This is a genomic window from Burkholderia paludis (assembly GCF_000732615.1).
Lineage (GTDB): Bacteria > Pseudomonadota > Gammaproteobacteria > Burkholderiales > Burkholderiaceae > Burkholderia > Burkholderia paludis.
The window spans coordinates 57,132-279,921 of record NZ_JPGL01000005.1; the positions used below are offsets into that span (position 1 = coordinate 57,132).

At 67.4% G+C, this 222,790-nt stretch carries 191 protein-coding genes, 2 tRNA genes, 2 pseudogenes and 3 riboswitches (1 of these 198 running past the window's edge); of the genes and pseudogenes, 86 read left to right on the top strand and 109 right to left on the bottom strand.

Annotated features, from left to right (window positions below; all coding sequences use genetic code 11):
• On the top strand, window positions 1-414 hold the 3' portion of the coding sequence (locus GQ56_RS0101695; RefSeq protein ID WP_031396993.1) for a 3'-5' exonuclease family protein. Its footprint begins 246 nt before the window's first position; the window shows 414 of its 660 coding nt (coding positions 247-660); its start codon lies off the left edge, out of view; its stop codon occupies window positions 412-414.
• A 79-nt stretch (window positions 415-493) separates the two neighbouring features.
• Window positions 494-964, top strand: a complete 471-nt coding sequence (locus GQ56_RS0101700; protein WP_011882933.1) for an Lrp/AsnC family transcriptional regulator — start codon at window positions 494-496, stop codon at window positions 962-964.
• A gap of 42 nt (window positions 965-1,006) precedes the next feature.
• Here the strand turns inward: GQ56_RS0101700 and GQ56_RS0101705 are convergent, their stop codons facing one another.
• The 3 genes from GQ56_RS0101705 to GQ56_RS0101715 form a co-directional block, all read right to left on the bottom strand.
• Window positions 1,007-2,164, bottom strand: coding sequence for a cation diffusion facilitator family transporter (locus tag GQ56_RS0101705; protein WP_031396994.1), 1,158 nt, complete (start codon window positions 2,162-2,164; stop codon window positions 1,007-1,009).
• Between the two features lie 240 nt (window positions 2,165-2,404).
• On the bottom strand, window positions 2,405-2,698 hold the full coding sequence (locus tag GQ56_RS0101710) for an H-NS histone family protein (RefSeq protein ID WP_006491875.1): 294 nt from the start codon (window positions 2,696-2,698) through the stop codon (window positions 2,405-2,407).
• Window positions 2,699-3,064: 366 nt separating this feature from the next.
• Window positions 3,065-3,724, bottom strand: a complete 660-nt coding sequence (locus GQ56_RS0101715; RefSeq protein ID WP_031396995.1) for a HugZ family pyridoxamine 5'-phosphate oxidase — start codon at window positions 3,722-3,724, stop codon at window positions 3,065-3,067.
• 220 nt (window positions 3,725-3,944) lie between these two features.
• Between GQ56_RS0101715 and GQ56_RS0101720 the strand changes: the two genes are divergently transcribed.
• A complete protein-coding gene (locus GQ56_RS0101720; protein WP_031396996.1) occupies window positions 3,945-5,162 on the top strand; it encodes an MFS transporter in 1,218 nt (405 codons plus the stop codon).
• Between the two features lie 87 nt (window positions 5,163-5,249).
• Here GQ56_RS0101720 and GQ56_RS0101725 read toward each other — a convergent pair whose 3' ends face one another.
• Window positions 5,250-6,392 carry a branched-chain amino acid ABC transporter substrate-binding protein gene (locus tag GQ56_RS0101725; RefSeq protein WP_031396997.1) on the bottom strand — a complete coding sequence of 381 codons (1,143 nt, stop codon included), beginning with the start codon at window positions 6,390-6,392 and terminating at the stop codon, window positions 5,250-5,252.
• A 438-nt stretch (window positions 6,393-6,830) separates the two neighbouring features.
• Window positions 6,831-7,910 carry an NAD(P)H-dependent flavin oxidoreductase gene (locus GQ56_RS0101730; protein ID WP_031396998.1) on the bottom strand — a complete coding sequence of 360 codons (1,080 nt, stop codon included), beginning with the start codon at window positions 7,908-7,910 and terminating at the stop codon, window positions 6,831-6,833.
• Between the two features lie 223 nt (window positions 7,911-8,133).
• Between GQ56_RS0101730 and GQ56_RS0101735 the strand changes: the two genes are divergently transcribed.
• Together GQ56_RS0101735 and GQ56_RS0101740 are read left to right on the top strand one after the other, a co-directional pair.
• Complete coding sequence (locus tag GQ56_RS0101735) at window positions 8,134-8,826, top strand: dienelactone hydrolase family protein (RefSeq protein ID WP_031396999.1); 693 nt, start codon at window positions 8,134-8,136, stop codon at window positions 8,824-8,826.
• Between the two features lie 81 nt (window positions 8,827-8,907).
• Window positions 8,908-10,386: an amidase gene (locus GQ56_RS0101740; protein ID WP_031397000.1), complete on the top strand. Its 1,479-nt coding sequence runs from the start codon at window positions 8,908-8,910 to the stop codon at window positions 10,384-10,386.
• Window positions 10,387-10,470: 84 nt separating this feature from the next.
• On the opposite strand, the gene metF is transcribed toward GQ56_RS0101740, so the two are convergent.
• The 9 genes from metF to GQ56_RS0101785 form a co-directional block, all read right to left on the bottom strand.
• The gene (gene metF, locus GQ56_RS0101745; protein ID WP_031397001.1) at window positions 10,471-11,301 is read right to left on the bottom strand and encodes a methylenetetrahydrofolate reductase [NAD(P)H]; all 831 of its coding nucleotides are present in this window, start codon (window positions 11,299-11,301) and stop codon (window positions 10,471-10,473) included.
• Between the two features lie 25 nt (window positions 11,302-11,326).
• Window positions 11,327-11,680, bottom strand: coding sequence for a phage holin family protein (locus tag GQ56_RS0101750; protein ID WP_011882923.1), 354 nt, complete (start codon window positions 11,678-11,680; stop codon window positions 11,327-11,329).
• A gap of 108 nt (window positions 11,681-11,788) precedes the next feature.
• Entirely contained in the window at window positions 11,789-13,207 is a 1,419-nt protein-coding gene (gene ahcY / locus GQ56_RS0101755; protein WP_031397002.1) for an adenosylhomocysteinase, read from the bottom strand.
• Between the two features lie 32 nt (window positions 13,208-13,239).
• A riboswitch (S-adenosyl-L-homocysteine riboswitch) is annotated at window positions 13,240-13,349 on the bottom strand.
• Window positions 13,350-13,414: 65 nt separating this feature from the next.
• A complete protein-coding gene (locus GQ56_RS0101760) occupies window positions 13,415-14,149 on the bottom strand; it encodes an RNA polymerase sigma factor FliA (protein WP_031397003.1) in 735 nt (244 codons plus the stop codon).
• 22 nt (window positions 14,150-14,171) lie between these two features.
• The gene (locus GQ56_RS0101765) at window positions 14,172-14,990 is read right to left on the bottom strand and encodes a nucleotide-binding protein (RefSeq protein ID WP_031397004.1); all 819 of its coding nucleotides are present in this window, start codon (window positions 14,988-14,990) and stop codon (window positions 14,172-14,174) included.
• Window positions 14,983-16,752 carry a flagellar biosynthesis protein FlhF gene (gene flhF, locus GQ56_RS0101770; protein WP_031397005.1) on the bottom strand — a complete coding sequence of 590 codons (1,770 nt, stop codon included), beginning with the start codon at window positions 16,750-16,752 and terminating at the stop codon, window positions 14,983-14,985. The genes GQ56_RS0101765 and flhF overlap by 8 nt, the downstream gene beginning before the upstream one ends.
• Complete coding sequence (gene flhA / locus GQ56_RS0101775) at window positions 16,749-18,848, bottom strand: flagellar biosynthesis protein FlhA (protein WP_031397006.1); 2,100 nt, start codon at window positions 18,846-18,848, stop codon at window positions 16,749-16,751. The genes flhF and flhA overlap by 4 nt, the downstream gene beginning before the upstream one ends.
• Window positions 18,845-20,062 (bottom strand): flagellar biosynthesis protein FlhB, encoded by a 1,218-nt coding sequence (gene flhB, locus GQ56_RS0101780; protein ID WP_031397007.1) that lies wholly within the window; start codon window positions 20,060-20,062, stop codon window positions 18,845-18,847. The genes flhA and flhB overlap by 4 nt, the downstream gene beginning before the upstream one ends.
• A 297-nt stretch (window positions 20,063-20,359) precedes the next feature.
• Entirely contained in the window at window positions 20,360-20,740 is a 381-nt protein-coding gene (locus tag GQ56_RS0101785) for a DUF805 domain-containing protein (RefSeq protein ID WP_031397008.1), read from the bottom strand.
• 375 nt (window positions 20,741-21,115) lie between these two features.
• Between GQ56_RS0101785 and GQ56_RS45820 the strand changes: the two genes are divergently transcribed.
• Complete coding sequence (locus tag GQ56_RS45820) at window positions 21,116-21,520, top strand: hypothetical protein (RefSeq protein WP_031397009.1); 405 nt, start codon at window positions 21,116-21,118, stop codon at window positions 21,518-21,520.
• Window positions 21,521-21,861: 341 nt separating this feature from the next.
• Here GQ56_RS45820 and GQ56_RS0101800 read toward each other — a convergent pair whose 3' ends face one another.
• The 15 genes from GQ56_RS0101800 to flhD form a co-directional block, all read right to left on the bottom strand.
• Window positions 21,862-23,097 (bottom strand): DUF3443 family protein, encoded by a 1,236-nt coding sequence (locus GQ56_RS0101800; RefSeq protein ID WP_031397010.1) that lies wholly within the window; start codon window positions 23,095-23,097, stop codon window positions 21,862-21,864.
• Between the two features lie 16 nt (window positions 23,098-23,113).
• On the bottom strand, window positions 23,114-23,617 hold the full coding sequence (locus tag GQ56_RS0101805) for a DUF2844 domain-containing protein (RefSeq protein ID WP_031397011.1): 504 nt from the start codon (window positions 23,615-23,617) through the stop codon (window positions 23,114-23,116).
• A gap of 261 nt (window positions 23,618-23,878) precedes the next feature.
• Window positions 23,879-24,610 carry a protein phosphatase CheZ gene (gene cheZ, locus GQ56_RS0101810; RefSeq protein WP_031397012.1) on the bottom strand — a complete coding sequence of 244 codons (732 nt, stop codon included), beginning with the start codon at window positions 24,608-24,610 and terminating at the stop codon, window positions 23,879-23,881.
• A 1-nt stretch (window position 24,611) separates the two neighbouring features.
• Window positions 24,612-25,007, bottom strand: a complete 396-nt coding sequence (gene cheY, locus GQ56_RS0101815) for a chemotaxis response regulator CheY (protein WP_006485893.1) — start codon at window positions 25,005-25,007, stop codon at window positions 24,612-24,614.
• 67 nt (window positions 25,008-25,074) lie between these two features.
• Window positions 25,075-26,166: a protein-glutamate methylesterase/protein-glutamine glutaminase gene (locus tag GQ56_RS0101820; protein ID WP_031397013.1), complete on the bottom strand. Its 1,092-nt coding sequence runs from the start codon at window positions 26,164-26,166 to the stop codon at window positions 25,075-25,077.
• Window positions 26,163-26,888: a chemoreceptor glutamine deamidase CheD gene (gene cheD, locus GQ56_RS0101825; RefSeq protein WP_031397014.1), complete on the bottom strand. Its 726-nt coding sequence runs from the start codon at window positions 26,886-26,888 to the stop codon at window positions 26,163-26,165. The genes GQ56_RS0101820 and cheD overlap by 4 nt, the downstream gene beginning before the upstream one ends.
• Window positions 26,885-27,868 (bottom strand): CheR family methyltransferase, encoded by a 984-nt coding sequence (locus GQ56_RS0101830; RefSeq protein ID WP_031397015.1) that lies wholly within the window; start codon window positions 27,866-27,868, stop codon window positions 26,885-26,887. The genes cheD and GQ56_RS0101830 overlap by 4 nt, the downstream gene beginning before the upstream one ends.
• Window positions 27,869-27,871: 3 nt before the next feature.
• Complete coding sequence (locus GQ56_RS0101835; protein ID WP_031397016.1) at window positions 27,872-29,836, bottom strand: methyl-accepting chemotaxis protein; 1,965 nt, start codon at window positions 29,834-29,836, stop codon at window positions 27,872-27,874.
• Between the two features lie 37 nt (window positions 29,837-29,873).
• Complete coding sequence (gene cheW, locus GQ56_RS0101840) at window positions 29,874-30,389, bottom strand: chemotaxis protein CheW (protein WP_031397017.1); 516 nt, start codon at window positions 30,387-30,389, stop codon at window positions 29,874-29,876.
• 51 nt (window positions 30,390-30,440) lie between these two features.
• Window positions 30,441-32,678, bottom strand: a complete 2,238-nt coding sequence (cheA, locus tag GQ56_RS0101845) for a chemotaxis protein CheA (RefSeq protein ID WP_031397018.1) — start codon at window positions 32,676-32,678, stop codon at window positions 30,441-30,443.
• Window positions 32,679-32,711: 33 nt separating this feature from the next.
• The gene (locus GQ56_RS0101850; protein ID WP_031397019.1) at window positions 32,712-33,089 is read right to left on the bottom strand and encodes a response regulator; all 378 of its coding nucleotides are present in this window, start codon (window positions 33,087-33,089) and stop codon (window positions 32,712-32,714) included.
• A gap of 24 nt (window positions 33,090-33,113) precedes the next feature.
• The gene (motB, locus tag GQ56_RS0101855) at window positions 33,114-34,133 is read right to left on the bottom strand and encodes a flagellar motor protein MotB (RefSeq protein ID WP_031397020.1); all 1,020 of its coding nucleotides are present in this window, start codon (window positions 34,131-34,133) and stop codon (window positions 33,114-33,116) included.
• A gap of 13 nt (window positions 34,134-34,146) precedes the next feature.
• Window positions 34,147-35,007, bottom strand: coding sequence for a flagellar motor stator protein MotA (gene motA, locus GQ56_RS0101860; RefSeq protein ID WP_031397021.1), 861 nt, complete (start codon window positions 35,005-35,007; stop codon window positions 34,147-34,149).
• A 169-nt stretch (window positions 35,008-35,176) separates the two neighbouring features.
• Window positions 35,177-35,731 carry a flagellar transcriptional regulator FlhC gene (flhC, locus tag GQ56_RS0101865; protein WP_031397022.1) on the bottom strand — a complete coding sequence of 185 codons (555 nt, stop codon included), beginning with the start codon at window positions 35,729-35,731 and terminating at the stop codon, window positions 35,177-35,179.
• A gap of 91 nt (window positions 35,732-35,822) precedes the next feature.
• Window positions 35,823-36,143: a flagellar transcriptional regulator FlhD gene (flhD, locus tag GQ56_RS0101870; protein WP_031397023.1), complete on the bottom strand. Its 321-nt coding sequence runs from the start codon at window positions 36,141-36,143 to the stop codon at window positions 35,823-35,825.
• Between the two features lie 665 nt (window positions 36,144-36,808).
• On the opposite strand from flhD, the gene GQ56_RS0101875 reads away from it, so the two are divergent.
• On the top strand, window positions 36,809-37,873 hold the full coding sequence (locus GQ56_RS0101875; RefSeq protein ID WP_031397024.1) for a glycosyltransferase family 4 protein: 1,065 nt from the start codon (window positions 36,809-36,811) through the stop codon (window positions 37,871-37,873).
• Between the two features lie 105 nt (window positions 37,874-37,978).
• Here the strand turns inward: GQ56_RS0101875 and GQ56_RS0101880 are convergent, their stop codons facing one another.
• Window positions 37,979-38,275 carry an H-NS histone family protein gene (locus GQ56_RS0101880; RefSeq protein WP_031397025.1) on the bottom strand — a complete coding sequence of 99 codons (297 nt, stop codon included), beginning with the start codon at window positions 38,273-38,275 and terminating at the stop codon, window positions 37,979-37,981.
• 299 nt (window positions 38,276-38,574) lie between these two features.
• On the opposite strand from GQ56_RS0101880, the gene aqpZ reads away from it, so the two are divergent.
• Window positions 38,575-39,315, top strand: a complete 741-nt coding sequence (aqpZ, locus tag GQ56_RS0101885; RefSeq protein WP_031397026.1) for an aquaporin Z — start codon at window positions 38,575-38,577, stop codon at window positions 39,313-39,315.
• 117 nt (window positions 39,316-39,432) lie between these two features.
• Here the strand turns inward: aqpZ and GQ56_RS0101890 are convergent, their stop codons facing one another.
• Window positions 39,433-40,257, bottom strand: a complete 825-nt coding sequence (locus GQ56_RS0101890) for a Cof-type HAD-IIB family hydrolase (protein WP_031397027.1) — start codon at window positions 40,255-40,257, stop codon at window positions 39,433-39,435.
• Between the two features lie 126 nt (window positions 40,258-40,383).
• A complete protein-coding gene (locus GQ56_RS0101895; protein WP_031397028.1) occupies window positions 40,384-41,265 on the bottom strand; it encodes a BadF/BadG/BcrA/BcrD ATPase family protein in 882 nt (293 codons plus the stop codon).
• Between the two features lie 141 nt (window positions 41,266-41,406).
• Here GQ56_RS0101895 and GQ56_RS0101900 point away from each other — a divergent pair, with 141 nt between their 5' ends.
• The gene (locus GQ56_RS0101900) at window positions 41,407-42,009 is read left to right on the top strand and encodes a DNA-3-methyladenine glycosylase I (RefSeq protein ID WP_031397029.1); all 603 of its coding nucleotides are present in this window, start codon (window positions 41,407-41,409) and stop codon (window positions 42,007-42,009) included.
• A 92-nt stretch (window positions 42,010-42,101) separates the two neighbouring features.
• Here the strand turns inward: GQ56_RS0101900 and GQ56_RS0101905 are convergent, their stop codons facing one another.
• Window positions 42,102-43,337, bottom strand: a complete 1,236-nt coding sequence (locus GQ56_RS0101905; protein ID WP_031397030.1) for a PepSY-associated TM helix domain-containing protein — start codon at window positions 43,335-43,337, stop codon at window positions 42,102-42,104.
• Window positions 43,338-43,564: 227 nt separating this feature from the next.
• Here GQ56_RS0101905 and GQ56_RS0101910 point away from each other — a divergent pair, with 227 nt between their 5' ends.
• Entirely contained in the window at window positions 43,565-45,688 is a 2,124-nt protein-coding gene (locus GQ56_RS0101910) for a TonB-dependent siderophore receptor (protein ID WP_031397031.1), read from the top strand.
• Window positions 45,689-45,892: 204 nt separating this feature from the next.
• Here the strand turns inward: GQ56_RS0101910 and rpsU are convergent, their stop codons facing one another.
• Complete coding sequence (rpsU, locus tag GQ56_RS0101915; RefSeq protein WP_006401410.1) at window positions 45,893-46,105, bottom strand: 30S ribosomal protein S21; 213 nt, start codon at window positions 46,103-46,105, stop codon at window positions 45,893-45,895.
• Window positions 46,106-46,636: 531 nt separating this feature from the next.
• Here rpsU and GQ56_RS0101920 point away from each other — a divergent pair.
• The 5 genes from GQ56_RS0101920 (at window position 46,637) to vioA (ending at window position 53,542) form a co-directional block, all read left to right on the top strand.
• Complete coding sequence (locus tag GQ56_RS0101920) at window positions 46,637-47,794, top strand: flagellin (RefSeq protein ID WP_031397032.1); 1,158 nt, start codon at window positions 46,637-46,639, stop codon at window positions 47,792-47,794.
• Window positions 47,795-47,929: 135 nt separating this feature from the next.
• Window positions 47,930-49,438, top strand: a complete 1,509-nt coding sequence (gene fliD, locus GQ56_RS0101925) for a flagellar filament capping protein FliD (protein ID WP_031397033.1) — start codon at window positions 47,930-47,932, stop codon at window positions 49,436-49,438.
• Window positions 49,439-49,463: 25 nt separating this feature from the next.
• On the top strand, window positions 49,464-49,763 hold the full coding sequence (locus GQ56_RS0101930; protein ID WP_031397034.1) for a flagellar protein FliT: 300 nt from the start codon (window positions 49,464-49,466) through the stop codon (window positions 49,761-49,763).
• A gap of 252 nt (window positions 49,764-50,015) precedes the next feature.
• Window positions 50,016-52,373 carry a tetratricopeptide repeat protein gene (locus GQ56_RS0101935; protein ID WP_031397035.1) on the top strand — a complete coding sequence of 786 codons (2,358 nt, stop codon included), beginning with the start codon at window positions 50,016-50,018 and terminating at the stop codon, window positions 52,371-52,373.
• Window positions 52,374-52,399: 26 nt separating this feature from the next.
• Window positions 52,400-53,542 carry a dTDP-4-amino-4,6-dideoxy-D-glucose aminotransferase VioA gene (gene vioA / locus GQ56_RS0101940; RefSeq protein ID WP_031397036.1) on the top strand — a complete coding sequence of 381 codons (1,143 nt, stop codon included), beginning with the start codon at window positions 52,400-52,402 and terminating at the stop codon, window positions 53,540-53,542.
• Between the two features lie 10 nt (window positions 53,543-53,552).
• Here vioA and GQ56_RS0101945 read toward each other — a convergent pair whose 3' ends face one another.
• From GQ56_RS0101945 to GQ56_RS0101975, 6 genes are all read right to left on the bottom strand, one after another.
• Entirely contained in the window at window positions 53,553-54,215 is a 663-nt protein-coding gene (locus GQ56_RS0101945) for an acetyltransferase (RefSeq protein WP_031397037.1), read from the bottom strand.
• 93 nt (window positions 54,216-54,308) lie between these two features.
• Window positions 54,309-56,249 (bottom strand): tetratricopeptide repeat protein, encoded by a 1,941-nt coding sequence (locus tag GQ56_RS0101950; RefSeq protein ID WP_031397038.1) that lies wholly within the window; start codon window positions 56,247-56,249, stop codon window positions 54,309-54,311.
• 25 nt (window positions 56,250-56,274) lie between these two features.
• The gene (locus GQ56_RS0101955) at window positions 56,275-57,018 is read right to left on the bottom strand and encodes an LbetaH domain-containing protein (RefSeq protein WP_031397039.1); all 744 of its coding nucleotides are present in this window, start codon (window positions 57,016-57,018) and stop codon (window positions 56,275-56,277) included.
• A gap of 429 nt (window positions 57,019-57,447) precedes the next feature.
• A complete protein-coding gene (locus GQ56_RS0101960) occupies window positions 57,448-59,070 on the bottom strand; it encodes a TIGR04222 domain-containing membrane protein (protein WP_031397040.1) in 1,623 nt (540 codons plus the stop codon).
• A 189-nt stretch (window positions 59,071-59,259) separates the two neighbouring features.
• Window positions 59,260-59,589: a helix-turn-helix domain-containing protein gene (locus GQ56_RS0101965; RefSeq protein ID WP_031397041.1), complete on the bottom strand. Its 330-nt coding sequence runs from the start codon at window positions 59,587-59,589 to the stop codon at window positions 59,260-59,262.
• A gap of 212 nt (window positions 59,590-59,801) precedes the next feature.
• Window positions 59,802-59,877: transfer RNA gene (locus GQ56_RS0101975), tRNA-Arg, on the bottom strand.
• A gap of 251 nt (window positions 59,878-60,128) precedes the next feature.
• Here GQ56_RS0101975 and GQ56_RS0101980 point away from each other — a divergent pair.
• Window positions 60,129-61,046 carry a c-type cytochrome gene (locus tag GQ56_RS0101980; protein ID WP_031397042.1) on the top strand — a complete coding sequence of 306 codons (918 nt, stop codon included), beginning with the start codon at window positions 60,129-60,131 and terminating at the stop codon, window positions 61,044-61,046.
• Between the two features lie 125 nt (window positions 61,047-61,171).
• Here the strand turns inward: GQ56_RS0101980 and GQ56_RS0101985 are convergent, their stop codons facing one another.
• Window positions 61,172-63,259: a UvrD-helicase domain-containing protein gene (locus GQ56_RS0101985; RefSeq protein WP_031397043.1), complete on the bottom strand. Its 2,088-nt coding sequence runs from the start codon at window positions 63,257-63,259 to the stop codon at window positions 61,172-61,174.
• 277 nt (window positions 63,260-63,536) lie between these two features.
• Between GQ56_RS0101985 and GQ56_RS0101990 the strand changes: the two genes are divergently transcribed.
• The 10 genes from GQ56_RS0101990 (at window position 63,537) to GQ56_RS0102035 (ending at window position 77,001) form a co-directional block, all read left to right on the top strand.
• On the top strand, window positions 63,537-64,244 hold the full coding sequence (locus GQ56_RS0101990) for an SGNH/GDSL hydrolase family protein (protein ID WP_031397044.1): 708 nt from the start codon (window positions 63,537-63,539) through the stop codon (window positions 64,242-64,244).
• Between the two features lie 347 nt (window positions 64,245-64,591).
• Complete coding sequence (locus GQ56_RS0101995; RefSeq protein ID WP_031397045.1) at window positions 64,592-65,644, top strand: oxidoreductase; 1,053 nt, start codon at window positions 64,592-64,594, stop codon at window positions 65,642-65,644.
• Between the two features lie 181 nt (window positions 65,645-65,825).
• Window positions 65,826-66,185, top strand: a complete 360-nt coding sequence (locus GQ56_RS0102000) for a hypothetical protein (protein ID WP_031397046.1) — start codon at window positions 65,826-65,828, stop codon at window positions 66,183-66,185.
• A 113-nt stretch (window positions 66,186-66,298) separates the two neighbouring features.
• Window positions 66,299-66,401, top strand: a riboswitch (glycine riboswitch).
• A gap of 34 nt (window positions 66,402-66,435) precedes the next feature.
• A riboswitch (glycine riboswitch) is annotated at window positions 66,436-66,569 on the top strand.
• A gap of 84 nt (window positions 66,570-66,653) precedes the next feature.
• The gene (gcvT, locus tag GQ56_RS0102005; protein ID WP_031397047.1) at window positions 66,654-67,772 is read left to right on the top strand and encodes a glycine cleavage system aminomethyltransferase GcvT; all 1,119 of its coding nucleotides are present in this window, start codon (window positions 66,654-66,656) and stop codon (window positions 67,770-67,772) included.
• A 114-nt stretch (window positions 67,773-67,886) separates the two neighbouring features.
• Entirely contained in the window at window positions 67,887-68,267 is a 381-nt protein-coding gene (gene gcvH, locus GQ56_RS0102010; RefSeq protein ID WP_031397048.1) for a glycine cleavage system protein GcvH, read from the top strand.
• A gap of 65 nt (window positions 68,268-68,332) precedes the next feature.
• On the top strand, window positions 68,333-71,260 hold the full coding sequence (gene gcvP, locus GQ56_RS0102015; protein ID WP_031397049.1) for an aminomethyl-transferring glycine dehydrogenase: 2,928 nt from the start codon (window positions 68,333-68,335) through the stop codon (window positions 71,258-71,260).
• A 151-nt stretch (window positions 71,261-71,411) separates the two neighbouring features.
• A complete protein-coding gene (locus GQ56_RS0102020) occupies window positions 71,412-72,548 on the top strand; it encodes an alginate lyase family protein (RefSeq protein WP_031397050.1) in 1,137 nt (378 codons plus the stop codon).
• Between the two features lie 30 nt (window positions 72,549-72,578).
• Window positions 72,579-73,967, top strand: coding sequence for an L-serine ammonia-lyase (locus GQ56_RS0102025; RefSeq protein ID WP_031397051.1), 1,389 nt, complete (start codon window positions 72,579-72,581; stop codon window positions 73,965-73,967).
• 236 nt (window positions 73,968-74,203) lie between these two features.
• Window positions 74,204-75,907, top strand: coding sequence for a thiamine pyrophosphate-binding protein (locus GQ56_RS0102030; protein ID WP_031397052.1), 1,704 nt, complete (start codon window positions 74,204-74,206; stop codon window positions 75,905-75,907).
• Between the two features lie 2 nt (window positions 75,908-75,909).
• The gene (locus GQ56_RS0102035) at window positions 75,910-77,001 is read left to right on the top strand and encodes a glycosyltransferase family 9 protein (protein WP_152601608.1); all 1,092 of its coding nucleotides are present in this window, start codon (window positions 75,910-75,912) and stop codon (window positions 76,999-77,001) included.
• Between the two features lie 37 nt (window positions 77,002-77,038).
• Here GQ56_RS0102035 and GQ56_RS0102045 read toward each other — a convergent pair whose 3' ends face one another.
• From GQ56_RS0102045 to exaC, 3 genes are all read right to left on the bottom strand, one after another.
• Window positions 77,039-78,073: a helix-turn-helix domain-containing protein gene (locus GQ56_RS0102045; RefSeq protein ID WP_031397053.1), complete on the bottom strand. Its 1,035-nt coding sequence runs from the start codon at window positions 78,071-78,073 to the stop codon at window positions 77,039-77,041.
• A 197-nt stretch (window positions 78,074-78,270) separates the two neighbouring features.
• Window positions 78,271-78,813 carry a hypothetical protein gene (locus tag GQ56_RS0102050; RefSeq protein ID WP_031397054.1) on the bottom strand — a complete coding sequence of 181 codons (543 nt, stop codon included), beginning with the start codon at window positions 78,811-78,813 and terminating at the stop codon, window positions 78,271-78,273.
• A gap of 324 nt (window positions 78,814-79,137) precedes the next feature.
• Window positions 79,138-80,664, bottom strand: a complete 1,527-nt coding sequence (gene exaC, locus GQ56_RS0102055) for an acetaldehyde dehydrogenase ExaC (protein ID WP_031397167.1) — start codon at window positions 80,662-80,664, stop codon at window positions 79,138-79,140.
• A gap of 330 nt (window positions 80,665-80,994) precedes the next feature.
• Between exaC and GQ56_RS40515 the strand changes: the two genes are divergently transcribed.
• The gene (locus GQ56_RS40515) at window positions 80,995-81,423 is read left to right on the top strand and encodes a pyridoxamine 5'-phosphate oxidase family protein (RefSeq protein ID WP_034197059.1); all 429 of its coding nucleotides are present in this window, start codon (window positions 80,995-80,997) and stop codon (window positions 81,421-81,423) included.
• 498 nt (window positions 81,424-81,921) lie between these two features.
• On the opposite strand, the pseudogene GQ56_RS0102060 reads toward GQ56_RS40515, so the two are convergent.
• Window positions 81,922-83,103, bottom strand: a pseudogene (locus tag GQ56_RS0102060) (MFS transporter); the annotation flags it as partial.
• 146 nt (window positions 83,104-83,249) lie between these two features.
• Here GQ56_RS0102060 and GQ56_RS0102065 point away from each other — a divergent pair.
• Window positions 83,250-84,134, top strand: a complete 885-nt coding sequence (locus GQ56_RS0102065) for a LysR family transcriptional regulator (RefSeq protein ID WP_031397055.1) — start codon at window positions 83,250-83,252, stop codon at window positions 84,132-84,134.
• A gap of 78 nt (window positions 84,135-84,212) precedes the next feature.
• Here GQ56_RS0102065 and eutC read toward each other — a convergent pair whose 3' ends face one another.
• The 4 genes from eutC to GQ56_RS0102085 form a co-directional block, all read right to left on the bottom strand.
• Complete coding sequence (gene eutC / locus GQ56_RS0102070; RefSeq protein ID WP_031397056.1) at window positions 84,213-85,004, bottom strand: ethanolamine ammonia-lyase subunit EutC; 792 nt, start codon at window positions 85,002-85,004, stop codon at window positions 84,213-84,215.
• On the bottom strand, window positions 85,001-86,398 hold the full coding sequence (locus tag GQ56_RS0102075; protein ID WP_031397057.1) for an ethanolamine ammonia-lyase subunit EutB: 1,398 nt from the start codon (window positions 86,396-86,398) through the stop codon (window positions 85,001-85,003). Before GQ56_RS0102075 ends, eutC begins: the two co-directional genes overlap by 4 nt.
• Before the next feature lie 95 nt (window positions 86,399-86,493).
• A complete protein-coding gene (eat, locus tag GQ56_RS0102080) occupies window positions 86,494-87,906 on the bottom strand; it encodes an ethanolamine permease (protein ID WP_031397058.1) in 1,413 nt (470 codons plus the stop codon).
• A gap of 176 nt (window positions 87,907-88,082) precedes the next feature.
• Complete coding sequence (locus GQ56_RS0102085) at window positions 88,083-89,546, bottom strand: mechanosensitive ion channel (protein WP_031397059.1); 1,464 nt, start codon at window positions 89,544-89,546, stop codon at window positions 88,083-88,085.
• 535 nt (window positions 89,547-90,081) lie between these two features.
• Between GQ56_RS0102085 and GQ56_RS39110 the strand changes: the two genes are divergently transcribed.
• Window positions 90,082-90,561, top strand: a complete 480-nt coding sequence (locus GQ56_RS39110) for an AraC family transcriptional regulator (RefSeq protein WP_075122839.1) — start codon at window positions 90,082-90,084, stop codon at window positions 90,559-90,561.
• Window positions 90,562-90,649: 88 nt separating this feature from the next.
• Here GQ56_RS39110 and GQ56_RS0102095 read toward each other — a convergent pair whose 3' ends face one another.
• Entirely contained in the window at window positions 90,650-91,024 is a 375-nt protein-coding gene (locus GQ56_RS0102095) for a zinc ribbon domain-containing protein (protein ID WP_031397060.1), read from the bottom strand.
• A gap of 10 nt (window positions 91,025-91,034) precedes the next feature.
• Complete coding sequence (locus GQ56_RS0102100) at window positions 91,035-93,701, bottom strand: heavy metal translocating P-type ATPase (RefSeq protein WP_031397061.1); 2,667 nt, start codon at window positions 93,699-93,701, stop codon at window positions 91,035-91,037.
• Window positions 93,702-93,782: 81 nt separating this feature from the next.
• Here GQ56_RS0102100 and cadR point away from each other — a divergent pair, with 81 nt between their 5' ends.
• Together cadR and GQ56_RS0102110 are read left to right on the top strand one after the other, a co-directional pair.
• Entirely contained in the window at window positions 93,783-94,214 is a 432-nt protein-coding gene (cadR, locus tag GQ56_RS0102105; RefSeq protein ID WP_031397062.1) for a Cd(II)/Pb(II)-responsive transcriptional regulator, read from the top strand.
• Window positions 94,215-94,282: 68 nt separating this feature from the next.
• The gene (locus GQ56_RS0102110) at window positions 94,283-94,855 is read left to right on the top strand and encodes a PadR family transcriptional regulator (protein ID WP_031397063.1); all 573 of its coding nucleotides are present in this window, start codon (window positions 94,283-94,285) and stop codon (window positions 94,853-94,855) included.
• 41 nt (window positions 94,856-94,896) lie between these two features.
• Here GQ56_RS0102110 and GQ56_RS0102115 read toward each other — a convergent pair whose 3' ends face one another.
• From GQ56_RS0102115 to GQ56_RS0102130, 4 genes are all read right to left on the bottom strand, one after another.
• Entirely contained in the window at window positions 94,897-96,327 is a 1,431-nt protein-coding gene (locus tag GQ56_RS0102115; RefSeq protein ID WP_031397064.1) for an FAD-binding oxidoreductase, read from the bottom strand.
• Window positions 96,328-96,342: 15 nt separating this feature from the next.
• Window positions 96,343-97,131 carry an ABC transporter substrate-binding protein gene (locus GQ56_RS0102120; RefSeq protein WP_031397065.1) on the bottom strand — a complete coding sequence of 263 codons (789 nt, stop codon included), beginning with the start codon at window positions 97,129-97,131 and terminating at the stop codon, window positions 96,343-96,345.
• A gap of 53 nt (window positions 97,132-97,184) precedes the next feature.
• Window positions 97,185-98,339 (bottom strand): pyridoxal phosphate-dependent aminotransferase, encoded by a 1,155-nt coding sequence (locus GQ56_RS0102125; RefSeq protein WP_031397066.1) that lies wholly within the window; start codon window positions 98,337-98,339, stop codon window positions 97,185-97,187.
• Window positions 98,340-98,731: 392 nt separating this feature from the next.
• Window positions 98,732-99,400, bottom strand: coding sequence for a TetR/AcrR family transcriptional regulator (locus GQ56_RS0102130; protein ID WP_031397067.1), 669 nt, complete (start codon window positions 99,398-99,400; stop codon window positions 98,732-98,734).
• Window positions 99,401-99,520: 120 nt separating this feature from the next.
• On the opposite strand from GQ56_RS0102130, the gene GQ56_RS0102135 reads away from it, so the two are divergent.
• The 6 genes from GQ56_RS0102135 (at window position 99,521) to GQ56_RS0102155 (ending at window position 105,283) form a co-directional block, all read left to right on the top strand.
• The gene (locus GQ56_RS0102135; RefSeq protein WP_031397068.1) at window positions 99,521-101,173 is read left to right on the top strand and encodes an acyl-CoA dehydrogenase family protein; all 1,653 of its coding nucleotides are present in this window, start codon (window positions 99,521-99,523) and stop codon (window positions 101,171-101,173) included.
• Between the two features lie 60 nt (window positions 101,174-101,233).
• Complete coding sequence (locus GQ56_RS0102140; protein ID WP_031397069.1) at window positions 101,234-102,745, top strand: class I adenylate-forming enzyme family protein; 1,512 nt, start codon at window positions 101,234-101,236, stop codon at window positions 102,743-102,745.
• Between the two features lie 258 nt (window positions 102,746-103,003).
• Complete coding sequence (locus GQ56_RS0102145) at window positions 103,004-103,651, top strand: hypothetical protein (RefSeq protein WP_031397070.1); 648 nt, start codon at window positions 103,004-103,006, stop codon at window positions 103,649-103,651.
• Between the two features lie 10 nt (window positions 103,652-103,661).
• Entirely contained in the window at window positions 103,662-104,207 is a 546-nt protein-coding gene (locus GQ56_RS0102150) for a PAAR domain-containing protein (RefSeq protein ID WP_075122840.1), read from the top strand.
• 4 nt (window positions 104,208-104,211) lie between these two features.
• Window positions 104,212-104,880, top strand: a complete 669-nt coding sequence (locus tag GQ56_RS40520) for a M35 family metallo-endopeptidase (protein ID WP_075122841.1) — start codon at window positions 104,212-104,214, stop codon at window positions 104,878-104,880.
• Window positions 104,873-105,283, top strand: a complete 411-nt coding sequence (locus GQ56_RS0102155; protein ID WP_031397072.1) for a hypothetical protein — start codon at window positions 104,873-104,875, stop codon at window positions 105,281-105,283. The genes GQ56_RS40520 and GQ56_RS0102155 overlap by 8 nt, the downstream gene beginning before the upstream one ends.
• A gap of 208 nt (window positions 105,284-105,491) precedes the next feature.
• Here the strand turns inward: GQ56_RS0102155 and GQ56_RS0102160 are convergent, their stop codons facing one another.
• The 4 genes from GQ56_RS0102160 to hemE form a co-directional block, all read right to left on the bottom strand.
• A complete protein-coding gene (locus GQ56_RS0102160) occupies window positions 105,492-106,631 on the bottom strand; it encodes a branched-chain amino acid ABC transporter substrate-binding protein (RefSeq protein ID WP_031397073.1) in 1,140 nt (379 codons plus the stop codon).
• Between the two features lie 84 nt (window positions 106,632-106,715).
• On the bottom strand, window positions 106,716-110,648 hold the full coding sequence (gene putA, locus GQ56_RS0102165) for a trifunctional transcriptional regulator/proline dehydrogenase/L-glutamate gamma-semialdehyde dehydrogenase (protein ID WP_031397074.1): 3,933 nt from the start codon (window positions 110,646-110,648) through the stop codon (window positions 106,716-106,718).
• Window positions 110,649-111,031: 383 nt separating this feature from the next.
• Window positions 111,032-113,293, bottom strand: coding sequence for a primosomal protein N' (locus GQ56_RS0102170; protein WP_031397075.1), 2,262 nt, complete (start codon window positions 113,291-113,293; stop codon window positions 111,032-111,034).
• A gap of 448 nt (window positions 113,294-113,741) precedes the next feature.
• A complete protein-coding gene (gene hemE, locus GQ56_RS0102175; RefSeq protein WP_031397076.1) occupies window positions 113,742-114,836 on the bottom strand; it encodes a uroporphyrinogen decarboxylase in 1,095 nt (364 codons plus the stop codon).
• A 149-nt stretch (window positions 114,837-114,985) separates the two neighbouring features.
• On the opposite strand from hemE, the gene GQ56_RS0102180 reads away from it, so the two are divergent.
• Both GQ56_RS0102180 and GQ56_RS45825 read left to right on the top strand, forming a co-directional pair.
• Window positions 114,986-115,786 (top strand): transporter substrate-binding domain-containing protein, encoded by an 801-nt coding sequence (locus tag GQ56_RS0102180; protein WP_031397077.1) that lies wholly within the window; start codon window positions 114,986-114,988, stop codon window positions 115,784-115,786.
• Between the two features lie 237 nt (window positions 115,787-116,023).
• A complete protein-coding gene (locus GQ56_RS45825; RefSeq protein WP_160257499.1) occupies window positions 116,024-116,212 on the top strand; it encodes a hypothetical protein in 189 nt (62 codons plus the stop codon).
• A gap of 276 nt (window positions 116,213-116,488) precedes the next feature.
• Here the strand turns inward: GQ56_RS45825 and GQ56_RS0102185 are convergent, their stop codons facing one another.
• The 19 genes from GQ56_RS0102185 to GQ56_RS0102275 form a co-directional block, all read right to left on the bottom strand.
• On the bottom strand, window positions 116,489-118,216 hold the full coding sequence (locus GQ56_RS0102185; protein ID WP_031397078.1) for an AMP-binding protein: 1,728 nt from the start codon (window positions 118,214-118,216) through the stop codon (window positions 116,489-116,491).
• 241 nt (window positions 118,217-118,457) lie between these two features.
• Window positions 118,458-118,883 carry a F0F1 ATP synthase subunit epsilon gene (locus tag GQ56_RS0102190; RefSeq protein ID WP_006477288.1) on the bottom strand — a complete coding sequence of 142 codons (426 nt, stop codon included), beginning with the start codon at window positions 118,881-118,883 and terminating at the stop codon, window positions 118,458-118,460.
• Between the two features lie 150 nt (window positions 118,884-119,033).
• On the bottom strand, window positions 119,034-120,428 hold the full coding sequence (atpD, locus tag GQ56_RS0102195; RefSeq protein WP_031397079.1) for a F0F1 ATP synthase subunit beta: 1,395 nt from the start codon (window positions 120,426-120,428) through the stop codon (window positions 119,034-119,036).
• A 66-nt stretch (window positions 120,429-120,494) separates the two neighbouring features.
• Window positions 120,495-121,370 (bottom strand): F0F1 ATP synthase subunit gamma, encoded by an 876-nt coding sequence (gene atpG / locus GQ56_RS0102200; RefSeq protein WP_031397080.1) that lies wholly within the window; start codon window positions 121,368-121,370, stop codon window positions 120,495-120,497.
• Between the two features lie 69 nt (window positions 121,371-121,439).
• The gene (gene atpA / locus GQ56_RS0102205) at window positions 121,440-122,981 is read right to left on the bottom strand and encodes a F0F1 ATP synthase subunit alpha (RefSeq protein ID WP_031397081.1); all 1,542 of its coding nucleotides are present in this window, start codon (window positions 122,979-122,981) and stop codon (window positions 121,440-121,442) included.
• Between the two features lie 48 nt (window positions 122,982-123,029).
• Window positions 123,030-123,569: a F0F1 ATP synthase subunit delta gene (locus GQ56_RS0102210; RefSeq protein WP_031397082.1), complete on the bottom strand. Its 540-nt coding sequence runs from the start codon at window positions 123,567-123,569 to the stop codon at window positions 123,030-123,032.
• A 2-nt stretch (window positions 123,570-123,571) separates the two neighbouring features.
• Entirely contained in the window at window positions 123,572-124,042 is a 471-nt protein-coding gene (locus tag GQ56_RS0102215) for a F0F1 ATP synthase subunit B (RefSeq protein ID WP_031397083.1), read from the bottom strand.
• A 127-nt stretch (window positions 124,043-124,169) separates the two neighbouring features.
• On the bottom strand, window positions 124,170-124,439 hold the full coding sequence (atpE, locus tag GQ56_RS0102220; RefSeq protein ID WP_025990054.1) for a F0F1 ATP synthase subunit C: 270 nt from the start codon (window positions 124,437-124,439) through the stop codon (window positions 124,170-124,172).
• A gap of 78 nt (window positions 124,440-124,517) precedes the next feature.
• Window positions 124,518-125,369 carry a F0F1 ATP synthase subunit A gene (gene atpB / locus GQ56_RS0102225; protein WP_031397084.1) on the bottom strand — a complete coding sequence of 284 codons (852 nt, stop codon included), beginning with the start codon at window positions 125,367-125,369 and terminating at the stop codon, window positions 124,518-124,520.
• A 112-nt stretch (window positions 125,370-125,481) separates the two neighbouring features.
• A complete protein-coding gene (locus tag GQ56_RS0102230; RefSeq protein WP_031397085.1) occupies window positions 125,482-126,018 on the bottom strand; it encodes an ATP synthase subunit I in 537 nt (178 codons plus the stop codon).
• Between the two features lie 563 nt (window positions 126,019-126,581).
• Window positions 126,582-127,712 carry an SLC13 family permease gene (locus GQ56_RS0102235; RefSeq protein ID WP_031397086.1) on the bottom strand — a complete coding sequence of 377 codons (1,131 nt, stop codon included), beginning with the start codon at window positions 127,710-127,712 and terminating at the stop codon, window positions 126,582-126,584.
• Window positions 127,713-127,722: 10 nt separating this feature from the next.
• The gene (locus GQ56_RS0102240) at window positions 127,723-128,616 is read right to left on the bottom strand and encodes a ParB/RepB/Spo0J family partition protein (protein ID WP_031397087.1); all 894 of its coding nucleotides are present in this window, start codon (window positions 128,614-128,616) and stop codon (window positions 127,723-127,725) included.
• 31 nt (window positions 128,617-128,647) lie between these two features.
• Window positions 128,648-129,427, bottom strand: a complete 780-nt coding sequence (locus GQ56_RS0102245) for a ParA family protein (protein ID WP_031397088.1) — start codon at window positions 129,425-129,427, stop codon at window positions 128,648-128,650.
• A gap of 50 nt (window positions 129,428-129,477) precedes the next feature.
• Window positions 129,478-130,164, bottom strand: coding sequence for a 16S rRNA (guanine(527)-N(7))-methyltransferase RsmG (gene rsmG / locus GQ56_RS0102250; protein WP_031397089.1), 687 nt, complete (start codon window positions 130,162-130,164; stop codon window positions 129,478-129,480).
• Window positions 130,161-132,131, bottom strand: a complete 1,971-nt coding sequence (gene mnmG / locus GQ56_RS0102255; RefSeq protein WP_031397090.1) for a tRNA uridine-5-carboxymethylaminomethyl(34) synthesis enzyme MnmG — start codon at window positions 132,129-132,131, stop codon at window positions 130,161-130,163. The genes rsmG and mnmG overlap by 4 nt, the downstream gene beginning before the upstream one ends.
• A 604-nt stretch (window positions 132,132-132,735) precedes the next feature.
• Window positions 132,736-133,491 (bottom strand): ABC transporter ATP-binding protein, encoded by a 756-nt coding sequence (locus GQ56_RS0102260; protein ID WP_031397091.1) that lies wholly within the window; start codon window positions 133,489-133,491, stop codon window positions 132,736-132,738.
• Window positions 133,491-135,275, bottom strand: coding sequence for a branched-chain amino acid ABC transporter ATP-binding protein/permease (locus tag GQ56_RS0102265; RefSeq protein WP_052001035.1), 1,785 nt, complete (start codon window positions 135,273-135,275; stop codon window positions 133,491-133,493). The genes GQ56_RS0102260 and GQ56_RS0102265 overlap by 1 nt, the downstream gene beginning before the upstream one ends.
• Before the next feature lie 4 nt (window positions 135,276-135,279).
• Entirely contained in the window at window positions 135,280-136,335 is a 1,056-nt protein-coding gene (locus tag GQ56_RS0102270; protein WP_031397093.1) for a branched-chain amino acid ABC transporter permease, read from the bottom strand.
• Window positions 136,336-136,534: 199 nt separating this feature from the next.
• Window positions 136,535-137,692, bottom strand: a complete 1,158-nt coding sequence (locus GQ56_RS0102275) for an ABC transporter substrate-binding protein (RefSeq protein WP_031397094.1) — start codon at window positions 137,690-137,692, stop codon at window positions 136,535-136,537.
• A gap of 227 nt (window positions 137,693-137,919) precedes the next feature.
• Between GQ56_RS0102275 and GQ56_RS45830 the strand changes: the two genes are divergently transcribed.
• Entirely contained in the window at window positions 137,920-138,324 is a 405-nt protein-coding gene (locus tag GQ56_RS45830) for a hypothetical protein (protein ID WP_152601609.1), read from the top strand.
• Between the two features lie 499 nt (window positions 138,325-138,823).
• On the opposite strand, the gene GQ56_RS0102280 is transcribed toward GQ56_RS45830, so the two are convergent.
• The 6 genes from GQ56_RS0102280 to GQ56_RS0102305 all read right to left on the bottom strand — a co-directional run bounded on the left by GQ56_RS0102280 (window position 138,824) and on the right by GQ56_RS0102305 (window position 145,750).
• Window positions 138,824-139,798: a branched-chain amino acid ABC transporter permease gene (locus tag GQ56_RS0102280; protein WP_031397095.1), complete on the bottom strand. Its 975-nt coding sequence runs from the start codon at window positions 139,796-139,798 to the stop codon at window positions 138,824-138,826.
• The gene (locus tag GQ56_RS0102285; protein ID WP_031397096.1) at window positions 139,798-140,682 is read right to left on the bottom strand and encodes a branched-chain amino acid ABC transporter permease; all 885 of its coding nucleotides are present in this window, start codon (window positions 140,680-140,682) and stop codon (window positions 139,798-139,800) included. Before GQ56_RS0102285 ends, GQ56_RS0102280 begins: the two co-directional genes overlap by 1 nt.
• Window positions 140,683-140,805: 123 nt before the next feature.
• Window positions 140,806-142,005, bottom strand: a complete 1,200-nt coding sequence (locus GQ56_RS0102290) for an ABC transporter substrate-binding protein (protein ID WP_031397097.1) — start codon at window positions 142,003-142,005, stop codon at window positions 140,806-140,808.
• A 77-nt stretch (window positions 142,006-142,082) separates the two neighbouring features.
• Entirely contained in the window at window positions 142,083-142,838 is a 756-nt protein-coding gene (locus GQ56_RS0102295) for an ABC transporter ATP-binding protein (protein ID WP_031397098.1), read from the bottom strand.
• Window positions 142,835-143,614 carry an ABC transporter ATP-binding protein gene (locus GQ56_RS0102300; RefSeq protein WP_006477266.1) on the bottom strand — a complete coding sequence of 260 codons (780 nt, stop codon included), beginning with the start codon at window positions 143,612-143,614 and terminating at the stop codon, window positions 142,835-142,837. The genes GQ56_RS0102295 and GQ56_RS0102300 overlap by 4 nt, the downstream gene beginning before the upstream one ends.
• A 453-nt stretch (window positions 143,615-144,067) precedes the next feature.
• Window positions 144,068-145,750 (bottom strand): GMC family oxidoreductase, encoded by a 1,683-nt coding sequence (locus GQ56_RS0102305; protein WP_031397099.1) that lies wholly within the window; start codon window positions 145,748-145,750, stop codon window positions 144,068-144,070.
• A gap of 554 nt (window positions 145,751-146,304) precedes the next feature.
• Between GQ56_RS0102305 and GQ56_RS0102310 the strand changes: the two genes are divergently transcribed.
• The gene (locus GQ56_RS0102310; protein ID WP_031397100.1) at window positions 146,305-147,204 is read left to right on the top strand and encodes a LysR family transcriptional regulator; all 900 of its coding nucleotides are present in this window, start codon (window positions 146,305-146,307) and stop codon (window positions 147,202-147,204) included.
• Window positions 147,205-147,340: 136 nt separating this feature from the next.
• Window positions 147,341-147,874 carry a class IV adenylate cyclase gene (locus GQ56_RS0102315; RefSeq protein ID WP_031397101.1) on the top strand — a complete coding sequence of 178 codons (534 nt, stop codon included), beginning with the start codon at window positions 147,341-147,343 and terminating at the stop codon, window positions 147,872-147,874.
• 84 nt (window positions 147,875-147,958) lie between these two features.
• Here the strand turns inward: GQ56_RS0102315 and GQ56_RS0102320 are convergent, their stop codons facing one another.
• Window positions 147,959-148,444: an Lrp/AsnC family transcriptional regulator gene (locus GQ56_RS0102320; RefSeq protein ID WP_031397102.1), complete on the bottom strand. Its 486-nt coding sequence runs from the start codon at window positions 148,442-148,444 to the stop codon at window positions 147,959-147,961.
• A gap of 106 nt (window positions 148,445-148,550) precedes the next feature.
• Here GQ56_RS0102320 and phhA point away from each other — a divergent pair, with 106 nt between their 5' ends.
• Window positions 148,551-149,477, top strand: coding sequence for a phenylalanine 4-monooxygenase (gene phhA, locus GQ56_RS0102325; RefSeq protein WP_031397103.1), 927 nt, complete (start codon window positions 148,551-148,553; stop codon window positions 149,475-149,477).
• Window positions 149,478-149,551: 74 nt separating this feature from the next.
• Entirely contained in the window at window positions 149,552-149,929 is a 378-nt protein-coding gene (locus GQ56_RS0102330) for a 4a-hydroxytetrahydrobiopterin dehydratase (RefSeq protein WP_265183103.1), read from the top strand.
• Window positions 149,930-150,021: 92 nt separating this feature from the next.
• Here GQ56_RS0102330 and GQ56_RS0102335 read toward each other — a convergent pair whose 3' ends face one another.
• Complete coding sequence (locus GQ56_RS0102335) at window positions 150,022-150,252, bottom strand: DUF3717 domain-containing protein (protein WP_031397105.1); 231 nt, start codon at window positions 150,250-150,252, stop codon at window positions 150,022-150,024.
• Window positions 150,253-150,374: 122 nt separating this feature from the next.
• Between GQ56_RS0102335 and GQ56_RS0102340 the strand changes: the two genes are divergently transcribed.
• Complete coding sequence (locus tag GQ56_RS0102340; protein WP_006401494.1) at window positions 150,375-151,067, top strand: response regulator; 693 nt, start codon at window positions 150,375-150,377, stop codon at window positions 151,065-151,067.
• Window positions 151,068-151,184: 117 nt separating this feature from the next.
• On the top strand, window positions 151,185-152,672 hold the full coding sequence (locus GQ56_RS0102345) for a sensor histidine kinase (RefSeq protein WP_031397106.1): 1,488 nt from the start codon (window positions 151,185-151,187) through the stop codon (window positions 152,670-152,672).
• 123 nt (window positions 152,673-152,795) lie between these two features.
• Here GQ56_RS0102345 and GQ56_RS0102350 read toward each other — a convergent pair whose 3' ends face one another.
• The 7 genes from GQ56_RS0102350 to mnmC form a co-directional block, all read right to left on the bottom strand.
• Entirely contained in the window at window positions 152,796-153,326 is a 531-nt protein-coding gene (locus tag GQ56_RS0102350; protein WP_031397107.1) for an SET domain-containing protein, read from the bottom strand.
• 179 nt (window positions 153,327-153,505) lie between these two features.
• A complete protein-coding gene (locus tag GQ56_RS0102355) occupies window positions 153,506-154,618 on the bottom strand; it encodes an NADH:flavin oxidoreductase/NADH oxidase (RefSeq protein WP_031397108.1) in 1,113 nt (370 codons plus the stop codon).
• A 162-nt stretch (window positions 154,619-154,780) separates the two neighbouring features.
• Window positions 154,781-155,491, bottom strand: a complete 711-nt coding sequence (locus tag GQ56_RS0102360) for a glutamine amidotransferase (RefSeq protein ID WP_031397109.1) — start codon at window positions 155,489-155,491, stop codon at window positions 154,781-154,783.
• A gap of 28 nt (window positions 155,492-155,519) precedes the next feature.
• Window positions 155,520-156,158, bottom strand: a complete 639-nt coding sequence (locus tag GQ56_RS0102365; RefSeq protein WP_031397110.1) for a MarR family winged helix-turn-helix transcriptional regulator — start codon at window positions 156,156-156,158, stop codon at window positions 155,520-155,522.
• Between the two features lie 505 nt (window positions 156,159-156,663).
• Entirely contained in the window at window positions 156,664-157,779 is a 1,116-nt protein-coding gene (locus tag GQ56_RS0102370) for a YbdK family carboxylate-amine ligase (RefSeq protein WP_006490006.1), read from the bottom strand.
• A gap of 14 nt (window positions 157,780-157,793) precedes the next feature.
• Window positions 157,794-159,008, bottom strand: coding sequence for a cation:proton antiporter (locus tag GQ56_RS0102375; RefSeq protein ID WP_031397111.1), 1,215 nt, complete (start codon window positions 159,006-159,008; stop codon window positions 157,794-157,796).
• A 669-nt stretch (window positions 159,009-159,677) separates the two neighbouring features.
• Complete coding sequence (gene mnmC, locus GQ56_RS0102380; RefSeq protein WP_031397112.1) at window positions 159,678-161,648, bottom strand: bifunctional tRNA (5-methylaminomethyl-2-thiouridine)(34)-methyltransferase MnmD/FAD-dependent 5-carboxymethylaminomethyl-2-thiouridine(34) oxidoreductase MnmC; 1,971 nt, start codon at window positions 161,646-161,648, stop codon at window positions 159,678-159,680.
• 388 nt (window positions 161,649-162,036) lie between these two features.
• Here mnmC and GQ56_RS0102385 point away from each other — a divergent pair, with 388 nt between their 5' ends.
• Window positions 162,037-162,315, top strand: coding sequence for an HU family DNA-binding protein (locus tag GQ56_RS0102385; RefSeq protein WP_006401505.1), 279 nt, complete (start codon window positions 162,037-162,039; stop codon window positions 162,313-162,315).
• A gap of 118 nt (window positions 162,316-162,433) precedes the next feature.
• Here GQ56_RS0102385 and GQ56_RS0102390 read toward each other — a convergent pair whose 3' ends face one another.
• Window positions 162,434-163,750 (bottom strand): GTP-binding protein, encoded by a 1,317-nt coding sequence (locus tag GQ56_RS0102390; RefSeq protein ID WP_031397113.1) that lies wholly within the window; start codon window positions 163,748-163,750, stop codon window positions 162,434-162,436.
• Between the two features lie 155 nt (window positions 163,751-163,905).
• Window positions 163,906-164,355, bottom strand: a complete 450-nt coding sequence (locus GQ56_RS0102395) for a lytic transglycosylase domain-containing protein (protein WP_031397114.1) — start codon at window positions 164,353-164,355, stop codon at window positions 163,906-163,908.
• A 367-nt stretch (window positions 164,356-164,722) separates the two neighbouring features.
• Here GQ56_RS0102395 and gspD point away from each other — a divergent pair, with 367 nt between their 5' ends.
• The 3 genes from gspD to gspF are packed head-to-tail and all read left to right on the top strand — an operon-like array spanning window position 164,723 to window position 169,759.
• Entirely contained in the window at window positions 164,723-167,041 is a 2,319-nt protein-coding gene (gene gspD, locus GQ56_RS0102400) for a type II secretion system secretin GspD (RefSeq protein ID WP_031397115.1), read from the top strand.
• 5 nt (window positions 167,042-167,046) lie between these two features.
• Window positions 167,047-168,537, top strand: coding sequence for a type II secretion system ATPase GspE (gene gspE / locus GQ56_RS0102405; protein ID WP_407638572.1), 1,491 nt, complete (start codon window positions 167,047-167,049; stop codon window positions 168,535-168,537).
• A 4-nt stretch (window positions 168,538-168,541) separates the two neighbouring features.
• On the top strand, window positions 168,542-169,759 hold the full coding sequence (gene gspF, locus GQ56_RS0102410; protein ID WP_031397117.1) for a type II secretion system inner membrane protein GspF: 1,218 nt from the start codon (window positions 168,542-168,544) through the stop codon (window positions 169,757-169,759).
• Window positions 169,760-169,788: 29 nt separating this feature from the next.
• Here the strand turns inward: gspF and GQ56_RS0102415 are convergent, their stop codons facing one another.
• Window positions 169,789-170,199 (bottom strand): type II secretion system protein N, encoded by a 411-nt coding sequence (locus GQ56_RS0102415; protein ID WP_031397118.1) that lies wholly within the window; start codon window positions 170,197-170,199, stop codon window positions 169,789-169,791.
• A gap of 177 nt (window positions 170,200-170,376) precedes the next feature.
• Between GQ56_RS0102415 and gspG the strand changes: the two genes are divergently transcribed.
• Genes gspG through GQ56_RS0102455 form a run of 8 tightly spaced genes read left to right on the top strand, consistent with a single transcriptional unit; the run spans window position 170,377 to window position 176,428 of the window.
• Window positions 170,377-170,829 (top strand): type II secretion system major pseudopilin GspG, encoded by a 453-nt coding sequence (gspG, locus tag GQ56_RS0102420; protein ID WP_031397119.1) that lies wholly within the window; start codon window positions 170,377-170,379, stop codon window positions 170,827-170,829.
• 39 nt (window positions 170,830-170,868) lie between these two features.
• Entirely contained in the window at window positions 170,869-171,438 is a 570-nt protein-coding gene (locus GQ56_RS0102425; RefSeq protein WP_031397120.1) for a GspH/FimT family pseudopilin, read from the top strand.
• Between the two features lie 2 nt (window positions 171,439-171,440).
• Window positions 171,441-171,917 carry a type II secretion system minor pseudopilin GspI gene (gene gspI, locus GQ56_RS0102430; RefSeq protein ID WP_407638573.1) on the top strand — a complete coding sequence of 159 codons (477 nt, stop codon included), beginning with the start codon at window positions 171,441-171,443 and terminating at the stop codon, window positions 171,915-171,917.
• Window positions 171,918-171,924: 7 nt separating this feature from the next.
• Entirely contained in the window at window positions 171,925-172,584 is a 660-nt protein-coding gene (locus GQ56_RS0102435) for a PulJ/GspJ family protein (protein ID WP_031397122.1), read from the top strand.
• A gap of 2 nt (window positions 172,585-172,586) precedes the next feature.
• Complete coding sequence (gene gspK / locus GQ56_RS0102440) at window positions 172,587-173,720, top strand: type II secretion system minor pseudopilin GspK (protein WP_031397123.1); 1,134 nt, start codon at window positions 172,587-172,589, stop codon at window positions 173,718-173,720.
• A 26-nt stretch (window positions 173,721-173,746) separates the two neighbouring features.
• Window positions 173,747-175,105 carry a type II secretion system protein GspL gene (gene gspL / locus GQ56_RS0102445; RefSeq protein ID WP_031397124.1) on the top strand — a complete coding sequence of 453 codons (1,359 nt, stop codon included), beginning with the start codon at window positions 173,747-173,749 and terminating at the stop codon, window positions 175,103-175,105.
• Window positions 175,102-175,608 (top strand): type II secretion system protein GspM, encoded by a 507-nt coding sequence (gene gspM / locus GQ56_RS0102450; protein ID WP_031397125.1) that lies wholly within the window; start codon window positions 175,102-175,104, stop codon window positions 175,606-175,608. Before gspL ends, gspM begins: the two co-directional genes overlap by 4 nt.
• Window positions 175,609-175,639: 31 nt before the next feature.
• A complete protein-coding gene (locus tag GQ56_RS0102455; protein WP_031397126.1) occupies window positions 175,640-176,428 on the top strand; it encodes a type II secretion system protein N in 789 nt (262 codons plus the stop codon).
• 22 nt (window positions 176,429-176,450) lie between these two features.
• Here GQ56_RS0102455 and GQ56_RS0102460 read toward each other — a convergent pair whose 3' ends face one another.
• Both GQ56_RS0102460 and GQ56_RS0102465 read right to left on the bottom strand, forming a co-directional pair.
• Complete coding sequence (locus GQ56_RS0102460) at window positions 176,451-177,992, bottom strand: efflux transporter outer membrane subunit (RefSeq protein WP_031397127.1); 1,542 nt, start codon at window positions 177,990-177,992, stop codon at window positions 176,451-176,453.
• Between the two features lie 247 nt (window positions 177,993-178,239).
• Window positions 178,240-178,524 (bottom strand): multidrug ABC transporter ATPase, encoded by a 285-nt coding sequence (locus GQ56_RS0102465; protein WP_081894802.1) that lies wholly within the window; start codon window positions 178,522-178,524, stop codon window positions 178,240-178,242.
• A gap of 174 nt (window positions 178,525-178,698) precedes the next feature.
• Between GQ56_RS0102465 and GQ56_RS0102470 the strand changes: the two genes are divergently transcribed.
• The 3 genes and pseudogenes from GQ56_RS0102470 (at window position 178,699) to GQ56_RS39115 (ending at window position 181,287) form a co-directional block, all read left to right on the top strand.
• Window positions 178,699-179,187, top strand: a complete 489-nt coding sequence (locus GQ56_RS0102470) for a MarR family winged helix-turn-helix transcriptional regulator (protein ID WP_031397129.1) — start codon at window positions 178,699-178,701, stop codon at window positions 179,185-179,187.
• Between the two features lie 177 nt (window positions 179,188-179,364).
• Window positions 179,365-180,927, top strand: a complete 1,563-nt coding sequence (locus GQ56_RS0102475) for a DHA2 family efflux MFS transporter permease subunit (protein WP_031397130.1) — start codon at window positions 179,365-179,367, stop codon at window positions 180,925-180,927.
• Between the two features lie 111 nt (window positions 180,928-181,038).
• Window positions 181,039-181,287: pseudogene (locus GQ56_RS39115) on the top strand (type II toxin-antitoxin system Phd/YefM family antitoxin).
• A gap of 408 nt (window positions 181,288-181,695) precedes the next feature.
• Here GQ56_RS39115 and GQ56_RS0102485 read toward each other — a convergent pair.
• Window positions 181,696-182,622 (bottom strand): LysR family transcriptional regulator, encoded by a 927-nt coding sequence (locus tag GQ56_RS0102485; RefSeq protein ID WP_031397131.1) that lies wholly within the window; start codon window positions 182,620-182,622, stop codon window positions 181,696-181,698.
• Between the two features lie 139 nt (window positions 182,623-182,761).
• Here GQ56_RS0102485 and GQ56_RS0102490 point away from each other — a divergent pair, with 139 nt between their 5' ends.
• From GQ56_RS0102490 to fliR, 9 genes are all read left to right on the top strand, one after another.
• Window positions 182,762-183,238: a CidA/LrgA family protein gene (locus GQ56_RS0102490; protein WP_031397132.1), complete on the top strand. Its 477-nt coding sequence runs from the start codon at window positions 182,762-182,764 to the stop codon at window positions 183,236-183,238.
• Window positions 183,239-183,251: 13 nt separating this feature from the next.
• Window positions 183,252-183,974 (top strand): LrgB family protein, encoded by a 723-nt coding sequence (locus tag GQ56_RS0102495; protein ID WP_031397133.1) that lies wholly within the window; start codon window positions 183,252-183,254, stop codon window positions 183,972-183,974.
• Between the two features lie 200 nt (window positions 183,975-184,174).
• On the top strand, window positions 184,175-184,711 hold the full coding sequence (gene fliL / locus GQ56_RS0102500; RefSeq protein WP_052001606.1) for a flagellar basal body-associated protein FliL: 537 nt from the start codon (window positions 184,175-184,177) through the stop codon (window positions 184,709-184,711).
• Between the two features lie 22 nt (window positions 184,712-184,733).
• Window positions 184,734-185,732 (top strand): flagellar motor switch protein FliM, encoded by a 999-nt coding sequence (gene fliM, locus GQ56_RS0102505; protein WP_031397135.1) that lies wholly within the window; start codon window positions 184,734-184,736, stop codon window positions 185,730-185,732.
• The gene (fliN, locus tag GQ56_RS0102510) at window positions 185,725-186,222 is read left to right on the top strand and encodes a flagellar motor switch protein FliN (protein ID WP_031397136.1); all 498 of its coding nucleotides are present in this window, start codon (window positions 185,725-185,727) and stop codon (window positions 186,220-186,222) included. The genes fliM and fliN overlap by 8 nt, the downstream gene beginning before the upstream one ends.
• Window positions 186,223-186,230: 8 nt before the next feature.
• On the top strand, window positions 186,231-186,782 hold the full coding sequence (gene fliO / locus GQ56_RS0102515) for a flagellar biosynthetic protein FliO (RefSeq protein ID WP_031397137.1): 552 nt from the start codon (window positions 186,231-186,233) through the stop codon (window positions 186,780-186,782).
• A 36-nt stretch (window positions 186,783-186,818) separates the two neighbouring features.
• Entirely contained in the window at window positions 186,819-187,580 is a 762-nt protein-coding gene (gene fliP / locus GQ56_RS0102520) for a flagellar type III secretion system pore protein FliP (RefSeq protein ID WP_031397138.1), read from the top strand.
• A 20-nt stretch (window positions 187,581-187,600) separates the two neighbouring features.
• On the top strand, window positions 187,601-187,873 hold the full coding sequence (fliQ, locus tag GQ56_RS0102525; protein ID WP_031397139.1) for a flagellar biosynthesis protein FliQ: 273 nt from the start codon (window positions 187,601-187,603) through the stop codon (window positions 187,871-187,873).
• Between the two features lie 29 nt (window positions 187,874-187,902).
• On the top strand, window positions 187,903-188,685 hold the full coding sequence (gene fliR / locus GQ56_RS0102530) for a flagellar biosynthetic protein FliR (protein WP_031397140.1): 783 nt from the start codon (window positions 187,903-187,905) through the stop codon (window positions 188,683-188,685).
• Window positions 188,686-188,816: 131 nt separating this feature from the next.
• On the opposite strand, the gene GQ56_RS0102535 is transcribed toward fliR, so the two are convergent.
• The gene (locus tag GQ56_RS0102535; RefSeq protein WP_031397141.1) at window positions 188,817-189,305 is read right to left on the bottom strand and encodes a CPBP family glutamic-type intramembrane protease; all 489 of its coding nucleotides are present in this window, start codon (window positions 189,303-189,305) and stop codon (window positions 188,817-188,819) included.
• A gap of 713 nt (window positions 189,306-190,018) precedes the next feature.
• Between GQ56_RS0102535 and GQ56_RS0102540 the strand changes: the two genes are divergently transcribed.
• From GQ56_RS0102540 to GQ56_RS0102550, 3 genes are read left to right on the top strand one after another with little or no spacing between them, the layout of a single operon-like run.
• Window positions 190,019-191,377, top strand: coding sequence for a TolC family outer membrane protein (locus GQ56_RS0102540; RefSeq protein ID WP_031397142.1), 1,359 nt, complete (start codon window positions 190,019-190,021; stop codon window positions 191,375-191,377).
• The gene (locus GQ56_RS0102545) at window positions 191,374-192,633 is read left to right on the top strand and encodes an HlyD family secretion protein (RefSeq protein WP_031397143.1); all 1,260 of its coding nucleotides are present in this window, start codon (window positions 191,374-191,376) and stop codon (window positions 192,631-192,633) included. Before GQ56_RS0102540 ends, GQ56_RS0102545 begins: the two co-directional genes overlap by 4 nt.
• A gap of 39 nt (window positions 192,634-192,672) precedes the next feature.
• Window positions 192,673-194,820, top strand: a complete 2,148-nt coding sequence (locus tag GQ56_RS0102550; RefSeq protein WP_031397144.1) for a peptidase domain-containing ABC transporter — start codon at window positions 192,673-192,675, stop codon at window positions 194,818-194,820.
• A gap of 156 nt (window positions 194,821-194,976) precedes the next feature.
• On the opposite strand, the gene GQ56_RS0102555 is transcribed toward GQ56_RS0102550, so the two are convergent.
• Window positions 194,977-195,612, bottom strand: coding sequence for a response regulator transcription factor (locus GQ56_RS0102555; RefSeq protein ID WP_235212608.1), 636 nt, complete (start codon window positions 195,610-195,612; stop codon window positions 194,977-194,979).
• A 799-nt stretch (window positions 195,613-196,411) separates the two neighbouring features.
• On the opposite strand from GQ56_RS0102555, the gene GQ56_RS0102560 reads away from it, so the two are divergent.
• Together GQ56_RS0102560 and GQ56_RS0102565 are read left to right on the top strand one after the other, a co-directional pair.
• The gene (locus GQ56_RS0102560; protein ID WP_031397146.1) at window positions 196,412-198,430 is read left to right on the top strand and encodes a site-specific DNA-methyltransferase; all 2,019 of its coding nucleotides are present in this window, start codon (window positions 196,412-196,414) and stop codon (window positions 198,428-198,430) included.
• Window positions 198,430-201,459, top strand: coding sequence for a type III restriction-modification system endonuclease (locus GQ56_RS0102565; protein ID WP_031397147.1), 3,030 nt, complete (start codon window positions 198,430-198,432; stop codon window positions 201,457-201,459). The genes GQ56_RS0102560 and GQ56_RS0102565 overlap by 1 nt, the downstream gene beginning before the upstream one ends.
• Window positions 201,460-201,567: 108 nt before the next feature.
• Here the strand turns inward: GQ56_RS0102565 and GQ56_RS0102570 are convergent, their stop codons facing one another.
• From GQ56_RS0102570 to egtB, 4 genes are all read right to left on the bottom strand, one after another.
• Window positions 201,568-201,822, bottom strand: coding sequence for a hypothetical protein (locus GQ56_RS0102570; RefSeq protein ID WP_031397148.1), 255 nt, complete (start codon window positions 201,820-201,822; stop codon window positions 201,568-201,570).
• Window positions 201,823-201,859: 37 nt separating this feature from the next.
• Window positions 201,860-202,135, bottom strand: coding sequence for a hypothetical protein (locus tag GQ56_RS0102575; protein ID WP_031397149.1), 276 nt, complete (start codon window positions 202,133-202,135; stop codon window positions 201,860-201,862).
• 284 nt (window positions 202,136-202,419) lie between these two features.
• Entirely contained in the window at window positions 202,420-203,433 is a 1,014-nt protein-coding gene (gene egtD, locus GQ56_RS0102580; protein WP_031397150.1) for an L-histidine N(alpha)-methyltransferase, read from the bottom strand.
• Window positions 203,417-204,640, bottom strand: coding sequence for an ergothioneine biosynthesis protein EgtB (gene egtB / locus GQ56_RS0102585; protein WP_031397151.1), 1,224 nt, complete (start codon window positions 204,638-204,640; stop codon window positions 203,417-203,419). Before egtB ends, egtD begins: the two co-directional genes overlap by 17 nt.
• Before the next feature lie 549 nt (window positions 204,641-205,189).
• Here egtB and GQ56_RS0102590 point away from each other — a divergent pair.
• Entirely contained in the window at window positions 205,190-205,666 is a 477-nt protein-coding gene (locus GQ56_RS0102590) for a carboxymuconolactone decarboxylase family protein (RefSeq protein ID WP_031397152.1), read from the top strand.
• Complete coding sequence (locus GQ56_RS0102595; protein ID WP_031397153.1) at window positions 205,666-206,547, top strand: sigma-70 family RNA polymerase sigma factor; 882 nt, start codon at window positions 205,666-205,668, stop codon at window positions 206,545-206,547. The genes GQ56_RS0102590 and GQ56_RS0102595 overlap by 1 nt, the downstream gene beginning before the upstream one ends.
• 101 nt (window positions 206,548-206,648) lie before the next feature.
• Here the strand turns inward: GQ56_RS0102595 and GQ56_RS0102600 are convergent, their stop codons facing one another.
• Together GQ56_RS0102600 and GQ56_RS0102605 are read right to left on the bottom strand one after the other, a co-directional pair.
• A complete protein-coding gene (locus GQ56_RS0102600) occupies window positions 206,649-207,164 on the bottom strand; it encodes a DUF2628 domain-containing protein (RefSeq protein ID WP_031397154.1) in 516 nt (171 codons plus the stop codon).
• A gap of 308 nt (window positions 207,165-207,472) precedes the next feature.
• A tRNA-Val gene (locus GQ56_RS0102605) sits at window positions 207,473-207,549 on the bottom strand.
• Between the two features lie 588 nt (window positions 207,550-208,137).
• Here GQ56_RS0102605 and GQ56_RS39120 point away from each other — a divergent pair.
• The 7 genes from GQ56_RS39120 (at window position 208,138) to GQ56_RS0102645 (ending at window position 218,393) form a co-directional block, all read left to right on the top strand.
• Entirely contained in the window at window positions 208,138-208,398 is a 261-nt protein-coding gene (locus GQ56_RS39120) for a hypothetical protein (protein WP_043301018.1), read from the top strand.
• A 31-nt stretch (window positions 208,399-208,429) separates the two neighbouring features.
• Window positions 208,430-208,768: a hypothetical protein gene (locus tag GQ56_RS0102615; RefSeq protein ID WP_031397156.1), complete on the top strand. Its 339-nt coding sequence runs from the start codon at window positions 208,430-208,432 to the stop codon at window positions 208,766-208,768.
• A gap of 80 nt (window positions 208,769-208,848) precedes the next feature.
• Window positions 208,849-209,565 carry a hypothetical protein gene (locus GQ56_RS0102625; protein ID WP_152601613.1) on the top strand — a complete coding sequence of 239 codons (717 nt, stop codon included), beginning with the start codon at window positions 208,849-208,851 and terminating at the stop codon, window positions 209,563-209,565.
• Between the two features lie 179 nt (window positions 209,566-209,744).
• Window positions 209,745-212,915 (top strand): type VI secretion system Vgr family protein, encoded by a 3,171-nt coding sequence (tssI, locus tag GQ56_RS0102630; RefSeq protein WP_031397158.1) that lies wholly within the window; start codon window positions 209,745-209,747, stop codon window positions 212,913-212,915.
• A 51-nt stretch (window positions 212,916-212,966) separates the two neighbouring features.
• Window positions 212,967-217,688: an RHS repeat-associated core domain-containing protein gene (locus GQ56_RS0102635; RefSeq protein ID WP_052007124.1), complete on the top strand. Its 4,722-nt coding sequence runs from the start codon at window positions 212,967-212,969 to the stop codon at window positions 217,686-217,688.
• Window positions 217,689-217,706: 18 nt separating this feature from the next.
• On the top strand, window positions 217,707-218,051 hold the full coding sequence (locus GQ56_RS0102640; protein WP_235212609.1) for a hypothetical protein: 345 nt from the start codon (window positions 217,707-217,709) through the stop codon (window positions 218,049-218,051).
• Window positions 218,052-218,075: 24 nt separating this feature from the next.
• Entirely contained in the window at window positions 218,076-218,393 is a 318-nt protein-coding gene (locus GQ56_RS0102645; protein WP_031397161.1) for a hypothetical protein, read from the top strand.
• A gap of 818 nt (window positions 218,394-219,211) precedes the next feature.
• Here GQ56_RS0102645 and GQ56_RS0102660 read toward each other — a convergent pair.
• Together GQ56_RS0102660 and GQ56_RS0102665 are read right to left on the bottom strand one after the other, a co-directional pair.
• Window positions 219,212-219,970, bottom strand: a complete 759-nt coding sequence (locus GQ56_RS0102660) for an anti-sigma factor family protein (protein ID WP_031397162.1) — start codon at window positions 219,968-219,970, stop codon at window positions 219,212-219,214.
• A complete protein-coding gene (locus tag GQ56_RS0102665) occupies window positions 219,967-220,488 on the bottom strand; it encodes a sigma-70 family RNA polymerase sigma factor (RefSeq protein WP_031397163.1) in 522 nt (173 codons plus the stop codon). Before GQ56_RS0102665 ends, GQ56_RS0102660 begins: the two co-directional genes overlap by 4 nt.
• Before the next feature lie 156 nt (window positions 220,489-220,644).
• Here GQ56_RS0102665 and GQ56_RS0102670 point away from each other — a divergent pair, with 156 nt between their 5' ends.
• Window positions 220,645-221,739 carry a catalase family peroxidase gene (locus tag GQ56_RS0102670; protein WP_031397164.1) on the top strand — a complete coding sequence of 365 codons (1,095 nt, stop codon included), beginning with the start codon at window positions 220,645-220,647 and terminating at the stop codon, window positions 221,737-221,739.
• Window positions 221,739-222,269, top strand: a complete 531-nt coding sequence (locus tag GQ56_RS0102675; RefSeq protein ID WP_031397165.1) for a cytochrome b — start codon at window positions 221,739-221,741, stop codon at window positions 222,267-222,269. Before GQ56_RS0102670 ends, GQ56_RS0102675 begins: the two co-directional genes overlap by 1 nt.
• The last annotated feature ends 521 nt before the right edge of the window (window positions 222,270-222,790 follow it).

Consider the following 222,790-nt stretch of genomic DNA (forward strand, 5'->3'; position numbering starts at 1 on the left):
GAGGCGGCGCTGGTCGCGTACGTCGAGTGGGTCGAGGCGCTGCCCGGCAAGCCGGTGTTCGTCGCGATGCCCGCCGGCTTCGATTTCACGTTCATGTTCTGGTACATGATGCGGTTCGCGGGGCGGTGCCCGTTCTCGTGGTCGGCGCTCGACATCAAGACGCTCGCGTTCGCGATGACGGGCCTGCCGTACCGCAAGGCGATCAAGCCGCGCTTTCCGAAGCACTGGTTCGACGACCATCCGCACACGCATGTCGCGCTCGACGATGCGATCGAGCAAGGCGCGCTGTTCTGCAACATGCTCGCCGACCTGCGTCGCCAGCAGGCCGCGCTCGCGGGCCTCGCCGTGTCGGACATCGATCGGTCGGAGCCCACGGAGGCAGGACAAATTGCCACGGATCCGCGAACAAATTAGCGAATCCCGCTCAACATTGCGACTCCAGATTGCCTTTCCTTCCCCGGCCCTCTAACATTCAGCGTGTTGTAGTTGCCGCATGGAGGCGCAGGTGACGCTCGATTCCTTTTCGCAAAAAATCCTTCGCCTGTTGCAGCTCGACGCGCGCCGTTCCGTACAGGAAATCTCCGACCAGGTCGGCCTGTCGAGTACGCCATGCTGGCGCCGCATCAAGGACATGGAGCAATCGGGCGTGATCCAGCGCTACACGGCGCTGCTCGATCGCGAGAAGCTCGGCCTGCACGTCTGCGCGCTCGCGCATGTCCACCTGACCCGGCACAACGAAGGCGGCGTCGAGCAGTTCGAGCGCGAGATCTCGACCTGCCCGGAAGTCACCGAGTGCTACAGCACGACCGGCGAGGCCGATTACATCCTCAAGATCGTCGCGCCGGACATCAAGGCCTACGACGTGTTCCTGCACGAGCGCATCTTCAAGATCCCGGCCGTGTCGCAGGTGCGCACGAGCGTCGTGCTGCGCGAGATCAAGTTCGACACGCAATTGCCGCTGTAACGCACGGCCGCGCGCGAACGCGCCGCCGTGGCCGGCGGCCGCTCACGCCTGCACGGGCATCGTGCGCGTGAAGCCGATCCGGTGCGCGCCAAACTCGCGCCGCAGCGCATCGGCGTCGAGCCGGCCGGCCAGCGCCGCATCGGTGTCGTGCGGATCGCCGGCCAGCGTCACGTCGATCTCGAGCCCCGTACTCAGGTAATGCAGGTCGATCGCCGCCGCATGCAGCCCGCGCTGCGCGAGCGCGGCCTCGAGCCGCGCCACGATCTCGCCGCGCGGCGGCAACGCGAGCGCCGGACGGCGCGCCGCGTCGTTCTCGGGGTCGACATGGATCAGCGCATCGAGCACGCGCCGGTCGGACAGCACGCGCGCACGCGCGGTCTCGGCGATGTAGTGCCCTTCGGAGACGGAAATCTTCGGGTCGACGAGGATATGCGCGTCGACGAGCGCGGCGTCCCCCATCTTGCGCGTGCGCAGGTCGTGTACGTCGCGCACGCCCGGCGTCGCCGCGAGCAGCGCGCGGATCTCGGTCGCATCGGTCGTATCGAGCGCGCGGTCGGAGAGGTCCTGCAGCGCGTCATAGCCGAAGGTCCAGCCCATGCGCGCGACCATGAAGCCGACGATCGCCGCCGCGATCGGGTCGAGCAGCCGCACGCCGGCCAGGCTGCCGACGATGCCGATCGCGACGACGAGCGACGATGCGGCATCCGAGCGCGCATGCCATGCGTTCGCGACCAGCAGCGCCGAGCGGACGCGCCGCGCCTCGCGCAGCATGTAGCGGAACAGCGCCTCTTTCGACACGAGCACCGTCAGTGCGACCAGCAGCGCGGAAAAATGGACGGCCGGGATGTGTCCCAGGTTGACGAGGCGGTCGCCGGCCCGCCACAGCATGCCGACGCCGACAGCGATCAGGATCGCACCGAGAAACAGCGACGCGACGGTTTCGTAGCGGCTATGTCCGTAATTGTGATCGGCGTCCGGCGATGCGCCGCTATGCCGATTCGCAACCAGCACGACAAAATCCGAGATCAAATCGGATATCGAGTGCACACCGTCAGCAATCAATGCCTGCGAATGCGCAATCACGCCGACGACGATCTGAAATGTCGCAAGCACGACATTCAGCACAATACTGACGAACGTACTCTTGCGCGCAACCGCGTGCTTATCAGTGCTCTGCGGGTCGCCGGAAAAAATGGACATGAAATATGAGATATCGGTGGCGGTACGCAATTCTATCAAGCGCACCCCGCAAACCCTGCCAATACCCACAAATTTCTTATTTAAATCAATCGCTTATGCGAACGGGTCGCATTTCCATTCACACCGCACGCTTACATTTTCATGACGAGACAATGCATGCGGCCGCCGCCGGAAACAAAAAAGCCGCGCTCCTCGACGGATACGCGGCTCTTTTGAAGCACAGACAATTTAAACAAATGTTTAAATCGCAAACTGTTCGCGGTTCTTGCCAGCGATCCAGCGCGGCGGCTTGCCACGACCCGACCACGTTGCGCCCGTTTCCGGATCGCGGTATTTCGCGGCAACGCCCGCACGCGGACGGCCGACCTTACCTGCCTTCGCGCGGCTGAGACCGAGTTCGGCGAGCGAAAAGCCGTAGTCGGCAATTTTCTGCTTCACGTCATTCAGCACTTCAGCGTATTCACGCGACTTCGCTTCTTCGATTTGCTTCTCCAGCTTCTCCCGCTGGGCCAGCAGGTCCTTGTAAGAAGACATAGTTTCCCTTTCTATCTGACCAATGGCGCCGGTCTGCAGCCAGCTCACCATTCATGAAATATATGTGCCTCGGATTTTCGAAGGCAGAGATTAGCACAGAAAAGATTTGATTGAAGCGAGACCCGCGAAAATACCGAGATCAAATGTAATTGCCACACGTCATTTTGACCGCTCACGGCCTTTTCTCAAATTTTTACCTTCCTACACAGAGATTAGGACATTAGCGATTGCCTATTAGGCCTATCAACATACGCAATTACCCTGCATTCGAGAAAATCAAAGCTTTCATCGGACGACAGCTTTCCGTAAATCCATCGGCGCGGCAGTGCCGAACGGACAAACCCGGACAAGCCGGCGCCCGCGACGTCACGTCACATCCCGCGCGCATGCGATCAGCCGTTCGCGCAATCCACCGGCATCGGCCGCCGGCGCATCGAACGGCGTGCGAACACGGCGGCCGTCACAGCGCCAGTCGGCGCCGTGGCGATCGACGCCGAGCAATTCGAGCCCGCCGCGGCAGGCCTCGCCGGCATCGTATGCGTTCCACAATGCCTGCTCCTCGTCGAGGGTAAGCGGCGGCAGCGTATCGAGATGCATGCCGTCGACCCAGCCCATGCGCCCGAAACCGCCGATATAGCGCAACCGCTCGATATCGAGCGCCCAGAACGTGAAATCGCCGAGCGCGAGATAACGCGCGGCGTCGGGCTCGTAACGCAGGTAGCGCGCGGTGACGTGCGGATCGTTGCCGAGCGGCACGAACCGCCCGAGCAGCGTCGCGCGCTCGGCATTCAGCACGTCGCCGCCGGGCGCGTCGACGACGAGGAAGCCCGCCCGCGGATCGGCGGCGAGATTGCGCGTGTGCTCGGCGAGACCGCTCACGAGGATCACGGGCCGATGGCTTGCATCCGGTGCAAACGGAACGACCGTCGGATACGGGTAGCCCTGCGGATCGCGCGCATGGGTGGCGAGCGTGCCGAGCGCGCAGCGGTGCAGCAGATTCAGGGCGAAGGCGGGATCGATGTTCAAGAGGACTCCTGCGGTCGAAGGGCGGCGCATCGGATACGCCGTGCGCTTCGATGTTACCCGCGGGCGCGGTGCGCCGGCCATCGGCCGAACGGCCGGTGCGCTCGCGCGCCGCCTACCGGCCGAACGGCCATTGCCCGGCAGGATCGTAAGCGCTTCGATAGAATCGGACGGTTCCGACGGGCGCCGCATGCGCCCGTGCATTTTTTTCGCGAGTCTTTCCGTGTCCGAATCCTCCTCCCCCGAATCGTCGTCCCCGTTCGCCGCGCCGCCCGACGCGCATCGCGTGCTGTCGCTGCCGGCCCGCCAGCGCGCACGCGCGGCGTCGATGGCGCTGTTCTTCGTCGCCGGCATGATGTTCGCATCGTGGGGCGTGCACGTGCCGACCGTGCGCGACAAGTTCGCGCTGAGCCCGGGGCTGCTGTCGATCGCGCTGTTCGCGGTCGCCGTCGGCTCGATCGCCGCGATGCTGGTCATCGCGCGCTGGATCGCGCGCGTCGGCTCGCGCACCGCGTGCCTCGCGGGCGGGCTCGCGATGTCCGCATGCGCGGCGCTGATCCTCGTCGTGCCCGACTACGGGATGCTGCTCGCCGTGCTCGCGGTGTTCGGCTTCTCGATGGCGACGCTCGACGTCGCGATGAACGCCGAGGCCAGCGCGGTCGAGATCGCGCTCGGCAAGCCGATCATGTCGTCGCTGCACGGCATGTTCAGCATCGGCGGGATGGCGGGCGCGGCCGCCGGCGGCGCACTGCTGTCGGCCGGCATGGCGCCGGCCGTGCATCTCGCCCTCGCGGCGGCGACCAGCGCCACGGTGCTCGTGGTCGCGAGCCCGGCCGTGCTGCCGCACGTGCCGCACCACGAGCACGCGCACGGCAGCGCCAATCGCTGGCGCTCGCCCGCGCTGTGGATGCTCGGCGGCATCGCGCTCGTCGCGCTGATCGCCGAAGGTGCGATGTACGACTGGGCGACGGTCTACATGCGCGACGTCGTCGCGGCGAGCCCCGCGCTCGCGAGCGCCGCGTATGCGGCGTTCTCGGGCGGGATGGCCGTCGCGCGCTTCGCGGGCGACGCCGTGCGCGCCCGCTTCGGCGCACCGCAGCTCGTGTTCGCGAGCGCATCGCTTGCCTGCGCGGGGATGATCGGCGCGCTGCTGCTGCCGTATCCGGCCGCCGTCCTGAGCGGCTTCACGCTGATGGGCCTCGGCCTCGCGAACATGATGCCGGTGCTGTTCGCGGCCGCCGCGCGCGTGAAAGGCATCCACGCGGCCGAAGGGCTCGCGCACGTGGCCGGGCTCGCGTACTTCGGCATGCTGTTCGGCCCGGTCATGATCGGCGCGGTCGCGCAGGCCGCGAACCTGACGATCGGCCTGTCCGTCGTCGCGCTGTGCGCGGCGCTCGTCGCGGCAATCGCGCCGAAGGTGCTCGCGCGCCTGAAGATCTGACGGCACGTCGCACGCCCGTCAATGAAAGAAAGCGCGCATGCGTTGCCGCATGCGCGCTTTCGCCCCTACTGTTGGCCGCAGCTTGCGTTACATCTTCACTTCGTCCAGCAGCGACTTCTTGCCGTTCTTGTAGTTGTACAGCGAGATCACGCCGTGCTGCAGGTCGCCCTTCGAGTCGAAGGTCGTCGTGCCGATCACGCCCGAGTAGTTCGTCGCCGGCATCGCGGCGAGGATCTTGGCCGGATCCGTCGAGTTCGCGCGCTTCATCGCATCGACGATGATGTACACGGCGTCATACGTGAACGGCGCGTAGATCTGGATCGGCTGGCCGAAGCGCTTCTCGTACTTCGACTTGAACGCAGCGCCGCCCGACATCTTCTCGAGCGAAGCACCGGCTTCCGAGCACACCACGTTGTCGGTCGCGTCGCCGGCCAGGTCGGCCAGCTTTTCCGTGCACACGCCGTCGCCCGCGAAGATCTTCGCGCGCAGGCCGAGCTGCTTCGCCTGCTTCGCGAACGGGCCGCCGGTGGCGTCCATGCCGCCGTACATGATCGCGTCCGGATTCTCACCCTTGATCTTGGTCAGAATCGCGCGGAAGTCGACCGCCTTGTCGTTCGTCGCGTCGTGCGACATCACCTTCAGGCCGAGCGCCTTGGCCTTCTTCTCGAACTCGTTCGCGAGACCCTGGCCGTAAGCGGTCGAATCGTCGACCACCGCCACGCTCTTGATGCCCTTCGAATGCGCGTAGTTCGCGAGTGCCGGGCCCTGCTGCGCATCGGTGGCCACCACGCGGTACGTGGTCTTGAAGCCCTGCTGCGTGTAGGCCGGGTTGGTCGCCGACGGCGAGATCTGCACGATGCCCGCATCGCTGTAGATCTTCGAGGCCGGGATCGACGTGCCCGAGTTCAGGTGGCCGACCACCGCGACGACCTTGTCGTCGACGAGCTTCTGCGCAACCTGCGTGGCCTGCCGCGGGTCGGCCGCGTCATCCTGCGGGTCGAGCTGCAGCGTGATCTTCTGGCCGCCGATCGTGAGACCCTTGGCGTTGATCTCCTCGACTGCGAGACGTGCACCGTTTTCGTTGTCCTTGCCCAGGTGTGCAATGCCGCCCGTCAACGGTGCGACGTGGCCGATCTTGACGACTTGATCGGCTGCCGCGTTGCCTGCGGCTGCAGCGCACAGCATCGCGGCCGCGGTGATCGGCAACAGCTTTTGCATCTTGATATTCATGTAAGTCTCCAGTTTCGGTCCCAATAAACGCCATCGCCCGGTGCCCCGCTTCCATCCCTGTGTTGCAATCACTGGACGATTCGCCGGTTGCATCGTTCATGCACTTGGCCTCAAGCACGTGAAAACCGCCGCTTTTAGCGGCCGCCCGTCCGTACTTGCGCGCAAGTGTAGGTGATCAAATTAATTTGTGGGACTTTTTTGGGGTAGTGGTAACACTACCGATATGCACACTTTGGAACGACTCCTCGAATATCGCCGCGAGCCCCGCCGGATAAGGGTTTCCGCTAATTTTCAGCCGCTTCCGGAAAGGTCGTTTCAATGCATTCCCGGGACATTTCGATTCGGTATTTTGTGCCCGGGATCATTGAATGAAACGCGCGTGACAACGCGCGTTTCGTCATTGGATATGCACCATTCGAACGGCGGCGCGGCGGCCGCTCAGCCCGCCAATGCGCGCCATTCGGCGTCGAGCGCGGCGACGAGCTGCGCGGTCGTCGGCGCATCGCCGCGCCGCCGCGCGAGCGGCGCACCCTGCCCGGCCCACAGCGACAGGTAATCGCCGTCGTTCGCGCGCGCGGCGGCCTGGCGCAGCGGCTGCGTCAGCGCGTTCTGCACCGGATACGGCGCGACGTCGGCCATGCGCTCGCCGAGCCGGGCCATCAGCGTGTTGCGCAGCCCGCGTGCGTGACGGCCGGTAATCGCGCGCGTGACCTGGGTCGACGTATCGGCGCTCGCGAGCAGACGCGCCTTCCAGTCCGCCGCGATCGGGCTTTCCGTGCAGGTGAGGAACGCGGTGCCGAGTTGCGCGCCCTGCGCGCCGAGCGCGAGCGCGGCCGCGATCCCACGGCCGTCCATGATGCCGCCCGCAGCCAGCACGGGCAGGCCCGTCGCGTCGACGAGCTGCGGCACGAGCGCGAACGTGCCGATCAGCGCCTCGTCGGCGGAACCGATGAACGTGCCGCGATGGCCGCCCGCCTCGGCGCCCTGCGCGGACAGCGCATCGGCGCCGGCCGCGCGCCACGCGAGCCCCTCGGCCACATGGGTCGCGGTGCCGATCACGTAGGTGCCGGCGGCCTTCAGGCGCGCGACGTCGGCCGCGTCGAGCACGCCGAACGTGAAGCTCGCAACCGGCACACGCAGCGCCACGAGCGCGTCGAGCTGCGCGCGGAAGTCCGGCGCGTAGCGCGCGGGCGCCGTGCCCGGCGGCAAGCCGAACGCCGCGTTCAGCGGATCGATCGCGGCCAGCGCGCGGGCGACGGTCGCCGCGTCGGGCGCGGCGTCCGGCAGTACGAACAGGTTGATCGCGAACGGGCGATCGGTTGCGGCGCGGATGGCCGCGACGTCGGCCGCCAGGCGCTCGGGCGCGAACGCGGCGGCGCCGAGACTGCCGAGCGCGCCGGCATTCGATGCGGCGGCGACCATCGCGGCCGTGGTCGCGCCGACCATCGGCGCCTGCACGAGCGGCAGGCGCAGGCCGAAGCGTTCGGAAAAGGGCGTGGAAAAAGAACGGGAAGACATGGCGAATCCTTCGATGACGAGGGGCGAAAGCGCTTTGTAAAAGCCGACTCATCGACTCTATCGAAGCCCCGCGGCGCCGAAAAATGAATAATCGAGATCGATACGATCGCTGCGCGAGAAGCGGCGCGCACCCTGCACCGCCCCACGATTGGTGGCACACTAGGCCGCCCTCTTCCACCCCGGGGGCGCGTCTCGCGCACCCCGTTCGCCAGGAGTTCAGAACGTGACTGCCAAATGGATCGACATCCCGACCGGTAACGACAGCTTCGGCGGCTATCTCGCGCTGCCCAAGCGCGGCAAGGGCCCTGCCGTCATCATCATCCAGGAGATCTTCGGCGTGAACTCGCACATCCGCGCGGTCGCCGACCAGTACGCGTCCGACGGCTTCGTCGCGCTCGCGCCGGACGTGTTCTGGCGCACGCAGCCGCGCGTGGAGCTGACCTATGAAGGCGCGGATCGCGACAAAGGCATCGAGCTGATGAAGAAGACCGACGTGGGTCTCGCGGTCGCGGACATCGGCGCGGCGGCCGACGCGTTGCGCGCACGCGCCGAAGTGGCCGGCAAGATCGCCGCGATCGGCTACTGCTTCGGCGGCCAGCTCGCGTACCGCACGGCCGCGACCGGCAAACTCGACGCGGCGGTCGCCTACTACGGCGGCGGCATCCAGAATGCGCTCGACCTTGCCGGCGGGATCACGCAACCGATCCTGTTCCACTACGCGGAAAACGACCACGGCATCCCGCTCACGGCCGTCGACCAGGTGAAGGCCGCGTTCGCCGGCCGCGGGCACGCGTCGTTCCACGTGTATCCGGGCGCCGAGCACGGCTTCAACTGCACGGACCGCGCGTCGTACAACCAGCGCGCGTCGGCGCTCGCGCATGGCCGCACGCTGACGTTCCTCGCCGAGCACCTGTAAATACGCGCGGCCGCGGGCCCCTCGCGCCGGGCCCGCGTTATGCTCCCATCATCGCCACAGGTCACAACGGGGGTGACTGCGATGCACTCTGACTATCTCGCGCATGACGCGATCGGCCTCGCCGCGCTGGTGCGCGAACGCAAGGCGAGCCCGCGCGAACTGCTCGACGCCGCGATCGGCCAGGCCGAAGCGGTCAACGGCGCGATCAACGCGATCGTGCTGCAGGACTACGATGCCGCGCGCCAGCGGGCGGCCGCCGCGCAGGATGGCGGCGCCGACGCGCCGTTCGCCGGCGTCCCGTATCTCGTCAAGGATCTCGGCGCGGCGGTCGCCGGGTTGCCGCTGTCGATGGGCAGCCGGCACTACCGGTATTTCGTGCCGAGCGACGATTCGCCGGTGATCGCGCGAAGCCGTGCGGCCGGTTTCAATGTGTTCGGCAAGACCAACACGTCGGAAATCGGCCAGATGCCCTACACGGAGCCCGAACTGTTCGGCGCGTGCCGCAACCCGTGGAATCTGGACCACACGCCCGGCGGCTCGAGCGGCGGGGCCGCCGCCGCCGTCGCGGCCGGCATCGTGCCGCTTGCGCATGCGTCCGACGGCGGCGGCTCGATCCGCATTCCCGCGTCGTGTTGCGGGCTGTTCGGCCTGAAACCGAGCCGCAACCCGGTGCTCGTCGATCAGCCGTCGAACGGCGAGCTGGTCGTCCAGCATGCGGTCGCGCGCAGCGTGCGCGACAGCGCGCTGCTGCTCGACGTGACGACCGGCCAGACGCTGCCGCCCGGCGCGCCCGGCACCTTCCTCGGCGAGCTCGACACGCCGCCCGGCGCGCTGCGGATCGGCCTCGTGACCGACCCGATGCTCGCGCCGGCGCTCGCCGACGACACGCGCGCGGCGCTCGACGACGCGGCCGCGCTGCTCGAATCGCTCGGCCACCATGTCGAGCCGGCCACGCTGCACGTCGACTACGCGCGTACGGCCGAAACCTTCCTCACGCTGTGGGCGACGATCGCCGAGGAGATGGTGCTCGGCGCGCGCGCGCTGACCGGCCGCGCGCCGCGGCGCGGCGAATTCGAAGCCGCGACGTGGGCGATGGCGGTGGTCGGCCGGCGCCTCGCGCGCACGCGGCTGCCGGACGTGCTCGAATGGCAGCGCCAGCTCACGGTGCAAGTCGCCGGCCTCGTGTCGCGCTACGACGCGATCCTGTGCGCGTCGCTCGCGGGGCCGCCGGTGAAGATCGGCGAATTGCAGCCGACCCCGTTCGAATCCGTGCAGATGAAGGTGCTCGCGGCGCTGCCGGTGAAACCGCTGCTGAAGGAAATGCTCGCGAAGTCGTCGGAAAAGGCCTTCACGTGGGCCGGCTGCACCGAGCTGTTCAACCTGACCGGCCAGCCGGCGATGTCGGTGCCGCTCTACTGGAATGCGCGCGGGCTGCCGATCGGCGTGCAGTTCGCCGCGCGTCACGCCGACGACGCGCTGCTGCTGAGGCTCGCGCGGCAGCTCGAACAGGCGCGGCCGTGGTTCGACCGCCGCCCGCCGCTGATGACGGCGCGGCGCTGACGCGCACGGCCTCGCCGCACCTCGAAAAAAAGCCCCGCCGGTGTTGCCGGCGGGGCTTTCGCGCATGCAGTTGCCTGACGGCGCCTATCCGGCGAGCCGTTCGCAGATCGTCCGCGTCGCGGCCGCCGTGTTCAGCGTATAGAAGTGCAGCCCCGGCACGCCCGCGTCGACCAGACGCTGGCACAGGCCCGTGACGACGTCCGCGCCGAACGCGCGGATCGACTCGCGATCGTCGCCGAAGCTCTCGAGCCGGCGCGCGATCCAGCGCGGCACTTCGGCACCGCACATCTCGGAGAAGCGCATCAGCTGCGAGAAGTTCGTGATCGGCATGATGCCCGGCACGATCGGCACGTCCACGCCGAGCTTGCGCGCGTCGTCGACGAAGCGGAAATACGCATCGGCGTTGAAGAAGTACTGCGTGATCGCGGAATTCGCGCCGGCCTTCACCTTGCGCGCGAAATTCTCGAGATCGGCCTTCGGCGAACGCGACTGCGGGTGGTACTCCGGATAGCCGGCGACCTCGATGTGGAACCAGTCGCCGTGCTCGGCACGGATGAAACTGACGAGCTCGGACGCGTAGCGCAGCTCGCCGACCGCCCCCATCCCCGACGGCAGGTCGCCGCGCAGCGCGACGATATGCCGGATGCCGTACGAGCGGTACTGGTCGAGGATCGCGCGCAGGCTGTCGCGCGACGAGCCGATGCACGACAGGTGCGGCGCGGCCTCGAGGCCGTCCTTCTGCATGTCGAGCACGGTATCGAGCGTGCCCTGCTGCGTCGAGCCGCCGGCGCCGAACGTCACGGAGACGAATTTCGGCTGCAGCGGCAGCAGTTGCGCGCGCGTGGCGCGCAGCTTCTCGACGCCGTCCGCCGTCTTCGGCGGGAAGAATTCAAACGAAAGTTCGATCGGTTTCATGATTCGGTGGGAGCAGGCGCCGGCCTCAGCCGATGTCGCGCTGACCGAAGATCAGCGCGGACAGCAGCCACGACACGATGCTGTACAGGATCGAACCGAAGAACGCGGACCAGAAGCCCGACACCTCGAAGCCCTTCAGCAGCGACGACGCGAACCAGAAACACAGCGCGTTCACGACGAGGATGAACACCCCGAGCGTGACGATCGTGACGGGCAGCGTCAGCAGGATCAGCACCGGGCGGATCACCGTATTGATCAGGCCGAGCACGACCGCGACGATCAACGCCGTGCCGAAGCTCTTGATGTGGATCGACGGCACGAGATAGGTGATGATCAACAGCGCGAGCGCGTTGATGACCCAGGTGAGGATGACGCTCATGAAGTGCTCCGGTTCGATGGTCGATCGGTACGATCAATGACCGCCGCGGGCGCCCGAAGGCGCGCCGCGGCGGCCGGCGATCCGGCGCCGCGGCGGCGGCGCAACGGATCAGTAGCGGTAGTGGTTCGGCTTGAACGGGCCTTCCTTCCCGACGCCGATGTACGAAGCCTGCTCGTCCGACAGCACGGACAGGTTCGCGCCGATGCGCGCGAGGTGCAGGCGCGCCACCTTTTCATCGAGATGCTTCGGCAGCACGTACACCTTGTTCTCGTACTGTTCGCCGCGCGTGAACAGCTCGATCTGCGCGAGCGTCTGGTTCGCGAACGAGTTCGACATCACGAACGACGGGTGGCCGGTTGCGCAGCCGAGGTTCACGAGGCGGCCTTCCGCCAGCAGGATCACGCGCTTGCCGTCCGGGAAGATGATGTGGTCGACCTGCGGCTTGATGTTTTCCCACTGGTACTGGCGGGTCGACGCGACGTCGATTTCCGAGTCGAAGTGACCGATGTTGCAGACGATCGCGTTGTGGCGCATCGCCTTCATGTGGTCGTGGTTGATCACGTGGTAGTTGCCGGTCGCCGTCACGAAGATGTCGGCCTTGTCGGCCGCGTATTCCATCGTCACGACGCGGTAGCCTTCCATCGCCGCCTGCAGCGCGCAGATCGGATCGATTTCGGTGACCCACACGGTCGCGCCCAGGCCGCGCAGCGACTGCGCGCAACCCTTGCCCACGTCGCCGTAGCCCGCGACGACCGCGACCTTGCCCGCGATCATCACGTCGGTCGCGCGCTTGATGCCGTCGACCAGCGATTCACGGCAGCCGTACAGGTTGTCGAACTTCGACTTCGTGACCGAATCGTTCACGTTGAACGCCGGGAACGGCAGGCGGCCGTCCTTTTCCATCTGGTACAGGCGGTGCACGCCAGTCGTGGTTTCCTCGGTCACGCCCTTGATGTGCGCGAGGCGCTTCGAGTACCAGTTCGCGTCGATGTCGAGGTGCTTCGCGATCGACTTGTACAGCGCGACTTCTTCCTCGTTGGTCGGCTTCGCGATCGCCGAACGATCCTTCTCGGCCTTCGAGCCGAGGATCAGCAGCAGCGTTGCGTCGCCGCCGTCGTCCAGGATCATGTTCGCGAATTCGCCGTTCGGCCATTCGAAGATGCGGTGCGAGTACTCCCAGTACTCGTCGAGCGACTCGCCCTTGTACGCGAACACCGGCGTGCCGGCCTCGACGATCGCGGCCGCGGCGTGATCCTGCGTCGAGAAGATGTTGCACGAGGCCCAGCGGACGTCCGCGCCGAGCGCCTTCAGCGTCTCGATCAGCACGCCCGTCTGGATCGTCATGTGCAGGGAACCGGCGATGCGCGCGCCCTTCAGCGGCTGCTGCGCCTTGTATTCGTCGCGAATCTGCACGAGGCCCGGCATTTCGGTCTCGGCGATGTTCAGTTCCTTGCGGCCCCAGCCGGCCAGTGCCAGATCGGCGACGACGTAATCCTTGGAAGCCTGGGTATCGATAATGGCGTTCATCACGCCCTCCTTTCTAAAAAGTTTCTAGATTGGTGACGTGAGCGCCGTTCAGGAAGCGGGGCCGGCGCATTCGCCGGCTGCTTGGTGAAGCTTTCCGAGCCTGGCGGGCCTGGGACGGCCCGTCGCAACGCTCCTCGGAAAACGGGAAGGATTGTAGCAAATCGGCGCGCGGAATGCGCATCCGCGCGCGCGACCGCCACGAAAGGGTCAGGACTCGGCGCCGACCCACGCCTGTTCGCGCAGCCGTGCGCGCAGGCGCGCGACGGCCTGGCTGTGCAGCTGGCACACGCGCGATTCGCTCACTTCGAGCACCGCGCCGATCTCGCGCAGATTCAGACCCCGCTCGTAGTACAGCGACATCAGCAGCTTCTCGCGCTCGGGCAGCCGCTCGATCGCCTCGACGAGCGCCTCGCGCAGGTGCTCGTCGAGCAGCGCCGACAGCGGGTCGGCGTGATCGACGCGGTAGCGGTCGAGAAACGGCTCGTCGTCGGCCGCGCGATCGAAATCCTCGTAGTAGATGAGCTGGCTGCCGTGCAGGTCCTGCAGCATCCCCTGGTATTCGTCGAGCGGCATGTTCAGGTGCTGCGCGATCTCGGCCTCGCTCGCCGAGCGACCGAGATGCTGCTCGACCTGGTGCACCGCCTGCTCGACCTCGCGCGACGTCTTGCGCAGGCTGCGCGGCAGCCAGTCGTTGCTGCGCAGCTCGTCGAGCATCGCGCCGCGGATGCGCTGCGTCGCGTAGGTCTCGAACTGCGCGCCCTGGTCTTCCTTGTAGCGGCCGGCGGCATCCATCAGGCCGATCATGCCGGCCTGGATCAGGTCGTCGAGATCGACGCTCGCCGGCATCTTCGCGACGAGCTGCAGCCCGAGACGACGCACGAGCGGCGCATATTGCGCGAGCACGTCGGCCTGGGACATCTTTCCTTGAGCGTTGTACATCATGGCTCTCTCCTTCCGGTGGCGCTCATGCGGCGTGTGCCGCGCCCGCCTCGTACGACGGCTTGCCGCCCGCGTGGACGGCGCGCCCCGCGCCCGGACCCGGACGCATCGGCCAGTACAGCAGATCGGCGGCAATCTGCCGGTAGTCGCGCGCGGCCGCCGACGACGGAAACGCGTCGACCGCCGCCCGCATCAGCTCGCGCGCATGCTCGACGAGCTGATCCGCGCTCACGCAGCCTGCATCGGCGATCGACACCGTCAGGTAGCGGCTCGCGACGCCCGCGAGGTTGTCGAACGCGACCTTCGCGTCCGCATGGCTGCCGACCTGGTTGGTCAGCACGCGGAACTGCGCGAACGCATGGGCGAAATGCAGCCGCTTCATGCACGCGTACGCCTCGGTGATCGCCTGCGCGGCAACCCGCGTGACGATCAGCACGTCGTGCGCCTCGCGCGCGAGCGCCGAGAACGCGCCGTCGGCGCCGAGTTGCGCGTCGACGAGGACGATGTCGGCCGGGCCGTCGATGAAGTCGCTCAGCTGCGCATCGGTATAGCCGGCGCGCGCGAACCGCGCGGCCGCGCACAGGCCGAACCCGGCCGCCACCCGCGTGCGCTCGCCTTCGCGCAGCCACGCGCCCGCAAGGGTCGCGCTGGCCGAATGCACGTCGGCGCGCTCGTCGACGACGAGCACGTCCTTGCCAAGCGACGCGAGCGCCGCCGCCAGGTTCACGACGGTGGACGTGCAGCCGACGCCCGCCGGCCCGCCCGCCACCGCAACGATCCGCGATGTGCGCCCGGCCAGCAGGCGCCGCAATCCTTCAGCCTGGTCGATGATCCGTTTATCCAAATCGCACCTCGTGCAGCTCGGCGGTGGAACGTGCGGTCAGCGCGGACAGCAGCGTCGGCATGTCCTCGTCTTGCGGGACGAAGGGCGAACCGTCGCGCGGTACGCAGAACGCGCTCTTCAGCAGGAATCGGGTCGAGGCGACGTACAGGTTCTCCGGCACCTTCTGGCCGGTCGACACGTAGTGGACCGGCAGCTTGTAGCGGATCACCGTGTCGAGCACGCCGCCGAGGTGGGTCGCCTCGTCGAGCTTGGTGAGGATGCAGCCGGCCAGGTCCGGATGCTCGCCGGCGCTGCGGTAGGCCTGCACGACTTCGTTGAGCGTGTCGCCATGGCTGGTCGCGTTGAGCAGCAGCAGGCGCTGCACCGGCGCGTTCGCGCCGTGCAGCATCGCGATCTGGTCGGATACCGCGCGGTCGCGCTGGCTCATGCCGATCGTATCGATCAGCACGATGTGCTTGTTGCGCAGCTCGGACAGCGCGAGCGCGAGATCGCCCGCATCCTTCACCGCGTGCACCGGCACGCCGAGAATCCTGCCGAAGATGCGCAGCTGCTCGTGGCCGCCGATCCGGTAGCTGTCGGTGGTCAGCAGCGCGACCTTGCTCGCGCCGAAGCGCATCACGCAGCGCGCGGCCAGCTTCGCGGTGGTGGTCGTCTTGCCGACGCCCGTCGGCCCCATCAGCGCGAATACGCCGCCGCGCTCCATCAGCGCATCCTCGCTGTCGAGCACCGGCAGGTTCGCCGCGAGCACCGACTGCGCCCACTCGGCGGCCTGTTCGAAGCTCTGCATGTCATCGCCGGACGGCAGGTTGTCGACCAGCATCCGCACGAGCTGCGCGGAGAAGCCGGCGGCAAACAGGTGCTTCGTCAGCGCGCCATGCACGGCGCTGCGGCGCTGGCGGTCGTGCCACATCAGGCTGTCGAACTGCTCGTCCATCCGCCCGCGCAGTTCGCCGAGCTCCTGCATCACCGTGTCGTTGACGATCCGCTCGATGCGCGACTTCACCGCATCGGCCACCGCGGCGGCCGTGTCGGCGGACAGGCGCGTGCGCTCGGCCGCCCGCGCGGCCTGCGCGGCGCTCGCTTCCTGCGCGCGCACGGCGGCGGCCGGCATCCGGCGTTCGGCGTCGCGCACGATCTCGCGCGCCCAGTCGGGCGGCGTCGCGCTCGCGGCCGGCTGCGGCTGCGGCGCGGGCGCGCTCGCTTGCGGCGCGGCGGGCGTCGCCTGCGCGCGCGCGATCAGCGCGTCGCGCTGCTGCGTCAGGCGTTTCGCGTGCTCGACCAGCCACGGCGCTGGTTCGGAAGCAGGGGCCGGCGTACCGGCGGCCGGCGCGGCGGCAGCAGGTGCCGCGATCGACGGCGCGGCCGCGTCCGGCGCGTCCACGTCGCCCGCCGGCAGGTGCGCCGCTGTCTCGTCCGCCTCGGCGCTCGCGCCGAAGACCGACGAGAACACGTCCGGCAGCCCGCCTTCGTCGGCGGCGTACGGATTGACGGCCGGGCGGCCCAGCGCCGCACCCGGGCGCGACACGATGCCCGGCACCGCGGCGGCCGGCACGGATTCCGGCAGCCGCGGCATGGCGAGCCGCGGCCGCACCGCGGCCGGCGGCGCCACGGCGGCGAGGTCCGAATCGGCGAGGGCGACGATTTCCACGCTGCCGTCATCGAGCGTGCGGTTCGACAGCACGACCGCGTCGGCGCCGAGCGCCTCGCGCACGAGACGGAGGGCGTCGCGGCTCGTAGCGCCGGTGAATTTGCGAATGTTCAAGCGGAACCCCCGATGACGTTAACGACTTTGATCGTGCGTGTGTCCGGCACTTCGGCATACGACAGCACTTTCAATTGCGGCAGGCTGCGGCGCAGGAAACGCGCGAGCATCGCGCGCAGCGCGTGCTGCACGAGCAGCACGGGCGGCAGCCCGAGATTCTGTTGACGCAGCATCGCCTGCTGCGTACCGGTCAGAAGGTTGTGCGCCAGGCCGGGCTCGAGGCCCGGATTCGCGCCGGTGGCGAGCGCCTGCGACAGCACGCGCTCGAGATTCGAATCGAGGCCCATCACCTGCATCTCGCCCACGCCCGGATACCACTGCTGCGTGATCGCGCGACCGAGCGCGAGCCGCACCGCGGCGGTGATCTCGAACGCGTCGCCGCGGCCCGCATGTTCGGACACGGCCTCGAGGATCGTGCGCATGTCGCGGATCGGCACGCCTTCCTCGAGCAGGTTCTGCAGCACTTTCTGCAGCGTCGTCAGCGAGATCGTCTTCGGCACGAGGTCCTCGACGAGCGACGGCGCGTCCTTGCCGGTGCGCTCGACGAGCGCCTGCACTTCCTGGCGGCCGAGCAGCTCGGCCGCGTGCTGGACCACGAGATGGTTCAGGTGCGTCGCCACGACCGTGCTCGCGTCGACCACCGTGTAGCCGTACACCTGCGCCTGTTCGCGCATCGCGACGTCGATCCACACGGCCGGCAGCCCGAACGCGGGGTCCTGCGTGACGGCGCCCGGCAGCGCGGCCGTGACCTGGCCCGGGTTGATCGCGAGCCACTGGCCCGGGAACACTTCGCCGACGCCGATCTCGACGCCCTTCAGCGCGATCCGGTACGCGTTCGGCCGCAGTTCGAGGTTGTCGCGGATATGGATCACCGGCGGCAGGAAGCCGATTTCCTGCGCGAATTTCTTGCGGATGCTCTTGATGCGCTTGAGCAGTTCGCCGTCGCTGTTCCTGTCGACGAGCGGGATCAGCCGGTAGCCGACTTCCAGCCCGAGCGGGTCGATCAGCTGCACGTCGTCCCAGGTCGCCTCATGGCTGTCGGACGGCAGCGCCGCGGGCGGCGCGATGTCCGTCACGTCGCCGGCCGCCTTGCGGGCCGCCGCGCGGCGGGTCTGCGTGCGCGCCAGCCAGATCGCGCCGCCGCCGAGCGCGAGGAACGCGAAGTGCGGCATCCCCGGGATCAGCCCCATCAGCACGATGATCGCGCCGGTGATCGTCAGCACGCGCGGGTTCGTGAACAGCTGGCCGGTGATCTGCGTGCCGATGTCCTCGTCGGTCGCGACGCGCGACACGATCACGCCGGCCGCGGTCGAGATCACGAGCGACGGGATCTGCGCGACGAGGCCGTCGCCGATCGTCAGCAGCGTGTAGTTGGTGCCGGCCGCGGCGAAGCTCATGTCGTGCTGGACCATCCCGACGATCAGGCCGCCGATCACGTTGATCGCCATGATGATCAGGCCGGCGATCGCGTCGCCGCGCACGAACTTCGACGCACCGTCCATCGAGCCGTAGAACTCGGCTTCCTGCGCGACGGACTGGCGGCGCTTGCGGGCCTGTTCCTCGTTGATCAGGCCGGCGTTCAGGTCAGCGTCGATCGCCATCTGCTTGCCGGGCATCGCGTCGAGCGTGAAGCGCGCGGACACTTCGGCGATCCGCCCCGCGCCCTTCGTGATCACCATGAAGTTGATGATCATCAGGATCACGAACACGACGATGCCGACCGCGAAGTTGCCACCGACGAGGAAGTGGCCGAACGCCTCGATCACCTGGCCGGCCGCGTCCGGCCCGGTGTGGCCTTCGAGCAGCACGACGCGCGTCGACGCGACGTTCAGCGACAGGCGCAACAGCGTCGAGAACAGCAGCACGCTCGGGAACGCCGCGAAATCGAGCGGCTTCATCGTGTACATGCTGACGAGCAGCACCATCACCGACAGCGCGATGTTGAACGTGAACAGCAGATCCAGCAGCAGCGGCGGCAGCGGCAGGATCATCATCCCCAGGATCATGCAGATGAGGATCGGGCCCGCGAGCGCGCGCAGGTTGGTGCCCGCGAGCATGTTCGGGCGCTTCGCGAACAGTCCGGTCGGCGTGCTCATGCGGCGGCCCCCGGCGTGCCGTTGCGACCCGGCTTGCCGAGCGAGTCTTCGGCTTCCTCGCGTTCGTCGTCGGTGGACACCGACGCGCCCTTGTCGAGTTCGGCCGGCACGTCGAGATCGACCGGCACGGCCGGGAACGCGCCGCCTTCCGAACGGAAGCGCTTGAGCTGGTAGACCCACGCGAGCACTTCGGCGACGGCCGCGTACAGCGAGCCGGGAATCTCGCGCTCGAGTTCGACGTTGTGATACAGCGCACGTGCGAGCGGCGGCGCCTCGAGCAGCGGCACGTTGTGTTCGGACGCGAGTTCGCGAATGCGCGCGGCGACGAGGTTCACGCCCTTCGCGACGACCTTCGGCGCGCGCATCGCGCCGTCCGTGTATTTCAGCGCGACGGCAAAGTGCGTCGGGTTCGTGACGACCACGTCGGCCGTCGGCACGGCCGCCATCATCCGGCGGCGCGCGAGCGCGCGCTGCTGCTGGCGGATCCGCCCCTTCACGTGCGGATCGCCTTCGTTCTCGCGATGCTCGCGCTTCACTTCTTCCTTCGTCATGCGCAACTTCTTGTTGTACTGCCAGATTTGGTAAGGCACGTCGAGCGCGGCGACCACCAGCATCCCGGCGACCGTCGTGCCGCAGCACACCGCGACCAGGTGCAGTGCATCGGGCAGCGCCGCGCCGAGCGGCTGCGTCGCGAGGCCGAGCAGTTCGTCCTTGCTGCGCCAGATCGCGACGCCGCCGACCCCGCCGACGACCAGCGTCTTCGCGACCGACATCCCGAGCTGGATCGGCCCCTGGATCGAGAAGATCCGGCCGAGGCCCGAGATCGGGTTCAGGCGGTCGAACTTCAGCTCGAACGTTTTCTGCGAGATCAGCCAGCCGCCGAGCGCCATCGGCGCGAGCAACGCGGCGAGGCCGGTGAGCGCGAGGAGCGGCAGCAGCGCGGCAAAGCCCTCGAGGCTCGCGCTGCCGGCCGCCGACAGCATCCGGTTCGTGTCGAACGCGGTCGCGCGATCGAACGTGAACGCGCCGCGCAGCATCGCCTGCAGATGGCCACCCGACGGACCGGCGAGCAACCACGCGCCGTAGAACCCGGCCGCGAGCAGCGCGAACGACGCCAGTTCGCGCGAGCGCGCGACCTGCCCCTCCTCGCGCGCCTTCGCACGGCGTCTCGGAGTGGCGGCTTCGGTCTTGTCGAGATCGCTCTCGTCTGCCACGGGGCCTCCAGTCGGGTACGGCGGAATGCCGTTTTCCAGTGACACCGATTATTCATGGAGGCGTCAACCAGCGATCGGTCGAGGAAAGCCGGGAAAGGGGGGTATTTCGGGGAATCGGGCGGGCCGGCGCAAAGCGGGCCGGAACGGCGATACGGCGCGGCGGTCGGCGGGATCGCGAGCGTCGGTCCCGGGCGGGACGGCGACGGTGTCGGGCGGGGAAATGGTGCAACGCCGCAGCGCAAGCCGCGGGAAAATCGGGCCCCGGCGCGACGCGACGCGCGCCGGGGCAGGCGTCGGTCAGACCGCCGGGATCGGGTCCGCGCCGAAGCGGTTCGGGCCCTCGGTGCCGCGCGAGCACATCCACACGAGCAGCAGGATGCCGCCGATGATCGGAATGAGCCCGATCAGCAGGAACCAGCCCGAGCGGCCCGTATCGTGCAGGCGGCGCACGCTGACCGCGATGCCCGGAATGATCAGGGCCAGCGAAATCAGGAAAATCACGCCGAGCAGCAGCAGCGTGATCACGCCCGCGTCACGGCCCACCGCGCCGATGACCTGGCCGACGATCGACAGAATGCAGCTCAGCAGCGCGAAATACCAGTATTCGGCACGACGCGCCCGGCCTTCGAATGTCGCGTATTTATTAAGTACGGTACGAACGGCTTCAGAGAAATTCATCTTTATTACCCTCCTGTTATATATTGGCACCCCGGAAACAACGCCGGCATTATATGTTTGAATGTCGGCAAGCTCCATCTCTTTTCGCGTGCAGGCCGGCTTGCCCGCCTGTACTGGCCGTCCGCCGGCGCGACGCGGAAACGGCTGCAATAGCGCAACGCCGCGCCACGGGTTTGCGTGCCGCGTCATTTTCACAATCTCGAAAACCTGACAGAAACTGCAGCCCCCGATAATCCTGAATTTGATTACATGCGCATGAAACCGGGTTCGATCGATAATCGGCACGGGCATGCGGGATTCGATTAACCCGCCGGTATTACGCGAACGCGCGAATCGCGCTACCCTTCGCCATTTCCCGGCCGGCCGAACCGCATCATGCTCCGTCATCCGCTCGTCCCGTCGCTGTCGCTCGCCTGCGCGCTGGCCGCCGGCTGCGCGGGCGCGCCGGCCCTGCCGCCCGGCGCGCAGGCGCCCGACGCACCGCACCCCGGCACGATCGCCCTGCACGATGCGTGGAACGGCTCGACAAGGACCTTGCGCGCGCAGGACTACTCCGAGAGCTTCACGTTCCGCTGCTTCGACACGCGCGGCGAGCCGACCGAACGGGCGCGCGCGGCATGGTGCGTGCCGGTCGTCGAGATCGAATCGGTGTCGGTCGACGCGGCCGGGCGTGCGGCCGCACCGGCCGAAGCGGTGCGGATCGAAAGCACCGCCTACGGGCCCGGCCACCACTTCCTCGACCATACGCTGCTGATGCGCAACGGCCGGCCACCGGCCTAGCGCCGGTTCGCGCCGGGCGCGGGCCGGAGGCCGTTCCCGTGCATCGCGGACCCGCGCCGCCGGCCGCGGCCGGCCGGCGCCGCCTGCAGCGCGCCGGGATCGAGCGTCCGCATCGCCATCGCCTGCGCCATCGCGCGCCCGGCGCGCCGGATCGCCCGCGATCCGTTCCGTTCATCCGCACGGACACGACTTGCGCCGGCACGCCGGAGCGGTCGCGCCGCCCGCCGCACTGCGCCAGCGTTCTGCGGCCGTCCGGTTCGCTCCGCCGTACGCGCGCGGCGCACGGATAAAAAAAGGGGGCGATTTCTCGCCCCCTTGCTCCAGCGTACGGCCGTGCCGCGTCAGAACGCGACGAAAGGCGCCGGGCCGCCGCTCGCGGTCTTGTCCATCCCGATGTAGATCGTCCGGCCGTAGAAGTACGGCAGGCCGATGTCGAGCCACGCGGACGAACCGAACGGGCCCGCGATGTCGTTGAACGCAAACGTCGACGAGTTCGCGAACAGCGAATCCGCGTTCGCGACGGACATCGACACCGTCGCGGCCACGCCGTTCTGGCCGCTCAGCGTCGCGGAATAGCTGGCCGGCGACGACGTCGGGCAGTAGAACTGCGGGTTCTTCGAGCAGGCCGTCTGGGACGAATCGTTGAAGAAGTACGCGTTCGAGCCCGTATCGAAGAACGCGGTCACGTTGCGTCCGAGGAACGTCGCGTTGACATCGCCCGTCGTGGTCGAGGTCATCACGGTCTTCCCGGTCAGGTCGGGCAGGCCGAAGGTCAGCGTGCCGGTCGCGCTCGCCTGCCCGCTGCTCGAAATGCCCGGCATCGTCACGCTCAAGCCGCTGTTGTCGGCGAAATGCGGCACCGGGTTGGCCACCTGCTGCGACACCGGCACGAGCGCGACCGTGCAGTTCGCGTTGTTGCCGTTCGGGCACGCGTAGTAGTTGTTGTTGCTCGACGACGTCGACGTCGCACAGGTCGTGCCGCAGTCGACCGGCGCCGGCCCGATGCCGAGGATCCCGTTCGCGCCGAGTGCGCTCGCCGAGTTGGCCGACGCGCCGCCATTGGTGCACGAGCTCGGCACATTCGTCGTGCCGAGGTCGCCGATGATCTGCACGGGCAGCGAACTCGCCTGCTCGGAGCCGATCGACAGGTCGACCGTGCGCACCGATCCCCACGTGTAGCTCGACACGAACTTGCCGCACTCGGCGACCGGCGAGCCGCCGCTCGTCACCTGCGGCAGGCTGCCGAGCACGCCCGACACCGCGCTGCCGACGAGCCGCAGCCCGTAGGACGCGGTATCGACGAGCACGTTGTTGACCACCTGGCAGTTCGACGTGCCCGGCGCGCAGACCTTCAGGCTCACGGTCGGGATGTTGATCACGTTCGCGACGCCGGCGTTGACCGTGATGACGGCCGTGTTCCCGGAATTGCCGTCCGAGCCGGAACCGCTGTTGCCGTTGTTGCCGGTATTGCTGCTGCTGCCGCCGTCGCCGCCGCCGCAGGCCGTCACGAGCACGGCCGTCGCGGCCGCGAGGCCCAGCACGCCGAGCCAGCGCTTGAAGGTACGAGGAATTCTCAAGATCGCTCTCCCGCTGTCACTGGATATCGTTGCCGGTCAGACCGGCAGGCAACGCCGCCGGCAGCCACGCCTGGCCCGAGAAGGCGCCCATGTGGCCGCCCGTCCGGATCACGAGGCCGCTCGTCTCGACGGACACGGGCGCGCGCCAGCCGCGCGCCTGGTGCGCCGCCTGGACGCCGGCGGTGTACTGCGGGAAGTAGCTGCCGAGCAGCGACGCGAGATCCGGCATCGTCGGCCCTTGCCAGGCGAGGCCGAACACGCTGCCGGAGGCCGACGTGTATTCGTGGATGACGGTGCCCGACCCGAGCGTGATCTCGCGGACGGTATAGGTGGCCGTGCTGGCCTGCACGCCGTCCGCCGAACGCATCGCACGCTGCAACGCGCGCACGGAGGCGGCCTGATCGTCCGCGGGCGGCGACATCGGCGCGCCGCCCAGTTCCGCATGTGCGTGGACGGCCCACAACACACCCATTGCAGCCGTCGCGTGCGCGACGGCCCAGCCCAAGCGTTTCAGCTTCACGTTCCCCCCCAAAGGGACTGGCTTCGTTGCCAGCGGTGCGGCCGTCGGGCCCGCGCCGCCTGCCAACTTATGAATCGTACGAATGACGGACGCTACGTTGCTGCTAATGCGTAGTATGCCTGCTGCGTGTGTCGAAGTGTCAATTTGACGCAGGACCGCCCGGTGCGTCGGAAGCGGCAAGCGGGGAAACGGTAAGGGGATGGTGCGACGCATGCATCGGGCAGCGCCGCGACAACGCGGCGCGCAATGCATGCGGCAGGGTCAGAAGCCCAGGCTGGCGAGCAGGTCGTCGACCTGCCCCTGATCCTGGACCACGTCGGATTTGCCTTCCGGCGCGATCTGCGGGCCGTTCAGCAGCGACTCGGGGCTGCCGGTCGAGCTCATCTGCTCGGCCGCGAGCGCAGCCGCGGTGGCCGCGAACTGCTCGCGCCGCTCGGGCGCGATGTTCTCGACGAGCACGATGAGGAGCTGCTGTTCGATCAGGTAGACCATGTCCATGATCTTCTTGATCACCTGCCCGGTGAGGTCCTGGAAATCCTGCGCGAGCATGATCTCGAGCAGTTGCGCGCTGGTTGCCGAAGCCGACTCGGGCAGCGTGCGCAGGAACGCGCGCGTATCGTCCATCAGCTCGCGCACTTCCGCATGCTCGATCGGCGCCGCGTACCACTGTGCCCAGCGCGCGTCGAGCGCCTCGGCCTCGTTCTGGATGCGTTCCTGCATCGGCTTCGCGACTTCGATCGCATTCAGCACGCGCACGGCGGCCTGTTCGGTCATCGTCGCGACGTAGCGCAGCCGGTCGCGTGCATCGGGCACGGCTTCCGCCGCGCGCTCGACGTGCTTGTCGAGCCCCAGCTCGCGCATCGAATCGCGCAGCGTGCGCGTCACGTGGCCGATGCGCGCGAGGATGCGATCGCTCGCGTAATCGGCGCCTTCGGCCTGGCCGTCTGCGCTGAATCCGGCGCCGGTCAGCGCGGCATGGATCGGCTCGTTCACGTCAGCTCCCGGCCTTCGCCATCTTGTCGATGATCTTGTTCAGCTTCTCGTCGAGCGTCGCGGCCGTAAACGGTTTCACGACATAGCCGCTCGCGCCGGCCTGGGCGGCCGCGATGATGTTCTCCTTCTTCGACTCGGCCGTGACCATCAGCACCGGCAGGTGCGTGAGCGTCGCGTCCGCGCGGATTTCCTTCAGCATCGCAAGCCCGTCGAGGTTCGGCATGTTCCAGTCCGAGATCACGAAGTCGTAGCCGCCGCCGCGCAGCCGCGCGAGGCCGGCCAGGCCGTCCTCGGCCTCGTCGACGTTCGAATAACCCAGTTCCTTGAGCAGGTTGCGGACGATCCGGCGCATCGTCGGGAAATCGTCCACCACCAGGATTTTCATGCTCTTGTCCATCGTCGTTCCTTTCCAGATTCGTTTCCAGCGGGACGCGTATCGTGGCACGCGCCCCGTGACATTCCATTCAAACGCGCTGCACCCGGTCGCCCATGGTCGCCAGGCGGGCCATCACGCGGCGGCTCATGTCGGCGAGCGGCGCGATCTCGTCCGCGCCGCCGAGCGCGATCGCCTCGCGCGGCATCCCGAACACGATGCAGCTTGCTTCGTCCTGCGCGAACGTGTGAGCGCCCGCGCGTTTCATTTCCAGCAGGCCGGCCGCGCCGTCGCGGCCCATCCCGGTCAGGATCACCCCGATCGCGTTCTTGCCCGCGTGCGTCGCCGCCGAGCGGAACAGCACGTCGACCGACGGGCGGTGCCGGTTGACCGGCGGCTCGTCCGACAGTTGCGCAATATAGTTCGCTCCGCTTCTCGCAAGCAACAAGTGCGCGTGCCCCGGCGCAATATACGCGTGACCGGGCAATACGCGCTCGCCGTGCTCGGCTTCCTTCACCGCGATCCGGCACAGGCCGTTCAGCCGCTGCGCGAACGACTTCGTGAAGCCGGGCGGCATGTGCTGCGCGATCAGCACGGCCGGCGCATCCGGCGGCAACGGCGTCAGCACTTCGCGGATCGCCTCGGTGCCGCCCGTCGACGCGCCGATGATGATCAGCTTTTCGGTACTGACGAGCGGGTTGTTGATCATCGGCGCGACCGCGTGGCTTTCCGCCGCGCGCGCGACGGCCTGCGGCTGCGGCGCCTGGCGCACGCGCGCGCGCGACGCCGCGCGGATCTTGTCGGCAAGCTTTTCCGCGTAGTCGAGCATCCCGTCGCGGATCCCGACGCGCGGCTTCGTCACGAAGTCGACCGCACCGAGTTCGAGCGCGCGCAGCGTGATTTCCGACCCGCGCTCGGTCAGCGACGACACCATCACGACCGGCATCGGCCGCAGGCGCATCAGCTTCTCGAGGAAGTCGAGCCCGTCCATGCGCGGCATTTCGACGTCGAGCGTCAGCACGTCGGGATTATGCTGCTTGATGAGCTCGCGCGCGACAAGCGGATCGGGCGCGGTCGCGCACACCGTCATGTCGGGCTGGCTGTTGATGATCTCGGTCATCAGGCTGCGGATCAGCGCCGAATCGTCGACGCACAACACTTTGATCTTTTGCACTGCGGTCATGCCTCCTGCTTTCTTGATAGGTTCGCCGCCCACCCGCCGCCGGCCGGCGCCGCGCCGCGCGCACCGAACAGCTCGATGCGCGGTCGCGCCGGCTGCGGCGCGGGCGGACGCTTCGCCGCGAACAGCTCGACCTGCGGACGCGACCGGGCGGCGCGTGCGCGATCGGCCTCGCGTGCGAGCGCGGCTTCGCGTTCGGTCACGCCCGGCACCTGCAGCCGCAGCTTCTTCACCATCGCACGCCCCGTCGTCGCCATGAACGCGACCTTGCGCGGATGCACGCCCTGCAGGTCTTCCGCCGTGATGCGGATGCGTTCGAGCGCGAGGTAGCGGCGCACGAAATCCGCGTTGCGGTCGCCGATGTTGATCGTCGTCATCCCGGCCAGCACGGCCGCGCCGCCGAACACCTTCGCCTCGAAGCGTTCGCGGCGTCCGCCGGCCTTGATCATCTCGTTGATCAGCACTTCCATCGCGTACGCGCCGTAGCGCATCGATTCCGACGCGGCCGCGCCGGGATCGGCGCCGTCGTCCGGCAGCATGAAGTGGTTCATCCCGCCGATGCCCGCGTATGGATCGTGCAGGCACGCAGCCACGCACGAGCCGAGCACGGTCATCAGCACCATGTCCTCGGACGTCGTGTAGAACTCGTTCGGCAACAGCTTCACGCCGGGACGGCCGAAGTGGGTGTCGAAGTAGCGATTGGTCGCGATCGGCAGGGCACTCATCCGCGCTCTCCAAGAGCTGGCGCGGCGCCCGCGGCACGCGCACGCACGGGGGACGGCATCGCGGACGCCTGCGCGCCACGCGGCCGCGCGCTCTGCGCGGCATCGCGCGTCAGTTCGTACACCGTCTGCCCGCGCAGCCGGAACGCCTGCGTGACATAGGTGAAGTTTTCCGAATGGCCGGCGAACAGCAGCCCGCCCGGCTTCACGAGCGGATCGAAGCGCGACAGCACCTGCCCCTGCGTCGGCTTGTCGAAGTAGATCATCACGTTGCGGCAGAAGATCGCATCGAACGGCTTCTCGATCCGGTAATCGGCATCGGTCAGGTTCAGCTGCTCGAAGCGGATCATCGCGCGCAGCTCGGGCCGCACCTTCACGCGGCCGGACTGCGCGCCCGTGCCCTTCAGGAAGAAGCGCTTCAGCCGCTCCGGCGCCAGGTGCTTGACCTGGTCGTACGTGTAGATGCCGGCTTCCGCCTTCGCGAGCACCTGCGTGTCGAGATCGGTCGCGAGGATCGACGCGTTGCGCGCGGCCGATTCGCCGAGCGCCTCGATCAGCGTGATCGCGATCGAATAAGGCTCCTCGCCGGTCGACGCCGCCGAGCACCACACCGATACCGGCGCCGGCCGCCCCTTCACGAAATCCGCCAGGATCGGGAAATGGTGCGCCTCGCGAAAGAACGCGGTCAGGTTGGTCGTCAGCGCATTGGTGAAGGCTTCCCACTCGAGCGGATCGTCCTCCTGCTCGAGCAGGTCCAGATAGTCCCGGAAGGTGTCGAGGCCGCGAGCACGCAACCGCCGCGCAAGACGGCTGTACGCCATGTCGCGCTTGTGCTCGGACAGCGAGATTCCCGCGCGTTGATGAATCAGCGCGCGGATGCGTGCGAAATCCGCGCCCGTGAACGCGAAGTCGCGCCCCGGCTCGCCTGCGCGAGGCGAGGCATCCGGTGCATCGGGTCGAAACGGCGCGCGCGCGTGGGGCATGGTTTAGAAGGTCTCCCAGTCGTCGTCGGACGTGCCGGCCGTGGCCGGCGCCGGCTTCTCGCCGTTCAGCGCCGGGCGCACGAGCGCGGGCTTCGCGGCCGCCGGGGCGGCCGTTTTCGCGAGACGCGGCCCGTAGCCGCCGGCGGCGGTGCCGCGAGCGGCCGGCGCATCCTTCTGTACTGGCACGCCGGCATCGGCCGCGCGCTTCGGTTCATGGCCCGCGCCCGCGGCAGCCGACGCGGCGGCGCGCGGCGCCGATGCGGCGCGCCGCGCCGGTTGCGCGGCGGCCTGCGGGGCCGGCAGCGCGGCAGCCGGCGCCGCGTCGAAACGCGGCTCGGACGGCAGCGCCGGCACGGCTGCCGGCTCATGCGCGATCGGCCGCGCGACGGTGCGCGCCGGCGCGAACACGATGCCGCCCGCCACGCGCCAGCCCGACACGATCGCCTTCATCTGGCGCGTCTGCTCCTCGAGCGACGCGGCCGCGGCGGCCGCCTGCTCGACGAGCGCCGCGTTCTGCTGCGTGACCGAATCCATCTGGCCGACCGCGCGGTTGACCTGCTCGATGCCGGTCGACTGCTCGTCCGACGCCGCGCTGATCTCGCCCATGATGTCGGTCACGCGGCGCACGGCCTGCACGATCTCGTCCATCGTCGAGCCCGCGCGCGCGACGAGCGCCGACCCGCTTTCGACCTTGTCGGTCGAATCGCCGATCAGCTGCTTGATTTCCTTCGCGGCGCTCGCGCTGCGTTGCGCGAGCGAGCGCACCTCGCCCGCGACCACCGCGAAGCCGCGGCCCTGTTCGCCCGCGCGGGCCGCTTCGACGGCCGCGTTCAGCGCGAGGATGTTGGTCTGGAACGCGATGCCTTCGATCGTGCCGATGATGTCGACGACCTTGCCCGAGCTCACCGCGATGTCCTGCATCGTCGACACGACCTGGCCGACCACCTCGCCGCCCTGCGTCGCGATGTCCGACGCGTTCACCGCGAGCTGGCTCGCCTGCCGCGCATTCTCCGCGTTCTGCCGCACCGTGCCCGTCAGCTGCTCCATGCTCGACGCGGTTTCCTGCAGCGACGCGGCCTGCTCTTCGGTGCGCTGCGACAGGTCGATGTTGCCCGTCGCGATCTCGCGCGCGCCGACGTCGATCGACTCGGTGCCGCGATGCACGGCCTGCACCATCGTCGTGACGGCGTCCTGCATCCGCTTGATGCCGCCGAACAGGCGGCCGATCTCGTTCGTGCTGAATACGTTCACCGGCTGCGTGAGGTCGCCCCCGGAAATGCGCTCGAAGTGCACGATCGCGTCCTCGAGCGGCTGCACGATCAGCCCGCGCAGCGCGAAGCGGATCGCGATCACGACGACGAACGCGAGTCCGATGCCGGCCGCGATCAGCCCGATCATCAGCGAGATCTGCGACTGCGTCGCGTCCTGGCGATCTTCCGCGCGCTTCTGCAGCGACGCGATCACGGCCGCCGACGCGTCGCCGTACGCGACGAACATCGGGCTGATCTTGGTATCGGCGACCGCGTGGAACGCGGTCATGTCGCCCGCGCGCGCGGCCGCGAATTCGGGCTCGACGCCTTCCTTCACGATCGCCGTGTAGCGTGCGGTGAGCTCGTCGATCAGTGGCTGCTCGACGCCGAGCTTCGGCGTCGCCTGGAACGCCTGCCAGTTCTGGTTCGACTTCGCGTACAGCTCCTGCGCGCGGTCGAGCACCTTGGCGGCCTCGGCCGTATTGCCGGCTTCCGTCAGCGAGCGGAAGCGGTCGAGCGACACGCGCGCGCGCAGCAGGTATGCGGACGTGTCGTCGAGCGTATGGATCGCCGGCAGGTCGACATGCGCGATCTCGTCGAGCGAGCGGCTCGCTTGATTCAGCGCGTACAGGCCGAGCCCGCCGACGGCTGCGGCCAGCGCCACGAGGATGAGTCCGACCGCCGTGAGCGTCGTGCGGATCGACCAGTTTTGCAACATTGCAGATTCTCCCGAAATTCCTGCGCGCGCGGCGCGCTTACCCGCCGAGCGTCTCGATCAGCGCCATTTCACGGCTCGACATCAGCTTCTCGATATCCATCAGGATCAGCATCCGGCCGTCGACCGTGCCGAGGCCCGTCAGGTATTCGGTCGTCAGCGTCGCGCCGAATTCCGGCGCCGGCATGATCTGGTCCGTCTGCAGCGTCAGCACGTCCGACACGCCGTCCACCACCATCCCCACCACGCGGTTCGACACGTTCAGGATGATCACGACCGTCTGGTGGTCGTACTCGACGCGGCCGAGATGGAACTTGATCCGCATGTCGACGATCGGCACGATGATCCCGCGCAGGTTGATCACGCCCTTGATGAAATCCGGCGCGTTCGCGATGCGCGTGACGCTGTCGTAGCCGCGGATTTCCTGCACCTTCAGGATGTCGATCCCGTATTCCTCGTCGCCGAGGGTGAACACCAGGAATTCCTGGCCCGTCGCGTCGCCTTGTTCCGCGTCGCGGCGGCTCGTTGCCGCGTTCGCCGCGGCCGGATTGATCATTTGGACTTCAGCAGACACGTTTGCCCCCAATCGGTTGAATGGCGAGAGACATCAGAACATCGCGAGCTCGGCGCCGGCACGGGCGCCGTGCATCGCACGGGTTTCGCGGTTCAGCGCCGCGACGTCGACGATCAGCGCGACGCTGCCGTCGCCGAGGATGGTCGCTGCCGAGATGCCGTGCACCTTGCGATAGTTGGTTTCGAGGTTCTTCACGACCACCTGCTGCTGGCCGACCAGTTCGTCGATCAGCATCGCAAAGCGGCGCCCCTCGGTTTCCATGATCGTGACGATCCCCTGCGTCGGGTCGGTGCGGGCGTCGTCCACCGAGAACACCTCGTGCAGCGCGACCAGCGGCAGGTATTCGCCGCGCACGCGCACCACGCGCTCGCCGTTGCCGACCGTGTAGATGTCGTCCATCGACGGCTGCAGCGACTCCATCACGAAGTTCAGCGGCAGGATGAAGATCTCGCTGCCGACCTTGACCGACATCCCGTCGAGGATCGCGAGCGTGAGCGGCAGCACGATCCGCGTGGTCGTGCCCCGGCCGGCCAGCGACGTGATCTCCACGTGGCCGCCCATCGACTGGATGTTGCGCTTCACGACGTCCATCCCGACGCCTCGGCCCGACACGTCGGTCACCGTCTCGGCGGTCGAGAAGCCCGGCGCGAAGATCAGTTGCCAGACTTCGTCGTCGCTGATGTTGTCGGAAATCTGCATGCCCTGCTTCGCGGCCTTCGCGAGGATCCGCTCGCGGTTCAGGCCCGCGCCGTCGTCGCTCACCTCGATCACGATGTTGCCGCCGTGATGCGCGGCCGACAGCACGAGCTGGCCCACCGCGTCCTTGCCGGCGGCGACGCGCTTGTCGACGGTCTCGATCCCGTGGTCGAGGCTGTTGCGCACGAGGTGGGTGAGCGGGTCGATGATCCGTTCGATCAGGCTCTTGTCGAGCTCGGTCGCCTGGCCGAACGTGACCAGCTCGACCTGCTTGCCGAGCTTGCCGGCAAGGTCGCGCACGAGCCGCGGGAAGCGGCTGAACACGTAGTCCATCGGCATCATGCGGATCGACATCACCGCTTCCTGCAGGTCGCGCGCGTTGCGCTCGAGCTGCGCCATCCCGTTGAACAGGCGATCGTGCAGCGCCGGATCGAACGCGGTCGCGGTCTCCGCGAGCATCGCCTGCGTGATCACGAGTTCGCCGACGAGGTTGATCAGCTGGTCGACCTTCTCGACGCCGACCCGGATCGAGCTGCCTTCGGCGCCTGCCGCGGCCGCGGCGCCCGGGCGCCGCTTGTCGTCGTGATGCGCGGCCGGCGCGTGGTCGGCGTGCGGCGGCTGGGGCGACGGCGCTTGCTGCGGCTGCGCGGCGGCGGGCGCGACCGGCGCCGGAGCGGCCGGTTGCGGCGCGGCGGCCGGCTGGGCAAACACTTCGGCCCGTACCGGCTGCGCGGGAGCGGCCGGTGCGGCCGGTTCGGCCGCTGCTGCGGCGCCCGGCGCGTCGGCTGCCGCCGGCGCGGCCGGCGCCGTGCCGTGCGCGACACGGATCTGGCTTTCGTCGATCACGAAGCAGCACACGGCGACGATGTCGTCGGTCGGCACGTCCGACTCGACCCACAGAGTCAGGTCGGCACCGACTGCCTCGCGGCCGACGATCCGGCCGAGGTTGCCGAGTTCCTCGGTGAGCAGCGCCTGGTCCTTCGCGTCGACGCCCACGAGCGTGATCTTCAGGTGCGGGCCGCCTTCGCCCCCGTCGGCCGCCGGATGCGCGGCCGCGACGGCCTGCTCGATCACGTGATCGGGCACGCGATCGTCGCCGGCGACAGGCGCCGCGGCCGGTGCGGCAGCAGCAACCGGTGCAGCGACGCTCGCCGCGGGCGCGACGGCCGCCGGCGCGCCCGCGCCGCTCTCGGCCTTCAGCCGTTCGAGCTTCGCGCAGATCGCCGCGGCAGCCGCGGCATCGGGTTCGGCGCTCGCGCGGTAATCGACGAGCTGGTCGGACAACACGTCCTTGGTCTCGAGAAACGCGTCGACCATTTCCTTGGTCAGCGTCAGCTCATGGTTGCGCGCGCGGTCGAGCAGCGATTCGAGGATGTGCGTCGTATCGGTCAGCGCGGAGAAGCCGAACGTCGCCGCGCCGCCCTTGATCGAATGCGCGGCGCGGAAGATCGCGGCCAGATCCTCGGGATCGGGCGAGCCGACGTCGAGGTTCAGCAGCAATTGCTCCATCTGGGCGAGCAGCTCGTCCGCTTCGTCGAAAAATGTCTGGTAGAACTGAGTGATGTCGAGAGTCATGCCCGGTCCCGGGTTGAGTGCGTCGCGTGAATGTCAGGAGGCGGCCGGTTCGGACAGCGTCGCGACCAGGTCGACCAGCACGGCGGGGTCGATCGGCTTCTCGATCCAGCCGGTCGCGCCCGCGTCGCGCGCGGCGTCCTTGAACGCATCGCTGCCCTCGGTCGTCAGCACGAGGATCGGCGTTTCCGTGTAGGCGGTCAGCTTGCGCAGCGCGGCGATCACCTCGAGCCCGCTCTTGCGCGGCATGTTCTGGTCGGTCAGCACCAGGTCATAGGGAACGGTGGCCGCCAGCTCGAAGCCGGCCTCGCCGTCCGGCGCCACCGTCACGTCGTAGCCGGCCTGCGCAAGCGTCGCCTGCAGCAGCGCACGCATGGTCGCGGAGTCGTCGATGGCGAGAATGGTTCGGATCATGTCTGTCTCGGAATCTTGTCAACGTCAGGGTTTCGGCACGGCGACGGCGGACGCCGCGAGCGCCGGGCGCGCGGCCGGCGCCGGGCCGGCAAGCTGCTGCGCGAGCTGCTGCGAGCCGGCCGCATCGGCCGACAGCGTCGTGGTCGTCGCATCGTCGCGCATCAGCGCCTCTTCGGATTTGCGATTGAGCACGATGACGCTGATTCGGCGGTTTTCCGGATCGAGCGGATCGGCCTTGTTCAGGTTCTGCGTCGACGCGAGGCCGAGCACGCGCAGCACCTTCGCCTCGTCCATGCCGCCCGAGATCAGCTCGCGGCGCGACGCGTTCGCGCGGTCGGCCGACAGCTCCCAGTTGCTGTAGCCGCCCTCGCCGCCCGCGTACGGCACGGCGTCGGTATGGCCCTGGACGATGATCCGGTTCGGCACGTCGTTCAGCGTCTTGCCGATCTCGCGCAGGATGTCGCGCATGTACGGCTCGACGTTGTCGCTCGACATCGCGAACATCGGCCGTTTCTGGGTGTCGACGATCTCGATGCGCAGCCCCATCAGCGTGGAATCGATGCGGATCTGCTGCTTGAACTGGCGCAGCGTCGGGTTGGCCTCGATCGCGGCCATCAGCTTGATCTGCAGGTCGTGCAGGCGCGTCTGCTCGAGCCGGTCCTGGGCGCCCTGCGCCTGCGACCGGGAATTCTCGTCGCCCGCTTTCGCGAGGCGTTCGGCGAGCTGCGTCGTGCCGTCGGTGCGGCGCAGCGTGCCGGCGTCGACGCTCGACAGGTCGCGGCCGCCGCCGTTGATGATGCTGGAATCCTGCGAGCTGCGGTCGCCGCTGCCGAACAGCGCGGCCTTCAGCGGCGTGTTGAAGTATTCGGCGATTCCCTTCAGCTGCACCGGCGTGACCGAGCTCAGCAGCCACATCAGCAGGAAGAACGCCATCATCGCGGTCATGAAGTCCGCGTACGCGAGCTTCCATGCGCCGCCGTGGTGGCCCTTCTTCGCCGGGGCCACCCGCTTGACGACGATTGCGCGATCCTTGCTCTTGCTCATCGGGCGCTCCGCGTCACTTCGCCTTCACGCGGCGGACATGCTCTTCGAGCTCGGAAAACGACGGGCGCTCGGTCGAGAACAGCACCTTGCGGCCGAACTCGACCGCAATCGCCGGCGCATAGCCGTTCAGCGTCGCGAGGATCGTCACCTTGATGCACTGGAACATCTTGGTCGACTCGGCGACGCGCTGCTCCGCGAGGCTCGCGAGCGGCCCGATCAGCCCGTACGACAGCAGGATCCCGAGGAACGTGCCGACCAGCGCCTGCGCGATCATCGCGCCGAGCACCGCGGGCGGCTTGTCGGCGGAGGCCATCGTGTGCACGACGCCCATCACGGCCGCGACGATACCGAACGCCGGCATCGCGTCGCCGACGCGCATCAGCGCGTGCGCGGGGCCTTCGCCTTCCGCGTGGTGCGTCTCGATCTCCTCGTCCATCAGGCTCTCGATCTCGAACGCGTTCATGTTGCCGCCCACCATCAGGCGCAGGTAGTCGGTCAGGAACTCGACGATGTGCTTATCGGCGAGGATCTTCGGGTATTGGGTGAAGATGGGGCTCTTTTCCGGGTCGTCGATGTCGGCCTCGAGCGTCAGCGTGCCTTCCTTGCGTGCCTTCGCGAGCAGCACGTAAAGCAGCGCCATCAGCTCCATATAGACGTCTTTCGTGTATTTCGAGCCCTTGAACAGCGTCGGCAGCACGCGCAGCGTGGCCTTGATGGTCTTGCCGCCGTTGCCGAGAATGAACGCGCCGACGCCGGCGCCGACGATCATCAGGATCTCGACGGGCTGGATCAAAGCGCCCAGATGCCCGCCTGCCAGCGCATAACCGCCGAAGACGGACAACAGCGTCACGAGTGTTCCCACGATAATCAGCACTGCCTGTCCCTCACGAATGACCGGCGAAGAGACCGCCGTTAAGCAGGTTTACGGCAGTCGGCAGGAAAACTTTCGCGGTCGCCCGGTGGCGGCCCGACGGTGTTTACCAGCAATTCACCGGCGATTCGCGCCGTCCGGCGCGGCCCGCCCGAGCCCCGCCCGGCGGCGCTCAGGCCACGGCGGCGGCAATTTCGGCGCGCGCGGCGGCGGCCTTGCGGGTCTTGCCCGCACGCGACGGCGGCTGGCACAGGCCGCAGACGAAACCTTGATGCGGATCATGCGCATGCGCGACGAAGTGGCCGCCGCAGCGCGTGCACGGGGTCATCTGCAGCATCCCCGAATCGAAAAAGCGCACGAGCGTCCATGCGCGCGTGAGGCTCAGCGCGGCCTCGTCGCCGGACAGGTTCACATGCTCCAGATAGAGCCGGTACGCCTTCACGATCGACTGGATCGGCTCGCAGCGGCCATGGTCCTGCATGAACCGGTAGATGTTGTAGAACAGCGACGAGTGGATGTTCGGCTGCCACGTCATGAACCAGTCGGTCGAGAACGGCAGCATCCCCTTCGGCGGCGACACGCCCTTCAGTTCCTTGTACAGCTTGATCAGACGGTCCCGCGACAGGCTCGTCTCCGCTTCCAGCAACTGCAGCCGGGCGCCCAGTTCGATCAGTTCGATGGCGAGGGTGATTTCCTTCACCTCGATCACGACGCTTTTGCTTGCCATGGTGATAGCCGTCCGCTTGACGTTGTTCGGATGAGTAGCCAATACGCTGCCGGCCGGCGCGGCACGCCGGGACATACGCAAGGCGGGTGGATCAGCGGACGCCTTCTACTTGCTGCCCGGCCATCAGGATGGCCGAGTGGGCGTGCGTGACGACGTCGCTGCGGCCTTTGTCGGCGAGCGACGACAGCAGCGCGTGATCATCGAAACGGAAGCGGCACAGCATCTGGTTCGACGCGGCGAGCTTCACGGTCTGTGCGAGCGTGAGGTTCCCGAGTACATCGGCCAGTTCCTGGGAAATTCCCATGCGGAACATGCCCATCGCCTTGTCTTCCCGCAGCAGGCGCTGCGCGAGGAGGAGGTACGACAGGTTGACCTCTTTGATCTCACTGAGCATTTCGCTTGTAGCGCTCATGATTCCCCCGTTAAAGAGCTTTGCTTTGGCCATTCATGTTATGAAAACGTTTGCTCGATCAGGGCGCTCTTGGCGCGCAGTCGACTCGTTTATAGTCTTACAGGGCGAATTTTGGCCAAACGGCATTTCTGCCGGTATCAGCGAAGTGGCGTATGCCTTGCAGGATTTATCTGTAAACCGTGTAGGAATTTTTCCGACAAGGCGAATTGAAAGGAACGGGCGGGAGAGCGGGAGGCGGCGCGAATTCGGCCTTGACGATACCGATGACCGCCACGCTGAGGCGAAAAACCATCGGCAGGGCTGCCGATATTCGGATCGGTAAAAATTATAGTGGTTTTTCACAATGGCGCAACAATAGTTATCGCCATCTCGAATAATGATTCCACGCAGTTTCTTCACGCCGCATGCGCGTATTTCATCGTGTAACAAGCTTTAAGTGTTTGAAAAAACACTCGAACCGCCCGGGGCGATATCGATAATGAATACCGATGGGCGGCGGCGCGAGCCGTGCCGGCCCGCTCCGCAGCTTGCCGTCCGGCGCCCCGCGCACCCCGTTCGGGCCCGGCCACGACCCGCGCATCGCGTGCGTCGGCGAGTTCCGCCCCCTCGTACGCCATCCGCATCGGCGCCAGCGCGCCCACGCGGACCGACACAGGAGAACCTCCATGCGAATTGCCCAGATCGCGCCGCTTTACGAAGCCGTTCCGCCGAAGCTCTACGGCGGCACCGAGCGTGTCGTGTCCTACCTCACCGAAGCGCTCGTCGAACTCGGCCATGACGTCACGCTGTTCGCCAGCGGCGACTCCGTCACGTCGGCCCGTCTCGAGGCGGCCTGGCCGCGCGCGCTGCGGCTCGACCCGTCGATCCGCGATTCGGTCGCGCCCCACATGCAGCTCATCGAGCAGGTCGCCCGGGTCGCGGATCAGTTCGACGTACTGCACTTCCACCTCGACTACCTGCCGTTCCCGCTGATGTCGCGCCTCGACACGCCGTACGTGACGACGCTGCACGGCCGCCTCGACCTGCCGGAGCTGCAGCCGGTGTTCGACGCGTTTCCGGACGCGCCGGTCGTGTCGATCTCGAACAACCAGCGCAAGCCGCTGCCGCAGGCCGCGTGGGCCGGCACCGTGTATCACGGGCTGCCCGACACGCTGCTCGCGCCGCAGCCGGGCGTGAAGCCCGAGTACCTCGCGTTCCTCGGCCGGATCTGCCCGGAAAAGCGCGTCGACACCGCGATCCGGATCGCCGCGCAAAGCGGACTGCCGCTGAAGATCGCCGCGAAGGTCGACAAGGCCGACGCCGACTATTTCAAGGAAGCGATCGAGCCGCTGCTCGGCCAGGCGCACGTCGAATTCATCGGCGAGATCAACGAAGCGCAGAAGCCCGCGTTCCTGTCGGGCGCGAAGGCGCTGCTGTTCCCGATCGACTGGCCGGAGCCCTTCGGCCTCGTGATGATCGAGGCGATGGCCTGCGGCACGCCGGTCGTCGCGTTCAACCGCGGCTCGGTGCCGGAAGTGATCGAGGACGGCGTGACCGGCTTCATCGTCGAGGACGTGCAGGGCGCGGTCGGCGCGCTGCACCGGATCGACAGCCTGTCGCGCCCCGCGATTCGCCAGCGGTTCGACACGCGTTTCAGCGCGAAGGCAATGGCACGGCGTTATGTCGAAACGTACGAATCGCTTTGCACGGCGGCCAGACAACCGGCATTGCGCCGGGTCGCGGGCGCCTGACGCTGAAATCCATACAGAAATATTCAGTAATAAAATCCGCGCCGAAATCGGCATGCAATACAAAAGAGCCGCATCTCGATGCGGCTCTTTTGTTTGGGCTTTCGGTCATTCGATCGCGAACCGATCGCGGTTTTTCCCGACGATCCAATTCGGCGGCTTGCCGCGCCCGCTCCAGGTCGCACCCGACTTCGGGTCGCGGTATTTCGGCGGCAGCGGCGCCTTCTTCGGCGGGCGCCCGCGCTTCGCTCGCTCCGCGAAGCCCAGATCCTGGGCCGTCAGCCCGTATTCGGCAATCTTTTGCTGAACTTCGGCAATCACCGCCGCCACTTCCTGACGGCGCACGTCGTCCGCCTGAGCCTGCAGATCGGCGATCTGCGCCTTGAGTTTCGCGTATTGAGACATTCTTCGACTCCCCTTTTCGATGATGCGGCCCCGGCGAATCCGGCCGGAACACAAACACCTGTTACGCCATCCGTACTGCCACCCTGCCCTTCAAATTAATGCTGCCATCTTTAACCGATTCGACTATATCGAGAATGCGGACTTATTCTAATAAAAGGCATTCGTCAGCCATTCAAATTTAACAATCGTTGACCCTCCTCACCCCGATTCATTTCCTATAATCCAGACCAAATCCGGAAGATGGTTTAAATCCGTCGCGTCATCCGGCAGTCTTCAATCGACTTTAACGAGGTCCTTACATGAATCTTTCGCAGCGGCTCGCCGCAGAGGTATTCGGCACGTTTTGGCTGGTGCTCGGCGGGTGCGGAAGCGCCGTGCTGGCGGCCGCCTTTCCGGGCCTCGGCATCGGCTTTGTCGGTGTCGCACTTGCCTTTGGCCTGACCGTGCTGACGATGGCATTCGCAATCGGGCATATTTCGGGTTGCCACCTGAATCCCGCGGTGAGCGTCGGCCTGACGGTCGCCGGCCGCTTCCCCGCCCGCGATCTCGTGCCGTACATCGTCGCGCAGGTAGTCGGCGCGACCATCGGCGCATTCGTGCTGTACCTGATCGCCACCGGCAAGCCGGGCTTCGACGTGGTCGGCAGCGGCTTCGCGACGAACGGTTTCGGCGAGCGCTCGCCCGGCCACTACGCACTCGGCGCGGCGTTCATCTGTGAAGTGGTAATGACGGGCTTCTTCCTGTTCGTGATCCTGGGCGCCACCGACAAGCGCGCGCCGGCCGGCTTTGCGCCGATCGCGATCGGCCTGTGCCTGACGCTGATTCACCTGATCTCGATCCCGGTCACCAACACGTCGGTGAACCCGGCCCGCTCGACCGGCCCCGCGCTGTTCGTGGGCGGCGAGGCGATCGGCCAGCTCTGGCTGTTCTGGGTGGCGCCGATCATCGGCGCGGCACTCGCCGGGATCATTTACCCGCTGGTCGCGGGGCGTGACAACGCCGTCGACCTGCTGCCGGCATCCGCTCGCACAAGCGAATAAGTCACTACGGGGTCAAGCGAGCAGAGCAGCGAGCCTCACGCTGTCCAAGACAATCGAGGCAGGTAATTTCGACGGGCGCCACTGGCGCCCGTTTTTCATGCGCGCCGGGCAGGATGCTCAGGAAACGGCGGCGTTGTCCGCGAGCGAGAACAGCGTGCGCAGGTGACGGGCGACACCCGCGTCGAAATTGTTGCCGATACGGGGGATATGCGGCAGCCGCGCGACCAGGTCGGGGTTCGCGTTGTTCATCATGAACGCGTGGCCGGCGGTTTCGAGCAGGTCGATATCGTTCATGTTGTCGCCGAAGGCGATGCAGTGGCCGGTGTCGACACCGAGCCGGCCGAGCACCGAGCGCAGCGCGCGGCCCTTCGACACGTTCGCGGTCATCACCTCGAGGCAGTCGGGCAGCGAATACGTGACGTACAGCGCATCGCCGAAGCGCACGCGCATCCGCTCGGCGACGGCCGCCAGATCGGCCGGATCGCCGATATACAGCACCTTCGCGATGGCCGCGCCGTCGTGCGCCGCCATGTCGGTCACGTTGTAGCGGAAGCCCGAATCCTGGTGGAATTCGAGCAGGTGAGGCGCCTCGCGGTCGATCAGCCAGCCCTGGTCGGTGAAGAGGTTGACGATCACGCGGCCATGCGCGCCGACGACGTCAGGCTGCACGAGATCGCGGACGATCGCGGGATCGATGTCCTGCGCATGGATCGTCGTGTCGTCCGGCGCATGCACGCGCGCGCCGTTCGACGTGATCAGGTAGGGCCGGATGCCGAGCACGTCGCGAATGCCGGCGACGTCCGCGTAATGGCGCCCCGTGGCGATCACGAATTGCAGGCCGTCGCGGTCGAGCCGGCGGACGGTGTCGATCGTGTAAGGGTCGAGCTGGTGGTCGCTGTTCAGCAGGGTGCCGTCGAGATCGGTGGCGATGACTTTGTACATGGGACGGGAGAATGGCGCTCATGGCTCTGCGGAACGGCCATTCTAACGTCGCGGCCGGCTGCCCGCCGGACGGTTTGCGGTCGATCTCGGCCGCCGGCCCGGACTCGGCGCCGCCGCCTGCGGCCCCTATCCGCCGTCCGCCGCCCGCAGCGCCTGCAACGCGAGCCGCAGCGCGCCATGCGCCGAATCGTCGAACGGCGCGCGCAGCCGGGCCGCGTGGCGCGCCGGCACGGCCGGAGCCAGCGCGTCCGCCAGCCCGCCGCACAGCGCGACCGGCAGCGCCCGCTGCGGATCGAGCGCGTCGATCATCTTCCCGATCTCGTCGCCCGCCTGCGCGATCAGCGCGCCCGCGACCGGGTGCGCACGGTGCGCGAACACGATCGGCGCAAGGCGCGCGTAGATCGTCTGGTTCGCGTCGCACGACCACTGGACGAGCGCGTCGCGATCCTGGGCGCCCGTTTCCGCGAGCAATGCATCGGCGAACGCATCGCGCGGCACACGGCCATCGAGCGCCTGCTGCGCGTACGCAAGCGCACGCACGCCGAGCCACGCGCCGCTCGCCTCGTCGCCGGACGGAAAGCCGAAGCCGCCCGCGATGCGGCAGGCGCCGGCCGCATCGAGCGACGCCGCGATACTGCCGGTGCCGAGCGCGACGATGAGCCCCGGCGCACCGCCATGAGCGCCGACGACGGTCGTATAGGCGTCGCTCTCGACCACGAGCGCGCCAAGCGGCGCCTGCGCGCGGAACGCGGCGAGCCATGCCGAATTGTTGACGCCCGCGAGCCCGCAGCCGAGCGCGCACTGCGACCAGTCGAACCCGAAGCCCGCCTGCGTGAACGCGTCCGCGCAGGCCGCGCCGATCGACGCCCACGCGCGCTCGATGCCGAGCCCGAGCCCCGACGGGCCGCCGCGCCCCTGCGCGAGCTCGCGCCCGTGCCGGTCTGCCAGCACCGCGCGCGTGCCGGTGCCGCCGCCGTCGATGCCGATCGCAAAAAGTAATGCCGCCATGCCTTCATCCTGCTGGTTCGAACAGGCGCCAAGCTTACCCGCATCGGCGCCGCGCGCGCATCTGCCGTTCGGCCGGCTGTTCCGCGAAAAGGGCTTCCGCTATGCTGGTGCGATCGAATCGATACGAAGACGAGGCAGACGATGTCGCAGCGGTGCAACTGGGTGAAGACTGAAGCGGACGCTCACTATCACGATACCGAATGGGGCGTCCCGTCGCACGACGATCGCCACCTGTTCGAAATGCTGATCCTGGAAGGGGCGCAGGCCGGACTGTCGTGGTCGACGATCCTGAACAAGCGCGCGGGCTACCGCGAAGCATTCGCCGATTTCGATGTCGATGCCGTTGCACGCTTCACGCCGAAGCGCATCGAGAAGCTGCTGGAAAACCCCGGCATCGTGCGCAACCGCGCGAAGGTCGAATCGGCGGTCACCAACGCGCGCGCCGTGCAGCGCATCCGCGAGGAACACGGGTCGCTCGCCGCGTTCCTGTGGTCGTTCGTCGGCGATACGCCGATCCAGAATGCGTGGCAGTCATACCGCGACGCGCCCGCGTCGACCGAGCAGTCAGACGCGCTCAGCAAGGCGCTGAAGGCGTACGGCTGCAAGTTCGTGGGTTCGACGATCTGCTATGCGCTGATGCAGGCGACGGGAATGGTCAACGATCACGAGGTCGGCTGCCCGTGCCACGCGCAATGCGCGGCGCTTGGCGGCAAGCAGCCGGCGCGCCGGCGCAAGGCGGGCTGACGGCGCAGGTAGGCGCCGCCCGCCGGCCGTTCACTGGCCGCTCACCGGCCATTTGCAGCGGCCCCGCAACGGCCGTACCGCCGGCCCGCCGCTCACCGTGCGGCGCGCGACGCCGCCGGCGCGACCGTCCGTGCGCTGCGCGCGGCCCGCCCGCGCGCACTGCGCTTCTTCACCCAGATGCAGATGCCGGTCACGCTCAGCATTGCGATGACGACACCAAGCGCGCTCACCGCGGCGCGGCCCGCCACGCCGGCGATCCGCCCCGAGTGCAGCGGAAACTGCGCCTGCATGAACAGGTCGCCGACCGAGCCGCGGCCCGGCACCTGGGAGGCGACGGGCTTGCCGGTCACGGCGTCCCAGTAAAGCCACGCATTGCCGAGCCCGACGTCGCCGTGATCGTTGCCGGGCGTGAAGAATCCGACCGCATAGGCATTCATCGCCGGCGCGAACAGCAGCGCGCCGGGCGGTGCGGCGATCCCCGCGTCGCGGCCGGCCGCGCGCGCGATCTCGACGATCCGCTCGCGCGACAGCACCTTGCTGCCGGGCCCCGCGGGCGGAAAGTGTTCGGGATTCGTGTAGGGCGTTTCGGCAAGCGGCGACACCAGCGACACCAGCGGCCGCACGACGGGAACGGCGAGATTCATCGAGATCGACGTGACCGCAACGACCAGCAGCAGCCCCCACACCCACACGCCGCCCGAGCGGTGCAGGTCGAATACGAGCGGATAGCCGCCGCGCCGCACGCGGAACGCGAACGACTTGCGCCAGCTTTTCAGGTTCGGAAACGCGAGCACGAGCGCGATCAGGCTGTCGATCGCCCACACGATGCCGACCACGCCCATCACCCAGAACCCGAAGTTGATCCCCGCGTACTCGGGCAGGAACAGCGAGTAGTGCAGCCGGTAAATGAACGGCATCAGGTCGAGCCGCGCGAGCGACAGCGCGCCCCATTCGCGGCGCCCCTGCACCGCGCCGTTCGCGGGATCGACGGCGATCTGGCTGAAGTCGAGCGCGTACGGCTGGCCGGTCGCCGGATCGGTGCGCGGGATCACGCCGGCCTGCAGCGTATGCCCCGGCTCGACCGCGAGCGGCAGATAGGTCACCTGCACGCGCGGGTCGGCAGCCTCGATGCGCGTCGCCAGCGCGAGCGGATCGAGCGGCGCCGCGTCGCTGCGCGCCGTGTAGAAGCCCGGGTTCAGCGCCGCGTCGAGCTCGTGGTCCCACGCGATCAGCGCGCCGGTCAGCCCCGCGAGGAACAGGAACAGCGCGATGGCAAGGCCGAACCAGCGATGCAGGCGGACAAGAAACGGTCGCAGGAGCGCATTCATCGCGCGCACCGCGAAGGACAAGCGGGCCGGCAGGCGCGGCCCCGATTCGACGGGATGCAGGTCATTTGAGGTCAGGCGCCGCGCACGAGCCGGCCGGCCGCCGCGAACGGGGGCCGGATGCCCTTGCGCGCCGCAAGGAATTGTTGCGCGCTCGGCGGGTTTTGATAGGATGCGCGACATTTTACAACAATGCGAATGATTCCTACTCGCATTTTTAATCCAGCATCATGACCGTCCGCCTCGCTCGCCCGCCCTTCCGCCCATGTCATGTGGCCGCCGCCCTTGCCTGCTTCGCCGCTTCGCTCGCCCACGCGGACGATACGCCCGGCGGCGACGCCGTCCTGCCGGCGCTCAACATCACGGCCACGCACGATTCGCCGCAGCACCTGACCGAGACGCTTTCCGCCGGCGCGCTCGGCACGCGCCGCCAGCTCGACACGCCGTTCTCGACGACGATCGTCACGTCCGAGGAACTGGAGGCGCGCCAGCCGTACAAGCTCGGCGACGTGTTCGCGAACGACGCGTCGGTGTCCGACAACAGCGGCGCGTACAGCGCGTGGGCCAGCTACATGACCGTGCGCGGCATGCAGCTCGACTGGCAGAACGGCTACAAGATCGACGGGCTGCCGTTCGTCACGTACGGGATCACGATGCCGTACGAGCAGCTCGATCGCGTCGAGCTGCTGAAGGGGCTCGGCGGCTTCCTCTACGGCTTCGTGACGCCCGGCGGCGTCGTCAACTACGTGACGAAGCAACCGGGGGCCGAGCCGGTGCGCAGCGTCGACGTCGGCTACCGGAGCACCGGCGTGTGGACCGAGCACGCCGATCTCGGCCAGCGGTTCGGGCCGGACGGCATGTTCGGCGCGCGGCTGAACGCGACGCACGAGGAAGGCAAGACGTACAACGACGGCAATATCCGCCGCGACAGCGTATCGCTCGCGCTGCAGGCGAACCTGACGCGCGACCTGTCGGTGACGTTCGGCGCGCTGTACCAGGAGCGCCGCACGACGGGCCAGACGCCGTCGATCTTCACCGGCAGCTATCCGGGCGGCGCGCTGCCGGCGACGATCAGCGGCGGCACGACCAACCTGGGCGGCAAGGACCAGTACCTCAACACGAACCTGCAGCTCTATACGGCCGGGCTGCAATACCAGCTCGCGCCCGACTGGCAGCTCGACGTCGCGTACAGCTACAGCAAGGCGACGCGCCGCCGCAACGAAAGCACGCTGTACCTGCAGGACGCGGCCGGCGACTACACCGACAGCCGTTACGTCGGGATGGAGGATCACCGCTTCAGCCAGTGGCGTGCGATGGTCGAGGGCAAGGTGCGCACCGGCCCGTTCAGCCACCAGATCGTGCTCGGCGCGTCGTGGCAGAAGCAGGCGAACGACTATTCGGCGAACAGCGTGTTCGTGCCGCTCGGCGCCGGCAACCTCTACGCGCCGAATCCGTACCGCTACGACAGCCCGCACGGCTTCATCCAGTACCGCACGAGCGAGATCGTGCAGAAGGCGCTGTTCGCGAGCGACACCGTACAGCTCACCGAGCGCTGGTCGGTGCTCGCCGGCGTGCGCTACATGAACTACGAACAGCGCTCGTTCGAGCCGAGCGGCGTGGAGGATCCCGGCTACAGCCAGAATGGCGTGACGACGCCGACCTTCGCGGTGATGGTCAAGCTCGCGCCGACGACCACCGCGTACGCAAGCTACGCCGAATCGCTGGAGCCGGGCAGCCGCGTGAACGACGTGTACGCGAACGCCGGCCAGGTGCTCAAGCCGCTGCGCAGCAAGCAGTACGAGCTCGGCATCAAGAGCGAGCACGCGCGCTGGAGCGCGACGGCCGCGCTGTTCCGCATCGAGCGCAGCGCGGAATATGCGAACGCCTCGAACGTCTACGTGCAGGACGGCGAATCGATCATCCAGGGGCTCGAGTTCGGCGCACGCGCGAAATTCGGTGCGCGCTGGAACGCGGGCGTCGACGCGATGCTGCTCGACGCGTGGTACTCGAAGGGCGCGAGCAACAACGGCAACCGTGTCGCGGGCGCGCCGCGCTTCGTGTTCGCCGGCGACGTCGGCTATGCGGTGCCGGGCGTACCGGGGCTGACGCTCGGCGTCGATGCGAAATTCACCGGGGCGACGCCGCTGCGCGCGGCAGGCGGCCTCGACGCGCCGGGCTTTCTCGTCGTCAACGCGGGCGCACGCTACCTGACGCGGGTCGGCGGCCACGACGTGACGCTGCGCGCATCGCTCGACAACGTGCTGAACCGTCGTTACTGGGAATACCAGTACGCGGACTACGTGAAGCCGGGCGACCCCCGCACGGTGAGCCTGAACGCGAAGATCGACTTCTGAGCCCGGCGCGGCGGCGGGCAAATGCCGGCCGGCCGCCGGAAACGGCGAAACCGCCGCGCAGCCGCGCAGCCGCGCAGCGGCCGCTCGCGCGACGGCTCGCACTCCGTCACGACGGCGGAGCCAATCCGGCCCCCAAAAGCAAAACGGCGGAGCGGCTTCTTTCGAAGCACGCTCCGCCGTTTCGCGGCGAACCGTAAGACGCTCTTAGTGGAGCTTCTTCGGCAGCATCTGGCTGCGCAGGCGCTTGTGCAGGCGCTTGACGGCTGCCGCCTTCTTGCGCTTGCGGACTGCGGTCGGCTTTTCGTAGGACTGGCGTTCACGCAGTTCAGCGATCAGGCCATTTTTTTCGATAGCACGGCGAAAGCGGCGAATCGCCACTTCGAACGGCTCGTTTTCTTTCAGAAGAATCGTCGTCATGTCGTTCCTAAATTGCTTAAACGGTCAAAAACGTAGCGGCCAAGCGCCACGCACCGGCCATCCGGGCGTTCCCACAACAGGCGAAACGAGCGGAAATACGGCCTCGGAGGCCGGAAAAGAGAGGCGGAAAGCACCGCGAGTACGCTTCACAAGCCGCGTGCAGCGCCGCGTTTGACTGCCAGCAGACATGCCGAAAACGGCAGAGGCGTGACAGAAAATCTCAATTCAGCCCGCCATCATAGCAGGGAATCACAGACAAAACCACCCTTTTGTCGCTCGTGTATGCACAGGCGCGCGACTGCATGATGGGACCGGCCTCCGGCCCCTTTAGTCGGACATTCGGCCGGGTATCGCGCAGGAGTGCTCCGAAATGACAAAGAAGGATAAAAAATCGGGCCGAATCTCCACGTGCCCCTCAAGTTTTGTTTTGGTGCGCCGAAATCCTGCTCTGAGGCGGCCAGCAATGAACGAGTGCTTCCGCCGACGCCAAAACGGCTTTTCAGGGCTTTCGGCTTAAACAGGAGATTTTCCATGCTCGGAATTAACAGCAACATCAACTCGCTGGTTGCACAGCAGAACCTCAACAGCTCGCAAGACGCCCTGTCGCAGGCAATCACCCGCCTGTCGTCGGGTAAGCGCATCAACAGCGCAGCGGACGATGCAGCCGGTCTCGCGATCTCGACCCGGATGCAGACGCAGATCAACGGCCTGAACCAGGGCGTGTCGAACGCGAACGACGGCGTGTCGATGATTCAAACGGCGTCGAGCGCACTGTCGTCGCTGACCAACAGCCTGCAACGTATCCGCCAGCTGGCCGTCCAGGCGTCGACGGGCACGATGTCGTCGTCCGACCAGGCAGCACTGCAGCAGGAAGTTTCGCAGCAGATCCAGGAAGTGAACCGTATCGCGTCGCAAACGACGTACAACGGCACGAACATTCTCAACGGCTCGGCAGGCATCGTGTCGTTCCAGGTCGGCGCGAACGTCGGCCAGACCATCTCGCTGGACCTGAGCCAAAGCATGTCGGCGGCACAGATCGGCGGCGGCGTCGTTCAGACGGGCCAGACGGTCGGCACGATCACGGGCCTGAGCCTGAACGCCAGCGGCGCATACACGTCGTCGGGCGCGACCATCACGGCCATCAACGTGACGTCGGACGGCAAGGGCGGCTTCACGTTCACCGACCAGAACGGTTCGACGCTGTCGAGCACGGCAGCATCGGCAGTCTTCACGACGTCGTCGGCAACGGCATCGAACGGCCAGTCGGTCACGCAGATCTCGATCAGCTCGGGCGCGACCAGCTCCAGCATGTCGTCGGCATCGCTCACCGCGATCTCGAACGCCGTTGCGCAGATCAACGCCGTCAACACGCCGGCTACCGTGTCGAACCTCAACATCAGCACGGTCAGCGGCGCGAACGTCGCGATGGTGTCGATCGACAACGCACTGCAGACGGTGAACAACCTGCAAGCAGCACTCGGCGCGGCGCAAAACCGCTTCACGGCGATCTCCACGTCGCAGCAAGCGGAATCGACCGACCTGTCGTCGGCACAGTCGCAGATCACTGACGCGAACTTCGCGCAGGAAACCGCGAACATGTCGAAGAACCAGGTGCTGCAGCAAGCAGGCATCTCGGTGCTCGCACAGGCGAACTCGCTGCCGCAGCAGGTCCTGAAGCTCCTGCAGTAATCGCGTAGCACCCCACGGCCGGGCCCCGCGTAAGCACGCGCGGCCCGGCCGCAGGCACTTGGCACGCGGGGCCTTGCCCCGCGGCCGGCTCTTCATCCAGAATTTCACGGATCACCCGCCGCACGGAGCACTACGATGTCGACGATCAATTCCGCCGTTACCGCCGCCAACAGCTCGGCCAACAGCCAGCTGCAGCAGGCCGCCCAATCGATCATCAGCGGTTCGACCGGCAACTCGTCGATGGACGTCAACTCGCTCGTGACGGCGCTTGTCAATGCAAAGACCGCCGGTCAGACCGCCGCGCTCACCGCGCAGCAGACCAGCGACAACACCCAGATTTCCGCGTACGGCGCCCTGTCGGCCGCGCTGAGCGCACTCCAGGCGGGCGTCACGACGCTGTCGAACGGCACGCTGCAGAACACCTTCACCGCCAACATGAGCGGCACCGGCATCACCGCGACCGCAGGCGCGGGGGCCGTCGCCGGCAACTATTCGATCGGCGTCACGCAGATCGCGACCTCGCAATCGCTGTCGTCGGCCGCGTTCGGCGCGTCGACGGCGCTCGGCAGCGGCACGATGACGCTGTCGCTCGGCAGCCAGTCGTTCACGGTCAACGTGGACAGCACGAACAACACGCTGTCGGGCATCGCCGCCGCGATCAACACCGCGACCGGCAACCCGGGCGTCGTCGCGTCGGTCGTCAACGGCAGCGACGGCGCCCACCTCGTGCTCAGCTCGACGCCGACCGGCGCGGCGAACACGATCAGCGTCGCGCTCAGCAACGTGTCCGGCGACAACGGCCTGTCCAGCCTCGGCGTCACGTCGACGGCCAGCACGACGGGCGGCCAGTCGACCTTTACGTCCGCGAACAGCAACGCCGCATGGACGCAAAGCACGGCCGCGCAGGACGCCGCGTTCACGATCAACAACATCGCCGCGACGAGCGCGAGCAACACCGTGACGAGCGCGATCACCGGCGTCACGCTGAACCTGACCTCGGCCGCCGTCAGCTCGACCCAGACGCAGACGCTGTCGATCGCCACCAACACACAGTCCCAGGCGTCCACGATCAACAACTTCGTGACGCTCTACAACACGCTCGTCACGACGATGGGCTCGCTGTCGAGCTTCTCGTCCGGCGCGGCCTCGCAAGGCCCGCTGCTCGGCGACTCGACGCTGAACACGATCCAGAACGCGCTCGCGTCGGTCGTCGCGAACGGCGTGACCAGCAACGGCACGACGATCACCCTCGCGTCGATCGGCGTCACGCTGCAGGACGACGGCACGCTGCAGGTCGACAACACGGCGCTCAACAGCGCGCTGCAGAACAACCCGACGGGCGTCGCGGCACTGTTCAACTCGACGAACGGGATCGGCCAGCAGCTGACGACGGACATCACGAACTACACGCAGACGGGCGGGATGATCGCCGCACGCACGACGGCGCTCAACAACGACCTGACGAGTGTCTCGCAGCAGCAGACGAACCTGTCCAACTACGTGGCAGAACTGACCAGCCAGTACCAGGCGCAGTTCACCGCGCTCAACACGCTGATGGCGACGATGAACTCCAATTCGGAGTACCTGACGCAGCTGTTCGGCGGCTCGAACAGCGCCGGCGCGCTGTCGAGCAACAAGAGCTGACCGCCGGCCACACGGGAGAGCCACGATGGAACAGACCGAACTGATCGCCCGACTCGACGCGCTCACCGACGCGCTCGAGCATGCCGCCGCAATGTCCGACTGGATCGAGGCGGCGCGCCTCGTCGACGTGCGCGATCCGCTGATCGCATCGCTCGCGGCCGACCAGCCGCCGGCCGGCCTCGCCGCGATCCGCCGGATGCAGACCAGCAACGACCGCATCTTCTCCGACGCGCAGCGCGCGCAGCAGGAACTGGCCGACGAATACCACGCGGCGATGGGCCGCGTGCAGGCCGTCAGCCAGTACCAGCGCGTCGCGAGCCGCTGACGCGCGACCGGCGCCGCGACGCCGGCGCACCCACCCGACAACAAGAACTACGCGCTGATGTGAGGGCGTGCTCGTTCGCCTCCGCCCGCCTCGTGCGGGCGTTTTTTTTTGGGGTACGGCCGACCGCGCCGCCCCCGCGCCGGCCGGGCGTTCAATCGACCAAACTGACCGGGCTTTTACCGTCACCTCGCGGCATCGGCGCGGCGGCACGCTACCGATAATGGCATCGACCGACTTTCCGCAGAATTCATCATGCTCCCGTCCGAACTGCCCGCCCCCGCCGCGCTCACGCCCGAACAGCAGCTTGCGCAGGACATCGCGCTTGTCATGGACAGCGCGCTCGAACGTCAGCACAGCGGCGCGTTCGAGGACGCCCGGGCGCTGTACGAGGCCGTCCTCGACGCGATGCCCGCGCACGCGGACGCGCATTACAACCTCGCGGTGCTGCTGGTCGATACGGACCGGCCGGCCGACGCGGTGCCGCATTTCGAAGCCGCCATCGGCGCGAATCCGGCCAACGGCTACTACTGGGTCAGCTACATCCACGCGCTGCATCGCAGCGGACAGACGGCCGCCGCATGGGTCGCCGTCGAGATCGCGCAGCAGCGCGGCATCCGCGGGCCCGCGCTCGACGGCCTGATCGGACAAATGGCATCGCCCGACATCGTGCTCGCGACCGCGGCGATCGCGGTCGCCCCGAGCGGCATCGACACGGCGATCGTCCTGGAAACCGCGGCCGGCCCGGCCGACCCCGCCGGACGTCAAGGCAACGCCAAGTCCGCCCGCCGCCCCAATCAGGCGCTGCTGCAAAAGCACGCGGCGCTGTTCGACAAGAACAAGCACGCGGAAGCCACCGCGCTGGCGCGGCAACTGGTCGCCGACTATCCGGAAGAAGGCGCGTGCTGGCGCGCGCTGTCGGCCTCGCTTCACCGGGAAGGCCGCTTCGTGGAAATGATCGAGGCCGGCTTTCGCACGGTGGAATTGCTGCCCGACGAAGTGCTCGTGCGCATCCTGCTCGCCGACACGCTGCGCGCCGTCAACCGGCACACGGAAGCACACGCGCAATGCCGCCGCCTGCTCGAGATCCAGCCCGATCACCCGGAGGGGCTGCGGATCCACGGCCTCGTGCTGTTCGCGATGCGCCGCACGGAAGAAGCGCTCGCGGCCTGCCGGCGCGCGGTCGAACTCGCTCCCGGCGCGGCCGCCCCGATGAGCACGCTCGGCTTCGTGCTGCTCGAACAGGGCGCGACGCAGGAGGCCGTGGGCTGGCTGAGGCGCGCGATCGAAATCAACCCGACCGACAGCATCACCCACAGCAGCATGCTGTTCTGTATCGCGCACAGCAGCGACTTCGATCCGCAGGCGCTCGTCGCGGAACACCGCAAGTTCGGCCAGCGCTACGACAACCACAAGCGCAAGCGCGCGGCCGTGTTCTCGAACCCGCGCGACCCGGCGCGCAAGCTGCAGGTCGGCTTCGTATCGGGCGACCTGTTCAGCCACGCGGTCGCCTCCTACGCGGTGCCCGTGATCGAGCATCTCGCGGCCGACCCCGGCATCGCGATGCACTTCTATCACAATCACTTCGAGGAAGATCAGACGTCCGATCGCTTCAAGGCCCACGCCACGACCTGGCGCAACGTCGCCGGCATGAGCGACCCGGCCTTCCTCGAACGCGTGCGCAACGACCACATCGACATCGTGATCGACCTGTCGGGCCACACCGGCCGCAACCGGCTGGTCGCGCTGGCGCAGCGCGCGGCGCCGGTGCAGGCGTCCTGGATCGGCTATCCGGCCACCACCGGCCTCGGCGCGATGGACTACTACCTGACCGATCGCTTCGTCGCGCCGCACGGCGCATTCGACGACCAGTTCGTCGAGCAGATCGTGCGGCTGCCCGCGATCGCGCCATTCATGCCGCCGCAGAACTGCCCGCCGGTCAACGGGCTGCCGGCGCTGCACAACGGCTATACGACCTACGCCAGCTTCAACCGCCTGAACAAGCTGAGCCCGCACGTGGTCGAGGTCTGGGCGCGCGTGCTGCATGCGGATCCGACCGCGCGCATGGCCCTCGGCGCGATCAGCAACGACCGCGACCAGGACCAGCTGATCGAATGGTTCTCCGCCGCGGGCATCGACATCGGCCGCCTGACGTTCCACCGGCGCTCGAACATTCCGGTCTACATGCAGCAGCATCACGGCGTCGATCTCTGCCTCGACACGTTCCCGTACACGGGCTCGACGACCACGCTCAACGGGCTGTGGATGGGCGTGCCGACCGTCACGATCCCCGGCGCGACGATGGCCGGGCGCGGCAGCGCGGGCTGGCTGCAGCACGTCGGACTCGACGCCTACATCGCGGCGGACGAGGACGATTTCGTCGCGAAGGCGCTCGCGCTCGGCCGCGATACCGCCGCGCTGCAGACGCTGCGCGCGGGCCTGCGCGCACGCTGCGCGGAATCCGCCGCGTTCCGGCCGGCCGTCGTCGCGGCCGGGCTGTCGTCCGCGCTGCGCACGATGTGGACCCGCTGGTGCGGGAACGAACCCGTCACCGCATTCGACACCCCGCTGTTCGAGGACGCGACCCCTGCGCGCGCCTCGGCCGAGGCCTGAAGCACGCCCTATCGGGAGAGACCATCATGACCGCCAGCCTGCCCGCTTCGTCCGTCGCGCAACTGCCGCACGAGCGCATCTACGTCACGCAACCGCACCTGCCGCCGCTCGACGAGTTCTTGCCGTACCTCGAGAAGATCTGGGCGAGCCGCACGCTGACCAACGGCGGCCCGTTCCACCAGCAGTTCGAGCGTGCGCTGTGCGAGTATCTCGGCGTGCCGTACCTGTCGCTGTTCGCGAACGGCACGCTCGCGCTCGTCACCGCGCTGCAGGCGCTGCGCATCACCGGCGAGGTGATCACAACGCCCTACTCGTTCGTCGCGACCGCGCATTCGCTGCTGTGGAACGGCATCAAGCCGGTGTTCGTCGACGTCACGCCCGGCACGCTCAATCTCGACCCGGCCCGCATCGAGGCGGCGATCACGCCGCACACCACCGCGATCATGCCCGTGCACTGCTACGGCAATCCGTGCGACGTGGACGCGATCCAGAAGATCGCCGACAACTACAACCTGCGCGTGATCTACGACGCGGCGCATGCGTTCGGCGTGCGCAATGCCAGCGGAAGCGTGCTCACGCACGGCGACCTGTCGGTGCTGAGCTTCCACGCGACGAAGGTGTTCAATACGTTCGAAGGCGGCGCGATCATCTGCCCCGACGCGAAAACCAAGCAGCGCATCGACCACCTGAAGAATTTCGGTTTCGTCGACGAGGTCACGGTCGTCGCGCCCGGCATCAACGGCAAGATGAGCGAAATCAACGCCGCATTCGGGATGCTGCAGCTTCAGCACATCGACGGCGCGCTCGCGCGCCGCCGCGCGATCGACACGCTGTACCGCACGCTGCTGGCCGACGTGCGCGGCATCCGCTGCGTGCCGCTCGGCGGCCAGACCGTCGCGAACCACGCGTATTTCGCGATCCTCGTCGACGAGGACTATCCGCTCGACCGCGATGCGCTGTACCAGAAGCTGCGCGACTACGACGTGTATGCGCGCCGCTACTTCCATCCGCTGATTTCGGAATTCCCGATGTACCGCGGGCTGCCGTCCGCGAACCGAGACAACCTGCCCGTCGCCACCGAGGCCGCGCGCAAGGTGCTGTGCCTGCCGATCTACCCGGCGCTCACCGACGACATGGTCCGTCGCATCGTCGAGCTGATCGCGCACTGACGCGCGGCGCTTACAGGTAGCGCTCGCCGGCCGCCCGCGCGCGGATCCGGCGGGCCGGATTGCCGTACGCGACCGTGTACGGCTCGACATCGCGCAGCACCACCGAGCCCGCGCCGACGACGCTGTGCTCGCCCACCGAGATCCGGTGCCGCAGCATTGCACCGAGGCCGATCGCCGCGCCGCGGCCGATCCGGCAGTTGCCGCCGGTAACGACGCCCGGCGCGAGACTCGAGAAATCCTCCATCACGCCGTCATGGTCCAGCGATGCGTGCGTGTTGACGATGCAGCCGTCGCCGATCGTGCTGCACGGATTGATCACCGCACCGGCCATCACGACCGTACCCGCGCCGATCGTCGACGCCCTGCCGATGCGCGCGCCAGGGTGCACCGCCGACACGCACGGCAGGCCGGGCACACGGGCCGCGAGATCGGCCGTCACCTTCTCGCGCGCATGGTTGTCGCCGATGGCGACCAGCAGCCCGGCGACACCGTGCACGTCGACCAGATCCGGCAGGTCGCGCTCGGCACCCAGCACCGGGTAGCCGAGCGTTTCCTCGCCGCGGGGCCGGAACGAATCGATCAGCCCGGCGATCCGGTACCGGCCGGCCTGCTCGACGATGTCGATCACGACCTTGGCGTGACCGGACGAGCCGATGATGACGATGTTTTCCACGAGGGCCTCGATTGATCTGAAACGCGGGTACGGCAGGGCCGGGCTTCCCGCGGTATGCCGTGTCGCCGAACGCGCACGGCGGGCGTGGTCGTATCAGACGGCCCGCGCGGTTTCGTCCGCCATCGCGCGGCCCGCCGCGAAATGCGCGGCGAATGCCCCGCGCAAGCGCTCGGCCATCCGGATCCAGCTCTCGTCGCGCCCGCGCCGGAACAGCCGCACCGTGCCGGGATACCACGGCGAATCGTCGCGATCGTGCATCCAGCGCCAGTCCACATCCTGATTCGGCAGCAGCACCCAGCAAGGCTTGCCGAGCGAGGCGGCCAGATGGGCGGTCGACGTATCGACGCACACGACGAGATCGAGTTGCGCGACGATCGCGGCGGTATCCGCGAAATCGTCGATCTCCGAGCCCAGGTGCAGCAGCGGCAGGCCGCCCGGCGGCTGGCACGCCTCGTCCTCGCCCTGCCCTTTTTGCAGGCTCGCGAACTGCACGCCCGGCACGCTCCACAGCGGCGTCAGCAATGCGAGCGACGGCAGCGAGCGGTGCGCGTCGTTGTGATGCTTCGGGTTGCCTTTCCACACGAGGCCGACGCGCGGGCCGGCCGGCAGCACATCGAGACGCGCGCGCCAGCGCGCGACACGGGCCGGATCGGGCGCAAGCCGCACCGGCGGCGGGATCGTGTCGAGCGTCGTGCCCGTGTGCATCGGCGCGCTCAGCAGGCTTGTCCAGTAATCGAACTGCGCCGCCTGCGCCGTCGCCGTCTCGTGATCGAGCACCGCGTCGATGCCGTCGACCGCCTCCATCAGCCGATGCAGCGCGGGCTGGCACGCGAATACCACCCGCGCGGCCTGCCGCGTGCGAAACGCCGGGAAATAGCGGCTGAACTGCAGCATGTCGCCGAGGCCGTCCTCCTGCCAGACGAGCAGCGTCTTGCCGGCCAGCGGTTCGCCCTGCCACTGCGTGCACGGCAACACCTCGCGGGTCCGGCGATGCACGAACGCCGCCTGTTCGTAGCGCGATTCGTAACGCCGCCAGCCTTCCTCGAACCGACCGAGACCAAGCAGCAGCGTCGCCAGTCCGAAGTGCGCATCGCCGTAGTCGGCGCGCAACTCCAGCGCGCGGCGATACGCACGCTCGGCGTCGTCATGGCGACCGGCATGCGCGAACGTGGCGCCGAGGTTGTAGTGCACCTCGGCGATGTCGGGTGCGAGCGACAGCGCATCGGCGAAGACGGCCGTCGCCTCGTCGTGGCGGCCCTGCGCGCGCAGGACGCAGCCGAGATTGTTGTGCGGCTGGGGCAAGCCGGGGCGGCAACGGATCGCGTCGCGATAGGCCGCTTCCGCTTCCGGCAGGCGATCGAGGTTCTGCAGCGCGACGCCGAGGTTGTAGTGCGCCTCGGGATGATCCGGGCACAGCGCGAGCGCCTGGCGGCTGGCGGCTTCCGCTTCCGGCATCCGCTGCATGTCGACGAGGATCGCGCCGAGGTTCGCGTGCGCGAGCGTGTGATCGGCGCGCACGGCGATCGCGAGCCGGTACGCAAGCTCCGCCTCGGCATGCCGGCCGCGCACACGCAGCAGGTTGCCGAGGTCGGTCAGCACGTCGGCGGACTGCGGCTCGATCAGCAGCGCCTGCCCGAACGCCTGCTCGGCTTCGTCGAGCCGGCCGAGCGCTTCGAGCACCTTGCCGAACCGGTGATGGTGCGACACCCGCAACGGCGTGACGGACGCGATCTGCCGACGCAGGAGCGCCTCGGCGTCGGCCAGGCGCCCTTGCGACACGAGCAGCGCGCCCAGGCCGTCGTACGGCGGCTCGAACGCCGGCATCGCGTCGATCGCGCGTCGCCACCACGCCTCCGCGTCGGCCAGCCGGGTCAGGCCGAGCGCGCAGACGGCCGCGATGTGCAGCGCCGCGACGGCGGGCGCCGGCCGGTCGAGCAGCGGCACGACCCGCGACAGCGCATCGGCAAACTGGCCGTTCTGGCACAGGGTTGCCGCGTGTTGTATCGATACGGCTTCGTCGGAAACGGGTGTCATGTCACTGCGCGGCGCGAACCGACGGTCAGACCGGCGCCGCCGAGGCGGCCGGCTGGCCGGGCTGGCTCATGGCACGGTCCTTGGATTCCTGGAGTGCCGCGAGCGTATCGAGCGCGCGCCCTTCGTCGGCGGCGAGGTCGATCAGAAACGCGTCGTTGTGCCGCTTGATCCAGTCGAGCGGCATGTCCCACCACGCGAGCTGCAGCAGCCGTTCGCGCACTTTCTCCGTGAAGCGGAAACGAATCAGCCGGGCCGGCGATCCGGCGTAGATTCCGTATGCCTCGGTGCGGAAATTGGGCGGAATCACGGCCCGCGCCCCGATCACGCACCCGCTCTCGATCTGGCTGCCGCCGAGGAACAGCGCTTCGTCGCCGATCCACACGTCGTTGTGGATCACGGTGTCCTCGTATTGCGGCATCGACGCATTCGTGAGGCCGTTGCCGAAGATGCTGAACAGGGTCGTGGAAATGGTCCCGATCTCGTGCTGACCGTTCAGCAGGAAGCGCAGGCGCAGGCCGCCGGCCACGTTCTTGCCGATCACGAGCTTCTGCACGCCCTGGTCGTACTTGACGATCGAGCCCACGCCGAGCAAGGAGCAACGCCCGATATGAAAGGTGCCGACCTGCGCCTCTTCATCGAGCCAGTTGCGGAAGAAATTGTTCGGAATCGTCGACAGGGCGCCATCGCGGTAGCCCAGCACGATGAAGTGCTTCGACCACGGATGGTCAGGCAGCACGCCAATACAATCGTCGGAGGTCGTAACGTTCATTTGCGGTCGCAAGTGTGCCGTTGCGGCGGCTCGATACCGGGCCGCCCGATACGGCGATGGGAAACGCCGCGGCGCATGGACCGCGAGCATGAACGATGCAGTATAGAAAGCGGGCAGCGGCAACCTACAACGGATAAGAACGGCGTTCTGGCTTCTATTCACTCGATAGGCGCGGGGACGATCCGGAGCCCACGGGCCGGATGGGTCGGGCAATCAACCCGGGCCGGCGTTCGGCGACGGCCGGCGCGCGCACCAGCCGGCCCTCGACGGCTCGCACCCGGCACGCCGCCGCGACATCCGGGCACCGGCAGAAGCACCGCCTGGATCCGGCCGCCCCGCGCCGTCGGCAATGCCCTGACGGCGCGTTGCCGCGGCCGCCACCGACGGCGCGCCGCCTGCGTTCGCCTCCTACGCAGGCGCGACGCGCGCTCAGTTGCTCGACGAACACCCGCCGCAACTGCTCGAACTGCACGAGCTGGAACTGCACGAACTCGACGAACTGCAGCTCGACGACGAGCAACTGCTGTCGGACGAATCGAACGAACCTCCGCTGCCGGCTTTCACGGCGGCAATCGACGATATCCGCGACGCGGCCAGCATCGTGTTCGAGTACGCCGACCATGCGGTACCGGCCAGCGCATTCGCGCCGAACAGCGCGGCAGTCCACAGCAACGGGTCCGGATCGCCGCGTTCGCGATCCTGCGCCGGTTGCGAGCCGTGCGTATCCGATGTTTGCTGCGGGTCCCGCGCGGCCCGCGGATCGTGCGCGACACGGCGCGCAAGCAGCAGGGCCCGCCCGGCAGCCGTCGCGCCGCCCCGGCCGAAGCCTGTCATGCGCCGCGCGACGATCCGGTACGCGATCGCGAACACCACCATGCAGATGACGAGCAGCAGCACGGGCCGCCCGCGGCTCAGGCCGACCGCCAGCTTCGCGGCGCCGACGCCGAGCACGAGCAGCACGATCGCGCGCGCGGCCATGCGCGACGCGCGCATCTCGCCGGGCGCCCAGAGCCAGCCCTGCGCACGCATCCCGTCGGCGACCTCTTTCGCGTAACCGGCTAGCCGCTTGCGAAACAGGTCGTAACGCACGGTGCCGGACGGCTGCTCCTTGAGCCACGCGCAGTGGTCGTCATGCCGGCCCGCGCGGTCCGGATCGCCGATCCTCACGTAGCCGCCCTGCCCGGGGACCGTCCACAGGTCGACCGCGCCCGCATGCGCGAGCGACAGCGTCACGACCTGCGCGACCCGCGCCTCGCCGCCGGTGAGATACGCGACTTCGTCGGCGCTCAGGTCGGACGACGCCTTGCGCGTGCGCCCGCCCCAACGGCGGCGCCGGAACTCGATCGCCTGCAGCGCCGCGATCAGCAGCAACGCGATGACGCACGCCGGCACGTAGAACGCCAGGAACTGCGGGCCCGTGTAGTTCAGCACGTTGAAGTCCTGCGCCGATGCGCAGCTCGCGGCGACGCTCGCGGCCGTGGCCGCCCACGCGAGTGCCGGCAGCCGGTCGCGCCAGGTCCGGTGGGCAGGCGAGGCGGCCGGCGCACTCGCCGACGGTTCCGGCTGCCGCGCGCCGGATGCGGCGCGCAGGCCGGCGGGCGGCGGCCAGATCGACGCGGGCGGCTCGCAGCCGAACAGCCGGCGATAGCTGTCGAGCGTGTCGCGGTAACGCTGCGCGTACACGGCGGCCTCGTCCGGCGCGCCCGTGCCGGGCATGTGATGCAGCCTCGCGCGCAGGACGTCGGCGCAGAAGACGTCCCAGTACTCGTGCGTGTATTGCAGATGGAAATGCCACGCGGCATCGACCGCGACCGACGGCGTGACCGGGTGCCCGGCAATCTGCGCGAGCAACGCGAAGCGTTTGTATTCGTCGATCACGGCCAGCGCGTGCGCATGCGACCAGCCTTCGGCTTCGGCAAGGCGCCGGCTGTACGGCAGCAGCGCGTCCGGGTCGTCGGGGGAATACGCAAGCAGACGCGCGAGCAACGCCTGCTGTGCGTCGGTCAGGGTGCTGGCGTCGACAGCGGTCGAGGGAGACGGGATGGCAGCCATCTGAAGTCGGCGCGACGCGCGGACGGCCACCGCGATCGACGCCTGGAGTTGTCGTTGCGGAGGATTCTCGCACGACGGTGACGCGGCACGGCACGGCACGGCACGGCACGGCACGGCACCAGCATACGGGTGCGGGATGCTGCCGCAGTGGTTGGGATGCTGGTGCGCCGTGCCGGGCCGGCACGCGCGTCAGAAATCCAGCTGCGCCGGCGTGATGTCGAGCGCCGCCGCGATTTTCTTGCGCATCGACTTGCGCAGCTTCCCGCGCTTTTCATGTTTCGCGTAGTCCGCCCGGCTGATGCCGATCCGTCGTGCTACCTCGGTCCGCGTCAACCCGAGATACTCGCGCCACGCACGTGCCGGAGAGCTTCCGTCGAACACGGCGCGCGTCACGAGTTCGTGCGGAACCGGATCGCGTGCGGCAGACTGCTGCGCCATATAGTCGGCGTACGGAATCACGACGAAGGCCGGCGCGCCGTCCGGCCCGTTGATGAACTGAATGGGGAGTGATTTGCTCATGCGGTGAGCGCCGCCCGCGAGGCGACGCGGCTATTCCTCGTTTCCGCCGATATTGTCGATCGGCGCCTCGGACAAGGCTTCGGGCACGTCGAACCGGAATCGAACCAACCGGATGCGCACGCGATCGGAAGCCGCCAAACCGGCCGGAATGTTACTGCAAACGGGAAAACTGCGACGCGGCGGAACCGCGGAAAGCCTGGAGTGGCAATTTTTGGCGCGCCCGGCTGGGATCGAACCAGCAACCCCTGCCTTCGGAGGGCAGTACTCTATCCATTGAGCTACGGGCGCCTGTGACAGTGAAGCGACCCCAATATACGGACCGCCCACGATTGGCAAGACGGCAAGGATACCCGGTTTCCAATGACGCGTCCACCTCGCCCGCTGAAACCCCGCCGGGCCATGCTGGGTGCGGGTAAACACGCGCCATCGCGCCGCTCGCCGTGATGTAAACGTTCCGTCTATAATCGTCCGTGCTTCATTAGACTGCCATTTGCCGTTGCACCGCGCTCACAATTCCTATTCACGGAGACGAGGCAAGCATGAGCGAAGCACCCCACGAATCTCCCGTCAAAACTCCCGGGCAACTGATCGCCGTCATCATCGCGTCGTTCGCGATTCCGATCATCCTGATCGTGCTGTTCGCCAACTATGCGAACCATGCGTTCCGTCTGGGCGCCGGCACCGATGCCCTCTCCGACGAACAGGTCGCCGCCCGCATCGCCCCGCTCGCGCAGGTCGACGTGAAGGACGCCAACGCGCCCCGCACGTACAAGACCGGCGAGGAAGTCTACAAGGCCGTCTGCGTGACCTGCCACGGCACGGGCGCCGCCGGCGCACCGAAGTTCGGCAACAAGGACGACTGGGCGCCGCGCATCTCGCAAGGCTTCGACACGCTGCTGAAAACGGCCCTCGCCGGCAAGGGCGCGATGCCGCCGCGCGGCGGCACGAACCCCGACGACGTCAGCGACTATGAAATCGCCCGCACGATCGTCTACATGGCGAACAACGACGGCGCGAATTTCCCCGAACCGGCCGCACCGACCGCCAACGCGGCGCAGCCCGCCAGCGGCGCGACCGCTACGAGCGCGGCAGGCGCGACCGGCGCATCGGACACCGCCGACGCCGCCAGCGCGCAAATCGCCGCGGCGCAGGCCGCGATCGCCGCGATCCCGAAGGCCGGCGCAACACCCGCGGCCGCGCCGACCAGCGCCGACGCCGCATCGGCCGGCAAGGCGCTGTACTCGTCGGTCTGCCAGGCCTGCCACGCAGCCGGCGTACTCGGCGCGCCGAAGTTCGGCAGCAAGGAAGACTGGGCGCCGCGCCTGAAGGACTCGATGGACACGGTCTACAACTACGCGCTGCACGGCAAGGGTTCGATGCCGCCGAAGGGCGGGTCGAACGCGTCGGATGCCGACGTGAAGGCGGCCGTCGACTACATGGTCAACGCATCGAAGTAACGCCGGCGCCGGCCAGTAAAAAACCCCCGCGAGGCACACGCATCGCGGGGGTTTCGTTTTGGTGCCGGACTAACCGGCAACGGGCCAGCGAACCGGCGGTCCGTCGAACCGCCGGCGCCACCGCATCACTTCTGCAGCAACGCCTTCAGGCTCGCGAGCCGGTCCTTCGGCGACATCGGCGCTTCTTCCGGCGTGGGCGGCGGCGCGTCGTCGAGCCCCATCTCGGGGATGAAGCGCGACGGCTCGCACACGACCGTCTCGCGCGCCCGCTTGCGCTTCTTGCACCAGTTCAGATGCAGGCTGCGCTGCGCACGCGTGATCGCGACGTACATCAGCCGGCGCTCCTCCTCGATCCGCTCGCTGTCGACCGGGCCGTCGTCCTCGCTGCCGCCGCGGTGCGGCATGATGCCCTCCTCGACCCCGACCAGGAACACGTGCGGATACTCGAGCCCCTTCGACGCATGGACGGTCGACAGCCGCACGGCGTCCGGATCCTCGTCCTTGCCCTCGAGCATCGACATCAGCGCGACGGTCTGGATCAGGCCGAGCAGGTTCTTGCCCGTATCGGCGAGCCCGTCCGCGTTGTGGAAGCCTTCCGCCTCGCCGTCGACGGCCTCCGTCTCGGGCTTGGTGCCCTTGCGCTTCAGCCATTCGAGGAATTCGAGCACGTTCTGCCACTTCGACTGCGCCTGCCGCTCGTCGAACGCGTCGTACAGGTACGCCTCGTAGTGGATCGCCTCCATCATGTCATCGAGCACGACGGTGGCGGGATCCTTGTCCGCGCGCTCGGTCAGCCGCTGGATGAAGTCGCAGAACATCCGCAGCGGCTCGACCTGCCGCGCCGACAGCCGCGCCTCGATGCCGCCCATGTACACGGCCTCGAACAGCGACACCTTCGCCTGGCCCGCGAACGAGCCGAGCGCTTCGAGCGTCGTGTTGCCGATCCCGCGGCGCGGCGTCGTGATCGCGCGGATGAACGCGGGATCGTCGTCGGCGTTCGCGATCAGCCGCAGGTACGCGCAGAGGTCCTTGATCTCGGCCTTGTCGAAGAACGACTGGCCGCCCGACAGCACGTACGGGATCCGTTCGCGCCGCAGCACCTGCTCGAAGATCCGCGCCTGGAAGTTGCCGCGGTACAGGATCGCGTAGTCGCGGAACTGCGCACGCCGCTCGAACTTGTGCGCGGACAGCCGGAACACGACCGATTCGGCCTCGTGCTCCTCGTCGTTGCACGGCGTGACGGTGATCGAATCACCCATCCCGTGCTCGGACCACAGCTTCTTCTCGAACAGCTTCGGGTTGTTCGCGATCACGTTGTTCGCGGCGGTGAGAATGCGCACCGTCGACCGGTAGTTCTGCTCGAGCTTGATCACGTGCAGCTTCGGGAAATCCTTGCCGAGCTGCGCGAGGTTCTCGAGCGTCGCACCGCGCCAGCCGTAGATCGCCTGGTCGTCGTCGCCGACGGCCGTGAACGCGGCGCGCGGGCCCGCGAGCAGCTTCAGCAGCTCGTACTGGCACGCGTTGGTGTCCTGGTACTCGTCGATCAGCAGGTAGCGCAGCTTGTTCTGCCAGCGGTCGCGCACCTGCTCGTTCTTCGCGAACAGCTCGGCGGGCAGGCGGATCAGGTCGTCGAAGTCGACCGCCTGATACGCGTGCAGCGTCGCCACGTAGTTGCGATAAACCAGCGCGGCCTGGTGCTCGTCCTCGTTGGCCGCGATCGCCATCGCCTCCTCGGGCATGATCAGGCCGTTCTTCCACAGCGAGATGATGCTCTGGATCTTGCGGATCAGGCCCTTGTCGGTCGTGCCGATCTGCTCCTGGATCATCCCGAAGCAGTCGTCCGAATCCATGATCGAGAACTGCGGCTTCAGGCCGACATGCTCGGCCTCCTGGCGCAGGATCTGCACGCCGAGCGAGTGGAACGTGCAGACGGTGAGCTGGTTGACGGGCACCTTGCGGCCTTCCTTGCCGGGCGTGGTGAGCGTCTTGCCCTCGAGCAGCTTCGACACGCGCTCGCGCATTTCTGCGGCCGCCTTGTTCGTGAACGTGACGGCGGCGATGTGGCGCGGCTCGAAGCCTTTCGCTTCGATCAGGTGCGCGATCTTCTGCGTGATCACGCGGGTCTTGCCGCTGCCCGCGCCGGCGAGCACGAGACAGGGACCGTCGAGGTAGCGCACCGCTTCGTTCTGGGCGGGATTGAGGCCTGCGGACATGATGGCGGATGGTGTTGCGGTTGACGGCGGGACGCCGGGAGGATGCCGTGCGCGACGGGCTGGCGAAGCAGGCGGACACGCGGGCAGGACGCGCATGTTAACACGTCGGCGGCGCGCTTTTCCGAAGCGCCGCCGGGCGGGGCCGCGCGGGCCGATCGGCCGGCCGCCCCCTGTCCGTTCGGCCAATCCGGCCCCGTTCGCGCGCCGATCGGCCACAATATGTTCACCCCGGCGGCGCCGCGCGCCGGCCCGCCTGAACCGCCACCGGATCGACATCATGGGATACCCGCTCGCCACCGCCGCCCTCGGCCCGCTGCTGTTCGCGCAGGGGCGCTATGTGCGCCGCGTCACGCCGCGGCTGCCCGAGGCGGCCGGCCCGCGCGACGGCGTGGCCGGCGACGGCCCGCCGCTGCGCGTGCTCGTGGTCGGCGATTCCGCCGCCGCGGGCGTCGGCGTCGCGACGCAGCGCGACGCGCTGTCCGGGCAGCTGGTGCACACGCTCGCGGCCACGCACCGCGTGCGCTGGAAGCTGCTGGCGCGCACCGGGCTCACCACGCGGGAACTGGTCGACTGGCTCGCCGCCGAGCCCGCCGAGCCGTTCGACGTGGCCGTCACGTCGCTCGGCGTCAACGATGTGACGGGCGGCGTGCCGCCGGCCCGCTGGCAGGCGCAGCAGGCCGAACTGGTCCGGCTGCTCGCCGCGCGCTTCCGGGTCGGGCACGCGATCCTGTCGGCGGTGCCGCCGATGGAGCGCTTCCCGGCGCTGCCGCAGCCGCTCGCGTGGTATCTCGGGCTGCGCGCGAAGCGGCTCAACACGGCGCTCGCCGGCTGGGCCGCCACGCAGCCGCACTGCACGTTCCTGCGCGTCGCGCTGCCGCTCGAGCGCCACCTGATGGCCGCCGACGGTTTCCACCCCGGCGCGGCCGCCTGCTCGGCGTGGGCCGGGCAGGTCGCCACGGCCGTGCTGCGACGCGTGAACGCGTGACGCGGGGCGGCGCGGCCCCCCCCCGCCCCCCCTGCCGCACCCCCGCCGCAACCCCGCCGCCGCGCTTGTCGTGCGCTTGTCGTGCGCTTGTCGTGCGCTTGCCGTGCACCTGTCGTGCGCTTGCCGTGCGCCTGTCGTGCGCCCGCCGTACCCGACGCCACTCGGCAAGCGCCCCCGCCGCGCAGTCGCGCGCAACATGCCGGCGTTCCTTGCGCAAACGCGGCATCGCACCGCGCATTTCGCCCGAACCCGTCGGTGCGAGCGCCGGCGCCATGCCAAAATAGCCGGTCGTCCACGCGCCGTCTCGGCGCACCGTCCTTTAGTTTCCTTCGCAGCCAGGGATTGCCATGTCGTCATTGCTCAGGATTGGTTTGATGGGTTTCGGTTTCGCCGGCGCGACGTTCCACGCGCCCGTGATCGCCACGAGCGGCCGCACTGAAGTCGCCGCGATCGCGACGGGGCAGCCCGATCGCGCGCAGGCCGCCTATCCGGGCGCGCGCATCGTCGCCGACCTCGACACGCTGCTCGGCCTCGACGACATCGAGTGCGTGGTGATCGCCACGCCGAATGACACGCACTTCGCGCTCGCGCGCCAGGTGCTCGAAGCCGGCCGCCACGTGGTGGTCGACAAGCCCGTCACGCTCACCGCCGACGAGGCGCTCGCGCTCGCACGGCTCGCGAACGCGCGCAGCCGGCTGTTCGCGCCGTTCCACAACCGCCGCTGGGACGGCGACTTCCTCACCGTGCGCCGCATCGTCGAATCGGGCGAGCTTGGCCGGCTGACCTATTTCGCATCGCATTTCGACCGCTTCCGGCCGACGCCGCGCACGCGCTGGCGCGAGGAACCCGCCCGCGGCGGCGGCCTGCTGCTCGATCTCGGCCCGCATCTGATCGACCAGGCGCTCGCGCTGTTCGGTCTGCCGGAAACGGTCGGCGCGACCGTCAAGACGCGCCGCGACAACGGCACGGCGCCCGATTTCGTGCACCTGCTGCTCGGCTATCCGGACAAGGACGTCGCGCTGCATGCGAGCGCACTGTCGGCGATCGAGCCGGCGCGCTTCACGCTGCACGGCACTCGCGGCAGCTATCAGAAATTCGGGCTCGATACGCAGGAAGACCAGCTCAAGGCCGGCCTCACCGCGGACGACGTCGAATTCGGCGGCGGCAACCCGCCCGGCCTGTTGCGCGTGCTCGACGGCGACATCGAGGTCGAGCGCCCGGTGCCGACGCTCGACGGCCAGTACGCGGAGTTCTACCGCGCGCTCGCCGCGTCGATCCGCGACGGCGCGCCGTTCCCCGTCACCGCGCAGGACGCCGTCGACGTGATGACGGTCATCGAGCTCGCCGCGCAGAGCGAACACGACGGCCGACGGCTGCCGTTCGTCCGGCGCGCGGTCTGACCGGCCGCCGGACGGCGGCACGCCGCATGCCACCCAATCCGGCCGCGCGCGGCCGGGCCAGGGGCGCGCGGCCGGAACATTCCGTTACAAATGGGACGGGAACGACAGTCAGCCGCCGGCCCGTCTGGCGCGTTTCTCAAAAAGTCGACGAAACACACAACACAATCATCAGGAGAATGGGATGCAACGGTTGATTCGCGCAGCGGCGTGCTGCGCTCTGGTTTCCACGCTGGCGGCCTGCGTCGTCGCGCCCCCTCCGCAGCCGCATCCGGCGCAGCCGCGGCCGAACCCGCAGGTCGTCGCGAACGAGCGGCTGCAACAGATCCAGGGCCGGATCGATAACCTGCACCACCGCATCGACGCGCGCGTCAATGCCGGCTACTACCCGCCGCCCTACGGCGCCCAGCTGCACCACCGCCTCGACGTGATCCGCCAGGAATCGAACGACATGTCGGCGCAGCACGGCGGCGGCCTGTCCGGCGACGAGCAGCGCGTGCTGAACCAGGAACTCGACACGGCCGCGCGCGCGATCGGCGAGTAACGCACCGGCGCCCGCCGGAGCGGAAAAAGCGGCGGCACCGGGTGCCGCCGCTTGTCGCGAAACGACATTCTTTTGCTCAAATTGACAAGGCCCACCCGCTCGCGTACAGTCGCCCGCACGCGTCGGGAGAGCGTGCGACCGTGCTGTTTCAGCACCGGTTGCGCCGCCGAAGGGGCACACCCGCAAACTCTCAGGCAAAAGGACCGACCGCGTCGGGGAATCGCGTCCGCGCATCGCGCGGGCCACACTCTCCCCGCACTCTGGAGAGCGGCAGTAGCCCGCAGCGCCTAGGCTGCGCGGGCAAGCTGCCCACCGAAGGGGCGCGCGTTCGCCTGGCCTGGCCGGCGGCGCAATCTCTCAGGTATCGAGGACAGAGGGGCATGTACCGGATCGCTCGCAGGCCATCGGCCGCGGCGATCGGCGCATGGCCGTTCTGATCCGCGCGCAAGCGCCTTGCCTGAGGCCTCGATGACTGCACTGAACCAAACTCCGCTCAACGCCGCGCACCGCGCGCTCAATGCCCGCATGGTCGACTTCGGCGGCTGGGACATGCCGGTCAACTACGGCTCGCAGATCGAAGAACACGAAGCCGTGCGCACCGACGCCGGCATGTTCGACGTGTCGCACATGCGCGTCGTCGATTTCACCGGCAGCCGCGTGCGCACGTTCTTCGAGCATGCGGTCGCGAACAACGTCGGCAAGCTCAAGACGCCCGGCAAGGCCCTCTACACGTGCCTGCTCAATCCGCAGGGCGGCGTCATCGACGACCTGATCGTCTACTACTTCACCGAAGAATTCTTCCGCGTCGTCGTCAACGCCGGCACGGCCGAGAAAGACATCGCGTGGTTCAACCAGCTGAACGAGCAAGGCGGCTACGGCCTCACGATCGCCCCGCGCAGCGATTTCGCGATCGTCGCCGTACAGGGTCCGAACGCCCGCGAAAAGGTCTGGACGACGGTGCCCGCCGCGCGCGCCGCGACGAGCGAGCTGAAGCCGTTCAACGCCGCGCAGGTCGCCGGCACGCCGTTCGGCGATCTGACCGTCGCACGCACCGGCTATACCGGTGAAGACGGCTTCGAGGTCATCGTCCCGGCCGTGCATGTCGAGGCGCTGTGGCACGCGCTGCAGCAGAACGGCGTGCGCCCCTGCGGGCTCGGCGCGCGCGACACGCTGCGCCTCGAGGCCGGCATGAACCTGTACGGCCAGGACATGGACGACACCGTCTCCCCGCTCGACGCCGGCCTCGCCTGGACGGTCGACCTCGGCGCGCCGCGCGACTTCGTCGGCCGCGCCGCACTCGAGGCAAACGGCACCCGCGCCGCGTTCGTCGGCCTGATCCTGCAGAAGGAAAACGGCAAGGCGGGCGGCGTGCTGCGCGCGCACCAGAAGGTCGTCACGCCGCACGGCGAAGGCGAGATCACGAGCGGCACGTTCTCGCCGTCGATGCAGGAGTCGATCGCGTTCGCGCGCGTGCCGGCAGCCGTCCAGATCGGCGACACCGTCCAGGTGCAAATTCGAGACAAGAATCTTCCCGCGCGCGTGGTAAAACTGCCGTTCGTGCGCAACGGCAAGGTCCTCGCTGCGTAACGGCCGGGGGCCCGCCTCCCGGAAAGCCGGGAGATGGCGCCCGGCGCAACCCCACCCGGCACGCCCCGGCGGCGCGCCAGCAGAACGAACACACCCTTTTATCAGGAGCAACCGATGAGCAACGTCCCGGCCGAGCTGAAATACACCGACGAACACGAGTGGATCCGCACCGAGGCAGACGGCACGCTGACGATCGGCATCACCGATCACGCGCAGAACACGCTTGGCGACATCGTATTCCTCGAACTGCCGCCCGTCGGCAAGCAGGTGAAGGCAGGCGACGCGATCGGCGTCGTCGAATCCGTGAAAGCCGCATCGGACATCTTTTCGCCGGTGTCGGGCGAGGTGACCGCCATCAACGGGGACGCCGTCGACACGCCCGAGGAAGTGAACAGCGACCCGTACGACACGTGGCTGTTCAAGATCAAGCTCGCCGCCGGCGCATCGACCGACAGCCTGCTTGACGCCGCCGCCTACAGCAAGCTGATCGACTAATTTCCCTACCCGAACCGCGCGGGGCCGGTCAGCCGCCCCGCTCCGCGCGGGACCAGAGTCACGCCATGAAGCTCGAACACCCGGACCGCCTGATGAACCGCACGCCCCTCTCGCTCGCCGCGCTCGAAACGCACGACGCGTTCGCCGAACGCCACATCGGCCCCGACGCCGCCAGCCAGCAGGCCATGCTCGACACGCTCGGCTTTGCGTCGCGCGCCGCCCTGATCGACGCCGTGATCCCGGCCTCGATCCGCCGCGCCGAAACGCTGCCGCTCGGCCCGTTCGCGCAGCCGAAGAGCGAGGCCGAAGCCCTCGCCGCACTGCGGGTTCTCGCGGACAAGAACCAGGTGTTCCGCTCGTATATCGGTCAGGGTTACCACGACACGCACACGCCGGCCGTCATCCTGCGCAACGTGCTCGAAAACCCGGCGTGGTACACGGCCTACACGCCGTACCAGCCCGAGATTTCCCAGGGCCGCCTCGAGGCGCTCCTGAACTTCCAGCAAATGGTGGCCGACCTGACGGGCCTCGCGATCTCGAACGCGTCGCTGCTCGACGAAGCCACCGCCGCCGCCGAAGCGATGACGCTGCTGCAACGCACCGGCAAGCCGGCATCGAACGTGTTCTACGTCGCCGACGACGTGCTGCCGCAGACGCTCGAGGTGATCCGCACCCGCGCGCTGCCGGTCGGCATCGAGGTGAAGACGGGCCCGGCCGCCGACGCCGCGCAGGCGAACGCGTTCGGCGTGCTGCTGCAGTACCCGGGCGTGAACGGCGACGTGCGCGACTACCGCGCGCTCACCGAAGCGATCCACGCGGCCGGCGGCCACGTGGTCGTCGCGGCCGACCTGCTCGCACTGACCGTGCTGACGCCGCCCGGCGACTGGGGCGCGGACGTCGCGATCGGCAACACGCAGCGCTTCGGCGTGCCGATGGGCTTCGGCGGCCCGCACGCCGCCTACCTCGCGGTGCGTGACGAATTCAAGCGCCAGATGCCGGGCCGCCTCGTCGGCGTGACGGTCGACGCGCAGGGCAAGCCGGCGCTGCGCCTCGCGCTGCAGACGCGCGAGCAGCACATCCGCCGCGAGAAGGCCACGTCGAACGTGTGTACCGCGCAGGCGCTGCTCGCGATCATGGCCAGCATGTACGCGGTCTACCACGGCCCGCACGGGCTGAAGACGATCGCGCTGCGCGTGAACCGCATCGCGGCGCTGTTCGCCGCGGGCGTGAAGCAGCTCGGCTTCACGACCGTCAACGACACCTTCTTCGACACGCTGACGATCGACACCGGCGCGCGCACCGCGCAGGTCCACGCGTTCGCGAACGAGAAGCGCATCAACCTGCGCCGCGTGAGCGACACGCGCGTCGGCGTGTCGGTCGACGAAACGACCACACGCGACGACCTCGCCGACCTGCTCGCCGTGTTCGCGCAGGCCGCGGGCGGCACCGCGCCGGCCGTCGACGCGCTGGACGCGGGCCTCGGCGGCCTCGCCGCGCTGCCGGCCGGCCTCGAACGCACCAGCGCATACCTGACGCACCACGTGTTCAACCGCCACCATTCCGAAACCGAAATGCTGCGCTACCTGCGCAGCCTGTCGGACAAGGATCTCGCGCTCGACCGCTCGATGATCCCGCTCGGCTCGTGCACGATGAAGCTGAACGCGACGTCGGAAATGCTGCCCGTCACGTGGCCCGAATTCGGCGGCATCCACCCGTTCGCGCCGGCCGAGCAGACCGCAGGCTATCGCGAAATGATCGACCAGCTCGAGCAGATGCTCGTCGCGGCCACCGGCTACGCGGCCGTGTCGCTGCAGCCGAACGCGGGCTCGCAGGGCGAGTACGCGGGCCTGCTGATCATCCACGCGTACCATGCGTCGCGCGGCGAAGGCCACCGCGACGTGTGCCTGATCCCGGCATCCGCGCACGGCACGAACCCGGCATCCGCGCACATGGCCGGCATGAAGGTCGTGGTCGTCGCATGCGACGAGCAGGGCAACGTCGACATCGCCGACCTGAAGGCGAAGGCCGAGCAGCACGCGAAGGACCTCGCGGCCATCATGATCACGTATCCGTCGACGCACGGCGTGTTCGAGCAGAACGTCCGCGAGATCTGCGAAATCGTCCATGCGCACGGCGGCCAGGTGTACGTCGACGGCGCGAACATGAACGCGATGGTCGGCCTGACCGCGCCGGGCCAGTTCGGCGGCGACGTATCGCACCTGAACCTGCACAAGACCTTCTGCATCCCGCACGGCGGCGGCGGCCCGGGCGTCGGCCCGGTCGCGGTCGGCCCGCACCTCGCGAAGTTCCTGCCGAACCAGCGTTCGACCGGCTACACGCGCGCGGAAGACGGCATCGGCGCGGTGTCGGCCGCGCCGTACGGCTCGGCGTCGATCCTGCCGATCTCGTGGATGTACATCGCGATGATGGGTGCGAAGAACCTGACCGCCGCGACCGAAACCGCGATCCTCAACGCGAACTACATCGCGAAGCGTCTCGCGCCGCACTACCCGGTGCTGTATTCGGGCCCCGGCGGGCTGGTCGCGCACGAGTGCATTCTCGACCTGCGCCCGATCAAGGAGTCGAGCGGCATCACCGTCGACGACGTCGCGAAGCGCCTGATGGACTACGGCTTCCACGCGCCGACGATGAGCTTCCCGGTGCCGGGCACGCTGATGGTCGAGCCGACCGAATCGGAATCGCAGGAGGAACTCGACCGCTTCATCGCCGCGATGACCGCGATCCGCGAGGAAATCCGCGCGGTCGAGGAAGGCCGCGCCGATCGCGAGGACAACCCGCTGCGTCACGCGCCGCACACGGCGGCCGTCGTCACCGCGAACGCGTGGCCGCACGCGTACTCGCGCGAGCAGGCCGCGTACCCGGTCGCGTCGCTCGGCACGAACAAGTACTGGCCGCCGGTCGGCCGCGCGGACAACGTCTATGGCGACCGCAACCTGTTCTGCTCGTGCGTGCCGATGTCGGAATACGCATAACGCACGCCCGGCCCGGAGCCGTCCGATGGTGACCGCACCGCACGCAACGCAGTGTTGCGTGCGGTTTTTGCGTTCGCCGCGCGAAGCCGCTCACGTTCACCCGCCAATCCGGCTAACATCACACGCGATCCAGCCAATGAAGGAGTTCCGCATGGTGCGTCCGATGTTTCCGGGCCAGGGTGCAACCGGGCAGCGGCCGCGCGCGCGCCGCTTCGTACCGATGTTCGTCGCGTCGCTGTCGCTTGCCGCAGCCGGCCTCGGCGCGTCCGGCTGCGCGCGCGCGGCAATGAATTTCTGCGCGGCGCCGGCCCTGCAGGCGAGCGAGACGACGCAGGCCGAACCGGGCGTCCAGGCGCTGATTCGCAGCGTCGACGCGCACATCGGCGAGCAGCCGAAGGCGATGGCGCGCGTGCACACCGAGGGCACGCTGCCGCACGAAGGCATCTACGACCAGAGCGCCGCCGCGCTGAAGGATCTCGACCTGATGCGCGACGCGGCGCTCGCGTGGCGCGTGACGAACGCGCCGCGCTACCTGCAGCTCGTCGACCGCTTCCTGTCCGCGTGGGTCACGACCTACCAGCCGAGCTTCAATCCGATCGACGAGACGCGCTTCGAAAGCCTGATCGTCGCGTACGACATGACCGCGAGCGCGCTGCCGGTCAAGACCCGCAACGCCACGGCAGCATTCATCGCGACGCTCGGCGCCGGCTATGTCGCGCAGATCGACGCGCAGAAGCGCCCGCTCACGGGCACCTGGCGCAACAACTGGCAGAGCCACCGGATCAAGCTGATCGCGCTGTCCGCGTTCACGCTCGGCGATCGCAAGATGATGAACGCCGCGCAGCGGCTGTTCGTCGAGCATCTCGCCGACAACATCGGCCCGGACGGCAAGACGTGGGACTTCGAGGAACGCGACGCGCTGCATTACGCGGTCTACGACCTGCAGCCGCTGGTCACGGCCGCGCTCGCCGCGCGCCGCTTCAACCGCAACTGGCTGCGCGAGCGCGGCACGAACGGCGCGACGCTCGCGGCCGCGCTCGACTGGCTCGTGCCGTATGCGCGCGGCGAGAAGACGCACGAGGAATTCGTGAATTCGCCGGTGCCGTTCGACGCGAAGCGCCGCGAGGCCGGCCTGCCCGGCTACACGGGGCAGTGGGACCCGAAAAACGCCACCGAACTCTTTCATCTGGCCGCGCGGCTCGACGGGCGCTATGCCCGCGTCGCGCAGCAGCTTTCCCCAACGCCGCCCGCATGGCTCGCCGCGTGCCTGCCCCTGCAGGCGCGCTAGCACTACTCTTATAGCAAGGCAGGTATCGAAATGGCAGTCAGCGTCTTTGACCTCTTCAAGATCGGCATCGGTCCGTCCAGCTCGCACACGGTCGGGCCGATGCGCGCGGCGCTGATGTTCGTCCAGGGCCTCGAGCGCGACGGGCTGCTCGCGGCCACGGCCCATGTGAAGGTCGAACTGTACGGGTCGCTCGGCGCCACCGGCAAGGGCCACGGCACCGACCGCGGCGTGATGCTCGGCCTGCTCGGCGACGCACCCGACACCGTCGATCCCGGCACGGTCGACGCTCGGCTCGAGCACGTCCGCAAATCGAAGACGCTCGCGCTGCTCGGCACGCATCCGGTGCCGTTCGTGCTGAAGGAAAACATCGCGTTCTACCGCCAGGCGCTGCCCGAGCATCCGAACGGGATGAAGCTGCGCGCGAGCGACGCGAACGGCGCGGTGCTGGTCGAACGCACCTATCTGTCGGTCGGCGGCGGCTTCGTCGTGACGGCCGGCGCGCCGAACACGAAGGTGCTGAGCGCGGCCGAGCAGATGACGCATCCGTTCCGCACCGGTGCGGAGCTGCTCGCACTGACCGAATCGACCGGCAAGTCGATCGCGCAGCTGATGTGGGAAAACGAGCGCGCGTGGCACACCGAGGCCGAGACGCGCGACGGGCTGCTCAGGATCTGGGCCGTGATGCAGTCGTGCGTGTCGCGCGGCTGCGGGATCGGCAACCCCGACGCCGACGGCAACCTGCCCGGCCCGTTCCAGGTCAAGCGCCGCGCGCCGCAGTTGTACCGCACGCTGACGGGCAGCCCGGAGCGTGCGCTGCAGGACCCGCTGTCGATGATCGACTGGATCAACCTGTACGCGATCGCGGTCAACGAGGAAAACGCGGCCGGCGGCCGGGTCGTCACCGCGCCGACCAACGGCGCGGCCGGCATCATCCCCGCCGTGCTGCACTACTACACCCGCTTCACGCCCGGCGCGAACGAGCAGGGGGTGATCGACTTCCTGCTGACGGCCGCCGCGATCGGCATTCTCTACAAGCTCAACGCGTCGATCTCGGGCGCCGAGGTCGGCTGCCAGGGCGAAGTGGGCGTCGCGTGCTCGATGGCGGCCGGCGCGCTCGCGGCCGTGCTCGGCGGCACGCCCCGGCAGGTCGAGAACGCGGCCGAGATCGGGATGGAGCACAACCTCGGCCTCACCTGCGACCCGGTCGGCGGCATGGTGCAGATCCCGTGCATCGAGCGCAACGCGATGGCGTCCGTGAAGGCCGTCAACGCGGCCCGCATGGCGCTGCGCGGCGACGGCTCGCACTACGTGTCGCTCGACTCGGTGATCAAGACGATGCGCGAGACGGGCGCCGACATGAAGACGAAGTACAAGGAAACGTCGCGCGGCGGCTTGGCGGTGAACATCGTCGAGTGCTGACGCAGAGACGGCGGCCACGCGGGGAAATCGCCTCCCCGCGTTAGCGCCGGCCGTTCGGCCGGTTCTCCGGCCGCAGCCCCGGATGGCCGGCAAAAATCCCGCCCGTGGCAGGTCACGCGGGCGGCGCCGAGCGACATGGCGACGCAGTGTCCGGATCAAGCCGCGGTCCGACACTTTTCAGCGCCCCGCCGACAGGCGTAAGCTGTACATCCCGCTACCCAGGGAGACGGCAGCCCATGTCGCATTCCAAGGATGTCGAGCCGCGCGCCACCACCGGCGCGCGACTGCTCGTCGATGCGTTGCTCGCCAATCACGTCGAACGCGTGTTCTGCGTGCCGGGCGAGAGTTTCCTCGCCGTACTCGATGCGCTGTCGGACGATACCGAGCGCATCCAGACGATCGTCTGCCGCCACGAGGCGGCTGCCGCGAACATGGCCGAGGCCGTCGGCAAGCTGACCGGCCGCCCCGGCATCGCGTTCGTCACGCGCGGGCCCGGTGCGACCCACGCATCGATCGGCGTGCACACCGCGTTCCAGGATTCGACGCCGATGATCCTGTTCATCGGCCAGTGCGCGCGCGAGCACCTCGACCGCGAAGCCTTCCAGGAAATCGACTACCGGCGGATGTTCGGCCAGATGGCCAAATGGGTCGCGCAGATCGACGACCCGCTCCGCGTACCCGAATACCTGAGCCATGCGTTCCACGTCGCGACCTCCGGCCGGCCCGGCCCGGTCGTGCTGGCGCTGCCGGAGGACGTGCTGTCGGACGCATGCGCGGCGCAGCCCGTCGTGCCGGCCGCGAAGCGCGTCGCGGCCGCGCCGTCGGCCGCGCAGATCGACGAGCTGCGCGAGCGTCTCGCACGCGCGGAGCGGCCGTTCGCCCTGGTCGGCGGCAGCGGCTGGACGCCCGACGCGTGCGCGAACCTGCGCACCTTCGTCGAGCGCTGGCAACTGCCGGTCGCCTGCGCGTTCCGCTATCAGGACACGATCGACAACGCGCATCCGAATTACGCGGGCGACGTCGGGCTCGGGATCAATCCCGCGCTCGCGAAGCGCATCCGCGACGCCGACCTGCTGCTCGCGATCGGGCCGCGCCTCGGCGAGGCGACGACCGGCGGCTACACGCTGCTCGACATCCCGAAGACGCACCAGACGCTGATCCACGTGCACCAGGGCGCTGACGAACTCGGCCGCGTGTATGCGGCCGACCTGCCGATCGTCTCGGGGATGCCCGAGATCGCCGCGCCGCTCGCCGCGCTCGAACCGCCCGAGCGGCCCGCCTGGGCCGGCACGGCCGCGGACGCGCATCGCGCGTATCGCGAATGGCATGCACCGCTGCCGATGCCCGGCGACGTCCAGCTCGGCGACGTGATGGTGCAGTTGCGCGAGCGCCTGCCGCACGACGCGATCCTGACCAACGGCGCCGGCAACTACGCGATCTGGCTGCACCGCCACTTCGCGTACCGTCACTTCCGCTCGCAGCTCGCGCCGACGAGCGGCGCGATGGGCTACGGGCTTCCCGCGGCGCTCGCCGCGAAGTCGCTGTATCCGTCGCGCACCGTCGTCGCGCTCGCGGGCGACGGCTGCTTCATGATGGCCGGCAACGAGCTCGCGACCGCGATGCAGTACGGGCTGAACATCGTCGCAATCGTCGTCAACAACGGGCATTTCGGCACGATCCGCATGCATCAGGAGCGCAACTATCCGGGGCGCGTGCATGGCACGGGGCTCACGAACCCCGATTTCGCCGCCTATGCGCGCGCGTTCGGCGCGCATGGCGAGACGGTCGAGCGCACCGCCGATTTCGCGCCCGCGCTCGAACGCGCGCTGACCTGCGGACGGCCCGCGCTGATCGAGATCCGCATTCCGCAGAACGCCAGCACGCCGGCCGCGACGCTCGAACAGATTCGCGAGCAGGGCCGCCGCGCGCGCGACGGCTGACCATGGGCACGCGTGCCGCGCCGCCCGCCGTCGTGCTGTCGCACGACGAGGCGCTCGCGCTCCCCGGCACGCTGCTCGCGCCGGACGGCACGCTCGTCGCGCCTTACGACCTCGAGCAAGACAACGTGCGCGCCGTCGGCCATGTGCCGGCCGCGCCCGCCTGCGGCCTGCTGCATGCCGCGTCCCGGCCGTTCCGGCTCGACTACGACGGCGCACGGCACGTGCACGTGATCAACGGGATGGGCGTCACGCTCGGCGATTCGGTGATCGGGCTCACGGCCCTCGCCGCGCTGCGGGCGGCACATCCGGGCCTGTGTTTCACGCTGTACCGGCCGGCCCGCGCGCCGCACTATGTCGACGCGCTCTACACGCTCGCGGCCGGCGTCGTCGCGCCGTCGCGCGCGCTGCCCTGCCCCGCTGACGCGCTGCCCGCGGGTGCGCCGTGCGTCGACGTCGGCAATCACCTGTACTGGCCCGCGTTCGCGCGGCTGCCGATGATCGATTTCTTCCTCGACGCGCTCGGCGTGGAACCCGCGTCGATACCGGCGTCGGCCAAGCGCAACCGCTGGCTCGCGCGGCTGCCGCTGCCGGGGTTGCCGTCGGGATGGCGGCGCCCGTATGCGCTGTTCTGCTCGACCGCGACCACCGCGGTGCGCAGCGTGCCGCCCGCGCTGCGTGCGTCGTTCGTCGAGCTGCTCGTGCAGCGCTACGGATTGCCGGTGGTCGGGTTCGGGCCCGTCGCGCATCCCGCGTATCTCGACGTGAGTGCCGGGGCGCCCCTCGATATCGCACGACTCATTGCGTGGATCAAGGGCGCCAGCCTGCTGTTCGCGTCCGATACGGTCGCGCCGCATCTCGCGGACGGTTTCGACGTGCCGACGCTCGCGTGCTTCACGACGATCGGGCCGGTGCTGCGCGTGCGCGACTATCCGCATTGCGTGGCGGTCGCGCTCGACATGCCGGTCGAATTGCGCGGGGTGCATCGCAGCGAGCAGCCGGCCGATCTCGCGGCGGTCGAAGCCGCTTACCGGGCGATCGACTGGAACGCGATCGCCTGGCCGTTGCCGCGCACGGCCGCGACGCCGACCGGATGATTCGCCCCGGCGCGGCGCGCCGGCCGCACCGTTCCCGTCACCCCGCCGCGACCGTCGCCGCGCGATCGCGCAGCGTTTCCGACGGACGCTTGCCGAACAGCCGGCGGTAATCGGTCGCGAACTGGCTGAGATGCCAGAAGCCCCAGGCCGCTGCGACATCCTGCACCGAGCCGGCCGCGCGGCCGCACAGATCGCGCCGCGCACCGTTCAGCCGCAGCGTGCGCAGGTAAGTCGCGGGCGCCATCCCGAGCACGTCCTGGAAGCAGTACTGCAGCGTGCGCCGGCTCACATGCAACTGCTCGCACAGCTCGGGCACGCCGACCGGGCGCGTGCGGTGCGCGAGCACGTAATCGCGCGCCTGCTCGACGATCCAGCGGCGCATCGACGGCGCGCGGCCGGCGCCGTCGTCGGCCGGTTGCGCGCACACGTCGAACAGCGCGGCCAGCACCTCGGCCTGCAGGTCGTCGCGCTGCACGCCGGCGAGCGGGCCGGCCATCGCCACCGCGCCGTCGAGCCGGCTGCCGAGCAACGCGCACAGGCGCCCGAGCCGCGTATCGCCGACCTGCATCACCGGTTGCGTGAACAGCCGCTCGTCGAGCGCGCGGCATTCGACGTCCTCCGCATAGCGGCGCAACACGTCGCCGCGCACGACGACGCCGTAGATCGAGAACTGCGCGGGCGTCACCAGTTCGAATTCGACGTTGCCGGGCCGGAACGCCAGCGCGCCGGGCCCGATGCGGCAGGTATCGACGCGCGCGGCGCCGTCGCACACGAGCGGGATGCCGAACCAGTACGCATCGCCGCGCACCTCGCACGCCTGGCGCAGCAAGTGGCTCGTCGATTCGCGAAACAGCTTCATCGTGTCGAGCGGCAGCTCGGTCAGCGTGCCGACGAAGCGGCCGGCCGCGAGCTGGTCGTAGGTCTGCCGCCAGCCGATCAGGTTGCGAGCCTGCTCGTCCGCGTCGTGCGCGACGCTGACGACGGCCTGCCCCGCCAGCGCGTCGTCGCCCTGCGCGTTGCGACGCGTGTCTTCGGCCGTCGGTTCCTCGATACTCGCCACGTGTCGATCCATCGTGTCCTCCCTCACTGCGCGGAACCGCGTGTGTCACGCAAGTCCCGTGCCGAACGGCGCGTTGCGGCGGGCGGCCCGTCATGCCGGGCTGCCCGGCCGGTGCGCGCCCGCCGCGCGCACCCGGAGGCGGCGCGCCGCGCACGCCGCCGGTGCGAACGGCGCGACGACCGCGCATGCCGGCCGCCGCCGGCGGTCGGCTACCCGGCCGGCTTCAGCCGCACGACCCGGGTGCCGCAGTTGCCGTACGCCTGCGCGACCGCCAGCTCGACGATCTCGCTGCCGGTCGGCCAGGGCGCCGCGTCCGCATCGCGCAGATCGGCGCGCAGCGTCGCGCGGCCGTTGATCCGGTAGCGGATGCCGCGCACGAAATCGACGAACAGCAACCCGACGCCGCTGCCGTCGCATGCGATCGTATCGATCCGGCCACCGTCGCCGCGTGCCGGCAGCGCGAAGCGCAGCGTCTTCGTGTCGATCACGCGGACCACCGGCAATAGCTCGCCGTTCGCATCGCGCAGGCTCTGCACGATGTCGCAGGTCAGCGGGGCGTGCGCGCCGCCTGCGACGCCGACGAACATGAACGGCTGCGATTCGACGAACTGCCGCACGCCGATGCTCACGCGCGTCGTCACCACGTCGCTCATCCGCTCGGCTTCGTCCGCGACGCCGAAGCGGTGCTGTGCGTCGAGTTCGCCCGGGTGGAACACGGGGTGGCGCGGAAAGGATCGGGGCGGTTCTGCCATGCTGGGTTGCCTTCACGGACCTCGGCGCGCCGTGTCGCCGCGAGCGGGCGGCTGCCGGTGTCGTTGCCGGCGCCCGCCGCGACGCGGCACGGCCGACGCCGGGTGTCAGTCGGATGTCGGGATCGGAAGCGGCGCGGCATGCGGATGGCCGGCGCGTGCGCCCGTCCCGCCGCGCACCGCCCGACGGCCGGGCACATGCCTCCGACCGTCGGGCGACGGGCGCGGCCGGAATGCCGCGCGCGTTACCGTCGCACGTCCGAGACCGTACCGGCCGGCCCTGCGTGCCGGCCAGCCCGCCCCGTCGCCTCGCGCCGCCCCGGTTGCTCAGAAGAACCCGAGCGCCTCGGCCTGATAGCTGACCAGCAGGCACTTCGTCTGCTGATAGTTCGACAGCGCCATCTTGTGCGTCTCGCGGCCGATCCCCGACTGCTTGTAGCCGCCGAACGCCGCGTGCGCGGGGTACAGGTGGTAGCAGTTGGTCCACACCCGCCCGGCCTCGACCTCGCGGCCCATCCGGTAAGCCCGCGTGCCGTTGCGCGTCCACACGCCCGCGCCGAGCCCGTAGAACGTGTCGTTCGCGAGTTCGATCGCGTCCTGCTCGTCCTTGAAGGTCATCACCGACGCAACCGGCCCGAAGATCTCTTCCTGGAACACGCGCATCTTGTTGTTGCCGAGCAGCATCGTCGGCTTCACGTAGTAGCCCGTGCCGAGCTCGGCGGCCGGCGCCGTGCGCTCGCCGCCCGTCAGGCATTGCGCGCCTTCGCCGCGGCCGATGTCGATGTACGACAGGATCTTGTCGAGCTGCTGCTGCGACGCCTGCGCGCCGATCATCGTCTGCAGGTCGAGCGGGTGGCCGGCCTTGATGCGCTCGACGCGCGCGACGGCCTTCTCGATGAACCGCTCGTAGATCGATTCCTGGATCAGGATCCGCGACGGGCACGTGCACACTTCGCCCTGGTTCAGCGCGAACATCGCGAGCCCCTCGAGCGCCTTGTCGAGGAACGCGTCGTCCTGGTCGAGCACGTCGGCGAAGAAGATGTTCGGGCTCTTGCCGCCCAGTTCGACCGTCGACGGAATCAGGCTGTCGGCCGCCGCGCGCAGGATGTGCTTGCCGACCGGCGTCGAGCCCGTGAACGCGATCTTCGCGATGCGCTTGCTGGTTGCGAGCGCTTCGCCCGCTTCCTTGCCGAAGCCGTTCACGATATTGATCGTGCCGGCCGGGAACAGGTCGCCGATCAGCTCCATCAGCACCAGCACCGACGCGGGCGTCTGCTCGGCCGGCTTCATCACCACGCAGCAGCCGGCCGCGAGCGCCGGCGCGAGCTTCCACGCGGCCATCAGCAGCGGGAAGTTCCACGGAATGATCTGGCCGACGACGCCGAGCGGCTCGTGAAAATGGTACGCGACGGTGTTGTCGTCGATTTCGGAGATGCCGCCTTCCTGCGCGCGGATGCAGCCGGCGAAGTAGCGGAAGTGGTCGATCGCGAGCGGCAGGTCGGCCGCCATCGTCTCGCGCAGCGGCTTGCCGTTGTCGATCGTCTCGGCCACGGCCAGCAGCTTCAGGTTCCTTTCCATCCGGTCGGCGGCGGCGAGCAGCAGGTTCGCGCGCTCGGCCACCGAGGTCTTGCCCCACTTGCGGCGCGCGGCATGCGCGGCGTCGAGCGCCAGCTCGATATCGTCGGCGCCCGAGCGCGGCACGCGGCAGAACGGCTGGCCGTTGATCGGGGACACGTTCTCGAAGTACTCGCCCTTCGCCGGCGGAACCCACTTGCCGCCGATGTAGTTGTCGTACTGCTGGCGGTACGGATATTCGACGTCGAGGCCCAGTTGTTTCAGGTCAAACGGGTTCATACATGTCTCCTGTTCATCGTGCTTGTGTGAGTACAGCGCCGGTTGGATCGCGCTGCATGCGTTAACGCAACATGCGTGCCAAACGGGGCCGGCACGCCGCGAAGGCGCGACGGCAGCGGCCGCCCCGCGTGCGTGCCGTGCGGTGTTCATTCGCGCAGCACGACGGGTGCGCCGTTTCTGAACAGTGCGACTGCGCAACGGCGCGGCCGGTGTTCGGATTCGGCACAGTGCGCACGGGCAACCGCACGCGCTGCGGGCCGCCGCCCGTGGCATGGCGCTTGCGTGCGGATCGCGCATCCCCTTGCCGCGGCGTTCACGCCGCCCGACGCCATGAGCGACTCCGGCCCCCTGACCGACGACGCGATCGCGTTCATCCGCGAGCAGGCGTTCCTGATCGTCGCGACCGCCGATGCGGCGGGCAACGGCGACTGCTCGTACCGCGGCCGCCAGCGGCGCGCCGACGGTTCGTACGAGCCGCTCGTCGACCTGCCCGACCGCCGCACGCTCGTGCTGCCCGACTTCGCGGGCAACAACCTGTTCAACACGATCGGCAACCTGCTGGTGAATCCGGCGATCGCGCTGCTGTTCGTCGACTTCGTGCGCCAGACGACCTGGCTCGTGCAGGGCCGCGCGACGATCGACGAGCACGTGGCAAGCCGTGCGCACCTGTGGCCCGACGCGCGGCGGCATGTCGTGGTCGACGTGGAGCGGGCTCAGGCTCGCGCGGATCCGGCGCTGCCGCCGCTCGTGCCGGCTTGATGCGCACGGCGGGCCCGCCGGCGCTCGAACGCGGCCGTGCCGGTATCCGGCGGCGTTCCGGCAACTGCGGCCCACGCCGCCATGCGCGGCAGCGCGACGCCTAGCGCCCGTGCGCCTCGGCGCACGCCGCGTCGATCCGGTCGCGCCGCCCGCTTCGGCAGCCGCCGGGCGGCCGCCAAGAAACGCGAACACCACTGCCGCGCACAGCACGGTGACAATGGCCAGCCCGGTCAGCAGCCGGTCGAACGCATGGGTATAGCTCGCGAGCAGCAGCGCGTGACCGGCGCCCGGCAGCGCCGCCGCCGCACCCGCGAGGTCGCCGGTCGCGAGCCGCGCCGCCGCACGCAGCGCCGCGTCGGGCGTACCGGCCGCGCCCGCCGCGTGGCGCAGCCCCGTCTGCGCGAGCGCGGCCAGCACCGCGCCCGCGATCGCGAGTGCGATGCCTTCTCCGGCCACGCGCGTCGTGCTGAAGATCCCGGTCGCCATCCCCGCGCGCTCCTTCGGCACGACGCTCACCGACAACCCGTCCATCAGCCCCCACGGCATGCCGGCGCCGATGCCGATCACGAGCATCGGCGCGATCGCCGCGGGCCCCGCGCCGCCGCGCAGCGCGACGCCCAGCCACACGAGCCCGGCCGCCGCGATCAGGAGCCCGAGCCCCGAGATCACGCCGGCCGACAGCCAGCGCGTGAGCGTCGCCGCGACGAGCGGCACGACCAGCATCGGCGCGGAAATCGCGAGCATCAGCCAGCCGGCGTCGATCTCGCTGAAGCCGTCGATGCCGATGAATCGCAGCGGCAACACGACCAGCAGCACGATGTAGCAGCAGCAGGTCGACACCGGCAGCACCTGCACGCCGACGAAGCGGGCGATGCGGAACAGCGACAGGTCGAGCATCGGCCGCGCGACGCGCATCTCGATCGCCACGAACGCGCCCGCCCCGAGCGCCGCGCCGGCCAGCAGCGCAAGCACGGGCGCGCTCGTCCAGCCGCGCGCGGGCGCCTCGATCACGCCGAACGTGAACAGCGTGAGCGCGGCCGTGAAGGTGATCGTGCCGGGCCAGTCGAGCCCCGTCGCGTGCGGGTCGCGTGACTCCTGCATGCGCGGCAGGCCGAACCCGAGCGACAGCACGCCGGCCACCGCGCTCGTGACGAAGATCGCGCGCCAGCCGTAATGCCCGATCAGGCCGCCGGCCAGCACGGGCCCGAACGCGAGCCCGATCCCGAAGGTCGTGCCGAGCAGGCTGAACGCGCGCGTGCGCGCCGCGCCGTCGAACGCCTGCGCAAGCGCGGCCGTGCCGCCCGCCAGCGCGGCGGCTGCCGCGAGCCCCTGCGCCGCGCGCAGCAGGTCCACCGCGAGCATCGACGGCGCGAACGCCAGCGCGACCGACATCAGCGTGAAACCGCCGACGCCGACCGCGAACACGCGCCTGCGGCCGAACTGGTCGGCCAGCGCGCCCGCCGCCATCAGGCAACTGCCGAACGCGAGCATGAACGCGTTGGTGATCCAGTTCATCGCGACCGTGCCGCCATGCAGGTCGCGGCCGATCGCCGGCGTCGCGACCGCGCCGCCCGAGAACGACAGCGGCAGCGCGACGGCGGCCAGGCAGACGGCAGCCAGTACCCATGCGCGCCGGTGCGCCGAGCGGGCCGAAGCGCCTGAAACAGGGTGATCCATCATCGCTCCTCGAAAAACCGGCGCGGATGCGCCGTCAGAGCGACAAACGATAAATCCGATTCAATCTACGAAAAACCACGCGAAACTCCGCATATAACGGACTATAATTCCGCAATTCACCTGCCGCGCCGCCCGGCGCCCGCCCTTCGATGGAAAACCTGACCGGCATCGTCGCGTTCGTCCGCACCGCCGAGGCGCTGAGCTTCGTCGCGGCCGGCCGCACGCTCGGCATCTCGGCGTCGGCGGTCGGCAAGACGATCGCGAAACTCGAGCAGTCGCTCGGCGTGCGGCTGTTCAACCGCACGACGCGGCGCGTCACGCTCACCGAAGAGGGGCGGCATTTCCACGAACGCTGCCAGCGGATCCTCGAGGATTTCCGCGATGCGGAGGCGACGGTGACGGCCTCGGCGCAGCGCCCGCGCGGCAAGCTGCGCGTGAGCCTGCCGGTGATCGGCTATCGCTTCCTGCTGCCCGTGCTGCCCGAGTTTCAGCAACGCTACCCGGATGTCGAGCTGGATCTCGATTTCAACGACCGGATGGTCGACGTCGTCGAAGGCGGCTTCGACGCGGTGATCCGCAGCGGCCCGCTGTCCGATTCGCGCCTGATGTCGCGGCGACTCGGCCCGTTCGCATTCGTACTGTGCGCAACGCCCGCCTATCTCGCGCGGGCCGGCACGCCGCGCGCGCCGCGCGACCTGGAAGCGCATGCATGCGTGCGCTACTGCTTCCCGACCACCGGCAAGCTGCAGGACTGGGCGCTCGCGGCCGCCGACGGCACGCCGTTGAAGCTGCACACCGCGCTGACCTGCAACAACATGGAGGCGCTGCGCGGCAGCGTGCTCGCGGGGCTCGGCATCGGCTACATGCCCGACTTCCTCGCCCGCGACGCGCTCGAGCACGGCGCGCTCGTCACCGTGCTCGACGACTTCCGGATCGCGCCGGGGCAGTTCTCGATCGTGTGGCCGTCGAGCCGGCTGCTGTCGCCGAAGCTGCGTGTGTTCGTCGATTTCCTGTGCGACCGGCTGTTCAAATAGCCGGAGGGCGAAGGCCCCGACAGCCGGCGCGCGGGCGGCTCGAACCGAACGACGGCCGCCCCGCGCCCGCCGCCCTCGTCAGTCCGCCGCGATCCGCTCCGCTTCCGCCTGCGGCAGCAGCGCGTCGCTGTCGTCCTTCAGCCCGACGCCCGTCAGCCGGAGCCTGCGCGCATGCGTCATCAGGTAATGCAGCTTGTGCGCGGCCGCCGCGTACGGCAGCCCTTCGGGCCGCACGTTCGAGATGCAGTTGCGCAACGCGTCGTGACACCCGACCCGCGGCGCCCAGGTCAGATACACGCCGAGGCTGTCCGGCGAGCTGAGCCCCGGCCGTTCGCCGATCAGTATCGCGACGAGCTTCGCGCGCAGCAGCTCGCCGATCTCGTCGCCCAGCGCGACGCGCGCCTGGGTCGCCACCACCACCGGGCCGATCCGCCAGCCGTCCCGGTCGAGCCTGGGCCGCACCGCGTCGAGCAGCGGCAGCGCCTGTTTCGCGGCAGCAAACGCCGACAGCCCGTCGCCGACCACGAACACGATGTCGGGCGCCTCGTCGAGCGCCGCACCGTAGTCGGCCAGCAGCGCGCGCCCGTCATCGGACAGCTTGCGGCCGAGGTCGGGCCGGCGCAGGTAATGCTGGCGATCGGGCGCGGCGCTTTGCACGCCGAGCGTCGCGAAGCCGGCCGCGTCGAGCGCGCGCCGCAGCGCGTCCACGTCGAGCGGCTGGTGCACCGCATCGCGCGCCTGCGCGTGCGACAGGTTGAACGCGAGCAGCGGCGCGGTCGGCAGGCTGTTGCCCGCGCGGCCGAGCGCGATCCGCGCCTGCGTGAACGACTTCAGCTGCGCCCACGGGTTCTTTTCGACGGCGTCGCTCATGCGGACAACCCCATCCAGTCGGTCGCGCCCGCCAGCAGCGGCACGCGCGCCGTCGCGCTGCGCAATGCGCCGTGCGCATCGGCGATTTCCATCGTCTCCAGCCACTCCTCGAATTCCGGCGCGCGGCGCAGGCCGAGCACCTCGCGCACATACAGCTGATCGTGGAACGACGTGCTCTGGTAGTTCAGCATCACGTCGTCCGCGCCGGGAATGCCCATGATGAAGTTGATGCCGGCAGCGCCGAGCAGCGTCAGCAGCGTGTCCATGTCGTCCTGGTCGGCTTCCGCGTGGTTCGTGTAGCAGATGTCGCAGCCCATCGGCACGCCGAGCAGCTTCCCGCAGAAGTGATCCTCGAGCCCCGCGCGGATGATCTGCTTGCCGTCGTACAGGTATTCGGGCCCGATGAAGCCGACGACCGTGTTCACGAGGAACGGCTCGAACCTGCGCGCCACCGCGTATGCGCGCACTTCGCAGGTCTGCTGGTCGACGCCGAAATGCGCGTTCGCCGACAGCGCGCTGCCCTGGCCCGTCTCGAAGTACATGAGATTGTTGCCGATCGTGCCGCGCCGCAGCGACAGCGCGGCGTCGCGCGCCTCGCCGAGCAGCGCGAGCGAGATGCCGAAGCTCGCGTTCGCCTTCTCGGTGCCCGCGATCGACTGGAACACGAGGTCGACCGGCGCGCCCTGCTCGATCGCGGCGATCGTGTTGGTCACGTGCGTGAGCACGCACGACTGCGTCGGCACGCCGTAGCGTTCGCGAAACCCGTCGATCATCGCGAGCAGCTTCACGATCGCCGCGAGGCTGTCGGTGGCCGGGTTGATGCCGATCATCGCGTCGCCGCAGCCGTACATCAGCCCGTCGAGCATCGACGCGGCGATGCCCTTCACGTCGTCGGTCGGGTGGTTCGGCTGCAGCCGCACCGACATCCGGCCGGCCAGCCCGACCGTGTTGCGAAAGCGCGTGACCACGCGGCGCTTGCGCGCGGCCACGATCAGGTCCTGGTTGCGCATCAGCTTCGACACGGCCGCGACCATCTCCGGCGTGAGGCCCGGCGCGATCCGTTCCAGCGCCGCGCCGTCGGCCGCGGGCGACAGCAGCCAGTTGCGGAAATCGCCGACCGTCAGGTGCGAGATTTCCGCGAATGCGGGCGCGTCGTGCGTGTCGACGATGAGGCGCGTGACCTCGTCGTCTTCGTACGGGATGAGCGCCTCGTTCAGGAATGCCTTCAGCGGCACGCCCGCGAGCGCGATCTTCGCGGCGACGCGCTCTTCCTCGCTCGCCGCGGCGACACCGGCGAGCTGGTCGCCGGAACGCAGCGGGCTCGCCTTCGCGAGCAGCGTCTTCAGGTCCGCGAAGCGGTACGTGCGCGGGCCGATCGTCTCCGTATAGGACATCGTGCGAATCTCCTTCCTTGCCAAACGCCGACGGCGCGCCCGTTCGACGGGGCGCGCCGGATGCCGTCAGGGACGGCCTGTCACCTTCGCCATGCTCACTCCTCCAGCAACGCGTCGCCCGGCGCACTCTCGCGCTGCGAACGGGTCGCGAGGAAGTACGCGTAGCCGAACGCGAGGAAGCCCAGGAACACCAGCGCGACCAGCCCGTTGAAGTACACCATCGTAGCGAGACACACGAGCGCGGCCAGGATCGCGAAGGCCGGGAAGATCGGGTACAGCGGCGCGCGGAACGGCCGCGCCATGTTCGGCTGCGAGCGGCGCAGCTTGAACAGCGACGCCATGCTCACGATATACATCACGATCGCACCGAATACCGACATCGTCACGATATTCGCGGTCAGCGTCTGCCCGCCGAACTGGATCAGCTCGTCGCTGTAGATCGCCGCGATGCCGACCACGCCGCCCGCGAGAATCGCGCGGTGCGGGGTCTTGAAGCGCGGATGCACCTTGCCGAGCCACTCCGGCAGGTAGCCTTCACGGGCCAGCGCGAAGATCTGGCGCGAATAGCCGAGGATGATCCCGTGGAACGACGCGACCAGCCCGAACAGCCCGAGCCACACCAGCATGTGCATCCAGCCGCTGTTCGCGCCGACGATGTACTTCATCGCCTGCGGCAGCGGATCGTTGATGTTCGCGAGCTTGGTCCAGTCGCCCGCGCCGCCGGCGAACACCATCACGCCGATCGCGAGCGCGACGAGGGTCAGGATCCCGGCCACGTACGCGATCGGGATCGAGCGCTTCGGGTTCTTCGCTTCCTCGGCGGCCATCGCGACGCCTTCGATCGCGAGGAAGAACCAGATCGCGAACGGGATCGCCGCGAACATCCCGTGGAACGCGCCCACGCTGAAATGATCGGCGCCCGACCAGCCGCCCTTCATGAAGTTGCTCCACGCGAAGCCCGGCGACACGACGCCCATGAACACCAGCAGTTCGAAGATCGCCAGCAGCGTGACGACCAGTTCGAAGGTCGCCGCGATCTGCACGCCGACGATGTTCAGCGCCATGAACACGAGATACGCGCCCATCGCCGCGTGCTTCGGCTCGAGGCCGGGAAACTGCACGTGCAGGTAGGCGCCGATCGCCAGCGCGATCGCGGGCGGCGCGAACACGAACTCGACGAGCGTCGCGGCGCCGGCGAGATAGCCGCCCGTCGGGCCGAACGCGCGGCGCGCATACGCGAACGGGCCGCCCGCATGCGGGATCGACGTGGTCAGCTCGGTGAAACTGAAGATGAAGGTCGTGTACATCGCCGCGACGAACAGCGCGGTGACGACGAAGCCCAGTGTGCCAGCGCTCGCCCAGCCGTAACTCCAGCCGAAGTATTCGCCGGAAATCACGAGGCCGACCGCAATGCCCCACAGTTGCCAGGTCCCGAGCGTCTGCTGCAACGCGGGCTGGCCAGACGACCTGACGCCGGCGGCGGGCCGGCCATTCGACTCTGCTTTCATCGGACGCTCTCCTCAAAGGCGCCGGGCCTGCCGGCCAGCGCAACTGAGAATCGATGCTAGAGAGTCATTAAACGACGTGTTATCGAAATTCGGCAAAGACCGCGGCTGACATTTCGCTGACGGAAACGTCGGCCGCGGTCCGCGCCCCGGCCGTGCGAGACGGCCGGATTGCCCGCTTACTGGCCGCCGCCGCGCTGGTTGAACCAGCGGTCGAGCAGCTTGCCTGCCGCTTCGCGGCCGCCGAGGCCGAACGACAGCGCCACCGCCACCGCGATCGCACCGAGCACGAGGCCGAACGCGAGCTGGACGATTTCGTTCGCGATGCCCATCGCGCGCAGCCCCATCGCGAACACGAGGCCGAGGATCGCGAATTGCGCGATGCGCGCGAACAGCACGCTGTGCTCGCGGTCGGCCTGCTCGATCACGCGGCGCGCGAGGCCCGCGAGCCACACGCCGATCACGAGGATCACGCCGCCGGTCAGCACGTGGCCGCCGAACTCGATGAACAGCGTGACGACGTCGCGCACCTGCGAGAAGCCGAGCCGGTTTGCGGCCTCGACCGACGCGAACAGCATCGCGAAGAACACGATCAACCGCGCCGCCAGCACCGACGGCTGCAGGATTCCCGAGAACACGCGCTCGACGCCGAGCACGGCCGGCAGCCCGTCGGCGCCGGCGGCTTCCAGCAGCTTCTGCGCGAGCGCCGCGACGAAGCGTGCGAAGTAGAACGTCACCAGCACGATCACGATCGCCGCGACGATGTCCGGCACCGCGCCGAGGAACTGGTTCAGCATGTTGGTGGCCGGCACCGAGATCGCGTCGATCTTCAGCGCGTCGAGCGCGGAGATCAGCGTCGGCACGAACACGAACACGTAGACGATCGTGCCGATCAGGCTCGATACGCGCACGGGCGTCGGGCTCTCGAGACGCTGCGTGAGGCGGTCGGCGCCGGCGGCGACGAGCAGGTTCGTCACGAGGCCGCGCAGCACCCGCGCGACGACCCAGCCGACGAAGCCGATCACCGCGGCCGCGAACAGGTTCGGCACGATCGCGAGCAGCTTGTCGACCATCCCCTGCACCGGCGACAGCAGGCCCGACAGCGCGAACGACGCGAGGATCGCCGGCAGGAACATCAGGATCACGAGCCAGAACAGCACGTCGCCGAGATAGCCGCTCATCGGCTGCATGCCGGCGCCCTCGGACAACTTGTCGTCGATCTTGCTCGCCTTCAGCGCGCGGTTCGCGAGGCTGCGCAGCAGCGACGCGATGAGCCACGCGATCAGCGTCAGCGCGGCGCCGCCGATCAGGTTCGGCAGGTAGTTGACGATGTGCGTGATGAGCAGCGAGAACGGGTTGGAGACCGCGTACAGGTTGAGCACGTTGAAGATGCCCACCGCGGTGACCAGCAGCACGAGCCAGAACAGGCCGCCCGCGATGATGCGCTCGACGCATGCGCCCTGGCCGGTGCTTTCGTTGATCCGCTGGTCGACCTTCAGCGCGCCGAGCAGGCGCATCGCGCCGGCCCGCACCACGACGGCGATCAGCCAGCCGATCACCAGGATGCCGATCGCGCCGGCGATCTTGGGCAGATACCCCCCTAGCGTGGTCTGCAACGACGTGATGAAGCTGGAAGCATCCATTTCTTGTTCTCCCGAAACGTGGTGTTGCGATTGAAAATCGACGAACTCCCTGCGTACTTCTAAAAACATGCGGCCCGGACGGAGCAACTTACCCGAGAAAAATGACGCGATCACCCGATTTCACCGTCTTTAACTTTAGTCATAGATCGCAGGGGGGCGAGACCCCATTTCGGCGAAATAAAAAGGGCCTGATTTCATTACTCCATCGCATTTCCGCAAGATTCATGCAGTCCGGGCGTGCTACCGTGACCTCGGTTCCGGCCCGGGCACGCCGATGACGGACGAAATGCGCGCCGGATCGCCGACGTCGCGGGGCTGTCGCCCCCTGTCACCCCCTGTCACCGGCGGCGGTGCGTCCATCGCACGCCGTATGGCGGGCCGGGCGCGCCGACGGTGCGGCGGCTATGCGGATGCGGATCGTGAACCAATACATGCGCCCGAAGATCTCGTGCGCGCAGCGTGGCAGATCGACGGAATCGCGCGACGCACGGGCGTGCGCCGGCCAACCCATCCATGACGGAGAGGAGGAGAAGAGATGTTCGAGCACAAAGTCGAGATCCGGCGGTTGCCGGCGTTGCACGGCTACGCGATCGCCCACACGGGCCCGTACATGAAGGTCAGCGAAGCGTTCATGCGGATCGGCATGTGGGTCGGGCAGCACGGGCTGATCGGGCCCGGCGCGAAGATGGTCGGCATTTTCTACGACAACCCCGACACGACGCCCGAAGCGCAGTTGCGCGCCCGCGCCTGTTTCATGCCGGCCGGCGGTGCGCCGGACGTCGAGCCCGTGCCGCCGGTGGAGCGCGTGACGGTAGCGGGCGGCGAATACGCGGTGCTGCTGCATACGGGGCCGTATGCGGACCTGAAGCCGGCCTACCAGTGGCTCTACGGCGACTGGCTGCGGCACTCGGGCCGCGAGGCCGCCGACGCGCCGCCGTTCGAGCTGTACCTGAATACGCCGATGGACACGGCGCCGGCCGACCTGCGCACCGAAATCCACCTGCCGTTGCGCTGATCGACGGGCCGGTGCGCCGGCCGTCGAACGGCCCGAGCCGGCCCGCGCTCAGGCGCGGCCGGCGCGCACGCGCGGTACGGCGGTGCGCTTACGCGGCCGGCGTCCCGCAGCCGGGACAGAAGCGCGTGTCGGCCGCCAGCGCGGTATGGCAGCGGCTGCAGGCCTTGCTGCGTTGCGCCGTGCCGCACTGCGTGCAGAACCGCGCATCGGCCGCGTTGAGCGCGCCGCAGCCCGCGCACGCGAGCTGCCGCAGCGGTACGTTGGCGCCCTGCCCGCGAGCTGTGTCGGCCGGCGCCTGCCAGCCCCAGCCGTGGCGATCGCGGCCGCGCGCCTCGTGGCCGCCGTGCGCGTCCCGGCCCGCCCCGCCGTGATGCCCGCCGCCATGGCTGCCGTAGCCGCCGTTGCCGTGCCCGCTGTCATGACCGCCGCCATGGCCGCCCAGGATTCGTTTCAGAAAGCTCATCGCCCGCTCCTCAACGCTTGGCCTGTGCCCCGCCGAACGCCCCCGAGGACGACAGCAGCCGCAAGCCGTTGGCCACGACGATCAGGCTTGCGCCCGCGTCGGCAAAGACCGCCATCCACATCGTCCCGAGCCCCGCGACCGTGAGGCCGAGGAACACGATCTTCACGCCGAGCGCGAAGCCGATGTTCTGCACCAGGACGCGATGCGTCGCGCGCGACAGCCGCACGAACGCGGGAATCTTGCGCAGGTCGTCGTCCATCAGCGCGACGTCGGCCGTCTCGATCGCCGTGTCGGTGCCCATCGCGCCCATCGCGAAACCGATGTCGGCGCGCGCGAGCGCCGGCGCATCGTTGATCCCGTCGCCGACCATCCCGACCGCGCCGGCCCCGCCTGCCGCCAGCTCCTCGACCGCCGCGAGCTTGTCTTCCGGCAACTGGTTGCCGCGCGCGTCGTCGATGCCGGCCTGCCGTGCGATCGCCTGCGCGGTGTGCGGGTTGTCGCCCGTCAGCATCGCGGTGCGGATGCCGAGCGCATGCAGATCGGCGATCGCCTCGCGGCTCGTATCCTTGATCGTGTCGGCCACGGCGAAGATGCCGAGCACGCGCGCCTCGTCGACCAGCACCACGACGCTCTTGCCTTGCCGCTCGAGCGCGTCGAGCTTCGCTTCGAGCGCCGGCGAGCAGCGCTCGAGCTCCTCGACGAGGCGGTGGTTGCCGAGCCAGTAGCGCGCGCCGTCGATCGTGCCGCGCACGCCGCGCCCGACGATCGCTTCGAAATCCTTCACATCGGCGAAGGCCGTCGTGCCGGCCTCGCGGGCCGCGGCCGCGATGGCCTGCGACACCGGGTGATCGGAGCGCGCCGCAAGGCTCGCGCCGAGGTGCCGGACCCGCGCCGCATCGGCGTCGGTCGCATGCAGGTCGAAGTCGGTCTGCACCGGCTTGCCGTGCGTGATCGTGCCGGTCTTGTCGAGCGCGAGCCACGCGAGCTTGCGCCCTTCTTCCAGATAGACGCCGCCCTTCACGAGAATCCCGCGTCGCGCCGCGGCCGCGAGCCCCGACACGATCGTCACCGGCGTCGAGATCACCAGTGCGCACGGGCAGGCGATCACGAGCAGCACCAGCGCGCGGTAAATCCAGTCGTGCCATGCGCCGCCCGCGACGAGCGGCGGCACCACCGCGACCAGCAGCGCGACCGCGAACACGATCGGCGTATAGACGCGCGCGAACTGGTCGACGAAGCGCTGCGTCGGCGCCTTCGCGCCCTGCGCTTCCTCGACCGCGTGGATGATCCGTGCGAGCGTCGAGTTGGCCGCGACGGCCGTCACGCGGTATTCGAACGAGCCCGATTCGTTGATCGTGCCCGCGTACACGGCGTCGCCGGCCGCCTTCTCGACGGGCAGGCTCTCGCCGGTGATCGGCGCCTGGTTGACCGTCGAGCGGCCCGCCACGACTTCGCCGTCCAGCCCGATCCGCTCGCCCGGCTTGACGCGCACGACCGCCCCGAGGGCGACCTGCGCGGCCTCGATCGTGCGCCACGAGCCGTCGGCGTCCTGTACGGTCGCGGTGTCCGGCGCGAGCTGCATCAGGCCCTGGATCGCGTTGCGCGCACGGTCGAGCGACTTCGCCTCGATCAGCTCGGCGATCGTGAAGAGCACCATCACCATCGCGGCCTCGGGCCACTGGCCGATCGCCATCGCGCCCGTCACCGCGATGCTCATCAGCGCGTTGATGTTCAGGTTGCCGTTGCGAATCGCGATCCAGCCCTTCTTGTACGTCGTGAGCCCGCACGCGAGCACCGCCACGAGCGCGAGCGCCGCCGCGAGCCACACGGGCAGGCCGGCCCACGTCGCGCCCTCCGACGCGATCGCGGCGACGCCGGCCAGCGCCAGCGGCCACCACGGCTTCGCGGGCGCATCGGCGACGCGCGCCGCCGGCGCGCCGGCCGTCGCGGCCTCGGGCGTCATCCCGAGCGTGCGGATCGCGCTTTCGATCGCCGGCTGGGCGCCCGGCACGTGCTCGACGGTCAGCATCCGCTGCATCAGGTTGAATTCCAGCGCCGACACTTCGCTCATCCCGCCGAGCTTCTTGCGGATCAGCGTTTCCTCGGTCGGGCAGTCCATCTGCATGATCCGGAACGCGGAGCGCACGTGGCCCGACGCGGTCGCCTGCGCAACCGGCAGCGGCGCGAGCGTCAGCGCAGCGGGCGCGCAGCAGGCGCCGGCCGCGTGGTCGTGGTCGTGGTCGTGGTCGTGACCGGCATGGTCATGCGCCGCGTGGCCGTGCGCGCACGAGGCGCCATGCACATGTGTGTCGCCGTGCGCATGCCCGTGGCCATGATCTTCATCGCCATGCGCGGCGTGATCGTGCGAGCACGCGGCACCGTGCACATGCGCGTCGCCGTGTGCGTGCCCGTGGTCGTGGTCGTGATCTTCGTCGCCGTGGGCGGCGTGACCGTGCGAGCACGCCGCGCCATGCGCATGCGCGTCGCCGTGAGCATGGCCGTGATCGCGGTCATGGTCGTGGCCGCTCGATGCGGCCTTGCCGTGCGCGCGCTCGCCGGCCGCCGGCGCCGCGTCGGCAACGGTCGCCAATTGCGTGTCGCGCGGGTCGGCGCAGCACGTATCGGCGCCGTCGGCATGACGGTGTCGTGGGTCGTGGGTACGCTGGGCATCGGTCATGACAACCTCCTTGATGGCTTGACGGTGTAGAGTTAACACCCTGAAGCCACTACAAGGTCAACCCTTGCACGGGAGAAAGACATGAAGATCGGCGAACTGGCCAAGGCGGCCCGCTGCACGACCGAAACGATCCGCTTCTACGAGAAAGAGGGTCTGATGCCGGATGCGGAGCGCACCGACTCGAATTACCGCAACTACACCGACGTGCACGTCGAACGGCTGCGCTTCATCCGCAACTGCCGCGCGCTCGACATGGCGCACGACGAGATTCGCGCGCTGCTGCAGCTCACCGACACGCCGGCCGACCCCTGCGATTCGATCAACACCCTGCTGGACGAACACATCGGGCACGTCGACGCGCGCCTCGCGGAACTCACGCATCTGCGCGACCAGCTCACCGAATTGCGCCGTCAGTGCGTCGGTGAGCATTCGGTCGAGGATTGCGGCATCGTGCATGGTCTTGCGACGATGGAAACGGTCGCGCCAGCCGCAAAGCGCTCGCACCTCGGCTGAAACCCTTGTAAAACAAGATAGTCTGGATGAAAATAGTTATATTCTTACTAGATTTTATATAACTATTTATGTCCTCAAGTCGTCCGTCCCCTCTCGCGCTGGCCGTCCTCGCGACGCTCACCGAAGCGCCCATGCATCCCTACGGGATGCTGCAGCAACTGAAGTCGCGCGGGTACGACGAAGTCGTCAACGTGCGGCAACGCACGAGCCTCTACCAGACGATCGACCGGCTGCTGCGCGACGGGCTGATCGTCGTGCACGACACCGAGCGCGACGGCGCGTTTCCGGAGCGCACGCTCTATGCACTCACCGAGGCCGGGCACACGGTGGGGCAGGCGTGGCTGCATGCGCTGCTCGCGGAGCCCGCCCGTGAATTTCCGGCATTCGGCGCGGGGCTCGCCTTCCTGCCGTTGCTCGACGCCGAAGATGCCCGGCACCAGCTCGAGCTTCGGATTGCCCGGCTCGATGCCGAACGCGGGCGCCTGGAAGCGTTGCGCAACGCCGCGCAGGCCGAGCAGGTGCCGCGCCTGTTCCTGCTGCAGAACGAACACGCGCTCGTGCTGCTCAATGCGGAACTCGACTGGGCGCGCAGCGTCGTCGATCACCTGAAGATCGGCGCGCTGCGCTGGGTGGACGGCTGACGCACCGCACCGGCGCTGCCGGCCGGCAGCGCCTCACTCCGTCAAAGCACCTTGCCGGGATTCAGGATGCCGTGCGGATCCAGCGCGGTCTTCAGGCGCCGCATCAGCCCGATTTCCGCGTCGCTGCGCGTATGCGCGAGATAGGGGCGCTTGAGCGCGCCGATCCCGTGCTCCGCCGACACCGAGCCGCCCATGTCCCGCACCACCGCGTACACGCAGTGATCGAGCGCGTCGGCATCCGTCCCGGTCATCCCGGCCAGCGATACGCCGATATGCACGTTGCCGTCGCCGACATGGCCGAAGAACAGGCACGTGAGCGCCGGCCAGCGTGCGCGTAACGCCGCCTCGCAGCGTTCGGCGAAAACGCCGAGTTCGCCCGTCGGCAGGCTCACGTCGAAGTTGACGAGATGCGGCAGCGCGTCGATCGCGAGGCCTTCGCGCAACGTCCACAGGTCGCGCGCCTGCCGCTCCGACGTCGCCAGCACCGCATCCTCCACGAGCCCCGCCTCGATCCCCGCCGCAAGGCCGGTTTCCAGTGCGTGGCGCGCATCGCCGCCCGGCGCGCTCGTCGCGCACTCGATCAGCACCGCGAAACCGCCGTCGCCCGCGAACGGCGCGGCGACCCCCGGCGTGTGACGCGCGACGTAGTCGTAGAACGACGGCCACATCGCCTCGAAGCTGACCAGCTCCGGCAGCGTGCGCATGCGGTTCCACAACGCGACTGCCGCGTCGTAGTCGCGCACGCGACAGAGCGCCGTGGCCGGCGCGGCGAGCCGCGGATGCAGCCGCAACACGGCCCGCGTGACGACGCCGAGCGTCCCCTCGCTGCCGATGAACAGCTGCTTCAGGTCGTAGCCCGCGTTGTTCTTCAGCATCCGGTTCATCGACGACACGACCGTGCCGTCTGCGAGCACGGCCTCGAACCCGAGCACCTGTTCGCGCATCATCCCGTAGCGGATCGCACGCGTGCCGCCTGCGTTGGTCGCCAGCATCCCGCCAATCTGGCACGAGCCGCGCGCCCCGAGATCGACGCCGAACGTGAAACCCGCCGCTTCGGCGGCCTCCTGCACCGTCTGCAGCGGCGTCCCGGCCCGCACGGTCAGCGTGCCGGCCGCCGCATCGAGCGCCTCGATGCCCGCGCAACGCTCCATCGACAGCACGACCTCGCCGCCGAGCGCGACCGCGCCGCGCGCGAGCCCCGTCAATCCGCCCTGCGGCACGACCGGCTGGCCGAGCCGCGCGCACAGCGCGAGCGTGCGCGACACGTCGTCGACACAGCGCGGGCGCACCAGCGCGCGCGGCCGCACGCCGGCCGGCTCGTTGTACGCCGTGAAGTAACGCGGATCGATGTCGGCGGCGCGCGTGACGAGCGCGTCGCCCAGCTCGGCCGCGAGCACGGCTTCGAGCGCGTCGCCCGACAGCCGCGCGCCGTCCTGTCCGCTGCCCGCGGCGGTCGTGTTCCGGATCTGCATCGCGCGCGGCTCCGCTTACTTCGCCGAGATGTCGATATCGCCGAAATACTTCAGGCCCAGCGACTTCACGGTGCCGTCCGCCTTCAGCTTGTCGATCGCCTCATCGAGCTTCGCCTTCAGCGCGCCGTCGCCCTTGCGCAGCCCGAATGCGATGCCGCTGCCGAGGATCCGGTCGTCGTGCACGGGCTGGCCGACGAACGAGAAGCCCTTGCCGTCCGGGCGCGACAGGAAGCCGCGCTGGCCGGACGGGGCCAGCACGAGCGTCGCGTCGAGCCGGCCCGACACGAGGTCCGCATAGGCCTGGTTCTGGTCCTGGTACGCGACGATCGCGACGCCGGCCGGCTCCCAGTGCGCCTTCGCGAAGGTTTCCTGGATCGACGCCTGCAGCACGCCGACGCGCTTGCCCTTCAGCGATTCGGGCGTCGGCAGCAGGCCGCTGCCGGTGCGCGCGATCAGCTGGGTGGGCACGCGGTAGATGATCGTCGTGAAGTCGATCGCCTGGCGCCGCTGCTCCGTCGCGTTCATCGCCGAGTTGATCGCGTCGAACTTGCGCCCCTTCAGCGCGGGAATCAGGCCGTCGAACGACGTCTCGACCCATTTGCACGACAGCTTCGCCGTCTGGCAGACGGCCTTGCCGACGTCGATGTCGAAGCCCTGCAGATCGCCGTTCGGCGCTTTCGATTCGAACGGCGGGTATTGCGCCTCGAGGCCGAAGCGCAGCGTCTGCGCATCGGCGAGCGCCGCGCCGGAGCCGATCGCGCAGGCGAGTGCGAACGCGAGTTTCAGGGGGGCCGTGTGCTTCATCGTGATCTCCTTGTGTCTGTCTGGTCGATGCGACGTGCCCGTCGCCGGTTTCCTTACAGCGAACGCAGCCGCCGCGCGCCTTCGACCAGCGTCGCGTCGTCCTTCGAGAAACTGAGCCGGATCACGCCGGCGTCGGTGCCGTCGGTATAGAACGCCGACAGCGGAATCGTCGCGACGCGCGCGTCGCGGATCAGGCGCAGCACGAAATCGCTGTCGCTTTCGTCAGAGAAGTGCCGGAAGCGGGCGAGCATGAAGAACGAGCCTTCGCTCGGCAGCAGCTCGAAACGCGAGCCGGCCAGCTCGCGCGCGAGCAGGTCGCGCTTGGCCTGGTAGAACGCCGACAGCCCGAGATAGCTGTCCGGCCGCGCGAGGATTTCCGCGAACGCGACCTGCATCGGCGTGTCGGCCGCGAACACCATGAACTGATGCACCTTGCGGATTTCGTCCATCAGCTCGGCCGGTGCGAGGCAATAGCCGACCCGCCAGCCGGTCACGTGGAACGACTTGCCGAACGACGACACGATCACGCTGCGCTCGGCCAGCTCGCGATGGCGTGCCATGCTCTCGTGCTGCGCGCCGTCGAACACGACGTGCTCGTACACCTCGTCGGACAGGATCACGATGCCGGTGTCGCGCGTGAGCTGCGCGAGCCGCGCGAGATCGTCGGCGGCGAACACCGTCGCGGTCGGGTTGTGCGGCGTGTTCACGATGATCATCCGCGTGCGCGGCGTGATCGCCGCGGCCACCTCGTCCCAGTTCACGCGGAAATGCTCGGGCGACAGCTTGATCGCCACCGGCGTCGCGCCCTGCAGCCGCACGATCGGCGCATAGCTGTCGAACGACGGCTCGAAATAGATCACCTCGTCGCCCGGATGCACGAGCGCGCTGATCGCGGCATAGAGCCCTTCGCTCGCGCTCGCGATCACCGTGATCTCGGTGGCCGGGTCGTAGCGCGCGCCGTACAGCGCCTCCGTCTTCTCGGCGAGCCGCTCGCGCAGCGCCGCGACGCCGGCCATCGGCGCGTACTGGTTGTGCCCGTCGCGCATCGCGCGCGCGACGCCCTCGACGAGCGCCGGATCGGGCGCGAAATTCGGCGCGCCCTGCGACAGGTTCAACGCATCGTGTCGGGCCGCCAGTTGGCCGATCACCGTGAAGATCGTCGTCCCGACGTCGGGCAGCTTCGAACGGGGCGCGGTGGCGCTTCGCATGACTCCTCCTTCTGATGTCCTTCGGGCGGCGCCGCGCGGCGCGCGCGGCCCTGCACCTGCCGCATGATTTAGCCCGAGCCAATATCGGCGGACAATCGAAAGTTCGTCATGGCAGCCATGCATTTTTCTCATGGCACCCGACATGAGGCGCTCAACCGCAACGGCGATTCGCCCGGCCGACATGCGAATCAGGCATTTCGTCCAGGCGCACGCGCGCACGACGGCTTGCGCCGTCCTTGCGGGCGATTTTTCCAGCCAGGGAACATGGGTTGCCGGCCGAAGCCGAGCGCCGGCTGTCGCCCCGGCGGCTTCCGCCGTGGCGCCTCGTCGGGGCGCACGAACGTCGCGCGTCGCGCCCCGCACCGCGGCCGGCGCGAACGGGCGCCGGAACGCTACGCGCCGGCCGCCGCCAGGTAGGCGAGCAGCACGGCCCGCAGCTCACCGCGCAACGCGGCGACGTCGAACGCGGGCCCGAGCGTCAGCAGCGCCTGCGAAAGGCCGCCGTAGCAGACCGTGTGCGCCATCCGCGCGAGCCCGTCGAGCCGTGCCGCGGGCGGCGGATCGGCCGCGTGCGCGAGCGCGTCGCGCCACAGTGCGACATACGCGTCGTAGTGGCGGCGGTAGGCGGCGAGCGGCGACACCTGCCGCTCCAGCGCGAACAGCGCGCCCCACAGCGCCGCGTCGGCGCCGATCGCGTCGACCTGCAGGTCGACCAGCGCCGTGGCGAGCTCCGCACGCGGCGCGCCGCGCAGCCGCGCGATCGCGTCGCGCAGCCGGTCGGCCATCGCCTGCACGTGCCGGTGGATGCAGAGCGCCGCGAGGCTCTGCTTGTCGCCGAAGTATTCGTAGAAGGTGCCGACGCTGACACCCGCGACGGCCGCGATCTCGCGGATCGTCGCCTTCGCGTAGCCGCGCTCGAGCAAAAGCTGAACGAACGCCTGCTGCAGCGCGTCGGAGCTCGCCTGCGCACGCGACTGGCGCGGCCGGCGGCGCAATGCGGGCGCGGGTTGCGCCGCCGGCTGGCCGGGCGGCGCCGGAACCTGAACATGTCGCGGCGGCATATTTGCTACTCTGGAATTCAGCGGGGCAGGCATTTCACCGGAAGCCGGAACCGGGGCCCGAGCGCCATGCCTGCGGCATGACGCCGGCTGCCCGCGACGCATGAGACCGGAGACCTCCCGATGACCGAATCGACTCACGCCGTCACGAACCAGTTCGACGAACTCGTCGACTATAACCTCTTCGCAACGGACCTCGCGCTGCGCGATGCGCTTGCCCGGGCAGGCGCGGACTGGGCCGTGCCGCAACTCGACGCGTACGGCGCCCGGCTCGGCAGCGCCGACACCGCGCGGCTTGCCGACGAAGCGAACCGTCACACGCCGGAACTGAACACGTTCGACCGGCGCGGCCGGCGCATCGACCGCGTCGACTTCCACCCGGCCTGGCATGCGCTGCTCGGCCAGTACCGCCGCGAGGGCTTCGTGTCGCTCGCGTTCCGCGAGTCGCGCCGCGGCCGCTGGGCCGCAACCGCGGCCGGCTTCTACCTGCACGGCCAGATCGAGGCCGGCACGCTGTGCCCGGCGACGATGACGCAGGCCGCGATCCCCGTGCTGCAGAAGGAGCCCGCGCTGTGGAACATGCTGCGCGACAAGCTCTACAGCGACGCCTACGATCCGCGCGACGTGCCGGTCGCCGACAAGCGCTCGATCTGGGTCGGCATGGGCATGACCGAGAAACAGGGCGGCTCCGACGTGCGCGCGAACACGACGCTCGCGACCGCGGTCGGCGCGGGCGGGCGCGGCGGCGACTACCTGCTGCGCGGCCACAAGTGGTTCTTCTCCGCGCCGATGTGCGACGCGCACCTCGTCGTCGCGCGTACCGAGGCCGGCGGCTCGTCGTGCTTCTACGTGCCGCGCTGGCGGCCCGACGGCACGAAGAATGCGGTCGAGATCCAGCGGCTGAAGAACAAGGTCGGCAACCGCAGCAACTCGAGCAGCGAGATCGAGCTGAACGATGCGTGGGGCATCATGCTCGGCGACGAAGGCCGCGGCATTCCGACCATCATCGAGATGGCCACCTACACGCGGCTGAACTGCGTGCTCGGCAGCGCGGCGATGCTGCGCCAGGGCGTCGTGCAGGCGATCGCCTACACGCGGCAGCGCCACGCGTTCGGCCGCGCGCTCGCCGAGCAGCCGCTGATGCGCACCGTGCTCGCCGATCTCGCGCTCGAAAGCGAGGCCGCGCTCGTGCTCGCGATGCGCCTGGCCGATGCGTTCGAGCGCGACGACTCGCCGCGCGAACGCGCGTGGAAGCGCATCGTCACGCCCGCCGCGAAATTCTGGGTCTGCAAGCGCGCGGTCGAGCTGACCGGCGAGGTGATGGAAGTCTTCGGCGGCAACGGCTACGTCGACGACGGCCCGATCGCGCGGCTGTTCCGCGAGGCGCCCGTCAACTCGATCTGGGAAGGCTCGGGCAACGTGATGTGCCTCGACGTGCTGCGCGCGGTGTCGCGCGAGCCCGACGCGGCCGCCGCGCTGTTCGCCGAACTGGCCGACCTCGGCGCGGACGAGCCGCGGATCCGCGCGGCACTCGACGCGCTGCGCACGATGCTCGCGGCGCCGGCCGACACGCTCGAGGCGTCGGGCCGCGTGTTCGCGCAGCGGCTCGCGGTGGTCGCGCAGGCCTGCCTGCTGCGCCGCGCCGCGCCGGCGGCCGTCGCCGACGCCTTCGTCGCGACCCGGCTCGCCGCGCCCGACTGGGGCCGCATCGCGGGCGGTTTCGACCCGCACGCGCTCGACGTCGCCGCGCTGCTGCAGCGCGCGTACCCGGCCTGACGCCCGCGCGTACGGCTCAATACGGCCCAGTCCGCCCTCGTTCGTCCGCCCGGAGCCCCGATGAACCTCGTCGCCGCCCTCGACCGCGCCGCCCGCGCGACGCCCGGCAAGCCGTTCCTCGTCAGCGAATCCGCGACGATCACGTATGCCGCCGCGCGCGAGCGCTCGCACCGCGCGGCGGCCGTGCTGAGCGCGCTCGGCATCGCCGCCGGCGACCGCGTCGCCGCGATGTGCTTCAACACGCCGGCCTTCGTCGACCTGATGTTCGGCGCGTGGCGACTCGGTGCGACGTTCGTGCCGATCAACCACCGGCTGCAGGCGCCGGAAGTCGACTACGTGCTCGAACACAGCCGCAGCAAGGCGCTCCTGTTCGACGTGGCGCTCGCGCCGGTGGTCGAACGCATCGTGCATCCCGCGCGGCGGCTCGTGACCGAAGGCGAGCTCGACGGCGTGCCGAGCTTCGACACGATGTGCGCGACGCTGGATGGCCTCGCGGGCATCGAGCCGGCCGACGGCGACCTCGCGCAGATCCTCTATACGTCCGGCACGACCGGCCGCCCGAAAGGCTGCATGCACAGCCACCGCACCGTGACGCTCGCGGCGATGTCGGCGGCGCTCGCGATCGGCATCGGCCGCCACGAGCGCACGCTGATGGCGATGCCGATCTGGCATTCGTCGCCGCTCAACAACTGGTTCGGCGGCACGTTGGTCGCGGGCGGCACCGTCGTGCTGCTGCGCGAATACCATCCGCTGCGGTTCCTGCAGGCCGTCGAGCGCGAGCGCGTGACGCTGTATTTCGGCGCGCCGGTGTCGTACACGCTGCCGCTCGACACGATCGACGGCTTCGCCGCGTTCGACCTGTCGAGCGTGCGCGCGTGGCTGTACGGCGGCGGCCCGATCGGCGCCGCGCAGGCCGAACGGCTCGCGCGCGCGTATCGCAGCGATGCGTTCTTCCAGGTGTACGGCATGACGGAAGCGGGCCCGGCCGGCACGACGCTGTATCCGGACGAGCAGGTCGCGAAGGCCGGTTCGATCGGCCGCCACGGCGGCCCGGGCGTCGACCTGCGCGTCGTGCGGATGGACGGCATCGACGCGCAGCCCGGAGAAACCGGCGAGATCTGGCTGAAGACCGACAGCATGATGCTCGGCTATCTCGACGACCCCGCCGCGACGCGCGCCGCATTCGCGCCGGACGGCTGGTATCGCACCGGCGACGTCGCGCGGATCGATCAGGATGGCTACCTGTTCATCGTCGACCGGCTGAAGGACATGATCGTGACGGGCGGCGAGAACGTCTATTCGAAGGAAGTGGAGGACGCGCTCGGCGCGCACCCGGACATCGCGGAGGCGGCCGTCGTCGGCGTGCCGCACCCCGACTGGGGCGAGACGGTCGTCGCGCACGTCGTGCTGCGCGCGGGCGCCGTGCCCGATGCCGACGCGCTGCGCGCATTCTGCGGCGAGCGGCTGGCCGCATACAAGATCCCGCGCGAGTTCACGTTCGCGCAGGCGCTGCCGCGCACACCGACGGGCAAGCTGCAGAAGTTCCTGCTGCGCCTGCACCGCAAGGACTAAGTATCCACGATTGCGCCAGCGCACTTACAACTCACGCACTCATATTCCCCTTGCGAACGGCAAAGCGAGATACGGCGTCACGCCTTGTCCGCGTCAACTAACCAGCGCATTCGCGCACGCACGGTCAATGCAAAAGGCATAACGGAACAAGTAGTAAAACTTACCAGCCCTGAATCATATTCGTCCGATTGATCGACGTTTCCTATCTGGAATAGCGTCTCCAGGCAGTCATTCCATTTACTGAGACAGGGAAGCCGGATGAAAAACGAACGCAAAGCACCGCTCCACCTTTTCGCCACCGTTGGTGCACTCACGGAACGCGGTGAGCGCGTCACCACCGCAACCAGCGGCCTGCCCCCGGCTGCATTGGAAGTCGCCTGTGTCGGCGACGTAGTGACTCATGACGACGGCAACGAGGCCGCGATTATCGACGACGCGGGAAACAACCATAGCGGCGGCAAGCCGTTCGCGTTGGTCGGCAGCCTGTCGAGCAACGGTGACCGCATTACCGAAACGCCGCGCACCTCATGGGGCATTCACGTGCGGGATGGGCAAAGCGCTGCGGGCCTGTTCGATCCGACCTATGTGCCGCCGCCCGCCTGCAGATTGGCGGTATGTGGCGCGACAACCGCGCGCGGCGCATGGCGCGAGCCGTCCGGCACATGGGACGCAGCGCCGCACTTGGGCAAGGCTGCCACGGTGGGCGACCTGATCCACTATCCGGACGGTTCAATCGCGCGCGTGACGACGGGCCAGGGTTTGGCCGACGGGCCCGACTTCGCGCCGCTCGCATTCGTTGGCAGCGAACTCGATAACGGCGACACGATCACCGATAGTCCCGAGCGACAAGGCGTAGCGTCATCCGTTGTATTGAGCGTCGTCACCCGCTCGTCCATGCCCCGCTGAGGTAGCGTCCATGATCCGCTACTTTCTTGCCAAAGGCGACCGTGCCGGGGAAGCGGCGATTGTCGAAGGCCTCGACACCGTAACCTGTTCCAATCCGCCGCCGAGGGTTCATATCGCCACGCTGGATATGAAGACCTACTGTTCTGCCTGCAAGCGTGAAGGGTACATCGCACCGCAAGGTCCGCGCTGGCCAGGTACCGGTCCGAACGGCAAACAGTGGGCATTGAGCGGGGATATCAATGTCTGCGGATGCAACCCACCGCCGATCTTCTACGCTGAGCGCGGCATGCGGATGATTTTTACCGCGAGAGAGACTGCGACGCCGAATGGGCGCCAACCTGATGCAGCCGCGCGGTCATCTGCTCGATCGGCCGTCGTACACGACGAGCAATTCACCTTGCTCGATGACTCCCGCCGCCCGCTCGCGAACATTCGCTACCGAATCGTTACCGACACTGGGCAGATTTTCACGGGCACCACGGACACGGCCGGGAAAACACATCGAATCGCCACCGACGCCTCGGCAGCCCTGAAAATCTATACGAAGGAACATTGAAGCAATGAAAAATTTCGATGTGAATGCCGGCGGAGAATGGTTCCTCGTACACTCAGGCGCAGTTACCAATACCCATCCCGGGTCGATGGTGGAAGTAACGATCAATACCGAGAAAATATGTCACAACATGACAAACAAGGAATTCCGGGAAATGGTATTGAGCAAACGCGATCGCGCCGTTTCTCTCGTCGACAGAAGAATCAAGGATCTGCAGCGCTGGTCCAGCACTGACAAGGCACGCGTATTACAGTGGTTCGGCAGAGCTGACGAAGGCACCCGCATAACGTTATTAACAGGCCTGACTGCAATCGTCCGAGTACTAAAGGCACTCACAGGATGCAATTTCACGCGATGGGACAGCGAACGACTCAAACATATTGGATGCGTTCCAAATCCGAACAGATCGGGAGTTACGGCATCAGTGTGTTCGCCGGATACCGTAACTCATACGATCGCAATACATTCCGATTTTTGTACAATGCGGGACTTCTCATGGGAAAAAGATTCCGTAGTTTCCACCCTGATTTATGAGGCGAGTCATTTTGACGACACAATGGGAACCCGGGATCACAGATATTTCATGGAGGAGTGTTTGACGTTTGGAGCCGAAAACCCGAATCAAGCAATCGACAATGCCGACAGCATTGCAGGATACGTCATCTACAATGCTTAAGTTCATTCTGGCCCTAAGTCTTCTCGCCTCCAATCCGGTATTCGCATGCATCGCCAGCGAGAACCTCGACATCTACTTTTCAAGAGATAGCTCGCACATATCGAATGCCGAGATCGTCCGAATTGCAAAATGGACAGCCGACCAAAAGCTCGATTACGCAAATCACCTAACCAAGGAGACAACGCTGATCAGCGGCCATGCCGAGGAAAGCGAAGCGGGAGCACTGGCCCTTGCGCAATCAAGATTGCAAACCGCGTATGCACTGCTGGAGCAACTCGGCTTTTTACGCGGCACCATCAAGAAGAGCGCCCGCGTCTATTCGCATGGCGACGTGGACAATGGGCGACGTGTGGAAATTTCCTTCCTGCCCGATTGCCCTAACAAGTGCTGCGACGGCAAGTAACCTCATACTGCCGCCGATCACGGCGATGCGGTATCGACGTACACAAGCGGCGACCCTGCTGCACCACTGCCTGCGAGATCCCCATGTCCTGTCGGCCGTGTCCCACCAAAGAAAAAGCCACCGGACCCGACGGCCCGGTGGCTTTTTCGCATGAGGCGCGGGACGACGCGTTGCAACGCCGCCCGTGCGCCACATCACATCTGGCTGTTTACTTGCCGCCGATGCTCTTCAGCGGCTTCCACTCGCCCTTCTCGACCTTGTACATCGTGATGCCGCCGTTCTTCAGGTCGCCCTTCGCGTCATACGCGACGTGCGTCGACGTCACGCCGGCCATGTCGGTCTTCGCGAGCAGCGGCAGGTACTTCGCCGGATCCGTCGAATCGGCCTTCTTCATCGCGTTGAACAGCGCCATCGCGCCGTCGTACGCATACGGCGAGTACGTCTGCACATCTTCGCCGAAGCGCTTCTTGTACTTGTCGGCGTACGTCTTGCCGCCCGGCATTTCTTCGAGCGGCAGGCCGGCCAGCGATGCGATCGTGCCGTCGGCCGCGTTGCCCGCGATCTTCAGGAACGTCGGCGTCTTCACCATTTCGCCGCTCATCAGCGGCGCGGCGATGCCGAGCGTCTTCATCTGCTTGACCATCGGTGCCGCCTGCGAATCCGCGCCGCCGTAGTAGACGAGATCCGGCTTCGCAGCCTTCAGCTTGGTCAGGATCGCCTTGAAGTCCACCGCCTTGTCGTTCGTGAATTCACGGTCGACGATCGTCGCGCCGCCGGCCTTCGCGGCCTTCTCGAACTGGTCGGCGAGACCCTGGCCGTAGGCCGTGCGGTCGTCGACGATCGCGATCTTCTTCATGCCGAGGTCCTTCGATGCGAACGCGCCGGCCACCGAGCCCTGCTGCGTGTCGGACGTCATCATGCGGAAGGTCGTCTTGTAGCCCTGCTGCGTGTATTCCGGTGCGGTCGCCATCGCGATCTGCGGAATGCCCGCATTCGCGTAGATGCGCGAGGCGGGAATCGTCGTGCCCGAGTTGAAGTGGCCGAGCATGCCCTTGATGCCGTCGTCGACGAGCTTCTGCGCGACCGTCGTGCCGGTGCGCGGGTCAGCCTGGTCGTCCTGCGTGTCGAGTGCGAACTTCACCGGCTTGCCGCCGATCTTCGGGTTCGTCGCGTTGAAATCCTCGATCGCGAGCACGATCCCGTTCTGCATATCCTTGCCGTAGTGCGCCTGCGCGCCCGTCATCGGCCCTGCGTAACCGATCTTCACGTCGTCCGCATGGGCCGTCCCCGCCAGCGACATGACCGCGACGAACGTCGCGCCTGCCAGCTTTTTCATCGTGTGCTGCATAGCATCTCCTTGGTACCAGGGTAAATGGAGCGGCATCGGGATCGCCTTGCCGCTTCCTTTGTTTGATCCGAACGGCAAGGATGATCAGCCGATCGTCATCAAATTCGCATTGCCGCCCGCCGCAGCCGTGTTCACGCTCACCGAGCGCTCCGTCAGCAGCCGCTCGAGCGCGTAGTCTTCCGCGTCGCCGTTCTCGAACGCGCCCACCGACACGCCCTGCACCGACACGATCGGGCCCGGCCGCTGCGCGACGTCCTTCACGAGCGTCTGCAGTTCGTCGCTGTCGCCTTCGAACAGCACCGCATCGAACGGCGTGTCGGCCTGCTTGCGCACGGCCGCATGCGCCTTCAGCGACGCCGGCAGCGCCGCGACGAGCGCCTCGCCGGCCGCGCCGGCGAACAGCGCACGGTTGCCGGTCGCCAGCACCGCCGCGAACTGTGCGCGCGCGCCGCCCGGCGTCGCCGCGACACACAGCACCGTGCCGCGCGGGCCGAGTGTATACGTGTTTCGCTCGCCCGTCGGGCCGCTCAGCACCGCGGTCGCACCGGCCGGCACCTGCGCCAGATAGCCGTCGCAACGTGCGGCCAGCGCCGGCTCGCGCTGCTCGATCAGCCAGTCGCGCAGCGTCGTGAGCGCCGCCGCCGGATTGCTGCGCGCGTCGCCGTCAACCGCGCCGTCCGCCACCAGCGACTGCGCGAGCGAGCGCGGCAGGCCCGACGGACGCGTCGCGAGCAGCCGCTGCAGATACAGCGCGCCGCCGGCCTTCGGGCCCGTGCCCGACAGCCCTTCGCCGCCGAACGGCTGCACGCCGACCACCGCACCGATCACGTTGCGGTTCACGTAGATGTTGCCGACGTGCGCGTTCGAGATCACGTGCGCGATCGTCTCGTCGATCCGCGTGTGGATGCCGAGCGTCAGGCCGTAGCCGGTCGCACGGATCTGCTCCAGCAGCTTGTCGAGCTGGCTGCGGCGGTAGCGCACCACGTGCAGCACCGGGCCGAACACCTCGCGCTTCAGCTCGTCGATGCTGCCGATCTCGATCAGCGTCGGCGGCACGAACGTGCCGTGCGCGCATGCCTCGGGCGCCGGCAGCTGCGTGACCGCATGGCCCTTGTCCTTCATCGCCGCGACGTGCGTGTCGATCGTCTGCTTCGCTTCGCCGTCGATCACCGGGCCGACGTCCGTCGACAGCCGGTCGGGGTTGCCGAGCGCCAGCTCGTGCATGGCGCCCTTGAGCATCGTCAGCGTGCGGTCCGCGACATCGTCCTGCAGACACAGAACGCGCAGCGCCGAACACCGTTGACCGGCCGAGTCGAACGACGACTGCATCACGTCCGCGACGACCTGCTCCGCGAGTGCCGACGAATCGACGATCATCGCGTTCTGGCCGCCCGTTTCGGCGATCAGCGGGATCGGCTTGCCGTCCGGGTCGAGGCGCGCGGACAGCGTCTTGTTGATCAGGCGCGCGACTTCGGTCGAGCCCGTGAACATCACCGCGCGCGTGCGCGGATCGGCGACCAGCGCCGCGCCGACGGTCTCGCCGTCGCCCGGCAGCAGTTGCACCGCACCGGCCGGCACGCCGGCCTCGCGCAGCAGGCGCACGGCCTGGGCCGCGATCAGCGGCGTCTGTTCGGCCGGCTTCGCGAGCACCGTGTTGCCGGCGGCCAGCGCCGCCGCCACCTGGCCCATGAAGATCGCGAGCGGGAAGTTCCACGGGCTGATGCAGACCACGGGCCCGAGCGGACGGTGCGTGTCGTTCGAGAATTCGTCGCGGATCTGCGCGGCGTAGTAGCGCAGGAAGTCGACCGCTTCGCGGATCTCGGCGATCGCGTTCGGCAGCGACTTGCCGGCTTCACGCACGATCAGGCCCATCAGCGTGTGCATCTGCGCTTCGAGCAGGTCCGCCGCGCGCACCAGGCAATCGGCGCGCGCATCGACCGGCGTCGCCTGCCAGATCGGCGCGGCGGCCACTGCGTGCGCGAGCGCCGCGCTCACGTGTTCGGCCGTCGCCTCGCTGACCGTGCCGACCGTGTCGCGCTGGTCGGCCGGGTTGCGCACGTCACGGGCCGGCGCCTCGGCGAGCGTGTCGTCGGCCAGCATCGGCGCCGCGCGCCACGGGAAATGCGCGCTCGCGAGCAGCGCGGACGACAGCGACGCGAGACGATGTTCGTTCGACAGGTCGAGGCCCATCGAGTTGGGGCGCTCGTCGCCGTACAGGTTGCGCGGCAGCGGGATCTTCGCGTGCGGCGCGCCGAGCGGCACGACCTTCGCCGCTTCGTCGACCGGATCGGCGACCAGTTCCTTCACCGACACCGTCTTGTCCGCGATGCGGTTCACGAACGACGTGTTCGCGCCGTTCTCGAGCAGACGGCGCACGAGGTACGCGAGCAGCGTCTCGTGCGTGCCGACCGGCGCGTACACGCGGCACGGACGGTTCAGCTTGTCGCGGCCCGTGACTTCCTCGTACAGCGGCTCGCCCATCCCGTGCAGGCACTGGAACTCGTACTGGCCCGGGTAGTAGTTCTGGCCCGCGAGCTGGTAGATCGCCGCGAGCGTGTACGCGTTGTGCGTCGCGAACTGCGGGTAGACGGCGTCGGGCGCCGCGAGCAGCTTCTTCGCGCACGCGAGGTACGACACGTCCGTGTAGATCTTGCGCGTATAGACCGGATAGCCTTCGAGGCCGTCGACCTGCGCGCGCTTGATCTCGGTATCCCAGTACGCGCCCTTCACGAGGCGGATCATCAGGCGGTGACGGCTGCGGCGCGCGAGATCGATCAGGTAGTCGATCACGAACGGGCAGCGCTTCTGGTAGCCCTGCACGACGAAGCCGATGCCGTTCCAGCCCGCCAGATCCGGATCGAAGCACAGCGCCTCGAGCAGGTCGAGCGACAGTTCGAGGCGGTCGGCCTCTTCCGCGTCGATGTTCAGGCCGATGTCGTAGCGGCGCGCGAGCAGCGCGAGCGCGCGCACGCGCGGCAGCAGTTCGCTCATCGTGCGGTCCTGCTGCGAGCGCGAGTAGCGCGCGTGCAGCGCCGACAGCTTGATCGAGATGCCCGGGCCTTCGTAGATGCCGCGGCCGCCGGCCGCCTTGCCGATCGCGTGGATCGCCTGTTCGTACGATGCGTAGTAGCGCTGCGCGTCCTCTTCGGTCGTCGCCGCCTCGCCGAGCATGTCGTACGAGTAGCGGAAGCCGCGCGCCTCATACTTGCGGCTGTTCGCGAGCGCTTCGGAAATCGTCTCGCCGGTGACGAACTGCTCGCCCATCAGGCGCATCGCCATGTCGACGCCCTTGCGGATCAGCGGCTCGCCGCCGCGGCCGATCAGGCGCGTCAGCGCCGACGACAGGCCGGCCTCGCTGTTGGTCGTCACGAGCTTGCCGGTGATCATCAGCCCCCAGGTCGCCGCGTTCACGAACAGCGACGGCGCGTGGCCGACGTGCGAGCGCCAGTCGCCCTTGCTGATCTTGTCGCGGATCAGCGCGTCGCGCGTCGCGCGATCGGGAATGCGCAGCAGCGCTTCGGCGAGGCACATCAGCGCGACGCCTTCCTGGCTCGACAGCGAGAACTCGTGGATCAACCCCTCGACGCCACCGCCCGAGCTCTTCTCGCGCAGCGCCTCGACGAGCCGGGTCGCGAGCGCCTGCACGTCCGCCTGCAGGTTCGCGGGCAGGCGCGCCTGGCCGAGCAGGAACGGCACGCATTCCGGCTCGGGCCGGCGGTAGGCGGCCGTGATCGCCGCGCGCAGCACCGATTGCGGTTGCACGTTCTGCGCGAACTCGAGGAACGGATGCGGCGAGTTGTCGTCGTCGCCATCCGCGCCCTGGCCGTCGGCGAGCTCGGTGACGCCGCTGTGACCCGACAGTTCGGGCGGCAGCTGGCCGTGCTCGATCCGCTCGAGATACGCGAAGATCGCCTGCTTGATCAGCCAGTGGGGAGTGCGCTCGAGACGCGCGGCGGCGTCCTTGAGACGCGAGCGGAGAAGGTCGTCGACTTTGACGCCGAGAGTCGTGCTAGCCATGGTGGGTTCGTGCGCCGGTGCGAGCCCGGCAATATGGTGTAAGAGGATGCGCGAAATCCTACGGCACACAATAAAAAGGTGCAACCGAATTACGAGACCGGTTGCACCCTGTAGTTAGCCAATATAATCAATGGCTTACAAAGTCGCAACCTAGGAGTTGCCCGTGGTCGGGGGATCGGTGTTTTCCCTGATCGGGCTGGTTTGGCATGGGTAAGCAACCGCCGGCTCGGCGGGCCGGGGCGTGAAACGGGTTGCACTCGGGGTACGCCGGCGGGTGCGGCGCAGAGACTGGAGGGGTGAAAAGAACGGCGCGACGGCGGGCGCATCGGGCACGCAGGGGCCGCGTCGGTACGCCAAGCACCCGCTGCGCGGGCGCCAGCGACTCAGATATCCAGCGGATCGACCTCGACGCTCCAGCGCAGCACGCCCTTCAGCGCGCGCAGCTCCGGCTGCCACGCGCGCAGCGCATGCTGCAGCGCCGCCCGCGACGCGCTTTCGAGCAGCAGCTGCGCGCGGTGGACGTTCGCGACCTTGACGATCGTCATCGGCACCGCGTCGTACACGGTCACGCGATCGGCCCCCGGCAGCCCCGGCAACACGGCCGCGGCCTGCTGCAGGAATGCGAGCGCCGCGTCGAGCGTGCGCCCCTCGGCGCGCAGCAGCGCCTGGTAGACGAACGGCGGCAGGTGCGCGTCGCGACGCTCGCCGAGCGTCGAATTCGCGAAGCCGACGTAATCCTGCCGGCCGAGCGCGTGGTACAGCGCGTGACGCGGGTAGCGTGTCTGCACGAGCACCTCGCCCGGCAGCCCGGCCCGCCCCGCGCGGCCGCTCACCTGCATCAGCTGCGCGAACAGCCGTTCGCTCGCGCGGAAGTCGTGCGAGAACAGCGCGGTGTCGGCGTTGAGCACGCCGACGAGCGACACGCGCTGGAAGTCGTGCCCTTTCGCGATCATCTGCGTGCCGACCAGGATGTCGACCTCGCCCGCATGGACGTCGGAAAACAACGCCTGCGCACTGCCCTTGCGGCGCGTGCTGTCCGCATCGATCCGCAGCACGCGCGCACCCGGCACCGCTTCGGCGAGCGCCTCCTCGATGCGCTGCGTGCCGCGCCCGAGCGGCGCGATGTCGACGTTCCCGCACTCCGGGCACGACCGCGGGATGCGCGCTTCCCAACCGCAGTGATGGCAGCGCAGCGCATGCTCGGGCTTGTGCAGCACGACGTACGCGCTGCAGCGCGGGCAACCCGCCACCCAGCCGCACGCGTCGCACGCGAGTTGCGGCGCGTAGCCGCGCCGGTTCAGGAACACGAGGCTCTGTTCGCCGCGCTCGAGCCGCGCCTTCAGCGCCGCGACGAGCGGCCCCGACAGGCCGCCCATCGACGCGCGCCCGCGCCGCCGCTCCTCTTCGAGATCGATCAGCCGCACGGTCGGCAGCGTCGCGTCCGCCACCGCGCGGCGCGACAACGTGAGCCGCGTGTAGCGGCCCTGCTCCGCCTGCCACCAGCTTTCGAGCGAAGGCGTCGCCGAGCCGAGCACGACCGTGATGCCGAGCTGCTTCGCGCGCCACACGGCGAGATCGCGCGCCGAATAGCGCAACCCTTCCTGCTGCTTGTACGCGGGCTCGTGCTCCTCGTCGACGACGATCAGCGCCAGCGTCGGCATCGACGCGAGCACCGCGAGACGCGTGCCGAGCACGATCCGCGCGCGGCCCGTATGGGCGGCCAGCCAGTGGCGCGCCCGCTCGCCCTCGGCGAGCCCGCTGTGCAGCGTGACGATCGCGTCGTCGGCGAGCGCGCCCGCGAAGCGCGCGCGAAACGCGGCCTCGAACTGCGGCGTCAGGTTGATTTCGGGGACGAGCACGAGCGCCTGCGCATCGGGCCGTGCGTCGAGCAGCGCCGCGAGCGCGTGCAGATAGACCTCGGTCTTGCCGCTGCCCGTCACGCCGTGCAGCAGGAACGGCGCGAAACCCTGGGCCGCGCGGAGCGCGTCGAGTGCTTCGGCCTGCTGGTCGGTGAGCGCCGGCGGCACAGTTCGTCCACCGGTTGTCGACAGGTTATCCACAGCGTTGGGCACAGGGGTGTCGGCCCAGCCGATTTCCTCGACCGCGACCCAGCCGCGCGCCGCCCAGTCGTCGAGCGTGGCGGCCGCCTTCGGGTGCAGCGCACGCGCTTCGGGCAAGGCCAGCGAGCCGGCTTCGACGAGCGCCTGCGCGAGCCGCCGCAGCGCGGCGCCGCGCGCGGGCAACGCGTCGGGCAGCGCCGCGCGGCCGGCCTCCGTCGGACGATAGCGCACCTCCGGCGCCAGCAGCCGCCCCCAGCGTCCGGCGTCGCGCAGCGCCTGCGGCAGCGCCGGCAATGCGACCTCGCCGCGCCCGCGCTGATAGTAGTCGGCGGCGAACGATACGAGTGCGAGCCAGTCGGGCGACAGCGGCGGCAAGTCGGCGCAGATCGCATCGACCGCGCGCAGCCGGCCAGGCGGCACGTCGGTGTGAGTCGTCACTTCGCAGACGAGCCCGACCGCCTGCCGCTTGCCGAACGGCACCTGCACGAGCGTGCCGGGCACCGGCGCCGGCTGGACGTCGCATCGGTAGTCGAACAGGGTCGCGAGCGGATGGTCGAGCGCGACGCGCAGGTAGGTGCCGCTCATCACGGCGCTCCTGCCGCAGCCCGCACCGTACGGACGGCTTGCAGCCGCGCCCGCATCGCGGCAGCGCACTTAAAGTAAAACTTCAGATTCGGCGCTAAGTTTTGGATTCGCATTAGGAATCGCCGTATACCCTGCCCAGCCTGTGGATAACTTTGTTGAGAACTCGCCGTTCAACGGCCGCAACGCGCGCGGGGACGTGCTTTGCGGCGTTTTTCGCCGCTTGCGGCGGTGCCCCGCGGAGCCTTATTCCATAAGGCTGCTATTCAAATTACCTAACCATAGCGAGACAATTTGACCGATACGGGGCTCTACCGCGCTGCAACGTGGAAAATGTGTATAAGTCAAGTCTTGACAAGCATCGAATCGGCAACCGGTGGCGAGTTGCGCCCTGTTTAGTGCCGATCGCGAAACGCCGTCATTCCGCAACGCAGCATGACGGCGCTTGCGTTCAGCCGGCGGCTCCGCTACGGATCGCGCGGCTGTGGCTATGCACTTCGTCGACGAGTTCGGCGACGTGATCGGGCGACGTGAACTGCGAAATGCCGTGCCCGAGGTTGAACACGTGGCCCGGATGGTTGCCGTAGCTGTCGAGCACCGCGCGCGCCTGCTCGCGCACCGCGGCCGGCGGCGCAAACAGGATCGTCGGGTCGAGGTTGCCCTGCAGCGCGACACGCCCCGCGACGCGCTCGCGCGCGGCGCCGAGGTTGACCGTCCAGTCGAGCCCGACCGCATCGACGCCGGTCGCCGCGATCTCCTCGAGCCACAGCCCGCCGCCCTTCGTGAACGTGATCACCGGCACGCGCTCGCCGTCATGCTCGCGCTTGAGCTGGCCGACCACGCGGCGGATGTAGTCGAGCGAGAAGCGCTGGTACGCGCCGTCGGCCAGCGCACCGCCCCACGTATCGAAGATCATCACGGCCTGCGCGCCCGCTTCGATCTGCGCGTTCAGGTAGGCGGCCACCGCCTGCGCGTTCACGTCGAGGATCCGGTGCATCAGGTCGGGGCGCGAATACGCCATCGACTTCACGGTGCGGAAGTCGTCCGATCCGCCGCCTTCGACCATGTAGCACGCGAGCGTCCACGGGCTGCCGGAGAAGCCGATCAGCGGCACGCGCTGGCGGCCCTGGCCGTCGGTGAGCGCGCGGCGGATCTCGCGCACGGCGCCCGTCACGTAACCGAGCGTCGCTTCGATATCCGGCACCGCGAGCTTCGCGACGTCGGCCTCGGTGCGCACCGGATGCGCGAACTTCGGCCCTTCGCCGACCTGGAAGTCGAGGCCGAGCCCCATCGCGTCGGGAATCGTCAGGATGTCCGAGAACAGGATCGCGGCGTCGAGCGGAAAGCGTTCGAGCGGCTGCAGCGTCACTTCGGTCGCGTAGTCGGGCTGCTTCGCCAGGCCGAGGAAACTGCCGGCGCGCGCGCGCGTCGCGTTGTATTCGGGCAGGTAGCGGCCGGCCTGGCGCATCAGCCAGATCGGCGTGTAGTCGGTCGGCTCGCGCAGAAGCGCACGCAGGAAGGTGTCGTTGAGCAGGTTATGGGCCACGGTAGGAGCGACGATGCGAAGGCAAAGCGGCATTTTACCGGACAGCCGCCGACCAGCTGCGCTTGCCCGCGCGATGGCGGCCATATGACGCGCGCGATGGCTCCGTTATGATCGGACGCTCATATTGAACGACACGAAGGAGGAGACCGATGAAGACATTCGCCACGCTCGCCGCGGCCGCGCTGCTGTGCTGCACCGCCGCACATGCGCAAACCGGCGCGGGCCCGGCGGCGGCCGCGCCTGGCGCCGGCTCGCGGCTCGACGAGGTGCTGGCGCGCGGCACGCTGCGCGTGTGCACGACGGGCGACTACAAGCCGTATTCGTACTACCGCGCGGACGGCCGCTTCGAAGGCATCGACATCGACATGGCCGAATCGCTCGCGAAGTCGCTCGGCGTGAAGACCGACTTCGTGAAGACGAGCTGGCCGAACCTGACCGGCGATTTCGTCGCGAAATGCGACATCGCGGTGGGCGGCGTCTCGACGACGCTCGAGCGCCAGAAGCGCGTGTTCTTCACGCAACCGTACGTGGTCGACGGCAAGACGCCGATCGTGCGCTGCGCGGACGCCGGCAAATACCAGACCGTCGAGCAGATCGACCGGCCGGAGACGCGCGTCATCGTGAATCCGGGCGGCACCAACGAGCGCTTCGCGAAGCAGTTCTTCACGCACGCGAACCTGACCGTCTATCCGGACAACGTGACGATCTTCAAGCAGATCCTCGCGGGCAAGGCCGACGTGATGGTCACGGACGCTTCCGAGACGCTGCTGCAGCAAAAGCTGAATCCGGGCCTGTGCTCGGTCCATCCGGACAAGCCGTTCCAGTTCGGCGAGAAGGCGTACATGGTGCCGCGCGGCGACGTCGCGTTCCAGCAGTACGTCGACCAGTGGCTGCATCTCGCGCTGTCGACCGGCGAATACCAGGCAATCTCGGACAAATGGCTGAAGTAGGCCGCTCCCTGCCGCGGCGGCCGATAACGGGCATCGACCCCGTGGCCGCTGCCGCCTGACATCCCCGCGCGACGGCAACCCGCACGCCGTCGCGACGCATCGCCGCCGCCCGGCGCCCGCGCAACCTCCGACGAATTGGCCGATCGGCCAGCTTCCGCGCATTCCAATCACGTTTCAAAATCTTTCTGACGAATGAATCGTCATACGCGGCCTCAATCCCGCCGCGCACTTTCTCACGTGAAAATCGGCAATTCATCGATCTCGATGCGCATGAAAAACGCATCGTGCGCACGCGATGAAAACGCTGCGGAAAATATGGGTAAAAATGACCTTTTTCAGGACCCCGAAAACAGCAAAAAATCCCGGAAAGCCTTATCTGGCGGGCGTTACAACCTGAAACACTTTGTTACCGCGACAGGGCATTAATTCGCCCACAATGGCCTCAACGGTTTCAACACGGATGCGGTCTCGTGTGCCAAGTGTGAGCGGACGCGAAGCGCTGCGAGCCAGTCGGTCACGTACCGAAGCCCTTCCGGGGGGCATCCCTGTTGGAGTCGTTTCCGGCCCCCCGCCGGATCCGGTTTCATCTTTGGTCTCCTCGCGCTAACCCCGTAGCGTGTGGTTTTTAGCGGGCTAATAAGCCCGCTTTTTTTCGTCCATCGAAAGCGCAACGGCCCGCAGGCCGCCGCGTCGTTCCTGCCTTCACGCGGTCTTCTGCACGTCGAGCTTCAGTTCCTCGATCATCCGGTCGCGCATCACGAACTTCTGCACCTTGCCCGTCACCGTCATCGGCAGTTCGTCGACGAAACGGATGTAGCGCGGAATCTTGTAGTGTGCGATCTGCCCGTTGCAGAACGCGCGCACGTCGTCCTCGGTCATCTGCTCGTCCGCGCGCAGCACGATCCACGCGCACAGCTCCTCGCCGTACTTCGCGTCGGGCACGCCGAATACCTGCGCGCTCTGGATCTTCGGATGCCGAAACAGGAATTCCTCGATCTCGCGCGGATAGACGTTCTCCCCGCCGCGAATCACCATGTCCTTCAGCCGGCCGACGATGTTGCAGTAACCGTCCGCATCGAGCGTCGCGAGATCGCCCGTATGCATCCAGCCGTCCACCAGCACCTCGCGCGTCTTCGCGTCGTCGTCCCAGTAGCCGAGCATCACCGAATAGCCCTTCGTGCACAGCTCGCCCGTCGCGCCGACCGGCGCGATGTCGCCGCCCGGATCGACGATCTTCACTTCCAGATGTGGCTGGATGCGGCCAACCGTCGTCGTGCGCTTCTCGAGCGGATCGTCGGTCGAGCTCTGGAACGACACGGGGCTCGTCTCCGTCATCCCGTAGGCGATCGTGATCTCCGACAGGTGCATCTGCGACACGACGCGCTTCATCGTCTCGATCGGGCACGGCGAGCCGGCCATGATCCCGGTGCGCAGCGTCGACAGGTCGAATGTCGCGAACGCCGGATGATCGAGTTCCGCGATGAACATCGTCGGCACGCCATGCAGCGCGGTGCAGCGTTCGTCGGCCACGGCGGCGAGCGTCGCGACCGGGTCGAACGCTTCGCCGGGAAACACCATCGCCGCGCCCTTCGACACGCACGCGAGCACCGCGAGCACCATCCCGAAGCAGTGGTACAGCGGCACCGGAATGCACAGCGTGTCCTGCTCGGTGAAACGCATCGCCGTCGCGATCGAGCGCCCGTTGTTGACGACGTTGCGGTGCGTGAGCGTCGCGCCCTTCGGGCTGCCCGTCGTGCCGCTCGTGAACTGGATATTGATCGGGTCGTTGGCCGCGAGCGTCGCGCCGATCGCGTCGAGCAGCGCGGTATCGACAGCCTGGCGGCCGCGCGCCATCACGTCGGCGAAACGGAACATGCCGGCCGGCGCGACGTCGCCCATCGTCACGACCGTGCGCAGGCTCGGCACCCGGGCCGCATGCAGGTCGCCCGGCGTCGCGGTCGCGAGTTCCGGCGCGATGGTCTGCAGCATCTCGACGTACGCCGAGGTCTTGAAGCGTTCGGCCGCGATCACGGCCTTGCAGCCGACCTTGTTCAGCGCGTATTCGAGTTCCGACAGCCGATAGGCCGGATTGATGTTGACGAGCACCGCACCGATCCGCGCGGTCGCGAACTGCGTGAGCAGCCACTCGCTGCGGTTCGGCGACCAGATGCCGACGCGATCGCCCTTCACGATGCCGAGCGCGGCGAGGCCCGCTGCCAGCACGTCGACCTCGTGCGCGAACTCGCGCCAGGTCCAGCGCACCTGCTGCTCGCGGAACACGACGGCCGGACGATCGGGGAAGCGGCCGGCCGTGTCGAGCAGGAAGCGGCCGATCGTCGCTTCGGATAGCGGCGCGTCGGTCGTGCCGCGCACATACGACAGTCCGTTTTCGGGCGCGATCAGCGCGCCGGCGCCAAGGTCTGCTGCCATGAGTGTCTCCGTCCTTTTGGTCTGATCGGTGCGCGCGCGATCGCGGCGCCCGCCTGCGCCGCCGCGATCGCGACGGCGGGCGTCAGCGTCGATGATGACGCGCTCCGCTGACGACACTCTGACATCAAATCGCGGCGGACGGATGAAATAGCACGACCGGCCGAAACCCTCGGCGCACACAGGCCGGACGAAAAAAAAGCAGCCCGGAGGCTGCTTTCTTTCGCGGGATGCGCGGCGCGGCTCAGTGCCGGCTGCGAATCTTCGCCAGACGCTGGATCGCCTCGAGCTGCGCCATCGCGGTCGCGAGCTCGGATTGCGCTTTTGCGAGGTCGAGGTCCGACTTCGCGTTCTGCAGCGTTTCCTCGGCGCGCTTGCGCGCTTCCTCGGCTTTCGCCGCGTCGAGGTCCTTGCCGCGGATCGCGGTATCGGCGAGCACCGTCACGGCGCCCGGCTGCACTTCGAGAATGCCGCCCGCGACGAACACGAATTCGTCGTTGCCGCCCTCGACTTCGATGCGCACCGCACCCGGACGAATCCGCGTGATCAGCGGCGTGTGGCCCGGCAGAATGCCCAGCTCACCCGTTTCGCCCGGCAGCGCGACGAATTTCGCCTCGCCCGAGAAGATCTGCTCTTCCGCGCTGACGACGTCTACTTTGATGGTTGCCATATCGAACTCCTGTCGGCGGGAGTGAGCGCTTCAGCACTCACCCCCGCCCCATGCCGCGGTGGGCAGGAACCTGCGCGTCGGCGCTTGCCCTTGCCCTGCGGCGGTCGACGGGAGCAAGCGCTTCGGCGCCTACTCCGATCCCATGGACCCTTACTGGATCTTCTTGGCCTTTTCGAAGGCTTCGTCGATCGTGCCGACCATGTAGAACGCCTGTTCCGGCAGGTGGTCGCACTCGCCGTCGACGATCATCTTGAAGCCACGGATCGTTTCCTTCAGCGGCACGTACTTGCCCGGCGAGCCCGTGAACACTTCAGCGACGTGGAACGGCTGCGACAGGAAACGCTGGATCTTCCGCGCACGCGCGACCGACAGCTTGTCTTCCGGCGACAGTTCGTCCATGCCCAGAATCGCGATGATGTCGCGCAGTTCCTTGTAGCGCTGCAGCGTCTGCTGAACGCGACGGGTGATCGAGTAGTGCTCTTCACCGATCACGTTCGGGTCGATCTGGCGCGAGGTCGAGTCGAGCGGGTCGACTGCCGGGTAGATACCCAGCGAGGCGATGTCACGCGACAGCACGACGGTTGCGTCCAGGTGGCCGAAGGTGGTCGCCGGCGACGGGTCGGTCAAGTCGTCCGCAGGGACGTACACGGCCTGAACCGACGTAATCGAGCCCTTCTTGGTCGACGTGATGCGCTCTTGCAGCTTGCCCATTTCTTCAGCCAGCGTCGGCTGATAGCCCACTGCCGACGGCATACGGCCGAGCAGTGCCGACACTTCGGTGCCGGCCAGCGTGAAACGGTAGATGTTGTCGACGAAGAACAGCACGTCGAGGCCTTCGTCACGGAAGTGCTCGGCCATCGTCAGGCCGGTCAGCGCGACGCGCAGACGGTTGCCCGGCGGCTCGTTCATCTGGCCGTACACCAGCGCGACCTTGTCGAGAACGTTCGAGTCCTTCATTTCGTGGTAGAAGTCGTTCCCTTCACGGGTACGCTCGCCCACGCCCGCGAACACGGAGTAACCGCCGTGCTCCTTCGCGATGTTGTTGATGAGCTCCATCATGTTGACGGTCTTGCCCACGCCAGCACCGCCGAACAGGCCAACCTTGCCGCCCTTTGCGAACGGGCAGATCAGGTCGATGACCTTGATACCCGTTTCGAGCAGTTCGGTCGACGGCGACAGTTCGTCGAACGCCGGCGCCTTCTGGTGGATCGAACGCGTCGTTTCGCTTTCGATCGGGCCCGCTTCGTCGATCGGACGGCCGAGCACGTCCATGATCCGGCCGAGGGTCGGCTTGCCGACCGGCACCGAGATCGGCTTCGCCGTGTTCTTCACGGTCAGGCCGCGGCGCAGGCCGTCGGATGCACCCAGACAAATGGTACGGACCACGCCGTCGCCCAGCTGCTGCTGGACTTCGAGCGTCAGTTCCGAGCCATCGAGAATGAGCGCGTCGTAGATCTTCGGCATGCTGTCGCGCGGGAATTCCACGTCGATAACGGCGCCGATGCACTGTACGATCTTGCCTTCTACCAAAGCAGCAGTACTCATCGCTTTTCCTTTAAATACCTGATTCTTTACTCGCGCAAAGGCGCAGTTGTCGTCCCGGGCGCGCGCTTAAACAGCGGCTGCGCCGCCGACGATCTCCGACAGTTCTTTCGTGATCGCAGCCTGACGGCTCTTGTTGTACACGAGCTGCAGTTCGCTGATCACCGTCTTCGCGTTGTCGGACGCGGCCTTCATCGCGACCATGCGCGCCGATTGCTCGGAAGCCATGTTTTCCGCGACGGCCTGGTACACCAGCGCCTCGACGTAACGCACGAGCAGTTCGTCGACGACTGCCTGCGCGTCCGGCTCGTAGATGTAGTCCCACGACGTGGCCGGCGTACCGTCATCGGCTTCGAAGTGCTCCGACGACAGCGGCAGCAACTGCTCGATCACGGCTTCCTGCTTCATCGTGTTGACGAAGCGCGTGTAAGCGACATAAACCGCCGACAGCTTGCCTTCCGAGTACAGGTCGAGCTGCGTCTTCACGGCGCCGATCAGCTTGTCCAGATGCGGGGTGTCGCCGAGGTGCACGACCTGCGACATCACCTTCGCGCCGAAGCGGTTCAGGAAACCGAGGCCCTTGCTGCCGATCGCCGTAGCTTCGACCTTCTGGCCCTTCTCTTCCAGTTCCTTGAACTTCTGCACCGTCGCACGCAGCACGTTGGTGTTCAAACCGCCGCACAGACCCTTGTCGGTCGTGACGAGGATGATGCCGGCCGTCTTCGCGCCTTCGTTCGCCACCATGAACGGGTGGCGGTACTCCGGGTTCGCGCGGCTCATGTGCGCGGCGATGGCACGGACCTTGTCCGCATACGGACGAGCGGCGCGCATGCGTTCCTGCGCGCGGCGCATCTTCGATGCGGCCACCATCTCCATCGCCTTCGTGATCTTGCGCGTGTTCTGCACGCTCTTGATCTTGCCGCGAATTTCCTTCATTCCAGCCATAGCTTGCTCCTTGACCGAAGCGGCGCGGGCGCCTCAGCACCCGCGCGGCCTCAGTGTGTCACTCGCGGATCAATAGGCACCGGACTTCTTGAAGGATTCGATCGCCGAGCGCAGTGCGCCTTCGTCGTCCTTCGAGAGATCCTTGGTGTCTTCGATGCGCTTGATGAGGTCAGCGTGGCTGGTCTTCAGGTATTCGCGCAGGCCCTTCTCGAACGACAGCACTTGCTTGACGTCGAGGTCGTCGAGGTAGCCGTTGTTCGCGGCGTACAGCGACACGGCCAGTTCCCACACCTGCAGCGGCTGGTACTGCGGCTGCTTCAGCAGTTCCGTCACGCGGCGGCCGCGCTCGAGCTGCTTGCGGGTCGCTTCGTCGAGGTCCGACGCGAACTGCGCGAACGCTGCCAGTTCACGGTACTGCGCAAGGTCGGTACGGATACCGCCCGACAGCTTCTTCACGACCTTCGTCTGGGCGGCGCCGCCGACGCGCGACACCGACACGCCGGCGTTGATTGCCGGGCGGATGCCTGCGTTGAACAGGTCGGTTTCCAGGAAGATCTGGCCGTCGGTAATCGAGATCACGTTCGTCGGAACGAACGCGGTCACGTCGCCTGCCTGCGTTTCGATGACCGGCAGTGCCGTCAGCGAACCGCTCTTGCCCTTCACTTCGCCGTTCGTGAACTTCTCGACGTACTCTTCCGACACGCGAGCCGCACGCTCCAGCAGACGCGAGTGCAGATAGAACACGTCGCCCGGGTACGCTTCACGGCCCGGCGGGCGGCGCAGCAGCAGCGAGATCTGACGGTATGCCCAAGCCTGCTTGGTCAAATCGTCATAGATGATCAGCGCGTCCTGGCCGCGATCGCGGAAGTATTCGCCCATCGTGCAGCCGGCGTACGGTGCGAGGTACTGCATCGCTGCCGAATCCGAAGCCGAAGCGGCGACGACGATCGTGTATTCCATCGCGCCCGTTTCTTCGAGCTTGCGAACCACGTTCATGATCGACGAAGCCTTCTGGCCGATCGCGACGTAGATACAGATCAGGTCCTTGCCCTTCTGGTTGATGATCGCGTCGAGCGCCACCGCGGTCTTGCCGCACTGACGGTCGCCGATGATCAGCTCACGCTGGCCACGGCCGATCGGCACCATTGCGTCGATCGACTTGATGCCCGTCTGCACCGGCTGCGACACCGACTTACGCCAGATCACGCCCGGGGCGATCTTTTCGATCGCGTCGGTCAGCTTCGCGTTGACCGGGCCCTTGCCGTCGATCGGGTTGCCGAGCGCATCGACCACGCGGCCGACGAGTTCCGGACCAACCGGGACTTCGAGAATGCGGCCCGTCGTCTTGACGATGTCGCCTTCCGAAATGTGTTCGTATTCGCCGAGAATCACCGCGCCGACCGAGTCGCGCTCGAGGTTCAGCGCGAGGCCGAACGTGTTGCCCGGAAACTCGAGCATTTCGCCCTGCATCACGTCCGACAGGCCGTGGATACGCACGATACCGTCGGTCACGGAGATCACGGTGCCCTGGTTGCGAACGTCTGCGCTCGCTTCAAGGCCCTGGATCCGGCTCTTGATCAGCTCGCTGATCTCAGAGGGATTGAGTTGCATTATTCGCTCCTGATAGTCAATTCTGTTGCGTGCCGGCCGCCTGGGCGCTCAAGCGCTCAAGGCTGTCTGCATGCTGGCGAGCTGCGCGCGGACCGAGGTATCAAGCACTTCGTCGCCGACCGTCACGCGCACGCCGCCGATCAGCGACGAATCGACATCGACCGTCGGTTTCAGCTTGCGCTTGAACTTGCGTTCGAGGCCCGAGACGAGACTGTCGAGATCCGCGCCGTTCAGCGGGAACGCGCTCACGATCTCGGCGTCGGCTGCGCCTTCACGTTCGTTCTTGAGCGCCTCGAACTGCTCGGCAATTTCCGGCAGCAGCGCGATGCGATGATTGTCGACCAGCATCTGCACGAAGTTCTGTGCTTCGGCACCGGCCCCGAGCGGCGACTTCACCGCAGCAAGCAGCAGCTCGGCCACTTGCGTGCGCGTCACCTTCGGGCTCGACGCGACCGACAGCACTTCCGGCAGACGCGCAACCTGGGCCAGCTCTTGCACGAGCGTGGACCAGGCGGCGATGTCACCGCCCTCGGCCACGCGGAACAGCGCTTCTGCGTAAGGGCGGGCGATGGTTGCAAGTTCGGCCATGATCAGAGCTCGGCTTTCAGTTGATTCAGCAGTTGGGCGTGGGCCGTTTGATCGACTTCGCGCTTCAGGATCTGCTCGGCGCCCTTAACCGCCAGCGTGGCAACTTCACCGCGCAGCGTCTCACGCGCCTTCACGATTTGCTGATCCGCGTCCGCCTTCGCCTGAGCGATGATGCGGGCGGCTTCGGCATGGGCTTGAGCCTTGATTTCTTCGGCAACGGCCTGCGCGCGCTTTTCAGCGTCGGCAATGCGTTGTTGACCGTCGTTACGGGCCTGCGCGAGTTCCTGATCGACGCGCTTGTGCGCCGCTGCGAGTTCCGCCTGACCCTTTTCCGCGGCCGAGAGGCCATCGGCAATTTTCTTCGAGCGCTCGTCGAGGGCGTTGATCAACGGGGGCCACACGAACTTCATCGTGAACCACGCGAGGATCAGGAACACGACCATTTGCGCAAACAGGGTTGCGTTAAGATTCACGGTGTTTCCTTATCTGCTATTCCGGAAATTGAAACGAGGAGGAGCGCGTCGAATGTGAATTCGATTGGCGCTCGTCATCCGTTCCACCCTGCGCCGGCGATCGCTGGCGCAAACCTTCCGAGGAACCTTAGCCTGCGAGCTTCGACAGGAGCGGGTTCGCGAATGCAAACAGCATTGCCACGCCGACACCGATCAGGAACGCCGCATCGATCAGACCAGCCAGCAGGAACATCTTCGTTTGCAGCGGGTTGATCAGCTCGGGCTGACGCGCGCATGCTTCGATGTACTTGCCACCCATCAGACCAATACCGATACAGGCGCCGATCGCACCGAGGCCGATGATGATACCGATACCGATAGCGGTCAGACCTTGGATGTTGGCGATGAAAGCTTGCATGATCACTCCTTTGTGAAAAGACTTGGAACTGGAATTAAAAGAAAAACTAAAAACAAACCTGCTTGATTGTCCGGCTGCTTAGTGCGATTCGTGAGCCTGGCCGAGATACACCAGCGTCAGCATCATGAAAATGAACGCTTGCAGCAAAACAATCAGGATGTGAAAGATCGCCCAGATGCTGCCCGCGAGGATGTGGCCGATGAAGCCCAGCACCGATGCGTCCGCACCGAAACCCCACATGCTGCCGAGCAACGCGATCAGCAGGAACAGCAGTTCGCCTGCATACATGTTGCCGAACAGCCGCATACCGAGCGACACGGTCTTGGCGACATATTCAACGATGTTCAGACCCAGGTTCGGGATCCACAGCAGCGGATGCGCACCGAACGGAGCCGACACGAGTTCATGCACGAAGCCGCCCGCGCCCTTGATCTTGATGCTGTAGTAGATCATCAGCACGAAGACGCCAAGCGCGATGCCGAGCGTGCCGTTCAGGTCGGCCGTCGGGACGATGCGATGATGCGGGATGACTTCCGACAGGCCCAGCAAACCGATCACGCGGCCCGGCAGGTCGACGGGGAGAAAGTCGAGGGAGTTCATCAACGCGACCCAAACGAACACGGTCAGCGCGAGCGGAGCAATGAAGGTACGATTGCCGTGAACGACCGCTTTCGACTGGTCTTCCACCATCTCGACGATCATTTCGATCATGCACTGGAAGCGCCCCGGCACGCCCGGCGTAGCCTTGCGGGCAGCCATGTACAGGATGAGGATCGTAGCGAGACCGCAGACGATCGACCAGAACAGCGTGTCGAGATTCCAGACGTGAATATCGAAAATCGACGTCTGATGCGCGGTGGAGAAATTCTGCAAGTGGTGCGCAATGTACTCGGACGGATCCAGAGCACGCGAGCCTTCGCTGGTTGCCATATCGTTAGTGCCACCCAAATTGTCGAAAATCGGTCTATCCGCTTCGCCGCAACAATTTATTGCGGGAACGCGCCGGCGCATGTTCTTGTCGAACTGCGCAGGGTCTCACAGCCTATCGCCAGGCCAACGCAATCCAGTACGTTTTCAGCACGAGCAAGTACGTAATGAGCAACGGCACCCAGTGCACGCCGGGGTACCACACGGCAATCGCCACGAACAGCGCGATCGTCGCACCCATCTTGAGTACTTCGCCGACCACCCAACCCATCACGGTGTCGGCACCGCCTCGCCTCAAACGCGCCGCAAACAATGCGCTCGGCACCCAGCCAATCGCTCCGCCCAGAAATGCAGATTGCGCAGCGACGCCCGGCGGCTTCGAGGAAAACAGCCACCACGCCAGCGTTACAACCAAGGACAAGACCACTTGCGCGATCACCACCCGGTAGGGCGTGACCCGCGAGGGTCGGCTTACATCCGGCCCGAACAGCGTTTCCGCTTCGGCCCGCGTAAGCGGAACGATTGTTGTGTCGTCTTGCTGCTCGGCATCCCAATCGTCGGCAGCTACGTGCCGCGTCTCGACAACCGGTGCGGTATTGCGGCGTGCGCTGTGCTTGTCGTGCCCATTGTTCGGCTCCTCCTGACCCGCCATCGCAACCTTCCGCAAAATCCCAATCCGCCCCAATCTTTCCGAAAGCTTTCGGGGATGCCTAGCTAACAAATCCGGGCGATTGTAAGCGATAGTTGCAGGTGATTCAAGGCTTTAGACGCGACAAAAATCTGCGTAAAACGTCGCCTCATCATGTGAAACCGCGCGATTCGACGACGTACGATGACAGTTGTAAGGTCGCTTTTTTGCACCGGTATTTCCGGCCCGAAAAAGGTCCGGCGATGGCGGAACGGCACGGAAACGCCGCCCGGGGCGGGCATCTGCCGGGCGGCCCGGGCGCCGCCGCACATTCGCGGCGAAGCGGCTGGCGGTTCAGGCGCCGCGCGAAACGCCGGAACCCGCGAAAGATCACGGCTGGACGGCCGCGCCGGAAGCGCGAAATCCAGCCCGACGCCGGCGCATCGAATCCGCCAGTCAGTTGTCATGCCACCACAGTCGACACACTGTGAATGGCCGCACTTATCCACAGCCCGCAACCACCGCAAACGCTGTGCCCTCTTCGCACCACCCGAGCGGCACACCTGTGCCGATCGCATCCACCTCGCTCAGCCGTGGACGAGCAGCCACGCGCCCAATGCCGCGCTCGCAAGCGCGAACGGAATCGAGACGACGTGGAACGGCAGCCACATGCGCGGCTCCTTCGCGAGACGCACCGCGATCAGGTTCGCGAGCGAGCCGATCGCGAAACCGAAGCCGCCGACCGATACGCCGAACGCGAGTGCGCGCCAGTCGCGCGTGAACTCCGACAGCAGGATCGCGGCCGGCACGTTGCTGATCCCCTGCGACAGCACCGCACCGGCCGCGAATACGCGCAGCGGCGAATCGAGTTGCGCATGCGCAATCGCGTCGTGCACGACCGGCAACGCAGCCGCGCTGCGCAGCACGACGAACATCAGTACGAAAATCAGCAGCAGCAGCCAGTCGATCTTCAGGACTGCGTCACGTTTGACGACGAGCAGCACGATCGCAACGGCAGCCAGCCCCGGCAGTGGATGATGCACATCGGCGAGCAGCACGAATGCCGCGAACAGCACCGCCGCGATCAGCGCGTGCATGCGTTGTACGGGAATGGCGGCGACGTCGCCGGACAGGTCGAGCGGCTTCGCGCGAAAGGCGCACGCCGTCAGCACGAGCAGCAGCGCCATCAGCGCGAGCGCGAGCGGCCCGAGCGTCGTCACGAAGCGGCCGAACGACACGTCGCTCAATTGCCACAGGAACAGATTCTGGGGATTGCCGAGCGGCGTCGCGACGGACCCCGCGTTGACGGCCAGCGCGACGACGATCACGAGCCGCCGGAACGGCAGCGGCGTCAGCGCACGCAGCGACACCATCAGCGGCACGACGACGAACAGCGCGACATCGTTGGTGAGCCACATCGACAGCACCGCGGCGAACAGAACGAGCAGCATCGCGAGCCCGCGTTCGGAATGCACGTGATGCACGATGCGATGTGCGAGCCACATCAGGCAGCCGGACAGCTCGAGCGCCTTGGTCAGCATCAGCAGGCCCGCGAGCGTCGCGACCGTCTGCCAGTCGACGCGGCCGGCCAGTGCGGAAAATGGTTGCGGACGCACCCATTGCAGCAGGATCAGGCCCAGCGCGAGCACCGACAGCACGGGCTCCTTCGTCAGCCATCCGAGCCACCGGCGCGGCGCCGGTGCGCCCGTCTCGTCCATCGGCCGCCCGTTACTCTTCGGCCGCGACGTTACCGCGCAACCGCGCGAGAATGCCCTCGAGTGCATCGAGGTTGCCGAAGTCGATCAGGACCTGCCCGCGCCCACGGCGGCCGAGCTTGATCTTCACCGTCGACGCGAGCAGGTCCGACAACTCCTCCTCGAGACGGCGCGTATCGCGGCCGCCGTCGTCCTTCGCACGCGCCTTCACCGCCGGCGCTTCCTTCGTCGTATGTGCGACGAGCTTCTCGGTTTCGCGCACCGACATGCGCTTGTTGACGACCTGATGAGCCAGCGTGATCTGCGTCGCCGCATCGACGGCGAGCAGCGCGCGCGCGTGCCCCATGTCGAGATCCCCAGCCAGCAGCATCGTCTGCACCGGCGTCGCCAGGTTCAGCAGGCGCAGCAGGTTCGACACCGCGCTGCGCGAACGGCCGACCGATTCGGCCGCCTGCTCGTGCGTGAAACCGAACTCGTCGAGCAGGCGCTGGATGCCGTGCGCCTCTTCAAGCGGGTTCAGATCCTCGCGCTGGATGTTCTCGATCAGCGCCATCGCCGCGGCGGCCTGATCGGACACATCCTTCACCAGCACCGGCACTTCGTCGAGGCCGGCCAGGCGCGCCGCACGGAAACGGCGCTCACCCGCGATGATTTCGTATTTGTCTGACGAAATGGGCCGCACCAGGATCGGCTGCATCACGCCCTGCGCGCGAATGCTCGCGGCGAGCTCCTGCAGGCTGCCTTCGTCCATCCGCGTCCGCGGCTGATACTTGCCGGCCTGCAGCTTGCCAAGCGCCAGCGTGTTCGGCGCCCCTTCGATCTTCACCGCCTCGGTGATATCGGCACTGCCGCCGAGCAGCGCTTCGAGGCCACGTCCCAAGCCCTTCTTCTTTGGTACCGCGCTCATGTCTTTCTTCCTCGCTTCGCTCATATCCGGATCACGACACCTCGAACGTGCGAACGCGCTCGATCATCTCGGCGCCGAACTGCAGGTACGCTTGCGCACCGCGCGAGCTGCGGTCGAACACGACGCCCGGCAGCCCGTAACTCGGCGCTTCCGCCAGGCGCACATTGCGCGGAATCACCGCGTCGAACACCTTGTCGCCGAAGTGCGCTTTCAGTTGATCGGAGACTTGCTGCTGCAGCGTGATGCGCGGATCGAACATCACGCGCAGCAAGCCGATGATCTTCAGGTCGCGGTTCATGTTCGCGTGAACCTGCTTGATCGTATTGACGAGATCCGACAATCCTTCCAGCGCGAAGTACTCGCACTGCATCGGAATCACGACGCCATGTGCCGCACACAGCCCGTTCAGCGTCAGCAGCGACAGCGTCGGCGGGCAATCGATCAGCACGAAGTCGTAGTCGTCGCCAACGTGCTCAAGCGCGGCCTTCAGCCGGCGCTCGCGATTGTCGATGTTGATCAGTTCGATCTCGGCACCGGACAGTTCGCGGTTCGCCGGAAGCACGTCATAGGTGACGCCTTCCGGGCGCACGCGCGCCTCGGTCACCGACACGCCGTCAACCAGCACCTCGTACACGGTCGCTTCGCAGGCCGCCTTGTCGATCCCGCTGCCCATCGTCGCGTTGCCCTGCGGGTCGAGGTCGATCAGCAGGACACGTTGCTCATGCGCTGCAAGGCTTGCGGCGAGATTGACCGATGTCGTCGTCTTGCCGACGCCCCCCTTCTGGTTCGCAACGCAGAAGATCTTTGCCATCGTTGGTGTGTTCCTTTACCTTCAAACAAACAGCACGCTCTCGCGCGCCTTCAATTCGCTTCGTCGACGGCCACTTCGATCAGATGCCGTTCGGCATCGAGCATCGGCACCGACAGCCGCATCGTCTGCGTGACGCGGCTGCCTTCCGGCAACCGTGCAATCTCGTCGTCCGGATGGACGCCCTTCATCGCCCAGATCGATCCACCCGGTGCGACCAGATGTCGAGCAAGTTTAACGAAGTCGGATAGATCCGCGAAAGCGCGCGACACAATCATGTCGAATTTTTCCGGCACTTCGACACCCGGCTGAAGCGATTCAACCCGCCCGGTCACCACCGACAGGTTCGCGAGCTTCAGCTCCGCGCGCATCTGGGTCTGGAAAGCAGACTTCTTCTGCACGATATCGTTCAGCGTGACCTGCCAGCCCGGCTCAACAATCGCGAGCACGATACCAGGCAATCCGCCGCCCGAGCCGACATCGAGCACGCGGGCCGACGCGCGGCCGCGCAGATGCGGGACGATGGCAAGCGAATCGAGGATGTGCTGGATCAGCATCTGCTTCGGGTCGCGGATCGCTGTCAGGTTGTAGACCGCGTTCCACTTGCCGAGCAGCGCAACGTAGTCGAGTAGCTGGTTGCGCTGGATATCCGTCAGCGCGAGGTCGAGCGCCGTCGTGCCTTCGACGAGCATCTGTTCCAGTACGTCCCGATTAACCGCCGGCGCGCGACGCGCCGTCATTGTTGCGTCGGGACAGCGTCGTCCCCCTGCTCCGTTGCCGCTCCGGCAGTGCCATTGCGACGGCCCAGGCCGCGGCGCTTCAGGTGCACCATCAGCAGCGAGATTGCCGCCGGCGTAACCCCCGAGATGCGCGATGCCTGCCCGATCGTTTCCGGGCGGAACTCGTTCAGCTTCTGGCTCACCTCGAAAGACAGGCCGCGAACTTCACGGTAATCGATACCGTCCGGCAGGCGCGTGTTCTCGTTCGCATCGTTGCGTTCGATTTCCGATGCCTGCCGCTCGATATAGCCCTGATACTTGATGCCGATCTCGACCTGCTCCTTGATCTGCTCGAGCAACACCGGATCGTCGGCCAGCGGCTCCGCGGGGCCGCACTCGCCGCCCTTCAGGCCGCACACGCCGTCGTAGCCGATACCCGGCCGGCGCAGCAGCTCGGCAAGGCTGTATTCGTGGTCGATCGCCTTGCCGAGCAGCGCGGTCGCCTCTTCCGGCGGCAACGTCTTCGGCGTTACCCAGGTCGACTTCAAGCGTTCGGTTTCACGTGAAACAGCGTCGCGCTTGCGACTGAATGCGTCCCAGCGCACATCGTCGACGAGCCCCAATTCGCGGCCGATCTCGGTGAGGCGCATGTCGGCGTTGTCTTCACGCAGGCTCAGGCGGTACTCGGCACGACTCGTGAACATCCGGTACGGCTCGGCGACGCCGCGCGTCACAAGATCGTCGACCAGCACGCCGAGGTAGGCCTGGTCACGGCGCGGGCACCATGCGTCCTTCTCCTGCACATAGCGGCCCGCGTTCAGGCCAGCCAGCAGGCCTTGCGCAGCCGCTTCTTCGTAGCCGGTCGTGCCGTTGATCTGGCCCGCAAAGAACAGGCCGTTGATCGCCTTCGTCTCGAGCGACGCCTTCAGCGCGCGCGGGTCGAAGTAGTCGTACTCGATCGCATAACCGGGGCGCAGGATATGCGCGTTCTCGAGGCCGCGCATCGAATGCACGAGCTCGAGCTGGACGTCGAACGGCAGGCTCGTCGAGATCCCGTTCGGGTAGAACTCGTTGGTCGTCAGCCCTTCCGGCTCGAGGAAGATCTGGTGTGACTCCTTCGATGCGAACCGGTGAATCTTGTCCTCGATCGACGGGCAATAGCGCGGCCCGACACCTTCGATCACGCCGGTATACATGGGCGAACGGTCGAGGCCGCCGCGAATGATGTCGTGCGTGCGCTCGTTCGTGTGCGTGACCCAGCACGGCAATTGCTGCGGATGCTGCTCCGCACGCCCCAGGAACGAGAAAACGGGGATCGGATCGAGGTCGCCCGGCTGCTCGTCCAGCTTCGAGAAGTCGATCGAGCGGCCGTCGATACGCGGCGGCGTACCGGTTTTCAGGCGGCCCTGCGGCAGCTTCAGCTCCTTCAGGCGCGACGACAGCGACACGGCTGCCGGATCGCCCGCGCGGCCGCCCGTGTAGTTGTTCAGGCCGACGTGGATCTTGCCGTCGAGGAACGTGCCGGCGGTCAGCACCACCGCACGTGCGCGGAAACGGATGCCGATCTGCGTGACGGCGCCCACTACCCGATCGCCTTCGACCATCAGGTCGTCGACGGCCTGCTGGAACAGCCACAGGTTCGGCTGGTTCTCGAGCCGGTGGCGAATCGCGGCCTTGTACAGGATACGGTCGGCCTGTGCACGCGTCGCGCGCACGGCCGGACCCTTCGACGAATTGAGGATCCGGAACTGGATACCGCTCTCGTCCGTCGCGGCCGCCATTGCGCCGCCCAGTGCGTCGACTTCCTTGACCAGATGGCCCTTGCCAATGCCGCCGATCGACGGATTGCAGCTCATCTGCCCAAGCGTTTCGATGTTGTGGGTCAGCAGCAGTGTCTTCGCGCCCATTCGGGCAGACGCCAGCGCGGCTTCCGTGCCGGCATGGCCGCCACCGACGACGATGACGTCAAATTCTGTGGGAAAAAGCATGGTGGATTCCGTACGCAGGGCTGCGCACGAACCTATCAGAGAAATGTATGGGCCGAATTATAGCGGGTTCGCTTTTCACCCGAATGCCGTCCGAATGGTAGGGTCTGTGTATTTCGTCGTTTTTTCGACGATGGACGGCCAAACCGGCGGCGCCACGCCGGTCACAGGCCATGCGTCCCGTCCGCCCGGCGCGCGCAGCGTCGCATCTGTGCAAAGAACCGCTCGCCGGGATCGCCCCCGATGAAACCCGACAGATCGACGCCTGTGATCGGCACCACAGGCTGGACACGGCACGCTGTGCGCCCAACCCGCACATGCACTTCCCCACAGAATTTCCAACTGCTCGCCCAATACTTATCCCCTGGCGACGCCGCTGCACATCAATGATCTGTGGAACACGCCGTCGCCCGCTACTGCCGAACCACACTCAAGACCACACGCTCCACTGTGGATATCCTTGCCCGTCAACGCCGCACAGTACTTCCGACTGTCCGCCCTGCACTTATCCCCACGAATGCAGGCCGTCAGCGCATCCCGCCTCCAAACAAAAACGGCGTGTTTCACGTGAAACACGCCGTCCGTTTCTCGCCGTCCACGCCGTCGATCAAGCCGTCTTCTTCGCCAACCCGAGATACGTCTCGATCACGCGCGGATTCTGCGCAAGCTCGGCAGCCACGCCTTCCAGTGCAAACTCGCCCGTCTCCAGCACGTAACCGTAGTCGGAGATTTGCAGCGCGGCCCGCGCGTTTTGCTCGATCAACAATGTCGCCACGCCCGTCCCGCGCAGTGCGCTGATGATATGAAAGATCTCCTTCACGATCAGCGGCGCCAGCCCGAGGCTCGGCTCGTCGAGCATCAACAGGTCGGGCTTGCCCATCAGCGCGCGGCCAACCGCGAGCATCTGCCGCTCGCCGCCGGATAGCGTGCCGGCCGCCTGCTTGCGCCGCTCCTTGAGCCGCGGAAACAGTGCGAACACGTGATCGAGCTGGTCGAGGAAGTTCGCTTCCCCGGCCTGCTTGCGCCGATACGCGCCCAGCACGAGGTTGTCCTCAACCGTCATCGTGCCGAACAGCTCGCGCTTTTCCGGCACGAGACACATCCCGCGCGCAACGCGCTGCTCGATCGGCAACGCACTGACGTCGTGGCCGCGATACACGACCGCGCCCGATGCGTGCCCGTTGACCGGCAAGGCTCCCATGATCGCGTTCAGCAGCGTCGACTTGCCCGCCCCGTTCGGCCCGATCACGCTGACGATCTGCCCCGCGCCTACCCGGATCGCCGCGCCGTGCAGCGCCTCCACCTTTCCGTATCGGACCGCCAGGCCGCGCACTTCGAGAATCGGCATCGTCGTGTCCGTCATCATTCCACTCCGCCCAGATACGCTTCGAGCACGGCCGGGTCCTGCTGCACGTCCTGCGGCAGCCCTTCCGCGATCCGCGTGCCGAATTCCATGACCACCAGCCGGTCGGTCAGATTCATCACGAAATCCATGTCATGTTCCACGAGCAACACGCTCATGCCTTCCGCCTTCAGCCGCCGCAACAAGTCGGCGAGTTGCTGCTTCTCCTGGTAACGCAACCCGGCCGCCGGTTCGTCGAGCAGCAGCAGCGTCGGATCGCAGCACAACGCGCGCGCGATTTCGAGAATCCGCTGCTGGCCGAGCGCAAGGCTGCCCGCCTCGTCGTACATGTGCTTTTCGAGCCCGACGCGCCGGATCTGGCGTGCGGCTTCGGCCAGCAACTGCGCTTCCTCATGCGCATTGAGCCGCGCAATGCTCCGCCAGACGCCAGTGTGGCCACGCAAATGCGCGCCGATCGCGACGTTCTCGAGCACCGTCATCGCCGGCAACAGCTTCACGTGCTGGAATGTCCTGCCGATGCCGCGGCGGACGATCTGGCGCGATGTCAGCCCGTCGATGCGCTCGCCGCGGAACGTGATCGTGCCGCCGGTCGGTTTCAGCACCCCTGTCACGAGGTTGAACGTGGTCGACTTGCCCGCGCCGTTGGGGCCGATCAGCCCGATGATCTGCCCTGCTTTCACGTCGAAGCTGACATCGTTGACGGCCACGAGCCCGCCGAACTGCTTGCGTGCGTTGTCGACGACGAGCAGCGCTTCGCCGGCCACAGGCTTCGCGCGCTGCGGCAGCGGATCGGCATGCTCGGGCACGTGCGCACGCGGCCCGCGCGGGAACAGCCGTGCGACGAACGGCCAGACGCCCTGGCGCGCGTACTGCAGAAGCAGCACCATCAGCACGCCGAACACGATGATCTCGAAGTTGCCTTCCGAGCCGAGCAGCTTCGGCAGCAGCGTCTGCAGGTAGTCCTGCAGCACGGTCAGGATCGCCGCGCCGAGCACCGCGCCCCACACGTGCGACACGCCGCCGACCACGGCCATGAACAGGAATTCGATCCCGTGATTCAGCCCGAACGGCGTCGGGTTCACCGCGCGCTGCAGATGGGCATACAGGAAGCCCGACACGGCTGCGAGTACGGCCGCATAGACGAAGATCACGACGCGCATCCACGCGGTGTTCACCCCCATCGCCTCTGCCATCACGCCGCCGCCGCGCAGCGCGCGGATCGCGCGGCCCGGCCGGCTGTTCAGCAGGTTCTGCACCGACACGATCGCGGCCAGCACGACGGCCCAGATCACGAAGTACAGGCTGCGGCCGCTTTCTAGCTCGAGACCGAACAGGTTCAGCGCCGGGATCCCGTTGATCCCGTCGTACTTGCCGAGCAGCTCGAGGTTGCCGAACAGGTAGAACAGCGCGAGGCCCCAGGCGATCGTGCCGAGCGGCAGGAAGTGCCCGGACAGCCGCATCGTGACCGCGCCGAGCACGAGCGCGACGAGCGCCGTCAGCACGACGCCGACGATCAGCGCGAGCCACGGCGACACGCCGTACCGTGTCGTCAGGAACGCGGTCGCATACGCGCCGATACCGACGAACGCAGCCTGCCCGAAGCTCGTCATCCCGCCGACGCCCGTCAGCAGCACGAGCCCGATCGCGACGATCGCATAGAGGCCGATATAGTTGAGCAGCGTGATCCAGTACTCGGGCACCTGCAGCGCGCCGGGCAGCACCGGCAGCGCGAACAGCACCACGAGAAACACCCAGAAGGTCTTGTTGCGTACCATCGTCTTCATCGTGTCACTCCTCTTCCTCTTCCGCATGAGGCGTCGCGAAGCTCCGCCACAGCAGCACCGGAATGATCAGCGTGAACACGATCACCTCCTTGTAGGCGCTCGCCCAGAACGACGAGTACGATTCGAGCACGCCGACGAGCAGCGAGCCGGCGGCCGCGAGCGGATAACTGACGAGGCCGCCGATGATCGCGCCGACGAAGCCCTTCAGGCCGATCAGGAAGCCCGAGTCGTAGTAGATCGTCGTGAGCGGGCCGACGAGGATCCCGGACAGCACGCCGAGCCCCGCCGCGAACGTGAACGCGAGCCGCCCGGCCTCGGTCGTGCCGATGCCGACGAGCCGCGCGCCGAGCCGGTTCACCGACGTCGCGCGCAGCGCCTTGCCGGCGATCGTGCGGCCGAAGTACAGGTAGAGCGCACCGATCAGCACGAGCGCCGTGACGACGACCAGAATGCTCTGCACCGACACGGTCATGCTGCCGATCGCGACCGACGCATCCGAGAAGCCGTTGGTGCGCGAGCCCTCCGCGCCGAACATCACGAGCCCGAGGCCGACCATCGCGAAATGAACGGCGACCGACACGATCAGCAGCAGCAGCGTCGTGCCTTCGGCGATCGGCTGGTAGACGAGCCGGTAGACGAACGGCCCCATCGGCACGACGATCGCGAGCGTCAACGCGATCTGCGCGAGCATCGGCATCGGCTGGGCGGCAACGCTGCGCGTGATCGCGAATACCGCGAGCGGCAGCAGGATGTAGCGGCTGCCGAGCGTCGCAAGCGTGCGGCCGAGCTGATGGCGGCGTTCGCGATGCCGAATCAGCCCGCCGACTTCGAGCAGGAAGCACGCGATGCCCATCACGAACAGCAGCCAGCAGGTGGAGGGAAACTTCTGCGCCTGCAACGCCGCCAGCGTCAGCGCACCGTAGGCGACGAATTCGCCCTGGGGAATGAAGATCACCCGCGTGACGGAAAACACCAGTACGAGCGCCAGCGACAGCAATGCATAAATGGCGCCGGTCGTGATGCCGTCTTGCGCGAGGATCGCCGCAATCGAGAGATCCATACGTTTCGTGTATCGAAAATGCTGCGGAGCAACGGAGACGGAAACGGCCGGGGAACACGGACGGCAAGAGCGGCGCCTTGCAGGCGCCCCGCTGCCGGCCCCGGCGGTTCCACGCGGCACCGGCGCGGCCCGTCGGCCCGCGCCCTGCCGACGGCACGCACGGCGCCGTTGCGCCGCGCATGCCGGTTTCACGTGAGACTTACTCGGCCTGCAACTTCCACTTGCCGTCGACGATCTGCACCATCACGCGCGCACGCGTGTCGAAGCCGTTGTGATCGGTCGTCGTCGTGTTGATCACGCCGTGCGACACCGGCAGGTCCTTCACGCTCTCGAGCGACGCGCGCAGCGCTTCGCGGAATGCCTCGGTGCCCGGCTGGCCCTTCTTCAAGGCGTCCGGAATCGCACGCTGCAGCAGCAGCCCCGCATCCCATGCATGGCCGCCGAACGTCGACAGCGAACCTGCGCCGTACGCCTTCTCGTATGCGGCCTTGTACCCGAGCGCCGGCTTCTTCACCGGATTCGAATCGGGCAGCTGATCGGTCACGAGCACCGGGCCCGCCGGCAGGATCTCGCCTTCGCAATCCTTGCCGCACACGCGCAGGAAGTCGTTGTTCGCGACGCCGTGCGTCTGGTACACCTTGCCCTTGTAGCCGCGCTCCTTCAGCGTCTTGGCCGGCAGCGCCGCCGGCGTGCCGGAGCCGGCGATCAGCACCGCATCGGGATTCGAGCCCATCAGCTTCAGCACCTGCCCCATCACCGACGCGTCGGTCCGGTTGAAGCGCTCGTTCGACACGAGCTTCAGGCCGTTCTTCGCGGCCGCCGCGCTGAACGTGTTGTACCAGCTGTCGCCGTATGCGTCGGCGAAGCCGATGAAGCCGACCGTCTTCACGCCGTGCTTCGCCATGTAACCGGCGATCGCATCGGCCATCAGCTGGTCGTTCTGCGGCACCTTGAACATCCACGCGCGCTTCGCGTCCATCGGCGCGATGATCTGCGCGCTCGCCGCGAGCGAGATCGTCGGCGTCTTGCCCTGCGATACGGGGTCGAGCATCGCGAGCGAGTTCGGCGTGACGGACGAACCGATGATCGCGTCGACGTGATCCTCGTCGATCAGCTTGCGCACGTTCTGCACCGCGCGGCTCGTGTCGGATGCGTCGTCGAGCACGATGTACTGCACGCTCTTGCCCGCGATCTCCTTCGGCAGCAGCGCGATCGTGTTCTTCTCCGGAATCCCGAGCGACGCGGCCGGCCCGGTGGCCGACAGCGTCACGCCGATCTTCACCTGCGCCGACGCCGTCGCCGCCGCGCACGCGAGGCCCACGGCAAGCACGGCCTCCATCCATCGATTCATTTTCATTTACGTTGTCTCCAAACGCTGCCCGAAAAGCCAGGGGTCGCCCGGGCGGCGCCCTGCTCCCCAAACAAGTTAATAATTTAACTATCTCGACTTGCCACGCCTACGCTCGTTTTCCCGTGACACGCGGCATCCGTGACGGGGCCGGGCCGGCACCCCGCACGCGCGCACGATCGGCCCGCCGAAACGGTCGTTCGACCGCCACGATGTGCAGCGGCGGTGTCGTCAGGATGAAGGAAGCGAAGAAACGCGGGAGCGCGCGAGCAATCGATGCGCGCACAACGATGATCGGCATGTCCGCCGATCCGGCCGGGCGCGACCCGAACCGCAAGCGGAACAGGATCGGCTGGCCGGTGGCTCATGCGACCGCACATCCGGCCGCGATTGCCGATACGGGTGCGGACGCAACGACCGGCAAGGACGCCCGGGCGCGCATACGGGCCGCAGGACGGCCCGGGAAAGCCGCGGGGACCACGGGCCCAGCCCACGACGAACGAGCGGCGCCAGCCGCCCTTCCTGCCCTGATCCATCGCCCTGCGCGTCTCATCCAACCGTACTCCCTCTTCTGCATTCTGCTTCTAGGAGAACTACCGCCCGATTTTCCCGACCGCCCGGTCGGCGAAAGCCAAGTGTAACGGAGGCGTTTCGGGCCCGCCAACCGGGTAAGCCCGAACGGCCGGCGCACGCGTGCACGCCGTTGCGGGCGGATATGACAAGGGGAAAACAGGAGGTGCGACGATGCGCGGAAATGGCGAGGCAAAAGCGCGGTGCGAACGCAGGCGCGGAACACGGAAACGGCGCAGGTCGATGCACCACGGGTGAAAATCCGTGCACAAAAATGAAAAAGCGCTGTTGGATTCCGTCCAACAGCGCTTTGGGGTCCGGGCACTTTGTGCCTCGATTGTCTCCTCGTTCTCCACCTGCAAATTCGTTTCGCGGTGCATCAGAACTGGGACGAAGATTAAAGGACCTTTCAAATCGCGACAACTTAGCATTTACCCCTATGGTGCATCGCCGCACGAAAATGGGGCGCCAGCCAGCCGCGCGGCGCCGTGTCGAGCCGGTTGCGACACCCTTCCGGAGCACGCCGGATGGTGCTTCGCATCAACGCGCGGCGGCCTGTGCGGCACGCACTCAGGAGGCCCTGAGCGGCTTGATCCGCGCGACCATTTCGCCGACGATGCCGCGCCGGAACGCGAGCACGCACGCGATGAAGATCAGCCCCGTGACGATCGTCGCCGATTCGCCCAGCGAGTGGAACCACGCGATGCCCGTCGTCGACGCGAGCCATTCGCCGATGTCGCCGAGCCGGTCTTCCAGCGCGACGATCAGCGCCGCGCCCAGCAGCGGCCCGAACAGCGTCCCCATCCCGCCGACGAGCGTCATCAGCACGACGAGGCCCGACATCGTCCAGTACGCGTCCGAGAGCGTCTCGAAGCCCAGCACGAGCACCTTCAGCGAGCCGGCCAGCCCCGCGAGCCCGGCCGACAGGATGAACGCGAGCAGCTTGAAGCGGTCGGTGTCGTAGCCGAGCGAGATCGCGCGCGCCTCGTTCTCCTTGATCGCGACGAGCACCTGGCCGAACGGCGAATGCACGACCCGCACGATGAACGCGCACGCGGCGACGACGACCGCCAGCACCACGTAGTACAGCGCGACGTCGTCCGACAGGTCGAGCAGCCCGAACAGATGGCCGCGCGGCACGCCCTGCAGGCCGTCCTCGCCGTGCGTGAACGGCGCCTGCAGGTAGATGAAGTAGACCATCTGCGCGAACGCGAGCGTGATCATCGCGAAGTAGATGCCCTGCCGGCGGATCGCGAACAGCCCGACCACGAGCCCGAGCAGCGTCGCCGCGACGGTGCCCGCCAGCACGCCGAGCTCCGGCGTGAAACCGAGCGTCTGCAGCGAATAGCCGGTCGCATAGCCGGCCGTCGCGAGAAACATCGCATGGCCGAACGACAGCAGCCCCGTATAGCCGATCAGCAGGTTGAACGCGGCCGCGAACAGCGCGAACGCGAGCACCTTCATCACGAACACCGGATACGCGCCGATGAACGGCGCGGCGAGCAGCGCGGCGAGCAGCACGCCGTAGAGCACTTTTCTCTGCATCATTTTTCCTTGCCGAAGAGGCCCGCCGGGCGGAACAGCAGCACGATCGCCATGATCACGAACACGACGGTGGCCGACGCTTCGGGATAGAACACCCGCGTGAAGCCCTCGATCACGCCGAGCAGCAAGCCCGTGACGATCGAGCCGAGGATCGAGCCCATCCCGCCGATCACGACCACCGCGAACACGGTGATGATCATCGGCTGGCCCATCAGCGGCGACACCTGGATCACCGGCGCGGCCAGCACGCCCGCGAACGCGGCGAGCGCGACGCCGAAGCCGTAGGTGAGCGTGATCATCATCGGTACGTTCACGCCGAACGCCTCGACGAGCTTCGGGTTCTCGGTGCCGGCGCGCAGGTACGCGCCCAGGCGCGTCTTTTCGATCACGAACCACGTCGCGAGGCATACCGCGAGCGACGCCACCACCACCCATGCGCGGTAGTTCGGCAGGAACATGAAGCCGAGATTGGTCGCGCCGGAAAGCTGCGACGGCACGTCGTACGGCTGGCCGGACGAGCCGTAGATCGACCGGAACACGCCTTCGACGACCAGCGTGAGGCCGAACGTCAGCAGCAGCCCGTACAGGTGATCGAGCTTGTACAGCCAGCGCAGCATCGAGCGCTCGATCACGATCCCGAACGCGCCGACGACCAGCGGCGCCAGCACGAGCATCGCCCAGTAAGGCAGCCCGAAATACGACAGCCCCATCCACGCGAGCATCGCACCCAGCATGAACAGCGCGCCGTGCGCGAAGTTGATCACGTTGAGCAGCCCGAAGATCACCGCGAGCCCGAGGCTCAGGATCGCGTAGAACGAGCCGTTGACGAGCCCGAGCAGCAACTGGCTCAGCATCGCCGGCAACGGAATGCCAAAGATTTCCATCGACTTAGCCGTCAGAATGAGTTTCGTTGCGCATGCAACCTTATGGCATTGCGTACGCGGGCGGCGCAGCGGGCGCTTCGCTGCCGCCTGACGGCGCGCCGCTCGCGCGCCGCCAAACCGCGCTTACTTCCACAGCGCGCAGCGCGATTCCTGCTTGGTCGCGAACGCCTGCTCCCCCGGAATCGTCGCGAGCACCTTGTAGTAGTCCCACGGCTCCTTCGATTCCGACGGCTTCTTCACTTCCATCAGGTACATGTCGTGGATCATGCTGCCGTCCGTGCGGATGTAGCCCTTCGCGTAGAAGTCGTTGATGCGGATCTTCTTCAGCTCGGCCATCACCTTGTCGGAGTCGGTCGTGCCGGCGGCCTGCACCGCCTTCAGGTAGGTCGTCACCGACGAGTAATCGGCCGCCTGCAGGCTCGACGGCATCTTCTTCATCTTGCCGAAGTAGCGCTGCGCCCACTGGCGCGACGCCGCATCGCGGTTCCAGTACCAGCTGTCGGTCAGCACGAGGCCCTGCGTCGTCTCGAGGCCGAGGCTGTGCACGTCGTCGATGAACATCAGCAGCGCGGCGAGCTTCATCGTCTTCGTGATGCCGAACTCCTTCGCGGCCTTGATCGAGTTGATCGTATCGCCGCCGGCGTTCGCGAGGCCCAGGATCTGCGCCTTCGACGACTGCGCCTGCAACAGGAACGACGAGAAATCCGACGCGGACAACGGGTGGCGCACCGTGCCGAGCACCTGGCCGCCGTTCGCCTTCACGACATCCGACGTGTTCTTCTCGAGCGCCTTGCCGAACGCGTAGTCGGCGGTCAGGAAGAACCACGTCTTGCCGCCCTGCTTCACCACCGCCGAACCGGTGCCCTTCGCGAGCGCCATCGTGTCGTACGCGTAATGCACGGTGTACGGCGTGCACTGCTCGTTGGTCAGTGTGTCGGCGCCCGCGCCGATGTTGATGTAGACCTTCTTCTTCTCGGCCGCGACCTGGTTCATCGACAGCGCGGTGGCCGAGTTGGTGCCGCCGACCAGCAGGTCGAGCCCGCCGCGATCCATCCATTCACGCGCCTTCGACGCCGCGATGTCGGCCTTGTTCTGGTGATCGGCATAGACGACCTCGATCGGCTTGCCGAGCACCTTGCCGCCGAAGTCGGCAACCGCCATGCGGATCGCCTCGAGGCCGCCCTGCCCGTCGATGTCCGCGTAAAGCCCCGACATGTCGGTGATGAAACCGATCTTCACGGTATCCGCGGCCTGCGCGGCGCCGGCGGCAAACGCGGCGGTCGCGAGCGCGAGACAGGCGTGCGCGAGGGTCTTCATTTTCATTGACGTCTCCTGTTGTTCTGATGCGTTGTGGTTATTCGAGGGCCGCCACGGCTAGCGGCAAGGGATACGGAGCGGCGTCACACCCCGAGCAGGTCGTGCAGCGTCGGCATCTTCCCTTCCAGTTCGGATGCCTGGAAATGCTCGACGATGCTGCCGTGCTCCATCACGTAGAAGCGGTCGGCGAGCGGCGCGGCGAAGCGGAAATTCTGTTCGACCATCACGATCGTGTAGCCGCGCGCCTTCAGCGCGACGATCATCCGCGCGAGCGCCTGCACGATCACCGGCGCGAGGCCTTCGGAGATCTCGTCGAGCAGCAGCAGGTTCGCGCCGGTGCGCAGGATCCGCGCGACCGCGAGCATCTGCTGCTCGCCGCCGGACAGCCGTGTGCCCTGGCTCTGCCGGCGCGACGCGAGGTTCGGGAACATCGCGTAGATCTCGTCGAGCGACATCGCGTGCTCGCGCGGCCCGATCGGCGGCGGCAGCATCAGGTTTTCCTCGCACGACAGGCTCGAGAAGATGCCGCGCTCCTCCGGGCAGTAGCCGACGCCGAAATGCGCGATGCGGTGCGTCGCGAGGCCGATCGTTTCGTTGCCCGCGACCTTGATCGACCCGCTGCGGCGGCCCGTGAGGCCCATGATCGCGCGCAGCGTCGTGGTGCGGCCCGCGCCGTTGCGGCCGAGCAGCGTGACGACCTCGCCGCGATGCACGGTCAGGTCGACGCCGTGCAATATGTGGGATTCTCCGTACCAGGCCTCCAGGCCCGTGATCTCCAGCGCGGGCGTACCGCTTTCGACGCCGCTCAATTCGCGTTCCTCCCGTTCGCTGTGCTTCATGCGTGCGCCCCCGCGAGCGCCGCATCGGCGCTGCCCATGTAGGCCTCGATGACGAGCGGATTCTTCGACACCTCCGCATACGAGCCTTCGGCCAGCACCTCGCCGCGCTGCAGGACGGTGATCGTGTCGGAGATGCCCGCGATCACGTTCATGTTGTGCTCGACCATCAGGATCGTGCGGCCGCTCGCGACCTTCTTGATCAGCGCGGTCACGCGGTCGACGTCCTCGTGGCCCATCCCCTGCGTGGGCTCGTCGAGCAGCATCAGTTCGGGTTCCATCGCGAGCGTGGTCGCGATCTCCAGCGCGCGCTTGCGGCCGTATGCAAGCTCGACGGTCGGCACGTGCGCGAAATCGGTGAGACCGACCTGCGTGAGGAGATCCATCGCGCGATCGTCGAGCCGCTTCAGCGTGCGTTCGCTGCGCCAGAAATGGAATTCGGTGCCGAGTGCGCGCTGCAGGCCGATGCGCACGTTCTGCAGCGCGGTCAGGTGCGGGAACACGGCCGAGATCTGGAACGAACGGATGATGCCGCGCCGCGCGACCTGCGCGGGCCGCTCGTCGGTGATGTCGATGCCGTTGAAGACGATCTGCCCGGCCGTCGGCGTCAGGAACTTGGTGAGGAGGTTGAAGCAGGTCGTCTTGCCCGCGCCGTTGGGCCCGATCAGCGCATGGATCGCACCGCGACGCACCCGCAGGTTCACGCCGTTGACGGCCGTGAAGCCCCTGAACTCCTTGGTCAGTCCGCGTGTTTCGAGAATCGTGTCGCCGAGAATCATGTTCCCTTCCGTACGAAGTCAGGCGAAGCACCGGGAAGATTCGCGCAAGCGGCCGCGAAACAGGTCAGCGGATGAGCGGGCTGCCCCGGGGCGCCGTGTCACGCCTCGAGGGTGGTCTCCCGCGCCGACGCGTATGCACGCTGCGCCACATTGTCTCGCCGTTGGTGCAGTGCAATCATCGGGATTTGCACTTATAGGGCTGTCCGCCATGCCGCATGCGGCTGTGCACGATTTTTCGCCCTGTCTTTCGACGCGTGCGTCATCGCCCTTCGCCCCTTCACGCGGGCCCGCGGGCACGCAACGAAAAAGCTGCGCGGAGGCACGGCCCGCGGCAATCCTGCCCGTCGAACCGATGCCATCGGCACGGTCGATACGAAGGCCGCATGTTTGTTTCGCATAGCGAATCAGCGGGCATCATCATGACGGGCCGCTGGCGCGCATGTCGGCGTTCCGTCACGGGGCCGTCACTGCCTCCGGTCGCACCGGCGCCGCATCGCGTGCCGCGCGGCGATCGGCGCGGATCATGTCGCTCGCGCGCTCGGCGATCATCAGCGTCGGCGAATTGGTGTTGCCCGACGTAATGAACGGCATCACCGATGCATCGACGATCCGCAGCCCCGCGAGGCCGCGTACGCGCAGCCGGCTGTCGACCACCGCGCGGTCGTCGTCGGCGCGCCCCATCCGGCAGGTGCCGACCGGATGGAAGATCGTCGTGCCGACGGCGCCGGCCGCCTCCATCAGCTCGGCCTCGCTCCGGTACCGCGCGCCCGGCAGGATTTCCTCGGGGCGATAGCGCGCGAGCGCCGGCGCGGAGGCGATCCGGCGCGTGAGGCGCAGTGCGTTCGCGGCGACGTGGCGATCGTGATCGGTCGACAGGTAGTTCGGCGCGATCACGGGCGCGCTGCCCGGGTCGGCGCTCGCGATGTGCACGCTGCCGCGCGACGTCGGCCGCAGGTGGCACACGGATGCCGTAAACGCGTTGAAGCTGTGCAGCGGCTCGCCGAATCGGTCGAGCGACAGCGGCTGCACGTGGTATTCGAGATCGGGGCGCGTGAGCGCCGGATCGTCCGGATCGGATTTCGCGAACGCGCCGAGTTGCGACGGCGCCATCGACATCGGCCCGCGCTGCAGCAGCGCATATTCGGCGCCGATCATCAGCTTGCCCCACCAGTGCGCGGACAGCGTGTTGAGCGTGCGCACGCCTTCGACGCGAAACGCCATGCGCAACTGCAGGTGATCCTGCAGGTTTTCGCCGACGCCCGGCAGATCCTGCACGACGTCGATGCCGAGCGCCTGCAGCCGCCGGCCGTCGCCGACGCCCGACAGTTCGAGCAGTTGCGGCGAATTCACGGCGCCTGACGTCAGCAGCACTTCCGAGCGCGCCCGCGCGACGTAGTCGGTGCCGTCGCCGCGATACTCGACGCCGGCCGCGCGCCGCCCGTCGAAGATCACGCGCCGGGCCTGCGCGCCGGTGATCACGGTCAGGTTCGGGCGCGCCATCGCGGGCCGCAGGAACGCCTTCGAGGTATTCCAGCGCACGCCGCGTTTCTGGTTGACTTCGAAATAGCCGACCCCGGCGTTGTCGCCGCGGTTGAAATCGTCGGTTGCCGGGATGCCGGTTTGTTGCGCGGCCTGGGCGAACGAATCGAGGATTTCCCAGCTCAGCCGCTGTTTCTCGACCCGCCAGAAGCCGCCTGCGCCATGCGCGTCGCTTGCGCCGGCGTGATGATCCTCGCTGCGTTTGAAGATCGGCAGTACGCTGTCCCATGACCAGCCGGCATCGCCGGTTTCCTGCGCCCAGCTGTCGTAATCCTCTCGCTGGCCGCGCATGTAGATCATGCCGTTGATGGACGAGCAGCCGCCGAGCACGCGCCCGCGCGGATACGACAGCGCCCGGCCGTTGAGCCCTGCTTCGGGCTGCGTCTTGTACAGCCAGTCGGTGCGCGGGTTGCCGATGCAATACAGATAGCCGACCGGGATATGGATCCAGTGATAGTCGTCCTTGCCGCCTGCCTCCAGCAGCAGCACGCGGATGTCGGGATCCTCGGTCAGGCGGTTCGCGAGTACGCAACCCGCGGTGCCTGCGCCGACGATTACGTAGTCGAATTCGACTTCCAGCGTTCGTTCTGTTGTCATTTTGTGTCTCCTGTCGACCCGCGTTAGCGCTTTAGCGCTTACGCGGGTCCCATGGCGTGGCTGGATGGAGTTGGCGCTTCAGCGCCTACTCCATCCCCACGGCGGTCGACCCGCATTGGCGCTTCAGCGCTTACGCGCGCCGCATGGCGTGGCGGGATGAAGCTGGCGCTTCAGCACCTACTCCATCCCCACGGCGGTCGATCCGCGTTAGTGCTTCAGCGCTTACGCGCGCCGCATGGCGTCGCGGGATGAAGCTGGCGCTTCAGCACCTACTCCATCCCCACGGCAGCCAACCCACGTCAGCACCTCCGCACTACCCCGCCCCCACTGCACGCCTGAATTGGAGCCAACCCTTCAGCCCCACACCCATCCGATACAACTCTCGTCCTTATGCACCGCACAGCGCGATACCACGCGTCCTTTCCAGCATAGTGCGTCGCGAGCCGCGCTTGCGACACCGCACGCCACGACCCGACGAAGCGTACTCCGGCTGCCGGGCGCCGATCCAATGAGTTATGCTGAACTGCGTTATAAGCCGCGCTCATATCACGACGATGGATCTCACCCTGCTCCGAGCGTTCGCGACGGTCGCGCGCGAAGGCAACCTGACGCGCGCCGCAGCGCAATTGCACCTGACGCAGCCGGCCGTCAGCCTGCAGATCAAGCATCTGCAGGAAACCCTGGGCGTGGCGCTGTTCACCCGCACGTCGCGCGGGCTCGCGCTCACGCGCGACGGCCAGACGCTGCTGCCGCATGCGGAGCGCGCGCTCGCCGCGGCCGCCGACGTGCAGCGCGCCGCTGCTGCGCTGCGGCACGAGGTGCGCGGCCGGCTGCGGATCGGCACGATCCTGGATCCCGGCTTCCTGCGGCTCGGCGGCTTCCTGCGCGCGCTCGTCGAGACCCATCCGCAGATCGAGACGGCGCTGCGGCACGGGATGTCGGGCTGGGTGATCGAACAGGTGCGCGCGCAGACGCTCGACGTCGGCTACTACATCGGCCGGCCGGGCGAACACGATCCGCTCGACGGCGCGCAGTTCCAGACCGTCACCCTCACGCATTTCCAGTATCGCGTGCTCGCGCCGGCCGGCTGGAAGGAGCGCGTGCATCGCGCGCACGACTGGCGGGCGCTCGCGGCGCTGCCGTGGATCTGGACGCCGCCGGCGTCCGCGCACCACCGGCTGTTGTCGCGGCGCTTCGCGAACGCCGGCGCGCAGCCGGTGAAGGTGGCCGAGGTCGACCAGGAGCAGTCGATGCTCGATCTCGTCAAATCGGGCATCGGGCTGACGCTCGCGCGCGACGCGATCGCGCTGGCCGAAGCGCACGCGCATGCGCTGACGATCGTCGAGCACGTGACGGTGCCGACCGAGCTGACGTTCGTCACGCTCGCCGAGCGGCGCGACGAACCGGCGATCGCGGCCGCGCTGCGGCTGATCGAAACCCAGTGGGCGATATGAGCGATGCTGATGATGGCCGGCCGGGCCCGCGCGCGTCATCTCGCCGCGCCCCCGGCCCGCCGTCACGCCACCATCCCCGCGTTTTTGCTAGATTGTGCGTTCGCACACCGCGAGACCCCGATCGAAGGAGACCCGCATGGCCCGCAACATCGAGATCAAAGCCCGCGCCCGTGAATTCGACTTGCTTCGCGAACAGGCTGCCAGGCTCGCGACCGAAGCGCCGCTGTTCTACCGCCAGCAGGATTTCTTCTACGACGTGCCGCGCGGCCGGCTGAAGCTGCGCCGCTTCGAGGACGGCACGCCGGCCGAGCTGATCTTCTACCAGCGCGACGACCGCGACGGCCCGAAGGCGTCGTACTACACGCGCAGCCCGGTGACGAACCCCGATGCGATGCATGCGCTGCTCGCCACCGCGCTGACCACGCGCGGGATCGTGACGAAGGAACGGCACGTGTATCTCGCGGGCCGCACGCGCATCCACCTCGACCGCGTCGACGGCCTCGGCGATTTCATCGAACTGGAAGTCCTGCTCGGCCCCGATGACGACGAAGCCGGCGGCGAAGCCGAAGCACACGACGTGTTCGCGAAGCTCGGCGTGTCGCCGGACGATCTCGTCGCGGTCGCGTATGTCGACCTGCTGAACGCCGACACGCAGCACGAATCCGCGTGATCCGGCGTTGAACCCGGCGGCGCAGGACGCGCCGCCGCGGCCGGTTCCCTGCGGCAACGGGCGCGCGCCGGTCCGCCCGCCGCGTCAGGCGGCGCCGGGCGCCAGATGCGCGAGCGGCAGCGCGCCGTTGCGCTTGAAGGTCGTCAGCACGATGTTCGAGCGCACGCTGTCCACGCCCGGCACACGCATCAGCTTCTTCATCACGAACTGCGACAGCGCATTCAGGTCGGGCGCGACGATCCGCAGCAGGTAGTCGGCATCGCCCACCACCGCGTGGCATTCGAGCACTTCGGGCAGCACGTCGATCTGCTGCTGGAACTGCTCGATGATCGAATCGCCGTGGTGCTTGAGCTTCAGGCTCGTGAACGCGGTCACGCCGAGCCCGAGCCTTTCGGGCCGCAGCATCACACGGTAGCCCTCGATCACGCCGGCCGCCTCGAGCCGCTGCAGCCGCCGGCCGATCTGCGACGGCGACAGCGGCACCTCCTCGCCGAGCTGCTGATGCGTCGCGCGACCGGAGCGCTGCAGCACGTCCAGCAGCGCGAGATCGAAGTGATCGAGTTCCACCATGAGCATTCTCCGCATTGATTCGTGATTTGATGCGCGATTATCGCATCAACAAGCCAATACGCGCCAATATTGCGCCCTTTCCGCGCCCTACCCGCTCTACACTTGCATGGTTCCCAACCACAGCATCCAGAGCCTGATCATGTCCACCGTCGTCACCGCGAAACTGCAGGAGCAGTTCGACGCGGGCCTCGAAACCCGCGCAGATTTCACCATCGACCAGCCGCTCGCGCTTTACGGCCAGGTCGATCACGCGGTGTGGAAGCAGCTCTATGCACGCCAGTCGGCGCTGTTGCGCGGGCGCGCCTGCGACGCGTTCGTCGCGGGGCTCGGGAAGATCGACCTGCCGGCTGATCGCGTGCCGTCGTTCGCCGACGTGAACCGCCAGCTCGAACCGGCGACGGGCTGGGAAATCGTCGCGGTGCCGGGCCTCGTGCCGGACCGCGTGTTCTTCGAGCACCTCGCGAACCGGCGCTTTCCGGTCACCTGGTGGATGCGCCGCCCCGACCAGCTCGACTACCTGCAGGAGCCCGACTGCTTCCACGACCTGTTCGGCCACGTCCCGCTGCTGATCGACCCCGTATTCGCCGACTACATGCAGGCGTACGGCCGCACGGCGCTGGCGGTCGCGGATGACGAAGCCGCATTGGCGCGGCTCGCGCGACTCTACTGGTACACGGTCGAATTCGGCCTGATCCGCGACCCGCGCGGCGCCAACGGGCTGTCGATCTACGGCGCCGGGATCGTGTCCAGCAAGGGCGAAAGCCTGTACAGCCTCGAAAGCGCGGCGCCGAACCGGCTCGGCTTCGACCTCGAACGCGTGATGCGCACGAAGTACCGGATCGACACGTTCCAGAAAACCTACTTCGTGATCGACGATTTCGCGCAGCTGTTCGCGCTCGCCGGCGTCGACGGCCGCGCACTGGCCGACCGGCTGGCGTCGCTGCCCGAATTCGCGGCCGGCACGGTGCTCGGCACCGATCGCGTGCTGCACCGCGGCACGGGAGCAGGCTGGCCCGACGACGCCGACGCGTGACACCCGCGCGGCAACGCGCGTCGGCCGGCTGCCGGCTGGCCGTCCCCGGATGGCCGTTCCACAACTATGAAACAATGACCGGTGCCGGCTGCGCCGCGCGGCGCAGTCGCGCGCGGGCGCCGTTACCGAACGAGAGGTGCAAGATGATCCACAAGCTCACATCAGAAGAACGCAAGACCCGGCTCGAAGGCCTGCCGCTCTGGACGGCCGTGCCGGGCCGCGACGCAATCCAGCGCAGCCTGCGCTTCGCCGATTTCAACGAAGCGTTCGGCTTCATGACGCGCGTTGCGATCAAGGCGCAGGAAATGGACCACCATCCGGAATGGTTCAACGTGTACAACCGCGTCGACGTCACACTGTCGACCCACGATGCCGACGGCCTGACCGAACGCGACATCGAACTGGCCCTGTTCATCGACCGTGCCGGCGCGCACGCGCGACCGGCCGCCTGAGTCGTTCCTCTACCGCCGCGCGTCTTTCGACGCGCGGCGCGTCAACTTTTCATTTCGATGAACGTTTTCTAGGATGTACTTAGCGAAAGCCTTCAGCTTTCCAAGCCATCCTTAAGGCGCACGTAAGTCTCGTATGCTTTCCGTGCCTTGGGGTCCAAACCTTCCAGTTGCAGCGCGCTTTGGCGCTGTACAATCAGCAGCGCATACGGCTTGGAAAGCGCGCTGGCCTCTTCGCAGAGTTTGAGTTCGTCGCCGCTCGACGGCGAGCGGGCGCGCCAGAAATTGATCGCGGCTTCTAAGTCGTTGATCGAAATATCGGACATGATTGGATTTAATCGTTCGCTGGCCGCCATGCTTGATGTCAGGTGTTGCGGCGCCCCTGTGGAAACGGCGTCGTGCTGTCCGCGTGCCTGAACCGCCAACCCATTGTACTTGAGCGAACTTCATGCGACTCCTTCTGATCGAAGACGACCGCCCCATCGCACGCGGTATCCAGAGCAGCCTCGAGCAGGCTGGCTTCACCGTCGACATGGTGCATGACGGCATTTTTGCCGAACAGGCGCTGGCACAGAACCGCCACGAACTCGTGATCCTCGACCTCGGCCTGCCGGGCATCGACGGGATGACGCTGCTCACGCGTTTCCGCCAGACCAACCGCCACACGCCCGTCATCGTGCTGACCGCACGCGACGAGCTGAACGACCGCATCCAGGGCCTGAACTCGGGCGCCGACGACTACATGCTCAAGCCGTTCGAACCGGCCGAGCTCGAAGCGCGCATCCGCGCGGTGATGCGCCGCAGCGGCCCGCACAGCGACATGCCGCGTCCGGAAGTGTCGCTCGGCGGCGTCCGCCTGTCGGGCGTCGACCGCCGCATCTTCAACGACGACAAGCCGCTCGAACTGTCGCCGCGCGAGTTCGCGGTGCTCGAGATGCTGCTGCTGCGTCATGGCCGCGTCGTCAGCAAGGCCCAGCTGCAGGATCACCTCACGCACTTCGGCGGCGATCTCGGCGACACCGCGATCGAAGTCTACGTGCACCGGGTGCGCAAGAAACTCGAGCAGTGCCGTGTCGAGATCGTCACGGTGCGCGGTTTCGGCTACCTGCTGCAGGAAATCCGCCAGACGGCAAGCGTCTGAGCGGCGCCACGCGCGGGCGGCTGTCTGCCGCCGGCGCGGGCGCGCTGCTCCGTATCGCTGCCCGGCATACGACCGCGCCGCTCCCCGTGAGCGGCGCTTATCCATTTGCCCGTCGAAATGTCTCCTGATCCGGCTGTCACCACCAGCCTGCGCCGCTCACTGCTCCGGCGCCTGGCCGCACCGCTGTCGATGCTCGCGCTGATGAGTGGCCTGATCGCCTACTGGCTCGCGTGGCAATACACGCAGCACGTGATCGACCGCTCGCTCGCCGATCTCGCGACCGCCATCTCGAAACAGATCCAGATCGCCGGCCCCGACGCGCCGTTCACGGTGCCGCCGCTCGCGCAGGCCATGTTCTCCGATCCCGCCGAAGCGCTGATCTACCGGATCAGCGACGGCGAACAGGAACTCGCCGGCGATCCGAAGCTGCCGCTGCAGGGCATCAACGTACGCCGCATGCATCACGCGTACGTGTTCGAGGCCGAGTACGACAACCGGGCGGTACGGGTCGCGCAGGTGCGCGTCGACGACGTCGACGGCGGCAAGCCGATGGTCGTCGAAGTCGCGCAGCCGGTGCGGCACCGCTACCGGATCGCGGCCGAATTCCTCGTTGCGATCATGATGCCGCTGCTGCTGCTGCTGCTCGCCGGATGGGGCATCGTGTGGCGAGTCGTGAACCAGCAGCTCGGCCCGCTCACGCATCTGGCCGATTCGCTGAACCGGCAGACCCACATGTCGCTGGAGCCGGTCGACGAAACCGAGGTGCCGCTGGAGATCCGGCCGCTGACGAGCGCGATGAACGCCCTGCTCGGCCGCCTGAAGACCGCGCTCGACGCGCAGCGCAAGTTCATCGCCGATGCCGCGCACCAGTTGCGCACGCCGCTCACGGCCGTGAAGCTGCACGCCGAGCAGGCGGCCGTCGCGCGCGACCCGCACCAGACCTTCACCGCCGTGCGCGAATTGCGCGCGGCCGCCGATCGCGCGGTGCGGCTGTCGAACCAGTTGCTGTCGCTCGCCCGGGCGGAACCGGGCGAACAGGCCGCGCGCTTCGTCGACGTCGACCTCGCCGCGATGGCGTTCGAGACGGGCGCCGAATGGGTGCCCCGCGCCCTCGCCTTCCATGTCGACCTCGGCTTCCAGCGCAGCGACGACCCGGGCGACGACGAGAAACTGACCGTGCGCGGCAACCCCGTGCTGCTGCGCGAGGTGATCGCCAACCTGCTCGACAATGCGCTGAAATACGTGCCGCTTGCCCGGCCGGACGGCGCGCGGATCACGGTGAACGTCGCGCGCGGCGCGCTCGAGAACGGCCAGCCGGCCGCCGAGATCGTCGTCGAGGACAACGGCCCCGGCGTTCCCGCCAACCAGCAGGCCGACCTGTTCAAGCGCTTCTTCCGCGGCGACGCGCAAAGCGGCAACGGCGTCGAGACGGGCGCGGGGCTCGGCCTCGCGATCGTGCACGACATCATCGCGATGCACGGCGGCACGGTGTCGTACGAGGATGCGCCGGAAGGCGGTTCCCGCTTCGTGGTGAGGGTGCCGCTGACGGCAGGCACGCAGCAGAAGCCGGCCAGCGAGGCGCCGGCCACCGCGTCGACGCATTGAGCGATTCGCGGCGGCCGGCCGGTCAGGCCGCGCGCCGGATCACGAAGGAGAAAGGACGGCCGCGCGACGCGGCTGCCCTGCGCTGAAACGGCAACGGCGGCGCATCGCGCGCCGCCGCCTGCCTTACTTCCTGTTTTTCTTGTCCTTCGATCGGGACTCGGGCTTGTCTTCCTTCCGGTCCTTCTTCTTTTTCTTCTTCTTGCTCTCGCCGGACGTCGCGAGCAGCGTGCCGCGGCACGACGACGCACCGCAATGGCACGCGTATTCGCGCTTGAGCGACTTGGTCAGCTTCGCATCGATCACGAGGCCGTAGTCGTAGAACAGCTCCTCGTCCGTCCCGATGTCGCGCAGCGCGTGGATGAACACGCGGCCCTTGACCTCCTCGGCTTCGCAGTTCGGCGCACACGAATGGTTGATCCAGCGCGCGCTGTTGCCGTCGATCTTGCCGTCGATCACGCCGCCTTCGTCGAGTGCGAAGTAGAACGTATGGTTCGGCTCGCTCGGGTCGTGCGGATGGCGGCGCAGCGCTTCCTTCCACGAGATTCGTTCGCCCTTGTATTCCACTACGCGCTCGCCGGCCTTGATCGGCTCCACGGCGAACACGCCCTTGCCGTGTACTCCCGAGCGGCGCACCGCGATCCTGCGTGAACTCATCGAACGAATCCTTGTGAAGACGACTTGAATCAAAACGGCCGCGATCGCGGCCTGGCGTCGCGCAAAACGAAAACGCGGCACCGGTCGGTGCCGCGTCGGGGCATGCGGCGAATCACCCGCATCCTACACGTTCACGATTGCTTCGTTCAACATCATGCGCAATATTGCGCGCCGGGCGTTCAGCGCTGGCCGAACGCGACGTCGCCGAACAACGCCTTGTGCTCGCGCGGCTGCGAGCGCCAGTATTGAGGCGGCGCCGTCACCTGCGCGCCGAGCTCGGCCGCCGCATGCCACGGCCAGCGCGGGTCGTACAGCATCGCGCGCGCCATCGCGACGAAATCGGCGTCGCCGGACTCGATGAGCCGGTTCGCATGCGCGGGATCGCTGATCAGCCCGACCGCGATCGTCGGCATGCCGACCGCGCGCTTCACGGCCTGCGCGAACGGCACCTGGTAGCCGGGTGACAGCGGAATCTTCTGCAGCGGCGACACGCCGCCGGAGGACACGTCGATCCAGTCGCAGCCGCGGCGCTTCAATTCGTGCGCGAATGCGATCGTATCGTCGAGCTCCCAGCCGCCCTCGACCCAGTCGGTCGCCGACACGCGCACGCCGACCGGCCGGTCGTCCGGGAACGCCGCGCGCACGATCTCGAAGATCTCGAGCGGAAAGCGCATCCGGTTTTCGAGCGAGCCGCCGTATTCGTCGGTGCGGTGGTTCGCGAGCGGGGACAGGAACTGGTGCAACAGGTAGCCGTGCGCCGCATGCACTTCGACGGCGTCGATGCCGAGCCGCGCGGCCCGCCTGGCGGCGGCCGCGAACGCTTCGCGGATCCGGTTCAGGCCCGCCGCATCGAGCGCGAGCGGCGGGGTCTCGCCGTCCTTGTGCGGCACGGCCGACGGCGCATGCGGCAACCAGCCGCCGTCAGCGACGGACACGAGTTGGCCGCCCTGCCAGGGCACGTCGCTCGACGCCTTGCGCCCCGCGTGGGACAACTGCATCGCGACGCGCACCGGCGAATACCGGCGGATCGCGGCCAGCACCGGCTTCAACGCGGCCTCGGTCGCGTCGTCCCAGAGGCCGAGGTCGCGATCCGTGATGCGCCCGTCGGGTTCCACGGCGGTCGCCTCGATGCAGAGCAGCCCCGCCCCGGACAGCGCGAGATGGCCGAGGTGAATCATGTGCCAGTCGGTCGCCTCACCACGGTCGGCCGAGTACTGGCACATCGGGGAGATCACGATCCGGTTCGGAAGGGTCACGCCTCGTAGCGTGAACGGAGAAAACAGCGCAGTCATGGAAGCCGTTCGCCAGGGTTGGAAAGAGCGAACGAGCGTAGCACGCGGGCCGCAAGCGTGCAGACGGCGCGCCTGGCAGTAAGCGGATGGTCAGGGTCGGCCGGTGGCCGGCCAGGCAGAACAGGAAAAAGCCGCGCGCGGCGCGTGGCGGCGCCCGCGGCGTCAGAGTCCGATGCCGTCGAGCCATTCCGCGAACATGCGTCGCGCGGCGGCCTCGAGTACGGGGCCGTACCGTGCGGTATCGGCCCGCAGCTGGCGCGCATCGATACCGGGCGTCGCCGCGATTTCGGCGGCGTTCGCGATCAGCCAGGGTTCGAAGCGGTCGGTGCGGATTTCCGGATGGCATTGCAGCGCCAGCACGTGCCGGCCCCACGCGAATGCCTGGTGGCGGCAGGCCGGGGTCGACGCGAGATGGATCGCGCCGCCCGGCAGGTCGAACGTATCGCCGTGCCAGTGCAGCATCGACGTCGCCGCGCCATCGAGATGGCGCAGCGGCGATGCGCGGCCGGCATCGGTGAGCGTCAGCGGCGCCCAGCCGAGTTCGTGCTGCGCGGCCGGATAGACGCGCGCGCCGAGCGCCCGGGCGATGAACTGCGCACCGAGGCAGATGCCCAGGATCGGCAGCCCCGCGTCGATGCGCCGGCCCACGAGCGCCGCGAGCGGCGCGATCGTCGGATACTGCGCATCGTCGTACACGCTGAGCGGCCCGCCCAGCACGACCAGCAGCGACGGCTCGAGCACGTCGAGCACCTCGACCCGCGACGATCCGACATCGACGTAGCGCACCCGTCGGCCCCGTTCGCCGAGCACCTGCTCGAAACTCCCGAGATCCTCGAAATGCACGTGGCGGATCGCCACGACTTCAGCGTTCATCATCGGCCTCCCGGTCGATCGACGGACGTCAGCCTGCGAAAATCTTCCAGGTCTTCTTCTGCGTCGCCGCGTCGGCTTCTTCCTGCACCGAGCAGTCGAGACGCAGATCGCTGTCGGACATCGCGAGGTCGAGCGCCGCGCAGTGATGCACGGTCTTCTTCGACAGCTTGCCCGGCTGGAAGTGGGCGCACGTCACGCACATGCGCTGCGGCGGCGTCGCACCGGCCACCTGCAGTTCGCGCAGCGTCTTCAGCAGCGCGCGATACAGGGCGCCCTGCTCGTCCGCGCCGAGCTTGCCGACCGCTTTCGTCAGGAATTCAGGCCATTGCAGCGCCTTCTTCGCGGCCGTGCGGCCACGGGCCGACAGGCGCACGGCCAGCGCGCGGCCGTCGTCCAGCGCACGGCGCTTCTCGACGAGCCCCTTCGTCTCGAGCGTGCTGACCGCATCGCTCGTGGTCGCCGCGGTCAACTGCGTCTCGCGCGCGATCTCGCCGAGCCGCATCGGGCCCTTGCGCTGCAGCAGCAGCACGAGAATCTCGCCCTGCGTCGGCGTGAGGCCGGCGCCTTCCGCCCAATCCCATGCCTCGCTTCGCATGGCCGTACTCAACCGCAGCAGACTGTGGGTCACACGTCCCGCAGCCTGATTCCCGTAAACGCCTTCGCTCATAGTCTTTTCGCTTTGCCGCCGCCCGGAGTGCCGAGCGGCCGTAGTGTGGAGATCGAATCTATCTCAAAACAGACACGCTCTTCCGAGTGCGTCAGCACGGCCGTCGCGAGGCACACGCGGCGGTCGCGTTCGCGGCGACCGGTAAGACACTCATCAATCCGGTGTCCGCAAAGCCGACATTCTAAGCGAGAGCGGAAAATCGCACAGCTAAGTTATCCCCTTTGCTCTGTGGAAAATCACTGGATAACCGGTTTTTTTCGTTGTGCCTGCAATGCCGCGCGCCCGCGCAAACGGACGCGACGGCATTTTCCTGTTCGGATCGGCCAACCGGACGACCGCAATGCTCCACCGGGTTATCCCGACCGCAAATCGTTGACTTTGCAGCGGAATATCAGGTTATCCACAGATTTTCAGGACGCCTGCAAACGATTTCGGGCTGAAACCGCGGCGCGCGCCTTTCAGTGAATCGACACGCGGTCGAGCCTGCAATCTGCAAAACATTTTTTCATTCGCGCCAGCGCAGGCACTGCTGGCGGACCGTCTCATTCAGCGATTTTTCCTGTTTGAAAACGGTTCTCAACCACGATGCGTCGTTCACGCGCGCCTTCGCGAGCGCGCCGATCTCGTCGAGCGCCGCGCGCGACCCGAGCGCGGCCGCATGCGGCGCGATCCGGTCGAGCGTGTCGAGGATGTCTTCGGCGATCGTGCGGCGCTCACCCGTCTGAGGATTCACGCAGGTCCCTTCGAGCCCGAAGCGGCACGCCTCGAAGCGGTTGAACGTGTAGACGAGGTAGTCGTCCTCCGACAGCTTCAGCGGCCGGTCGGTCAGCAGGTAGCGCGCGAGCGTCTGGATATAGCAGGCGATCGCGGCCGCACGGTCGACCGACAGCGGCGTGTCCATCACGCGCACCTCGATCGTCCCGTAGCCGGGCTTCGGGCGAATGTCCCAGTAGAAATCCTTCATCGAGTTGACGACGCCCGTGTTCACCATCTTCGTGAAGTACTCCTCGAAGCTGTCCCAGGTCAGCACGAACGGCGCGCGGCCCGACAGCGGGAACGCGAACACGGAATTCAGCCGTGCCGAATGGAAACCCGTGTCGACGTTCTGCACGAACGGCGACGACGCGGACAGCGCGATGAAGTGCGGAATGAAGCGCGACATCGAGTGCAGCAGGAACAGCGCGCTGTCGGGATCGGGGCAGCCGATATGCACGTGCTGGCCGAATACGGTGAACTGCTTGGCGAGATAGCCGTACAGCTCGGAAATGTACTGAAAGCGCGGCGCATCGTAGATCTGCCGGTCGCTCCATTGCTGGAACGCATGCGTGCCGCCGCCGGCCAGCCCGACGTTGAGCTGGTCGGCCGCCTTCACGAGCACGTCGCGGATCGCGTGCAGTTCGCTGACCGCCTGCTCGTGCGAATGGCAGATGCCGGTCGACAGCTCGATCATGCTCTCGGTGATTTCAGGCGTGATGTTGCCCGGGAAGGTCTCGCCCTGGATCAGGCGCATCAGGTCGGACGCCGCTTTGGTCAGGTCGTAGTTGTGCGTGTTGACGACCTGGATCTCCAGTTCGACGCCGAACGTGAACGGCTCGGAATTGACGAAGGTTTCGAGTGCCATGGCAGGTTCCGGAATCAGTTGCTGTCGCTGCGTTCGCCGACCGCCGACAGGCAGCGGTAGACGACGAACGGGCTGACGAGCTGCAGGACCACGATCGTGCACATCACGATCGCGCGCAGGTGCGGGTCGAAATTCGGGTAGAGCTGGTAGGTATCGTCGACGAGCAGGTACGACAGCGCGGACATCGGCGTGAGCGCGATGCCGAGCGCGACGCCCTGCTTCATCCCGATGCCGCTCGGCTTCGCGAACGCGACCACGCCGGCCAGCTTCGCGACGAGCCGCGTGACGATCAGCACGATCGCGAGCAGGCCGCCGAGCGCGATGTCGCCCCACGTGAACGACGTGAGCGTCAGCACGAACAGGATCACGGTCAGCAGCCAGCCGGCCGTGCCGAAATGCTCGGGCCACAGTTGCGGGCGCGCCTCGAGGTTCTTCACGATGATGCCGGCGAGCAGCAGCGTGAGCAGCGTCGACAGCTTCAGCGCCTGGGCCACCGCGATCGCGAGCATCACGAGCCCGAACAGCGCGACGAACGAATGCTCGTCGCGCATCGTCGACGTCATGTGGCGAAACAGGTAATTGCACGAACGCGCGACGACATACGCGACGATGAGCGAACCGGCGAGCAGGTAGAGCGGCTGCAGGACCGTCGCGAAGACGTTGCCGTAGGCTTCCTGGTGGAGCCAGCTCGTCACGAGCTTGGTCAGCACGATCGCATACACGCTGTTGAGCGCGGTCAGCGTGATGAGGCGTTGCGACACCTGCCCTTCCGCGCGCAGCTCGGTCTTCAGCTGGATCACCATCGAAGGCGACGTCGCGATCGCGATCGCCGACAGCACGAGCGCGACCATGCCCGACACGCCGAGCGCGAGCATCATGAACAGCACGAGCACGAACGTCAGCGTGGCCTCCGCGAGGCTCGACGCGATAAGCCACGGATTGCGCCGGATCCAGCGCAGGTCGAGACGGCTGCCGAGCTCGAACAGCAGCAGGCCGAGCGCGACGTTGATCAGCAGCCGCGAGGTTTCGTCGGTGCTGGAATCGATCACGCCGAATCCGAACGAACCGGCGACGAGACCGATCACCGCGTAGCCGGTGATGCGCGGCAGGCGCCATGCGCGATAGCACAGTTCACCGCACAGGCCGGCCGCGAACAACGCGAGTCCGGCCCAGAACACGGCATCCGGCGTAAGCGGCCAGTTGGGCAGGAATGAGAACGCCGACTTCATCGTGGTGACTTCTCCTTTGGAAGCGACCGCCAGCGACGCGAGATCAAGCGTCAGACATGGATGCGTGCCGGCAGGGATCGCCCCGAACGTGATTGCTGTGGTCGACGAGGCGGGACATGGGGTCCGCCTTTTCCGTCACTCGACGGAAAGTCGCTCAGGTTGCCGATCTGGATTGTCGGCCTGGTGTGTGAACGGCCTGCGCAGTCTCGAAGATTCAGATTCGAAATCGTGCCGACCGTTCCATTGAAGCATGTCCGGCGCCTGGCCGGATGAACGCGAAGGAAACCGATTGTGCCACAGCTTTTTCGGTCTGGAACCCATTGAATCGACTCGCGGCGCTGTGCGGCACCACAGGTCTTTGGTTTCAAAGGTTTACCTGTATATATACGTAGTAGAAGTTAACAAAGGGCGCACAGTTCTGTGGATAACTTCGGTTTACGCTGACGGATCAAGGTGTTGGAGAACCCATAACCCGTTGCACAGGCTGTTCGTGCACAGAAGTTTGAGATGAGTAACTTTTGGGGTGTCTCACAGCTGTGCGGAGTTGCCCAGTTTACGTCCACTGTGATTACACACGAAGTGCGCGCGGATTTCGTGCGGTTATCCACAGCATCGCGTGGATAACCTGGCGCACAGAAATCAGGAAGCTGTGAGGAGAATGGCGGGGGGTCAATCGGTCGGGCCGACGCGGCGTGCACGCAGTGCGCGGATCAGGAAGCGCGCCGGATCGACGGCTTCGGCGAGTTCGCGCTCGAGCGGCCAGGGTTCGCCTTCGAGCTGCGAAGCGATCAGCTCGGCGCCGAGCGCGGCCCACACGAGGCCGCGCGAGCCGAACCCGAATGCGCCGTAAAGGCCGGGCGTGCGCGGCAGGTCGCGCGCCTGCGCACCGCTCAGCGCACGCGCATTCGCGATGGCCTGCGTTTCGTCCGCGAGCCGGCCGATCAGCGGCAGCCGATCGCCGACGACCCAGCGGAACGCCACGCGGCCGCGCAGTGTGTCGAGATCCGGTACGTCGCCGATCAGGCCGGGCAGCAGATGTCGCACGCGGTCGAGGTTTTCGGCGTGGCCGGCCGCCCGCATCGCGGGATCGACGTCGTCCGGTTCGAACGTCGCGCCGATCAGCAGCGTGCCGTCGTCGAGCGGCACCGCATAGCCGTCGCCGATCGTCGGACACGCGAGCGGCTTCGTGCTGCCCGGCGGCAGCAGCGTGAGCTGGCCGCGCACCGGTTGCAGCGCGACGTGCCGCAGCCCCGCGAGACGCGCCGCATCTCCGGCATTCGCCAGCACGACGACGGGCGCTTCGGCCAGCGTGCCGCCCGCTTCGTCGAGCGCATGCCATGCGTCGCCCCGCCGCTCGAGCCGCGCGACGCCGGTGGACGCGAGCAAGCGCACGCGCTCGCCGGCCGCCGCGCACTGCGCCGCGCAGAGTCCGGCGGGCCAGATTGCGCCGCCGTCCGGAAACAGCAGGCCGCCATGCGCGACCGGCAGGTTCAGGTGCGCACGGGCGGCATCCGTGTCGAGCAGCGACGCATAGTCGGCCGGCGCGCCGAACGCATCGAATGCGTCGCGCATCCGTGCGAAGTCGTCGGCCGATTCGGCGAGATGGATCATCCCGTGCGTGCTGCGCGCGAATGCGTGACCTGCGCGTTCGAGTGCGCGCCAGCGTGCGAGCGCGTGCAGGAAGCCGCTGCGCGTGAGCCGGCTCGCGACGTTGTCGTCGCGCGTCATCAGCGGATGGAATACGCCGGCCGGATTGCCCGACGCATCGCTTGCGATCCGCGCGTGTCGTTCGATCAGCGTGACGTCCCAGCCGCGCGCGGCCAGCCGTTCGACGACCGCGCAGCCGGCGAGGCCCGCGCCGATCACGATCGCATGGCGTGACGCGACGGGCAGCGCGCGCGGAGGTTCGTGCCGGCGTGCGCGCCAGCGCGGCGCATATTCGCCGACGAGCATCGCGAACTTGCCGGCAAACCCGTCGACCTTGCGATACGTGAACCCCGCGTCCGTGAGTGCCTGTTTCACGACGCCCGAACTCGAATACGTCGCGAAGGTTGCGCCTTCGGCTGCGATGCGTCCGAGTGCGCGGAACACGTCGGCCGACCAGATGTCCGGGTTCTTCGCCGGCGCGAAACCGTCGAGATAGAACGCATCGGCGCTTGCGACGAGTTTCGGCAGCATCGTCAACGCATCGCCGAACGCGAGCGTGAGCACGACTCGCCCGGCCTCGAATTCGAGCCGGTGCAAACCGGGCACGAGCGTCGGCCACGCATCGGCAAGCATCGCGGCTTCGGCCGAGATGGTTGTGTTCGCAACGATATGGGAAAGGGCCCGGCGCAGGTCGTCGCGCGAGAACGGATGCTTCTCGACCGACACGAAATGCAGTCGCTCGCAGCGCGCGGGATCCTCGCGCCAGGCGGCCCAGGTCGCGAGGAAGTTGGCGCCCGCGCCGAACCCCGTCTCGACGATCGTGAACGTGCGGCGGCCCTGCCAGCGCGCCGGCAGCCGGTTGCCCGCGACGGACACGTGGTTCGCCTGCGCGAGCGCGCCCGCGACGTTGTGATAGATGTCGCCGTACTCGGGCGACATGAGGGTGCCGTCGTCGCGGAATGCAAGCGTGGCGGGAACGAGTCTGTCTGGCATGCGAAACAAAAAACGTGGCAGCCAAGCCTGGCAAGGGATTGCGCGGGGCCGTCCGTCCGGTCGCTGGAAAAGGCCAACGAGGCGGCGCATGGGCGGACCGCGCTGCGCGTCCTGTCCGGTTGGCGCTGGTCAAAAAACGGGCAATCAGTGATTCATTCGGCGAAATACCGATGAAAATCTTTGAAACCCTTGTCGTTATTGGGTTTGCGCTGCGCTATCATAGCAACGCCGTACCGCGGGGTGGCCGCCGGCAAACCGGAGGGCGCGTCGCGCGGGCCAGGATTCGGCGCTGTGTCGTCGGAGTCTGACTCTCGACGGCACGGTTCGCGCACGTATAATCGGCGCGTTCGCGCTGTTCGTGTCAACCTAACCTGATAAAGGAACCTTAATGAACAAACAGGAACTGATCGACGCCGTCGCCGCCCAAACGGGCGCCAGCAAGGCTCAAACCGGCGAAACGCTGGACACGCTGCTCGAAGTGATCAAGAAGGCCGTGTCGAAGGGTGATGCGGTTCAGCTGATCGGCTTCGGCAGCTTCGGTTCGGGCAAGCGCGCAGCACGTACGGGCCGCAACCCGAAGACCGGCGAAACCATCAAGATCCCGGCTGCCAAGACGGTGAAGTTCACGGCTGGCAAGGCGTTCAAGGACGCCGTCAACAAGCGTTAATCCAGCGCCTGTTCCAAGAAAAACCCGCCTTTCGGCGGGTTTTTTGTTGGGCGCGCGCGGCATTTTCGCCACAGTCCGAGCCTCTCTTGCAAGATTTAACGCTTGGTTTTACAACGCGTTACACATGCACGATCTGCGTGTCGCCCTGATCGTCGTCGTCGTCGTGCGAATCGACATCCCACGCCGGGAACGGATCGTCGAACGCTTGCCATTGCGCCGCGCCGAGTGCGAATTCCGCATCGGTCAGCAGGCAGGCGTCGAGTTTCGCGCGCCACGCGTCGGCGTCGAGCGCGATGCCGATCAGCACGAGTTCCTGCCGGCGATCGCCGACCGTGCGATCGTCGATATCGCCCTGCCATTCCGTGCGAATTTCGGCGAGCAGCTCGTCGTCGTCCGGCCATTCCGCGCGATCCTGCGCGGCCCACCAGAGACCCGCCGGGCCATGCCGGCATACGCCGCCCGCCTGCGACAGCGAGCCCGCGATGTCGTTGCGCGTCGCGAGCCAGAAAAAGCCCTTGCTGCGCAGCACGCCCGGCCACTCCTGGTGCAGCAGCGCCCAGAGTCGTGCCGGGTGAAACGGCCGGCGCGCGCGGTAGACGAAATTGCCGATGCCGAATTCGTCGGCTTCGCCGTGCACGTGCGCATGATGTTCGCCGTGGCAGTCGGGGTCGTCGCAATGCGTGTGATCGTGATCGAGCGACGCGAGCCAGCCCGGCGCATTCGCGGCCTCGTCGAAATCGAAACGGCCGGTGTTCAGCACTTCGCCGAGCGGCACTTCGCCGAACGTCGACACGACCTGGTGCGCGCGCGGATTGAGGCGCGCGAGGATGTGCCGCAGGCGCGCGAGGTCGTCGGCGCTCACGAGGTCGGCCTTGTTGATCACCAGCACGTCGCAGAACTCGATCTGCTCGATCAGCAGCTCGACGAGCGTGCGGTCGTCCTCTTCCGATGCAGCGAGACCGCGCGTCGCGAGCGCGTCGTCCGAGCCGTAGTCGCGCAGGAAGTTGTACGCGTCGACCACGGTGACGAGCGTGTCGAGTCGCGCGATGCTCGACAGCGACGTGCCGTCGTCGTCGACGAACGTGAAGGTTTCGGCGATCGGCATCGGCTCCGCGATCCCGGTCGATTCGATCATGATCGCGTCGAAGCGGCCTTCGGCCGCGAGCGTGCGAATCTCGACCAGCAGGTCGTCGCGCAGCGTGCAGCAGATGCAGCCGTTCGACATTTCGACGAGGCGTTCCTCGACGTGCGACAGCGCCTGCGCGTCGCGCACGAGCGACGCGTCGATGTTGACTGCCGCGAGATCGTTGACGATCACCGCGACCTTCAGGCCCGCGCGGTTCGCGAGGACATGGTTGAGCAGCGTGGTCTTGCCGGCGCCGAGAAAGCCGGACAGCACGGTGACGGGCAACGGCTGTTTCATTGCCGGATTCATAACGATTTGCACCAACGGAAAAATTGAAAAAGCGGCCGCGGCGCCCTTCAGGGCACGATCGGCCCGCGGACGCCGAAATTGCGGCGTAAGCCCGCATTGTGCATCAAACGCCGCGCGCCGGCCGGGATGGCATCAGGCCGGGCTGCGGCACGGCATCATTGCGCGGGCGGCAGCAGTTTCCACTGTGTCAGGATGCCGGCGATCTGCCGCGCGTACTTGTCGCGCAGCGACGGCGTTTCCGAATGATAGGCGCCGACGGCTTGCCACGTGTTGCCGTAGCGGTTCATCTTCTGCTTGAGATGCCACGCGGCGATGTAGACGTTCTTGCACGGCTCCATCAGCGTGTCGCGGCCGATCCCGTAGCGCGACAGCGTCGGCAGGTGGATCGAATTGATCTGCATCAGCCCGTAGTCGACCGAGCCGTTCGTGTTCTTGTTCAGCGCGTCGGGCCGGTTATGCGATTCCTGCCACGCGATCGCACGCAGGATCAGCGGATTGACCTGCTGATATTTGGCGGCCTCGTCGAAACAGTCGGCGCGAGCATTCGCGCTGGCGAAACTGGCGCCGGCGGCAATCAACGCGATCGAGGCGAACCGTCTGTTCATTGGTGCGAAATCGATAGGAAATTGCACGAGGGTCGGGAAAACCCGTGGCAGTTATTCGTGCGACGAGAAACGCGCCGCCCGTATCATACCGGCAGTCCGTCAGCTTGCGACAGGCAGGAATACGGCAGCCGGGTTATACCGCATTTCCGTGTCGGTTCATCGTGAAACGGGGACGATGAACGCACACCGGGTGCCGTGCCGAATATTACAGATTGCATACGGTTTACCGGGTACATGTCGTATATGAGACAGTCCTCGGATCAATGTGATATTTCGGACATGAAAAACTGCTAATGTCGCCTCTTTCGGACTTGGATCCCAGCACTACCGCCGGAAGTGGCCTGAGCCGGCATCGACCCATTCATCCATGACAAGAAATCGCTTCGTTATGCGGCGTGTCGCCACGACCCTGATCGTTGCCGGCCTCATCGCCTCGCAGGCCGCCTACGCTCAGGTCACGCTCAACTTCGTGAATGCGGATATCGACCAGGTCGCCAAGGCGATCGGCGCCGCAACCGGCAAGACCATCATCGTCGACCCTCGCGTGAAGGGGCAGCTCAATCTCGTGGCCGAACGGCCGGTGCCGGAAGACCAGGCGCTGAAGACGCTGCAGTCGGCGCTGCGCATGCAGGGCTTTGCGCTCGTGCAGGATCACGGCGTGCTGAAGGTCGTGCCCGAGGCCGACGCGAAGCTGCAGGGCGTGCCGACCTACGTCGGCAATACGCCGCAGGCGCGCGGCGACCAGGTGATCACGCAGGTGTTCGAACTGCATAACGAATCGGCGAACAACCTGCTGCCCGTGCTGCGGCCGCTGATCTCGCCGAACAACACCGTGACGGCCTATCCGGCGAACAACACGATCGTCGTGACCGACTATGCGGACAACGTGCGCCGCATCGCGCAGATCATCGCGGGCGTCGACAGCGCCGCGGGCGCGCAGGTGCAGGTCATTCCGCTGCGCAACGCGAACGCGATCGACCTCGCCGCCCAGCTGCAGAAAATGCTCGACCCGGGCGCGATCGGCAACAGCGACGCGACGCTGAAGGTGTCGGTCACGGCCGACCCGCGGACCAACGCGCTGCTGCTGCGCGCGTCGAGCGCGTCGCGCCTCGCGGCCGCCAAGCGGCTCGTGCAGCAGCTCGACGCGCCGAGCGCGGTGCCGGGCAACATGCACGTCATCACGCTGCGCAACGCCGACGCGGTGAAGCTCGCGAAGACGCTGCGCGGGATGCTCGGCAAGGGCGGCAACGACAGCGGCTCGTCGGCGTCGTCCAACGACGCGAACAGCTTCAACCAGAACGGCGGCTCGTCGTCGGGCAGCAACTTCTCGACCGGCACGTCCGGCACCCCGCCGCTGCCGTCGGGCGGCCTGGGCGGCTCGTCGTCCTCGTCCTCCTACGGCGGCACGTCCGGCAGTGGCGGGCTCGGCACCGCCGGCCTGCTCGGCGGCGACAAGGACAAGGGCGACGACAACCAGCCCGGCGGAATGATCCAGGCCGATGCGGCGACCAACTCGCTGATCGTCACCGCGTCCGATCCGGTTTACCGGAACCTGCGCTCGGTGATCGACCAGCTCGACGCGCGGCGCGCGCAGGTCTATATCGAGGCGCTGATCGTCGAGCTGAACTCGACGACCCAGGGCAACCTCGGCATCCAGTGGCAGGTGGCGAGCGGCCAGTTCCTCGGCGGCACGAACCTGGCGGCCACGGCCGGCTCCGTGGCGGGCAACAGCATCATCAACCTGACGACGGGCGGCACGGCCACCACTGTCGGGCTGGCCAGCAATATCGCGAACCTGAACCAGGGCCTCAACATCGGCTGGCTGCACAACATGTTCGGCGTGCAGGGGCTCGGCGCGTTGCTGCAGTACTTCTCGGGCGTGACCGACGCGAACGTGCTGTCGACGCCGAACCTGATCACGCTCGACAACGAGGAAGCGAAGATCGTCGTCGGCCAGAACGTGCCGATCGCGACCGGCTCGTACTCGAACCTGACGAGCGGCACCACGAACAACGCGTTCAACACCTACGACCGCCGCGACGTCGGCCTGACGCTGCACGTGAAGCCGCAGATCACCGACGGCGGGATCCTGAAGCTGCAGCTCTATACCGAGGATTCGGCGGTCGTCGCAAGCACGACGAGCGCGCAGACCGGCCCGACCTTCACCAAGCGCTCGATCCAGTCGACGATCCTCGCGGACAACGGCGAGATCATCGTGCTTGGCGGCCTGATGCAGGACAACTACCAGGTGTCGAACAGCAAGGTGCCGCTGCTCGGCGACATTCCGTGGATCGGCCAGCTGTTCCGCTCGGAATCGAAGCAGCGCCAGAAAACCAACCTGATGGTGTTCCTGCGCCCGGTGATCATCACCGACCGCGGCACCGCGCAGGAAGTCACCGCGAACCGCTACGACTACATCCAGGGCGTCACGGGCGCGTACAAGTCGGACAACAACGTGATCCGCGACAAGGACGATCCGGTCGTCCCGCCGATGCCGCTGGGCCCGAGCCAGGGCGGTACGCCGGCCGGCAACCTGTTCGATCTCGACAAGATGCGCCGCCAGCAGATGCAGCGTCAGGCCACGCCGCCGGCCGCTCCGGCGCCTGCGCCGGCGCAGCCGCAGAGCGTGCCGCTGCAGTCGGTGCCGCAACAGCCGCTGACGAGCGCGCCGGGAGCGTCGCAGTGAGCGACGTGCTCGCCTCTTCCGCCCACGACGGCGCACCGGGCGAACGGCAGCCGCCGTCGCCGCTCGCCGCGCGCCTGTTGCCGTACGGCTTCGCGAAGAGCGGCCAGGTGCTGATCGCGCACCAGCTCGACGATACGCTCGAGGTGTGGATCAGCGAGCGCACGAGCGATGCCGCGCTGGCGGAGATCGCCCGCAACTTCGGCTCGATCTCCGTGCATCGCGTGCCGGCCGACGAGCTCGCGCAGGCGATCAACCATGCGTACGCCCGCCAGGACGGCAGCGCCGCGCAGGTGGTCGGCGAGGTCGAAGGCGAAGTCGACCTGTCGCGGCTGATGCAGGACATCCCCGAAGTAGAGGATCTGCTCGAATCGGAAGACGACGCGCCGATCATCCGGATGATCAACGCGCTGCTCACGCAAGCGGCGCGCGAACAGGCGTCGGATATCCACATCGAGCCGTTCGAGAATGCGTCGGTCGTGCGCTTTCGCGTCGACGGCACGCTGCGCGACGTCGTGCGGCCGAAGAAGGCGCTGCACGGCGCGCTGATCTCGCGGATCAAGATCATGGCGCAGCTCGACATCGCGGAGAAACGCCTGCCGCAGGACGGCCGCATCACGCTGCGCGTCGGCGGCCGGCCGGTCGACGTGCGGGTGTCGACGCTGCCGACCGGGCACGGCGAGCGCGCGGTGCTGCGTCTGCTCGAGAAGGACGCGCAGCGCCTGAACCTCGAAGCGCTCGGGATGGGACGCGACACGCTCGTGCAGTTCGACAAGCTGATCGCGCGCCCGCACGGCATCGTGCTCGTCACGGGCCCGACGGGCTCGGGCAAGACGACGACGCTGTATGCGTCGATGTCGCGGCTCGAAACCGCGACGACCAACATCATGACCGTCGAGGATCCGATCGAATACGATCTCGGCGGCATCGGCCAGACGCAAGTGAACGAGCGGATCGGGATGACCTTCGCCCGGGCGCTGCGCTCGATCCTGCGCCAGGATCCGGACGTGATCATGATCGGCGAAATCCGCGACCTCGAAACCGCGCAGATCGCGGTGCAGGCGTCGCTGACGGGCCACCTCGTGCTTGCGACGCTGCACACGAACGATGCGGCCTCGGCCGTCACGCGCCTGACCGACATGGGCGTCGAGCCCTACCTGCTCGCGTCGTCGCTGCTCGGCGTGCTCGCGCAGCGCCTCGTGCGCCAGCTCTGCCCCGTCTGCAAGGAAGAGCGCCACGAAGAAGGCCATACCGTGTGGCATCCGGTGGGCTGCGACAAGTGCGGGCATTCGGGCTATGCGGGCCGGCGCGGCGTATACGAACTGCTGCTGGTCGACGAGTCGATCCGCACGCTGATCCATCGCAATGCGGCCGACGCGGAAATCCTGGCGGCAGGCCGCGCGGCGGGGATGCGCACGCTGCGCGACGACGCCGAGCGCTGGCTCGCGTCCGGCGCGACGTCGCTCGAGGAAGTGCTGCGCGTGACGGGAGGCGCATAGCGCGATGCCGGCATTCCGTTTCGAAGCAATCGATTCGGCGGGACGCGCGCAGAAAGGCGTCATCGATGCCGACAGCGCGCGCGCCGCGCGCGGGCAGCTGCGCACGCAAGGCCTCACGCCGCTCGTCGTCGAGCCGGCCGCCAGCGCGACGCGCGGCGCCCGGTCGCAGCGGCTCGCGTTCGGCCGCAAGCTGTCGCAGCGCGAACAGGCGATCCTCACGCGCCAGCTCGCCAGCCTGCTGATCGCGGGGCTGCCGCTCGACGAGGCGCTCGGCGTGCTGACCGAGCAAGCCGAGCGCGACTACATCCGCGAGCTGATGGCCGCGATCCGCGCCGAGGTGCTCGGCGGCCATTCGCTCGCGAATGCGCTGGGCCAGCATCCGCGCGATTTCCCGGAGATCTACCGCGCGCTCGTCGCGGCGGGCGAGCACACCGGCAAGCTCGGCATCGTGCTGTCGCGCCTCGCCGACTACATCGAGCAGAGCAACGCGCTGAAGCAGAAGATCCTGCTCGCGTTCACGTATCCCGGGATCGTCACGCTGATCGCGTTCGGCATCGTCACGTTCCTGCTGAGCTACGTCGTGCCGCAGGTCGTCAACGTGTTTGCGAGCACGAAGCAGCAACTGCCGGTGCTGACGATCGTGATGATGGCGCTGTCGGATTTCGTGCGGCACTGGTGGTGGGCGATCCTGATCGCGACCGTGCTCGTCGTGTGGTTCGTGAAGGCGACGCTGTCGCGCGACGGGCCCAGGCTCGCGTTCGACCGCTGGGTGCTGACCGCGCCGCTCGCGGGCAAGCTCGTGCGCGGCTACAACACGGTGCGTTTCGCGAGCACGCTCGGCATCCTCACCGCGGCCGGCGTGCCGATCCTGCGCGCGCTGCAGGCGGCCGGCGAAACGCTGTCGAACCGCGCGATGCGCGCGAACATCGACGATGCGATCGTGCGCGTGCGCGAAGGCTCCGCGCTGTCGCGCGCGCTGAACAACGTGAAGACGTTTCCGCCGGTGCTCGTGCACCTGATCCGTTCGGGCGAGGCGACGGGCGACGTGACGACGATGCTGGACCGTGCGGCGGAAGGTGAGGCGCGCGAGCTCGAGCGGCGCACGATGTTCCTGACGAGCCTGCTGGAGCCGCTGCTCATCCTGGCGATGGGCGGCATCGTGCTCGTGATCGTGCTGGCCGTGATGCTGCCGATCATCGAGCTGAACAACATGGTGCAGTAACGGCCCGACGATCGGCGGGCCGTGACCGTTCAGCGCATGTAGATCGCCGGAGACGGCGTGTTCGCCGGCAGCTGGATTTCGGCGCGGGCGCCGTTGCGGTCGACGACGATCGAGCGGGGGCGGACTTCGGCGAGCTTCGCGCCGGGCGCGACCTCCGCGCCGAGCGACACGGCGCGCGGCGGTTCGCCGCCGATGCCGATGATCGCGGCGGCGCCGCGGTCGAGCGCGAGAATCCCGAACAGGTGGATGTCCTGCACGGGATTCTTGTCGAGCTGACCGCCGAAGAGCGCCGCGGCGTCTTCGGTGCGGATCGGCAGCCGCGCGGCGGCGGCGGGCAGCGGCGCTTCGCGGGCCGACAGCGTGACGACCCAATAGGTGGCCGTCGCGCACAAACCCGCGAAGAGGGCTAGGGAGAGGATCCGGATCGAGAGCGCGTTCATGCGCGCTATTGTACGGATGTATGTGAAATTTGCGTTGGGTGAAAGCCCTCGGCAAAGCGCGCCTTACAATGCGTGCTCCGCGCCCGCGGGTCCGGAAGCTTGCCGTCAGGCAAACCGTTCCGGCGCGCCGGGCGTGTCACTCAACCAACGACATTTTTTGGAAAGAGGTAGTCAGTCATGCAAACGTGGATCACTCGCCGCAACGCGGCCGTGCGTCGTCAGCGCGGTTTCACGCTGATCGAGATCATGGTGGTGGTCGCGATCCTCGGGATCCTGGCGGCGCTGATCGTGCCGAAGATCATGAGCCGCCCGGACGAGGCGCGCCGCATCGCCGCGAAGCAGGACATCGGCACGATCATGCAGGCGCTCAAGCTGTACCGTCTCGACAACGGCCGCTATCCGACCCAGGAGCAGGGCCTGAACGCGCTGATCCAGAAGCCGTCCACCGATCCGATCCCGAACAACTGGAAGGACGGCGGCTATCTCGAACGCCTGCCGAACGATCCGTGGGGCAACACGTACAAGTACCTGAACCCGGGCGTGCACGGCGAAATCGACGTGTTCAGCTACGGCGCCGACGGCAAGGAGGGCGGCGAAGGCAACGATGCCGACATCGGCTCGTGGCAATAAGCCCTCGCTGACCGGCCCGGCACGTCCTCCCCGCTCTTCATGCTCGCCATTCGCACGACCTCCCGCTGCGGCCGCGATTGCCGTGTGCGTCGCGGCGCGGCTTCGTCCGTGCCGGCGCGCGCCGGCGTCGGGCCGCTGAAGCACGGCGCGCGGCCCGGCCGCGTGCGTGGCTTCACGCTGCTCGAGATGCTGGTCGTGCTCGTGATCGCGGGGCTGCTCGTGTCGCTCGCGTCGCTGTCGCTGACGCGCAATCCGCGCACCGACCTGCGCGAGGAAGCGCAGCGCGTCGCGCTGCTGTTCGAGACCGCCGGCGACGAAGCGCAGGTGCGCGCGCGGCCGATCGCGTGGCAGCCGACCGCGCACGGCTTCCGTTTCGACGTGAGCTCGCCCGACGGCTGGCGCACGCTGCGCGACGACCTGCTGCGCCCGCGCGACTGGGACGGCGGCGTAACGGGCGCCGAGATCGACTACCCGGGTTCCGACACGCGTGCGACCCGCGTCGTGTTCGGCACTGAGAGCATCGACACGCCGGTGCGCGTGACGCTGCATTCGGCCGTCGGCAACGCAACGATCGTCGGCACCGGCAACGGCCGCTACGAGGTGCAATGACGATGCGTCGTCGCCTGCCCCTGCCGGTTTCCTCATCGCGCGCCAGGTTTCCGGGCGTGCATTCCGCGCGCGCTTGCGCCGGCGCCCCGCCCGCGGCCGTCCGGATCGGGGCGCGCGGCTTCACGATGATCGAGGTGCTGGTCGCGCTTGCGATCATCGCGGTCGCGCTTGCCGCGTCGATCCGCGCGGTCGGCACGATGGCGACCAACTCGGCCGACCTCCATCACCGGCTGCTCGCCGGCTGGAGCGCCGACAACGCGCTCGCGCAGATGCGGCTCACCCATGCGTGGCCGGAAATCGGCGAGCAGAGCTTCGACTGTTCGCAAGGCAACGTGCAGCTCGTCTGCACGCAACGCGTGAGCACGACGCCCAATCCGGTGTTCCGGCGCGTCCGGATCTCGGTGAGCATGCCCGGGCATGCCGGCGTCCTCGCGCAGATGGTGACGGTGGTCGCGAATGAAACCAGCCGTCCGCTCTGACGCGCCGATGCGACGCGCGTCCGCCCGCCCCGCCCGCGGCTTCACGCTGATCGAGCTGATGATCGCGATCGCGATCCTCGCGGTGGTCGCGATCCTCGCGTGGCGCGGGCTCGACCAGATCATGCGCGGCCGCGACAAGGTCGCCGCCGCGATGGAGGACGAGCGCGTCTTCGCGCAGATGTTCGACCAGATGCGCATCGACGCGCGGCTGGCCGCCACCGACGACGAGGCTGGCCAGCCGGCGATCGGCGTCGCCGGCAATACGCTGCAGATCGTTCGCGAACTCGAGGTGCCAGGCGCCGCACCGCGGCTGCAGGTGGTCCGCTACCGGATCGCCGACGGGCGCGTCGTGCGCTACGCGTCGCCGCCGATCGACGACGCGAACCGACTGCGCGGCGTGCTGAAGGACAGCAGCGTCGACGGCTGGAGCTGGGTCGCGCTGATGCGCGGCGTCGGCGCGATCGACGCGAAGCTGTACGTGCCGCGCGTGGGCTGGACCACCAACCTGCAGACGGCCGACGACGCGCTCACGCAGAACAACGATGCGCTCAAGGTGCCGCAGCTCGGCAATGCACCGCCGGCGCGCGCGGTGACGGGGCTGCAGGTCAGCATCGGCGCGACGTCGCTGCGCGTGCCGGTCACGCGCATCTTCCTCGTCGGGGAATGACGATGCGCGCCCGCCCTCACCGCTCATTGCTTGTGCGCCGTGCCGCCGTGCGCGCGCCGGCGCGCGGTCGCCAGCGCGGCGCGGCGATCATCACCGCGCTGCTCGTCGTCGCGCTGTCGGCGATCCTGGTCTCGGGGATGCTGTGGCGCCAGCAGGTGCAGATCCGCCGCATCGAGAACCAGCGCGTGATCGCGCAGGCGCAGTGGATCGCGCGCGGCGCGCTCGACTGGACGCGGATGATCCTGCGCTCCGAAGGCGACACGGCGCCCGGCATCACCTATCTCGGCGGCATCTGGGGCGTGCCGATCGCGAAGACGAAGCTGTCCGACTTCCTCGGCCGGATCGGCGCGCCGAACGACACGAGCGGCGAAGACACCTACATCTCCGGCTCGATCGAGGATGCGCAGGCGAAGTTCAATCTGCGCAACCTCGTGGCGTCGCCGGCGCCCGGCGTGCTGCAGCTGAACGTCATGCAGGTGCAGGCGTTCCAGCGCCTGCTGACGACGCTCGGCTACGACGGCGCGCTGGCGAAGCGCATCGCGCTGCAGATGCGCGCGGGCCTGCTGCATTCGGCGACGCGCTTCCAGATGCCGACGCTGCCCGGCAGCGGCACGGCGCCGCCCGTCACCGCGCCGGTGGCGTCCGATCAGCAGGGCGGCGGCGGCTTCACGGACGACCCCGGCATGACCGACGGCGACCGCGGGCCCGCGCCGCTGATGATGACCGGCGTCGAGAGCCTGCTCGACGTCGATGGCGTGACGCCCGAGATGGTCGCGCGGCTGCGCCCGTTCGTCGCCGTGCTGCCGACCACGACGCCCGTGAACATGAACACCGCGCCGGCCGAAGTGATCGCCGCGCTGGTGCCGGGGATGAGCGTGTCGTCCGCGCAGGCGCTGGTGTCGCGCCGCGAAACCGTGTTTTTCCGTAACGTCGGCGACGTGCAGCTCGCGCTGCGCGGGGCCGGCGCGCCGCCGAACGTGACGATCGATTCGAACCTCGTCGACGTCAATTCGAGCTATTTCATCGTGCATGGCCGGATCCAGCACGAACGCGCGGAGGTCGACCGCACCTCGCTCGTGTATCGTGATCCGACCACGCACTCGACACGGGTCGTACGCATCCGCGACCAGCTATAACGACGCCATTCGGGAGAGGAGCTCTTGTGAGCACGTTGATTGTTTCTTTGCCGCCGCGCGAGCCCGCCGTGCCGTTGCAGGAATGGCAGTGGCCCGAGCTGCCGTTCACGCTCGTCGACAAGGCCGGCCATGTGCAGCGCGCCGGCCGCGCCGCGCTCGCGCTGCTGCCGCGCGCGAATGCGACGGTGCTGATCGTCGCCGCGCGCGACGTGCTGCTGCTGGCCGCGGCCGTGCCGCCGCTGAAGGGACCGAAGCTGCGCCAGGCGCTGCCCAACATCGTCGAGGATCAGCTGATCCAGGATCCGCTCGGCTGCCACATCGCGCTCGATCCGGACGCGCTGCCCGACGGGCGCCGCGTGCTGGCCGTCGTCGATCGCGCGTGGTTCCGCACGATCTGCGAAGCGTTCACGGCGGCGGGCCACCGGCACCTGAGCGCGGTGCCCGCGACCCGCTGCCTGCCGGCGCCACGTGCGGCTGCCGCGGCGGGCGGCAGTGAAGCCGACGCGGCAGCGGTCGCCGCGGAGGCCGTCGAGGAAGCGCCGGTTCGCCCGACCACGGTGGCGGCCGTGCTCGGGCTCGCGGCGGCGGTCGAACAGGTGCTCGTCGAGGCCGGCGCGCAACCGGCCGCGGCCGGTGCGCCGCGCCTTGAACTCGCGGTCGCGCGCGGCGCGCTCGGCGAAGGCTTCGCGGCGCCGGCGTCACGCGCGGCCGGCACGCTGGCCGCGCTCGCGGGCGGCGGCGACGTCGAACTGTACGAACTCGGCGAACCGGGCGCGGAACCGCGGCTGGCATCGGTCGGCCGCGCCGACGGCCCGCTGTTGCCGGGCGCCGCGCCGCTGGCATTCGACGCGTTCGCGCGGCGCGCGCTGACCGAGACGTTCGACCTGTGCCAGTTCGAGTTCGAGTCGCAGCCGTGGCGCTTCGACCGGGCGACGGTGAAGCGCCTGCGCGTGCCGCTCGCCCTCGCCGCGGTGACGCTCGGCGTCGCGGTGATCGGGATGAACCTGCACTGGTGGAAGCTGTCGCGCGAGCGCGATGCGCTGTCCGCGCAGATTACCGAGACGCTGCTGTCCGCGTTCCCGAAGACGACCACGGTGCTCGATCCGCCCGCGCAGATGCAGCGCCAACTCGACCAGTTGCGCCTCGCGGCCGGCGAGCTGTCGCCGAACGATTTCCTCGCGCTGTCGAGCGGGCTGTCGCGTTCGATGGGCGCGCTGCCGCTGAACGGCATCGCGTCGCTCGACTATCACGACCGGCGGCTCGACGTCGGCTTCAAGCCGGAGGTCAAGGTCGACCCCGATTTCACGCAGCGCCTCGCGCGCAACGGACTGTCCGGCGAAGTCGACAGCAACACGGGCAAATGGACCATCCGGAGCCGTTCATGAAGACGGAACAACTGAACCAGACGCTGACCCAGTTCTGGGGCGAGCGCTCGCCGCGCGAAAAGATGCTGCTCGGCTGGGGCGGCGCTGTGCTGGCGATCGCGATCGCCTACTCGGTGCTGTGGTCGCCCGCGCAGGAAGGCCGCGCGCGGATCCAGCGCGAGCTGCCGACGATGCGTCTCGAGCTTGCGCAGATGACCGCGCAGGCGAACGAGGCGAAGTCGCTGGCCGCCGCCGCGCAGGGCGTCGCGCCGACCGGCCTGGCGCTGAAGGACGCCCTGACCTCGTCGCTGTCCGACCACGGGCTGCAGGGGGCGCAGGTGCAGATCGTCGGCAACGGTGTGCAGATCCAGATGAAGAACGTGTCGTTCCCGGCGTGGACGCAGTGGCTCGACGATGCGCGCCGGCAATTCAAGGTGCAGGTCGGCGAGGCGCATGCGACCGCGCTGAAGGACGATGGCCAGGTCGACCTGACGGCCGTGATGCAACCGTCGACGCAGAAATGACGCAGTGGATGACGCAAGTGGCGGTCGGCCGATGAGGCCGTGGACGAAGCGGCTCGCCACCGCATTGCCGTGGGCACTGGCGGGCGGGCTGGCGACGGCGGTGACGCTCGTCGCGCTCGCGCCGGCCGCGTGGATCGCGCCGCAGTTCGCGCGCGCGACCGGCGGGCACGTGAATCTCGTCGATCCCGACGGGTCGCTTTGGCACGGCTCGGGCACGCTGATGCTGGCGCCGGGCGCCGACCAGAGCGCGGCGACGCTGCTGCCGGGCCGGGTCGAATGGACCACGCGGTTCTGGCCGCTGCTGATCGGGCGCGTGCAGATGCGCATGCGGCAGACCGAGGCGATGCCCGATGCCGTCACGCTCGACGCGACGTGGCGCGGCGCGGTGCTGTCGGCGGGCACGATGGCCGTGCCCGCGTCGCTGCTCGCGGGGCTCGGCACGCCGTTCAACACGCTCGACCTGCAGGGCGACGTGCGGCTCGGCTGGACCGACTGGCGGCTGTTCGGCAACAACGCGTTCGGCCAGCTGACGGTGACGATCGACTCGATGAGTTCGCGCGTGTCGCGCGTGAAGCCGCTCGGTTCGTACCGCGCGGTGCTGCAGGCGAAGGGCGGCGGCGCCGATCTCGACCTGACGACGTCGCAGGGCCCGCTGTTCCTCGACGGGCACGGCAGCTTCGGCCCCGGCGAGGGCGCGTTTCGCGGCACCGCGCATGCGGCGCCCGAGCAGCAGGCGAACCTCGCGGGGCTGCTGAACCTGCTCGGCCACCCGATCGGCAACAACGCGGTGTCGCTGATCTTCGGCGACGCGCAGCGCTGACGCGCGCGCCGCCCTTCCCGACTTACTTCTGAGCGAGCGGCGCGGCTGCCGCGGGCGTGGCCGCACCGGCAGCCGGCACGGGCGCCGGCGCAGCCATGCCGCCGTTCTCGCGCGCCATCTCCGACACGTTCCAGCCGCCGCCGAGCGCCTTCACGAGCCCGACCGACGACACCATCCGCTGCCCCGCGATCGTCGCGAGCTTCTGCTGCGCGGTGAACGCGGTGGTCTGCGCGGTCAGCACGTTCAGGTACGCGACCGTGCCGGCCTTGTACTGGTTCGTGACGATCGCGAGCGCGTGCTCGGCGCTGTCGACGGCCTGCCGCTGCACGTCGACCTCCTGCGCGAGGATGCGCTGTGACGCGAGGTTGTCCTCGACGTCCTGGAACGCCGACAGCACCGTCTGCCGGTACGTCGCGACGTCCTGGTCGTAGGTCGCGCGCGCCGCTTCGGTCTGCGCGGCGCGCAGGCCCGCATCGAACAGCGTCGCGGCGAGCTGCGGGCCGACCGTCCAGAAGCGGGCCGGCAGCGTAAACAGCTGCGACCACACCGAGCTCTGGAAGCCGCCGCTCGCCGAGAGCGTGAGCGTCGGGAAGAACGCCGCGATCGCCACGCCGATCTGTTCGTTGGCCGCTGCCGCGCGCCGTTCGGCGCCCGCGATGTCGGGCCGCCGCTCGAGCAGCGTCGACGGCACGTCCACCGGCGTGACGGGCGGCACCGCGGTGAGCGGCGCCGGCGGCAGCGAGAACGTCGAAGCCGGCTGGCCGACCAGCGTCGCGATCGCATGCTCGTACTGCGCGCGCGCGACGCCGTTGTCGATCGCCGACGCCTGCGCGCTCTGCAGCTGGGTTTGCGCCTGGATCACGTCCGCGCGGGCCGCGACGCCTTGCGCATACTGGTTTTCGGTGAGTTTCAGCGACTGCTCGTACGACTTCACGGTGTCGTCGAGCAGCTTCTGCAGCAGATCGGCGGTGCGCAACTGGTAGTACGTCTGCGCGAGCGTCGCCTGCGCGGACAGCCGCGCGTTCGCGAGATCGGCGGCGGCGGCGGCTTCGCCCGCCCGCTGCGCGCTGACGGTGCGGCTCACCTTGCCCCACAGATCCGGCTCCCACGATGCGTCGAGGCCGAGGCTGTAGTTCGTGCCGATCGGGCCGCCGTTGCTGCCGCTGCTCGCAGCCGCCGCCGACACCGCGGAGCGCGAGCGCGTGCCCGAGCCGGTGAAGCCGACGGTCGGGAAATACGCGGCGCGGGCTTCGGTGACGAGCGCGCGCGCCTGGCGGTACGCGGCCGCGTATTGCGCGACGGTCTGGTTCGACGTGTTGAGCTGGTCCATCAGCGACGCGAGCTGCGGATCGTCGTAGACGTTCCACCATGCGCCGCGATCGGTCCGGTCGGCCGGCTGCGCGACCTTCCAGCCGGCGGGGGCTTCCTTGAACGCGGCGGGGATCGACGTGTCGGGGCGATGATAGTCGGGCCCGACGGCGCAGCCGGCGAGCAGCACGGCCGTCGCGACGGCAACGGCGGCGCTCAGCGGGCGCGCGGCGCGCGGGAAGGAGGCGTACGGCATCGTGGTTTTCCTGTCTGGGCGCAACGGCCGGCGGGCGGCGTTGCGCGATGCGGTCGTCATGCCGCTGGCGGACAAATGGTAACTGACGGCGGGGAAGCTGCGCAGCCCTAAGGGTACGGTGCGCGACGACAGGAATGTGTTACCGGCACGGCCGGCCGGGTTACCGCGCATTACGGCGCCTTGCGGCGCCGAAAGGGGTGCAGGCCGGACGCAGGGCGGACCGCCTCGGCCGCTCGGCTGGGCGGTGTCAGTGGCAGCGGGCGGGCAGCGGGACGGGGTCGGCGGCGGCCGGCCATGACGACGGCTCCGTTGCCGCCGGCTGGCCCGTGCCGCGTGCGTCGCCCTTCGCGTTGCGCTGCCGGCGATGATCGAACCATGCGAACCCGAGCGCCGCGAGCGAGCCGCCCGGCACGACCAGCATCGTCACGTACAACGCGATCTTCCAGCCGCGGTGCGGCCCGGAAAACACATGATGAGCGGTATCGGTCAGGTTGCGGCGCAGCGCGCCGGCGGCATTTTTCAGGAACAGCATCGCGAACATCCTCGGGTGCCCGCCAGCGCGGGCGAATCGGTCAGAACATAGTCTCCGGCAGTGCAACATGCACGTCGTAACTGGTTGCCTTAAATAATATTGACTAAGCAATCAATTTTCAAGATACTGGGCGCGTCTTAATCTGAAACGCACTGTTGCTGCGCGCGCAATCGTATGACCGGCGGCCTCTACGATCCCGAGAACATCGCGCTGGAAACGAGCCTCGGCTATTACCTGTCGAAGGCCAAGCAGGCGCTCGTCGAGCGGATGGACCGTGCGCTCGAGCCGCTCGACCTCACCGCGCAACAGATCGGTGTGATCCTGCTGCTGTCGCGCGGCTACGCGCGTACGCCGTTCGAGCTGTCCCGCAAGATGGCGTACGACAGCGGCTCGATGACGCGGATGCTCGACCGGCTCGAACGCAAGGGGCTGATCGCGCGTTCGCGCAGCGAGCAGGATCGCCGGATGATCGAGCTGACGCTGACCGAACGCGGCACCGACGCGGCCCGTGCGCTGCCGTCGCTGATCGCGACCGCGCTCAACGCGCAGCTCGACGGTTTCTCGGCCGACGAACTCGCGACGCTGACCGGCCTGCTGCAGCGCTTCATCGCCAACGGGCCCGGCACCGCCGGTTGTCCGAAGCCGGACGAAGCGGATCGTTGAGGCGCGCGGAGGCCCCATGTCCAAGTTAAGCGTCCGCTTATTTATCTGTCTGGGCAGAAGATGACAGGGCACGCGCTCCGCTTTTTCCCTTATCCATTCCACCCGGCCGGGCTGCGCTGCGGCGCACACCCGTGCGTTGTGCCGGCGCGTCGCGCGCGCCGCGTCTAGGAGATTCCGATGTCCGCCACCCCGGCATCCGCGGCCTCCCCCGCCGCCCAACCCGCGCCGCTGTCCGGCGGCGCCCTCGCGCTGCTCACCGTCGGGCTCGCGCTCGGCACCTTCATGGAGGTGCTCGACACATCGATCGCGAACGTCGCGGTGCCGACCATCTCCGGCAGTCTCGGCGTCGCGACGAGCGAAGGCACCTGGGTGATCTCGTCGTACTCGGTCGCGTCCGCAATCGCGGTGCCGCTCACCGGCTGGCTCGCGCGGCGTGTCGGCGAGGTGCGCCTGTTCACGCTGTCGGTGCTCGCGTTCACGGTCGCGTCGGCGCTGTGCGGCCTCGCGAACAACTTCGAGACGCTGATCGCATTCCGGCTGCTGCAGGGCCTCGTGTCGGGGCCGATGGTGCCGCTGTCGCAGACGATCCTGATGCGCAGCTACCCGCCCGCGAAGCGCGGGCTCGCGCTCGGGCTATGGGCGATGACGGTGATCGTCGCGCCGATCTTCGGCCCGCTGCTGGGCGGCTGGATCAGCGACAACTACACGTGGCCGTGGATCTTCTACATCAACCTGCCGATCGGCGTGTTCTCGGCGACCTGCGCGTTTTTCCTGCTGCGCGGCCGCGAGACGAAGACGTCGAAGCAGCGGATCGACGCAGTCGGCCTCGCGCTGCTCGTGATCGGCGTGTCGTGCCTGCAGATGATGCTCGACCTCGGCAAGGACCGCGACTGGTTCAATTCGTCGTTCATCGTCGCGCTCGCGCTGATCGCGGTCGTGTCGCTCGCGTTCATGCTGGTGTGGGAAGCGACCGAAAAGGAACCGGTGGTCGACCTGTCGCTGTTCAAGGATCGCAACTTCGCGCTCGGCGCGCTGATCATCTCGTTCGGCTTCATGGCGTTCTTCGGCTCGGTCGTGATCTTCCCGCTGTGGCTGCAGACGGTGATGGGCTACACCGCCGGCAAGGCCGGCCTGGCGACCGCGCCGGTCGGGCTGCTCGCGCTCGTGCTGTCGCCGCTGATCGGGCGCAACATGCACCGGCTCGACCTGCGGATGGTCGCGAGCTTTGCGTTCTGCGTGTTCGCGGGCGTATCAATCTGGAACTCGACGTTTACGCTCGACGTGCCGTTCAGCCACGTGATCCTGCCGCGGCTCGTGCAGGGGATCGGCGTCGCGTGCTTCTTCGTGCCGATGACGACCATCACGCTGTCGAGCATCCCCGACGAGCGGCTTGCGAGCGCGTCGGGGCTGTCGAACTTCCTGCGCACGCTGTCGGGCGCGATCGGCACCGCGGCCAGTTCGACGTTCTGGGAGAACGACGCGATCTACCACCACGCGCGGCTGTCGGAATCGGTGAGCGTGTATGCGCAAAGCACGACCGACTACCAGGGCGCGCTGTCGCAGCTCGGCGTCGTCGGCCAGACCGCCAACGCGCAGCTCAACCAGATCGTCACGCAGCAGGGCTTCATGATGGCGACCAACGACTTTTTCCTGCTGTCGGCGTTCATGTTCGGCGCGCTCGCGGTGCTCGTATGGATCACGAAGCCGAAGAAGGGCGCGGGGCCGGCGATGGGGCATTGAAATCGGCAGGGCTGACGGCTGCCGCACACAGCGGAAGGGCTGGCCTTGCTTGCTCCCCTTGATTGAACCAAGCAAGCCAATTACTTGAACTTGGTTCAATTGGAGGGGGCGATGCATACCTACAGCACGCACGACGCGAAGACGAACCTGTCGCGTTTGATCGACGAAGCCGTTCATGCCGGCGAGCCGTTCGTGATCGCGAAAGCCGGCAAGCCGCTCGTCAAGGTGGTCCCGATCGATACGCCGGATCCCGTCCGGCCGATCCGGATCGGCTTCATGAAGGGGTAGATCCGTGTCCCGGACGATTTCGACACCATGGGAAGCGACGAAATCGGCAAGCTGTTCGAGGGTGACGCATGAACTTGCTGCTCGATACACGTCTGCTTCTTCGGGCGGCAGCCGGTGCGGCCGAGCTGCCCGTCCGCGCCAGTGCACTCACCGAGGATCCCGCCTGTCCGCCGCTTTTCGGCGTTGCGAGCCTTCGAGAGATCGTCATCAAGCGTGGACTGGATCGCGACGCTTTCCAGGTGGACACAAACGTGTTCCGTCGCAATCTCCTCGATGTCGGCGACGTGGAATTGCCGATCACGAGCCCACACGCACTGGCGGTCGAACAACTGCCGTCGATCCGCCGCGACCCGTTTGACCGTCTGCTGGTCGCGCAGGCGATCTCGGAAGGCATTGCGCTGCTCGCGCACGAGACCATACCGTCGCCCGCTATCCGGGGCCGATCCAGCACGTCTGATTGCACCGGGCATCGCCCGGGCGTCACTCCCTCGCCCGCAACCCGCCGAACGCCAGATCGTCGCCGGGCGCGATCGGCAGCGTCGCTCGCGCCACGTCCAGCCACGCGCGCGCCGCGTGCGACAGGTAGCCCTTCTTCAGCCAGCCGAGCGCGATCGCCCACGTGATTTCCGGCTCGACGATCGGCCGGCAGGTGAACTGGCCGGCGTCGAGCCGCCGGCAATACGGTTCGGGCAGCAGCGCAATGCCGACACCCGCATGCACGAGCGCGGCCATGAAATCCCAGTGGCCGCTGCGGCTGACGATCGACGGCGTGAAACCGGCCAGCCGGCACGCGTCGAGCACCGCGTCGTGCAGCGCCAGGCTTTCCGCATAGAACACGAACGACTCGCGCGCGAGATCCGCGAGCGGCACGGCCGCGTGATCCTCCCAGCGCGACTCGCGCGGGGCGACCAGCCACAGCGGCGCGCGCACCATCGGCAGCCGCTCGAACGTGCCGGGATCGACCGGCTCCAGCAGCCCGCCGAGCTCCAGCTCGCCCGACGTCAGCGCCGCCTCGATCATCCGCGCGCCCTGCTCGAACAGCTTCAGCTCGATGTTCGGGTAGCGCTGCTTGTACGCGGCGATGATCGGCGTGAACAGCGATCCGCCGAGCGGCGGGATGCCGATCGTCAGCTCGCCGCGCCCGAGCGTGCCGAGATCGTTCAGCTCCGACTGCAGTTGCGCCTGCGCGGCGAGCACGTCCTGACCGCGCTGGAACACGATCCGCCCCGCGTCGGTCAGCACCATCTGCCGGCCGTCGCGCAGCAGCAGCGGCGAGCCGATCTCGTCCTCGAGCGCCTTCACCATCTTGCTGATGGTCGGCTGGGTCACGAACAGCCGGTCGGCCGCCGCGGTGAAGCTCTGCTGACGGACCACCTCGACGAAGTACCGCAGCGCGCGCAATTCCATCGATCACTCCCCAGATTGGTGCGACACGCACCAGTGAATTCCGAATTGGAATAACAAGGATAGAGACAAGTCATTTTATTTATGGTTAGGGGAAACCCTATACTCACACCATCGACGCAATATCTGTATGGAGCCCGCCATGACCAAGCCGACCACCACTGCCGCTGCCCGCCCCGCCGCTTCCGGCAGCATGGCGCGCACGGGCCGGATCGCGCTGCAATCCGCCGCGCTCGGTGCGCTGTGGCTGGCGGTCGACTGGGCCGTGCGCAAGGTCGGGCTGCCGATCCCGTCCGGCGTGATCGGCCTCGCGGTGCTCCTCGTGCTGCTGTTCTCGGGCCGTGTCGCGCCCGCCTGGGTGAAGGACGGCGCGAACTGGCTGCTGTCCGACATGCTGCTGTTCTTCGTGCCGGCCGCGGTCGCGGCCGTGCAGTACGGCGGGCTGTTCCGCGAGGACGGCTGGCGCATCGCGCTGGTGATGCTGGCCGGCACCGCGTTCGTGATGGTCGCGGTGGCCGTCGCGGTCGACCTCGCCGCAAAGCTCGAGCGCCGGCTCGCCGCGCAGCGCGTGTTCGCCGAGCGCCGCCGCGCGCGCCTGAGCGCCGTGTCGGCCCACTGAGCCGGAGCCGACCATGCTCGCCGCCCTGTCCAGTCTGTTCGCCGACCATGCGAACACCGCGATCTCGTTCGGCTGCTTCGTGCTGACGATCGTGCTGTATTTCGCGTCGAAGCGGCTCTACGCGTACAAGAAAACGCTGCTGTTCTCGCCGCTCGTGTTCGTGCCGGGCGTGCTGGTGCTGCTCGTCCTGCTGACCGGCATCCCGTATTCGGTCTACTTCCGCGACACGCGCTGGCTGATGTGGCTGCTCGGCCCGGCGACCATCGCGTTCGCGGTGCCGATCTACGACTATCGGGACCTGATCCGCCGCCACTGGCTGTCGCTGTCGGTGGGCGTCGCGGTCGGGATCGGCGCCGGCGTGTGCGGGTCGCTGCTGCTCGCGAAGCTGCTGCACCTGTCGCCCGAGCTGCAGCGCTCGCTGATGACGCGCTCGGTGTCGACGCCGTTCGCGCTCGCCGTATCGGACAAGATCCACGCGCCGAAGGACCTCACCGCGCTGTTCGTGATCGCGACCGGCATCATCGGGATGCTGCTCGGCGAGATCGTGCTCGCGCTCGTGCCGATGCGCACGCGGCTCGCGCGCGGCGCGCTGTTCGGCGCGGCCGCCCACGGCGTGGGCACCGCGAAGGCGCGCGAGATCGGCAGCGAGGAAGGCGTCGTGTCGAGCCTCACGATGATGATCGCGGGCGTCGCGATGGTGCTGATCGCGCCCCTCCTGACGCTGCTGCCGATCTGACCGGCCGCGCCGGGCGGCCGCCGCCCGCCGCGCGTGCCCGACTGCCCTGACCGCCCCGATCCCTCCCGCCGCGCGGGGCCAGACCGCCCTGCGCCGCCGGCCCTACCCTGCATCCGGCCGACGCCCGCCCGACAATCGGCTGAGATAGCCGCAATTCCCCCCTCTTTTCCGCCCATCGGGCTCGGCCCGGATGCCGAACAATGCATGCTACGAGACATCACGCACGCATTCACATGGCCTCCACGACCGCAAACCCGACCGCCGACAAGCCGGCTTCGTCCGGCAAGTTCAAGCGCATTGCGCTCATCGCCGTCATCGCGCTGGGCGCGGCGGCCGCCGCTGCCGGCGGCATGTACGTGTTCCTGAGCAAGGAAGGCGTCGGCCATGCGGGCGCGCCCGCCGCGCCGCCGCCGCTCGCCGTGCCGGTGTTCTTCCCGCTCGACCCGCTGACCGTGAACCTGCAGTCCGACGACGGCGCGCAGCACTACCTGCGCGTCGGCCTGTCGCTGAAGCTCACCGATCCGAAGGCGCAGGAGCAACTGACCGCGCGGATGCCGGAGATCCGCAGCCGGATCCTGCTCGCGCTGTCGAACAAGCATCCCGAGGATCTCGCGACGCCGGACGGCAAACGTACGCTCGCGAAGGAACTGCGGGAGCTGATCGAGCAGCCGACGCAGCCGGGCAACCAGCGCGCGAAGGTTGACGACGTGCTGTTCACCGAGTTCGTCGTCCAGTAACGCGGCCGCGAAAGGAGCGCGTATGGGTCACCAGGAGTTCATGTCCCAGGAGGAGGTCGATGCCCTCCTCAAGGGCGTCACGGGCGAATCCGATTCGGTCGACGAGCAGCGCGACACGTCGGGCGTCCGCCCCTACAACATTGCGACGCAGGAGCGGATCGTCCGCGGCCGGATGCCCGGCCTCGAGATCATCAACGACCGCTTCGCGCGCCTGCTGCGGATCGGCATCTTCAACTTCATGCGGCGGACGGCGGAAATTTCCGTCAGCCAGGTGAAGGTGCAGAAGTACAGCGAGTTCACCCGCAACCTGCCGATCCCGACGAACCTGAACCTGGTGCACGTGAAGCCGCTGCGCGGCACGTCGCTGTTCGTGTTCGACCCGAACCTCGTGTTCTTCGTCGTCGACAACCTGTTCGGCGGCGACGGGCGCTTTCACACCCGCGTCGAAGGCCGCGATTTCACGGCCACCGAGCAGCGGATCATCGGCAAGCTGCTGAACCTCGTGTTCGAGCACTACACGGTCGCCTGGAAGAGCGTGCGGCCGCTGCAGTTCGAATTCGTGCGCTCGGAGATGCACACGCAGTTCGCGAACGTCGCGACGCCGAACGAGATCGTCATCGTCACGCAGTTCTCGATCGAATTCGGGCCGACCGGCGGCACGCTGCACATCTGCATGCCTTACTCGATGATCGAGCCGATCCGCGACGTGCTCAGTTCGCCGATCCAGGGCGAAGCGCTCGAGGTCGACCGCCGCTGGGTGCGGGTGCTGTCGCAGCAGGTGCAGGCCGCCGAGGTCGAGCTGAGCGCGAATCTCGCCGAGATCTCGTCGACCTTCGAGAAGATCCTGAACCTGCGCGCGGGCGACGTGCTGCCGCTGGAGATCGAGGACACGATCACCGCGAAGGTCGACGGCGTGCCGGTGATGGAATGCGGCTACGGAATTTTCAATGGTCAATATGCGCTGCGCGTGCAGAAGATGATCAGCGCGGGCGATTCGATGAAGGAAGGTGGATATGAGTGAGCTGAACCAGACGCCCGAAGACGACGCGCAAGCGATGGCCGATGCGGCCCTCGCGGCCTCGGCCGCCGCCGCGCAGGCGGCCCCGACCCCGGCCGCGGCGGAAGAGGATCCCGGCCTGGACGACTGGGCCGCCGCGCTGGCCGAGCAAAACCATCAGCCGGTGCAGGCGGGCGCGACGGGCGCAGGCGTGTTCCAGCCGCTGTCGAAGGCCGCGGCAAGCTCGACGCACAACGACATCGAGATGATCCTCGACATCCCGGTCAAGATGACCGTGGAGCTCGGCCGCACCAAGATCGCGATCCGCAACCTGCTGCAGCTCGCGCAGGGTTCGGTGGTCGAGCTGGACGGCATGGCCGGCGAGCCGATGGACGTGCTCGTGAACGGCTGCCTGATCGCCCAGGGCGAAGTGGTGGTCGTCAACGACAAGTTCGGCATCCGCCTGACCGACATCATCACGCCGGCCGAACGCATCCGGAAGCTGAATCGGTGAAAGCAGTCATGTCCGGCCGCCGCGTGCGCGTCGCTTGCGCGGCGGCTTCGGCCGTCGCCGCGTCGCTTGCCTGCGCGCCGGCCGGCGCCGCCGACATGAACGCGGTGAACAACCCCGGCTCGATCGCGTCGAGCGTGATGGTCGGTTCGGCCGCGCCGTCGCTCGGCATCGGCGCGGTGCTGCAGACGCTCGTCGGGCTCGCGGTCGTGATCGGCCTCGTGTTCGCCTGCGCGTGGCTCGCGCGCCGCTTCGGCTTCCAGCCCGCGCGGCGCGGCGGCCCGCTGAAGGTGGTCTCGAGCGTCGCGGTCGGCGCGAAGGAAAGCGCGACGATCGTCGAGATCGGCGACACCTGGCTCGTGCTCGGCGTCGCGCCCGGCAACGTCAGGCTGCTGCATACGCTGCCGGCCGGTTCGGCGGCGGCCACGGCTTCGGCGCCGGCCGACGCACCCGCCGGCGCGGCACCGTCCGAAGGCGGCCTGCCCGGCACGTTCGGCTCGCGATTTCGCGACGCACTCGCCGGCGAAGCCGCGAAACGCCTCGGTCGCGACAAGGACCGCTGACATGGCGGCGCGCCCTCTTTCCGTACCCGCATTCCGATGAAACACGAATTCCTGCGTCGCGCGGCGCGCGTCGCGCCCGTGCTGATCCTCTGCCTCGCCCCCGCGCTCGCGCTCGCGCAGGCCAACGGCCTGCCCGCGTTCAACACGAGCCCGGGCCCGCACGGCGGCACCACGTATTCGCTGAGCGTGCAGACGATGCTGCTGCTCACGATGCTGTCGTTCCTGCCGGCGATGCTGCTGATGATGACGAGCTTCACGCGCATCATCATCGTGCTGTCGCTGCTGCGCCAGGCGCTCGGCACCGCGACGACGCCGCCGAACCAGGTGCTCGTCGGCCTCGCGATGTTCCTCACCTTCTTCGTGATGTCGCCGGTGCTCGACCGCGCGTACAACGACGGCTACAAGCCGTTCTCCGACGGCTCGATGCCGATGGAGCAGGCCGTGCAGCGCGGCGTCGCGCCGTTCAAGACCTTCATGCTGAAGCAGACCCGCGAGACCGATCTCGCGCTGTTCGCGAAGATCTCGAAGGCCGCGCCGATGCAGGGCCCCGAGGACGTGCCGCTGTCGCTGCTGGTGCCCGCGTTCGTCACCAGCGAGCTGAAGACCGGCTTCCAGATCGGCTTCACCGTGTTCATCCCGTTCCTGATCATCGACATGGTCGTCGCGAGCGTGCTGATGTCGATGGGGATGATGATGGTGTCGCCATCCACCGTGTCGCTGCCGTTCAAGCTGATGCTGTTCGTGCTGGTCGACGGCTGGCAGCTGCTGATCGGCTCGCTCGCGCAGAGCTTCTCGTAAGTGGCGGAGGAATACGCGCGATGACGCCCGAACAAGTCATGACCCTTGCGCACCAGGCGATGATGGTCGGCCTGCTGCTCTCCGCCCCGTTGCTGCTGGTCGCGCTCGCGGTCGGCCTCGTCGTGAGCCTGTTCCAGGCCGCGACGCAGATCAACGAGGCGACGCTGTCGTTCATCCCGAAGCTGCTCGCGGTCGCCGCGACGCTGGTGATCGCCGGCCCGTGGATGCTGACGACGATGCTCGACTACCTGCGGCAGACGCTGCTGCACGTCGCGACGCTCGGCGCCGGCTGAGCCGCGCGCATTCGCACGATCCGGCGGCGATGTTCTCGGTTACCTACGCGCAGCTCAACGGCTGGCTCACCGCGTTCCTGTGGCCGTTCGTGCGGATGCTGGCGCTCGTCGCGACGGCGCCCGTCGTCGGCCATGCCGCGGTGCCGGTGCGCGCGAAGATCGGCCTCGCCGCGTTCATGGCGCTGGTCGTCGCGCCGACGCTCGGCGCGATGCCGGACGTGACCATGTTCTCCGCGCAAGGCATCTGGATCCTCGTCACGCAGTTCCTGATCGGCGCCGCGATGGGTTTCACGATGCAGATCGCGTTCTCGGCCGTCGAGGCGGCGGGCGACTTCATCGGGCTGTCGATGGGGCTCGGCTTCGCGACCTTCTTCGATCCGCACACGAGCGGCGCGACGCCCGCGATGGGCCGCTTCCTGAACGCGATCGCGATGCTCGCGTTCCTGGCGGTGGACGGCCACCTGCAGGTGTTCGCCGCACTCGTCGCGTCGTTCCAGTCGCTGCCGGTATCGGCCGACCTGCTGCACGCGCCCGGCTGGCGCACGCTCGCCGGGTTCGGTGCGACCGTGATCGAGATGGGGCTGCTGCTCGCGCTGCCGGTGGTCGCTGCGCTGCTGATCGCGAACCTCGCGCTCGGCATCCTCAACCGCGCGGCGCCGCAGATCGGCGTATTCCAGGTCGGCTTTCCCGTGACGATGCTCGTCGGGCTGCTGCTCGTGCAGCTGATGATTCCGAACCTCGTGCCGTTCGTGTCGCACCTGTTCGACATGGGGCTCGACGCGATGGGGCGGGTACTGATCGGCTGGCGGTGATGCGTAGGTGATTCGTCACGAGATCGGGGTGCCGCCTCGGCCGGTTCATCGCGATCTCGTATCGGTTCAGGGCGCATTCGTCCGGCTAAATGGCGACGATTCTGCCGAGCGATCCAGAACTGATTCGATCGTCAGATGACGATACTCGCCAGCGTGTTGCGAGCAGCATGGGCGGTGGCGACGACCAAGAACGGACGGCCGCCGGGGTAATCACGCAGCACGAACGCTGTTGCGAAAATCAGGCCGCCCCATAAGGCAACTGTCACGTACAGGACGCTGTAGCCGTGCGTTGCACCGAACACAAGCGTTGAGGCACCAATGGCCGGCCAAACGCTCGCTCCGAATGCGCGGCGAATCAACCGAATGGGCAACCACTGGAAAAGAAATGTTTCCACTATCGGCGCAACGAGTGAGCCGACAAGCAGGCGAGTCAGTAGGTCGTGCCGCATTATTTCCGGTAGTGCACCGGACGATGGGCCAAACGGGAGTTCGAATACGAATTGGGCACCCCAGACGACAATGCCGGAAACGTACGTGAGAACCCAAGTCAGAAATGCCGAAACGAGCGCCGGGCCGCGCGAGATAATGCGAATCACGCTGCTGCCAAGACAATTTTCCATTGCGATTCATCAATCATTAAAAAGGAATTTTTTAGATAAAATTCCATCAATGAAAATTCTCGAAAAATGTGACGCTTGAGGTTCTCTGACAAACCTCGAGACGGCCTCTGCCTGGCTCTCCAAAGTGAACGGCGCCACCAAAGTGTCGATAAAATAACTGGATTTTATATTAAAATTAATCATGTGAATTCACCTCCAACAATGTCGCCTCACCATCCCGCATGAATTCTTCGATTGGTCAGGGAAAAGGATGATATTTACAGGGGTGAGCCAAATGCTCCAGGCTCTTGTTTGAACAATAGTCCTAAGTAAACTGCCGAATCTGTAGCAAAACATCCATTTTTTGTGGATGACGCTGCTTGCCGAAAGCAGGCCAGGCGTTGACCGCCGCCAACGTCGGCACGCTAGTGCCGCGGTTGCGCCCGTCCAGGCTTGTCAAACTGTCGATGTGTTTGCTGGTGATTGTGTTTCGCTCCGACCGGACTACCTCGGCGCGTTCCTGTGCAACAACGCGCACGCCGATGCTTTGCCCGGCGTGCCGCTATTTCCGCTCGGCGCTCCGTCGCATCGCACCGTTCGCAAGCCTGCCGGCACCCGTCCGAAATTGGACGAACGGCGATATCGTGCCGCTCCCCGCCACTGAATAATCTCCGCTTTGCGGCGCGACTTCGCCGCGGTTCTCGCGACCGTCAGGCAGCGGCGCGTACAGGCAGATGATCTCAACACGATTCCTCCGGCTGGTGGCCGTTCTCGGCTGGCTTGGCGCCGTATGGCCGGCGCACGCGGCCGACCTGCTCGACGCGGTAAACGCGGCACTGCGCTTCGATGCCGGCATCGGCGCGGCACGCAACGCGCAGCTCGCGGGCCGCGAGAAACGCTGGCAAGGTCTCGCCGGCCTGCTGCCGCGCGCGGAGCTCAACGGCAACTACACGAAGCAGGACCAGCCCACCGCGTCGTATGCGGCGGCGGTCCGCCGTCACAGCGCCGCCGCCGTCCTTACCCAGCCGCTGTTCGACGTGGCCCGCGTCGCCGATTTCAAGCGTGGCGGCACACTGGCCGACCAGGCCGACATCGAGTACGAGAAAGCCTGGCAAGCGCTGATCAACGATGTCGCCAATGCCTATTTCGACGTGCTGTACGGACGCGAGGTACTGCAGGCGGCCGAAGCCGCGCAGCAGGCGTTCCGCACCCAGTTCGACCAGGCGCAGGCCGCGCTGCGGCTCGGCGACGGCACGCGCACCGACGTCGACGAGGCGCGCGCGAATCTCGACGAAGCGCTCGCGCGCAAGGTGGGCGCGCAAACCGATCTGGCGGTCGCGAACGGCACGCTGCAGCGGCTGACCGGCCTGAGCGACGCTGAACTCGAGCCGATCGCGTGGTCATGCGCCCGGCAGGCGGCGCCATCCGACCTCATGGCCGCGATGGACGAAGCGGCCCGCGACAACGTCGACGTGCGGATCGCCGGCAAGCAGCTCGACCAGTCGCAGGCCGACATCGTCGCGGCGGCGGGCGCGCACCTGCCGGTCGTGAACCTGCAGGCGAGCTACGGCACGAACTGGAGCCGCGGCGCCAACGAGAACGGGCTCGACACGATCTTCGGCACGACGTCGAAAACGCGCTCGTCGACGATCGGCGTGACGGTCACGATCCCGCTGTTCGCCGGCGGCGGCCCGCTGTCGGCAAGCCGGGAGGCCTACCGCCGGCGCGATCAGGCGCGCGACGTGCTCGAGGATGCGCGCCGCAAGGCCCGCGAACAAGCCCGGGCCGCCTATCTCGGCATCACCAACGGCCTCGCGCTGATCCGCGCGCAGGAGCGCGCGCTCGCATCGGCCGACGGCAAGGTGAAGTCGACCCGCCTCGGGCGCGAAGTCGGGCTGCGCACGCAGATCGACGAGCTGAATGCGCAGCAGCGCTATTTCGAAGCGATCCGCGATCTCGCCGACGCCCGCTACCGCTATCTGCGGGCGCGACTACGACTGTCCACAGCGCTTGGCGCACTCGGCGACGGCGACATTGCCGCCATCGCGTGCCGCGCCGACAGCCGGCCCCCCGTCGCTGGAAGCCGCTCATGACCGATTCCCTGTTCCGCCAGGAAGCGCTCGATGCGACCCGGCACAAGCTGATGGGTACGGTGAGCCTGTATTCGCCGCCCTGGCGCTGGCTGACGATCGGGATCGCGGCCGCGCTGACGCTCGCGGTCGTCGCGTTCTTCGTGTTCGGCAGCTATACGAAGCGCGAGCGCGTGGCCGGCCAGTTGTTGCCGGAAAAAGGCCTGCTGACGGTTGCGCCGCCGATCACCGGCACCGTGATCGGCATGCGCGTGCGCGAAGGACAGGCAGTGGCGGCCGGCGGGGAACTCATGGCGATTTCCGCCGAAGTGGCGACCGAACTGGGCGGCACGCGCGAAACGGTCGCGCGGCAGTTGAAGTTTCAGCGTTCGCGCCTGGAAACCGATCTCGCCGGCCAGTCGCAACTGGGCACGGAAGCGCAGCGCGGCCTGCGGGCGCGCGCCGCGGCGCTGGAAGACCAGCTGGTGCAGATCGCGCGGCAGAACACGCAGCGGCGGCGTCAGGCCGAGCTCGCGCAACGGCAGCTCGACAAGCTGCAGTCGATGCGCGCGCAAGGTTACGCGTCGAACAGCCAGGTCGAGCAGCAGGAGGGCGTACTGCTCGACGCGCAGGCACGGCTGCAGGAGCTTGCCCGCCAGCGGCTCGACGTCGGGCAGCAGCTCGACCAGACCCGCCAGCAACTGCGCGAGCTGCCGCTCACCACCCGCAATCAGCAGAACGACATCGAGCGCAAGCTCGCGGATGTCGACCAGTCGATCGCCGAGAACGAGGCGCGTCGCGCGGTCATCTTGCGCGCGCCGCAGGCCAGCGTCGTGGCCGCGCTGCTCGTGAAACCCGGGCAGATCGTCAACGCGGGCCAGTCGGCCGTGTCGCTGCTGCCGCAAGGCGCGCCGCTCGAGGCGCAGCTGATGGTGCCGAGCCGCGCGATCGGCTTCGTGCGCACCGGCGCGCGCGTCGTGCTGCGCTACGAGGCCTACCCGTTCCAGAAATTCGGCCAGCAGTTCGGGCGCGTGACCGAGGTGTCGCGTACCGCGCTGTCGCCGCAGGAAGTCGCGCATCTGACCGGGCGCACCAACGTGCCGGAGCAGCTGTACCGCGTCGTCGTCGCGCTCGATCGCCAGGACATCGTCGCATACGGCAGGCACGAGCCGCTGCGGCCCGGGATGGCGCTCGAGGCCGACGTGCTGATCGACCGGCGCCGGTTGATCGAGTGGGTGCTGGAGCCGCTGTATGCGCTCGGCCGCCGCGTGTCGGCCTGACGCGCGCCTTCAACGGATTCGTTACGGAGCCCCCCAATCATGAAATGGATCGACGCGCTGCAATTCGGCTGGCGCCGCCGCCTGCCGGTGATCCTGCAGACGCAGGCCGCCGAGTGCGGCCTCGCGTGCGTCGGGATGGTCGCGAGCCACTACGGCCATGACCTCGACCTCGTCAGCCTGCGCCGGCGCTTCAGCCCGTCGCTGAAGGGGGCGACGCTCAACGACGTGATGCTGATCGCGTACCGGCTCGGCCTCGCATCGCGCGCGTTGCGGCTCGATCTCGACGAGCTCGGCAAGCTGCGCCGCCCGTGCATCCTGCACTGGGACATGAATCACTTCGTCGTGTTGAAAGCCGTGTTGCGCAACCGGATCACCATCCACGATCCCGCCCGCGGATGCCGCGACGTGCCGCTTGCCGAAGTGTCCGAACACTTCACCGGGGTCGCGCTCGAGCTGATGCCGTCGCCGTCGTTCGAGCGGACGCAGGCGCGCGAAGCGATCTCGATGGCGAAGCTCGTCGGCAGCGTGACAGGCATCCGTACGACGTTCGCGCAGGTGCTGCTGCTGTCCGCGGCGCTGGAAGTGTTCGGCATCGTCACGCCGTTCTACATGCAGTGGGTGATGGACCAGGTGCTGGTGTCCGCCGATGCGGACCTGCTGACGCTGCTCGGCATCGGCTTCCTGCTGGTCGTGCTGTTCCAGAACGCGGTATCGGCGTTGCGCGCGTGGGTGGTAACGTGGTTCTCGAGCCTGCTCGGCGTGCAGTGGACCGCCAACGTCTGCGCGCACCTGCTCCGGCTGCCGATGGCGTATTTCGAGCAGCGCCACATCGGCGACGTGGTGTCGCGATTCGGCGCGATCAACACGATCCAGACGACGCTGACCACCCAGTTCATCGGCGCGCTGCTCGACGGCGTGATGGCAATCGCGACGCTCGCGATGCTGTTCGTCTACAGCCCGGCGCTCACCTGGCTGGTGCTCGGCCTGTTTGCTGCGTACGGCGCGATTCGCTGGATCGCGTACCGGCCGTTCCGGCAGGCGAATGAGGAGCAGATCGTCCATGCGGCACGCGCCCAGTCGAACCTGCTCGAATCGATTCGCGGCGTGCAGGCGATCAAGCTTGCGAACAAGCAGGAGGCACGTGTCGCCACGTATGCGAACGCGGTCGTCGAGACCACCAACAAGCACGTCGCGATCGAGCGGCTGTCGATCGGCTTCTCGACGGTGCAGGGCGTGATTTCCGGTGCGGGGCGCGTGGCGCTCGTCTGGCTCGCGGCGAAGCAGGTGCTCGACGGGCAGTTCTCGGCCGGGATGCTGGTCGCGTTCGTCAGTTTTTCCGACCAGTTCATGACGCGCGGCGCCGGGCTGGTCGGCACGCTGATCGACTTCAGGATGCTGCGCCTGCACGGCGAGCGTCTCGCCGACATCGTGCTGACCGACGTCGAAACCGACATGGAGGCAAAGGTCGCGCAATCGACGGAGGCTGGTTGCGCGACGCCGCCTGCGATCGACGTGCGCGACGTGCGGTTCCGCTACGCGGAAACGGAACCGTGGGTGCTCGACGGCTGCTCGTTCTCGATCGCGCCCGGCGAATCGGTCGCGCTGGTCGGCCCGTCGGGCCAGGGCAAGACGACGATGGCGAAGCTGCTGCTCGGCCTGCTCGCGCCGGAGCACGGCAGCGTGGAAGTCGACGGCATCGACATCCGCAAGCTGGGCCTGCACCCGTATCGCGACCGGATCGGCTGCGTGATGCAGGACGACATCCTGTTCGCGGGCTCGATCGCCGACAACATCGGCTTCTTCGACCCGCAGCCCGACGACGCACGCATCGAACGGGCCGCGCGGCTTGCGCAGATCCACGACGACATCGCCTCGATGCCGATGGGCTACCGGAGTCTCGTCGGCGACATGGGGTCGTCGCTGTCCGGCGGGCAGTGCCAGCGCGTGCTGCTTGCCCGCGCGTTCTACCGCCAGCCGGCGATCCTGGTGCTCGACGAAGCGACGAGCCATCTCGACATCGAGCGCGAATCCCGGATCAACGACGCGGTACGCGCGATGAACGTCACGCGGATCATCATCGCGCACCGGCCGGAAACCATCCGCAGCGCGGACCGCGTGATCGAGATCGCGCGAGGCACGGCACGCGAACTGCCCGTCGGCGCCATCGTCATGCCCGAACCCGCTTAGCGCCGCGGGATGGCACGGTATGCCGCTGCCCGGCGGGCAACGCGACGGACGACACCGATCCGGCCCGGCGACACCGGCACACCGGCGGTCGCGAGGCTTCACGCGCATGCGTGCGTGGAATGAAGGGAGCGGCGGCGGGTTACACCTTCAGCGCAATCAGATCAGGCCGCTTTCGTACGCATAGCGGATCAGGTGAATGTTCGAATCGGCCTGCAGCTTGCACATCGCCGTGTATTTTTGCGTCGACACGGTGCTGACCGAGCGGCCGAGCTGCTTCGCGATGTCCTGCAGCGTATGGCCGGCCGCGAACAGCCGGACGACATCGAGTTCGCGGGCCGTGAGCGCCGTTTGCCGGCCGCTCCCGCCACGCTCGACGGCCGCCCGGGCCGACGGCGACAGGTAGCAGGCGCGGCCGGCGCCGAGCCGCCGGCATGCGTGGACGATCTCGTCGACCGGATCGTCCTTGCTGACGATCGCGGCCACGCCGAGCTTCCGCGCGGCCGCGAACACGCTCGGATTCGAGTGCGCGGTAAACATCACGCACCGCGTGCGCGGCGCGACATCGCGCAGCTTGCGCAGCAGCGGAAGGCCGTCGAGCGGCTGCTCGCCGCGGCTCATCGAATAATCGACTACCGCAATATCGATGGGAGATTGCGCCAGCGCGGCGATCAGTTCGCGGCCGCTACGGCAGAGGTGCATGAGGTGAAACGGCGGATGCAGACACAACAGTCGATGAAGCGATTCCAGCACGACAGGATGGTCGTCGGCCACGGCCACGGTCACTGTTTTCATAGGCTCAATCATGTCTTTCGAAAAATACGGCAACGCCCGTCGACGGGGTGTTGCCGCATGCGATAACACTCATGAGCCGAAGCGGGTGTTGGCCTGAACTTTAATGCCCGCCTTTATTTAATGAAAGCGCGATCGTTATCGGGATAGGCGCGCGGATAATTATCCTGTCCGAATGCCGCAGCGAATATAACCTGAATTGGATAATAACGGCTTTGTCCGGTTATCTTTTCCGCATTTATCGAACTTGTCCTAAGTTTGATTGAATAAATCACGTACCGGACCGGTAATGCGACGAGTCGCCGTCGCTTGCCGGGTTTCGGCCCCGTTTTACGGAACACCCATGAAGGTATCGCCGGCCCGCGAACGGGAGCGAGAGCGGGAGCAGAAGCAGGAGGCTTCCCCGCCCTGCGCCCGCCGTGACGATCCGGCAGGCGTCGCATGTCGCGAACGCAATGAACGCCGGCGCCCCGTCGACGTGCCATCCGGCCGGAGCGAGGTGCTTGCCGCTCACCCCATGGTCGCGGCAGGCCCACGTCCACGCGACCGTGCCCTTTTTTCGTCCATTCTTCCCCGGTTCCCGGGGGCCGCGCCGCACCCTCGGGCCGGCCCGTGCGACAACCGGCCAGAAACCGCTTGCGGCCCGTCCGGCGGGCGATCGCGGCCGATGCGCGCACGATCGGCCCACATCGGCGCTTGACCTCGGCCGACCGACTCGCTAGCGTTTCGGGTTTGCCCGGGCGGCCATTGCCGCCGGTGCCGCGAGCGCGCCCGACGTCCTGGCGCGCGCGGCCGGGCTCCGATGGAAAAGACGATGCAGAAACTCGATGCGGCGAGCCCGCAGGCGATGTCGACGGATTTCACGGCCGACAACGTCGCGCGCCTGAAGGCGCTGTTCCCCGAACTCGTGACCGAAGGCCCGGACGGCGCGTCGGTCGACGTCGACGTGCTGAAGGCGCTGATCGGCGAACGCACGGTCGGCGACGCCGACGAGCGCTACGGCTTCCACTGGCACGGCAAGCGCAGCGCGCGCCAGGCCGCGCTGACGCCGTCGACGGGCACGCTGCGGCCCTGCCCCGACGACAGCGTCGCATGGGACGACACGCGCCATCTGGTGATCGAGGGCGACAACCTCGACGTGATGAAGCTGCTGCACAAGAGCTATGCGGGCAAGGTGAAGCTCGTCTATATCGACCCGCCCTACAACACGGGCAGCGATTTCGTCTATCCGGACGACTTCAGCGACAGCATTCGCCACTACCTGGCGATGACCGGCCAGACCCAGGGCGGCGCGAAGCGCAGCACGAACACCGAGGCGAACGGCCGGTTCCACACCGACTGGCTGAACATGATGTATCCGCGCCTGAAGCTCGCGCACGCGCTGCTGTCCGACGAAGGGCTGATCGCCGTGCACATCGACGAGCACGAGGTGCACGCGCTGGTGCTGATGCTGCGCGAGATCTTCGGCGAGGAGAACGAGCTCGGCGTGGCCGTGTGGGACAAGCGCAACCCGAAGGGCGACGCGCGCGGCGTCGCGTACCAGCACGAATCGCTGGTGCTGTTCGCGCGCAACGCCGAAACGCTGCTCGAACAGGCGCCGCTCAAGCGCCCGAAGCGCAACGCGCAGCGCATGCTCGACGCCGCGCACGACGCGGTATACCGCAGCGGCAACGCGAAGGATGCGCAGAAGGCGTACCGCGCGTGGATGAAGGCGCAGACCAACCTGTCGGGCGGCGAGGTGATGTACGACCGGCTGTCGGAGGACGGCCGCGTGTACCGCCTCGTGTCGATGGCCTGGCCGAACAAGAAGAAGGCGCCGGAAGAGTATTTCACGCCGCTGATCCACCCGGCCACCGGCAAGCCGTGCGCGATGCCGGCGCGCGGCTGGCGCAACCCGCCCGCGACGATGCAGGCGCTGATCGAGCGCGGCCAGATCGAATTCGGCGCGGACGAAACCACGCAGCCGCAGCGGATCTACTACCTCGACGAGAACATGTACGAGAACGTGCCGTCGGTGCTCCCGTTCGCGGGCTCCGACGACGCGCTGCTGAAGACGCTCGGCATTCCGTTCGACCAGCCGAAGCCGGTCGATTTCGCGGCGGCCGTGATCGGCTGGTGCACGCGCGGCGACGACATCGTGCTCGACTGCTTCGCGGGCTCCGGCTCGACCGGCCACGCGGTGATGCAGGTGAACGCGACCGACGGCGGCGCGCGCCGCTACGTGCTCGTGCAGTTGCCCGAGGCGCTCGACCGCCGCGACAAGACGCAGACGAGCGCGGCCGATTTCTGCGCGAAGCTGAAGAAACCGTCGACCCTCGCCGAAATCACGAAGGAGCGCCTGCGCCGCGCCGCGCAGCAGGTCGCGCGCGATTATCCGGAAAGCTATGGCGACCTCGGCTTCCGCGTCTACCGGCTCGACACGACCAACGTGATCGAGTGGGACCCGCGTCGCGACGATTTCGATCATGCGCTGTTCGCCTCGGTCGAGCACGTGAAGACCGGCCGCACCGAGGACGACCTGCTCGCCGAGCTGACGCTGAAGCTCGGCCTCGACCTGTGCACGCCGGTCGAGCATCACCAGGTGGCCGGCAAGGCCGTGCACCTGATCGGCCGCTCGATCGTCGCGTGCTTCGACGCGCGCATCGCGCGCGACGACGCGGGCCCGCTCGCCGACGGCATCGTCGACCTGCTCGACGCGACCGGCGCGACGCGCGACGTCACGTGCCTGTTCCGCGACAGCGGCTTCGTCGACGACGTCGCGAAGCTCAATCTCGCCGCGCTGCTCGAACAGCACGGCGTGAAGCGCGTGCGGAGCCTGTGATGCGGCTGCATTTCGAAGCGGATCTCGACTACCAGCGCGAGGCGATCGACGCCGTCTGCGACCTGTTTCGCGGCCAGGAATCGTATCGCGGCGACTTCAGCGTGCTCGCGAACGCCGCGCCCGGCACCACGGCCGCCGCACAGGGTTCGCTGGGCTTCGCGGTATCGGAACAGGGCGTCGGCAACCGGCTGTCGCTGACCGACGACGCGCTCGCGCGCAACCTCGCCGACGTGCAGCTGCGCGGCGGGTTGCCGCCGTCCGGCGGCCTGCCCGGCTCGCGCGACTTCACGGTCGAGATGGAAACCGGCACCGGCAAGACCTATGTATACCTGCGCACGATCTTCGAGCTGAACCGCCGCTACGGCTTCACGAAATTCGTGATCGTCGTGCCGTCGATCGCGATCAAGGAAGGCGTGCACAAGACGCTTTCCATCACCGAGGATCACTTCCGCGCGCTGTACGCGGGCGTACCGTACGACTACTTCCTGTACGACTCCGCGAAGCTCGGCCAGGTGCGCCACTTCGCGGCGAGCGCGGCGATCCAGATCATGGTGATGACGGTCGCCGCGATCAACAAGAAGGAAATCAACAACCTCTACAAGGACAGCGAGAAGACCGGCGGCGAGAAGCCGATCGACCTGATCCGCGCGACCCGGCCGATCGTGATCGTCGACGAACCGCAGAGCGTCGACGGCGGGCTCGAGGGCCGCGGCCGCGAAGCGCTTGCCGCGATGGCGCCGCTCTGCACGCTGCGCTACTCGGCCACGCACGTCGACCGGCACCACATGGTGTACCGGCTCGACGCGGTCGACGCGTACGAGCGCAAGCTCGTCAAGCAGATCGAGATCGCGTCGGCGATCGTCGAGGACGCGCACAACAAGCCGTACGTGCGGCTCATCGGCGTGTCGAACCGGCGCGGCGCGATCAGCGCGCGCGTCGAGCTCGACGTCGCGACGGCGGCCGGCGTGAAGCGCCAGATCGTGTCGGCCACCGACGGCGACGATCTCGAACGCCTGACCAGACGTGCGCTGTACGCGGGCCTGCGGATCGGCGAAGTGCATGCGGTGAAAGGCGCCGAATACGTCGAGCTGCGCCACCCCGAGGGTGAAGCGTTCCTGTCGCTCGGCGAGGCGTTCGGCGACATCGATACGCTCGCCGTGCAGCGCGAGATGATCCGCCGCACGATCCGCGAGCATCTCGACAAGGAGCTGCGCCTCGCGGAGCGCGGCGTGAAGGTGCTGTCGCTGTTCTTCGTCGACTCGGTCGAGCGCTACCGCCGCTACGACGAGAACGGGATGCCCGCGAAGGGCGACTACGCGCTGATCTTCGAAGAGGAATATGCGCGGGCGGCACGCGTGCCGGCCTACCGCGCGCTGTTCGACGGCGTCGACGTCGCGCTCGAAGTCGGACGCGCGCACAACGGCTATTTCTCGATCGACCGCAAGGGCGGCTGGACCGACACGAGCGAGAGCAGCGCCGCGGCCCGCGAGAACGCGGAGCGCGCGTACGGCCTGATCATGCGCGAGAAGGAAGCGCTGCTGTCGTTCGACACGCCGCTGAAGTTCATCTTCTCGCACTCGGCGCTGAAGGAGGGCTGGGACAACCCGAACGTATTCCAGATCTGCACGCTGCGCGACATCCAGACCGAGCGCGAGCGCCGCCAGACGCTCGGCCGCGGGCTGCGCCTCGCCGTCGACCAGGACGGCGAACGGGTGCGCGACGCGGGCGTGAACACGCTCACCGTGATCGCGACCGAGCGCTACGAGTCGTTCGCGGAGAACCTGCAGAAGGAAATCGAGGCCGACACGGGCATCCGTTTCGGAATCGTCGAGGAACACCAGTTCGCGGCGCTGCCCGTGCAGGAAGGCGACGGGCCCGCGCATGCGCTCGGCGTCGAGCTGTCGCGCGTGCTGTGGAATCACCTGCACGAACAGGGCTACGTCGATGCGCAGGGCAAGGTGCTCGACCGCCTGAAGGACGCGCTGCGCCAGAGCGCGCTGGTGCTGCCGGATGCGTTCGAGATCCTGCGCGCGCCGATCGTCGCGACGCTGCGCAAGCTGTCGGGCCGCTTCGCGGTGCGCAATGCGGACGAGCGCCGCGCGATCGCGTTGCGGCGCGACGCGTCGGGCAAGGCCGTCGTGTTCGGCGACGATTTCGGTGCGTTGTGGGACCGGATCCGTCATCGCACCGTCTACCGCGTCGAATTCGACAACGCGAAGCTCGTGCGCGATTGCGCGGCCGCGCTGCACGACGCGCCGGACATCGCGCGCGCGCGGCTGCAGTGGCGCAAGGCCGAGATCGACATCGGCAAGGCCGGCATCGAGGCGATCGAGGTGGCCGGCGCCGGCACGGTGCTGCTCGACGAAGGCGAACTGCCGCTGCCCGACCTGCTCACCGAACTGCAGGACCGCACGCAGCTCACGCGCCGTTCGCTCGCGACGATCCTGGCCGACAGCGGCCGGCTCGACGATTTCCGGGTGAATCCGCAGCAGTTCATCGCGGTCGCCGCCGAGGCGATCAACCGCTGCAAGCGGCTGGCGCTCGTCGCGGGCATTGCGTACCGCAAGCTCGGCGAGCGCCACGTGCACGCGCTCGAATCGTTCGAGAGCGAGGCGCTGACCGGCTATCTGCGCAACCTGCGGCCCGACGCGCGCAAATCGATCCATGAAGCGGTCGTGTGCGAGACGGACGCGGAACGCGCATTCGCCGATGCGCTCGAGGCGCACGACGGCGTGAAGCTGTATGCGAAGCTGCCCGCGTGGTTCCGCGTGTCGACGCCGCTCGGCAGCTATCACCCGGACTGGGCCGTGCTCGCGGAGCAGGACGGCGGCGAGCGGCTGTACTTCGTCGTCGATACGCCGAATGCGGACGGCAACGCGCCGAGCGAGCACGAGCGCGCGAAGCTCGCGTGCGGCGAAGCGCATTTCCGGGCGCTGGTGGATGGCGACGGCGCGGCGCGCTTCGTGCGCGTCAGGCAGGCGGATGCGCTGTTCGAGCCCGCGGCGCTGCTGAAGGGCGCCGGGCGCTGAAACGAAGGGCGGCGCGAGCCGCCCTTTTTTCATGAGACTTCATGAGGCGCGCGCGATGCGCGCCAGCCGGGGCAACCTGCCGTATCGGCGCCCCGGCAACGACGCGGCTTACTGCACCGGCTGCATGCCCTGCGCGGCGGCCTTGTGTTGCGCGGCCAACTCTTCCGCGTGTTTCTTCGCCATGTGATGGCCGACGATGCAGCCGCCGACCGCGCCAACGACCGCATGGTGGCCGGCGTAGTGGCCGGCAACCCCGCCGACGACCGCGCCCTTCATGCAACCCGCCGCATGCGCGCTGCCGATCGTGGCGAACGCAACGACGGCGGCGATCGCGTACTGCCCGATGTGTCGAATGGACGTCATGTGTTCAAGCTCCTCTTGTTTTCATCGATCCAGCCGCTCAATACCAGCGGCCACCGCGATCATGCCACGCATGTTCGCGCCATTCATGGCGACGCCACTCGCGTTCGCGCCATTCGCGCGCGCGCCAGTCGTCGTAACGATAGCCTACCGGCGCGTACGCGACCGGCGGCGGCGGAGCCTCGTAGACGGGTGCCGGCGCCGCATAGACGGGCACGCCGATGCCGACCGACACGTCGACGTGGGCCGATGCGACGCCCGAGGCTGCCAGCGCCGCCACGCCGAGAACTGCACCGAGAAGAAGTTTCCTGCTCATCTCGCGACTCCCTGCACGTATCGTGCTTCATGTGAATACGGTTCGGAGTCTAGGCATCGGGCGCGGACACAGGTGAAACGGGTATGCGAGAGCGGTAACGGACGTTTACCGGCACGCGTGGAACCCGGCGGGACAAGGTAGAGGCGCGACTCTACACACCGTTGCAACGGCGCATCGAATCGGCAGATCGGGGATGTCCGGCATCGGTCCCGGCCATCGGGGCGCGCCGGCGCGCGTCAGGAACGAACCGCCCGCCGCATGCGCAAGCGGTTCGCAAGCGCGCGTTACGCGCGGATATCGTCGACGCTGCGCAGCCAGTGCACGCTGAACAGGTTGTCCGCATCGGTCCACACGGTATCGGGTACGAATCCCGCGCGGCGCGCGATCGCGCGAAAGCCGTCGATCGTGAACTTGTGCGAGTTCTCCGTGTGGATGCGCTCGCCGGCGTCGAAGCGAAATGCATGGCCGCGCACGTGCACGGTCTGCGCGACGTCGCTGACGAGATGCATCTCGATGCGCTGCCGCTCGCGGTCGTAGAACGCGCAATGCGAAAACGCGTCGACGTCGAAATCCGCGCCGAGTTCGGCGTTCGCGCGCACCAGCAGGTTCAGGTTGAACTGCGCGGTCACGCCCTGCGCGTCGTTGTACGCGTCGTGCAGCGTACCTTCGTCCTTCACGAGATCGGCGCCCACCAGCAAGCCGCCGCCGCGCAGCAGTCGCGCGGCATCGTGCAGGAATGCGTCGGCTTCCTCCGGCGAGAAGTTGCCGATCGTCGAGCCGGGGAAGAAACCGATGCGCCGCCGCGGCGTTCCGGTCAGCTCGGCCAGTTGCTCGGCCTTCGTGTAGTCGGCCGCGAGCGGCGCGACGTCGAGCCACGGATAGGCCGCCCGCAACCGTGCGGCGGCGTCGTGCAGGTGGTCGGCGGAGATGTCGACCGGCACGTAGCGCGCCGGCGCGTTCGCGTAGTTGCCCGCGAACGCGTCGAGCAGCACGCGGATCTTCTCGAGCGAGCCCGCGCCGAATTCGACGATGTCCGCATGCGGGCCGACGCGCCGCACGATCTCGGCCGCGCGGTCGCGCAGGATGCCGAGCTCGGTGCGCGTGGGGTAATACTCCGGCAGTTCGCAGATGCGGTCGAACAGCGCGGAGCCGGCCGCATCGTAGAAGTATTTCGGCGGAATGCTGCGCGGCGTGCGCGACAGTCCGTCGATCAGGTCGCGCTCGAACGCGCTCGGCCGCGAATCGCGGGCGGGTTGCTGGCCACCGCTCGTGGCCGTCTGGTCAGACGTCTCGCGCAAGTCGCACTCCCGTGAATTGCCAGCGCGCGGCCGGCGGAAAGAAATTGCGGTACGTCGGCCGTTCGTGCCCGGGCGGCGTCGCGATGCTGCTGCCGCGCAGGACTTGCTGGCCGACCATGAACTTGCCGTTGTATTCGGCCGCCACGCCCGCGAGCGGCCGGAAGCCCGGATAGGGCTCGTAGGACGAGCGCGTCCACTGCCACACGTGCCCGAGCATCTGCCGGATGCCTTCGGCGGGGAACGCCGTTTCCCATTCGAATTCGGTCGGCAGCCGCGCGCCGGCCCATTCCGCATACGCGGCTGCTTCGTAGAAGCTCACATGGCACACCGGGGCATCGGGCGCGAGCGGTTCGACGCCGTGCAGGCCGAACGTGCGCCAGGCCTGCGTCGCGGCCGCGTCGCCTTCGCCGCGCAGCCAGTACGCGGGCGCCTGCCACCCTTCCCGCTGCACGGTCGCCCAGCCGTCGGACAACCAGTATTCGGGACGCGTGTAGCCGCCCTCTGCGATGAACGCCGCGAATTCCGCGTTCGTCACGAGGCGGTTCGCGATTTCGTACGGCCGCACGAGCGCCGTATGACGCGGCCGTTCGTTGTCGAACGAGAACGCCTCGCCGGCGTGGCCGATCTCGACGAGTCCGCCCGCCTGGCGCAGCCAGCGCTGCGCGCCGGCGTCGCCCGCGGCCATCGCGTCGCCGTCCATCCCGTTGCGCGGCCGGAACGCCGGCTTCAGCGGGTTGCACGAGAACGCGTGCAGCATGTCGGTGACGATCAGTTCCTGGTGCTGCTGCTCGTGATGCAGGCCGAGCTCGACTTCGGGCGCGATCGCGTCGAGCTGCGCCGCGTCGGCGCCGGCCAGCGCGCGCAGCAGCGCATCGTCCACGTATTGCCGATACGCGTGCACCTCGTCGAGCGACGGACGCGTGAGCAGCCCGCGCTGCGGCCGCGGATGGCGCGGGCCGAGCGCTTCGTAGTAGGAATTGAAGAGGAACTGGAACGCGCCGTCGAACGGCGCGTAGCCGGGCACGCGGCGCATCAGCACGACGGTCTCGAAGAACCAGGTCGTATGCGCGAGGTGCCACTTCGTCGGGCTCGCGTCCGGCATCGACTGCACGGCCTGGTCTTCGGCGGACAGCGTCGCGGTCAGCGCGACGCTGTGGGCGCGCACGTCCTGGTAACGGCGCTGAAGCTGTGAGGCAAGGAGGCTCATCGGTTTACCGTCCACGTCGCGATTCGCTGCGTTGCGTTGCCGGAAAAGGGAAAGCCTTGCGCGTGAGGCGCGCGGCTGGCGTGCGACCTGCTGCTGCGTCGTCGGGCAGCCGGCGCGCGCGCCGGGCCGCTGATGCGGCGTCCCTTCATCTGCCCTTGCAGAACAGTATGGTCCAGAAATGTGAATGCTGCGAATCGGGATGCGGACGGACCGCGTCCGAAAGAAAAATGAAAGTGTCGACGGAGAGCGCATCGGCCGCGCGACGACGTGGCGAAGCCTGCCCGGACGGGCTGGCCAGCGGATTAACCGCGAACCGGCCAGCCGGTCCGGCTACTGACGGCCCATGACAACGCGCGACGGTCGTGAGCGATGGCTTCATGATGCGCGCGTTTGTATGACGAACGCGGGCGGCGGCTCCGCGTGAACGGCCCTACCCTTTGCCTGCGACATCGCAGTCGCGAAGGTTTCCGGAATTTTTTTGCGTCGATGTCACACGCGCGGCAGCTCGCTCGTCATGTCACCGGAACCCACACGAAAGGAGAAGGAACCATGACTGCGAAACTCAATCCGTTTGCCGCCGCCCCCGCGCTGATGAAGGACTGGATGACCGTGTCGGTCGCCGCCGCCGGGAGCCTCGAACCGGCGCTGATCGAGCTGGTCAAGATCCGCGCGTCCCAGATCAACGCGTGCGCGAACTGCATTAACATGCACACGGCCGAGGCCCGCGGGCAAGGCGAGACCGAGCAGCGCATCTACCTGCTGTCCGCGTGGCGCGAAGCGCCCTGCTACTCCGACCGCGAACGCGCGGCGCTCGGCTGGACCGATGCGCTCACGCGGCTGTCGGAGGGTCATGCGGCGCACGAAGCGGCCTACGCGGCGCTGAACGACCACTTCAGCCAGGAGGAACAGGTGAAACTCACGCTGATGATCAACGTGATCAACGGCTGGAACCGGCTCGCCGTCGGCTTCGGGCTGTGGATCGCCCCGGCCGACGCGAAGGCCGCCGCCGCGAAGATGGTGGCCTGATGCCGAGCCGCGATCCGGCCAGCGGCCGCGCCGACGAACGGGCCGACGCGGCCGCGAGCTTCGACCCGCTGCGGCGCACGCTGATCCGCGTCGCATACCGGATGCTCGGTTCCGTCGCGGATGCCGAGGACGTCGTGCAGGAGGCGTTCATCCGCTGGATGAACGTCGACCGCACCGAGGTGCGCGTGCCCGAGGCGTTCCTGCGCCGCATGGTGATGCGCATGTGCCTCGACCAGCTGAAGTCCGCGCGGCACCAGCGCGAGACCTACATCGGCCCGTGGCTGCCCGAGCCGGTCGTCGACGAGGACGAGCAGGAAGACGTCACGCTGCCGCTGCTGCTCGCGCTCGAACGGCTTTCGCCGCTCGAACGCGCGGCGTTCCTGCTGCACGACGTGTTCGGCCTCGAGTTCGACGAAGTGGCCACGACGATCCAGCGCGACCCGGCCGCGTGCCGGCAGCTCGCCGCGCGGGCCCGCACGCATGTGCGCGAGGCGCGGCCGCGTTTCCATGTCGAGAAGCAGCGCGGGATCGAACTGGCGGAAGCGTTTTTCGCGGCATCGCGCAGCGGCGACCTGCGCACGCTCGGCGCGATGCTTGCCGAGGACGTGAGCCTGCATTCGGACGGCGGCGGCAAGCGCTCGGCCACGGGCAAGCCGGTGTTCGGTTTCGAGCGCGTGATGAAGGTGCACGAGTACCTGGCCGAACTGTTCGTCACGCACGCGTCGAAGCTCGTGCGTGCGGGGTTCATCAACGGGCTGCCGGGTTTCGTCACGCTGGAATCCGATGGCGAGCTGCAGACCACGGCGCTCGAGATCGAGGACGGGAAGATCGTCGCGATCTATGTCGTGCGGAATCCTGACAAGTTGAAGCACCTGCATTGAGGGCGGCGGGATTGCGCGTCGGGTGCCGTGCGCATGCACGGCCGCGATGCGCGCTACGCTCCGTCCTGCCGCCCTGCTTTACCGGCCGCCGGTTCGCACAATCAATACGTCCCGATCACGAGATTGCGGATCATGATCATCAGGAAGCCGAGCAACGGTGTCGCGACCGAGAAACCGGTCGCCGCGAGCCAGTTCGTGCCGCCCTGCGCTTCCAGCAGCGCAAGAAACGATTCGCGGGACGTCGCGTTCGGGCGCAGCTTGTCGATCCGGCGCTCGACATGCGCCTTGTAGAGGCCGTTCCCGTACCAGCCGAGCGACACCGCAATCCCGATCGTGACCGGGTCGAGCGTGCTCGATTCGAAGTATTTCGGGAAGAACAGCAACTCGACCAGCGTGATCCCGAGCGACGCGCCGAGGACAGCCGCCGCCTGCCAGTACATGCATCGATACGCCATCCAGACCGGGCCCAGGAAACAGGCTGCCCAGTTCCACGACTGCCGGTTCTTGCGCGATGCGGCGAGCGTCCATTTCCGCTCGAACCAGGCGGCTTTCTTGCCGACATACGCAGCAATTTCGTCGTTGCTCGCGGACGATGTGGCGGTCGTGACGTCGGACATGTCGTGTGCTCTCGGTCGCGCGGATCGCGCGTTGTTGTTTTGATGCGTTGGAAATCGGGCGACGGCCGGAACGGCCGCTTCGATGCGCACACGATTCTACGCGCGGCGCAGTGGCCGTTGTATGGCGAATCGAGGGGTCGGTGAGGAAGGATGCGATGCCGTGGATCGCGCAACGCATCGGGGCGACATGCGTTGTTTCGGCCGGAAAAAGAAAAACGCCACGCGAAGTTGCCGCGTGGCGTCTGTATGTTGGCGAGCCGCATTGCCTGTAGGCAAGTTGTGCTGCCAGACCCCTTCATTTTGTTCGTTGGTAGGCTCGATTGGATTCGAACCAACGACCCCCACCATGTCAAGGTGGTGCTCTAACCAACTGAGCTACGAGCCTAAGAAGCCGCGAATTATAGAGAGGGTTTTTGAGGAGCACAAGCCCTTTCGTGAAAATTTTTTGAATCGGGGGGCGCGAGGGACGGCGATCGAGGTCGCGTGGCGATGCCGGGAGCGTTGATGTCGCCTCGTCGCATCACAGCAAAACGCGTCGCTGCGCTGTGGTGTTATCCACATTCCCCTCTGGATAACCGTCCTGCAAGCCTCTGGATTCACAGTGGAACGATTGAGGATATGTCGGCGAGTCTGTGAATCGACGAAAAGTTGTTCTGTGCTGCGCGGAGCTGTTCACGCGCGACACCCATGGTTATGCATTCCGCTTCCTGCTGAGAATTCATGATGTTAGGGACGTTATCCACTGTGAGGCACAGCGCTTGTTAACTATCACTACGTATATATACGAACCCTGTTAACACCGTTGGATAAGCACAGTCCGGCGACTGTGATCCGCTCGCGATATGCACTGCGTGCGGCGAGCAGAGGAACGAATCGGGAAGCTGTGAAGCGCTTTCGACGATGCACGCGCGGTCATGTCTGTAGAATCGCCGGCATTCAGGATGCGGGGGCCTGGCGCACAGGCTCACGGCACATGACCGATTCTTCGATGACCCGGCTCGACGCGCTCGATATCGATGCCGTCGTACGCCGGATGCAGCAACACTCAGGCGACATCGTGCTCGAGCAACGCGTGTCGATCCCGGAAGCCGATGTCTTGTGCTGCTGCTACAAGGGCGAGCGATTCAACGTGAAGTTCGATCTCGACTATGGGGTGTCGGTTGATCGTGTCGGCAAGCTGTCTGGCGACGACGTCGCGGAGATCATTAGATGGCTCACGAAGGAAGCAGGATGATCACAGGGGACGACACTGGACGAAGCGATCGATGAAGGCACCTGTCGATGAGATGCTGGTGACGGATATTGCCGGTCACGTTGCGGTTGTCATGACCGATCTGGTGACTGCTGCCGATGTACTGGTACGGATGGGCTTCGCTCGGCAGTCCGGTCGCTGGGAACGCGCGATCGCGGACGACAACGACCGCCGGGCGCTCGTTGCCGCGCTCATCGATCTCGATGCGCTGTTTTCCGCGGGCCGCGACTGGAGTCCGCAGGCACTCGTCGAGTATTACCGGGAGATCGGCGTTCTTCGAAGCGGGTACCGTTCCGTCGCATGGAGCGGGCCGGGACAGTACGTCATCGAACGCCATGGATACGGGTCGTGAATGGTCGATGTCTTCCACGGAGCGATGAAACCGAAGAAAGAGCAGGGCGACGCGAGTGCCGCTCGCAACCGGAGTGAGTAATGGGACTGAGCGTTTGCCATCGGCATGGAGATGTTTCCACGGCGACGACGTCGACGGGCGTTGCCGCACGCATCAGGCTGCGCGCGCAGTGTGGGCCCGGCGAACTCGTGAAGGTCTCGCTCGACCGGCCGAGATACAGCTGGGAGATGTGGATGTTGCGCGCAGAGCTCGACGAGCACGAGGCCGATGCGACCTTTGTCGATCAGGTCGCGCACGTGAAGGTCTTTCCGAAGATCGCGGCGCTGGAGCGCTTGCGCGCATACATGTGTTTGGCGTGCCTGGACGAACTGCTCGTGCGCTCCGGCGAGGCGCCTTATAAACCGACGACGAAAGAGCAGGCGTTCGACACGTCTGTCGTCGCGGCGAATGCAAAGTGGCCTCGCAATTTCGCGCGATGCGAGCTTCATGGGCTGATCCGGCCGACGCGGGCATCGCCGGATATCGAAACGGCGATCCTGACGATCGATGTGATCCGTGATTGTCACGTCGTGCGCGTGATCGATGCCCGCGTGAAGCATGAACCCACGTATTGGTTCGACGAAGCGTTTTTGCGCAAGGTGTTCGGGCCGGATATCGACATCGTCGATTCGACGTTCCGGATCGACGATCGGGACATGGTCGCGCGGCTGTGGGACGCCGGTGAGTATGTGTGTCCGGTGTGTCTGCGGGAGGTGTTGAAACGCAGCGGCCTGGGCAACGACGACGCGCCAGCTTGACCCGAACGATGCGACGGCGGCCGGCGCAATCCGCATGGCGGATCGTGCCGCGCGTGTTGCGGTCATGCCCCTGTTCCTGGTCCGACGATTAGTCTTAATGCCCTGATTAAACGGTAGAATCTCGCGCGACTGAGTCACAGACACCATCCGAGGGTGCTGAAATAAAAAAGGGCTGCATCATGAACGTGCCGAACGTCGGCGCCGCGCTTCGCGGCGGATTGCTTCAGCAGGACCGTTTGCTCAAGTTGGATACGCCGTTGGGAGTCAACGTACTCGCCGTACAGCGCGCCATCGGCCGATCGCGGATCGGACGAGACTATTCGTTCACGCTCGATGTCGTCGCGGGCAATGACGATCTCGAACTCAAGAAGCTGATCGCCCAGCCGGCCACGTTGTGGATTCAGCAGGCGAACAATGCGTACCGGCCCGTCAGCGGCTATATCTACTCCGCGCGCCGGCTTGGCGCGAAAGGCGGGGTAACGACCTATCAGCTCGAACTGCACGCGTGGATGCATGTGCTGCGGTTCCGCCGCGACGAGAAAATCTGGATCGACAAGCACGCAGAGGAAATTATTTCCGATGTGCTCGACACGCATCCGGAAGCGCGCGGATTGTTCCGGTTTGCGTTGTCGCAGCCATTGGAGAACCGGTCGTACACGCGGCAAAGCGAGACGGACTGGAACTTCGTGCACCGGCTGATGGAAGACGAGGGGCTGTACGGCGCGTGGCAGCAGGCCGACGACGGCAAGTCGCATACGCTCGTCATCACCGACAACCTGCAGGCGTTCGCGCCGCTGTCGCCGGAAACCGTGCGCTTCTATCGCGGCGGCGTGGGCAGCGAGGCCGACGCGTTCACGCAATGGTCGGGCACGCGCACGCTGCAGAGCGTGACCCGCACGACGCGCACGTTCGACTACAAGAATCCTTCACAGCCGTCGAATCCGAAGGGCACGTCGCTGCCGACGATGGGCGGCCAGGGCGAGCTGCCGGATCAGCTCGAGGTCTACGAGTACACCGGCGCCTATACGTATCTCGACCAGTCGCGCGGCGACCATCTGACGAAGGTGCGGATGGAAGAGTGGGAGTCGCAGGCGAAGCGCTTTCATGGCGCGGGCGGCGTGCGCGCGATCGATGCAGGCCGGCGCTTCACGCTGGCCGATCACCCCGCGCACGAACGCGATTCCGCCGATCAGCGCGAGTTCGCCGCGATCGGTGTTTCCTGGTGGATCGAGAACAACCTGCCCGTATCGGGCACCGACTCGGATTTCCCGCATAGCCTGGGTCGCGCGCTCGGTCAGGTGCGCGCGCGTTACGAAAACACACCCGGCCTCGAGGTATCGCACGGCGACGGGTCGGTCGGTTTCTATCTCGTCGAGGTCGAAGCGCAGCGCGTGAGCGTGCCGTATCGCAGCCCGTTCGAGCATCACAAGCCGGAGATGCATCTCGAGACGGCGATCGTCGTCGGGCCGCAGGGCGAAGAGGTTTATACCGACGCGCTGAACCGGATTCGCGTGCAGTTCGTGTGGGATCGCCTGAACCCGGGCAACGAGAACGCGTCGTGCTGGGTGCGCGTCGTGCAGTCGGATACCGGCGGCGGCTACGGCGGCGTGCATGTGCCGCGGATCGGCGAGGAAGTGCTGATCAACTACATCGGCGGCGATTGCGACCGGCCGCTGGCGGTCGGGCGCGTGTACAACGGCGCGAACCAGCCGCAGTGGCATACCGACGGGATCCTGTCGGGCTATCGGTCAAAAGAGTATTCGGGCAGCGGCTACAACCAGCTCGTGATGGACGACGCAACCGGGCAGAACCGCGTGCAGCTGATGAGCAGCAGCGCGAACAGCCTGCTGCATCTCGGCTACATCATCGACCACAACGCCAATTCACGCGGGGCGTATCTCGGCAGCGGGTTCGACCTGCGCTCGGATGCGTACGGCGCGGTGCGGGCCAGCCAGGGCCTGTACGTGACGACGCATCCGAAGGCGGCGAACAGCCAGCCGCTCGACGTGAAGGAGGCGCAGCAGCAGCTGGTGACGGGCGAGAGCCTCGTCGAGGCGATGTCGGAAGTGAGCGAGCAGCATCAGGCGGAAAGCCTGAAGGAAGCGCAGGACACGATGCGCGCGTTCACCGACGCGACGCAGGACAGTGCATCGGGCAGCGCGTCGGGCGGACGCACGGCAGGCGGCGGCACGGGCAGCGCGAACGCGTTCAAGGAGCCGGTGATGCTGTTCGGCAGCCCGTCGGGGATCGGGATGTCGACGCAGCAGTCGGTGCATGTGGTCGCGAACGATCACGTGAACGTGGCGAGCGGGCAAAGCGTGCACGTTGCGGCGGGCAAGTCGCTGCTGGCGAGCATCGGACAGAAGCTGAGCCTGTTCGCGCAGAACGCGGGGATGAAGCTGTTCGCGGGCAAGGGCAAGGTGGAGATCCAGGCGCAGTCGGACAACATCGAGGTGACCGCGCAGAAGGCCGTGAAGGTGGTGTCGGCGACGGCGCTGATCGAGATCGCGGCCGATCAGGGGATTCTGCTGACGAGCGGCGGGGCATACATCCGGATCAAGGACGGCAATGTCGAGATTCACGCCCCCGGAAAGATCGACGTGAAGGGGGCGTCGCATACGTTCGCAGGGCCGGCGAGCATGGGGTATCCGTTGCCGAGCCCAAGGCCGGATCAGCCGGGGCAGTTGGAGTTGCTGCACCAGTATGCGAATGGTGAGGGTTTCAAGGGCGGCAAGTTCACAGTGCTGGACGCCAGCGGCGGCGTGTTGCGGGAGGGCGCGCTGGATGCGAAGGGACATACGATCGTGAGCGGCTTGCCGGCCGGCGCAGCGCAGGTCCAGTTCGGCGAGGATCCGCGCAATCAGTACGATCCGTCGAGCGTATTCAAGACGGCGCAATGGCCAGCGAAGCCGTTGCAGGAAGGGAATGCGGCTGCGACGGCGATGTCTCAACTGGGCGGTCTGCTGCCGCCCGGTGCACTGCCGGCCGCGACAAAGTTGGCGGACGTCGCAAGGCAGGCCGCACAAGGCGGCATCGGGAAGGCGTTGGGCGGACAGGCGATGGGGCTCGCGCAGGGGGCGCTTGCGAACGCGTTGCCGTCGGGTGCGATGGGTGCCGTGTCGGGGGCGACTCAACTGGCCGGCATCGCCGGGCAGGTTGGCCAGGGCGGCATCGGCCCGGCATTGAGTGGTCAGGCAATGAATCTTGCCAAGGGCGCGCTCGCGGGCGCGCTGCCATCGAGCGCAGGCACGGCGTTGTCGCAGGCGGCCCAGCTCGGCGCCGCGGCAAAGCAGGTCGGCGCACTTGCTCAAGCGGCGCGCAGCGCCGTGCCCGCGCTGAGCATGCTCTGACGATCCGTTCGCGCGATACGCGACCTCACATTTTCGAATCAAAGAACAGTCATGACCGCTTCTTCGACCGTCATTCTCCCGAAACCGACGGAAGTCTACGTCGCGCCGCTGCTGCAAATCGAAACCGTCGACGTGAAGGCAGGCGTCAAGGCGTGTGACCGATGGTTGCGTGCCATCAGCCACGACTTCATCACCATCGAGCGGCTCGAAATGGTTGCCAATGCGTTGCCGGTGGTGGCGAACATCATGGCAGCCGTCGATCTCGTGCTGGATATCAAGGACATGATCGAGCATGGGCAGAGCGGCAAGCATCCCGATGTGTTCGATTATCTGAATCTCGGTCTCGACCTGATCGGGATCATTCCGATTCCACCCGGTACGGGCGAATTCCGGATGGGCATGCGTCCGGTGATGAAGCTTGTGCGGCAGAAGGTCGTCGAGAGCGGCAAGGCGCTGGGCGAGGCGACGTTGCAGGTGATGCAGACCGCACTGCTGCAGGCGCTCATCGACAGTCTGAGCGAGCAGTTCGCCGGTCGTATCCAGAGTTTCGTCGATGGCGTGAAGAAAGAGCTGAACAACCTGCTCAAGACCTGTGCCGATTACATCGAGAAATTCATGGTCGGCTTCGCGCGCCTGTTCGAGGAGGTGGCGGGGGAAAAGCAACTCAGTGTCGCGCACAACGTCCGCGCGGCGGGGCAGCATGCGGGCCAGATTGCATCGGGCTTTGCGGCGCATGATGCACGCAAGACATTTGGCGGGCTCGGTCATCTGATCGTCGACTTCGTGAAGATCGAAGCAAAGGAGCTCATCAACACCGGGACGCAGGCGGCGAAAGTGCTCGATCTCAAGTATCGCGAGCCGCTGCTGAACGTCGCGAAGGCGTTGCGCACGATGATCCCGGTGGTCAAGGAGAAAATCCTTGCGCTGGGCGGTATCGACGCCGGCAAGATCGGTTGGTTGATCAACCTTATCCAGACTGCCATCGACAAGAAGCGCGATGCGTTGCGCAAGCAGAAAGTGCATTCGACTGGCATCAAGGAACAGGGAACGACGAAAGTTCATCGTCACGAGGGTGAGGGGCAGAAGGAAACGGTCAGGCATACGGAACCGGCCCAACATCCGGGGCCGAACGACAGCAAGCTGATCTGCCCGCGACCTTCGCCGCCGGTTGCGACGAAGCGTTCGGTGGGATTCGCGCTGGGCGACGAGCGGCTCGAGCACCACGATTTCACGTTGCCCGGTGTTCTTCCCGTTGTCTGGACACGGACTTATCGATCGTTTTTCGACGCCAATGATTCGGGAGGAGAGCTTGGTGCACGCTGGATGACGGCGTACACCACGCGTATCGATGCGCATCGGGATCGATTGACCTACCACGACGCGACAGGCCGCAGCATCGACTATCCACGGCTTGTGCCTGGCGACGCCCATGTCGACAGGAGCGAGGGCGTGACGTTGTTGCGCCTCGATGACACGTGGATCACGTTGACGCGTGGGCATGAACTGCTTGAGGCCTATGAATTGCGCGGCGACGCATTTCGTCTTGCCTTCGTCAAGGACCAGTCGGGTAACCAGGTCACGCTCGACTACGACGATCGTCATCGGCTGACGCGGTTGATTACGCCGACCGCGATCGTTGCCTTTCATTACGACGAAAAAGGGCGGATCGTCGAGGCGACGCATCATGGCGCCGATGGCAAGCGTATCGATACGTTGGCACGCTATACGTACAGCACGGACAGCGATCTCGTCGTGGCGATCGACCGGAATGGAGATCGTCGCGAATACGCGTACCGCCATCACCTCATTACACGCTACACGGATCGAACCGACCGTGCGATGAACCTCGAGTGGGACGGTACGGGGCCGAAAGCGAAGTGTGTCCGCGAGCATGCGGATGACGGCAGCTTCGACACGCGACTTGCATGGCATCCGGACTTCCGAATGGTCAGCGTGACGGACGCGCTCGGCAACGTGACGAAGCATTATTACGATCTGCATGGCTACACATTCCGCATCGTCTATCCGGATGGTCGAGAGGAATGGATGTATCGGGATGCTTATCACAATCTCGTACAGCATACCTATCCGGACGGTGGCGTCGAACGCATGTCCTATAACGGACAGGACAACCTTGTCCGGCACGTTCGTGTCGACGGCAGCGTGACCGAGATGGACTACGACGACAAGGACCATATGGTTCGAATCGTCGATCCTCAGGGGGCTGTGTGGTTGCGTGAATACGACGACGCGGGGCGCGTCACGGTCGAAACCGATCCGCTCGGACACAAGACGACATACAGCTACAACGCACAAGGCTTGCCGGTAGAGGTGACCGATGCCAAGGGTGGCGTCAAGGTCATGGCGTATGACGACGCGGGCCGGTTGATCTCGCACACGGACTGCTCGGGCAAGACGACGACATGGGCCTATGACGTGCAGGGCCGGTTGACCGAAAAGACGGATGCGTCAGGCGGGGTAACCGCGTATCGCTATGGCAGCAATGGACGGCCCGAAGCCATTCGCACCGCAGCCGGTACTCAACGTGTTCAATACGACGCCGAGGGACGCCTGCTTGCGATCACGGACCCAATGGAGCGTACCTCGCGTTACAGCTATGACGTTGCGGGGCGCGTCGCGGCGCGCACCGACGCGCTGGGGAACACGCTGAGTTACGGTTATGACAGGCTCGGGCGCCTGGTGAGGTTGACCGACTCGAATCATGCGACCTATCAGTGCAAGTACGATCTCGTTGGCCGGCTGCTCGAGACGGTCGGCTTCGACGGGACGGAAACGCGCTATGTCTACAGTGAAGAGACCGGCTATGTATCCGCCATCGATGTAGCCGGGAAGATCACCGTGGTCGAATTCGATCGCGGAGGCCGGCTGGCACGACGGATGTGCGATGGTAACGAAGAGCGCTTCGCCTACGATGCGCTCGGTCGACTCGTCGACGCGCAAAATGCCTGCAGTCGCATTCAGCATTTCTTCGATCCCGCGGGAAACCTGGTGCGGGAGCATCACGCTTACGATCTTTTCGGCGAACAGCGCAGTTACGTCTGGCATCACACGTACGATGAACTGGGTACGCGTATCGGTACGGTGCGACCGGATGGGCACAGGATCGACTGGCTCACGTATGGATCAGGGCATGTCCACGGGATGTTGCTCGACAACGAAGAGCGTGTGAACTTTGAACGCGATGATTTGTATCGCGAAGTTCAACGAACCTACGCGAGCAAGCTCGAACAGCGGACCGAATATGACCCGGCCGGCCGCTTGCTGAACTGGACGCTCCGCCGCGAGAAGGCCCCTGCGCCATTGATGGCCCGGCATTATCGCTACGATGCCGCGAGCCAGATCACCCATATCGAGGACAGCCGGCAAGGGTTGTTCGACTATCGCTACGATCCGGTCGGGCGGTTGATCGAAGCGACCGGGCACGGCAGTGCCGAGCGTTTTGCCTTCGACCCTGCCGGCAACCTTGTCGATGCCGGCAGCCCGGAACATGCGCGTACGTCAGCGCCGCCGAGCCCGGTTCGATCGGTCAGCACGCTGCCGCCTGCCGTGCCCAAAGTGCTTGGCAACCTGCTCAGGGAATATGCCGGTTCGCGTTTCAGTTACGACCCGCAGGGGAACGTCACCGAGAAACGTACGCCGGAAAGCGTGCAACGTTTTGAGTGGGACGCGTTCAATCGGCTGGTTCGTGCACGAATCGAATCGCCGGCTCGCCAAACGGATGCGCGGTATTTCTACGATGCGGCGGGGAGACGAATCGCGAAGGAGGTCGATGGGGTCGCGACGATATTCGGCTGGGACGGCAACCGGCTCGCTTATGAGAGCGATCACGAGCGCAGTACGCACTATGTGTACGAACCGAATTCCTTCGTTCCGCTCGCACAATACGTTAGCGTACCCGTCGGCGGGATCCCGACTCCCTCGCGTGATGGTTCGGCACGTTATACCTCCGAAGACGATCCATTGCAGCGGATTCCGGTCTCGGAGGCGGACGCTCACCTGTATTACTACCACTGCGATCAAGTCGGCACGCCATTGATGCTGACCGACGAACTCGGTGAGGTTGTGTGGGAAGCGACTTACAAGGTGTGGGGTGAAGCGAAGGAAATTGTTTCACGCGTCTCGCGCGTATCCGGGCAAGCGGTGCGGAACGCGATTCGTTTTCAGGGGCAGCAACTGGACGACGAGACCGGGCTCGCCTATAACCGTCACCGCTACTACGACGCCGCGACGGCACGCTATGTCAGTGCCGATCCCATTGGCTTGTTGGGGGGCGTCAATCAATATCGCTATGTGTTGGCGCCGACCGGGTGGGTCGATCCGCTGGGGCTGAGCGAAGATCCTTGTTGCAACTGCGGCGGCAAGGCGATTATCCGGCACTACGACACCAATTCGGCGACCGGGCATTACACCGTAGAGGTGGAGAGCGGCTATATGTCGGTTCACACGCATCAGGTGATAGACAAGGACGCCGGAACCACCAAGATCGTGAACGAGAGGCGCGAACGCTATATGACCGGTGACCCGATTCTGCATACCGCCGAGGTCCCGTTGCCTGACGCAAAGGCAGCCCTGGCCTATCAGCAGTCTCAGATTGGAAAGACGCTCGAAGCCTATGACGAGCGTACGAACAGTTGTGTCGACCACGTCGCGAATGTGCTTCGAGCCGGGGGAGCGGATGTTGCGCAGGGGCCCTTGGGTCAGATGAGATATCTCGGGAAGCTGGGTTTCAAGGCAAAGGTAAAGAAGGAATGAGATATCCGGGCGACCGGATTGGAAATCAAAGGTGAAATGATGCCGCTGGTGAATTGTTCATATCACGGACGTGTCGGAGGCGAGCTCGTGACTCGTGCCGTGTCCGATCTCGTCAACGATCGTGGCAACTGGAAGGGCGGCCGCAGGGTCGTGCCGTTAACGCTGGTGCGCGACGAGATCGAGTTTCCGGGCTACATGCTCGAATCCGAAGAGACGAAACTGCTTGAATTGGGCGGGACGCATGCAGGAGGAGGCGTCTATCGGTTCGACGATGACGAGTCGATGGAAACAGCTATCGGATTGTTGACGGCAACGTGTGTTGAATGCCTGAGGGAATTGATGGCCGGGCAGGAAGAAGGGTAAAGCGCCGCGTCTTCGGGGAGAGGGATGACCCAATTGAATTTCGGCAGGATCGATCGCTGTTCCGTCCGGCTCAATACCGCGACGCTGCTCGGCCTGAAGGCGGCCTATGAAGATTTCGTGAAGACCGGGCAGGATCTGCGCAACTTCGAGATCTGCATCGAAGACGAAAGTGAAGGCATGGCGGATCCGACGCCCGAGGATCACGTCATCAGCGTGACGTTCGTGGCGAAGATGCCTCCCGGCATGCGCGGGCTCGGCAATGCAAGTCCGCTCGGGACGTCGATGAAATACGTCATCTCCCCGGAGACCGGCGAGCTTCTCAAGGTTTATCTGACCAAGTGACCTTGGCGGCGGTGAAGGTGGTCAGCCCCTTCGTATGTGGATAACCGCGGCGCAAACGACGCGAAACGCTGTGCGAGCAATAGGTGGGCGTGCACCCGGATCGCAAGCCAGGTGCGGATCCCGGTGAATTCGGACCGTGGCAAGCCGAACCGAATGCGCGAGTACACGATTGGTCGGAGGGCCGCCTCCTCTACGATGTGGGGCCGTGTGGAATGAGCATCGCGTTTCGTACGCTCGTCGGCGGTCCGCATGTGGACAACCCGCACACTCAACCAGTCGAACTCCTGTGCATCGAGCAGGTGAGCGTTTTGCATTGGCCCACGCGAATCAGCTTGAAGACCTTGTCTGGCACGGCCTCGCCGGAATCGAGCAGATGATGCGGATAGCTTTCGCGCGATCCGTCGTGATTGAATGCCTTGTGGATATCGAGAAGCTAAAGCACTCGAAGACCTGTGCGCTCAGCGGGTGAGGGTAATCGAATTCGGTGCAGGTGTTCGCGTTATCTCGCGGGTTGTGGATATCGCGCTCCAAAACAACATCAAACGCTGTGCAAACGGAGAGTGGGCGAGTCGACCGATGACTGCGCGCGGCGATCGTCACGATCGATGTGGATATCCTGTTCCGCAGCGACTCGAAACCCTGTGACTCCAAAAGGTGAGGGTACCGGAGGCGCTTCGGTGTGGACAACCGACCAGGAAAGCCAGTCGAAACACTGTGCAGGCGAGTGGTGAGCGCAAGCGCGCCCGAGCCAGCAAAGCCGCATCATTCCGGGCGCCGACGGCCACCACCGACCGCCGACAGCGCGCGCATCGTACCACTCAAGTCTGCTGATCGAGCGCCTGCGCGACCGCTTTCTCCGCGAGGCTCCCGGCCGGCCCGACCACCGCATAGTTGAGCCCGTTCACCGACCCGTACCGCGCGAGCAGCGCGCCATCCACGCGTTGCCCGGCCGGCAGCAGCCGATGTTTCGATTCCGCCGGCCGGAGATAGAAGCTCAGCGTCCGCCCGGCTTCGTCCTCAAAGAGCACCATCGCAGCCGTGGCCCCGCTATCCGTCGTGAACAACCGTCCGCCAACCGGCCTGAACCCCGCCGCGCTCAGATCCGGCAGCTTCGCCGACGCGCCCACGCGCCGGGTGAGCCATCCCTGCAAATCTCCCGCACCCGTCGGTCGGTAATCGACCTTGGCCGTCTGATCGACCACCATCATCCGGTAAGCCTTGACCGCATCGCTCATCGGCGCGATGGGAGGCGGCGCGTTCCACCCGCGCGCCTGCCACCCGCCGAACGTCCCCAGCCCGACGCAGAACACGAACGAAGCCGCGATCGCGAACCGCATCCGTGTGCGCTCCGCCCGCCGGCCGCGAATGGCCGTCGGATCGAGCGCAGGGTTATCCGCCGGCATCCGCACGCTTTCCAGCGCGGCCCGCAACCGCTGCGCATCCTGCTGCCATCGCTTCACCTGTTCCGCGCGCTCCGGATGCAGCGCGAGATAGCGCTCGACCGCGGCGCGCGCATCGTCGTCGAGCTGGCCGTCGACGTAGGCCTGGAGGTCGTGTTCGTTCGGAGGGGTGTTCATTTTTTCATCAATCGCAAAGAAGGAGCGGGGAGCTCGCCGTCGCTGAGCTGGCGCAGCGCCAGGCGCGCGCGGGAGAGCCGCGACATCACGGTGCCGATCGGCACGTCGAGCAGGTCGGCGACTTCCTGATAGGTGAAGCCCTCGACCGCGACGAGCAGCAGCAGGCTGCGTTGCTCGTCGGACAGCCGGCCGAACGCTTCGAGCGTTGCGCGCGCCGCGAATTCGCGTTCGGCGGACGGCCAGTGCGCTTCGTCGTCGTCGCGGATGCGGCCGAGCAGCCACGCGTAGCGCTTCGCGCTGCGTTTGCCGTCGAGAAACTGCCGGTACAGGATCGTGAAGAGCCAGCTGCGCAGCGACGCGTCGTCGCGGCGGCTCGTCCAGCGCGACAGCGCGCGCTCGAGCGTCGACTGGACGAGATCGTCGGCCGCGTGGACGTCGCGCGCGAGCCAGAGCGCGAAGCGTCGCAGCCTGGGGATGAGTTCGCGCAGTGCGTCGTCGTCGAGGGCGGTGGAGGGCATGGCCGGGCCGGTTGCCGAATGGGTCGAGATGTTGCGTAGGACGCCGGTCGGCGCCGCTTATTCCACCAGCATAGGAAAAAACTTTTCATGGAATAAAGCGGCGCGGGTGGCGTCCTACGCGGGTTCGACAATGACCTGACGGTCGGGAGCACATTCATGGAGCGATCTTCTTCCTCTTCTTCACCGCAGCGCGAGCCTGGGCGCGGGTGGTGGCGCTGGGCCGTGATCGGTGGCGCGGTGGCCGGCGTGGCCGTGGCGTTCGGGTATGTCGGCGGGTGGTTCGCGCCGGCGCGTCTGACCCCGCATCGGATCGTCGATGCGTTGCAGACGGCCGGCGGCGGCATTCACCCGGGCTTCCGGCGCAATCATGCGAAGGGCGTATGCGTGACCGGTTACTTCGAGGGCAACGGCGCCGCGAGCGCGTATTCGGTCGCGCCGTTCTTCAAGGCGGTGCGCACGCCGGTGGTCGGGCGCTTCGCGCTGCCGGGCGGGAATCCGTACGCGCCCGACAGCAGCGTGCCGATCCGCAGCCTCGCGCTGAGGCTCACCGCGCCGGACGGCGAGCAATGGCGAACCGGGATGAACGCGATGCCCGTGTTTCCGGTCGCGACGCCGCAGGCGTTCTACGCGCAATTGCTGGCGACCCGGCCCGATCCGAAGACGGGCAAGCCCGACCCGTTGAAGGTGAAGGCGTTTTTCGGCGCGCACCCGGAGACGGCCGCGTTCCGCGAATGGGTGAAAGGTGCGAAGCCGAGTGCGAGCTACGTCACCGAAAGCTATTACGGATTGAACGCGTTCTACTTCGTCGATGCGGCCGGCAAGCGCCAGGCGGTGAGGTGGCGGGTCGTGCCGGAGCAGACGGCCGGCGCCGGCGATGTCGCGACGGCGGCAGACCCGAACGTGCTGCAGCAGGACGTGACGCAGCGCATCGCGGCCGGTGCGCAGAAGTGGAAGCTGCTGGTCACCCTGGCGGAGCCTGGCGATCCGGTGGACGACGCGACGAAGGTCTGGCCCGCGCAGCGCACGACGATCGACGCGGGCACGCTCGTGCTCGACCGCGTGGAGGCACAGGACAGCGGGCCGTGCCGCGATGTGAATTACGACCCGACGGTGCTGCCGCAGGGGATTCAGGTGTCCGGGGATCCGTTGCTGGCGGCGCGGTCGGCTGCCTATGCGGATTCGTATCTGCGCAGGACGAGTGAAGAGGCCGGTGTGGCAGGCGTGGCCAGGTTGAGTGCGGAGGGACGGTGATGAAGGCTTCTACGACGTTTGGTTTGCCGGCGCGGGTGCTGCACTGGGTGATGGCCGCGATGATCGTCGCGATGCTGTTCATCGGGGTGGGGATGGTGGCGTCCGTTTCGGAGCGGCATGCGGTTCTGGTCGCGATTCACAAGCCGCTGGGCATTGCCGTGCTGGTGCTCGTGTGTGTGCGGATCGCGGTGCGGGTGCTGTCGAAGCCGCCGGCGCTGCCCGAGGATCTGCCGTGGTGGCAGAAGGTTGCCGCGCACGGGTCGCATCTCGTGCTGTATGCGCTGATGGTCGCGATGCCGCTGATCGGGTGGGCGATGCTGTCGGCGGGCGGGTATCCGGTGACGTTGGGCGGCGGCGTGCAGCTGCCGGCGCTGGTGTCGGCCGATCCGGTGACGTTCGCCTGGCTCAGGGTCGCGCACCGCGTGCTGGCGTATTTGTTCTTCGCGACATTCCTCGCGCACTTTGCGGCGGCGCTGTATCACGGGTTGATTCGGCGAGACGGGGTGGTGAGGTCGATGGTGGGGCGGTGAGCGACGGAGGGTTGCGTTCGATACGGCGGGGCGGTTCACGGGCGACCGAGGCTGCTCCTGCCGTGCCGCTTATATATGAGCACTAGGTAGGCTCAGCGGCCCCCGGCACTGCATGTCAAAAATATTTCACAAAGGGGGTTGCGTAGTTGGGGGCAGGTGCCTACAATCACGCCTCTTTCGCGCTAACGGAAACGCAGCGCGGGAGAAAAAAGGGAAGCGGTGCTGTTGAAGTCGGTTTTATCGATTCCAGTGCACACGAAATTAAACCGCAGTCGTCGCAACGAAGTAGTTAAAAAAGTTGTTGACGAGTTTTAAAAAACGGTTGATAATCTCGCTTCTCTGCTGCTGAAAACGCAGCGCTGCTGAGAAACACGAAGTTCCTCGCAGATTGCTCTTTAAAAATTAACAGCCGATAAGTGTGGGCGCTTGATGGAAGCGAGCTGATCCTCGGATCAGATAGCAAAAGTATCAAGAGTCTCACACTAAAGTAAGTCAGGTTTATGAAGCAATTCATATTCCTG

What these genes read in the sequence shown, in the direction of transcription:
- GQ56_RS0101700 (WP_011882933.1), top strand. Translation starts at nt 494, where the DNA reads ATGGAGGCGCAGGTGACGCTCGATTCCTTTTCGCAAAAAATCCTTCGC.
- GQ56_RS0101705 (WP_031396994.1), bottom strand. Translation starts at nt 2,164, where the DNA reads ATGTCCATTTTTTCCGGCGACCCGCAGAGCACTGATAAGCACGCGGTT.
- GQ56_RS0101710 (WP_006491875.1), bottom strand. Translation starts at nt 2,698, where the DNA reads ATGTCTTCTTACAAGGACCTGCTGGCCCAGCGGGAGAAGCTGGAGAAG.
- GQ56_RS0101725 (WP_031396997.1), bottom strand. Translation starts at nt 6,392, where the DNA reads ATGAATATCAAGATGCAAAAGCTGTTGCCGATCACCGCGGCCGCGATG.
- GQ56_RS0101730 (WP_031396998.1), bottom strand. Translation starts at nt 7,910, where the DNA reads ATGTCTTCCCGTTCTTTTTCCACGCCCTTTTCCGAACGCTTCGGCCTG.
- GQ56_RS0101740 (WP_031397000.1), top strand. Translation starts at nt 8,908, where the DNA reads ATGCACTCTGACTATCTCGCGCATGACGCGATCGGCCTCGCCGCGCTG.
- metF (WP_031397001.1), bottom strand. Translation starts at nt 11,301, where the DNA reads ATGAAACCGATCGAACTTTCGTTTGAATTCTTCCCGCCGAAGACGGCG.
- GQ56_RS0101750 (WP_011882923.1), bottom strand. Translation starts at nt 11,680, where the DNA reads ATGAGCGTCATCCTCACCTGGGTCATCAACGCGCTCGCGCTGTTGATC.
- ahcY (WP_031397002.1), bottom strand. Translation starts at nt 13,207, where the DNA reads ATGAACGCCATTATCGATACCCAGGCTTCCAAGGATTACGTCGTCGCC.
- GQ56_RS0101760 (WP_031397003.1), bottom strand. Translation starts at nt 14,149, where the DNA reads ATGATGTACAACGCTCAAGGAAAGATGTCCCAGGCCGACGTGCTCGCG.
- flhA (WP_031397006.1), bottom strand. Translation starts at nt 18,848, where the DNA reads ATGAGCACGCCGACCGGACTGTTCGCGAAGCGCCCGAACATGCTCGCG.
- GQ56_RS0101785 (WP_031397008.1), bottom strand. Translation starts at nt 20,740, where the DNA reads ATGAATTTCTCTGAAGCCGTTCGTACCGTACTTAATAAATACGCGACA.
- GQ56_RS45820 (WP_031397009.1), top strand. Translation starts at nt 21,116, where the DNA reads ATGCTCCGTCATCCGCTCGTCCCGTCGCTGTCGCTCGCCTGCGCGCTG.
- cheY (WP_006485893.1), bottom strand. Translation starts at nt 25,007, where the DNA reads ATGGACAAGAGCATGAAAATCCTGGTGGTGGACGATTTCCCGACGATG.
- GQ56_RS0101820 (WP_031397013.1), bottom strand. Translation starts at nt 26,166, where the DNA reads ATGACCGCAGTGCAAAAGATCAAAGTGTTGTGCGTCGACGATTCGGCG.
- cheD (WP_031397014.1), bottom strand. Translation starts at nt 26,888, where the DNA reads ATGAGTGCCCTGCCGATCGCGACCAATCGCTACTTCGACACCCACTTC.
- GQ56_RS0101830 (WP_031397015.1), bottom strand. Translation starts at nt 27,868, where the DNA reads ATGCCCCACGCGCGCGCGCCGTTTCGACCCGATGCACCGGATGCCTCG.
- GQ56_RS0101835 (WP_031397016.1), bottom strand. Translation starts at nt 29,836, where the DNA reads ATGTTGCAAAACTGGTCGATCCGCACGACGCTCACGGCGGTCGGACTC.
- cheW (WP_031397017.1), bottom strand. Translation starts at nt 30,389, where the DNA reads ATGATCAATCCGGCCGCGGCGAACGCGGCAACGAGCCGCCGCGACGCG.
- cheA (WP_031397018.1), bottom strand. Translation starts at nt 32,678, where the DNA reads ATGACTCTCGACATCACTCAGTTCTACCAGACATTTTTCGACGAAGCG.
- GQ56_RS0101850 (WP_031397019.1), bottom strand. Translation starts at nt 33,089, where the DNA reads ATGATCCGAACCATTCTCGCCATCGACGACTCCGCGACCATGCGTGCG.
- motB (WP_031397020.1), bottom strand. Translation starts at nt 34,133, where the DNA reads ATGAGCAAGAGCAAGGATCGCGCAATCGTCGTCAAGCGGGTGGCCCCG.
- flhC (WP_031397022.1), bottom strand. Translation starts at nt 35,731, where the DNA reads ATGGCAAGCAAAAGCGTCGTGATCGAGGTGAAGGAAATCACCCTCGCC.
- flhD (WP_031397023.1), bottom strand. Translation starts at nt 36,143, where the DNA reads ATGAGCGCTACAAGCGAAATGCTCAGTGAGATCAAAGAGGTCAACCTG.
- GQ56_RS0101875 (WP_031397024.1), top strand. Translation starts at nt 36,809, where the DNA reads ATGCGAATTGCCCAGATCGCGCCGCTTTACGAAGCCGTTCCGCCGAAG.
- GQ56_RS0101880 (WP_031397025.1), bottom strand. Translation starts at nt 38,275, where the DNA reads ATGTCTCAATACGCGAAACTCAAGGCGCAGATCGCCGATCTGCAGGCT.
- aqpZ (WP_031397026.1), top strand. Translation starts at nt 38,575, where the DNA reads ATGAATCTTTCGCAGCGGCTCGCCGCAGAGGTATTCGGCACGTTTTGG.
- GQ56_RS0101890 (WP_031397027.1), bottom strand. Translation starts at nt 40,257, where the DNA reads ATGTACAAAGTCATCGCCACCGATCTCGACGGCACCCTGCTGAACAGC.
- GQ56_RS0101895 (WP_031397028.1), bottom strand. Translation starts at nt 41,265, where the DNA reads ATGGCGGCATTACTTTTTGCGATCGGCATCGACGGCGGCGGCACCGGC.
- GQ56_RS0101900 (WP_031397029.1), top strand. Translation starts at nt 41,407, where the DNA reads ATGTCGCAGCGGTGCAACTGGGTGAAGACTGAAGCGGACGCTCACTAT.
- GQ56_RS0101905 (WP_031397030.1), bottom strand. Translation starts at nt 43,337, where the DNA reads ATGAATGCGCTCCTGCGACCGTTTCTTGTCCGCCTGCATCGCTGGTTC.
- GQ56_RS0101910 (WP_031397031.1), top strand. Translation starts at nt 43,565, where the DNA reads ATGACCGTCCGCCTCGCTCGCCCGCCCTTCCGCCCATGTCATGTGGCC.
- rpsU (WP_006401410.1), bottom strand. Translation starts at nt 46,105, where the DNA reads ATGACGACGATTCTTCTGAAAGAAAACGAGCCGTTCGAAGTGGCGATT.
- GQ56_RS0101920 (WP_031397032.1), top strand. Translation starts at nt 46,637, where the DNA reads ATGCTCGGAATTAACAGCAACATCAACTCGCTGGTTGCACAGCAGAAC.
- fliD (WP_031397033.1), top strand. Translation starts at nt 47,930, where the DNA reads ATGTCGACGATCAATTCCGCCGTTACCGCCGCCAACAGCTCGGCCAAC.
- GQ56_RS0101930 (WP_031397034.1), top strand. Translation starts at nt 49,464, where the DNA reads ATGGAACAGACCGAACTGATCGCCCGACTCGACGCGCTCACCGACGCG.
- GQ56_RS0101935 (WP_031397035.1), top strand. Translation starts at nt 50,016, where the DNA reads ATGCTCCCGTCCGAACTGCCCGCCCCCGCCGCGCTCACGCCCGAACAG.
- vioA (WP_031397036.1), top strand. Translation starts at nt 52,400, where the DNA reads ATGACCGCCAGCCTGCCCGCTTCGTCCGTCGCGCAACTGCCGCACGAG.
- GQ56_RS0101950 (WP_031397038.1), bottom strand. Translation starts at nt 56,249, where the DNA reads ATGACACCCGTTTCCGACGAAGCCGTATCGATACAACACGCGGCAACC.
- GQ56_RS0101955 (WP_031397039.1), bottom strand. Translation starts at nt 57,018, where the DNA reads ATGAACGTTACGACCTCCGACGATTGTATTGGCGTGCTGCCTGACCAT.
- GQ56_RS0101960 (WP_031397040.1), bottom strand. Translation starts at nt 59,070, where the DNA reads ATGGCTGCCATCCCGTCTCCCTCGACCGCTGTCGACGCCAGCACCCTG.
- GQ56_RS0101965 (WP_031397041.1), bottom strand. Translation starts at nt 59,589, where the DNA reads ATGAGCAAATCACTCCCCATTCAGTTCATCAACGGGCCGGACGGCGCG.
- GQ56_RS0101980 (WP_031397042.1), top strand. Translation starts at nt 60,129, where the DNA reads ATGAGCGAAGCACCCCACGAATCTCCCGTCAAAACTCCCGGGCAACTG.
- GQ56_RS0101985 (WP_031397043.1), bottom strand. Translation starts at nt 63,259, where the DNA reads ATGTCCGCAGGCCTCAATCCCGCCCAGAACGAAGCGGTGCGCTACCTC.
- GQ56_RS0101990 (WP_031397044.1), top strand. Translation starts at nt 63,537, where the DNA reads ATGGGATACCCGCTCGCCACCGCCGCCCTCGGCCCGCTGCTGTTCGCG.
- GQ56_RS0101995 (WP_031397045.1), top strand. Translation starts at nt 64,592, where the DNA reads ATGTCGTCATTGCTCAGGATTGGTTTGATGGGTTTCGGTTTCGCCGGC.
- GQ56_RS0102000 (WP_031397046.1), top strand. Translation starts at nt 65,826, where the DNA reads ATGCAACGGTTGATTCGCGCAGCGGCGTGCTGCGCTCTGGTTTCCACG.
- gcvT (WP_031397047.1), top strand. Translation starts at nt 66,654, where the DNA reads ATGACTGCACTGAACCAAACTCCGCTCAACGCCGCGCACCGCGCGCTC.
- gcvH (WP_031397048.1), top strand. Translation starts at nt 67,887, where the DNA reads ATGAGCAACGTCCCGGCCGAGCTGAAATACACCGACGAACACGAGTGG.
- gcvP (WP_031397049.1), top strand. Translation starts at nt 68,333, where the DNA reads ATGAAGCTCGAACACCCGGACCGCCTGATGAACCGCACGCCCCTCTCG.
- GQ56_RS0102020 (WP_031397050.1), top strand. Translation starts at nt 71,412, where the DNA reads ATGGTGCGTCCGATGTTTCCGGGCCAGGGTGCAACCGGGCAGCGGCCG.
- GQ56_RS0102025 (WP_031397051.1), top strand. Translation starts at nt 72,579, where the DNA reads ATGGCAGTCAGCGTCTTTGACCTCTTCAAGATCGGCATCGGTCCGTCC.
- GQ56_RS0102030 (WP_031397052.1), top strand. Translation starts at nt 74,204, where the DNA reads ATGTCGCATTCCAAGGATGTCGAGCCGCGCGCCACCACCGGCGCGCGA.
- GQ56_RS0102035 (WP_152601608.1), top strand. Translation starts at nt 75,910, where the DNA reads ATGGGCACGCGTGCCGCGCCGCCCGCCGTCGTGCTGTCGCACGACGAG.
- GQ56_RS0102045 (WP_031397053.1), bottom strand. Translation starts at nt 78,073, where the DNA reads ATGGATCGACACGTGGCGAGTATCGAGGAACCGACGGCCGAAGACACG.
- GQ56_RS0102050 (WP_031397054.1), bottom strand. Translation starts at nt 78,813, where the DNA reads ATGGCAGAACCGCCCCGATCCTTTCCGCGCCACCCCGTGTTCCACCCG.
- exaC (WP_031397167.1), bottom strand. Translation starts at nt 80,664, where the DNA reads ATGAACCCGTTTGACCTGAAACAACTGGGCCTCGACGTCGAATATCCG.
- GQ56_RS40515 (WP_034197059.1), top strand. Translation starts at nt 80,995, where the DNA reads ATGAGCGACTCCGGCCCCCTGACCGACGACGCGATCGCGTTCATCCGC.
- GQ56_RS0102065 (WP_031397055.1), top strand. Translation starts at nt 83,250, where the DNA reads ATGGAAAACCTGACCGGCATCGTCGCGTTCGTCCGCACCGCCGAGGCG.
- eutC (WP_031397056.1), bottom strand. Translation starts at nt 85,004, where the DNA reads ATGAGCGACGCCGTCGAAAAGAACCCGTGGGCGCAGCTGAAGTCGTTC.
- GQ56_RS0102075 (WP_031397057.1), bottom strand. Translation starts at nt 86,398, where the DNA reads ATGTCCTATACGGAGACGATCGGCCCGCGCACGTACCGCTTCGCGGAC.
- eat (WP_031397058.1), bottom strand. Translation starts at nt 87,906, where the DNA reads ATGAAAGCAGAGTCGAATGGCCGGCCCGCCGCCGGCGTCAGGTCGTCT.
- GQ56_RS0102085 (WP_031397059.1), bottom strand. Translation starts at nt 89,546, where the DNA reads ATGGATGCTTCCAGCTTCATCACGTCGTTGCAGACCACGCTAGGGGGG.
- GQ56_RS39110 (WP_075122839.1), top strand. Translation starts at nt 90,082, where the DNA reads ATGTTCGAGCACAAAGTCGAGATCCGGCGGTTGCCGGCGTTGCACGGC.
- GQ56_RS0102095 (WP_031397060.1), bottom strand. Translation starts at nt 91,024, where the DNA reads ATGAGCTTTCTGAAACGAATCCTGGGCGGCCATGGCGGCGGTCATGAC.
- GQ56_RS0102100 (WP_031397061.1), bottom strand. Translation starts at nt 93,701, where the DNA reads ATGACCGATGCCCAGCGTACCCACGACCCACGACACCGTCATGCCGAC.
- cadR (WP_031397062.1), top strand. Translation starts at nt 93,783, where the DNA reads ATGAAGATCGGCGAACTGGCCAAGGCGGCCCGCTGCACGACCGAAACG.
- GQ56_RS0102110 (WP_031397063.1), top strand. Translation starts at nt 94,283, where the DNA reads ATGTCCTCAAGTCGTCCGTCCCCTCTCGCGCTGGCCGTCCTCGCGACG.
- GQ56_RS0102115 (WP_031397064.1), bottom strand. Translation starts at nt 96,327, where the DNA reads ATGCAGATCCGGAACACGACCGCCGCGGGCAGCGGACAGGACGGCGCG.
- GQ56_RS0102120 (WP_031397065.1), bottom strand. Translation starts at nt 97,131, where the DNA reads ATGAAGCACACGGCCCCCCTGAAACTCGCGTTCGCACTCGCCTGCGCG.
- GQ56_RS0102125 (WP_031397066.1), bottom strand. Translation starts at nt 98,339, where the DNA reads ATGCGAAGCGCCACCGCGCCCCGTTCGAAGCTGCCCGACGTCGGGACG.
- GQ56_RS0102130 (WP_031397067.1), bottom strand. Translation starts at nt 99,400, where the DNA reads ATGCCGCCGCGACATGTTCAGGTTCCGGCGCCGCCCGGCCAGCCGGCG.
- GQ56_RS0102135 (WP_031397068.1), top strand. Translation starts at nt 99,521, where the DNA reads ATGACCGAATCGACTCACGCCGTCACGAACCAGTTCGACGAACTCGTC.
- GQ56_RS0102140 (WP_031397069.1), top strand. Translation starts at nt 101,234, where the DNA reads ATGAACCTCGTCGCCGCCCTCGACCGCGCCGCCCGCGCGACGCCCGGC.
- GQ56_RS0102145 (WP_031397070.1), top strand. Translation starts at nt 103,004, where the DNA reads ATGAAAAACGAACGCAAAGCACCGCTCCACCTTTTCGCCACCGTTGGT.
- GQ56_RS0102150 (WP_075122840.1), top strand. Translation starts at nt 103,662, where the DNA reads ATGATCCGCTACTTTCTTGCCAAAGGCGACCGTGCCGGGGAAGCGGCG.
- GQ56_RS40520 (WP_075122841.1), top strand. Translation starts at nt 104,212, where the DNA reads ATGAAAAATTTCGATGTGAATGCCGGCGGAGAATGGTTCCTCGTACAC.
- GQ56_RS0102155 (WP_031397072.1), top strand. Translation starts at nt 104,873, where the DNA reads ATGCTTAAGTTCATTCTGGCCCTAAGTCTTCTCGCCTCCAATCCGGTA.
- GQ56_RS0102160 (WP_031397073.1), bottom strand. Translation starts at nt 106,631, where the DNA reads ATGCAGCACACGATGAAAAAGCTGGCAGGCGCGACGTTCGTCGCGGTC.
- putA (WP_031397074.1), bottom strand. Translation starts at nt 110,648, where the DNA reads ATGGCTAGCACGACTCTCGGCGTCAAAGTCGACGACCTTCTCCGCTCG.
- GQ56_RS0102170 (WP_031397075.1), bottom strand. Translation starts at nt 113,293, where the DNA reads ATGAGCGGCACCTACCTGCGCGTCGCGCTCGACCATCCGCTCGCGACC.
- GQ56_RS0102180 (WP_031397077.1), top strand. Translation starts at nt 114,986, where the DNA reads ATGAAGACATTCGCCACGCTCGCCGCGGCCGCGCTGCTGTGCTGCACC.
- GQ56_RS0102185 (WP_031397078.1), bottom strand. Translation starts at nt 118,216, where the DNA reads ATGGCAGCAGACCTTGGCGCCGGCGCGCTGATCGCGCCCGAAAACGGA.
- GQ56_RS0102190 (WP_006477288.1), bottom strand. Translation starts at nt 118,883, where the DNA reads ATGGCAACCATCAAAGTAGACGTCGTCAGCGCGGAAGAGCAGATCTTC.
- atpD (WP_031397079.1), bottom strand. Translation starts at nt 120,428, where the DNA reads ATGAGTACTGCTGCTTTGGTAGAAGGCAAGATCGTACAGTGCATCGGC.
- atpG (WP_031397080.1), bottom strand. Translation starts at nt 121,370, where the DNA reads ATGGCTGGAATGAAGGAAATTCGCGGCAAGATCAAGAGCGTGCAGAAC.
- atpA (WP_031397081.1), bottom strand. Translation starts at nt 122,981, where the DNA reads ATGCAACTCAATCCCTCTGAGATCAGCGAGCTGATCAAGAGCCGGATC.
- GQ56_RS0102210 (WP_031397082.1), bottom strand. Translation starts at nt 123,569, where the DNA reads ATGGCCGAACTTGCAACCATCGCCCGCCCTTACGCAGAAGCGCTGTTC.
- atpE (WP_025990054.1), bottom strand. Translation starts at nt 124,439, where the DNA reads ATGCAAGCTTTCATCGCCAACATCCAAGGTCTGACCGCTATCGGTATC.
- atpB (WP_031397084.1), bottom strand. Translation starts at nt 125,369, where the DNA reads ATGGCAACCAGCGAAGGCTCGCGTGCTCTGGATCCGTCCGAGTACATT.
- GQ56_RS0102230 (WP_031397085.1), bottom strand. Translation starts at nt 126,018, where the DNA reads ATGGCGGGTCAGGAGGAGCCGAACAATGGGCACGACAAGCACAGCGCA.
- GQ56_RS0102235 (WP_031397086.1), bottom strand. Translation starts at nt 127,712, where the DNA reads ATGGACGAGACGGGCGCACCGGCGCCGCGCCGGTGGCTCGGATGGCTG.
- GQ56_RS0102240 (WP_031397087.1), bottom strand. Translation starts at nt 128,616, where the DNA reads ATGAGCGCGGTACCAAAGAAGAAGGGCTTGGGACGTGGCCTCGAAGCG.
- GQ56_RS0102245 (WP_031397088.1), bottom strand. Translation starts at nt 129,427, where the DNA reads ATGGCAAAGATCTTCTGCGTTGCGAACCAGAAGGGGGGCGTCGGCAAG.
- rsmG (WP_031397089.1), bottom strand. Translation starts at nt 130,164, where the DNA reads ATGACGGCGCGTCGCGCGCCGGCGGTTAATCGGGACGTACTGGAACAG.
- mnmG (WP_031397090.1), bottom strand. Translation starts at nt 132,131, where the DNA reads ATGCTTTTTCCCACAGAATTTGACGTCATCGTCGTCGGTGGCGGCCAT.
- GQ56_RS0102260 (WP_031397091.1), bottom strand. Translation starts at nt 133,491, where the DNA reads ATGACGGACACGACGATGCCGATTCTCGAAGTGCGCGGCCTGGCGGTC.
- GQ56_RS0102265 (WP_052001035.1), bottom strand. Translation starts at nt 135,275, where the DNA reads ATGAAGACGATGGTACGCAACAAGACCTTCTGGGTGTTTCTCGTGGTG.
- GQ56_RS0102270 (WP_031397093.1), bottom strand. Translation starts at nt 136,335, where the DNA reads ATGGATCTCTCGATTGCGGCGATCCTCGCGCAAGACGGCATCACGACC.
- GQ56_RS0102275 (WP_031397094.1), bottom strand. Translation starts at nt 137,692, where the DNA reads ATGAAAATGAATCGATGGATGGAGGCCGTGCTTGCCGTGGGCCTCGCG.
- GQ56_RS45830 (WP_152601609.1), top strand. Translation starts at nt 137,920, where the DNA reads ATGAAGGAAGCGAAGAAACGCGGGAGCGCGCGAGCAATCGATGCGCGC.
- GQ56_RS0102280 (WP_031397095.1), bottom strand. Translation starts at nt 139,798, where the DNA reads ATGCAGAGAAAAGTGCTCTACGGCGTGCTGCTCGCCGCGCTGCTCGCC.
- GQ56_RS0102285 (WP_031397096.1), bottom strand. Translation starts at nt 140,682, where the DNA reads ATGGAAATCTTTGGCATTCCGTTGCCGGCGATGCTGAGCCAGTTGCTG.
- GQ56_RS0102290 (WP_031397097.1), bottom strand. Translation starts at nt 142,005, where the DNA reads ATGAAAATGAAGACCCTCGCGCACGCCTGTCTCGCGCTCGCGACCGCC.
- GQ56_RS0102295 (WP_031397098.1), bottom strand. Translation starts at nt 142,838, where the DNA reads ATGAAGCACAGCGAACGGGAGGAACGCGAATTGAGCGGCGTCGAAAGC.
- GQ56_RS0102300 (WP_006477266.1), bottom strand. Translation starts at nt 143,614, where the DNA reads ATGATTCTCGGCGACACGATTCTCGAAACACGCGGACTGACCAAGGAG.
- GQ56_RS0102305 (WP_031397099.1), bottom strand. Translation starts at nt 145,750, where the DNA reads ATGACAACAGAACGAACGCTGGAAGTCGAATTCGACTACGTAATCGTC.
- GQ56_RS0102310 (WP_031397100.1), top strand. Translation starts at nt 146,305, where the DNA reads ATGGATCTCACCCTGCTCCGAGCGTTCGCGACGGTCGCGCGCGAAGGC.
- GQ56_RS0102315 (WP_031397101.1), top strand. Translation starts at nt 147,341, where the DNA reads ATGGCCCGCAACATCGAGATCAAAGCCCGCGCCCGTGAATTCGACTTG.
- GQ56_RS0102320 (WP_031397102.1), bottom strand. Translation starts at nt 148,444, where the DNA reads ATGGTGGAACTCGATCACTTCGATCTCGCGCTGCTGGACGTGCTGCAG.
- phhA (WP_031397103.1), top strand. Translation starts at nt 148,551, where the DNA reads ATGGTTCCCAACCACAGCATCCAGAGCCTGATCATGTCCACCGTCGTC.
- GQ56_RS0102330 (WP_265183103.1), top strand. Translation starts at nt 149,552, where the DNA reads ATGACCGGTGCCGGCTGCGCCGCGCGGCGCAGTCGCGCGCGGGCGCCG.
- GQ56_RS0102335 (WP_031397105.1), bottom strand. Translation starts at nt 150,252, where the DNA reads ATGTCCGATATTTCGATCAACGACTTAGAAGCCGCGATCAATTTCTGG.
- GQ56_RS0102340 (WP_006401494.1), top strand. Translation starts at nt 150,375, where the DNA reads ATGCGACTCCTTCTGATCGAAGACGACCGCCCCATCGCACGCGGTATC.
- GQ56_RS0102345 (WP_031397106.1), top strand. Translation starts at nt 151,185, where the DNA reads ATGTCTCCTGATCCGGCTGTCACCACCAGCCTGCGCCGCTCACTGCTC.
- GQ56_RS0102350 (WP_031397107.1), bottom strand. Translation starts at nt 153,326, where the DNA reads ATGAGTTCACGCAGGATCGCGGTGCGCCGCTCGGGAGTACACGGCAAG.
- GQ56_RS0102355 (WP_031397108.1), bottom strand. Translation starts at nt 154,618, where the DNA reads ATGACTGCGCTGTTTTCTCCGTTCACGCTACGAGGCGTGACCCTTCCG.
- GQ56_RS0102360 (WP_031397109.1), bottom strand. Translation starts at nt 155,491, where the DNA reads ATGAACGCTGAAGTCGTGGCGATCCGCCACGTGCATTTCGAGGATCTC.
- GQ56_RS0102365 (WP_031397110.1), bottom strand. Translation starts at nt 156,158, where the DNA reads ATGAGCGAAGGCGTTTACGGGAATCAGGCTGCGGGACGTGTGACCCAC.
- GQ56_RS0102370 (WP_006490006.1), bottom strand. Translation starts at nt 157,779, where the DNA reads ATGGCACTCGAAACCTTCGTCAATTCCGAGCCGTTCACGTTCGGCGTC.
- GQ56_RS0102375 (WP_031397111.1), bottom strand. Translation starts at nt 159,008, where the DNA reads ATGAAGTCGGCGTTCTCATTCCTGCCCAACTGGCCGCTTACGCCGGAT.
- mnmC (WP_031397112.1), bottom strand. Translation starts at nt 161,648, where the DNA reads ATGCCAGACAGACTCGTTCCCGCCACGCTTGCATTCCGCGACGACGGC.
- GQ56_RS0102385 (WP_006401505.1), top strand. Translation starts at nt 162,037, where the DNA reads ATGAACAAACAGGAACTGATCGACGCCGTCGCCGCCCAAACGGGCGCC.
- GQ56_RS0102390 (WP_031397113.1), bottom strand. Translation starts at nt 163,750, where the DNA reads ATGAATCCGGCAATGAAACAGCCGTTGCCCGTCACCGTGCTGTCCGGC.
- GQ56_RS0102395 (WP_031397114.1), bottom strand. Translation starts at nt 164,355, where the DNA reads ATGAACAGACGGTTCGCCTCGATCGCGTTGATTGCCGCCGGCGCCAGT.
- gspD (WP_031397115.1), top strand. Translation starts at nt 164,723, where the DNA reads ATGACAAGAAATCGCTTCGTTATGCGGCGTGTCGCCACGACCCTGATC.
- gspF (WP_031397117.1), top strand. Translation starts at nt 168,542, where the DNA reads ATGCCGGCATTCCGTTTCGAAGCAATCGATTCGGCGGGACGCGCGCAG.
- GQ56_RS0102415 (WP_031397118.1), bottom strand. Translation starts at nt 170,199, where the DNA reads ATGAACGCGCTCTCGATCCGGATCCTCTCCCTAGCCCTCTTCGCGGGT.
- gspG (WP_031397119.1), top strand. Translation starts at nt 170,377, where the DNA reads ATGCAAACGTGGATCACTCGCCGCAACGCGGCCGTGCGTCGTCAGCGC.
- GQ56_RS0102425 (WP_031397120.1), top strand. Translation starts at nt 170,869, where the DNA reads ATGCTCGCCATTCGCACGACCTCCCGCTGCGGCCGCGATTGCCGTGTG.
- gspI (WP_407638573.1), top strand. Translation starts at nt 171,441, where the DNA reads ATGCGTCGTCGCCTGCCCCTGCCGGTTTCCTCATCGCGCGCCAGGTTT.
- GQ56_RS0102435 (WP_031397122.1), top strand. Translation starts at nt 171,925, where the DNA reads ATGCGACGCGCGTCCGCCCGCCCCGCCCGCGGCTTCACGCTGATCGAG.
- gspK (WP_031397123.1), top strand. Translation starts at nt 172,587, where the DNA reads ATGCGCGCCCGCCCTCACCGCTCATTGCTTGTGCGCCGTGCCGCCGTG.
- gspM (WP_031397125.1), top strand. Translation starts at nt 175,102, where the DNA reads ATGAAGACGGAACAACTGAACCAGACGCTGACCCAGTTCTGGGGCGAG.
- GQ56_RS0102455 (WP_031397126.1), top strand. Translation starts at nt 175,640, where the DNA reads ATGAGGCCGTGGACGAAGCGGCTCGCCACCGCATTGCCGTGGGCACTG.
- GQ56_RS0102460 (WP_031397127.1), bottom strand. Translation starts at nt 177,992, where the DNA reads ATGCCGTACGCCTCCTTCCCGCGCGCCGCGCGCCCGCTGAGCGCCGCC.
- GQ56_RS0102465 (WP_081894802.1), bottom strand. Translation starts at nt 178,524, where the DNA reads ATGCTGTTCCTGAAAAATGCCGCCGGCGCGCTGCGCCGCAACCTGACC.
- GQ56_RS0102470 (WP_031397129.1), top strand. Translation starts at nt 178,699, where the DNA reads ATGACCGGCGGCCTCTACGATCCCGAGAACATCGCGCTGGAAACGAGC.
- GQ56_RS0102475 (WP_031397130.1), top strand. Translation starts at nt 179,365, where the DNA reads ATGTCCGCCACCCCGGCATCCGCGGCCTCCCCCGCCGCCCAACCCGCG.
- GQ56_RS0102485 (WP_031397131.1), bottom strand. Translation starts at nt 182,622, where the DNA reads ATGGAATTGCGCGCGCTGCGGTACTTCGTCGAGGTGGTCCGTCAGCAG.
- GQ56_RS0102490 (WP_031397132.1), top strand. Translation starts at nt 182,762, where the DNA reads ATGACCAAGCCGACCACCACTGCCGCTGCCCGCCCCGCCGCTTCCGGC.
- GQ56_RS0102495 (WP_031397133.1), top strand. Translation starts at nt 183,252, where the DNA reads ATGCTCGCCGCCCTGTCCAGTCTGTTCGCCGACCATGCGAACACCGCG.
- fliL (WP_052001606.1), top strand. Translation starts at nt 184,175, where the DNA reads ATGCATGCTACGAGACATCACGCACGCATTCACATGGCCTCCACGACC.
- fliM (WP_031397135.1), top strand. Translation starts at nt 184,734, where the DNA reads ATGGGTCACCAGGAGTTCATGTCCCAGGAGGAGGTCGATGCCCTCCTC.
- fliN (WP_031397136.1), top strand. Translation starts at nt 185,725, where the DNA reads ATGAGTGAGCTGAACCAGACGCCCGAAGACGACGCGCAAGCGATGGCC.
- fliO (WP_031397137.1), top strand. Translation starts at nt 186,231, where the DNA reads ATGTCCGGCCGCCGCGTGCGCGTCGCTTGCGCGGCGGCTTCGGCCGTC.
- fliP (WP_031397138.1), top strand. Translation starts at nt 186,819, where the DNA reads ATGAAACACGAATTCCTGCGTCGCGCGGCGCGCGTCGCGCCCGTGCTG.
- fliQ (WP_031397139.1), top strand. Translation starts at nt 187,601, where the DNA reads ATGACGCCCGAACAAGTCATGACCCTTGCGCACCAGGCGATGATGGTC.
- fliR (WP_031397140.1), top strand. Translation starts at nt 187,903, where the DNA reads ATGTTCTCGGTTACCTACGCGCAGCTCAACGGCTGGCTCACCGCGTTC.
- GQ56_RS0102535 (WP_031397141.1), bottom strand. Translation starts at nt 189,305, where the DNA reads ATGGAAAATTGTCTTGGCAGCAGCGTGATTCGCATTATCTCGCGCGGC.
- GQ56_RS0102540 (WP_031397142.1), top strand. Translation starts at nt 190,019, where the DNA reads ATGATCTCAACACGATTCCTCCGGCTGGTGGCCGTTCTCGGCTGGCTT.
- GQ56_RS0102545 (WP_031397143.1), top strand. Translation starts at nt 191,374, where the DNA reads ATGACCGATTCCCTGTTCCGCCAGGAAGCGCTCGATGCGACCCGGCAC.
- GQ56_RS0102550 (WP_031397144.1), top strand. Translation starts at nt 192,673, where the DNA reads ATGAAATGGATCGACGCGCTGCAATTCGGCTGGCGCCGCCGCCTGCCG.
- GQ56_RS0102555 (WP_235212608.1), bottom strand. Translation starts at nt 195,612, where the DNA reads ATGAAAACAGTGACCGTGGCCGTGGCCGACGACCATCCTGTCGTGCTG.
- GQ56_RS0102560 (WP_031397146.1), top strand. Translation starts at nt 196,412, where the DNA reads ATGGAAAAGACGATGCAGAAACTCGATGCGGCGAGCCCGCAGGCGATG.
- GQ56_RS0102565 (WP_031397147.1), top strand. Translation starts at nt 198,430, where the DNA reads ATGCGGCTGCATTTCGAAGCGGATCTCGACTACCAGCGCGAGGCGATC.
- GQ56_RS0102570 (WP_031397148.1), bottom strand. Translation starts at nt 201,822, where the DNA reads ATGACGTCCATTCGACACATCGGGCAGTACGCGATCGCCGCCGTCGTT.
- GQ56_RS0102575 (WP_031397149.1), bottom strand. Translation starts at nt 202,135, where the DNA reads ATGAGCAGGAAACTTCTTCTCGGTGCAGTTCTCGGCGTGGCGGCGCTG.
- egtB (WP_031397151.1), bottom strand. Translation starts at nt 204,640, where the DNA reads ATGAGCCTCCTTGCCTCACAGCTTCAGCGCCGTTACCAGGACGTGCGC.
- GQ56_RS0102590 (WP_031397152.1), top strand. Translation starts at nt 205,190, where the DNA reads ATGACTGCGAAACTCAATCCGTTTGCCGCCGCCCCCGCGCTGATGAAG.
- GQ56_RS0102595 (WP_031397153.1), top strand. Translation starts at nt 205,666, where the DNA reads ATGCCGAGCCGCGATCCGGCCAGCGGCCGCGCCGACGAACGGGCCGAC.
- GQ56_RS0102600 (WP_031397154.1), bottom strand. Translation starts at nt 207,164, where the DNA reads ATGTCCGACGTCACGACCGCCACATCGTCCGCGAGCAACGACGAAATT.
- GQ56_RS39120 (WP_043301018.1), top strand. Translation starts at nt 208,138, where the DNA reads ATGACCGATTCTTCGATGACCCGGCTCGACGCGCTCGATATCGATGCC.
- GQ56_RS0102615 (WP_031397156.1), top strand. Translation starts at nt 208,430, where the DNA reads ATGAAGGCACCTGTCGATGAGATGCTGGTGACGGATATTGCCGGTCAC.
- GQ56_RS0102625 (WP_152601613.1), top strand. Translation starts at nt 208,849, where the DNA reads ATGGGACTGAGCGTTTGCCATCGGCATGGAGATGTTTCCACGGCGACG.
- tssI (WP_031397158.1), top strand. Translation starts at nt 209,745, where the DNA reads ATGAACGTGCCGAACGTCGGCGCCGCGCTTCGCGGCGGATTGCTTCAG.
- GQ56_RS0102635 (WP_052007124.1), top strand. Translation starts at nt 212,967, where the DNA reads ATGACCGCTTCTTCGACCGTCATTCTCCCGAAACCGACGGAAGTCTAC.
- GQ56_RS0102645 (WP_031397161.1), top strand. Translation starts at nt 218,076, where the DNA reads ATGACCCAATTGAATTTCGGCAGGATCGATCGCTGTTCCGTCCGGCTC.
- GQ56_RS0102660 (WP_031397162.1), bottom strand. Translation starts at nt 219,970, where the DNA reads ATGAACACCCCTCCGAACGAACACGACCTCCAGGCCTACGTCGACGGC.
- GQ56_RS0102665 (WP_031397163.1), bottom strand. Translation starts at nt 220,488, where the DNA reads ATGCCCTCCACCGCCCTCGACGACGACGCACTGCGCGAACTCATCCCC.
- GQ56_RS0102670 (WP_031397164.1), top strand. Translation starts at nt 220,645, where the DNA reads ATGGAGCGATCTTCTTCCTCTTCTTCACCGCAGCGCGAGCCTGGGCGC.
- GQ56_RS0102675 (WP_031397165.1), top strand. Translation starts at nt 221,739, where the DNA reads ATGAAGGCTTCTACGACGTTTGGTTTGCCGGCGCGGGTGCTGCACTGG.